Source organism: Kribbella orskensis (genome assembly GCF_004342085.1).
GTDB lineage: Bacteria > Actinomycetota > Actinomycetes > Propionibacteriales > Kribbellaceae > Kribbella > Kribbella orskensis.
The window spans coordinates 172,455-402,432 of the sequence record NZ_SLWM01000002.1 but is presented as its reverse complement, the minus strand read 5'-3'; the positions used below and the strand labels follow the sequence as shown (position 1 = coordinate 402,432).

Genomic DNA, 229,978 nt, shown 5'->3' with positions numbered 1-229,978 from the left:
TTGCTGATGCCCGGGTCCTCGCTCTGGCCCGGGGACACCGGTCCGGTGCTCGGCGAGATGCTCGGCGTGTTGGTGCCCGGCGGTACCGCGTTCGTCCAGGTCGGGGGGGTCGCCACCCGGGCCGACGGCGTCGGCTCGAAGCGGATCCAGCCGTAGCCCTGGAAGTACAGCTCGGGCCACGCGTGCATGTCGTGCATCTTCACGACGTTCTGGTTGTCCTTGGCGGGTTGGCCGGGCAGGAAGCCGATCCCGACCCGGGCAGGGATGCCGAGGATGCGGGCCATCAGCGCCATGCCGGTCGCGAACTGCTCGCAATACCCGGTCTTGTTGTCCGTCAGGAAGGCTTCCAGCGCGCGCATCCCGCTCTCGCTGCTGGCCGCCGTGCTGTAGGTGAAACCGCCGCTGGTCCGGAACCACTCCTGCAGCATGGCCGCTTCCTGGAAGTGGTTGCCGTTCGAGCCCCGCGTGACCTGGCTCGCCAGATCCCTGATGCTCTTGGGCGTCCGGCTCGGGATCGAGCTGGTGAACTGGTCCGGCGCGGTGCCGTTGACGGCGTCGTTCAGCTGCTGGGGGGTCGGCGCCAGCTCGTAGTAGCTCAGCTCGTACTTCTGCCCGCCAACGACCTGCCCGTTCGCGGAGACGACGTCCAGCGAGCTGGTGTCGAAGCGCCACCGGTTCTTCAGCGAGATCGTCCGCAGCGGATACGGCACCGGCGCGAACTGGGACCGGAAGTTCCGGGTCACCTCGATCTTCATCTTCGTCTGCCCCAGCTTGCCGAGGTCGCCGGAGAAACCGGGCGGGGGGCTCAACGGCGAGTTGGTGATCTTCTGGCCCTCCTGGCGCGGGGAGAGCCGCCAGGTCCGGCCGTCGAAGAGGTCGAGCGAGGTTAGTCGCAGGTAGGTCGGCTTGCCCGTGTAGGTCAGCGCGGTCACGTTGTCGCCGCGCTTCAGGTTCTTGCCCATGTCGAGCATCGGGTCGGCCGTCGTGATGGAGGCGCCGATACCGCCTCCGGCTCCACCACCTGCCAGTCCGTTCCCGACCACACCTTCCGGCAGTGCGGGGAGCAGGGCCGGCAGCAGGGTGGCAAGGGCGACCACGGTCAGACCGATGCGGCGGCCGGCCTGCCCGAGCGCCGAGGCCTCGATGGGCTCGGACGCGTCGAGGTGTGAGACCCCGGAGATCCGGCGACCCCAGCGGCTGAGCCTGGTCCGGCCCTCGGCCGACAGGAGCACGATGTAGCCGACGGCCGGCGGGATGAACAGCAGCGCCGGCAGTCCGCCGTGCACGGTCGCGGCAGGCACCGTGTACATGGTCAGCAACAGCAAGCCCGCCCAAGCCGCCTGCTTGAGCTGTACTGCGACCAGGTGGATCAGCAGCCCGGCGGCCGCGATCACGGAGGCGGCGAACAACGTCAGGTGCGAGTCCGGCGGCAGCGGCGCGCTGAAGCGGTTGATCGAGTCCATCGCGTTGACCATCTGGTCGTTGAACTCGAGCACCGTCTCCTTCCACGGGAACAGCCCGAACTTCAGCGTGTCCCGCAGGAAGAAGAAGGAGATCAGCTCGACCAGGACGGCCAGCTGCACGACCGGTACGACGAACCGGGGTGCGCGCCAGTTCTGCAGCAGGATCCCGGTGCCGGTGACGGCGCCGCAGAGGAACGCGCTGATGAACAGGAACGGTCCGGAGAAGACCGGCGTGAGCACCAGGGCGCCCAGCACGGTCGCTACCCAGGCGGCGAGGGAGATCCTGACGTGGCCGGTCATGCGATCCTTCCGCTCCGCAGTCCCAGGGTGGACCACACGGTCGGGAGATGGTCACCGCGCTGCACTCTGGCGACCCGCCAGCCGTTGCGGCGCAGCTCGTTCTCGGTGGCGTCGGTCTGAGCGGTCAGCCGGGCCGACTTCTCGGTTCCCTCCGCACCTACTGCCCAGCTTGCCGCATCGAGCAAGAGCGCCACCCCGGTCGCCTGGGTGGTCCGCCAGCGGTTGAGCGAGGTGATGTCCTCGGAGCCGAGGGCGCCGACGATCGCGACCACCAGACTCGGCTCCTGGTAGTGCCGGTCGACGGTCAACAGCGGACCGATCTCGGCGTACTTGTGCTCCTCCACCGTCGCGCACTCGGTCAGCAACTGCTGGGTGGTGAGCGGCTGGTGCACCGCGGTCGAGCTGCGGTGGCTGATCGCGGACAGCGTGGTCGGCCCGCCGAGCAGGGTGGTCGCATAGCCGCGGCGGATCCGGTCCGCGCCGACCGAGGCGGCCGCGCTGACGGCCCACTCGAGGCTGGACGACGGACCGTGCCCGTGGTGCGAGATGGTCCGCGCGTCCAGGAAGATCGAGCACCGGCTCTGCCAGGGCTGCTCCTCCCGGCGGACCATCAACGAGCCACGCCGTGCCGTCGACCGCCAGTGCACCCGGCGCAGGTCGTCGCCGTCGCGGTACTCGCGAACGGTGGCGTCCTCCTCACCCGCGGACGCGATCGCCCGCGGCCGGTTCTCGCCGGACCCCGCGCGGTCGGCGCCGAGCCGTACTTCGGGCAGCTTGAACACCCGCGGCGTGACCAGCAGGTGCTGGCTTCGGGTGAACGTCCGGCTGGTCTCCACCAGCCCGAAGGGGTCCGCGACCGTCAGCATCAACGGCCCGACCTGGAACAGGCCCCGGACGTCGGACTTCACCGAGTAGGTGACCGTACGCCGCCAGTTGGGGCTGACGCGGTCGACCACGAACCGCGGCCGGTGTCCCAGTACATAAGGAATGCGGTCCTCCAGCAGCAACAGCCCGGCGGGCATCCGGCCCTGGTTGCTGAGGGCAAGCTCGACGGTCGCCTGGCTGCCCACCGAGACCTGGTCCGGCGTGAGGCTGCGCCGGACCTGCAGCCGCAGCCGGGTCCGGCCGACGACCAGTGCCGCGATGATCGGCAGGGCCACCAGCAGGATGCCGACCCGCAGCAGGTCCTTCTGGCCGAGCAGGAGCGCACACAAGGAAGCAGTGATCCCGGCTGCGACGAATGCCCGTCCCCGGGTGGTCAGTCCGCGCAGTGCCTGCCGCATGTCTCAGTCCCGACGAGTGCGGGGCAGCGGCACCGAGGCCACCAGCCCGGAGATGATGTCGGCGGCGCCCCGCCCACCGAGGTGGGCCTCTGCCGCCGTCAGGACGCGGTGAGCCAGCACCGGTACGGCGAGCTCCTGGATGTCGTCCGGGAGCACGAACTCGCGCGCGTCCAGCGCCGCCGCGGCCCGGGCGGCCCGGACCAGGTGCAGCGTGGCTCGTGGGCTCGCGCCCAGCCGCAACTCCTGCGAACGCCTGGTGGCCCCGACCAGCGCGACGGCGTACTCCTTGACCGACTCGGACACGTGCACCGAGTGCACGGTCTTCACCAGCCGCAGGATCTCCTGTCCGTCGGTCACCGGCTGGAGAGTGTCGAGGGGCTCGGCGGCGGCGTGCCCGTCGAGCATCCGGATCTCGGCGGCCGGCTCGGGGTACCCCATCGAGAGCCGGGCCATGAAGCGGTCGCGCTGGGCCTCGGGGAGGGGATAGGTGCCCTCCATCTCGATCGGGTTCTGCGTCGCGATCACCATGAACGGCGCCTCGAGCTGGTACGTCGTGGTGTCGACGGTGACCTGGCGCTCCTCCATCGACTCCAGCAGCGCGGCCTGCGTCTTCGGCGAGGCGCGGTTGATCTCGTCACCGACGACGATGTTCGCGAACACCGCACCCGGCTTGAACTCGAAGTCGCGGACCTCCTGGTTGAAGACCGACACGCCGGTGATGTCCGACGGGAGCAGGTCCGGCGTGAACTGGATCCGCCGCACCGTGCAGTCGATCGACCGGGCCAGCGCCTTCGCGAGCATCGTCTTGCCGACGCCCGGCACGTCCTCGATCAGTAGATGTCCTTCGGCCAGCAGCACGGTCACGGCTACTTCGACCACGTCGGGTTTGCCCTCGATCACTGTCTCGATGGCTCGGCGGACCCGTCCCGCCACCTCCGTCAGCTCGTCGAAATCCATCGCCGAGCTGGTCGCGGTGGTGCTCACCCTTGGTCCTCCCCATTGGTTGATGGCCGATTCATTCTCACCTGGCTCAGGGGTCCGGCCTAGATCTCCGCGCGTTTCGTTACCAGTCGTTTCGGCGTTCATCGAAATGGCCCTCACCCGTTGTTGCTGATCTGTGACCTCCAGCGTACGGGGGAGCGAAACGGGGTGGATTTGGTTGACGGTGGGGCAAAGTGGAGTAAGGTGGAGCGCAGTGGTACTGAAATGGTGGACAACAAGCTCGACCTGAGTCGGAGGGTCCGCAACGGGGAGGTGGAGCGTGTTCCTCGGAACTCACTTCCCCAAGCTCGACGACAAGGGCCGGCTGTTCCTGCCGGCGAAGTTCCGGGACGAACTCGCGGAGGGTCTGGTGATCACGCGCGGACAGGAGCGGTCGCTGTTCGTGTGGCCCGAGGTGGAGTTCGTCCAACTGACAGAGCAGCTGAAGCAGGCCCCGATCACCAACAAGGGTGCACGGGACTACCTGCGGATGTTGTTCGCCGGCGCCTCGAACGAGGTGCCGGACAAGCAGGGCCGGGTCACCATCCCGCCGATGCTGCGCGATTACGCCGGACTGGATCGCGATTGCGTCGTCATCGGGGCGATGAACAGAGTGGAGATCTGGAACACGGAGAACTGGAACAGGTACTCCGCGGAGCAGGAGCAGGCATTCGCCGACCTGTCCGAGGAGGTACTGCCCGGCATCTTCTAGAAGCTGCCCGCGAGCAGAGCCGGAGAGCGTCCGGTGAGATCACGGGTCCGACTTCCGACCTCCGGCCTTGGCGTCACTTCCCCGGCGCCAAGACGAGAGGTACTTCCCCGGAAGGCGTACCCGCGATCTGACCGGACGACGCACCGCTCCACCGCGACGGACGCTCACCCGCCCGGCACCACCCAGCCGGATCCAGACCCGCCGCAAACCGGGCCCGGAACCGGTCACCAGCAGGACGCAGTGCAAGAGAACCCGCGGGGGCTGGGTCGCTCCCGCGGCTATGGAAGGGTCGAGATGGACGGTGCTGAGCGCGGTGCGAAGGGTTCGGTGGGCTGACGCCATGCCGACTCCCGAGCCCTCCTCGCGCCACGTCCCGGTGATGCTCGACCGCGTCGTCGCCCTCCTCGCTCCCGCCCTCGCGCACTCCGGTGCCGTCCTCGTCGACGCCACCCTCGGGCTCGGCGGTCACTCCGAGGCATTCCTGCGCACCTGCCCGGAGGCCCACCTGATCGGGCTCGACCGCGACCCCGAAGCACTCCGCCTGGCCGGCGAGCGCCTCGCGCCGTACGCCGAGCGCACCACGCTGGTGCACGCCGTGTACGACGAACTGCCGCAGGTGCTCGAGCGCCTGGACATCCCCGCGATCGACGGGATCCTCTTCGACCTCGGTGTCTCCTCCATGCAGCTGGACGAGGCGGACCGCGGCTTCGCCTACGCGCAGGACGCGCCGCTCGACATGCGGATGGACAGCACCGCGCCGACCACGGCCGCGGACATCCTGAACACCTACAGCGCGGCCGACCTGGCCCGGATCCTGTTCCAGTACGGCGAGGAGAAGTTCTCCCGGCGGATCGCGGACCGGATCGTCAAGGCGCGCGAGACCGAGCCGTTCACCAACAGTGCCCGGCTGTCCGAGCTGGTCCGCGACGCGATCCCGCAGGCGGCCCGCCGGACCGGGGGACACCCGGCCAAGCGGACCTTCCAGGCGCTGCGGATCGAGGTCAACGGCGAGCTCGAGGTACTGCGGCGCGCGCTGCCCTCGGCCGTCGCGGCGCTCGCGCTGCACGGCCGGATCGTGGTGATGAGCTACCACTCGCTGGAGGACCGGATCGCCAAGCAGACACTGGCGGCCGGCACCAAGACCGACGTGCCCGATGACCTGCCGGTGATTCCGGCCGGTCACGAGCCCTACCTCAAGCTGCTGACCCGCGGAGCCGAGCGGCCCACCGAGGAAGAGCTCGCGGAGAACCCGCGCTCCGCCTCGGTCCGGGTGCGGGCGGCCGAACGCGTTCGCGAGAAGGGCTTGGTGGCCTGATGAGCACTGTGTTCAGCCCGTCCAAGGCGCGGGTCACGCCGACGCCGGCTGCGAAGGCGGAGCCGAAGCTCAGGGTGGTCTACGGCGCGCCGTTCCGGCCGCCGCGGATGCCGTTCGTCATCTTCGTGCTGTCGCTGCTCGCGGCCGGCCTGGTCGGTCTGCTGCTGCTCAACACCGAGCTGCAGCGCGGCACGTTCCAGGTGACCAGCCTGAACCAGCAGGCGGACCAGTTGCGCGACCAGCAGGAGCAGCTGGAGCGGCAGGTCCGCACGCTCGAGTCGCCGCAGAACCTGGCCGACCGCGCCCTGAAGATGGGCATGGTGCCGAACCCGAACCCGGTCTTCCTGCGGCTGTCCGACGGACAGGTGCTCGGCGTGCCCGCCGAAGGCAAGGCCGGCACCGGTACGGCGATGTTCGGCCCGGGGACGCCGACCGGCGCGACTACCTCCACACCGGTGGTCCCGAAGCCGCCGGCCGTCACGCCCAAGCCGCCCGCCACCGGCACCACGAACCCGCCCGCGGGCAACCCCACGCCGAACACCGGAACCGCCAACCCGGCCAACAAGCCGCCGGCCAGTACCACCACCAAGCCGCCGGCCGGTACCACGACGAAGCCGCCAGCCGGCACCACCACGAAGCCGCCGGCCAACAAGCCGCCCGCGACACCAGGCGCAACATCGGGAACGACGACATCAGGCACCACGACAGGGGCAGGCGCCAACACAGCGACCGGGGGCTGATCGGATGACGGAGCGACGGGGCAACGAGCCGCCACGCAGGCGTGGCGGCGATCCGGAGCGGGGCGACCCGCTCCGGCGGGCCTCGCCTCGCCGTCCGGCCGCTACGGAGAGCGGGCGCTCCAATGCGCAGCGTCCCGGTCGCACTGGCGAACCCGGCAAGGGGGAGCCGCGGAGGCGCACCGGGGAGCCTCGCGGGGAAGCACCCCGCGTCCCCCGGGAGGCGGCCGATGGCAAGGCAGCCCCCAGGAAGACAGCACCGCGTGCTGACGGACCGCGCAAGGCCACGGGAGAGCCTCGCAAGTCCGCAAGCCGCGCCGGTGAGCCCCGCAGAAACCCGAACGGCCCTCGCAAGACGGCCGCCGCACGCGACGCAGCCGACCCGCGCAAGACACCGGCACGCCGACCGTCTGCTGCCAACCCACGGAAGACTGCGGCCCCGAGGAAGGCCGCGGATCCGAGGAAGAGCGCGGATCCGAGGAAGAGCGCGGCTCCGAGGAAGAGCGCCGCGGCGAAGAAGGCCGCTCCGAGGCGCTCACGGAAGGTCGCGGCTGTTGCGGCAGGCAACGGCCGCGCCGCGCCGCGTCGTACCGGGGGGCAGCCGCCCAGGAAGCGACCGCCGCAGAACAGGCGGCCACCGCGCCGGCCGAGGCCGAAGCGTCCGCCGCGGACGCTGAAGCTCGGTCGTCCCGCGCTGCGGCTGCGGGTGACCTTCGGCGTGATGGCGTTCGTGCTGTCACTGTTCGCGGGCCGGCTGATCCTGCTGCAGGGCGTCGACCCCGACTCGTACGCGCTGGCGGCGACGAAGGAGAACACCAAGCCCTTCGTGCTGCACGCGTCTCGTGGCGCGATCCTGGATCGCAACGGCGTGCCGCTGTCGGTGTCGGAGGACGCGGTGGCGATCACCGCCGACCCGACCCAGACGACCGCCGTCGCTCCTCAGTTGGCGACGCTGCTGGCGGGCAGGATCGCCGGTACGTCGTACCCCGAGCTGCTGGCGGACCTGACCCGCAAGGGTCGCTATGTGCTGCTCGCGCACCAGGTCAGCCCGCAGACGTGGAACCAGATCGAGGCCGAGCTCAAGGCCCGCAACGTCAAGATCAACGAGGCGAACAAGGGTCTGCCGAAGGAGCAGGAGGCGCCACTGCTGGCCGGCCTCTACACCGAGTCCGACCCGGTCCGCAGCCACCCGAACGGCACCATCGCCGCGAACGTGGTCGGCATCGTCGGTGCCGAGGGCAAGGGTCTGGCCGGGCTCGAGTACGGCCTGAACGACAAGCTGTCCGGACAGGACGGCAAGGCGATGTACGAGGTGGATGCCAAGGGCAACAAGATCCCGAACGCCGACCACACCGTCGAGGAGCCGAAGCCGGGCGTCACCGCACAGCTCACCCTGGACGCCGACCTGCAGTGGTTCGCGGAGAAGCGGATCGAGCAGGCGGTCAAGCAGTACAAGGCGGCGTCTGGCACCGTGGTCACCATGGACGTCAAGTCCGGTGAGGTGCTCGCGATGGCCAACTACCCGACCTACGACCCGAACAAGCCGGTCAAGACGGGTGCGCTGAAGAACCCCGCGCTCGAGCAGGTCTACGAACCGGGCAGCGTGCAGAAGGTGGTCACGATGGCCGCGCTGGCCGACGCCGGCAAGATCTCGCTGGACACCAAGCTCAAGGTGCCCGGCAGCATCTCCGTGCAGCGGCGGACGATCCGGGACCACTTCGACCACGGCACCCTGAACCTCACCATCGCCGGTGTGATCGCCAAGTCGTCGAACGTCGGCACCATCATCGCGTCGCAGCAGATGCGGATCCCGGAGTTCGTGCACTACCTGAAGGACTTCGGCTTCGGCGAGCCGACCGGGCTGAACTTCCCCGGCGAGAGCCGCGGCCTGATGCCCCCGGGTGACGAGTGGACCGAGCTGACCCGGTCGAACGTGGCGTTCGGCCAGGGCCTGTCCGCGAACGCCGTGCAGATGACCGCCGCGGTGAACGCGGTCGCCAACGGCGGCGTCTACATGCCGCCCAAGCTGGTGAGGAACTACGTCGACGGCAACGGCACCACGATCCCGAACCCGGCCGCGCCGCCGCGCCGGGTGGTCAGCGACTCCGCGGCCAAGCAGGTGTCGATGATGATGGAGGCCGTCACCGCCAAGGGTGGTACGGCGACCCAGGCCGCGATCGACGGCTACCGCGTAGCCGGCAAGACCGGTACGGCGCAGGAAGTGGACTCGGCCTGCGGCTGCTACCGCAAGTGGGCGACTTCTTTCGCCGGATTCGCTCCCGCCGACAACCCGCGCTTCGTTACGTACGTCGTACTGCAGAACCCGACGAACGGGCGCAGCGGTGGTGGTCAAGGAGGCCCGGTGTTCCGCGATGTGATGAGTTACGCCTTGCAGAAGTACGTCGTCCCGCCGACCGGTGCGAAGCAGCCCGTCGTGCCGCTGACCTGGTGACGCTGGGTCAGGTAGGTATGACAAGGCCCGGAGCGGTAGCCTCTGGGCCCGTGTCCACCCCAACCGCCGCAGGCGGAGCCGTCGCGGCGATCAGGCCTCGGCGGACCGTACCTGTCGGCCTTGCCGAGCTAGCCCGAACCGCCGGAGCGCACGCCCCGACGGGCATCTCTGACGTCTCAGTGACCGGCGTGTCGCTCGACTCCCGCTCGATCCTGCCGGGAGACCTGTACGCGGCGCTGCCGGGCGCGATCACGCACGGAGCGGGCTTCTCCGCCAACGCGCACGCCGCGGGAGCGGTCGCCATCCTCACCGACCCGAGCGGCGAGGAACGGGCACGAGCCACCGGCCTGCCCGTGCTGGTCGTGGCCAAGCCGCGCGAGGTACTCGGCGCGGTCGCCTCGAAGATCTACGGCGAGCCGACGAAGGAACTGCGCCTGCTGGGCGTCACCGGGACCAACGGCAAGACCACCACCAGCTACCTGCTCGACTCGGTACTGCGGAACGTCGGCTGGACCGCGCTGATCGGCACGATCGAGACGCGGATCGGCGACGAGGTGGTGAAGAGCGTCCGGACCACGCCGGAAGCCACCGATCTGCAGGCGCTGTTCGCGGTGATGCGAGAGAAGGCCGTGGCCTCCTGTGCGATGGAGGTGTCCAGCCACGCGCTGGCGATGGGCCGGGTGGACGGCGCGCGCTTCGCGGTGGCCGGGTTCACCAACCTGACTCAGGACCACCTGGACTTCCACAAGACCTTCGAGGAGTACTTCGCCGCCAAGGCGTCGCTGTTCACGCCGGAGCGGTGCGACCTGGCCGTCGTGAACATCGACGACGAGTACGGCCGCCGCCTCGCCACCCAGACGGTGGTTCCGCTCGTCACGGTGTCGACCACCGGTGACGCCGACTGGACCGTCAGCGGGACGCGCCAGTCGGAGCACGGCACCACCGTCCTCGACATCCAGGGGCCGCCGGAGTCACTGACCGTCGAGATCGGGCTGCCCGGCGACTTCAACGTGGCGAACGCGCTGCTGGCGGTGGCGATGCTGCGGCAGCTCGACGTACCGGCCGAGGCGATCGCCGCGGGGCTGCTGCACGCGGCGGTGCCGGGGCGGATGGAGACCTTCTCCCGCGCAGACGGTCTGTCCGTGATCGTCGACTACGCCCACACGCCAGACGCCGTCGAGCTGGCGCTCGTCGCCGCACGGACGGCCACCAAGGGCAGGTTGTTCGCGGTGGTGGGCTGCGGGGGAGACCGCGACCCGGGCAAGCGGCCCGCGATGGGTGCTGCGGCAGCCCGTGCGGCGGACGTGGTGATCGTCACCGACGACAACCCGCGCAGCGAGGACCCGGCGGCGATCCGCGCCGCGGCGATCGAAGGCGCGCGGGCGGCGGTGCCGGACGTGGATCTGCGCGAAGTGGGCGACCGCCGGCAGGCGATCGCCACCGCGATCGAGCTGGCCGGCCCGGGGGACACCGTGGTGGTGCTCGGCAAGGGCCACGAGACAGGACAGGACGTCGGCGGCGTGATCCACCCGTTCGACGACCGTGAGACCGTGCGCCAGTTGATGGCGGCGACCCAGGAGACAGCACTGTGATCCCACTCAGTTGCGGCCAGATCGCCGAAGAGGTGGGCGGTGAGCTCGCCGGCGTCGATCCGGCGGCGGTCGTCGACGCCGCGGTGGTGATCGACTCCCGCAAGATCGAGCCGGGCGGCCTGTTCGTCGCGTTGCCGGGCGAGCACGTCGACGGGCACGACTACGTCGCCGCCGTGGCCGAGGCCGGCGCGACCGCCTCGATCACCGCGCGGCCGATCGACGGCAGCCCGTGCATCGTGGTGGGCGACGTGCAGACCTCGCTCGGCGACCTGGCCAAGTACGTGATCGGCCGGCTGCCGGACCTGACCGTGATCGGGCTGACCGGATCGCAGGGCAAGACCAGCACCAAGGACCTGATCGCCCAGCTGCTCCAGCCGTACGGCCCGACGGTCGCGCCGGTCGGCTCGTTCAACAACGAGCTCGGCCACCCGCTGACGGCGCTCCAGGCGGACGAGAACACCCGGTACCTGGTCGCGGAGATGGGCGCCCGGCACGTCGGCGACATCACCTACCTGTGCCGGATCACCCCGCCGAAGGTCGGCCTGGTGCTGAATGTCGGCCACTCGCACATCGGCGAGTTCGGCAGCCAGGACGCGATCGCCGTTGCCAAGGGCGAGCTGATCGAGGCGGTCGTGCCGGGCGGGACCGCGGTACTGAACGCCGACGACCCCCGCGTCGCCGCGATGGCGAGCCGGACCGACCAGCCGGTGATGACCTTCGGCGAGGCACCAGCGGCCGACGTACGAGCCGGTGAGCCGAAGCTGGACGGCGACGGGCGGGCGGCCTTCACGCTGCAGCTCGACGGGGAGCAGCACCTCGTTCAGCTGCAGCTGGTCGGCGAGCACCACGTGGCGAACGCGCTCGCCGCCGCGACGGTGGCGCGGGCGCTGGGCCTCACCCCGCAGCAGATCGCCGACGGCCTCAACGCCGCCACCCTGGTGTCCAGCGCGCGGATGGAGGTCACCCGACGGTCGGACGACGTGACTGTGATCAACGACGCCTACAACGCGAATCCGGACTCGGTCCGGGCCGCGCTCAAGTCGCTGGTCGCCATCGGCCGGAGCCGGGGCGCCCGGACCTGGGCGGTGCTCGGCGAGATGCTCGAGCTCGGCGACACCAGCAGGGAGGAGCACGACGCGGTGGGCCGACTGGCTGTCCGGCTGGATGTGAACCGCCTGGTCGCGGTCGGCGAGGGAGCCCGGCCGATCCACCTGGGCGCGTCGCTGGAAGGATCCTGGGGCAACGAGTCGGCCTTCGTGGAGACGATCGACGACGCGCTGCAGCTGCTCCGGGCGGAATTGCGGCCCGGAGACCTGGTCCTGGTGAAGTCGTCGAAGGCGGCCGGCCTGAGACGGCTGGCCGACGCCCTGCTCGAGGAGGCTTCGCAGTGATCTCCATCCTGCTCGCGGGCGCTGTGTCGATGGCGCTCACGCTGCTCGGCACGCGCTTGGCGATCAATCTGCTGGCCGGGCGCGGCTACGGCCAGCTGATCCGCGACGACGGCCCGACCTCGCACCACACCAAGCGCGGCACGCCCACGATGGGCGGCGCGGTGTTCATCATCGCGGCCATCGTCGGGTACTTCGCGGCGAAGCTGTTCACGATGACCCCGCCGAGCGCCTCGGCGCTGCTGGTGCTGTTCCTGTTCGCGGGGATGGGCGCGGTCGGCTTCCTGGACGACTTCATCAAGATCGTCCGGCAGCGCAGCCTCGGCCTGCGCAGCAAGGCGAAGCTGGCCGGCCAGACGGTGGTCGCGGTCGCGTTCGCCGTACTGGCGCTGCAGTTCCCCGACGACCGCGGTCAGAGCCCGGCCTCGCCGTTCATCTCGTTCATCCGCGACATCCCGTGGCTGCACCTGGCGCCGGTGCTCGTGGTGATCTGGATCCTGCTGCTGATCGCCGGTATGTCGAACGGCGTCAACCTGGCCGACGGGCTGGACGGCCTGGCCACGGGTGCCTCGATGATGGTGTTCGGCGCCTACACGCTGATCTGCATCTGGCAGTTCAACCAGAGCTGCGCGACCGCGCCGGGCTCCAAGTGTTACGAAGTACGGGATCCGCACGACCTTGCCGTCGTCGCGGCCGCGCTGACCGGCGCGTTGTTCGGCTTCCTGTGGTGGAACGCGTCGCCGGCCAAGATCTTCATGGGCGACACGGGTTCGCTGTCGCTCGGCGGCGCGGTGGCCGGCTTCGGCGTGATGACCCGGACCGAGCTGCTGGTCCTGCTGCTCGGCGGCCTGTTCGTCATCATCACCGCCTCGGTGATCCTGCAGGTCGGGTGGTTCAAGATCACCAAGCACACCTCCGGCGTGGGCAAACGGCTGTTCCGGATGGCGCCGCTGCAGCACCACTTCGAGATGCTCGGCTGGGAACAGGTCAACGTGGTGATCCGGTTCTGGATCATCTCCGGCCTGTGCGTCGCCACCGGGCTCGGCTTGTTCTACGCGGAATGGGTGGCCGGATGACAGACCTGCAGGACCGGAACGACAAGGGCTGGGCGACCACCCGGTTCGTCGTGCTCGGCTTCGGTACGGCGGGCTACGCGTGCGCGGACTCGCTGCTGCAGGTGGGCGCGGAGTACGTCACGGTCCTCGACGACCGGGACAACGAGGCGCTGCGCGAGAAGGCGCAGATCCTCGAGACCCTCGGCGCCACCATCAGGCTGGGCCCGGGCAGCACCGCCGAGCTGCCGGCCGAGGTGGACGTGGTGGTCACCTCACCGGGGATCCCGCCGCACGCCCCGCTGCTGGCCGCCGCTGCCGAGCGCGACCTCCCGATCTGGGGCGAGATCGAGCTGGCCTGGCGGCTCCGCGACCCCGCCAACGCCGCACCCTGGCTGTGCGTCACCGGGACCAACGGCAAGACCACCACGGTCCAGATGCTGACGTCGATCCTGACCGCGGCCGGGAAGCGGGCGGTTGCCGCCGGCAACGTCGGGCTGCCGCTGCTCGAGGTGGTGATGGACCCCGAACCGTACGACGTGATCGCGGTCGAGCTGTCCAGCTACCAGCTGCACTTCACCCACTCGATGTCCGCGCACTCCGCGGCCGTGCTGAACCTCGCCCCGGACCACGTCGACTGGCACGGTTCGATGGATGCCTACGCCAAGGACAAGGGCCGGATCTACCAGAACTGCCAGGTGGCCTGCGTCTACAACGTGGCCGACCCGGCGACCGAGCAACTGGTGATGGACGCCGACGTGATAGAGGGCTGCCGGGCGATCGGCTTCACCCTCGGCACCCCCGCCATCTCGATGGTCGGCCTGGTGGACGAACTCCTGGTCGACCGCGCGTTCGTCGAGCAGCGGGCCTCCTCCGCCCTCGAGCTGGCCACCATCGAGGACATCACCCCGCCTGCCCCGCACAACGTGGCGAACGCGCTCGCGGCGGCCGCCCTGGCCCGGGCGTACGGCGTACCGGCGTCGGCGGTGCGGGAAGGGCTGCGGGCGTTCCGGCTGGACGCGCACCGGATCGCGCAGGTAGCCGAAGTTGCCGGGGTCAACTATGTCGACGACTCGAAGGCGACCAATCCGCACGCGGCGCAGGCTTCGCTGCTCGCCTACGAGCACGTCGTCTGGATCGCCGGCGGGCAGGCGAAGGGTGCCACCTTCGACGAGCTGGTGACCGCGGCGAAGGACCGGTTGCGGGGTGTCGTGCTGCTCGGCCAGGACAAGCAGGTGATCGCCGAAGCACTTGCCCGACACGCGCCGGATGTCCCGGTGATCACCGTGGACGCAACCGACACTGGAGCAATGGAGATCGTAGTGGGGGAGGCGACGAAGCTGGCTCGGGTGGGTGACACCGTGCTGCTCGCGCCCGGCTGCGCATCCTGGGACATGTTCGCCAACTATGGAGCCCGCGGAGACGCCTTCGCGCAAGCCGTACACCGGCTGGGCGACCACTGATCCGGAGGTGATCGCATGACGACGATCACGGATCAGCCGAACACCGGTCAGTCGAAGGACGGGCCGGGCTCGAGCACCGAGCGCCCCTGGCCGGCAGCGATCCGGGAGGTGCTGGACCGCCCGCTGACGTCGTACCACATCCTGCTCGGCGCGACCGTGCTGCTGCTGGTGCTCGGGCTGCTGATGGTGCTGTCCGCGTCGAGCGTGCTGTCGCTGCGCGCCAACGGGAACAGCTACACGATCTTCTACCGCCAGCTGATCTGGGTCGGCGTCGGCCTGCCGATGGCGTACGTCGCCTCCCGGATGACGCCGCGGCACTTCCGGATGCTGTCGTACGTCGCGCTGCTGGGGTCGGTGTTCCTGCTCGTCCTCACCTACGTGCCGGGACTCGGCGTCGGCGTGAAGGGCAACACGAACTGGCTGAACCTCGGTGGTCCGCTGCAGATCCAGCCGAGCGAGTTCGCCAAGCTGGCGCTGGTGATGTGGTGCGCGGACCTCTACGCCCGCAAGCAGAAGCTGCTGACCCAGTGGAAGCACCTGCTGGTGCCGATGGTGCCGGTCTGCGGCCTGGTGATCGCGCTGATCGTCGGCCAGCACGACCTCGGCACCGCGCTGGTGCTGATGGCCGTGATGCTCGGGATGATCTGGGTGGTCGGCGCGCCGACCCGGCTGTTCGTCGCCACCATCGTGGTGGTCGGCACTATCGCCATGTACTTCGTCACCACGGCGCAGCACCGGATGGACCGGCTGATGAACTTCACCAACCCGCTGTCCGACCCAGGCGGTGTGGGCTGGCAGGCCTACCACTCGTTCTACGCCCTGTCCACCGGTGGCTGGTGGGGCGTCGGGATCGGCAACAGCCGGCAGAAGTGGGGCAACCTGCCCGAGGCGCACACCGACTTCATCTTCTCGGTGATCGGCGAGGAGCTCGGCCTGATCGGCTCGCTCACCGTGCTCGCGCTGTTCCTCACCCTGGCCTACGTCGGGGTCCGGATCGCGACTCGGAACACGGACCCGTTCGTCCGCTACGCGAGTGCCGGGATCACCGTCTGGCTGATGGCCCAGACGCTGGTCAACCTCGGCGCCGTCATCGGACTGCTACCCATCGTGGGTATCCCGCTCCCGCTTTTGTCGTACGGTGGGTCCGCACTGCTGCCGACGCTGATCGCGATCGGCATGCTGCTGTCCTTCGCGAAGGCGGAGCCCGGCGCGCAGGCCGCCCTGAAGGAGACCAGGCGGCCTCGGTTCGGGTGGATGTCTTCGTGGCGCACACCTGGCCGAACCGGCCGTGAGAACACGCGGGAGCGTTGAAAGCTGTGCCCAGCATCGTCCTGGCCGGCGGCGGTAGCGCCGGCCATACTTCCCCCCTGATCGCCACCGCCGACGCCCTGCGCCGGATCGACCCGACGGTCGAGATTCTCGCTCTCGGTACCGAGCGTGGTCTCGAGACCCGGGTGGTCCCCGAGGCCGGGTACCGACTGGAGCTGATCCCGCCCGTCCCGTTGCCGCGCAAGCCGACGCCCGCGCTGTTCGCGGTACCGGGCAGGATGCTCGGCTCGGTGAACGCCGCCCGCAAGGTGCTGGACGAGGCCAAGGCCGACGTCCTGGTCGGCTTCGGCGGCTACGTCTCGACCCCGGCGTACGTCGCCGCGTGGCGCCGCAAGACGCCGATCGTCGTGCACGAGGGCAACGCCGTACCGGGTATCGCGAACAAGTTCGCCGCCCGCTACTGCACCCAGAACGTCATCACCTCCTTCCCCGGCACGGACCTGCCGCACGCCCAGTACGTCGGGCTGCCGATCCGCCGGGCCATCTCCACGCTGGACCGGGCGGCTCTGCGGGCCGAGGCCAGGCAGTTCTTCGGGCTGGACCCGGACGCGCCGACCCTGTTCATCACGGGTGGTTCGCAGGGCGCGCAGCGGCTGAACGAGGCGTTCGCCGGCGCGGCCGCCGATCTGCAGGCCGCCGGGATCCAGGTGCTGCACGCGATCGGGCCGAAGAACTCGCTCGAGGTCGCGCAGGGCGGCCCGTACCCGTACAGGGTGCTTTCGTACGTCGACCGGATGGACTACGCCTACGCCGCCGCCGACCTGGTGGTCTGCCGGGCGGGGTCGAACACGGTCACCGAGGTGTCCGGCGTCGGACTGCCGGCCATCTACGTTCCGTTGCCGCACGGTAACGGTGAGCAGGTGCTGAACGCCAAGCCCGTGGTCGATGCGGGCGGCGGGCTGGTCGTCGACAACGCCGCCGTGACGCCGGACTGGGTTCGCGCGACGGTTCCGCAACTTCTGCACGACCGCGGGCGTCTGACAGCCATGTCCACCGCAGCCCAGGGCGTGATCCGCACCGACGCCGACGACCGGTTGGCGCGCATCATCCTCGATGTGGTGAGGTCTGCTTCGTGATCGTCACCGCTCCTGACACGAATCTGCCCGCGGAGAAGCTGGGCAAGGTCCACTTCATCGGTATCGGCGGCGCCGGGATGTCGGGCATCGCCCGGATCATGGCCGCCCGCGGGATCGAGGTCTCCGGCTCGGACGCCAAGGACGGCAGGGTGCTCGCCGCGCTCCGCGCCCTCGGCGCGACCTGCTGGGTCGGCCATGCCGCCGAGCACGTCGCCGAGGCGGACACCGTCGTCGTCTCGACCGCGATCCGGGAGACCAACCCCGAGGTGGTCGCCGCCCGCGAGGCCGGGGTCCCGATCCTGCCCCGGGCCGCCGCGCTCGCCTCGGTGATGGTCGGCCGGCGGACGATCGCCGTGGCCGGCACGCACGGCAAGACCACCACCACCTCGATGCTGACCGTCGCGCTGCAGCACTGCGCCGCCGACCCGTCGTACGCGATCGGTGGCAACCTGAACGAGTCCGGCTCGAACGCGCACGACGGCAGCGGCGACCTGTTCGTGGCCGAGGCCGACGAGTCCGACCGGTCCTTCCTGACCTACAGCCCCGAGGTGTCGATCGTCACCTCGGTGGAGCCGGACCACCTGGACAACTACGGCGACGAGGCCAGCTACCGGCTCGCCTTCGAGGAGTTCTGCGACCGGGTCATCCCCGGCGGCTTCATGGTGATCTGCTTCGACGACCCGGGCGCGCGCCGGCTCGCCGAGTTCGCCCGCGCCCGCGGCATCGACGTCCGCACGTACGGCGAGTCCGAGGACGCGGACACCCGGGTCACCGAGATCACCGCGACCGGGGCGACCCAGTCGTTCGTGCCGGTGTTCCACGGCCGCAAGCTCCCGGTGGTCAACCTGCAGCAGGCCGGCAAGCACAACGCGTTGAACGCGGCGGCCGCCCTCACCGTCGGACTCGGCCTGGGCTTCTCCGCGGCCGACCTGGCCGAGGGCCTCGCGTCCTTCACCGGGACCGGCCGGCGGTTCGAGTTCAAGGGTCTGGAGGACGGTGTCCGGGTCTTCGACTCCTACGCGCACCACCCGACCGAGCTTGCCGTCGACCTGACGGCGGCCCGCACGGTGGCGGGCGAGGGGCGCGTGATCGCGTGCTTCCAGCCGCACCTGTTCAGCCGGACCAGGATCTTCGCGACCCAGTTCTCCGAGGCGCTCGCGCTCGCCGACGAGGTCGTGGTGATGGACGTGTTCGCGGCCCGGGAGGACCCCGAGCCGGGCGTCACCGGCGCGCTGATCGCGAACCACGTGCCGCTCAAGCCCGACCAGGTCCGGTTCGAGCCGTCCTGGTCCGCGGTACCGCGGCTGGTCGCGGACATCGCCGAGCCGGGCGACCTGGTGGTCACCCTCGGTGCGGGCGACGTGACGCTGATCGGGCCCGAGGTGGTCGGCCTGCTGGCCGAGCGCGCGGCTGCCCAGGCGGCGGCCGCCGAGTGAGCCGGTGGTGAGCGGGGGATGAGCCAGAGCACTGACCTGGCCCGGGCACAGCAGCGGTTCGCGCGCCGGCAGCGGTTGGTGCGATGGCGCGGCTGGCTGCCCTGGACGGTCGGCGGCCTGCTCGTGGTGCTCGGCGGGATCACCGTCTGGTTGTTCTACTTCTCGTCCGTGTTCGCCGTCTCCGGGGTGAAGGTGTCCGGCGCCGATACGGTGCCGGTGGCAACGATCACCCAGGTGGCCGAGGCGCCCACCGGAACGCCGCTGGTGAAGGTCGACCTGGGCGCGATCGCCGAGCGGGTGCGGACCATCCAGGCGGTGGCGGACGCGCAGGTGACCCGGGCCTGGCCGAACCAGCTGAAGATCGTGGTGACCGAGCGGGTGCCGGTCGTGGTGGTGACGGACGGCCGCAACTTCGAGCTGGTCGACGCCGCCGGGGTCGCGTTCAAGACCGTGCCGGCCAGGCCGGGGCTGCCCGAGGCCCTGGTGGTCGGCAGCCGGCGCGACGTCACGATCCGTTCGGTGGTGACGGTCTCGGCCGCGCTGCCGGTCAAGCTGCGGTCGGAGGTGGAGTCGATCTCGGCCGCCTCGCCGGACTCGATCACCCTCAACCTCGGCTCCAAGGTGAAGGTCGTCTGGGGCAGCTCCGATGACAGCGCGCGCAAGGCCGAGGTACTGAGCGTGCTGATGCGCCGGGAGGCGACGGTCTACGACGTGTCGGCGCCCGATCTTCCTGTCACCAAAGGCGAAAAGAAGTGACTGCGGACACAACCGCACTCATCGTGGGACCGGCGGCGAGGCGCGTGGACATTGCCGGATCGGGTCCCGTAGCGTTCGAATCAATCTACAGTTGAGATAACTCTAACCATCCACTTGAGGTTCAGGCTTTTCCGTGCCGGACAACGGGGATCGGTGCACGGAGGGGTCCGAGGCAGGCGCAGCTCGGATGGGCCAACCGGCCATAACGGGAACAGAACGAGGCGAGAGGCGCGGACGTGGCGGCACCGCAGAACTATTTGGCACTCATCAAGGTCGTCGGTATCGGCGGAGGCGGCGTCAACGCCGTCAACCGGATGATCGAGCACGGTCTGAAGGGCGTTGAGTTCATCGCCATCAACACCGACGCCCAGGCGCTGCTGATGAGCGACGCGGACGTCAAGCTCGACATCGGCCGCGAGGAGACCCGCGGACTCGGCGCGGGCGCGAACCCGGCCATCGGCCAGAAGGCCGCCGAGGACCACGCGGAGGAGATCGAGGAGGCGCTCAAGGGCGCCGACATGGTTTTCGTCACCGCGGGTGAGGGCGGCGGCACCGGCACCGGTGGCGCGCCGGTGGTGTCCCGCATCGCGCGCTCGCTCGGTGCGCTGACGATCGGTGTGGTGACCCGGCCGTTCTCGTTCGAGGGCAAGCGTCGTGCGACCCAGGCGGAGGACGGTATCGCCGCCCTCCGTGAAGAAGTCGACACCCTGATCGTGATCCCGAACGACCGCCTGCTGACGATCTCCGACCGCGCCGTCTCCGTGCTGGACGCCTTCAAGCAGGCCGACCAGGTGCTGCTGCAGGGTGTTTCCGGCATCACCGACCTGATCACCACCCCCGGCCTGATCAACGTGGACTTCGCCGACGTGAAGGCGGTGATGTCGAACGCCGGTTCCGCGCTGATGGGCATCGGCTCGTCCCGCGGCGAGGACCGCGCGGTCGCGGCCGCCGAGGCGGCCATCTCCTCACCGTTGCTCGAGGCAAGCATCGAGGGCGCGCACGGGGTGCTGCTGTCGATCGCCGGTGGCTCCGACCTCGGCCTGTTCGAGATCAACGAGGCGGCCCAGCTCGTCTCGGAGTCCGCGCACACCGATGCGAACATCATCTTCGGCGCGGTCATCGACGACGCCCTCGGCGACGAGGTGCGGGTCACTGTGATCGCGGCCGGCTTCGACGGCGGGATGCCCAAGCGCCGCGAGCAGGCGATGAACAGCGCCCGTCCGCAGAATCGCCTGCCCAGCGCCGGCGGTGACGTGGCCACCCAGGGTGTGCCGCGCGCCACCCCGGCCGAGTCTCAGGCGGCCACCCAGCCGCCTGCACAGCAGCAGGCGCCCAGCCAGCAGCCGCCGTACGGCACGCCGCCGGCTACGAGCCAGTCCAGCGCACAGCCGCAGGGTGGGCTGCCCGACGCAGGATCGGCCGGTCAGAGTGCAACCGGTCAGTCCGGTGGCTCGGCCACGCAGCAGTCCCACCAGCCGCCGGCCGGTACGCCGGGGACGGACGACACGGTTCCGGTGCCGAACACGGACCAGAACCGCGGGACCACCCACTCGGCTCGTCCGCAGGCGGGGGAGCCGGTCCGGACCGCGCAGCCGCAGTCCAACCAGCCGCCGGTCCCGCATCCTCCGACGCCGTCGGCACCGACGCAGCACACCTGGCCGACCACGGGCCCGTCGAACTCGCCGTCGTCGCAGCCGGCCCCGCAGCGTCAGCCGCGCAAGCCCGACAACGATGAGGACGATCTGGACATCCCCGACTTCCTGAAGTAGTTCCGGCCTCCCGGGTGACCGGGAGGTAATTCGGGAGACGCCTGGTCCTGGCGGTGCTTCACTGACCGCCATGCGCACAGACGAGATCAAGGCAGTCATCGATCAGGTCGCGGCCTTGATCCGCGAGCACTATGTGTTTCCCGACGTCGGCCAGGCGGTGGCCGACAGGTTGATCGCCGACCAGGTGGCCGGCCGGTACGACGAGGTCACCGAGCCGGCGCGGCTCGCCGAGCAGGTGACGGCCGATCTCCAGGTGGGTAACGGGGACAAGCATCTGCGCCTGATCCACCACATCGACGAACTCTTCGAAGAGGACGAGGACCCGGTCGCGGAAGAGGCGGCCTGGGCACGCCATGTCGAGTTGACCGCCGCCGGGATGGCCCGGGCCGAACGTCTGGCCGGAAATGTCGGCGTGCTGGCGATCAAGCCGACGCTCTACGACCCGAAGTACGCCGGTGCCGCGCTGGCCGGAGCCATGACGCTGCTGTGGGGCACCGACGCGCTGCTGCTGGATCTGCGCGGATGCCGCGGTGGCTCGCCGGAGATGGTCGCGCTGGTGTGCAGCTATCTCCTGGACGGCGAACCGGTGCACTTGAACGACCTGGTCACGCCGTCCACCGGAGCGGTCCGGCAGCACTGGACGGTTCCGGTGAGCGGGCCCCGCTTCGGCGGCACCAAGCCGATCTGGGTGCTGACCAGCTCGACCACGTTCTCCGGCGCGGAGGAGCTGACCTACAACCTTCAGCAGTTGGGCCGTGCGGTGGTGGTCGGCGAGCGCACCCGGGGCGGCGCCCACCCGCGCGAGGGTTTCACCGTCCACCCGCACCTGGAGGCGTCTGTGCCGATCCAGCGCGCGCTCAATCCGATCTCCGGAACGAACTGGGAAGGAGTCGGCATCTCTCCGGAGGTCGAGGTGGACGCTGAGTCCGCCTTCGCAGAGGCGTATCGACGGGCGCTCGAGCACGTGATCGCACTACCGGCAGCCCCCGGCCGCCGCGAGGTCACCGACGAAGCGCGGGCGGCCGCCGGACTGGTTGCCGTCGCTGGATAACCTTCGGGTGTGTTCGGCTACGACGAGGTTCTCGATGGTGTCCGCTTCGCCTTCACCGATCGCTACGGGGGAGCCAGCAAACCGCCGTACGGCGAGCTGAATCTGGGCAGTGCCGCGGGGGACGAGGCCGACGCGATCGCGGAGAACTTCCGCCGGCTGGCCGGCGCCTTCGAGGTCGACCCGACGGCGGTGATCCGGGTCAGTCAGGTGCATGGACGCGACGTCCGCGTCGTCCGGCCCGGCGACGAGCTCCCGGTCCGGCCGAACCCGATCGCCGACGCGCTGGTGACCACCCGGACCGACGTGGCTCTCTGCGTGCGCGCGGCCGACTGCCTGCCGGTACTGCTCGCGGACCGCGTCAACGGAGTCATCGGCGCCGCCCACTCCGGCCGACGCGGCCTGTACTTCGGTGTCGTGCCGGCCACGGTCGAAGCGATGCGGGCACTCGGCGCCGAGCAGGTCACCGCCGTGCTCGGGCCGTACGCCTGCGGCCGCTGTTACGAGGTTCCCGAGGAGATGCGCGCCGAGGTCGCCGAGCGCGCGCCCGCGTCGTACGCCGAGACGAGCTGGGGGACACCGTCCATCGACGTGGCCGCAGGGGTTGTGGCGCAGCTGAACGAGCTGGGGTGTGCCGTCATCGACGCGACGAAATGCACCATCGAGTCGGAGGACCTGTACTCCTACCGGCGCGAGGGTCCCGTCAGCGGCCGGATGGCCGGCCTCGTCAGGCTGGCCCCGTGACCGACGCCGTGACCCCCGAGGACGCCGTGGACCGGGAGAACCAGCTGCGGGACAACCTGCGGGCTGTGCGGGAGCGGCTCCAGACGGCCTGTGTGGCCGCTGGGAGGGCCGAGGACGCGGTGACCCTGGTCGCGATCACCAAAACCTTCCCGATCAGCGACGTACGGGCTCTGGCGGCGCTGGGAGTGCACGACCTGGGGGAGAACCGCGAGCAGGAGCTGAAGGTCAAGGCTCCGGACTGCCAGGATGTCACCTGGCATTTCGTCGGGCAGTTGCAGTCGAACAAGGCCCGCTCGGTGGTCCGGTGCGCGGCCGTCGTGCACTCGGTCGACCGGTCGTCGCTGGTGAAGGCGTTGTCCCGGGCGGCTGTGGAGGAGGGGAAGACGCTGCGGTGCCTGCTGCAGGTGAGCCTCGCGGCGTACGGGCCCGCGGAGGCTGCGACCGGGATGACCCGGGGTGGTGTGGCGCCGGACGACGTACCGGCGTTGGCGGCGGAGGTCGCGGGGGCGGACGGGCTGGAACTGGGTGGCGTGATGGCGGTGGCGCCGCTGGGGTCGGACCCGGACGAGGCGTTCGCCGGACTGGAATCCGTAGCGTCGCGGCTACGCTCCGAACACACCGGCGCGGACTGGATCTCGGCGGGCATGAGCGGCGATCTGGAAGCCGCGATCAGGCACGGAGCGACACACGTTCGGCTCGGGCGCGCATTACTCGGTACGCGTCCTCCTCTGGGCTAGTGTCGACATCGAGCAGGATTTCGACCGGCTCGCGTTGTCGTTGGACAGGACTGGACCGAGGGGCTGGAGGGCCATGAGCGGCGCGTTGCGCAAGATGGGTGTGTACCTCGGCTTGGTCGAGGACGGCGAGCGCTACAACGCGCGCTACGACGACGAGCTCGACGACGGCTACGACGACTACGAGGACGAAGCCGTCGACGGGGAGTCCCACGAGACCGAGCCGGTGCCCGCCCGGAGCAGCAGCTCCGAGGAGCAGGTCGGCACGGTCAGCAAGTTCCCAGATCGACGTGGCGTCACAGCTTCCCCGGAGGTTACCGAGTTGGCCCGGATCACCACCGTGCACCCGCGCAGCTACAACGAGGCGCGCGTGATCGGTGAGCACTTCCGTGACGGCACGCCCGTCATCATGAACCTGACCGAGATGGACCACGCGGACGCCAAGCGCCTGGTGGACTTCGCGGCCGGCCTGATCTTCTGCTGCCGTGGGTCGATCGAGCGGATCACCACCAAGGTGTTCCTGGTCTGCCCGCCGAACGTGACACTGGCCGCGGAGGAGAAGGAGAAGATCGCAGCGGACGGGTTCTACAACCAGAGCTGACGCCCGGTTACCCCCGGTCTTCTACACTCTTGTCTGACTATGACTGCTCTCCTGCTAATCCTCAGTGTTGTCGCTTGGGTGCTGCTCGCCTTCTTCCTGATCCTGGTGGCGAGGTTCGTGCTCAGCCTGATCGTCATGTTCGCGCCGCAGTGGCACCCGAAGGGGCCGATGCTGCTGCTGTTCGAGCTGATCTACTCGGTCACCGACCCGTTCCTGCGGCCGCTGCGGCGAATCCTGCCGCCGATCGGCGCGGGTGGCATCCGGATCGACCTGTCGATGCTGATGCTGTTCGTGCTCGTCTCGCTGGCGATGTCGATCAACTCGACCGCGATCAGATCACTGTGATCACAAGCGTGAGGACGCGCACAGCTGGGTAGGAGCAGACCCGGGAAACGGGGACACGGGGACCGTTATCGCCCGCCCGGATTCCGCCAGAACACAACGAAGCGATAACGTGATCTACTGAGTCGCCGAGGTCTAGGCCACGGGGACTCCGCCAAGACACAGACAAACGAGGTGAAAGATGCCGCTGACGCCGGATGACGTCCGCTCGAAGCAGTTCACGCCCGTCCGATTGCGGGAGGGCTACGACGTCACTGAGGTCGACTCCTTCCTCGACGAGGTCGAAGCTGAGCTCGAGCGACTTCTCGCCGAGAACGAGGAGCTGCGCGCGAAGCTTGCGGCGGCTCAGCGTGCCGGCGGTGGGCAGGACCGCCCGGTGGTCGACCAGACCGCCGCCCTGCCTCCCGTCGTGCAACAGCCCAAGCCGGCCCCAGTCGTCATGGAGAAGCCGGAGGAGAAGCCACCGCCAGTCGTCGCGCCCACTGTTGCGGCCGCGGGTGCTGCTGGGGCAGCAGGAACCGTCGGCGACGCCTCCAGCTCCGCTGTGCGGCTGCTGGAGATGGCCACGAAGCACTCCGACGACCTGGTCCAGGAGGCGAAGGACACCGCCGACAAGATCATCGGTGAGGCCCGCGCCAAGGCCGAGCGCCTGGAGAACGAGGCTCGTGGCAAGGCCGACCGGATGACCGGCGAGGCCCGTGCCCGCGCCGAGAAGCTGGACGGCGAGATCGCCGAGCGTCGCGCGCAGATGCTGGGCACGCTGGAGAAGCAGAAGGGTCAGCTCGAGCGCACCATCGACGACCTGCACGCTTACGAGCGCGAGTACCGCAGCCGGCTGAAGACGTACTTCACCGAGCAGCTGAAGGCACTCGGCAACGGCGATGACACGCTGAGCCCGCGCAACGGCTTCCGCCCGGAGGCCCGCGCCCAGGCTCACGGCCACGGCGTTTAAAGAACCACCTGCGCTCTAGTTTGTCTGGCCTCTGACAGAGGCGGTGCTAATCCGGCAGCACCGCCTCTTCGTCATGTCTGGGCAAATCTGACTGACTGTCGCCCCTTCGTGACGTTGGGTCCCCATCGGCCGCCGGATACAACGGCCAGGTGAGCGGGGCTTTCCGTCCGCCGAGGGTTTGTTGCTCGACACCCTCAACCACTTGGGCGCGACTCACAGCCTTCGAGCGCGGCGGGTTTCCCCGCCGCGCTGAATGCCTCCAGCTTGTGGAACTTCTGGCTCAGGCCTTGGTCAGCCAGTAGCTGAGGCCGAGCTCCTCGTCGGAGCCCGTGCTGAGCTCGTCCGTTGCCGAGGGCGCCGACTGGGTCAGTTCGGTGGCCAGCACCTCGCGGGCGATCTCGTCGGCGTGCTTGCCGAGGGCATCGGCCAGTTCGCCGGACGCGGACAGCCAGACGATGATCCGGTCCGAGACCTCCAGGCCGGCGTTCTTGCGGGCCTCCTGCAGGGTCCGGACGACCTCACGGGCGAGACCGGCCCGCCTGAGATCCGGCGTCACCTCCAGGTCGAGCGCGACCGTCTCACCCTGCTCGTTGACCACGGACCAGCCCTCACGCGGGCGCTCCGACAGCAGCACCTCGTCCGCGCCGACCTCGACGTTCTCGCCGTCGACCACCACGGTCGCAGTACCGGAGGCCTTGAGTGAGGCGGCCAGCCCGGCTGCGTCCGCGGCGGCGATCGCGGCCGCGACCACCGGCGTCTGCTTGGCGAACCGCTTGCCGAGCTCGCGGAAGTTTCCCTTCGCGGAGTACTCGACCAGGTCGGCGCCGGCCGAGGACAGCGGTTCGACCGAGCCGACGTTGAGCTCCTCCGCGATCTCCTTCAGCAGTTCGTCGTCGAGATCCGCGATCGCGGCCGACCCGACCAGCGCGCGACCGAGCGGCTGCCGGGTGCGGACCTTCGCCTCGGCCCGGGCCGACCGGCCCAGCTCGACGACCCGCCGGGCCATCGAGACGTGCGTCGCCAGGGTGTCGTCGATCAGGCCCTCGTCGTACGTCGGGAACGCGGTCAGGTGGACCGACTCGGGCAGACCCGGGGTGACCGGGCGGAAGACGTCCTGCCAGACCCGCTCGGTGACGAACGGTGTGAGCGGCGACATCAGCCGGGTGAGCACGTCCAGCGTCTCGTGCAGCGTCGCCAGCGCGCCGGCGTCACCCGCCCAGAAGCGGCGGCGTGACCGGCGGACGTACCAGTTGGACAGCACGTCGACGAACTGGCCGATCAGGGCGCCGAGCTTCTGGGTGTCGAAGGACGCGTAGGCCTCGTCGGTGTCGCGGACCAGCCGGTTCGTCTCGCTGACCAGCCAGCGGTCGAGCACGGACCGCTCCGCGACCGGCGGCGCCCCATCCATCAGCGACGGGTCCGTCGGCGACCAGTCGGCGAGCCGGGCGTAGAGCGCGTGGAAGGCGACCGTGTTCCAGTAGGTCAGCAGCACCTTGCGGACGATCTCGTTGAGCACGTTCGGCCCGATGCCGCGCGCCTTCCACGGCGAGCCGGAGCAGGCCATGAACCAGCGCACCGCGTCCGCGCTGTGGTTGTCCATCAGCGGGATCGGCTCGAGGATGTTGCCCAGGTGCTTGGACATCTTCCGGCCGTCCTCGGCCATGATGTGCCCGAGGCAGACGACGTTGCGGTACGGCGACTCGTCGAACACCAGCGTGCCGATCGCCATCAGCGTGTAGAACCAGCCGCGCGTCTGGTCGATCGCCTCGGAGATGAAGTCCGCCGGGTAGGCCTGGTCGAACCGCTCCTTCGACCCCTCGACCCACGGATAGCCCCACTGCGCGAACGGCATCGAGCCCGAGTCGTACCAGGCGTCGATCACCTCGGCGACCCGGCGCGACTCCTCGCCGCAGGTCGGGCAGGCGAAGGTGATGTCGTCGACGTACGGCCGGTGCGGATCGGTCGAGCTGACGTCGCGTCCGGCCAGCTCGCTCAGCTCGGCGAGCGACCCGACGCAGACCTGGTGGTCCTCGGCGCAGCGCCAGATCGGCAGCGGAGTACCCCAGTACCTGGAGCGGGAGACGGCCCAGTCGATGTTGTTGCGCAGCCAGTCGCCGTACCGGCCCCACTTGACCGACTCGGGGAACCAGTTGGTCTTCTCGTTCTCCCGCAGCAGCGCGTCCTTCACCTGGGTGGTGCGGATGTACCAGGACGGCAGCGCGTAGTACATGACCGGGGTGTGGCACCGCCAGCAGTGCGGGTACGGGTGCTCGTAGGGCACGTGCTTGAAGAGGACGCCGCGCTCCTGCAGGTCCTTCACCAGGTCCTCGTCGGCCTTCTTGAAGAACTGCCCGCCCACCAGCGGTACGTCGGCGGCGAAGTGGCCGTCCGACTCCACCGGGTTCACCACCGGCAGGTTGTAGGCCCGGGCCACCTGGAGGTCGTCGGCGCCGAACGCGGGGGACTGGTGCACCAGACCAGTGCCGTCCTCGGTGGTCACATACTCGGCCAGTACGACGTAGTGCGCCGGCTCGGGGAACTCCACCAGGTCGAACGGGCGCTGGTAGGTCCAGTGCTCCATCTCCCGGCCGGTGAAGCGCTCGGTGACGGCCCAGCCCTCACCCAGCGCGCTGAGCAGCGGCTCCGCCACGACCAGTGACTCGTTCCCGTCGGTCGCCACCACGTAGGTGACGTCCGGGTGCACGGCGACGGCCGTGTTGGAGACCAGGGTCCACGGCGTGGTGGTCCAGACCAGCAGGGACGCCTTGCCTCCCAGCGGGCCCGAGGTCAGCGGGAAGCGGACGTAGACCGACGGGTCGACGACCGTCTCGTACCCCTGGGCGAGCTCGTGGTCGGACAGGCCGGTGCCGCAGCGCGGGCAGTACGGCGTGATCCGGTAGTCCTCGACCAGCTGGCCCTTGTCGTGGATCTGCTTGAGCGACCACCAGACGGACTCGACGTACTGCGGGTCCATCGTCTTGTAGGGGTTCTCCAGGTCCACCCAGTAGCCCATCCGGGTGGTCAGCTCGGCGAACTCGTCGACGTGCCGGAGCACCGACTCACGGCACTTCGCGTTGAACTCCGCGATGCCGTACGCCTCGATGTCCTTCTTGCCGTTGAAGCCGAGCTCCTTCTCGACCGCCACCTCGACCGGGAGCCCGTGGCAGTCCCAGCCGGCCTTGCGCTCGACCCAGTGCCCCTTCATGGTCCGGTAGCGCGGGAACACGTCCTTGAAGACCCGGGCCTCGATGTGGTGGGTGCCGGGATGGCCGTTCGCGGTCGGCGGGCCCTCGTAGAAGGTCCAGGGGGTGCCGCCGGCGGACTGCTCGAGGCTCTTGGCGAACGTGTCGTTGTCGTCCCAGTAGCCGAGCACCTCCCGCTCGATCGCGGGCAGATCGACCTGAGCCGCTACCTGCCGCCACGGGGTGCTGGGGTTCTCCGCCATTTCCTGCGTCCTTCGTCGAGCCAGTTGCCTGCTGGACGAAGGGACGAGGCGCCGGCGCTGTCGCCGGGCTCCGCGGTACCACCCTTCTTGGTGACCTGGTGGCGATCACCCACTTCATTGCGCGTCGCTGCCGGTTCTACTGGGTCCTGGCGGACTGTTCTTCCGGCGACTCCGGGGTGATAGCCCCATCAATGCCTTGCGGTCGCGTTGGGAAAGTGTACGACTCCGCACCACGCGACTACGAATCGTTAATCGGTGGTCAGGAGACAATTCGTCCATGAGAATTCTCGTGCGGGTGAAACCGGGCGCGTCCCGGACCGCCGTCGGGGGCCGGTATGACGGACCCTCGGGTGCGGCCCTGGTGGTCGCGGTGGCGGCCCGCGCGGTGGAGGGACAGGCGACGAAGGCTGTTCTGCAAGCGGTGGCGGAGGCACTGGGGGTGAGACGCTCCGCGGTGACGCTGGTACGCGGCGCGACCAGCCGGGACAAGCTGCTCGAGGTGGCGGGAAGCGAGGCTGAGATCGGGCCGAAACTGAAGCAATTGCTTGCCTGAACATTGTCCGACATGTGGCTGTGACGCGCGGAACATCGAGCGGGCTTGAAGAACCGACTACCGTATGTCCACGGTCTGCGCGTCGGGCTGGCACGTGGTCTTCGCGTGTCCTACTGTCTTGCGACCAGTCCGCTTCAGTCTCCGACGAAGGCAGGGGGTAGTCGACCATGGCTACATCGGCTCCGAAGAAGTCCGCCCCCCGACGAAAGGCCGCGGCCGAGAAGAGCGCCGCGAATTCCACTGAAGCTGCGGTCAAGAAGACCGCGGCGAAGAAGACCCCTGCCAAGCAGACATCGACGAAGAGGGTGGCTATGAAGACGAACGAGAACCGCACCCCGGCCACGGCGCCGCCCAAGTCGCCCGTGAAGAAGGCCGAGACGCTCACCGTCAAGGAGGGCGAGACTCCCTGGACCGCGGCCGAGATGGAAGAGCTGCGCGGTGAGCTCGAGGCGGACGCGGTGCACCTGAAGGAAGAGATCCGCGACGCCGAGCAGGAGATCGTCGGTCTGCTCCGCGACGGTGGCGACGGGGCCGGCAACGACCAGGCCGACGTCGGCTCGACCACCCTCGAGCGGGACCACGAGATGTCCCTGGCGAACAACGCCCGCGACATGCTGGACCAGATCGAGCGGGCGCTGTCCCGGATCGACGACGGCACCTACGGCGTGTGCGAGAGCTGTGGCAAGGCGATCGGCAAGGGGCGGTTGCAGGCGTTCCCGCGTGCGACACTGTGCGTGTCATGCAAAGAACGCGAAGAACGCCGCTGAGCGAATCAGAACCGTCCCACCTGCCAGGGGACGCGTCAGCTGACCCCCAGACCGAACCGGCCGACCTCGAGTCGGCCGGTTCTCCGTCGTCCCCGCCTCCAGACGACACCACCTCCGCTGACGAGCACGGCGGCGGTCGCAAGCCGCCGTCGTGGCGGTTGATGGTGGTGTTCGCTGTTGTCGGGTTGCTGGTGCTCGGGCTTGATCAGCTGACCAAGGCGCTGGCGCTGCAACAGCTGACGCCGGGGGAGCCGGTGAATGTGATCGGGTCGCTGCTCAAGTTCAACCTGATCCGCAATCCCGGGGCCGCCTTCAGCCTGGGGTCCGACTTCACCCCGGTGATCAGCGCGGTCCAGATCATCGTCGCGGTCGGCGTCGTCTGGTTGTCCCGGCGGCTCGGCTCGGTTGGCTGGGCGGTCGCGTTCGGCCTCCTGTTCGGCGGCGCGGTCGGCAACATCACCGACCGGATCTTCCGCGAGCCGTCGGCGTTCCACGGTCACGTGGTCGACTTCCTGCAGACCCCGCACTGGGCGATCTTCAACGTCGCCGACATGGCCGTCACCTCGGCCGCGGTGCTCCTGGTGATCCAGACCCTGCGGGGAATCAAGCTCGACGGCACCAAGGACGTGGGGAAGAAGTGAGCGGCGACTCTCGCACGGTGATGGTCCCCGACGGCCTCGCCGGTGAGCGGCTCGACGCCGCGCTGTCGCGGTTGTTCGGCGTCTCCCGGACCAAGGCCGCCGAGCTGATCGAGTCCGGGCTGGTGCAGATGGACGGATCCCCGGCGCTGAAGTCCGCCCGGGTGACGGCCGGCGTGCTGCTCGACGTCGAACTGCCCCCGCCGCCCGGCGAGATCACCGTCGTACCGGAGACCGTCGACAACCTGCGGATCGTGCACGACGACGACGAGATCGTGGTGGTCGACAAGCCGGTCGGCGTGGCCGCGCACCCGTCGCCGGGCTGGACCGGGCCGACCGTGATCGGGCACCTGGCGGGCGCGGGCTTCTCCATCTCGACCAGCGGCGCCGCGGAGCGCAAGGGCATCGTGCACCGGCTCGACGTCGGTACTTCGGGCCTCATGGTGGTCGCCAAGACGGAGTACAGCTACACCGTGCTCAAGCGTGCCTTCAAGGAGCGCACGGTCAACAAGATCTACCACGCGCTGGTACAGGGTCATCCCGACCCGTTCACCGGCACCGTGGACGCGCCGATCGACCGGCACCCGAACCACGACTACAAGTTCGGCGTGGTCGCGGGTGGCAAGCCGAGTGTGACGCACTACGAGACGCTCGAGGCCTTCCGGTTCGCGACGCTGCTCGAGATCACCCTGGAGACCGGCCGGACGCACCAGATCCGCGTCCACATGTCCGCGATCGGGCACCCGTGCTGCGGCGACCTCACGTACGGCGCCGACCCGGTGCTCGCCGAGCGCCTACGGCTCTCCCGCCAGTGGCTCCACGCCATGCGCCTCGGCTTCAACCACCCGGGCTCCGGCGAATACGTCGAGTACACCTCGGAGTACCCGGCAGACCTCGACCAGGCCCTCGACCAACTGGCCGCCACGCAGTAAGCCCATGAAGCTCTACCTCTCGTCCTTCCGCTTGGGCGACCACCCGGAGCGCCTCGTCGCGCTGCTGCCCGCCGCCGGACGGGTAGCGGTGATCTGCAACGCGATCGACGCCGAAGACCCCGCGCTCCGCCGCGAGAAGGTGGCCGCGGAGATCGAATGGCTGACCGAGCTCGGGCTGCGCCCCGAGGAGGTCGACCTCCGCTCGTACTCCAACGGTGGCGCTCGCGCCGACTCCGACCTGCGCGCCCGGCTCACGCAGTACGACGGACTGTGGGTGCGCGGCGGGAACGTCTTCCTGCTCCGGGTAGCCCTGGCCCGCAGCGGCGCCGACATGTTCCTGCCGGAGCTGATCCGCTCGGAGGAACTCGTCTACGCCGGCTACAGCGCCGGACCGTGTGTGCTGGCCCCGAGCCTGCGCGGGCTGGAGCTCTGCGACGACGTGACCCAGGTCGAGGGCGAGGTGATCTGGGAGGGCCTCGGCGTGCTCGACGAGGCGATCGTCCCGCACCTGAACTCCCCGGGACACCCGGAGACGGAGCTGCTGGAGAAGGTCGCCGAGCTGTACGAGCGTACCGGCGTACGGCATCTGAAGATGCGCGACGGACAGGCCCTCGTGATCGACGGGGAGACCCGCGAACTCGTCTAGACCCAGCCCTGCTGGGTGAAGATGTCGCGCGCGGCCGCCGCGCTGGGAGTCGACCCGGTCAAGCCGATCACTCTGATCGGTGTCTCCGCGCTCGGAGAGCCTGACCTCCTGGTCGAGGTCGAGGCGACCGCCGTGCTCGACTAGCTCACGAGGTTCTGGCGACCTGGTCGGCGAGTTCGACGACGGCCGCGACCAGTGCGGGGCCATGCCCGAGGACAGGGTCGTTGTGGTCCGCGCCTGGTATCTCGATCAGATTCTTGAGCATGGGCGCTGCGGCTGCCACAGTTCGGCTCTGCTCGGGCGGGACGATGGAGTCGTCGGCTCCAAATACCACTGTCACCGGCGCTCTTACTGTTCCCAGTTGATCGGCGAGCGGGTATTCATCCCGGAGTAGCAGACTGACCGGGAGGAACGGGTAATGGGCCCGCCCGACCGCGGCGAGATCGACAAAGGGTGAGCGCAGTAGCAGTCCGCCCGGCGGGATCTCGGCGGCGAGCTCGGTGACGACCGCTGCCCCGAGGCTCTCGCCGTAGTACAGGATGCGGCCGGGTGGCAGACCGGCCTGGTGGACGAGGTACCGCTGCGCCGCGCGGACATCCCGGGCGAACCCGCGCTCACTGGGACCTCCTGCATTGCCGCCGTAGCCGCGGTAGTCGAACAACAGGACCGTCAGCCCTTCAGCAGCCAGAACTCGCGCCAGCGGCGCTCTGGACGCTCGGTTGCCCGCGTTGCCATTGGCGACCAGTACCGCGATGCCGCGGTCGGGTTCGCCGGCCGGCATCAGCCAGGCTCCGAGACGCACACCGTCGTCGGCCTCGAGCACGACGTCGCGGGCGCCGGGCAGTACCGTCGCCGCCGATGCGACGGCGGCCGTGTCAGGCAGGTAGATGAGGCGGCGCTGAAATCCCCAGATCACGGCGAGCACCAGCAGCACCACCGCTGCCACGACCACCGCGAACCGGACCACGCTCTCAGTGTGCCGGGTGCTTCGGCCGACCGGATATCGGGCGGCCCGGTCCCGCGCCGGAGCGCCGGTTCGAGGACTGTCGGTAGGCCAACATAAGGTGGGCTGGTCCCGCTCACACACGCCTCTGGGAGGTCTGCGAAGACATGGCGTCCAGCGACAGTTTCGTGCATCTACACGTGCACACCGAGTACTCCATGCTGGACGGCGCCGCGCGGATCGACGAGTTGTTCAAAACGGCCCAGGAGATGGGCATGCCGGCGATCGCGACCACCGACCACGGCTACGTGTTCGGGGCGTACGAGTTCTGGAAGACCGCGAAGAAGTACGACGTCAAGCCGATCATCGGCGTCGAGGCCTACCTGACCCCGCACACCCACCGCAGCGAGCGGAAGCGGGTCAAGTGGGGCGACGCGAACGCCGGACGCGTAGACGTCTCCGGCTCCGGTGCGTACACGCACATGACGCTGCTCGCGAAGAACACCTCCGGCATGCACAACCTGTTCAAGATGAGCTCGCTGGCCAGCCTCGAGGGCTACTACTTCAAGCCCCGGATGGACCGCGAGCTGCTGAACACCTACGGCCAGGGCCTGATCGCGACCACCGGCTGCCTGTCCGGCGAGGTGCAGACCCGGCTGCGGCTCGGGCAGTACAAGGAGGCCGTCGAGGCCGCCGCGGAGTTCCGCGACATCTTCGGCAAGGAGAACTACTACTGCGAGCTGATGGACCACGGCCTCGGCGCCGAGCGGGACGTCCAGAAGGACCTGCTCAAGCTGGCCCGCGAGCTCGACCTGCCGCTGGTCGCCACCAACGACCTGCACTACACCAAGCCCGAGGACGCGACCGCGCACGCCGCGCTGCTGTGCGTCCAGTCCGGCTCGACGCTGTCCGACCCGAACCGGTTCAAGTTCGATTCGAACGAGTTCTACGTCAAGACCGCGGCCGAGATGCGCGAGGTGTGGAAGGAGCTGCCGGAGGCGTGTGACAACACGCTGCTGATCGCCGAGCAGTGCGAGGTGACCTTCACCGAGGGCGAGGGCCGGTTCATGCCGCGCTTCCCCTGCCCGGACGGTCACAACGAGGAGTCCTGGTTCGTCGCCGAGGTCGAGACCGGCTTGCACAAGCGGTACCCCGATGGCGTGCCGGACCACGTCCGCAAGCAGGCGGAGTACGAGATCGAGGTCATCACCTCGAAGGGCTACGCGGGGTACTTCCTGGTCGTCGCGGACTTCATCAACTGGGCCAAGGAACACGGCATCCGGGTCGGCCCGGGCCGTGGTTCCGGCGCCGGTTCGATGTGCGCGTACGCGATGCGGATCACCGACCTCGACCCGCTGCGGCACGGCCTGATCTTCGAGCGGTTCCTGAACCCGGAACGCATGTCGATGCCCGACTTCGACATCGACTTCGACGACCGCCGCCGCCCCGAGGTGATCCGCTACGTCACCGAGAAGTACGGCGACGACCGGGTCGCGATGATCGTCACCTACGGCACGATCAAGGCCAAGCAGGCGATCAAGGACGCCGGCCGGGTGCTCGACTACCCGTTCGCGATGGGGGACCGGATCACCAAGGCGATGCCGCCCGCGGTGATGGGCAAGGACGTGCCGCTGTCCGGCATCTTCGACCCGAACCACAAGCGGTACTCCGAGGCCGGAGAGTTCCGCCAGCTGTACGAGTCCGACCAGGATGTCCGCAAGATCGTCGACACCGCGCGCGGGCTGGAGAACCTGAAGCGCCAGTGGGGCGTGCACGCGGCCGGCGTGATCATGTCCAGCGAGCCGCTGATCGACCTGATCCCGATCATGCGCCGCGACCAGGACGGCCAGGTGATCACCCAGTTCGACTACCCGAGCTGCGAGACGCTCGGCTTGGTCAAGATGGACTTCCTGGGTCTGCGCAACCTGACGATCATGGACGACGCGATCAAGAACATCGAGGCCGCGCACGGCTTCACCGTCGACCTGGACGGGCTGGGCAACACCCTGGACGACAAGGCGACGTTCGAGCTGCTGGGCCGGGGCGACACCCTCGGCGTCTTCCAGTTCGACGGCGGCCCGATGCGGGCGCTGCTGCGGTTGATGAAACCGGACAGCTTCGAGGACATCTCCGCGGTCGGCGCGCTCTACCGGCCTGGCCCGATGGGTGCGAACTCCCACACCAACTACGCGCTCCGCAAGAACGGGCAGCAGGAGATCACCTACCTGCACCCGGAGCTGGAGAACGCGCTGGAGCCGATCCTGGGCCCGACGTACGGGCTGATCGTCTACCAGGAGCAGGTGCTGAAGATCGCCCAGGAGCTGGCCGGCTACAGCCTGGGCAAGGCGGATCTGCTCCGTAAGGCGATGGGCAAGAAGAAGAAGGAAGTGCTCGACGCCGAGTACGTCGGCTTCGAGGCCGGGATGAAGGACCACGGCTTCAGCGCCGCCTCGATCAAGGCGCTCTGGGACGTCCTGGTCCCGTTCTCCGACTATGCGTTCAACAAGGCCCACTCGGCGGCGTACGGGCTGGTCTCGTACTGGACCGCCTACCTGAAGGCGAACTACCCCGCGGAGTACATGGCGGCTGTTCTGACGTCCGTGAAGGACGACAAGGACAAGATGGCCATCTACCTGAACGAGTGCCGCCGGATGGGCATCAAGGTGCTGCCGCCGGACGTGAACGAGTCGGACTCGAACTTCACCCCGGTCGGCACCGACATCCGCTTCGGCCTGTCCGCGATCCGCAACGTCGGCGTCAACGTGGTGGCCGAGATCGTCGGCGCGCGCGAGTCCGAAGGCAGGTTCACCGACTTCGTCGACTTCATCGACAAAGTGCCGCTGCCGGTCTGCAACAAGCGCGTGATCGAGTCGCTGGCCAAGGCCGGCTCGTTCGACTCGATGGGGCACGCCCGCCGGGCCGTCGTCGCCGTGCACGAGCAGGCCGTGGACGAGGCGATCGACCTCAAGCGGAACGAGGCGCACGGTCAGTTCGACCTGTTCTCGATGGGCGACGACTCCGACCAGGGCGACGGCAACAGCCGGCTCACCGTGACGGTGCCCGAGATCGAGGAGTGGGACAAGGCGACCAAGCTCGCGCACGAGCGCGACATGCTCGGGCTGTACGTCTCGGACCACCCGCTGTTCGGCGTCGAGCACGTGCTGACCAACGGCACCGACTGCACCATCGGCCAGCTGCTCGCCGACGAGGACCGCCCCGACGGCACCCAGGTGACGATCGGCGGCCTGGTCACCGCGGTGCAGCGCAAGGTGAACAAGCGCGGTGACATCTACGCGATCGTCACCATCGAGGACCTCGAAGGTTCGATCGAGGTGATGATGTTCTCCTCGGCGTACCAGCTGGCCGCGCACCTGCTCACCAACGACGCGATCATCCTGATGAAGGGCCGGCTGCGCCGCCGCGACGACCGGGTGGAGCTGAGCGGCTCCGACGTCACCGTGCCCGACCTGACCGAGGGCCCGAGCGGGCCGGTGGTGATCACCATGCCGGTCAACCGCTGTACGCCGCCGCTGGTCGAGCAACTCCGCGACGTGCTGCAGTCGCACCCGGGCATGACCGAGGTGCAACTGCGGCTCCAGGCCCGGCAGAAGACGACGGTGATGCGGATCGGCGACCGGTTCCGGGTCACCCCGACCTCCTCGCTGATGGCGGACCTGAAGGCACTGCTCGGACCGTCGTGTCTGGCCAGCTGAGGCACCGGTGAGCCAGGGCCCTTCGCCGGTGCGTCACACTGACGGGGTGACACAGCCAGGTCAGCAGCAGCAACCGCAGCCATACCAGCAGCCGTTCGGCGACGCCCAGAACCCGCAGTTCGGGCAGCCCATGCCGGTGTTGCCGGATCCGAAGATGCCGTGGAGCAAGGCGATCGCTGTGACGATCGCGGTATTCCTGGTTGTCGGAGTGGTGGCAGGGTGGGCGTGGCAGCAGTTCTCGCCGCTCGCGCAGTACACGGTGGACGAGCGCGGTGGTTCGCTCGGCGAAGAGCAGATGACCAAGATCTTCGGCCCGGACGGCACCTTCACGGCGATCGGCTTCCTGGCTGGGCTCCTTGTCGGGGCTGCTCTCTTCTGGTGGTTGCGCAACTACGGGCCGTGGGCAGTCGGCACTGTGGTGCTCGGCTCGGCGCTCGGTGGTGGTATCGCCTGGGGCGTCGGCATGCTGCTGGGGCACGATCCGCTGCAGCCGCGGTTGGAGGCGTCCAAGCCGGGTGACCTGCTGGCCGCGCCGCTGGAGCTGCACACGTGGACTCCGCTGGCCTCCTGGTTGGTCGGAGCGGCCCTTGCAACGGCGATAATCGCCGCGTCCACCTGGCGGGCAGAACCGGTTGCAACCAGTTCGTCATCTGCCGCGTCACAATCCTCGCCGCAGGTGCAATAGCCTGTTCCGTCCGGTGGTGAGGCCACCGGCGACGCGAGGGGAATCATGTCCGACTACACCAATCCGCCGTCGGGCGAGCGCCACCAGGGCGCGGCCGGCGGACCACAGGGCCCGTACGGCGGCCCACCGCAGGGCCCGGGGTACCCGGGCCAGGGCCAACCGGGTCAGGGTCAGCCAGGCCAGTACCCACCGGGGCAGTACCCAGGAGGCCAGGGTCAGCCGGGCCAGGGTCAGCCGGGGCAGTACCAGCCGCAGCATGGGCCGCAGTACGGGCCGGGACCGCAGCAGGGGTCGGGGTCGTTGTGGCCGCAGCCTGGTTCGCCCGACTACCCGCAGAACACCCAGCAGCAGGGCGGTTACCAGCAGGGTGCCCCCGGCAACTACCAGGGTGGCTACCAGCAGGGTGGCTACGAGCAGGGTGGCTACGAGCAGGGCAGCTACCCGCCGGGCGGCCAGCCGCCGTACGGGGGTTTCCCGCAGGCGCAGCAGTGGCAGCCGGAGCCGAAGAAGAAGCGCGGCAAGCTGATCCCGCTGGTCGCCATCGTGGCGGTGCTCGCGGTCATCGGCGGCGGCGCGGTCTTCGCCTACGGGCGGTTGGCCGGCGGTGACCAGCCGGCCGCGGTGCTGCCGGGCAACGCCGTCGCGTACGCCCGGATCGACCTGAACCCTTCGGCCGGTCAGAAGGTGGCCGCGCTGCGGTACCTGATGAAGTTCCCGTCCGCGAAGGAGAAGATCGGCCTCAACAGCGACCAGGACGACCTGCGTCAGAAGCTGTTCGAGTTGATCAAGAAGGACGCCGGCGACGACCTGGCCGACGTCGACTTCGACCAGGACATCAAGCCGTGGCTCGGTGACCGGGCCGGTCTCGCCGCGGTCCCGGGCAAGGACGGCGAGGAGCCGGACGCCGTGGTCGCGGTCCAGGTGAAGGACGAGGGCAAGGCCACCCAGGGTCTGGACAAGCTGTTCGCGGACGAGAAGGACAAGCCGGGCCGGGCGTTCAGCAACGGCTACGTGATCCTGTCCGACGACCAGCCGACGGTCGACGCGGCCGTTGCCGCCAGCAAGGACAGCCCGCTGTCGGAGAACGCGAAGTTCAGCAAGGACATGTCCGACCTCGGTGAGCAGGGGTTCGCCTCCTTCTGGGCCGACACCAGGGGCATCGCGCTGGCCGCGGGCAAGCGGCTGACCGACGACCAGCGGGCGGCGCTGCCCGAGGGGAGCGCGGCCGCGGCGCTGCGGTTCGACTCGCAGTACGTCGAACTGAAGGGCGTCGTGCACGGCGACCAGAGCATCAAGGTCAACGCGTCCGACGCCGGTGACCTGATCGGCAAGCTGCCCGACACGACCGCCGGCGCGCTCGCGCTGTCCGACGGCGCGAACCTGGTCGGCACGATCTGGACCCAGCTGGAGAAGTCCTCGTCCGGGCTGAACCTCGGTGAGCTGACGAAGCAGTTCACCGCGGAGACCGGGCTGGCGCTGCCGGACGACCTGAAGCCGCTGCTGGGCAAGAACCTCGCCATCGCGGTGGACAAGGAAACCTCGAACGGCCCGAAGATCGCCGCTCGGATGGAGACCGACCCGGGCAAGGCCGAGGCGGTCGTGGACAAGGTGAACAACCTGATCCGTACCCGCTCGTCGGTCAACATCCCGATCGAGAAGGCCAAGGACGGCGACACCCTGGTGATCGCCACCGACAAGGCGTATGCCGACCAGGTCCTGCAGGGCGGCAACCTCGGCCAGACCGAGAGCTTCAAGCAGGCCGTGCCGGACAGCTCGGGCGCCGTGATGGTCGGCTACGTCGACTTCGAGGCGGTCAAGTCGCTCAGCGACCGGGTCAGCTCCAACAAGGACTACGACGCGCTGCGCTCGGCCGGCTACTCCGTCCGCGTCACCGGCGACGGCGAGGCCGACTTCACGCTCCGCGTGGTCGCCAAGTAGCAAGCCGCACGACCAAGTAGCCAACAGGGACCCGGACGGCTGCCGCACAGCCGTCCGGGTCTTTCGTCGTCCACCTCAGCGTCGTACCGCGTACCGGAGGTTCGTATGGCCGGGGCCGTCGATGTCGAAGTGGGCCGGGCGGCTTCTACCTAGGAGTGAAAGCACTTCGGACAAGGAGAAGCAGAGATGAACCACATCACCGACATCCGCACGATCGCGATCCCGGTCACCGACCAGGACCGGGCCGTCGAGTTCTACGTCGGCACGCTGGGATTTGAGAAGCACATGGACGCCCCGCTCCCGCAACTCGGCGGCCGCTGGATCGTCGTCGCCCCACCCGGAGCTACCACCAACCTGGCTCTGGTCCCGGCATCCGACACCACCCCCACCGGCACCGACACCGGGATCCGCCTGGTCACCCCCGACGCCGCCACCACCCACGCCACACTCACCGCCTCCGGCGTGTCCACCGACGACCTGCTCGTCTGGCCGGGCGTCCCACCCATGTTCACCTTCCGTGACCCCGACCAGAACCAGCTCTATCTGGTCGAGGAGTGAGCTCAGGCGGTGAGTTCGACACCGGTGAGCTCCTGGCAGGCGTTGAGGAAGCCGGTTTGGACCTTGGGGTCTGCGGCGGCGCGGTCATGGCGGTAGGGGCGGAGGTGGTAGAAGTAGCCGCCCGTGGGTGGGTCCGGGGTGGTTGCCAACCAGACCTGGGTTTCGGGGCCCTGGGTCAGGTCGCCCGGGGCGCCCGCGCCACCCATCTTGGTGGCGACCCAGCCGGGGTCGACGGCGTTCGAGGAGACGCTGGGCCAGAGGCGGGCGACCGCGAAGGCCAGGATCACGTCGTACAGCTTGGAGTCGGAGTAGGCCTGAGATCCGTTCCAGCGACGGCGTACCCACTGCAGGTCGTCGAGGGCGAGGTCGCCGCCGAGATGCATCCCCGAGCTGAGGTAGACCAGGCGGCTGGGGCGATCGATCAGCGCGGTGAGCAGGTACGGCGCGAGCACGTTGATCGCGAAGACGTGCTCGAGGCCGTCCGCCGTCTCGATCCGCGGCTCGCGATACCCGACCGCGACGTTGTGGATGACGACGTCGAACCGCCCCGACTCGTTTGCCTGGCGGGCCAGGTCCTTCGTCTCAGCGATGCTCGAGACGTCGCCGGTCAGCACCCCGCTCGCACCGGGCAGGGTCGCCCGGGCATCGCGGGCCCGGGACTCGTTGCGGGCATGCAGGACGACCTCGTGGCCCTCGTCCAGTAGCCGTTCGGCCGCCATCAGACCCAGGCCGTCGGCGGAACCGGTGATCAGAATGCGCGACACGTCGTCGCTCCTTTCGCTGTACCCCGTCCACTCTGCGCGGTCCGGGGGCCCGCGTCCAAGACCCGTTCCAAGCGCTGTCATACCCTGGCGGTATCAGGAGGTGGCGTGGACGTCGATCTGCGGAAGGTGCGGTACTTCGTCGCCGTGGCCGAGGAGTTGCACTTCGGGCGGGCGGCCGAGCGGTTGCACATCGCCCAGCCGGTGTTGTCACGGCAGATCCGCGCCCTGGAGGACGAGCTCAAGGTCCAGTTGTTCGTGCGGACCAAGCGGGCCACCGAGCTGACCGCGGCCGGGCGCCAACTGCTCGAGGACGCGCGGCCGTTGCTCGCCTCGGCGGAAGCAGCGAGGCGCCGGGTGGTGCTAGCAGCCCGCGGCCCGAAGACGTTCACCATCGGTTTCATGCCCGGGATCACCGTCACCGCGGCAGTGCGGGCGTTCACCGGCCAGCATCCTGGGCTGACGATCGAGCTGCTCCGGACCACCTGGGAGGACCAGGTCGAGGTGCTGCACGACGGAAGGGCCGACGTGAGCATCGTGCGGCTGCCGATCGACCAGCAGGGGCTGACCGTCCGCCCGCTGTTCGACGAGCCCCGGGTGGCGATGCTGCCGGCGGACCACCGGCTGGCGGGCAAACCGTCGATCGAGATCAGCGACCTGGCCGACGAGCACCTGCTGCAGCATCCGGACGCCGTACCGGAGTGGCGGGACATCGCCAGCGAGCTGCGCGACGGCCTGCCCCGCCCCGTGCCGACCCTTCACAACGTCGAGGAGAAGCTTGAACACGTTGCTGCAGGCAACGGTATTTCGATTCTCCCGCTGTCCACGGCGAGCTTCTACACCCGCCCTGACGTGGTCAGCGTCCCGGTCGACGATCTCGGCCCGAACCACGTCTGCCTGGCCTGGACCGCGACTCGCCGTTCCAAGGCTGTGCAAGACTTCGCCGACATCGCGATCAGGGTGCTGAAGAGTTAGCCGTCCAGGCCGACGATCTCCCGAGCAGGGCGAGTACGCGGTCGAAGGTCTCCGGAGTGCTGACCGCGAGGCCGGGCTGGAACGCCGCGCCTGGTGCTGTTCGATTGGCGCCGTCGGGCACGGCTTCGGCGATCGGCAGTGCGGCGGCCAAGACCTCTTCGTCGAAGGACACCGATACGTCGATCGCGCGAGCCACGTCCCAGCTGTGCACCACGTAGTCGATGAAGTGGAAGCTGACCCCGGTCTCGGCGGGTAGTGTCACGCCGCCGCGGACCTCGGGCAGCCAGAACTCCCGGTCGTACAGGTCGTCCGCAGCGAAGGCCGCCACCACCCGCTCTGCCGACGCCGCGTACTCCTTGGCGGGGTCGTGCACGACCGGCCGGTCCGCCCAGACCGAGCGATCCCTCGTCTCGCCGTGCGCTACCGCGGCGAACCCGTGGTTCTGGCCGATCATATGAGCCAGCAGTTGTCCGAGGTCCCACTCCGAGCAGGGCGTTCGCAGGCCGAGCTGATCCGGCCGGACCTGGGCGACCACTGAGGTCGAGACGTCCATCACCCGGCGGTGCAGCTCTCGCAGATCGTTCATGCCTGCCACGCTAACCACCGGGCCCGACAGGTTTCGCGGTCGACATGACCCCGGCACGCGTCACCATCAGGGGATGGTGCGACCTGGGTGGGGCTGACGATCGCGGTGCTGGTACTGAGTCTGGCCGGATGCTCGGCGGGCTCGGACACAGCGATACCGACGATTGCCACCACGCCCGTCGATTTCAAGCTGCCCGATCCCGGCACCACGCCACTCGATCCGGCCAAGGCGTCCGCGTACGTGAAGCACAAGCTGACCGCGAACAACGCGACCGTGCGGCAACACCTCGGCATGCGGTCCGGAGTACCGAACTATCTGCCCGACGACGACGCCAGGATGGACAAAGGCGATCGCGGCGGCGCCGGGGAAGCACTGGACGGCGGAGCAGGTGCTGTCCTACGACACGGCCGAGCCGACTCAGGCGGACAGCCCGTACAACTACAGCAATCCCAGTTACGTGCTGCTCGGGATGCTGATCGAGAAGATGACCGGCGAGCCGCTCGCGACCGTACTGCGCCGCGACCTCGCCAAGCCTGCCGGGCTGGAGCGGGCCGCCTTCCAGGACGGGGAGAAGCCGCAGCCGCCGCTTGTTCTCGCAGGCGTTCGGCCCGGGGACGGCGTACGGTCATCGCGGCGAGATGCCCGACTACTCCAGCATCATGGTCGCCGTGCCGGAGAAGAAGGTCGCTGTCGCCGTTCTGCTTGCCAACGGCAACAAGAACTCGGACACGGTGGTCTCCGAACTCCTCACCGCGGTCCAGCCGCTGCTAGGCGGCCAGCGCCTCGAGCACACCTTCGCCGTACTTGGCGAGCTTGTTCTCCCCGACGCCGCTGATCTTGCCGAGTTCGGCCAGGGTGCCGGGGAGGTCGGTGGCGATCTGCCGCAGCGTCGCGTCGTGGAAGATCACGTACGCCGGAACGCCCTGCTCCTTGGCGACGGCGGCCCGCCAGGTGCGCAGGCGCTCGAACACCTGGGTGGCCTCGGGGGAGAGGTCGACCGCGGCGGCCTTCTTCTTACCGCCACTGCTGGACCGGGAAGACCTCAGCGCTCGCTCGGGCTCACGGCGCATCATCACCTCGCGGCGTCGCCCGAGCACCTCGGCGCTGTCCTCGGTGAGCAGCAGCGTGCCGTAGTCGCCTTCCACCGCGAGCAATCCCTGCGCGAGCAACTGGCGGACCACGCCACGCCACTCGGTGTCCTTCAATTCGGTGCCGATGCCGAAGACGGACAGTTCGTCGTGCCGGAACTGGGTCACCTTCGGCGTCGTCTTGCCGAGCAGGATGTCGATCACCTGGCCGGCGCCGAACTTCTGGTTGCGCTCGTGCTGCAGCCGGTAGACGGCCGAGAGCAGCTTCTGCGCCGGGATCGTGCCGTCCCAGGACTCCGGCGGAATCAGGCACGTGTCGCAGTTGCCGCAGGGCTCACCCTTCTGGCCGAAGTACGCCAGGAGTTGCTCGCGGCGGCACTGCACGGTCTCGCAGAGCGCGAGCATCGCGTCGAGGTGAGTGCCGAGCCGGCGGCGGTGCGCGGCATCGCCCTCGGACGTGTCGATCATCTTGCGCTGTTGCACCACGTCCTGCAGGCCGTACGCCAGCCAGGCGGTCGACGGCAGCCCATCACGTCCCGCGCGGCCGGTCTCCTGGTAGTAGCCCTCGACCGACTTCGGCAGGTCCAGGTGCGCGACGAACCGCACGTCGGGCTTGTCGATGCCCATGCCGAAGGCGATCGTCGCCACGACGACCAGCCCGTCCTCGCGGAGAAAGCGGGACTGGTTCTTCGCGCGGGTCCGGCTGTCCAGGCCCGCGTGGTACGGCACGGCCTCGATCCCGTTCTGGGTCAGGAAGACCGCGGTCTTCTCGACGCTGTTGCGGGACAGGCAGTAGACGATGCCGGCGTCGCCCGCGTGCTCTGTGCGCAGCAGGTCGAGCAACTGCCGCTGCGGGTTGTCCTTCGAGACGATCCGGTACTGGATGTTCGGCCGGTCGAAGCTGGCCACGAAGTGCTTGGCGTCGGTCAGGTTCAGCCGGGTGGCGATCTCGCGGTGCGTCGCCTCGGTCGCGGTCGCCGTCAGCGCGATCCGCGGTACGTCGGGCCAGCGCTCGTGCAACTCCGAGAGCATCAGGTAGTCGGGCCGGAAGTCGTGACCCCACTGGGAGACGCAGTGCGCCTCGTCGATCGCGAACAACGAGATCTTGCCCTGGTCGAGCAACCGCGTGGTCGATTCCACCCGGAGCCGCTCGGGGGCCAGGTAGAGCAGGTCGAGCTCGCCGGACAGGAAGGCCTGCTCGACCTCGCGGCGCTGCTCGTAGTCCTGGGTGGAGTTGAGGAATCCGGCGCGGACGCCGAGCGCTCGCAGCGCGTCCACCTGGTCCTGCATCAGCGCGATCAGCGGCGAGATCACCACGCCGACGCCGGGCCGGACGAGCGCCGGGATCTGGTAGCACAAGGACTTGCCGCCACCGGTCGGCATCAGCACCAGGGCGTCACCGCCGCCGACGATGGTCTCGATGATGTCCCGCTGCTCACCACGGAACGAGGCATACCCGAACACGCGGTGCAAGACCTCCAGGGCCTCGCTCGCGGTGTCGTCCAGTGGCTGGCTCGTCTCGGTCACCCGGCGATTCTACGGAGATTGCCCAGTCACTGCTGGGCCCCTGTGGACGACGCGCCGATCTCGCCGCGATACGTGCCGATGCTCCACACGTTGCCTTCTGGATCCGCGATGCTGAACCCGCGCGAGCCGTAGTCCTCCTCGCGCATCTCCCGGACCACGGTCGCGCCCGCGGCCATCGCCTTCGGGAACAGCGCGTCGGGGTCGTCGTGCACCAGATACACCGCGGACTTCTGGTCGACGAACGCGTCGAACTCGTTCGGCTCGGCGTTGCGGTCGACCGAGCTGACCATCACCCCACCACCGACCGGCCAGGCCAGCTCGGCATGGGCGATCGACCCTTCGGCGGCCCCGGCGTACGAGGCGACGAGGGTGAAGCCCAGGCCCTCGGTGAGGAACTTCAGCGCGGCCTGTCCGTCGCGATAGATCAACGTCGGCCAGACGCCGATCGCAGTACCTTGGTGGGCTTGTTTCTGGGTCTCGTTCACGGTTGCGTTCATGCCTCCGACTCTGGCAGCGGGTCCTCGTTCCTGTCTTGGACGAATGGGAGTTCCTCGGTCATCCACTGCCGCGGCGAGCACCCGGCGATCGAGTGCCACTCGCGGGTCAGGTGCGCCTGGTCGGCATACCCGAGGTCTGCCGCGAGATCCGCCAACCTGGTCGTAGGTTGCGCCTTCAGCCTGTTGACGGCCTGCTCGAACCGCAATACCCGAGCGGTGACCTTGGGGGCCAACCCGTACTCCGCGCGGAACCGCTCGGTCAGATGCCGCCGGCTCCACCCGACCTCCGTCGCCAAGTCCTGTACTCCGACGCCGCCGGCCGTCTCGCACAACCGTCGCCAGGCCCAGCCGAGCTCGGCCCTCGGCTCGGGCACGGGCTCGTCGCGCCAGTTCTCCAGCAGCAACCGCTCGACCAGGTCGAACCGTTGCTCCCAAGTCGTCCTCTCGCGCAGTTGCTCGTTGAGCTCCCGCGCTGGTCGGCCGAGCACTTCCTCGAGGTTGATTACGATCGAGGCGAGCTCACCTGGTGGGATACCGAGCAGCGCCCGCGAACCCGCCGGAGTCAGGGCGAGCTGGATGCCGGCGACGTTGGGGGACTCGCCGATCCGCACGGCCGTCGAGTGCAGCCCGCCGACGAGAGTGTCGAACTTGTCGACCGGAGCACCGGGCCAGGCCACCCCGACCGGCTCGTCCAGGCTGATCACGATCGTCAGGTACTGCGAGGGGAGTCCCAGGTGCACCTCCGGCGGTTCGTCGACGTACGCGTAACCGATCAGGGCGCCCAGGTACGGCCGCAGCGCCGGCACGGCCGCGCGGGCGTGGAACTCGAACCCGGACTCCATCTGCTCAGGCTAGATCCCTCCGCAGACAGAAGCAGGCCAAGCGGCCGCGGCCGCTCAGGTGACGCCCGCGATGCGGGACCGGAGTACCGGTATCTGGACGCGAGGTGGCACCATGCGAGGTGGACGGAAGCCGCCGCACCGGAACAACCTGGAGAGATCGTCGTGCCTGAACTGAGGTCCCGCACTGTCACCCACGGCCGCAACATGGCGGGCGCCCGCGCCCTCATGCAGGCCTCCGGCGTCGCGAGAGAGGACTTCGGCAAGCCGATCATCGCCGTGGCGAACAGCTTCACCGAGTTCGTCCCCGGGCACACTCACCTGCAGCCGGTCGGCCGGATCGTCTCCGAGGCGATCCACGCGGCGGGCGGGATCGCGCGCGAGTTCAACACCATCGCGGTCGACGACGGCATCGCGATGGGCCACGGCGGGATGCTCTACAGCCTGCCGTCGCGGGACCTGATCGCTGACTCGGTCGAGTACATGGTCGAGGCGCACTGCGCCGACGCGCTGATCTGCATCTCCAACTGCGACAAGATCACCCCGGGCATGCTGATGGCCGCGCTGCGGCTGAACATCCCGACCGTGTTCGTCTCCGGCGGCCCGATGGAGGCCGGCCGGGCCACCCTGGTCGACGGCACCGTCCGCAAGCTCGATCTGATCGACGCGATGTCGGAGGCCGTGAACGAGAACGTCTCCGACGCCGACATCCTGCGGATCGAGGAGAACGCCTGCCCGACCTGCGGTTCCTGTTCGGGCATGTTCACCGCCAACTCGATGAACTGCCTGACCGAGGCGATCGGCCTGTCGCTGCCGGGCAACGGCTCCGTGCTCGCCACCCACACCGCCCGCAAGGCGCTGTACGAGAACGCCGGCCGGACCGTCGTCGAGATCACCAAGCGGTACTACGAGCAGGACGACGCCACCGTGCTGCCCCGGACGGTGGCCTCGCGCGCCGCGTTCGAGAACGCGATGGCGCTGGACATCGCGATGGGCGGTTCGACCAACACGATCCTGCACCTGCTCGCCGCGGCCCAGGAGGCCGAGGTCGACTTCGACCTGGACGACATCAACGACGTCTCGCGTCGCGTGCCCTGCCTGGCGAAGGTCGCGCCGAACGTGGCACCGGGCGGCACCTACTACATGGAGGACGTGCACCGGGCAGGCGGCATCCCCGCGATCCTGGGTGAGCTGTACCGGGCCGGGCTGCTGAACGAGGACATCCACACGGTGCACAGCGCCTCGATCGACGAGTGGCTGAAGAACTGGGACCTGCGCGGCGGTTCGCCTTCCGCCGAGGCGGTCGAGCTCTGGCACGCTGCACCTGGCTGCAAGCGGTCGGCGACGGCCTTCTCGCAGTCCGAGCGCTGGGACACCCTCGACACGGACGCCGCCGGCGGTTGCATCCGCGACCGCGAGCACGCGTACTCCGTCGACGGCGGTCTGGCGGTCCTCAAGGGCAACCTGGCGGTCGACGGCTGCGTGGTGAAGACGGCGGGCGTCGACGAGTCGATCTGGACCTTCGAGGGACCGGCGGTCGTCTGCGAGTCGCAGGAAGAGGCGGTCGAGAAGATCCTCGCCAAGGCGATCAAGCCCGGTGACGTGGTGGTGATCCGCTACGAGGGTCCCAAGGGCGGCCCGGGGATGCAGGAGATGCTCTACCCGACGTCGTTCCTGAAGGGCCGCGGCCTGGGCAAGGTGTGCGCGCTCGTCACCGACGGCCGCTTCTCCGGCGGTACTTCGGGGCTGTCGATCGGCCACGCCTCCCCGGAGGCGGCCTCGGGCGGCACGATCGCCCTTGTCCAGGACGGCGACCAGATCCGCATCGACATCCCGAACCGCTCGATCGACCTGCTCGTCCCGGACGAGGAGCTGGCTTCTCGGCGCGAGGCTCTGGGCGGCGTCTACGCGCCGAAGGCCCGCGACCGAAAGGTCTCGGCCGCCCTCCGCGCCTACGCCGCGATGGCGACCAGCGCCGACAAGGGCGCAGTACGGGACGTCACGAAGCTCGGCTGAGGTACTCGAGCAGCAGAGGTGCGCGAGCCCCATCGTCTTCGCGGCGACCGGGTGGTGCGGTCGGGTTGCCGCTGGGTGACCTTGTGCACGAGGTGAGCAGTCGCATGCCCGGGCGATGCTCAGGTGGTGCACAAGGTGGCCGCTGCTGCTGGCGCTCGGTGGCTGTGGTTGGCGCGCGGTGGGTCAGCGCGGCTGCCGCGAGTGTGGCGTGCCGAGGGCAGTGCCGGTGCGAGGGTGCCGGGGCGGAGCGGGGTGCCTGGCGGGGGTGGGGAGATCAGGGGAGGTTTAGATCGAAGGCGAGGGTTATGCCGTCGGTCAGGAGGTGTTCCTGGTCGGGGAGGAGATAGCCGGACAGGCGGCTTGCCTCCTCCGGGAGGGTTCGCCCACTGGCAGAGCAAGGGGCGAACCCCTCCAAGAGGAGCTAACCCGGCTGAAGCCCCAACCCCCCACGCCGGCCGGCGCCCACCCCGGCACACCACCCGACCTGCGCACCCCAACCCAGCACGACCCCCCAACAGGCGGCTTACCTCCTCGGGGAGGGGTTCGCCCACTGGCAGAGCAAGGGGCGAACCCCTCCAAGAGGAGCTAACCCGGCTGAAGCCCCAACCCGCCCCACGCCGGCCGGCGCCCACCCCGGCACACCACCCGACCTGCCCACCCCAACCCAGCACGACCCCCCAACAGGCGGCTTACCTCCTCGGGAGGGGTTCCCCCACTGGCAGAGCAAGGGGCGAACCCCTCCAAGAGGAGCTAACCCCGCTGAAGCCCCCAACCCGCCCCACGCCGGCCAGCGCCCACCCCGGCACACCACCCGACCTGCGCACCCCAACCCAGCACGACCCCCCAACAGGCGGCTTACCTCCTCGGGGAGGGGCTCGCCCACTGGCAGAGCAAGGGGCGAACCCCCGCAAGCGGGGCGAACCCCCGCAAGCGGGGCGAACCCCCGCAAGATCGGCGAACCCCCGCAAGAGGAGCGAACCCCCGAACAGGCGGCTTACCTCCTCGGGGAGGGGTTCGCCCACTGGCAGAGCAAGGGGCGAACCCCTCCAAGCGGAGCGAACCCCCGCAAGCGGGGCGAACCCCCGCAAGAGGAGCTAACCCCCGCTGGAGCCCCAGCCCGGTCTGACCCGCGCGCTCCCAGGACCCCGATGTACAGCTTGCACTCCGCGGCCCGGCGAACCCGACGCTCCGAGGCCGCGTGAAACTCCTCCGGCCTTCGACGGCGCTCGGTCAGCGGAGGGGGTCCAGGTCGAAGGCGAGGGTGATGGATTCGGTGAGGAGGAGTTCCTGGTCGGGGAGGAGGTAGCCGATCAGGCGGCCGAGCTGGAGCTTCGGGATGGTCTGGATGTTGTCGCAGCTGATCGCGCTCGGGTGGTCGAGGCCGTTCTGGGTGCCGACCAGTACTTCGGTCGACAGGCCGCGGATCGTGCTGGTGATCGGGGCGACGGTGACGTTCTTCAGCCGTGGCCGGATCAGCTCACGGGTCAGCACCACCACGGGCCGGGGCTTGTCCAGCCGGGCGATGTGCAGCGGCCGCATCAGTCGAGGTCGGACAGCGCGGTATCGCCGGCGTAGCTCGCGAGTCCGTCGAGGTCGGACGGCTCGCCGTACTCGGCCAGAATCGCGGCGTCCCGGGCAGCCAGTTCCCGGCGGCGCTCGCGCTCCATCGCCCGAGCCACCACGGAGGCCCGGCTGGATGCCTTGTTGTCGTCGACGAGCCGGTCCATGAACTCGACCAGCTCGTCCGGCAACCGCACAGTGATCTGCTTACTCATACCAGAACCATACCGCTCTGGGATTCACTTCACTACCAGTCGGCGGAGCGGACCGGTCGAGCGAGTCAGTTCGGGGACATGTCGGACCAGGGGAGGTCCGTGGCGGGGAGGGACGGGAGGGCCGTGATCGCGGCGAGCTCGGAATCCAGGAGGCCGACGAGCTGGGCCAGGCGGGTGGTGGTGTCGGTGGCCTCGAGGAGCTTCTGGCGGTCGGGGGTGACGAGCGTCATCGCGGCCGACATCAGGTACGAGAGGGTGGTCGGATCGTCCGGCAGTGACTCGATGTGCAGGCCGGGCTGGGAGATCTCGGTCACCGCCGCGGCGTAGCGACGAAAGCGCTGGATCGCCACGGTCGCAGTACCCAGGGGGTCGTCGCCGGGTTCCTCGTCGAGAAACTCGACGTCGGCGACCAGATAGTCGCCGCCGCTGTCGAGCTCGGCGACCTTGAAGCGGCGGTTGCCGGTCAGGGTGACCTCGACCGGGCCGTCGTCGCCCGGGTCGAGGGAGATCTCGGAGATGGTCGCGGCGCAGCCGGTGCCGTAGAGCGAGCGGAAGACCCGGTCGCCGAGCTCGTAGCCGTCCCGGACCGCCACCGCTCCGCAGACGAGTTCGCCGCCGTTCTCGACCAGGTCACGGATCACAGACCGCCCCTGGACGTCGGTGACGGGGATCGGGAGCACCAGCCCTGGGAAGATCACTGTCTCGACAGTGAGGAGCGGCAGGCGGGAGTCCATGCCGTCGAGCCTAATGGCAACCGGCCCCGGTCACCGTCCGTGCAGCAGACGGCGCGCGGGGACCGGGGGAGGCGACCACTAGACTGAGCCCCATGATTCGCCGCGTCGACCTGCGGGGCCGAGTGGCAGCCGGAGAGGTGCTCAACCTCCAAGCCCTGGTCCCCCGAGCCGTATTCGACGTCGAGGCAGCTCTCGACGTCGTCCGACCCATTTGTCTGGACGTCCGTCATCGGGGCCTCGAGGCGATCAGGGAGTACGGCGAGAAGTTCGACCATGTGCGGGTGGAGGACCTCCGGGTCCCGGCCGAGGCGCTGAAGAGCGCGCTGGAGGAGCTCGTCCCCGAGGTGCGCAGCGCGTTCGAGGAGGCGATCAGGCGGGTGCGCGAGGTCAGCGAGGACGAGCGTGGCGCGGACGTCGAGTCCCAGCCTGCCCCCGGTGGCCGGGTCACCCAGCGGCTGGTCCCGGTGCAGCGCGTCGGGCTGTACGTCCCGGGCGGCCGTGCGCCGCTCGCGTCCAGCGTCGTGATGAACGTCGTACCGGCTCAGGTGGCCGGGGTTCCGTCGCTGGCGGTGGCGTCACCGCCCCAGAAGGAGTTCGGGGGTCTGCCGCACCCGACCGTGCTCGCGGTCTGCGCGATGCTCGGCATCGACGAGGTCTATGCGATGGGCGGCGCCCAGGCGATCGCCGGGTTCGCGTACGGCTTCGAGGGTTGCCGCAAGGTCAACCTGATCACCGGTCCGGGCAACATCTACGTCGTCGCGGCCAAGCGGTTCCTGCTGGGCGAGGTCGGCATCGACTCCGAGGCCGGCCCGACCGAGATCGCCGTGCTCGCCGACGACAGCGCGAACGCCGCGCACGTCGCCGCGGACCTGATCAGCCAGGCCGAGCACGACCCTATGGCAGCCAGTGTGCTCGTCACCCCCAGCGAGACCCTTGCCGTCGCGGTGGAGGCCGAGCTCGGCGTGCAGGTCGCGCGGACGAAGCACCGGGAGCGGGTGGCGGAAGCCCTCGCCGGGCAGCAGTCGGCCGTCGTACTGGTCGACGACCTGGAGCAGGGCACAGCGGTGGTGGACGCGTATGCGGCCGAGCACCTCGAGATCCAGACGGTGGACGCCGAGGAGCGGGCCGGGCTGATCAACAACGCGGGCGCGATCTTCGTCGGCGGCTGGTCGCCGGTGTCGCTGGGCGACTACTGCGCGGGGTCGAACCACGTCCTCCCCACGGCAGGCTGCGCGTGCCACTCGTCCGGACTGTCCGTGCGCAGCTTCCTGAAGGCGATGCACGTCGTGAACTACTCCCGCGAGGCACTGCAGCAGGTCGCCCGGCACGTGGTCGCGCTGGCGCACGCCGAGGACCTGCCGGCCCACGGCTCGGCCGTGTCCGTTCGCTTCCGGGATGAGGACTGATGGGCCGCTTCGACGGGCTGCCGCTGCGCGACGAGCTGAAGAGCTTCGAACCGTACGGCGCGCCGCAGCTGGACGTCCCCGTCCTGCTCAACGTCAACGAGAACCCGTACCCACCGAGCGAGGCGACCGTCGCAGACATCACCGCGTCCGTGGCGGAGGCCGCGCGCGGCCTGAACCGGTACCCGGACCGCGAGTTCCTCGACCTGCGGGCCGACCTCGCGGCGTACCTGGGGCGTGAGTCGGGGGCGCAGCTCACCGCCGAGGAGGTGTGGGTCGCCAACGGGTCCAACGAGGTGATGCTGCACCTGCTGCAGGCCTTCGGCGGTCCGGGCCGTACTGCGCTGTCGTTCGCGCCGACGTACTCGATGTACCCGGAGTACGCACGGGATACGAACACGGCATGGGTCACCGGTCGCCGGTCCGAGGACTTCACCCTGGACCAGAGCAAGGCGCTCGCCGCGATCTCCCGGCACCGGCCGTCCGTAGTACTGCTGGCGTCACCGAACAACCCGACCGGTACTGCGCTGCCGATCCAGCTGGTCGAGGCGGTCGCCGCCCGGACCTCCGCGATGGGGGCGGTCCTGGTGGTGGACGAGGCGTACGCGGAGTTCCGCCGGGCCGGTACGCCGAGCGCGGTCACGTTGTTGCCGTCGTACCCCAACCTGGCGGTGGCTCGGACCACCTCGAAGGCGTTCGCGCTGGCCGGGGCGCGGGTCGGTTATCTTGCCGCCAGCAAGCAACTCGTGGACGCGCTGCGGATCGTCCGGCTGCCGTACCACCTGTCGGCCGTGACGCAGGCGGTCGCGCGGGCGGCGCTGCGGCACTCCGACGAGCTGCTCGGCCGGGTCGAGCAACTCCGCACCGAGCGCGACGAGACGGTCGACTGGCTGCGGGCGCAGGGCCTGCGGGCGGTGGACTCCGACGCGAACTTCGTGCTGTTCGGCACCTTCGCCGACCGGCACGCGGTCTGGCAGTCGCTGCTGGACGACGGCGTGCTGATCCGGGAGACCGGGCCGGCCGGCTGGCTGCGGGTGTCGATCGGCACTGGCGCCGAGATGGCGGCGTTCCGCGCCTCGCTGGAAAGAGTTCTGAAGACAGACCTGGGAAGGCAGACATGAGCAGGACAGGCCGGATCGATCGCGAGACCAGCGAGTCCAAGGTGCTGGTCGAGCTCGACCTGGACGGCACCGGGCGGGCGGACATCTCCACGGGGGTCGGCTTCTACGACCACATGCTCAACGCGCTGGCCAAACACGCGCTGCTCGACCTGCACGTGAACACGGTCGGCGATCTGGAGATCGACGCGCACCACACCGTCGAGGACACCGCGATCGGCATCGGCCAGGCTTTGAAGGAAGCCCTGGGGGACAAGCGCGGGATCAGGCGGTTCGGCGACGCGACCGTGCCGCTCGACGAGGCACTCGTGCACTGCACGGTCGACCTGTCCGGCCGGCCGTACTGCGTGCACACCGGTGAGCCCGACGGTCAGGTCTACGCGATCATCGGCGGCGACTACGCCGGTTCGCTGACCCAGCACGTCTTCGAGACGCTCGCGTTCAACGCCGCGATCTGCATCCACATCCGGGTGCTGTCCGGCCGCGACCCGCACCACATCGTCGAGGCCCAGTTCAAGGCCTTCGCGCGGGCGCTCCGGGCCGCGGCCGAGCTCGACCCGCGGCAGCCGGGTATCCCCTCCACCAAGGGCGCCCTGTGAGCAAGAAGGTCGTCCTGCTCGACTACGGCTCGGGCAACATCCGCTCCGGCGAGCGTGCGTTGCAGCGGGTCGGCGCGGATGTCACCGTCACCGCGGACTTCCAGCAGGCGCTGGACGCGGACGGCCTGCTGGTGCCCGGCGTCGGCGCCTTCGAAGCCTGTATGACGGGCCTGCGCGGGGTGCGCGGCGACGTGCTGGTGGATCGCCGGCTGACTGGCGGGCGGCCCGTGCTCGGGATCTGCGTCGGTATGCAGATCCTGTTCGGCAAGGGCATCGAGCACGGCGTCGAGACCGAGGGCTGCGACCAGTGGCCCGGGGTGGTGGAGCGACTCCAGCCGAACGGTGACGAGCCGGTTCCGCACATGGGCTGGAACACGGTCGACGTGCCGTCCGGCAGCAAGCTGTTCGAGGGCGTCGACAAGGAGCGGTTCTACTTCGTCCACTCCTACGGCGTCCGCGAGTGGGAGCTGAAGGACACCCGAGCCTCGGTGGCCCCGGCGGTCACCTGGACGTCATACGGCGGCGACCGGTTCGTGGCGGCGGTGGAGAACGGACCGCTCAGCGCCACCCAGTTCCACCCCGAGAAGTCCGGCGACGCGGGCGCCGACCTGCTGGCCAACTGGGTCCGCTCGCTCTGACAACAGCGTGGGCGAGCGGCCTGCGGCTCATGCGGAGGGGGTGAGGACGGCTCCGGGCGCCCGGGTGTGGGATGGGTTGCGGCGGCAAGTCCTGTCGCCGCGATCGAGGGGTGATCGGCGATGGGCGGGATCAGCAGCACCAGAGCACGGGCGGCCAGCGACCGATGAGGTCCTGGGCAGACGGCTTCCGCGCCCGCCAGTTCGTCCGGCAGAGCCTGTGGGTGGTGCCGCTGATCGGTGGCGTTGTCGGTGCGGTGCTGGCCGACGTCGACCTGTGGCTCGAGGGCCGGATCACCTTGCCACCGGAGTGGTCGTACTCCGAGAACACTGCGAACGCTGTGTTGTCGGCCGCCGCGGCCGCGATGATCGGGCTGATCGGCTTCGTGGTCACGATCGGCGTGCTGGTCGTGCAGATGGCGACCGGCACGCTGTCGCCGCGCTTCATGCGGCTGTGGTACCGGGATCGGCTGCAGAAGCTCGTCCTCGCGGCGTTCACGGCCACGTTCACCTTCGCCTTCGCCCTGCTGCGCCATGTGGAGTCCGACTCCGTGCCCGATCTGGGCATCACCCTGGTCGGGCTGGCGGTCGCGGCCGACCTGATCCTCCTGCTGCTGTACTTCGACCGATTCGTGCACGCCCTTCGGCCGGTCGCCGTCGCGGCTGCGATGGCACAGGCCGGTCTGGCGATCGAAGCCGGGGAGGACCGCCTCACCACGGCCGCCGAGTCCGGCGATCAGGGGGCCGGGCGCGGTGCGCCGGACGCACGGGTGATGGCGCCCCGGTCAGGCGCCATCCAGGCCATCGACATCGCCGCCCTCGTCCGGTTCGCGGCGACCCGCGGCCAGGTCTGCGTCGTACCGCACACGATCGGTGACTTCGTCACCGTGGGGAGCGTGCTGATCGAGGTTCACGGACCGGCGAGCGAGACCGACCTGCGCCGGCTGGGTGGGATGGTCTCGCTGGGCCGCGAGCGCACGATCGACCAGGACCCGGCCTTCGCCCTGCGCATTCTGGTCGACATCGCCATCCGCGCGCTGTCCCCGGCGGTCAACGACCCGACCACGGCGACCCAGGTGCTCAACCACATCGACGCCCTCCTGCTCGGGATCGGGTCCTCCGACCGCGCCTTCCGGGGGACCGCCCTCGACGCCGACGGCCGGGTCCGCCTGGTCGTCCGGACCCGCGGCTGGGCGGAGTATCTCGACATCGGGGTGACCGAGATCCGCCAGTACGGCGCTCCCTCCCCACAGATCTGCCGGCGGTTGCGCGCCATGCTCGAGGATCTGCGGGCCGGCGTCCTGCCCGAACGCCGGGCGGCCGTGCAAACTCAGCTCGAGGCCCTGGACCGGGCAACCGACGCGGCGTTCGCCGACCCGTTCGAGCGGGCGCTGGCGAGGATGAGCGACCGGCAGGGCCTTGGCACCACCCGGCCCGGCGAGACCTCCGATGCCCGCCGTTGATCGGAGACTGATCGCGCGGACGTGGGCGGTCCGCGCGTTGTTGCTGCGGTCCGCCGCCCTCGGGGTCGCGACCGCGGCCCTGGTCGTGGCGCAAGCCTGGCTGCTTGCGGGGCTGCTCTCCGCGTCCTTCCAGGACGGCGCGGGCCTCGACGAGTTGCGCGGCCCGCTGCTGGTCCTGCTCGGCGTCGTCATCGCCCGTGCCGTGCTCGCCTGGCTGGCCGAGCTGATGGCGCACCGGGCCGGCACCCAGGCCAAGGCGGAGCTGCGGATGGCCCTGCTGCGGCACGTTGTCGCCCTGGGCCCGGCCTGGCTCGCCCGGCACCGCACCGCTGAGCTCGAGGCGCTGGGTACCCGCGGCCTCGATGCGCTCGACGGCTACTTCACCCGCTACCTGCCGCAACTGGTACTGGCGGTCGTCATCCCAACCGCAGTCATCACCGCGGCAGTGACGCAGGACATCGTGGCAGCGGCGATCATCGCCGTCACGGTTCCCCTGATCCCACTGCTGATGGCGGTCGTCGGTGCCGGTGCCAGGGCCCAGGCGGCCAAGCGTCTTGTCGCCCTGCAGCGGCTGGGCGGCCACTTTCTCGACAGCATCGCCGGACTGACGACGCTCAAGGTCTTCGGGCGGGCGCGCGCCCAGGCAGACCTGGTCCGTCGTACGACGGACGACTTCCGCGAGGAAACGATGGGCACACTGCGAGTGGCCTTCCTGTCCTCCCTCGTGTTGGAGTTGCTCGCGTCGTTGTCGGTGGCGGTGGTTGCGGTGGCTGTCGGAATCAGGCTCGTCAGCGGCGATCTCGACCTCTCGACCGGCTTGTTCGTGCTCATCCTCGCTCCTGAGGCCTACCTCCCGCTGCGCACCCTGGGCGCGAGCTTTCACGCCAGCGCGGATGGTGCCGCCTCGGCGGACCAAGTGTTCACGGTGCTGGACAGCCCGCTTCCGGCCGGCCGTACCGGCGCCGGTCTCCCGTACCACCCGGCCGTGGATCTGCGCGTGGACGAGGTGTGCGTGAGCTATCCGGACCGGGCCGAACCCGCGCTCGACCGGGTCAGCCTGTCGGTCCGGCCGGGTGAGGTGGTGGCCTTGACCGGTCCGAGCGGCTGTGGCAAGTCGACCCTGCTGGCCGTGCTGCTGGGCTTCGTCGGCGTCGACTCCGGACAGGTGACCGTCTGCGGGGTGGACCTCGCCGAGCTCGATCTCGACCTCTGGCGCCGGAATGTGGCCTGGGTCCCGCAGCGGCCTTACCTGCTGGCCGCGAGCCTGGCCGACAACGTCAGGCTCGGCAGGCCGGACGCTGCTGAGGAGGACGTACTGCGAGCGGTTCACGACGCCGGGCTGGCGCAGCTGACCGAGCGGCTGCCGCACGGGCTCGCGACGCCACTGGGCGAGCGCGGCGCCGGCCTGTCCGCGGGGGAGAGGCAGCGCCTCGCTCTGGCCCGGGCGTTCCTGCTGGATGCGCCGCTGCTCCTGCTGGACGAGCCGACGGCCAACCTGGACGGCGAGACCGAGGCATCGGTGCTCGCCGCGGTCGCCCGCCTGACCGTCGGACGTACCGCATTGATCGCCGCGCACCGACCGGGTCTGGTCACGTTGGCGGACAAGGAGATCCGGCTGGAACGCGCGACCTCGGTGGGCTACCGATGACTTCCAGACTCACGGCCCGGCTGGCTGCGGCCAGCCTGCTCGGGGCGGGTGGCGCCGCCGCCGGCCTCGGTCTCGCGGCGACCGCCGGCTGGCTGATCGCCCGCGCCTCCGAACACCCGAACATGGCGGCGCTCGGACTCGCTGTGGTCGGGGTGAGGTTCTTCGGGATCAGTCGCGGGCTGCTCCGGTACGCCGAGCGCCTGGTCGGCCATGATGCGGCGTTCCGCGTCCTGGCTGAGGTACGGATGAAGGTCTACGCCAGACTCGAGCGTCTCGCCCCGGCTGGCCTGCCGGCTTTCCGCAGCGGTGACCTGCTGGCCCGTTTCGTCGACGACGTGGATTCACTGCAGGATCTGCTGCTGCGCGTGGTCTCGCCGTACGTCGTCTTCGTCGCCTCCGCCGGGTTGACGATCGGCCTGGTCGGGACCTTGGTACCGACCGCCGGCGTAGTCGTCCTGGTCGCCGCGCTGCTCTGCGCGACCGCCGTTCCCGTCCTGGCCCGGCAGCTGGTGCGGCGGTCCGAAGCGCGCCAGGCCGAGACGCGAGGCGAGCTGTCGACCGCCGTGGTCGACCTGGTCCAGGGCGCGCCCGACCTGATCGCCTTCGGTGCCGCGAAGGCGCAGTTGCTACGGGCCGGTCGAGCCGATGCCGAGCTGGCCAGGGTGGCCCGGGCGGCCGCTCGCACCGCTGGAACCGGCTCGGGGCTCACCACACTGCTCGCCGGGCTGTGTGTCTGGGGTGTGCTCGCGGCCGGGATCGTTGCCGTCGACAACGGTCAGCTTCCCGGTGTCCTGCTCACGGTCGTCGTCCTGGTCTCCTTGGCGTCCTTCGAGCTGGTGACCGGCCTCCCGCAGGCCTTCGCGACGCTCGAGCGGGTGCGCCGTTGCCGGGAACGGGTCGATGCCCTCCTGGCTGTCGATGACCCGGTCCGCGAGCCCACGGATCCGGTGCCGCTGCCGGCCGCGCCATACTCGATCCGCCTACGCGGCGTGCGCGCCCGCTACCCGTCCGGACGGCTCGCGCTGGACGGGATCGACCTGGATCTGGCTCCCGGCGACAGCGTCGCGGTGGTCGGACCCAGCGGAGCGGGCAAGTCCACGCTGGCCGCCATCCTGATGCGGTTCCTCGAACTCGAGTCTGGTATGGCGTCGCTGAACGGGGTCTGTCTCGGCGACCTGGAATCCGACGCTCTTCGCCGGGTGGTCGGCCTGGCCGGGCAGGACGCACATGTCTTCGACCGCACGATCGGCGACAATCTCCGGCTGGGGCGGCCGGACGCGACCGAGGCCGAGACCCGGGCCGCGCTGGCGGAGGTCGGTCTGCTGGCCTGGGTCGACGGTCTACCGAACGGCCTGGCCACCGAAGTCGGCGAGCACGGCGCCCGGCTCTCCGGCGGCCAGCGGCAGCGGCTCGTCGTCGCTCGCGCCCTGCTGGGGGACTTTCCGGTGCTCATCCTCGACGAGCCGACCGAGCACCTCGACCCTGGGGCCGCCGGCGCGCTGACCGCGAATCTGCTGGCTGCGGCCTCCGGGCGCACCACATTGCTCATCACCCACCGGCTGAGTGGCCTGCAGACCGTCGACCGGATCCTGCTGCTGGAGGCCGGGCGGGTGGTGGAGTCGGGCACACACGCGGACCTGATCGCGGCCGGCGGGGCGTACTCCCGGATCTGGAACAGGGAGCAAGGGCACCTCATCCGTTCTGAATGATGCGCTGACCGCTGACCCGGGTCGAGGCTGCAAGAAACGACGAGCTCTTCCGACGAGGGGTGATCAGCCCGAGAAGAGGTCTGCGATGGACCCGACCGACCTGGCGCGTATCCAGTTCGCCACTACCAGCATTTACCACTTCGTCTTCGTGCCGGTGACGATCGGGCTGACGTTCCTGGTGGCCGTGCTGCACACCCAGTGGTACCGATCGGGCCAGGAGGACCACAAGCGGCTGACCCGGTTCTTCGGCCACCTGCTGCTGATCAACGTCGCCGTCGGGGTCGTCACCGGGCTGGTGCAGGAGTTCCAGTTCGGCACGAACTGGTCGGCGTACTCACGGTTCGTCGGCGACGTGTTCGGTGCGCCACTGGCGATGGAAGGGCTGGCGGCGTTCTTCCTGGAGTCGACGTTCCTGGGGTTGTGGGTCTTCGGCTGGAACGTGCTGCCACGGCGCGTCCACCTCGCCACGATCTGGCTGGTTGCCGTCGGGGCCGCGCTCTCGGCCGCGTTCATCATGGCGGCGAACTCGTGGATGCAGCACCCGGTGGGCTACACCACCGACGCCCAGACCGGCCGGCCACAGCTCAGCTCGATCGGGGACCTGTTCACCAACCCCGTGTTCGTCTGGGGCTATGTCCACGTGATCCTGGCCTCGCTACTGACCGGAGCCGTGCTGATGCTGGCAGTGTCCGCCTGGCAACTCAGGCGCAGCGAGCACGGTGAGCTCTTCCGCCGCTCGGCCAAACTCGCGATCGTCGTCCTGCTCCCGGTCTCGATCCTGGCGCTGGGAGTCGGCAGCCACCTCGGTGTGGTGGAGGCGGAGTACCAGCCGATGAAGATCTCGGCCGCCGAGGCACAGTGGGAGACCTGTCAGCCCTGCTCGTTCTCGCTGTTCCAGATCGGCGGCGGCAGGAACGACGAGACCCCGAACCAGGTGCTCGAAGTACCCCATCTGCTGTCCCTGCTCGCCACGGGCACGTGGAACGGCCAGGTGGAAGGGCTCAACGCGCTGCAGGCGGCCGACGTCCAGCAGTACGGCAACGGCAACTATGTGCCGAACGTGTTCGTCCAGTACTGGTCGATGCGGGTGATGGCCTACCTCGGCAGCCTGATGACGCTGATCGGCCTCTGGGGAGCCTGGCTGCTGTACCGCCGGAAGCTCACGGAGTCGCGAGTGTTCCTCGCGGTGGCGACCTGGGCGGTGGTGGCGCCGTTCCTGATGAACACGGCCGGCTGGATGCTGACGGAGAACGGGCGCCAGCCGTGGCTCGTCCAGGGACTGATGAAGACCGCGGACGGTGTGTCCACTTCGGTCAGCACGACCGAGCTCACGATCAGCATCGGGGTACTGGTCGCCGTCTACGTGCTGCTCGGGATCGTCTACCTGTTCCTGATGCTGCGCTACGCACGGCGCGGTCTCGAGCTCGAGCACGCCCCCGACGAGCCCACAGGTGATCGCCGGACGCCTGCGATCACCTACTAGCGAGCGACCCTGGAGGCGGCGATGGGACTACCCGAGCTGTGGTTCGTGATCATCGCGATCCTGTGGACCGGCTTCTTCGTCCTGGAGGGCTTCGACTTCGGCGTCGGAATGCTGCACCGGGTCCTCGGCCGGACCGACCGGGAGCGCCGGGTGGCGATCAATACGATCGGCCCGTTCTGGGACGGCAACGAGGTCTGGCTGGTCGTCGGCGGCGCGGCGATCTTCGCCGCGTTCCCCGACTGGTACGCCAGCTGGTTCTCGGCGAGCTACCTCGCGGTTCTGCTGCTGCTGGTGGCGCTGATCGCCCGCGGCGTGTCGTTCGAGTTCCGCGGCAAGGTCGACAGGCCCGGTTGGCGCCGGCTGTGGAGCGGCACGCTGACGATCGGCAGCCTGCTGGCACCGCTCGTTCTCGGGATCGCGCTGGGTGACCTGGTCGCAGGCCTTCCGCTCGACGCCGACGGCGAGTTCACGGGCACGTTCTGGGATCTCTTCACGCCGTTCGGCCTCTGGACCGGAGTGACGCTCGTGGTGCTCTGTCTCATGAACGGGACGACGTTCCTCGGTATCAGGACCACTGGTGAGCTGCGAGAGCGAGCGCGCGGTGCCGCTCGCTGGTTCGGCTGGCTGGGCTTCGTGGTCGCCACGGTCTACGCGGTCTGGATTCTGGTCATCGCGGATCACGGCTGGGCGCCGATCCTGCCGCTGGTCGTCGCCCCCGCGGCGCTGCCCGTCTCCGTCTGGGCGGTGCACCAGGCCCGCGACGGCGCCGCGTTCATCCTGTCGGCGACCGCGACGGCCTGTGCTGTGGCGGGACTGTTCGCCGCCCTCTACCCCCAGGTCATGGTGTCCAGCACGGACTCCGCGAACAGCCTCACCGTCGCCAACGCGGCGTCGGCCGACTACGCGCTCACGGTGATGAGCGTCGTCGCGTTGATCTTCTTTCCCTTGGTGCTGCTCTACCAGGCGTGGTCGTACGTCGTCTTCCGTCACCGCCTGAGTACGTAGGCCACGTCATCCAGCGCGGATGAGGCATCCGGCGCGGATTCGACGAAGGGTGGAGAGATGGCTGGCGATCAGCACTACGACGTGATCATCATCGGCACCGGCGCAGGGGGCGGCACACTGGCCCATCGGCTGGCGCCGTCCGGTAAGCGGGTCCTCCTGCTCGAACGCGGCGACTATCTGCCGCGAGAACGCGAGAACTGGGACTCCACGGCGGTGTTCGTGCAGGGCCGGTACCGCGCGCCGGAGTTCTGGTACGACGAGCACGGCCACGAGTTCCCGCCGGAGACCAACTACTACGTCGGGGGCAACACCAAGTTCTACGGCGCGGCCCTGTTCCGGTTGCGGCCGCAGGACTTCGGCGAGCTGCGGCACCACGGCGGCGTCTCGCCCGCCTGGCCGCTGCGGTACGACGACTTCGAGCCGTACTACACCGAGGCCGAGCACCTCTACCGGGTCCACGGCCGTCACGGCGAGGACCCCACCGAGGGTCCGGCCAGTGCGCCGTACCGCTTCGTGCCGGTCGAGCACGAGCCCCGGATCCAGCAGTTGAGCGACGACCTGGACAAGCAGGGGCTGCATCCGTTCCATCTGCCGATCGGCGTCGATCTCATCCAGGACGAGCAGGGCCGGGCGACCCGGGACAGCGTCTGCATCCGGTGCGACAAGGTGGACGGGTTCCCCTGCCTGGTCCAGGCGAAGTCGGACGCGCAGGTGATCTGCGTGGACCCGGCGCTGAAGCACGAGAACGTCTCGATGCTGACGAACGCGCACGTGCAGCGGCTCGAGACCGACCCGACGGGGCGAACGGTCTCGCAGGTCGTGACCGAGATCGACGGGTCGACCGTCCAGTTCAGCGCGGACCTCGTGGTCGTCGCCTGCGGCGCGGTCAACTCCGCCGTACTGCTACTGAAGTCGGCGAACGACCGCCATCCGCAGGGTCTCGCGAACAGCTCGGACGTCGTCGGCCGGCACTACCTGCGGCACAACAACCTCGCGCTGATGGCGGTGTCGAAGGAGCCGAACCCGACCCGGTTCCAGAAGACCCTGGCGATGAACGACTGGTACCTCGGGGCCGACGACTGGGACTACCCGCTCGGCGGGATCCAGATGCTGGGCAAGTCCGACGCCGAGCAGGTCCGCAGCGGCGCGCCGCGCTGGGCCGGCAAGGTCTCACCGAACATGCCGTTTGAGACGATCGCCCACCATGCCGTCGACTTCTGGCTGTGCGGCGAGGACCTTCCGCTGCCGGACAACCGGGTCACCGTGCGCAAGGACGGCTCGATCCAGCTGGCCCTCGACGAGAAGAACAACGTCGAGGGGGTCAACCGGCTCAGGCACAAGTTGCAGAACATGCTCGGCGACCTCGGGATGCACGAGCACAAGTTGCTCGACAACAGCATCTACCTGCACAAGGGGATGCCCATCGGCGCCACCGCGCACCAGGCCGGCACCGTGCGGTTCGGCGACGACCCGGCGAGCTCGGCGCTAGACGTGAACTGCAAGGCCCACGACCTCGACAACCTCTACGTCGTCGACACCAGCTTCTTCCCGAGCATCGGCGCCGTGAACCCTTCGCTGACCGCGATCGCGAACGCGCTCCGGGTAGGCGACCACATCCTCGACCGGCTCCGCTGAGCCCAGCCGACCCGGACTGATTAGGAGAACCGCTATGCCAACCGCCGACATGGACGCGCTGGTCATCTTCGGTGCGACCGGTGATCTCGCGAAGCTGGAGACTTTCCCTGCCCTGGTCGGGCTGGTCGACCGGGGCGTGCTCGACGTACCGATCGTCGGGGTGGCCAAGAGCGGTTGGGGGCTCGACCAGTTCCGCGCGTACGCGACAGCGTCGTTGCGGGCCAACGGGATCGACCCGGACAGCGCCGCGGCGGCCGGCATGCTGGGCCTCCTGCGCTACGTCGACGGCGACCTCGACGACGACGCGACGTACGCCGCGATGGCCGACGAGGTCGGCACCGGCGGACGGGCTCTGTTCTACCTCGAGGTGCCGCCGCCGCTGTTCGGCCGGATCGCCGAGGGCATCGCGACCGCGGGCAAGGCCGACGGGGCCCGGGTGATGGTCGAGAAGCCGTTCGGCACCGACCTGGCCAGCGCCCAGAAGCTCAACGCGACCATGAACAAGGTCTTCCCCGAGGAGGCGATCTACCGGGTCGACCACTGGCTCGGCCTGGACCCGCTGGAGAACGTGCTCTTCGCCCGCTTCGCCAACTCGGTGGTCGAACCGCTGCTCAACCGCGATCACGTGGAGAGCATCCAGATCACCATGGCGGAGAGTTTCGACGTGTCCGACCGGGGCAGCTTCTACGACCGCACCGGGGCGATCCGCGACGTCCTCCAGAACCACATGCTGCAGGTGCTCGCGTGTGTGGTGGCCGATCCGCCGGGCCATCTCGACGATGCCGCCTGGCGGTCTCAGAAGACCGCGGTGATCAAGTCACTGCGCCCTCTCACCGCCGAAGACACGGTGCTCGGGCAGTACGACGGCTATCTGGACGTCGCCGGCGTCGATCCTCAGTCGCGGACCGAGAGCTACGTCGCGGTCCGGCTCGCCCTCGACACCTGGCGCTGGGCCGGCGTACCGATCGCGATCCGGGCCGGGAAGTGCATGCCGGTCACCGCGACCGAGGTGGCGGTCCGGTTCCGCCGCCCACCGCAGGACATCTTCGAGCTCGGGAGTTCCGCCGGCGCGAACCAGCTGCGGTTCCGGATCTGGCCGGAGAGCCAGGTCGGGCTCACCCTGACCGGCAAGAAGCCCGGCGCCGGCTGGACCGCGCAGGCCGAAAACCTCGCCTTCGCCGAGGCGCCGGGATCCGACCAGCGACCGTACGACCGGCTGATCGGGGCGGCGCTCCAGGGCCGGCAGGCGCTCTTCGCCGCGCAGGACACGGTCGAGGCCGCCTGGCGAGTGGTCGAGCCGGTGCTCGGCGACGCCGTCCCCGTCGTCCCGTACGCCAAGGGCAGTTGGGGGCCGAAGGAGGCCGACGCCCTGCTGCCGCACGGCGCGATCTGGCACGACCCGGCCGGATGATCCAGGGGGCCAGTGATGAGACAGCGGACCAGGAGCGGCGCGGAGGATCGATCGGAGCCTCGCCGGGTGGTGATCGTGGGCGGGGGCTTCGCCGGTCTGTTCGCGGCACGCGCGTTCCGGCGCCGACGGGTGCAGGTCACCCTCGTGGACCGCGCCACCCATCACCTGTTCCAGCCCCTGCTGTACCAGTGCGCCACCGGGGTGCTGTCCGAGGGCCAGGTCGCGATGCCGCTGCGGGCGATCCTGCGCAAGCACGCCAACGTCGACTGCGTGCTCGCCGAGGTGACCGGTTTCGACGTCCAGGCCCGCATCGTCCACGCGCTGCGGCCGACCGGCGGCGAGCTCGAGTTCCCGTACGACGACCTGATCCTGGCCGCCGGCGTGCGGCAGTCGTACTTCGGGCATGACGAGTTCGCCGCGTTCGCACCCGGGATGAAGACCCTGGCCGATGCGCTGCTGATCCGGCGCCGGGTCTTCGGTGCGTTCGAGATGGCCCAGTCGGCCACCGATCCCGAGGAGCGCCGGCGGTGGCTCTCGTTCGCTCTGGTGGGCGCCGGTCCGACGGGGGTCGAGCTGGCCGGGCAGATCCGTGAGCTGGCCACGTCGACGCTGAGCAAGCAGTTCCACGACATCGATCCCACCGAGGCCAAGGTGATGCTCTTCGACGGCGGCGACGCGCCGCTCGCGCCGTTCGGCCCGGAGCTGTCCGCCAAGGCCGCCGCCGCGCTGACCGACCTCGGCGTCGAGCTCCACCTCGGGTCGATCGTCACCAACGTGGACCAGAACGGGTTGGTGGTCCGGGGACCCGACGGCGCGAGTACGCCGTACGAGGTGGGAACCGTGCTGTGGGCCGCCGGGGTGGCGGCGCAGCCAGTGGCCGACCAGCTCGCGAAGGCCGCGGGCGCGGAGCAGGACAGGGCCGGGCGGATCAAGGTCCAGCCTGACCTCACCCTGCCCGGCCACCCGGAGATCTCGGTGGTCGGTGACGTGATGAGCCTCGACGACCTTCCGGGTGTCGGCGAGGTGGCGATGCAGACCGGGTACTACGCGGCGAAGCGGATCAGGGACGAGGTGGACGGGAGGACCGATCCGCCGAAGCCCTTCCGGTACCGCGATCTGGGCTCCGCGGCCTACATCGCGCGCGGTCAGGCGGTCGTATCGGTCGGCCGGGTGCACCTGAGCGGCCGGATCGGCTGGCTGGCCTGGCTCGGCATCCACCTCGCCTTCCTGACCGGTTACCGCAACCGGTTCGGGGCCGTGCTCAGCTGGGCGATCGCCTTCAGCCGGGAGACCCGGCGCGAACGAGCCTTCACGATGCAGCAGGTCGCACCAGGTGGCGCCGACCTCTATCGCAACCGAAGAGGAGAAGACCCATCATGAGCGACTACCCACCCATCGCCGACCACGGGTTGATCGGCGACCTGCAGACCGCCGCGCTGGTGACCACGGACGGATCCATCGACTGGTTCTGCTGTCCACGGTTCGACTCGCCGAGCGTCTTCGCCGCGCTGCTCGACCAGGAGCGCGGCGGCTACTTCCGGATCCGGGCGACCGGCACCGGCGTCACGAGCCGGCAGCTGTACTTCCCGGACACCGCGATCCTGATCACCCGGTTCATGACCGAGGACGGCGTCGGCGAGGTCGTCGACTTCATGCCGCCGGCCGGCAAGCAGCCCACCGCGAACCACCGGATCCTGCGGATGATGCGGTGCGTGCGGGGGCAGATCAGCTTCGAGGTGGACATCGCGCCCCGGTTCGACTACGGCCGCAAGGAGCACGAGACGCAGCTGGTCGAGCAAGGGGCGGTCTTCGTGACCGAGGACCTGAGCCTGACACTGCACGCGGTCCGTGAGCCGGGTGACGAGCGGCTGGCGCAGGTGCGGGTGGACGGCGGCGACATCCACATCGACTACGCGATGACAACCGGGGACGTCCGGGGGCTGGTACTGGAGTCGGCGGCCGAGGGTCCACCGCGAGAGATCAGGGTCGCGGAGTTCACGGCGATGTTCGAGGATGCCACGACCTTCTGGCGTGAGTGGCTGTCCAAGTCGACGTACACCGGCCGGTGGCGGGAGATGCTGCAGCGCTCGGCGATCACACTGAAACTGATGACGTACGCGCCGACCGGCGCGCTGGTGGCCGCACCCACCGCCGGGTTGCCCGAACAGGTCGGCGGCGAGCGCAACTGGGACTACCGCTACACCTGGGTGCGGGACGCCTCGTTCTCCGTGTACGCACTGCTGGGCATGGGCTTCACCGAGGAGGCGGCCGAGTTCTGCGCGTGGTTGCGGGATCGCGTCCAGGAGAAGACCACGGGGAAAGGCGGTCCACTCAACATCATGTACCGCGTGGACGGTTCGTCCGACCTGGTCGAGGAATCGCTGGAGCATCTCGAGGGCTACCGAGGTTCCCGGCCGGTGCGGATCGGCAACGGCGCCTCGGACCAGCGGCAGATGGACATCTTCGGCGAGGCGCTGGACAGCATCTACTTCGCGGACCAGCACGGTATCGAGCTCGGCCACAACGGCTGGATCGCGCTGCGTGGCATCGTCGACTGGCTGACCGACCACTGGGACCTGCCCGGTGAGGGGATCTGGGAGACGCGCGGTGGGCAGAAGGACTTCACCTACGGACGGGTGATGAGCTGGGTCGCCTTCGACCGGGCGATCCGGATGGCCTCGGAGCATGGCCGGCCGGGGGCGGTGGACCGCTGGACCAACAGCCGGGACACCATCTACAACCAGGTGATGCAACGCGGCTGGAACGAGAAGGTCGGAGCCTTCGTGCAGCACTACGACGACACCGTCCTCGACTCGTCGATGTTGCGGATGGCAACGGTCGGTATGATCACCCCCGACGACCCGATGTGGCTGTCCACGCTGGACGCGATGGAAACCGAACTCGTGGTCGACAGTCTGGTCTACCGCTACAACCCGGCCGCTTCGCCGGACGGGCTGGCCGGCGACGAGGGCACGTTCTCGCTCTGCACCTTCAACTACGTCGACGCGCTGGCCCGGGCCGGCCGCCTCGAGGAGGCCCGGCTCATCTTCGAGAAGATGCTCACCTACGCCAACCACGTGGGCCTGTACTCCGAGGAGATCGGCTCGACCGGCGAGCAGCTCGGCAACTTCCCGCAGGCGTTCACGCATCTGGCCCTGATCGACGCGGCCATCACCCTGAACGCCGCGCTGGATCAGGCGAAGGCCGGCGGGCGGCACACCGCGCCAGACGTCGCGGCCGCGCGTCGCCAGGCGGATGCGGCGGCAACCTGACCGGCGATCCGGTCGGCGTCCTGACCCGGCGTCCTGACCTCGCGTGCTGACTGGCGCGCGGGGCTAGGGCCCGGTCTCGTCGAGTGTGTCGGGGGTGCGGGCGATTCTGCGGTCGATGGCGACCGCGATCGCCGGGTACACCAGCACGGACAGGACGCCCGCGCCCACCAGCGCGGCGGCGTTCTCCGGGAGCATGTGGCCGGTCTCGAGTCCGATCTCGCTGAGAGCGACGAGCAGCGGCAACGCCGTCGACACGATGAAGACGAGTTCGAACCGTCTCGCCCGGGGGAGTGCGGTGCGGTACACAGCAGCGTCGGGAGGCCGCGGACGACCAGCAGCAGCAGGAAGAACAGCAACAGCCGCGCGGGGGCTTCGACGATGGACCGCACGTCGAGCCCCATCCCCGACGAGACGAAGAAGATGGGGATGAAGAAGCCGTAGCCGACGGCATCGAGCTTGTGGTCCAGCGCCTCGACGTTCCCGGGCGCCCACCGATGCAGGACGACGCCCGCCACGAAGGCGCCCAGGACCACGTCGAGCCCGAAGTCGTTGGCGACGACGAGCAGGAGCAGCAGCAATGCGACCGTCCACCGCAGCGTGGTCTGCGAGGTCGCGTGCTGTCCCTCCGACAGGATCCGGGCGATCCGGCCACCGCGACCCAGCCTGGGCACCAGACTCAGCAGCAGTGCGAGGACGCCCATCGTGAGCAGGGAGATCAGCCCGATGAACCGGCCGTTCGACCCGAGGAAGATCGCGATCGCCACGACGGGCAGGAACTCCCCGACCGCCCCCGCGGCGAGGACGAAGGGGCCGAACGCCCCGCGCAGCATGTTGTTGTCCCGCAGGATCGGCAGCAGAGTTCCGAGCGCTGTCGTGGTCAGACCGAGCGCGACCGGCACGAACGCCTTCACCAGGCCCAGCGCCGCGAGCCCTCCGACGACCGCACCGGCCAGCGCCACCGTGACCACCCAGCCGACGATGGCGAGCTTGCCGGCCCGCTGCCGGAAGACCGCCAACTCCAGCTCGTAGCCCGCCAGCAGGAACAAGAACCCCAGACCGACGTTCGCGAGCAGCTCGATGCTGTCCGGGTCGGCCAGATCGAGCACCTGCGGCCCGACGACCACACCGCCGAGAATGAGCACCACGACCTGAGGAACCCGGAACCGGCTCAGCAACCCGACCAGCACCGGCGTCACGGCCGCCACCAGCACGACCACGAAAAGGCTGGTCAGTCCCAGACCGAGTTCAGCACCCATTCCGCCAGCCTGACTGATCGTCCGTGCCGGAACCTCCCCCCGCCCGGACGATCGGCGCCGCAGCGGGACCTGGGTCCGCTCACTCTGACCTCCTGTACCACGGCGTTGCCGCAGTTTGCTCCTGACTGAGCGGAATGCGTTGTCAGGCAGCGTTTCCGGGCACGGTCACGTTTTGGCGACCGGCGTCCGATTTCCGGGCCGGAGGTCTTCCGCAGATGACATCAGTACTGTCACACTCACTCGCCAGGACGGTTGGAACCTTCGGGGATCCAGGAGGCCGGACGTGCTGGCAGCGACGAATCTCGAGGTCGTCTACGACGATGTGATGCTGGTGCTGCGCGGAGTCAGCCTCGAGGTCCCGCAGGGGCGGATCGTCGCCCTGCTGGGGGCCAACGGGGCAGGCAAGTCCACGCTGCTGCGCGCCATCTCGGGGCTGCTCGACATGCACGGCGGCGAGGTGAGCCGCGGCGCGATCACGCTCGACGGCGAACCGATCCATCACCTGGACCCCAGCCGGATCGCTGCCCTGGGCATCAAACAGGTGATGGAAGGGCGGCGGATCTTCACCGAGCTCACGGTCGAGGAGAACCTGCGGGTCGGCGGGCACGTCAAGCCGCGCTCGCTGAAGGTCAACCTGGACCGGACCTACCAGTTGTTCCCGGTGCTGGCCGACCGGCGGCGCAAGATCGCCGGCTACCTGTCCGGTGGTGAGCAGCAGATGCTGGCGATCGGGCGCGCGCTGATGTCCGACCCGCGGTACCTGCTGATGGACGAGCCGAGTCTCGGGCTGGCGCCGATGGTGGTCCAGCAGATCCGGGACGTGATCGTCGACATCAACGCGGCCGGCACGACTGTGCTGCTGGTCGAGCAGAACGCCGCGATGGCGCTGGCGATCGCCGAACACGGTTACGTGCTGGAGAACGGCGCGATGGTGATGGACAAGCCGGCCGCCGACCTGCTCGCCGACGGAGACGTCCGGGAGTTCTATCTCGGGCTCGGAGCCGAGGGCGCCTCCAGGTCGTTCCGCGACGTGAAGCACTACCGGCGCCGGAAGCGGTGGTTGTCATGACCGCGACCGAGACCCGGCCGGAGTCCACCCGCCCGGCGGCGCAACCGGTGCTCACCTTCGACGACGTGCTGCTGGAGTTCTCCGGCGTGACCGCGCTCAACGGCGTGAGCTTCACCGTCGACCCCGGCGAACTGTTCGCGGTGATCGGCCCGAACGGCGCGGGCAAGACCTCGATCTTCAACGTGCTGTCCGGGGTGTACCGGCCGCAGCGTGGCTCCGTGCGCTTCGGCGACGAGGAGCTGATCGGCCGCAAGCCGCACGCGATCGCGCGGCTCGGCATCGCCCGGACCTTCCAGAACATCGAGCTGTTCTCCAACCTGACCGTGCTCGACAACCTGATGCTCGGCCGCCATCACCACCACCCGTACGGCGTGCTGGCCGCGTTCGCCTGGCTCGGCAAGGCCCGCCGCAACGAACTCGCGAACCGGGTGGCGGTCGAGGAGATCGTCGACTTCCTCGAGCTAGCCCAGTGGCGGCGGATGCCGGTCGGCCTGCTCCCGTACGGCGTCCAGAAGCGGGTGGAACTGGGCCGGGCGCTCGCCTCGGAGCCCAAGTTGCTGCTGCTGGACGAGCCGGTCGCCGGGATGAACCTGGAGGAGACCGAGGACATGGCGCGGTTCATCCTCGACATCCGCGACGAGCTCGGCCTGCCGATGGTGATGGTGGAGCACGACATGGGTCTGGTGATGGACCTGGCCGACCGGATCATGGTGGTCGACTTCGGCCGGCCGATCCGGACCGGCCGGCCCCGGGAGGTGGCGACCGATCCCGACGTGGTGCGTGCCTACCTGGGCGAGGAGCACAAGATCGTGGACCACGCCGGCGTGCAGCAGGCGGGTGGCGAGCGGGCATGAGCACGGTCACCGCGGGAGTCCGGTTGTCGACGATCGCCGCCCGGGTGCGAGACCGCGCCACCGCGACCCCGGACGTGATCGCCCTGCGGGAGAAGGACCTCGGCCTGTGGCAGCAGGTCAGCTGGTCGCAGTACTGGCAGACCGCTGAGCTGGTCGGGCACGCGTTGCTTGCCCTGGGCATGGAAGCGGGCGACCGGGTGGCGATCCACTCGGAGAACCGCCGGGAGTGGCTCTACACCGACGTCGGAGCGGTCGCGGTCCGGGCCGTCACGGTCGGTCTCTACCCGACGAATCCGGTCGCGGAGGTCGCCTACCTGCTGCGTCACTCGGGGACCCGGGTGCTGATCGCCGAGGACCAGGAGCAGGTGGACAAGGCGCTGGCGGTCGCCGACGAACTGCCGGACCTGGAACACATCGTCTACCTGGAGCCACGCGGGATCCGGCACCGGTACGACGACCCGCGGCTGCTGGCCTGGCGCGATTTCCTTGCCCTCGGCAAAGAGCACCGCGAGGTGCACCCGGATGCGGTGGACGAGCGGATGCGCCAGGTCCGCCCGGACGACGTCGCGACGCTGGTCTACACCTCGGGGACCACCGGCCCGCCGAAAGGCGTGATGCTCACCGTCGCCAATGTGGACTTCGCCATTCAGGAACTGGTCGAACGCGGCGGGTTCACCGCGCCGCCGCCGTCGTCCAAGGACAGCGTGCTGTCCTACCTGCCGTTGTGCCACGTCGCCGAGCGGGTCTTCAGTTGCTGGTTCGGCGCGGGTGCGGGCGTCTGCGTGCACTTCGCCGAGTCGATCGAGACCGTCGCTCCCAACCTGCACGAGGTGCAGCCGACGATCCTCTTCGGCGTGCCGAGGATCTGGGAGAAGATCGCGGCCGGCGTCCAGATCCGGATCGCCTCGGCCGGCCCGCTGAAACGCCGCGTCGGCGGCTACTGGCTGCGCCGCGCCGACTGGATCGGCGACACCCTCGCCGCCAACGGCGGCCGGCACACCGCTTCCTCCCGGCTGGTCCACGCGATCGGGTACGTCGTCTGCTACCGCGCGCTGCTCGACCGGATCGGCCTGCGCAAGGTCCGGTACGCCGCGTCCGGGGCCGCGCCGATCGCGCCCGAGGTGCTGCGGTTCTTCATGGGGCTGGGGCTGCCGATGCACGAGGTGTACGGGATGACCGAGAACACCGCGGTGGCGACGGCGAACCGCCCGGGCCGGGTGAAGGTCGGCACCGTCGGCGAACGGCACGAGGGGGTGGAACTGCGGATCGACGAGACCACCGGCGAGATCCTGACCCGGCACCCGGGCACCTTCGCGGGGTACTGGCAGGACCCGGAGGCGACCGAGCGGATGATCGACCCGGACGGCTGGTTGCACACCGGCGACGTGGGGGAGTGGGTCGACGGCACCCATCTGCGGATCACCGACCGGATGAAGGACCTGATCATCACCGCGGGCGGCAAGAACATCGCCCCGTCGGAGATCGAGAACGCGTTGAAGGCCTCGCCGTACGTCAAGGAGGCGGTGGTGATCGGCGACCGGCGCAAGTACCTGAGTGCGCTGATCGGGATCGAGCCGGACACCGTCGGCCACTGGGCGCAACTGCACCGGCTGCCGTACTCGACGTACGGGGATCTGTCCTCGAAGGCGGAGGTGGTCGCGCTCGTGCAGGGGGTGGTCGACGAGGTCAACGAGCGGTTCGCGACGGTCGAGCAGGTGAAGACGTTCCGGCTGCTGCCGAAGCTGCTGGAGCACGAGGACGGTGAGCTGACCGCGACCCAGAAGGTGAAGCGCAGCGCCGTCACGAACGCGTTCGCCGACCTCGTCGAGTCGATGTACCGCGGAGGTGTGCGGTGAACGAGTTCGTCGCCACGGTGGTCCGCGGTCTCGGTAACGGCTCGATCTACGCCCTGCTCGCGTTGGGTTTCGTGATCATCTACAAGTCCATGCGGGTGATCAGCTTCGCCCAGCCGGCCTTCATGATGACCGGCGGCGTGCTCGTCAGCTACCTGGTGCTCGAGATGAACTTCTTCTTGGCCGTCGTGGTAGCGCTGCTGCTCACCGCGCTGCTCGGCGCGGGGGTCGAACGGGTCGCGTTGCGGCCGATGATCGGCAAGCCGGTGTTCGTGATCGCGATCATCACGCTCGGCGTCGACATCGTGATCCGCACGGTGGTGAACTCCTTCATCGGCCTGGACATCCGGCAGATGGGCGACCCCTGGGGCCTGAAGCAGGTGAAGGTGCTCGGAGTGAACGTTGACCAACGGCACCTCGCCACTCTGGTCACCACGCTGGTGGTGGTCGCCGCGCTGTTCGCCTTCTACCGCTGGTCCCGCACCGGACTCGCGATGCGGGCGGCGTCGTCCGACCAGGAGGTGGCGCAGGCCCAGGGCGTGTCCGTCGGCCGGGTGTTCTCGCTGTCGTGGGCGCTCGCGGCGATGCTCGCCGGACTGGCCGGGGTGTTCCTGTCGACCGGCATCGGGCTGGAGCAGAACCTGTGGCTGACCGCGCTCAAGGCGTTGCCGGTGATCATCCTGGGCGGCCTGGACTCGCTCGGCGGGGCGGTGATCGCCGGACTCGCGATCGGCGTGGTCGAGGCGCTGGTCGGCAGCTACGGCGGCAACCTCAGCCCGGTCTTCGGCGGCGACTTCTTCCTGGTCGTGCCGTACCTGCTGATGCTGCTCGTCCTGCTGCTCAGACCGTACGGCCTCTTCGGCACCCGGGAGGTGGAGCGGATATGAGCAGCACCCGGTTCGGCAGACCCCAGCTCTACCTGTCGTACGGGCAGGACGTGGCGTTGCTGAACACCCCCGCGAAGCGCTGGTGGACCCTCGTCCTGGCGCTGGTCGCAGTACTGCTGCCGTTCACGCTCCAGGACGACCTGCTCGCCGTCCTGGCCACCGCGTTCGTCGCCGGGATCGGCGCCATCGGCCTCAACCTCGTCACCGGGTACGCCGGCCAGGTGTCCCTGGGGCACGCGTTCTTCCTCGGGCTCGGGGCCTACACGGCGGCGACGTTGTCGGGTGATCCGGACAGCACCCGGCTGATCGGGTTCGGGATCACCTCGTTCCCGATCTGGTTGCTCGCGTCCGGCCTGGTCGCGGGACTCGCCGGACTGATCGTCGCGCCGCTGGCGGCTCGGCTGCGCGGGTTGTACCTGGCCGTCGTGACGCTCGGGCTCGTCTTCATCGGCGAGCACCTGTTCAAGCACTGGAGCGATCTCACCGGGGGAGTGGGAGTCGGCCGGCCGGCCGCGATACCGGAGTTGTTCGGGATCCAGTTCGCGGTCGACGGCGAGTTCTTCACGAAGTCGCAGAAGCTGTACCTGCTGATGTTCGCGCTGCTGGTGATCTTCGGGGTGCTGGCCCGGAACCTGGTCCGGTCGCGGATCGGCCGGGCGCTGGCCGCGGTACGGGACCGCGATCTGGCCGCCGAGGTGATCGGCGTCGACGTGACGCGGTACAAGATGATCGCCTTCGCGGTGTCGTCGTTCTACGCCGGCGTCGCGGGGGCGTTGTTGTACGTGATGATCGGCTTCGTCGAGCCGGGGTCGTTCAACCTGGCGCTGTCGGTGCAGTACATCGCGATGATCCTGGTCGGCGGCGTCGCCACCATCTCGGGATCGGTGCTGGGCGCGTTGTTCATCACGCTGTTGCCGCGGGTCACCCGCGAGCTGCCGGCCGTGCTGCCGTTCATCAGCAGCAGTTCGACGTCCGGGGGCATCACGGTCTTCCAGGTCGAGACGATCCTCTACGGCCTGTTGATCATCGGCTTCCTGATCTTCGAACCGCGAGGGCTGTTCGGGATCTGGATCCGCATCCGTACCTACTGGAAGTCGTGGCCGTTCTCGCACTGACCCCTGGGGTCCGTCGGGGAGAAGCCTGAGGAGGAAGAGCGATGAGCAGAAGTCGCAGGACGGTCGCGGTGGGCCTGGTGGCCGCCGTACTGGCCGTCGCCGGGTGCCGGAACGACGCGCCCGAGACACAGCAGGGCAGCGAGGGCGTCAAGTTCGACGTCGGCGTCACCGCGGACCCCTGTCCGAGCGCGGTCGACCAGGCGAAGGGCTGTATCTACCTCGGCGTCATCTCGGACCTGACCGAGGGCCCGTTCAAGGCGCTGGGGGTGCCGGTCACGGAAGGCCAGAAGGCGTTCTGGAAGCGGGTCAACACGGCCGGCGGCATCGGTGGGTACGAGGTCGACATCACGAAGTACACCAAGGACAACAAGTACAACCCGCAGATCCACAACGAGGTGTACTCCGAGATCAAGCCGAACGTGCTCGGCCTCGCGCAGACCCTCGGCTCGCCACCCACCGCGGCGATCCTGGCGGACCTGAAGGCGAGCAACGTGATCGCCGTACCGGCCTCGTGGACGTCGGCCTGGGCGTTCGAGGACGTGATCCTCGAGTCGGGCACCAACTACTGCTTCGAGTCGATGAACTCGGTCGACTACGGCGCGGAGACGCTGAAGGCGAAGACCGTCGCGGCGGTGCACTTCCCGGGCGACTACGGCGACGACGCGGCCGCCGGTACGAAGATCGCGGCCGAGGCCAACGGGATGACGTTCACCGACATCCCGACCGCGCCGGGGCAGGAGAACCAGGGCGCGGCGATCACCAAACTGGTGGCGGCCAAGCCGGACCTGGTCATCCTCACCACCGGTCCGACCGAGGCGGCGACCATCGTCGGCGGCGCGGCCCAGGCGGGGTACAAGGGCAAGTTCATCGGCACCAGCCCGACCTGGAACCCGGCTCTGCTGAAGAGCCCGGCCGGGCCCGCGCTGACGGCGCTCTACCTGCAGTCGGCACCCTGGGGTCCGTACGGGACGGACACCCCGGGCCACAAGGCGTTGCGCGAGACGCTGGGGGAGGCCGCGTTCAAGGCCGCGCCGAGTGACGGGTACACGGCCGGCTGGGTCTGGTCGTACCCGATGAAGGCCGCGCTGGAGAAGGCGGTCGAGAGCAAGGACCTGACCCGGGCCGGGCTGCTGGCCGCGGTGAAGTCCTTGACCACGGTCGACTACGAGGGCATGCTGCCCGCCGACGCCGGCAAGTACGGCGGAGAACCGAACGACCGGGTCTTCCGGCAGAGCCTGATCTCCAAGGTGGATGCTCCGTCGCCGACCGGAGTGGCGGTCGAGAAGGACTTCTTCACCGGCAAGACAGCGGAGAAGTACGAGTTCAGCAAGCCCTGCTACCAGTAGGTAGCGCCGTTCGTGTCGCGCGTGGACCAGGTGGTCTGCGCGCGACACGTCGCGTGCGGGCTGCGCGACGGTCCAGGATCCGGGTGCGGCGCGACGCGCGGTTCACCTTGTCGTTGACGGCTGTTCACCATACGTTCACAGGGGTCGACAGTTTCTTCCCGCCCAAGGAGGCCCCCTCGTGTCCGTGGAACCGCAGTCGAATCCCCTGTCCCGGCGGCAGTTCGTCGCCCGTGCGGCCGCGGCGGGTGTTGCCGTCAGCGTGGCAGGCTCGGTCGAGGCGCTGTACACCGCCCAACCGGCGCTCGGCACCTCGGGCCCGAAGATCGGGTACGGCCCGCTGATCGAGGACCCGAGAGGCATGCTCGACCTGCCACGCGGGTTCAAGTACAACGTGCTGTCCCGTGAGGGCACGGTCCGGCCGGACGGGTTGCAGACGCCCAGCCGGTTCGACGGGATGGGCACCTTCCCGGACAGCCACGGCGGCAACCGGCTCGTCCGGAACCACGAGTGCAGCCCGACCGCGACGATCAAGGTGGTCGCCCCGCCGGAACGCACATACGACCCGGCCGGCGCCGGTGGTACCAGCACTCTGGTGGTCGACAAGCACAACCACCCGACCAGCGAGCACGTCAGCCTCGGCGGCTCCGCGATCAACTGCTCGGGCGGCATCACCCCGTGGCGCACGTGGCTGACCTGCGAGGAGACCGAGCTCAAGGCCGGGCAGAGCGGCTACACCAAGGACCACGGCTTCATCTTCGAGGTCGACCCCTACGACGACCGCCGCAACAACAACCCCTTCCCGTTGAAGGAGATGGGGCGGTTCCAGCACGAGGCGGTCGCGATCGACCCGGCGACCGGCATCGTCTACGAGACCGAGGACGCGTTCGTCGCCCCGCTCGGCGGCTTCTACCGGTTCCTGCCGAACCGGCCACGAGGTGGCTGGGGCAGTCTGCGCGCCGGTGGCGAGCTCCAGGCGATGAGCATCGCCGGTACGCCGGACCTGTCCGTGTTCCAGGAAGCCGGCACTGTACTGCGCAACGTCGAGTGGGTGAAGGTCCCGGATCCGCTGGCGACGAGCGAGTCGGTCCGGGCCCAGGATTACGCGAAGCCGATCACCGGCGGGTACAAGCTCGAAGGCTGCTGGTGGGGCACGAGCGACCGCTGCGTGTACTTCGTGTCGTCGTTCGCGCGGACCGAGCTCGGCCCCCAGCAGAACCACGACGGCCAGGTCTGGAGGTACGATCCGCGCGAGCGCACGCTTCGGCTCGAGGTCATCTTCACCCGCCCGACCCCCGGCTCGGACAACCCCGAGTTCGATGCCCCCGACAACATCACGATGTCGCCGTACGGCGGTCTGATGATGTGCGAGGACGGCCTCGGCGACCAGCACATCCTCGGCACCACCGAGGACGGCGAAGTCTTCAAGTTCGCCAGGAACCGGGTCAACAACGGCACCCCCGAGGCCCCGGAGTACGGCGAACTGGCCGGCGCCGGCTTCTCCGCCGACGGCCGCACCATGTTCTTCAACGTCTACACCCCCGGCATCACCTACGCCATCACAGGCCCCTGGCGCCGCCGCCGGTAACACCTGCCCCCGCACCACCTCCCTCGCCGCTCCCACCCACCCGCGGCCCGCCACTCCAACGGCGCGGCTCGCGGCCGGTGCGGGGTGGCGCGGTTGTCCTCTATCTCGATGGCAAAGCAAGGCGTAGCGTCCCGATTGAGGACTGCGGACCGCGACGTAAGGGAGCTGCTGTCCCAATCGGTTGGCGCAACCCCCACCGGTCGGGCAGGATGCGTCGCCCCAAGGACATCGCAGCAGCAGCGGCGAGGTCCACTGCCTGGCTCGCGCCACTCGCCGACCACAGCAAGTCGCGGGGCATGCGACCCTTGCCGCGATGCAGCGCTGAAGGGGCTGTCCGGATGCCAACCAACACCATTTTGTCCGCTGCCCGCCTCGCCGCCACGGTCCTCGTCGTCCTGCTTCTGAACGGGTGCGCCGACAAGATCGACTCGACGAGCACCCCGTCGGCCCCCGCGTCGCCGGCCGTGTCCAAGCCCGCGACCACGAGCGCGGCGGTGCCGACCGCCACCACGGTCCCGTCGATGACCGCCGAGGAGATTGCCTGGCTCAAGGCGGTCGCGACGCTGCACAACACGGTGGACAAGGCCTTCATGGGAACGGGGAATGTCTACCTCACGCGCGCGAAGATGAGGTCGTATGCGAACACCCTTCGCAGCTGCAGTCGCGAGCTCGCCCGGATCGGATCCCCTGGCGACCGCCTGCAGCCGGTGTACGTGATGGTCAAGCAGGCGTGCCAAACGTTCGAAAAGGGCGCGAAGTGCTGGGATACAGCTATCAGGGTCAGTGACGCGGGCGGCGCAGTGACCGGCACAGCCGACGAGAGAACGTTCACCCGGGCGAGCCAGTGCGGCTTTGAAGCTCAGGGAAACGGCAGCAACCGCCTCGGGAGCGCCGAGGCGAAGGGCGAGGAGATCAAAGCCAAAGTCGGCTGATAACAGGATGTGCGACGCGGCCTGAGCGGCGGTTATCCGGTCACGGGAGGACGTGGACCTCGTCGAGGTCGACCAGGCCGGCGTCCTCGACCACGATGGGGCGGCGGCCCTTCCGGGGTGGGCGGCCGCCGACGACCGGCAGGGGCCGGATCGTCACGTCGCGGACGTGGAGGTCGACGTACGCGCGGGTGGTGACGGCTCCGTCGACCTCGCTCCGGCCCCAGCCTGCGACCCGGATCGCGTAGAGGTCGCCGCACCAGCCGATGTCACAGTGCTGGATCAAGAGCCGTTGGTTGATCCCCGAGTCGGCACCCCTCTCGTGGTAGCGATCGGTGTTGTCCCCCGGCAGCAACCGGAAGCCGATCTCGACTTGCTCGCACTGGACGTCCCGCACCTCGACGTCGTGTACCGAGCTGAGACAGAAGGCCTCGAACGCGTCGTACACCCGCAGGCCGACGACCTGGAAGTGGTGAGGGTGCAGCGAGTGCCCGGTGATGTCGCTGACCCCGGCGCCGACGGCGCCCCAGTGCGCGATGAAGGCTGTGCCTCCTCCTCGGACCTCGAGATCCGCGAAGAGTGCGTCCCGGACGGCCCCGATCAGGGTGATGTTGTTGGCCGCACACCGGCCGGTACGCCGGACCACCACCCGCTCGACGGTGATCCGTTCGATCCACTCCGGCTTCTCGGTGTAGAAGTACCGGCCGATCGTGACGGCGGTCCAGTCGGCCCCGTCGTGTGGACCGGGTGAGGCGTCCGGAAGCTCGAGGGTGAGGTCGGCGACCGATACGCCTGATCCGAGGACATGGATCAGTGGCGACTCCTCGGCCTCCGCCCGCCACAACGTCGTACCGGAACCGGAAAGTGCCCACCGATCGGTGAGTATCAGCCCTCCGGTGATCGGGTAGGAGCCCGCAGGCAGGACCACGCGCCCAGGTTCGGACCCGCTCAGCAGACCGCGGAGCAGCGCACCGTTCTTGTCCCCATCGCCATCGAGCTGCGGCCGGTACTCGGCGACCATCAGGACTCGGACTGGACGACGAGCTCCCAGCGCACTGTCTTGTCGTCGACGCCCGGCAGTTCGCGCAGGACCGAGGGGTCGATCGACAGCCGGATCAGCGCCGGGGTCCGCAGCGGACCGTCGGTGACGATCTCGATCTCCGCACCCGCACGTGCCCGCACCTGCACACCGGGCGTCGGACCAGGTTCGATCCCGGCAAGCTCCACCCGGACGAGCTTCCGGCTGACCAGGTCGAACATCACATCGGCGAGCGGGTTGGGCGGCGGCCCCGTCGGCGGTGCCGGAGCCGGCGGGGCGTCGCTCATCCAGGGCGCGGAACGGCCGCGCATCCGCCTCCGGGCAGCTCGCAGAACCCTGCGCTCGAGAGCTGCCGCCCGCCTGCTCACTCTCCTCGCCGCCGGAGCGGCGGCCACCGGGACGACCCAACGGGCGGCACGCTTGATCCTCCGATTGACCTTCCGCTTGATGCCGCCCGACGTACTCGGCCGGCTTTCGACCGGCTCGACGACCGGCGCGACCTTGGTCCGGGGGCCCGGCACCAGCGGTTCGACCAGAGTTGCCCCGGCGATCCAGCGCCGCGGCTCGTCCTGGCCGGTCGGATTGGCTACGAAGTACCCGGCGCGAAGCGTCAGCGTGCCGCTGTCCGGGTCGAGGGGCAGGGTGCCGGTGGAGACCAGCCCGATCTCCCGATCGCCCTGCACCTCGGCGAACTCGATCGCTTCCATCATGATGCCGACCGAACCGGACGGCACGGCCGGCGCCCACTCCGGCCGGTCCTTGTCGATGCTGTCCATTTCGAAGACGAACAGCCCTTCCGCGGTCAACTCCTCCGGCTGCAGGTCGAAGCAGACGACCCCGGTCGCTGCCCTGCGGAAGTCCGCCGCCGGCCGGACCAGCAGTGCTGCGCCGCGGGTCTTGCCCTGCGAGCGCACCAGGAGCAGTCGAGGTGCGCCGGCACCCCGGACGGGACCCGGCGTCGTGATGCGTTCTTCCCACCAGTCGAGCGACATGCTGTCGTAGCGGAAGTGCGCGGTGACCCGGACGGGACGGCCGGTCGGTCGCACCTTGACACCGAGCAGTCCCGGCGAGGCGATGAAGCGGCCGATCACGGCCGTGCCACGGACCAGTTGGTCGACCGTGGTGAGCTCAGGGACCGCCCCCGAGCTCACTCTTCCGGGCAGCGTCAGCGGCTCGACCACCCGGTCGAAAGCGGTCTGGAAACGCGGCGTGGTGAAGATCCTCATCACAGCTCACCCACTCCACCCAGCGCCAGGGCGAGTTCCGCGGCCGGCAACCTCATGTCGATGCGGGTGAGGAAGGGATCCTTGCGGGTCCACATCCTGCGCACGGCGGTGAAGGCCGGGTCGGCGTCTGCCTCGACGTGCTGCATCGCCACCCGGACGGAGAGCAGGAGATGCTCCGTCCGGCCCATCTCCCAGTGCTGAACCAGTTGGGTCGAGACGTCCGTTCCGCCGCGGTAGAACCACCCCCAGAGCCGGGCCCGCTCGATCTGCTCCTCGGTGATCAGCGGGCGCCCGTCCAGCAGGCTCTCGATCGACTCGGCCAACCGGGTCCAGTAGTCGTCGGCGTCCTCGGCCACGATGGTGAACCCGCACTGGCTCCACTCCGACCAGCCGGCCTGGAGGGCCGGGATGCCGAACGCGGGAAGCTCGTTGCTGATGCTGCCGCGGACCGTGATGCCCAGATCGACCAGACTCCACATCACGTTCTTGCTCAGCTCGAGACTGGGGAGGAAGACCAGCGGCGAGCCGGCGTGCCGCTCCTTCAGACTGTCGAAGAACCCGGTCGCGTCGTACAGGAACTGATTCGGGTGGTCGATGAACAGCCAGTTCACGTCCTCGCGCTTGACCGCGAAGTCCGCCGTCGCCTCGTACCAGGCGGCCAGGTCGTCGAAGAGCTCGACGTTCGTGCGGGGCGCGTCGGAGATGGCGTGGTTGTACACCGCGACCACCGGCTTGTCGGGGTCGAAGCCGAACCTGGCCAGCGCGTGCTCGCGCACCGACAGCCGGTCCTCGGGGGTCTGCAGCTCGATCGCCGACATCGCGCCACCACGCCACCACGACGGCTTGCCCCAGTTGCCCTTCATCCGCCAGGCGGACAGTTCGGCGCCGGACCGCAACCGGTCCCGGTTCGACCAGACGTACTGCTCGTAGAACTCGGCGATCTGCGGGGTGAGCTCGGCCCGGAAGGTCGCGGTACCGCGCCGGGTCTCGGGGAAGAGCGCATACGCCTTGAAGGTGCCGGTGCTCTGGACGTGCACCGTGGGCACGTTGAACCGGGTGGCCGTCTCGACCGCCAGCCCCCAGTGGTTGTAGTCGACGTGGCTGGTCACCAGGGCGACCGGGTTCAGCCCGGCGAAGAGGGCGTCGTAGATGTCCGAGAACTGCGCGCTGCGCTCGCGGATCTCGGCGTACTTCGCACCGGCGCGGATCTCGTCGGTCACCCGCGGAACCTTGAGCACCCGGCTGACCGTCGCGCGGACGAACTCCTCCAGGACGGCCGGATCGATTCCCGAACCGGACACCGGCAGGTCTTTTCCGGCGACATGGAGATCGCCGCGCCCGGGATCGTCGATCCAGCTGTCCACCAGGTCGTGGATGTCGATCACGTCGACCGCACCGTACGCGTGCGAGATGGCCGCCAGCGCCTCGGCGTCGAAGAACGTCCAGAGGATCTCGTTCCAGTCGTCGTCCGCGCCGGTGAAGACGACCAGCCGGGCCGGGAGGAACCGGCGCAACGCGTTCGCGAACGTCAGGTTACGCAGCGTCACGCGAATGTCCTGGCTCATCGCCTCGACCAGGATCACCCGCTCGCCCCCGGGAAGCAGGTTCCGCTGCCAGAACTCGAATGCGGTACTGCAGAACAGAAGGAACTCAGGAGATTCGGTCAGCTGTTCCTGATCTCCATCTGTGATTGTCATCACCGATTTATAGCAGGCTATGGGGTTAACACTCGCCGGAGTATTGTCTTTCAAACGGTCGATTCAACCGGCGAGGACCCGGCCGGATCTTCACGGCCGGGCGAGTTCGTAGATTCTCACCCGGGATTCCTGGTGGCGGAGCACGGCAAAGTCGTCCAGTTTCGCCGAAACCGGCCCGTCGCGAAGGTCCGCGTAGATCCAGCGCACGCCGTACTGCGATCGCAGTTGGTTCGCCAGTTGCGAGGTCGGGGCGGTGAGGACCCGGTTGGTCAGATCCAGCCGGTCCGGCCACGGCGAGGGTTGGACGGTGTACTTCCGGCCGTGCACACCGTGCGTCGCCATCGCCTGCTGCGTATAGGCCCAGCCCTCCAGGAGCGTGCGGCGACCGGCGATGCCGCTCACGATGTAGCCCCGGGCGTCGCATCCGGGCCGCTGCGGACCAGCCGGCCTGCAGAAGGTGTTGGACACCACGACATCGTCCGGCCCGGAGTTCTTCGCCAGCCATTGGGCCGCGGCGAGCTCGTCGGGGTAGACCCGCCAGAACGCCGACACGTAACGCCCCGAGCCGGGGTTGTCACGCGCCGACCAGGCGTCCGACACTGTCGTGCCGATCGGCAGTCCGATCACGACGAGAACCGCGAAAGCCGTACCCAGGCCGGTCAGGCCCGGCCGCAGGCGCGCCGTGAGCAGCCATGCCACCAACACGAGTACGGCGAGTCCGACGGCAATCAGCAGAGGTCGGGCCAGTACCTCGATCTGAGCGGCCCGTGACCCGGTGGCGGGTTCGCTGACCAGGTCTGCGCACACCGCGATCGCAGTACCGGTCGCAAGCCCGGCCAGGCCTACGCGCAGGATCGTGCGCCGGCTCCGACCTCGTACCCCGGCGGCGACCAGCCAGGCGACGGCTGCGGCCGCGAACGGTGAGCAGGAGCGGAGGAAGTAGTACTCGCTCGCGGAAGGGTGATCCACCAAGGACAGCCCCAGCCAGGATGCGGTCAGCGCGCCGATCAGCCACCACGCGACCGGGTCGCGCCGTACCGCCTTGAGCGTGGCCAGCGCGAAGCCGGCCAGCAGACCGGCATGCGCGAGAGCCAGCCCAGCGAGCGTTACCACGGCTCCGGCCACCGCAAGGTGGTCCCCGGTCAGGGACGGGAGCAGCAGGCCGCCCGTCCCGGCCATCGATCCATCACCGGTGGAGCCGCGATAGCCGGGCTGGAACTTCGCGATGGCGAAGAGCTGGAATCCCGATCCACTGGTGCTGCCGGCCACCGTGAGCAACGTCCCGACCGCGATCGCCGCCAGCAGTCCACCGATCAGGAAGGACCGCCAGGGGATCCGGCGGTTCCTCAGCGGCAGGAACAACGCCGACAGACCGACTCCGCCGAGCAGGATGGGCAGCACCGTCGGCTTCGATCCGCCGCCGACGATCGCCATCGCGACCGCGAGCACCCAGAGACCCCGGCCGCCGTCGCGGTAGAGCGCGGCGATGATGAAGTACGCAGCCGCGGTGAGAGCCACCGTCGCCAAGGTCTGCGACGGACTCAGCAAGCTCACCGGGCCGACCGGGTCCACCTGGGGCCAGGCAGGCACCAGGAAACCCAGGTGCGGCACGACGAAGATGACGGCGGCCAAGAGGCCGGTCCACCACACGCGGCTGACCTGGCGGGCCAACGCGGCTCCGGCCAGTACGGCGACGAACGTCACCGGCAGCATCCACAACCGGTACAGCACCAGGATCGGTGAGAGCCTGGTGATGTCGACGGCGCCCGCGACGTCGGCATTGGGGAACCAGTGGTACTCCAACGCCTCTCCGGCCACCTGGGGCAGTTGCGGCGGGACGCTGCGGAGCAGCTCGTTCACCATCGACAGGTGGTAGAGCAGGTCGGGATAGTACGAGACGCCGCGAGGTGGTGGCACATGATCCGCCATCAGGCCCAGCGTGATCGCCAACGCGAGCAGGCTCAGGCAGACCGACAGCCCCCAGGACCAGGCCATCGGCATCGGTTCGGGCTCGGCGATCCGCCAGTGCTGCCGCAGTCCCGGTACCAGCGCGAAACACAGCAGGACCAGCGCCGGCCAGACGACCAGAGCCTGCTGCCAGCCCAGCCAGGTGAACAGAGCCCACCCGGCGAGCTGGTAGGCGATACCGACCGCGGCCCCCAACCCGACGTCCTCGGCCCAGTTGCCGGTACTGCGCCACAACGCCCGCATCAGGAGGATGCCGGGCAGGGCAACGCAGAAGCAGAAGTAGGCGGCATAGCGGGCGACAGCGCCGAGCGGCACGTCGATCATCACCAGTCCGACCACCGAGGCCAGCGGCGGGAGCAGCCAGGGCAGGACCCGCAGCGACAACCCCAGAGAGGGCTCTCGATCGATCACAGCCATCGCCAACCGTCCCTCCCACGCCCGCGCCCCGAGGGACTGTATCTCAACCGATCTCACCAGCTCGTTCGGCGAACCTCGTGCCGTAACCCGCGCCGAAGATCACGATCTGCCGGATAGACCTGGTAGCCGTGCTCAAATAGGCCGGTGAACACCGCAGCGGAGCGATCAGGCGCGACAGCCACCGAGCCTAGGGAACCTTCCGTCGCCCCGCGTCCTCGCGCGTCCGGCCTGGCGAATATCGCCCGGCTGGTTCCGTGGCTGGTTCCGGTCGGTGCCGGCGTCGGCGGACTGCTCGCGATCGACGTGCCGTTGGCGCCCATCGTCAAGTACTGCGTCTATTTCGCCGGCTGTGTCGTCCTGCCCGGCATCCTGCTGCTCCGGTTCGCGTGGCGCAGTACCGGAAACTGGGCCGAGGACGTCGGCCTCGGTGCAGCGGTCGGGATGGTCTGGCAGCTGCTGGGCTGGGCGATCTTCACGGCTCTGGGACTGCAGTCGTGGTTGCCGGCCTGGCCGATTCTCGTCCTGGCCGCCTTCGTGGTGGTGCCTCGGCTGCGGCCATGCTGGCGGATCGCGGCACCGGCTCCGCTGCCGGTGGCCTGGTCCTGGGGGCTGGCGATCTGCGCGACGGCGCTGGTCGTCATCACCACTTTCACCATGCTTGCGGATCACAAGGCACCACCGGACGGTACGTCCTACTACCAGGATCTGCTGTTCCACCTGTCGATGGTGAACGAGCTGATGCGATCGATGCCGCCGCAATGGCCGCAGGCTGTCGGGGTACCGCTGGAGTATCACTGGTTCGCCAACGCTGACATGGCCGGTGCGGTGGACATCACAGGTGTCTCGCCGGACCTGGTCCTGTTCCGGCTCTGGCTGTTGCCGCAGGCGGTTGTCGTGCTGCTCGTGTCCGCCTGCCTGGCCCGGCAGGTCAGCAAGGTGTGGTGGACCGGAGTGCTGGCCGCACTGGCTGTCCTGCCGACAACTCCTGCGAGTCTGCTCAGCCCTTCCACGACCTTCAGCCTCGTCACCGGGGCCGCGGCGGCGATCTTCCTCATCGACGTCCTGTTCCGTCGCAGCGGCGCCCGTGGCGCCTGGGTGCTCGCCGCGGCGCTGGCGGTCGTCGGCGGTGGATCGAAGCCGACGGTGCTGCCCATCCTGCTCGGCGGAGTCGGACTGGCCGCGCTGTTCGTGATGATCCGGGACCGGAAGCTGCCGTGGCGTTCGATCGGCGCGGGCCTGATCCTGCTGCTCGCGCTGATCGGTACCTTGCGCTTCGTCTCCGGGAGCACCGGTGGATCGGGGCTTCAGTTCTTCGGCGTCGCCAGGTTCCGGCCGGACTACCAAGCGATCACCGGAGACACCTCGCCGCCAGGCACCGGCGGCCTGCTGCCGCCGTCGCTGACCTCGGGTGACTCGACTGCGATCGCCGGGGTCGGGGTCATGCTGGGGCTGCACCTGTTGTTATCCGCCGGGCTGCTGGTTGGTTTCGGCTTGCTTCTGGTCCGGTCGACCAGACGCGATCCGGTCGCCTGGCTGCTGGTCGGAGCCCTCACCGGCGCTTGGGCGGGCATGCTGTTGGTCAACCACCCTTCGGCGGGCGAGCTCTACTTCCTGCGCAGCGTCGTGCCGTTCGCGGCCGCGGCGGCGGCCTGGCTGGTGGCCGTCGCATTCAAAGGCCGCAGCCGCCGAACCATCGCGGTGGTCAGCGTGTCCGCGCTGGTGCTCGGATACGTGTTCTACCAGGCCACGAAACCAGCCAGGCGCCAGGCCGCAGACCCCAGAGCGGCTCAGGTCGAGGCGCTGGCACGACCGCTGCTGGTGGCCGCCGTACTTACCGCGCTGCTGGTCATCGGATGGTTACTGATCAACCGTCGCTGGGTGAGACAGCCGGGACTCGGCGTCGCGATACCCGTCCTCGTGGTGACTGCGCTGTCTCTTGTGGCCCTGACCAACCGCTCGTACGTCGGTATCCGGGCGGACGGGACCTACCGTGCTCTGAACGCGGTGGTCCACCCGGACGAGCAGGCGGCCGCGCAGTGGCTCGGGGCGCACTCCGAGCCGACGGACGTCGTGGTCACCGGCAGTTGGTGCCAATCGGCCGCTCCCCGGAAGGCCGGTTGCGATGCGCGGGGGTATCTCGTCAGCGGGCTCGCGGGTCGGCGGACTCTGATGGAGGGCTGGGCCTACACCCAGCAGGCGCTTGCCACCGATGGGGCCGGCGGCAAGCGGTACATGTTCCAGCCGTCGCCGTGGCCGGACCGGGTCCAGCTCACCCTTCAGATCTTGACGGCGCCGACCTCGGAGTTGCTGGAGGAAGCCCGCACGCAGTACGGCGCACGGTGGATCTTCGCCGACGAGCACGACGGACCGGTGTCCACGAAGCTGGACGAACTGGCGGTGTTGCGTTATCAGCAGGGCGAGATCAAGATCTACGAGCTCGGCCCTTGATCGTGGGCGGTGGCGCCGGAGGCCAGGAGGTATTGGCCGGTGGCGTAGGTGGACATGACCAGAGGGCCGCGGAGCGGGAAGTCGCGGCCGGACATGCGTAGGGCGATCAGGGCGTCGGAGATGAGGAAGAGGGTGCCGCCGAGGCCGCTGCGGGGGCTGTGCCAGCGGGAGACGACGGCTGTTGCTGTGAGCAACAGGGCGTATGCCGCGACTGGTACTCGTTGATCGCCCAGACCTCTGGAGAGCAGCGCGATCAGGGCCGCCCACAGCGCGCCGTACGCCGCTACGACGCGCCACGATCGTTGTCCGGGTTGGGACAGGAACACGGCCAGGTAGCACGCATGTGCCGCGGCGAAGGCGGCTATCCCGGCCAGTTGTAGGTCGGTCTCGAGCAGCAGGTCACCGGCCGCCGACGCCAGCAGCGCGGCCTGAAGAAGCGGTGAAGCCTGCTGGGACCGCGTCCAGGACAACAGCAGAGGCATCAGGGTCACTTTGCTGGCCTGCTTCAACACCTTGACGTCAAAGGCAACCGCAACCACCTGCACCACGGTCGCACCCCAGTACGCCGTCAACCGCCGCCGCTCACTCGCCAGCCGCCCCAGTCTCATGCCGCCGAGTGTGCCCCACCCCGGTGAACAACCCGGGAACTGCGCTCCTTCGTGCCGGGCGTGACGCGCGAGTGGTGTACGGAGCGACAGGTAGATGTCGGTTGCCGGGTGGGCCGCGGGCTGGTTGGGCGGCGGGGACGGCACGAGCAGCAGGACTACTTCCTGTCCTTCGGTACGACGAACCCTCGGACCGACCTGATCGCAGGGGAGCTCGCCCTCGAGGTCGCTCGAGGGCGGGATCACTCCGCAGTCGCACAGCCGCGCGGAGGAGCGGCGAACCGGGGTGGGTGGGAGCGGGCGACGGAGGAGCGGCGTGGGGATGACCGTAGTACAGGAAACTGCCCGGGCACGGGCGTCTGGGGGGACGTCCGTGCCCGGGGCCGGGAGGTCAGCGGTTGAGCTGGGGGGTCAAAGGCTGAACCCGGCGGTTCCTACGGCTCGTCGATGACTATCGCGGCCTCCATCTCCAGGACTCGGCGGTAGTCGTCGTCCAGGGTCTGGGCGTCGCTGTGGATCAGGATCACCCAGGCCAGGCAGGTGAACAGGTCGACCGTCTCGGGGACGATCGCGTCCTCTTCGTGCAGGATCTTCATCCAGTGGAAGGATTTCAGGCTGTCGACGCCGTCGAAGACGTCGCGGTTGCGGAAGTAGCCGTCGCGGTACGCGGAGATGAAGATGCCGCGCAGGTGCTGGACCAGGTCGAAGCTGTCCCGGACCTCGCCGCGGACGCGGTGGGCGACCGTGCGCTTGATGTGGTTGTCGCCGGTGGCCAGTTCGCTGACCATCTGGTGACCGCCACCCGCGGGCCTGGCCGCCACCTCGATCAGCCGGGGACCGTCGGCCGTCATCATCACCTCGGAGTGCCCGCAGCCGACCCGGATGCCGACGGCGTCGAGGACCTGCTGGGTGTACGGCCAGAGCGCCAGTACTTCGGGATCGTCGGCCGCGAGGAAGTCGATCCGGTGGTAGATGCCGATCTTGTCGCCGCGGCTGATCTTGGTGTACCGGCAGACGTCGACGAGCGAGTGCTTGCCGTCCACGGTGTAGCTGTCGACCAGGTACTCCGTGCCTTCGGCGTACTCCTGGATCAGCACGGCGTCGTTGACCAGGCCCATCTTGTTGGTCCGGCCGAGCACCCGGTCGAAGCGTTCGCGCCAGTCGCCGTCCTCGAAGACGACGTACACCTCGTCACCGGCGGCGCTCTTCGGCGGCTTGATCACCAGCCGCTTGCCAAGCAGGTCGTTCTCCTTCAGCCAGCGCTCGGCCTCGGCCGGGTCCGCCGTACGGAGCTGCCGCAGCCGCGGTACACCGGCTGCCGACAACGCCTGCGCCATCTCCCACTTGTCGCGGCGCGCGCTCGCAAGTGATGGCTCGTTGCCGGTGCCAGGCACCAGGATCTCGGTCAGCTGGTCGCACAGCTCGACGCCGCTCTCCGCACCCGGCACCAGGTACTGCGGGTCGTAGGCCCGGAGCTCCTCGGCCAAGGCGGTGACGTCGCCGGTGAAGTAGTGCACGTGCTCGAAGTCGTCCGGGTGCCAGCTGGTCGTGTACGCCGGTGGTGGCTCGGACCCGCTCAGTACGGCGACCGGGATCTGGCCGGCCTCCTTGAAAGCGGCTGGATATTCCTGCCCCGTGGACAGAGGATCCACGATGATCGTGTATCGACCGGGGTGGTGGGGTGGGGAAGGTATCAAGTTGGTCATGAGGTCCTCCTACGAGCTTTCGCTCGGCAACGGCTCTGCGGCCGGGGTGATGTCCACTGCTGGTTCCTCCGTGGCGGCTGTTCCGCTCGACATCCCGAAGTACGCGAGCACGACGCCGACCGCACCGGCCAGGCCGCACCACACCCACACCTGGGTGCCGGACGTGTTCCACAGCCAGACGCCGAGGAACGGCCCGAGTGCGGAACCGAGTCCGAACATCGCGTGCGCGGACCCGACGTACCGGCCGAGCAGTGGCTGCGGTGCGGCCATGCCCGGGTAGGCGAACATCGTCGGGCCGCCGATGATCTCGGCCAGCGTCCACAGCAGGGTGCCGATCACGAAGATCGCGATCCCGCCCGGCAGCGCGTAGAACGCGAGCCCGCCGCCGAGCAGCACGAAGCCGGTGATCGCGACGATCCGGGCCGGCCAGTGCTGCACCACCTTGGTCACCAGCAACTCGCAGGTGATCACGATGAAGCCGTTCAGCGCGACCACCGCGCTGAACCACCAGGTGGACAACCCGTCGGCCTTCATGTGCAGCGGAAGCACCGCGAGGTACTGCATGTAGATCGCGGCGTTGATGAACATGCACAGCAGGAACAACACGTACTTGTAGTCGCGGAGTACGGCGAGGTAGCCGCCGCTCGGCTGGGCGGCGTCCACGTCCTGTCCGCCGGCCGCGGTGTCGGCAGCAGACGGACGCCGCTTCGGCAGTGCGACGATCGCGACCACGGCATAGGCCAGGGCGGCGAGCGCCTCGCCGATGAACAGCAGGTTCCAGGAGATGGCGACCAGGGCCGCACCGATCAACGGCGCGGCCGTGGTACCGAGGTTCATCGCCAGCCGGTAGACCGCGAAGATCATCACCTGGCGGTTCTTCGGGGTCAGCTCGGTGAGCAACGCCGCGGACGCGGGCCGGTAGAACTGCCCGACCGCACCCGCGAGCGCGACCACCACGATGAGCGCGGCGTAGCTCGGCACGTAGGCGATGGCGAGCACGAAGCCGGCCATGCCGAACATGCTGATCATCACCGCGGCCCGCGGTCCGACCTTGTCCGACAGCGAACCGCCGATGATCAGGCCGATCACCGAACCGCCGCCGTAGATGCCCAGCGCGGTACCGGCCTGGACGTCGGTGAAGCCCTTCGAGGCGGTCAGGAAGAGCACCAGGAAGACCTGCAGGAACCAGCCGAGCTTGTTCACGAAGACGCCGACCAGCAGCGCCTTCACCGCTACGGGCGCATCGCGGATCGTCTCCCAGATGCCCGTGCCTTCTTCGGTGGCGGAGCTCATGGCGTGGTCTCCTCCGGCTCTTTCACCTTTCCGGACCAACGCAAAGCCTTCTCGGCCGCGTCGAGGCCGGCCCGGCAGTCGTCCACCGAGGTGGCGACAGCGGTCGCATAGGCGATCCGGCCCCACAGGGTGCCTTCAGGGGGCGGGCTCGTCGTCTGCCCGGCCTCCATCAGCACGGTCAGCTGGTCGATGGTGGCGGGCAGGTCGGTCTGGCCGAACTCGACCGACTCCAGCACGGTGTCGTTCTCGTCCACGTAGAAGAAGCGGACGCCGCCGACCATCGCGCGGTCCGGGACCAGCTCGGGGGAGCGGCCGCAGGCGACCGCCGCGGCGGCCAGGCCCGGGTCGGCGCCCGTCGCCTGGAGGCCCAGGTACGGGATCATGTCGCCGCCGATCCGGGCGTTGATCTCGATCACCTTCGGGCCGTCGGCCGTCAGCATGATCTCGGTGTGCGTGACGCCGTCGGTGAACGCGATCGCGGCGTGCGCGTTGACGAGCACCTGCATCAGCTGCTCGTCGGCCAGCAGCGGGTCGGCCGCGTCGACGTAGTGCCCGATCTCCTCGGCGTACGGCGGGTAGCCGATCTCCTTGCGGGCCAGGCAGAACGGCGTCACCTGTCCCTGGAACACGGCCGAGTCGATACTGATCTCGTAGCCGTCGGCGAACTCCTCGACCAGCACCTTGACGTCGTAGTGCGGCGCCTCCGGCACGGTCGTGTCGTGCGCGAAGGCCCAGTTGTGCTTGAGCTCCTCGGGCGAGTTCACCTTGACCACGCCCAGGCTGGCGGCCAGCGCGCGGGGCTTGAGGATCACCGGGTAGCCGAGCTTGTCGGCGGTGACGAGCGCCTCGTCCACGGTGTCCACGAGCACCGACTCCGGCTGCGGTACGCCGAGCGCGGCGAGCGCGGTACGGGTGAGGTGCTTGTCCCGGCAGCGGTTGATCATCGCGACGTCGCCGCCCGGCAGGCCGAGCGCCTCGGCCACGTGGGCGGTCTGCAGGATGCGTGCCTCGTCCCAGCAGAGCACGCCGTCGATCGGCTGCTCGTCGTTCAGCTTCTTCGCGGACGCGACCAGCAGGTCGGCGTCGAGGGTCGTCTCCAGCACGGTCCAGCCCTCGATGTACTCCTTCTCCCACGTCGGTTCCGCGTGCAGGAACATGTGGATCCGGTACTTCGGGGCGATCGAGCGCAGGATGTACTCGCGGAACAGACGCATCCCGGTGGCCACCACGAGCAGGTGCGGGCGTTCAGTGTCTGAGTTGGATGCGGGGTTCATCTCAGGCCTCCCGGACCGGTGCTGGAATCTGCTCGATGTAGGTGACACCGGTGCTGCCGTCGCTGCGGCGGAAGTGGTCCGCGATCCGGATCCGGCCGCGAGCGTCCACTGCGGGGACGCTGTGGCACTCGCCGGTGACCAGGTCACCGGTGGCGGTCAGCAGGCAGTACGCCGCGTCGAACGAGCCGTCCGGGCGCAGGTGCCCGACCAGCCGTCCGCTGCGCAGCGAGCCGCCGGCGTAGAACTCCGCCCAGACCAGGTCGTCCTCGCGGTGGTACTGCCCGTACGGCGCGCCTGCGGCGGGGTCGTCGACGACGAGCTGGAACCACACGCTGTCCACATCCGGAGCGAGCGGCTCCGGGGCGGCGGCCGTCACCACTTCACCGCGCAGAGCTCGTCGGAGATCGGGTAGATCTCCCGGTCGAACATCGAGTTCAGCACGATCGCGGCCCGGACCGGCAGCTGCGTCAGGCCCGCGTTGGTCAGGCCGTGGCTGTACCGGCTGGCGTTGAACGAGTAGATCTTGTGGCCGTTCATGCCCTTCCAGCGGACCGAGTAGTCCGGCTCGACCAGCATCTCGCCGTCGTCGTCGTAGTCGATCCGGTCCCGCAGGTCGTCGTCGAACGGCGCCTGGACGTGCTCGCGTCCGGCCGCCACCACCACGTGCCGTACGTCGTGCTCCTCCGGCGTCTCGGGGGTCGTGCAGCGGAGCCGGAGCAGGCCGTCGTCGAGCAGCTCCGACGAGGTGACGTCGCGGCCGGGGAGCAGCGTGACCGGGAACCGCCCGAGCGTCAGCAGGCCGTCGTAGTTGGCCTGGTAGAGCGCCTTCAGACCACCTGGGGTGAGGGCGTCACCGCTGTAGCGGGAGTCGACGATCATCTCCCGGCGCTTGCCGCGGTTCAGGCCCTGCAGGAACTCGATGTGCGACGGCCGGTACAGCTCGTTGGCCATCGGGGAGTCGTCGATGCTGCGGAACCACTGGTTCCGGCCGATCCAGCGGATGTCGGTGAAGCCCGAGCCGAGCAGCCGCAGGACGCACTCGAGGCCGGTCTGACCGCCGCCGACCACGGCTACCGGGTCGGCCTTGTACGCATCCATCCGGGGCAGCCGGACGCCGAGCTCGTCGGCGATGAAGGCCTGCTCCTGCGGCAGACCCCGGACGTACTCCGGCCAGACCGGCCGGGTGCCCAGGCCGAGCACCAGGTGCTCGGAGACCGCGGCGGGCTGACCGCCGACGGTGACCTCGAAGCCCTCGTCGGTGATCGAGATCGAGTCGACCCGGGAGCTGAAGTTGACCACGCCGAGCCGCTCGGTGGCCCAGGCCAGGTAGCGCTCGTACTCGATCCGCGGCAGCGCGTCGAACTGGGAGTTGATCAGCGCGTACAACCGCCCGGAGGTGACCAGGTAGTTCAGGAACGTCAGCTCGTGCCGCGGGTCGACCAGCGACACCAGGTCCTTCATCCAGCCCGTCTGCATCCGGACCCCGGGGTAGAGCAGCGGCGTGTGCCAGCCGGCCACCGGGCGGGAGTCGAACAGGGCCAGTTTCTCGGTCGTGACGTTCTTGTACAGGGCCGCCAGCGACAGGTTCGAGGGACCGGCACCGATGCCGATCGTGTGGAACCTGGGCGGGCTGCCGATGGCTCGTTCCGTGATGGTCATGCGCTTGTTCTCCGTCCGCGAAGTGGTGTTACGGGTGTTTCCTCCGGTGACGAGCGGCCCGAGCAGGTCGCTCGCTGCCGTCCGGCTCGCGGCCAGCGCGGTTTTCACGCTGCCGCCGGACCCACCGGTGAAAGTGAAGAGCCGATGTGTGCTGCCGAGCACCGACCACAGGGTCAGTACCGGCGGATCGGCATAACAGTCGGCGCTGTTGACCGTTCTCGCGGTCTCCAGCAGCCGGAGGTGCGGCAGCCGCTCACCGGCGATCCGGATCGCCCGGTCGGCGAGGTCCTGGATCGGCCGACTGCTGCCGGGTGGCACCGACCAGCGGTGCGTGTCGACGCCGAGCAACAACCCGCCGTCGGCGGTCGGCCGCCCGTACAGGTCGCTGGTCTCGTCGACGAACATGGTCGGCAGCGCGCCGTCCACCTTGTAGACGGCGACCTGGATCGCCTTGGTCCGGTACGGCTCGGCCGGTAGCTGGTTGCCCGAGAGCAACCCGGGCGTCCAGGGACCGGCGGCCACCACGACCAGGTCGTACCGGCTGCTGCCGCCCGGAATACGGCAGCTGACCGAGCCGTCGGGGTGAGGGACCAGCCCGAGGACCGGGCCCGGCACGACCTTGCTGTTGCGGCCGCCGCTGAGCTGCTCGATCACCGCGCCGCGCAGTTCGTCCGGTCTGATGAACCCGGCCCGCTTCTCCAGTACGCCGACCGTGTCGACGGGCAGACCGTGCCAGCCGCGGCTGCGCAGGGTCTCCGCGTCGACGATCTCGGCCGAGCCCGGGTGGATCGCCTCCACCTCGGCCACTGCCGCCTCGAGGCCGACCTGCTTGGCGAGCAGGTAGGTGCAGCCGGTCTCTGTGTACCCGGCCTGCTCCAACAGGGCAGGGGATTCCAGCAACTCGGCCAGGCTCTCGATCGCCAGCCGCCGCTGCTCGGGATGGGTCTCGAACGCACGTACTCCGCCGCCGGACACAGCGGTGGCGTCCGAGCCGGGCGCGCCCGTCACCAGGTCGACGGAGACGCCCGGGTAGGCGCTGAGACGCCAGGCCAGGAGCGTGCCGGCGATGCCGGCCCCGATCACGCAGACTCGCATCGGCCTACTCGCCGCCCGTCCCGGTCAGTGCCGCCCGCAGCGAGCCGGTCTCCCGTACGCCGCCGGCCAGCAGGCTGAGCAGACTCCGCACGGCCAGCGACGGGTCGAATCCGCTCGGCCGCAGGGCGTCCTCGCCGCGGGCCAGCTCGACCTCGGCCAGGGCCGGGTGGAGCGCGTCCGTGATGGTGTGGGTGCCGTCCAGCATCGGCCCGACCCGTTCGGCGAAGGCCCGGAAGGTTTTCCAGGTGAAGTCGCTCTGGTAGCGGTCCGGCCGGTCCCAGGCGAGAAAGAGCCTTACCAATGCCGGGTCCTCATCGCGGAGCAATTCGTTCGCCCAGACCGCGTGATTCCGGCTGGTCGAGAACTTCAATCCGTCCAGGGTGTAGAACTCGTTGACCACCAGTCCGGAAAGAGGTAATGGATCAATTCCCGCAGCCGCCCAGATCGCCTGCCAGTACAGGGCGTACCAGAACGCATTGTCGAGGCCGAGGAAATGCCACAACTGGTCCACCCGGCCGAGCGCGGCGCGGTAGCCGGCCAGGTCGGTAGCGGTCGGGTCGACCGCCCGGGCGACGTTGTAGAGGTCGGTCAGCGCGACCTCCGTGTACGGGCCGATCCGCAGCCCGGCCAGCGGTCCGTCGCCCTCGATACCCCAGTTGGTCGGGTAGGCGAGGGCGATCTCGGGCAGGCCGGCCGCCAGTTGCCGGTCGATCAGCCCCCGGACCGCTGGTGGTAGATCCGCCTTCAGCCAGAGGTCGGTCAGCGTCGCGCGGTGGTCCTCCATCCTGAGGACCGGCACGACCGCCTGGAACGGGCGAGGTTCGCCGCCACACCGGCCGCAGACCGGATCGACCATGCTGTCGACGTAGGTGAACCCGCCGCACTGCTCGCAGGCACCACCCGACGCCGGCGCCTGACATCCGCCGCACAGACCGGCCAGGTAGGACTCGTGCAGGGTCCGCGAGCAGTCCGCGCAGGCGTGCAGGGTCACCCCGCGCAGCGGCGCCGCGCCGCTGGCGACGAGCTCGTTCATCAGCTGCCGGATGATCGGCGCGTGGTCGTCCTCGAGCGGATCGCTGAACCGGTCGTAGCCGATCCGGGAGCGCTCGTAGGTCTCCTTGATGTCCGCCCGGAAGTCCGCCAGCATCACGCCGACCTCGACACCTTCGCGCTCCGCCCGGGTCAGGACGTAGTTCTGGTGCACGTCCAGACCCGTGGTCACTACGACCCGCTCGCCCCGCGACCGTGCTGCCCGCGCGGCGATGTCCGCCGCGAGGTACGGGCCGGACAGGTGGCCGACGTGCAGCGGACCGTTCGCGGTCGGTTGCGGGAAGGTGAAGACGGTGACCGGATCGGGATGCGCCGGACCGTTCATTGCACGGCCGCCGTGGCCTCGACCGGTCTGTCGGCCTCCTCTGACGGTGCCGGCTCGGAGCCCTCGGCCTCCAGGGGCATCCAGTAGGCGCTGAAGACGGTCAGCAACTCGTCCGCTGAGCGGTTCTGCACGACGTGGGCCTCGGTGCTGCCCAGCAGGAAGGCGTCGCCGGTCGTCACCTCGTGCACGACGCCGCCGACCAGGACGTGCGCGGTGCCCGCGACGACGATCGACAGTTCCAGCTCGGGGTGCTGGTCTACGGGGCTCTCCGAACCGGGCGGAACGGAGTACCACATCGCCTGGAAGGGCATATCGCGGTCCAGTCCGTACTGCTCCCAACGGACTACCCGAAGATCTTTCACAAACAGGCTCTCGGCGGTGATCAGGTCGAATGTACGCATGCTTCACTACCCTCCGTAGCCGGCCCAGGGCGCGGCTCAAGAAGTTGTTTGCAACAAATGAAGGTACGGAACAGACGCTTTGATTCAGCCTTGGATCATCACCGGCACCGCAACGGCCGAAAGCCCTTGTGGCGCTGGTGAAAGCCCGGCGACCCCCCAGTCTCCGTGACCGGAAATATAGGGAAGGTAGCGCTCCGAGTAAAGGGGAGTACGCAACGAATTCCAGATGACCCGTAACGGCGCCGGAAATCTTTCGTTATTGCCCAGTTACATCAGCATTCCGTGTCCGGATGGACACGTACGGATACCGGTCTGCACCGGTGCTGCGCCAAGGCAGCCTCAGACCTGGCCGGGGAATGCCACCGGAGCGCCGCCCCAGCTGAGCTCGCTCGAAGCCGTCGCTATGAGTGTCTGGACGGCGAAGGTCCGGACCTTCGCCTGCTCGGCCGACTCGACCAGGTCGCCGTAGACCGCAGCCAGCCGCTGCTCGATCAGCAGCACGAGAGTGGCCGCGGTTGCGGCGTTCGTCACAGCCCGCGGCAGCTCGTACGCCGGTTCGGCGGCGGCCGGGGTCTCCCCGAACTCGAGCAGGAGCTCGGTCAGGGTGTCGCGTCGGCGGCGGTGCTGCTCGTACAGGGTCGTCGCCGCCCGGAAGCGTGCCCCGCTCAGCTTGCCGCCGGCCACGCCCACGCCGTACAGGGCAGCGTGCTCTCCGGCCAGGGCCGCCTGGAGGGCTTCGTTCTCGGTCATTGGGCGGCCTGCTTCTTCTTGGTCAAGGTTGCGGCCAGTTGGCTCTCGGAGGCGGCCACCATCGCGAGCAGGCGAGCGGGTGTGCCAGACAGCCTGGCGGCGGCGACGGCATGGGCGATGACCAGCTTCTGCTCGCGGGTTGCCAGGTCGGCCACGGCGGCCGAGGCGGTCTTGGGCAGCGCCGGCAGCTTGGCGGGCTGGGGTGGCTCGGCCCCGCTGACCTCTTTCAGCTTGGCGAGGTGGGCGGCGTGGAGCCTCACACCGGGGGAGAGTTGGCTGCGCACGGCGGGAAACGCGTGACTGACCTTGCTGTAGCGCGAAGCCAGCTGAGCGATCTGGACGGCCGCCGTGGTCAGGGCTGCCACCACGACGGGGTCGGTGCTCGGAGCCGGCTGGGAGGTGCCGTCCGGACCCTCTGAGCCCCCTCGCGTTCCAGGCTGATCGGGCTTGTCGTCACAGCCGGCGAGCACCGCGGAGAGCGCGGTCGCAGTACCGGCGGCGAGGGCAGCGGTCCGGAGCGCGGTCCGGCGCGAGAGGCGGGGGGGATCGTCTGGCACGGCCGAAACGATATCCCGGCCCGAGGCAGTGGCTCGGACACGGCGTCCGGCCAGATAAGGTGGGCTACTGCCCTCGGTCGGATCGCCGAGCGGAATTTACGGGTGCACAATTGGAGAGAGAGGCAGGTCTACCTGTGAGCCGAAGGACTGACCACACGGACCCCGAGAGCCTCGAAAACTTCCTGCGGCCGATCGTCCAGCAGTTCGGCTGCGACCTGGAAGCCGCGGACGTCGCGCCGGCGCCCGGCAGGGGCCGGATGCTGCGCGTGCTGGTGGACCGCGACGGCGGTATCAGCCTGGACGACGTCGCCGAGGTGACCCGGGCGATCTCCAAGGCGCTCGACGCCGACGACCTGATGGGTGACGGCGCGTACACCCTCGAAGTGTCCAGCCCCGGGGTAGACCGGCCGCTGACCCTGCCCAGGCACTGGCGGCGCAACGTCTCCCGTCTGGTGCAGGTCACCCTCGTGGCCGGCGGCACGGTGACCGGCCGGATCAAGGCCGCCACCGACGAGGCCGCCGAGCTGGACGTGAAGGGCCGCCCGCGCACGATCGCCTACGCGGACATCACGAAGGCCAAGATCCAGATCGAGTTCAACCGGCCAGCCGGCAACGACGAACCTGCCGCTGACGGCACGGTGGAGGAGAACTGATGGACATCGACATGGCCGTCCTGCGGTCCCTGGAACGTGAGAAGGACATCGCCTTCGAGATCGTCGTGGAGGCGATCGAGCAGGCTCTGCTGGTGGCCTACCACCGGACCGAGGGTGCCCAGCAGCAGGCGCGGGTCGAGCTGGACCGCAAGACCGGGCATGTCACCGTGTACGCCCGCGAGCTCGCCGAGGACGGCACGGTCGCCCGCGAGTTCGACGACACGCCGGCCGACTTCGGCCGGATCGCCGCCACCACGGCCAAGCAGGTCATCCTGCAGCGGCTGCGCGACGCCGAGGACGAGGTCCGGTACGGCGAGTTCTCCGGCAAGGAGGGCGACATCCTGTCCGGCGTCATCCAGCAGGGCCGCGACCCGCGCTCGGTGATGGTCGACCTCGGCAAGATCGAGGCGGTGCTGCCGGCCCCGGAGCAGGTGCCGGGGGAGAAGTACGAGCACGGCTCCCGGCTGCGGGTCTACGTGGTCGGCGTTCGGAAGGGCTTCAAGGGCCCCCAGATCACCGTCTCCCGGACCCACCCGAACCTGGTGAAGAAGCTGTTCGCGCTCGAAGTACCGGAGATCGCCGACGGGACCGTCGAGATCATGGCGATCGCGCGTGAGGCCGGTCACCGGACCAAGATCGCCGTCCGGACGCTGAACCCGTCCGTCAACGGCAAGGGCGCCTGCATCGGCCCGATGGGCCAGCGTGTGCGCAACATCATGCACGAGCTGCACGGTGAGAAGATCGACATCATCGACTACAGCGACGATCCGGCCACCTTCGTCGGGAATGCGTTGTCCCCGGCGCAGGTTTCATCGGTAGAGGTGGTCGACGCCGCGGCACGCGCCGCCAGGGTGGTCGTCCCCGACTACCAGCTCTCGCTGGCGATCGGCAAGGAGGGGCAGAATGCCCGCCTCGCGGCCCGGCTGACGGGCTGGCGGATCGACATCCGGCCGGATACGGATGTGACTCGTGGGGACGAGAAGGTAGACTGATCTCTCGGTCGGTCGACTGAGTCGTCACCACACCCTGAGGATCACCTGACAGTGACTGCAGACGCGCGCCCTGGACTGAGTAATTCAGACCAGGCCCGGGAGCGCACCTGTATCGGGTGTCGGAAACGGGACAGTCCGACCGGCTTGCTGCGGATGACGGTTTCCGGAGGACGTGTCCTCCCGGATCCCGCTCATCGGGCACCCGGCCGTGGGGCGCATCTGCACCCGGTGACCGGATGCCTCGACCTCGCCGAGCGTCGCAAGGCGTTCCCGCGGGCCTTCAGGGTTCCGGGACCGCTTGATCTGACGCTTGTGCGGGAACACGTGGAGCAGCAGGAGCACGACAGCAGGACAAGTGCGGCCGCCCGGCCGCCCGCAGCGGTCTGAAGGACCGTCGCGACGACATGAAGGCGGGTCATCGACTCATGACCACTCGATGAGTGTCGAACGATGAGTGCAATGCGATGAGCATGTACGTCAACTAACGGTCCGCGCCCCAGGCTCGGACCAGAGGGAGAGTAGTGGCAAAGGTCCGGGTCTACGAGCTCGCGAAAGAGCTCGGAGTTACCAGCAAGGTCGTACTGACCAGGCTGAACGACATGGGAGAGTTCGTCCGATCGGCGTCCTCGACGATCGAGGCACCCGTCGTCCGACGGTTGGCGGAAGAGTTCGAGAAGAACCCGCCGAAGAAGCGCGCGGCCAAGAAGGCCGCGGCAAGCACATCAGCAGCGCCGCAGGCGACCGCACCGGTCGCCCCGGCGGAGCCGGTCGTGGAGAAGAAGGCGCCAGCGCCTGCTCCGGCCGCACCGGCACCCAAGGTGGAGGCCGAGCGCACCGCGCCGGCCGCCGAAGCGACCCCGGCTCCGGTCGCGGCCGAGCCGACGGTGACCGAGAAGGCCGCTCCGGCCGCCTCGGCCCCCGCTCCGGCGCCGTCCCCGGCCCGTCCGGGTCCGCGCCCCGGCCCCAAGCCGGGTCCGCGTCCCGAGGCCACCCCTGCTCCGGCAGCGGAGGCCCCGGTCAAGGCGGAGCCCGCGTTCGAGGCGCCTGCGGCCAAGGCCGCCGAGGCCCCGGCCGCTCCGGCCCCGTCCGCACCGAGCCCGAGCCCGGCAGCGCCGCGGCCCGCGGCAGAGTCCCCGGCCCGTCCGGCGCCGCGTCCCGGAGTACCGGGCAACGCTCCGCGTCCGGGTGGTGCGCCCCGTCCGGGTGCGCCTCGTCCGGGTGGTTCCCCGCGTCCGGGTGCTCCCGGCGGTCAGGGTTCCGGTGGCGGTCGTCCGGGTGCTCCGCGTCCGGGCAACAACCCCTTCAGCTCGACCCAGGGCATGCAGCGCGGTGGCGCCCGTCCGGGTCCGGGTGGCGCTCCGGCGGCCCCGGCCCAGGGTGGTAGCCCGGCAGGCATGCCGCCGCGGCCGCCGCAGGCTCGCAGCGGTGGGTCCGACCGGCCGCGTCCGTCCGGCGGTGTTCCGGGCGCCCCGCGTCCGAACCCGGCGATGATGCCGAAGTCCTCAGCCGGTACCTTCACCGGCCGTCCGTCGGGTCCCGGCGGCGGCGGTGGTGGCGGTGGCGCCGGTGGTGGCGGCCGTGGCCGTCCGGGCGGCGGCGGTCCGGGTGGACCGGGTGCCGGTCCGCGCAGTGGCGGCGGCGGCGGCGGTTTCCGTCCCGGTGGTGGACCCAGCGGTCCTCCCGGTGGTGGCGGCGGTCGTCCGGGCCCGGGCAACCGGGGCCGTGGCGGGACGCAGGGTGCCTTCGGGCGTCCGGGCGGTCCGGCCCGTCGTGGTCGCAAGTCCAAGCGCGCGAAGCGCCAGGAATTCGACAACATGCAGGCTCCGGCCGTCGGCGGCGTGCGCGTCAAGCACGGTGACGGCGAGGTCGTGAAGCTCGCTCGTGGCGCCTCGCTGACGGACTTCGCCGAGAAGGTCGGCGTCGACCCGGCATCGCTCGTGCAGGTGCTGTTCCACCTGGGCGAGATGGTGACCGCGACCCAGTCGGTCAACGAGGAGACCCTGCAGCTGCTGGGTACCGAGCTGAACTACGACGTCCAGGTCGTGTCCCCGGAGGACGAGGACCGCGAGCTGCTCGAGTCGTTCGACATCGACTTCGGGTCGAACGAGGGCGACGAGGCCGACCTGGCCTCCCGTCCGCCGGTGGTGACCGTGATGGGTCACGTCGACCACGGTAAGACGAAGCTGCTGGACGCCGTCCGGCACGCGAACGTCGCGGCCAAGGAAGCCGGTGGCATCACCCAGCACATCGGTGCGTACCAGGTGACGACCGAGGTGGACGGCAAGGAACGCGCCATCACCTTCGTCGACACCCCCGGTCACGAGGCGTTCACCGCCATGCGTGCCCGTGGTGCGCAGGCCACCGACATCGTCATCCTGGTGGTCGCGGCCGACGACGGCGTGATGCCGCAGACGATCGAGGCGCTGAACCACGCCCGGGCGGCGAACGTCCCGATCGTGGTCGCGGTGAACAAGATCGACGTGCCGAACGCGGACCCGACCAAGGTGCGCGGTCAGCTGACCGAGTACGGCCTGGTGCCCGAGGAGTACGGCGGCGACACCATGTTCGTGGACATCTCGGCGAAGGCCCGGCTGAACATCGACGGTCTGCTCGAGAGCGTCATCCTGACCGCGGACGCGGCGCTGGACCTCCGGGCCAACCCGGACATGCCGGCGCAGGGTCTGGCGATCGAGGCGCACCTCGACAAGGGCCGTGGTCCGGTCGCGACCGTGCTGGTCCAGCGCGGCACGCTCCGGGTCGGCGACTCGATGGTGGCGGGTCCGGCGTACGGCCGGGTCCGGGCGATGCTCGACGAGCACGGCAACAACGTCGAGGAAGCCCTCCCGTCCCGTCCGGTCACCGTGCTCGGTCTGACCGCGGTGCCGGGTGCCGGCGACAAGTTCCTGGTGGTCGAGGACGACCGGATGGCCCGTCAGATCGCTGAGAAGCGTGAGGCGCGGGCTCGTGCGGCGGCCAACGCCAAGCGGCGCGCCCGTCGTACCCTCGAGGACTTCATGGCCTCGATGGAGAAGGGCCAGAGCCAGGAGCTGCTGCTCATCCTCAAGGGTGACGTGTCCGGTTCGGTGGAAGCGCTCGAGGACGCACTGGTGCGGATCGAGGTCGGCGACGAGGTCAACCTCCGCGTCATCGACCGCGGCGTCGGTGCGATCAACGAGAACGACGTCAACCTGGCCATCGCGTCGGATGCCGTCATCATCGGCTTCAACGTGCGGCCGGCGGGCAAGGCCGGGGATCTGGCCGAGCGCGAAGGTGTGGATGTCCGGTACTACTCGGTCATCTACGCGGCGATCGACGACATCGAGGCGGCCCTGAAGGGCATGCTCAAGCCGATCTACGAAGAGGTCCAGCTGGGCCAGGCGGAGATCCGCGAGATCTTCCGCTCCTCGAAGGTCGGAAACATCGCGGGTTGCTGGGTGACGACGGGCACGATCCGCCGCAACGCCAAGGTCCGGTTGATCCGGGACGGCGCCGTGGTGCTCGACAACGCCGACCTGTCGTCGCTGAAGAGGTTCAAGGACGACGCGTCCGAGGTCCGCGAGGGCTTCGAGTGTGGTCTGACGATCCAGGGCTACAACGACATCAAGATCGGTGACGTCGTCGAGGCGTTCGAACTGCGCGAGAAGCCGCGCAGCTGATCGGTCCCGGCGCCGAGGTCCCCGGACCCCGGCGCCGGACAGCCGAGTAACGTCCGGTGTGGCGGTTTCTCAACCACCGTCGCTCCGGACGTTACGCATGAATGGACGTCAAGCAGGAACACGAGGGAGTGAGCCCTGATGGGTGAAGCAAGGGCGAAGCAGCTGGCCGACCGGATCCAGGTACTCGTCGCGCAGTTGCTGGAACGCCGGGTCAAGGACCCGCGGCTCGGCTTCGTCACCGTGACGGACGCCAAGCTGACCGGGGATCTGAGCGAGGCGAGCGTCTTCTACACGGTGTACGGCGGAGAGCAGGAGCGGGCGTCCACCGCCGCCGCGCTCGAGTCGGCCCGTGGCCTGATCCGCAGCGAGGTCGGCAAGGCCCTCGGCCTGCGGCGCGCGCCGAGCCTGGCGTTCTACCTGGACGCCATCCCGGAGACGGCCGGCCAGATCGAGGAACTGCTGGCCAAGGCGCGGGCGGCCGACGCCGAGGTGGCCAAGGCCGCCTCGGGCGCCAAGCCGGCCGGCGACGCCGATCCGTACAAGCGCCGCGAGGACGATGACTCCGACGACGAGTGACCTGGACTTCTCCGTCGCCGACGGCATCGTCGTCGTCGACAAACCGGCGGGGCTGACCTCGCACACGGTGGTGGCCAGGATCCGCAGGCTGGCCGGCACCCGCAAGGTCGGCCACGCCGGCACGCTCGACCCGATGGCGACCGGCGTACTGGTGGTCGGCCTGAACCGCGCGACGCGGCTCCTCGGCCACCTGCAGTTGGCGGACAAGTCGTACGACGCGACGATCCTCCTCGGCGCCTCGTCCAGCACGGACGACGCCGAGGGGGAGATCAGCCCGGTGGCGTCTGCCGAGGACCTGGCCGCCGTGACGGTCGAGTCGATCGAGGTTGCTGTCGCGGGTTTCCGCGGGGAGATCTCGCAGGTGCCGTCGAAGGTGTCCGCGATCAAGGTCGACGGGCGGCGCGCGTACGAACGGGTCCGCGCGGGCGAAGAGGTCGCGCTGAAGGCCCGCAGCGTCACCATCAGCCGGTACGACGTGGTCGACGTCCGGCCCGGTGCTTTGGGTATCGAGGTCGACATCTCGGTCGACTGCTCGAGCGGGACCTATATCCGGGCACTGGCTCGCGATCTTGGTGCCGAACTTGGCGTCGGCGGGCACCTGACGATGCTCCGGCGTACACGTGTGGGCGCCTTTGGAATGTCTTCGGCACACACGCTGGAGGAGCTGGGGGAGACCTTCACGATGCTCCCGATCGCGGACGTCGCCTCCGACACGTTCCCACGCTTCGACGCCGACGCGGAACAGGCCGCGGCCATCCGTACCGGCCGTCCTCTGCCGGGCCTGAAACTCACAGCCGGCCAACAAACCGCCATGTTCGACCCCACCGGCACCTTCCTGGCCCTGTACGAACCCCACGGCCCCCTGGCAAAACCCACAGCCGTCTTCGTCAGCTAACACCCGGCCCCTCCGGCCGCCCGATCTGCCGGCATCACCGCCACCTGGCGCCCTGTCCGTCGGCTGGCGGCTTGCAGACCGCCAGCGGCCGAACAACCCGCTACCGGCCACCCCGCTGGCCGCCGTGGAGCCCGGTAGCGGCGGGTTGTACGGCAGCCGGAGGGCCTGGGACATCGACCGGTACACCGACGGCTACAACTCGACCCTCTGGCGCTATCTCGGCGACGCGTACGCATCGCAGCCGTATCTCGGGGCCGAATACATCTGCGCCCTCCCTGGCAACACCCTGATCACGGGGACGAGCTGGGTATTCAACGGAATCGCCCCGGGCACCAGCCTGCCTGGCTTTGTCGCGGGCGAGATCGACCGCGTCGACTCGAATCTGTATCGGCGGCCAGGCCTGACCATCGTCGCCAGCGGCACCGGCATCTGCCGCACAAGCGGTCAGGCCCGTCCCATGCACACAACGACGTTCACCGCCCCGTCAGGTGCCCGCGTCCTCAATGGATCGACCTTCGCCTACGGCTGCTTCCTCGTCGCCCGCTGCCCCTCCACCTGGACGGTGCCATCACCGTCGGCACAGTCACAGCAGGCAGTCGGCAGGATGGTCGCCAACATCACCGAATGGGTCAGCCGCGGCGCAATCCAGGTGCCGAGCGACAACGCTATCGCCGCAGTACGGGTAGCCGTTCCCAAGCACCACCTCGAAACCAGCAACCAGCCCTAGCCCAACGGCCTTGTCGACCCTGCGACGAGGAGCTGCGACCCAGGGGTGGGCGTGGGGCTTCGCAGTACGCTGGAGGTGTGCGTTCCCGTCCCACACTGACCTGGTCTCCTGGGCCTGATGTGCTCTCGTTGGCGCCCGGTACTGCGGACGTCGCTCCTGTCGCAGACGTGGTTGCCGAGGGAGGTGTGGTGGTTCTCAGCGGTGCAGGGATCTCCACCGAGTCCGGGATTCCGGACTACCGCGGCGAGAGCGGCAGCTTGCGGACGCATACGCCGATGACGTACGGCGACTTCGTCGGAAGCGAGTCTGGCCGACAGAGGTATTGGGCGCGGAGTCACCTCGGCTGGAGGACGATCGCCCGAGCCGATCCGAACGACGGCCACCGGGCAGTCGCGGCACTGCAAGCCCGCGGATTCCTCAACGGTGTCATCACCCAGAACGTCGACGGGCTGCACGGCGCGGCCGGCGCGCGTGACGTCATCGAACTCCACGGGAACCTCGACCGGGTGGTTTGTCTGGACTGCCGCGCAACAAGTCCGCGCGAAGAGCTGGATCGCCGGCTGCGGGCGGCCAACCCGGTGTTCGAGGCAGAGGCGACCCGGATCAATCCCGACGGTGACGTCGAACTGCCTGACGAGGTGGTGAAGGACTTCCGGCTGGTCAACTGCACCAACTGTGGTTCGCCGTTGCTCAAACCGGACGTCGTCTTCTTCGGCGAGAACGTCCCGAAGACCAGAGTCGAACGCTGCTACCAGCTGATCGACGAGGCGAACGCCGTACTGGTGCTCGGATCCTCCCTGACCGTCATGTCCGGCTTCCGCTTCGTCCGGTACGCCGCCAAGGCCGGCAAACCCGTCCTCATCATCAACCAGGGCCACACCCGCGGCGACCCCTACGCCGCCCACCGAGTGAACCTCCCCCTGGGCCAGGCCCTAACCACCCTCACCGACACCCTCGGCTAACGCCCCGCCTCGCTCGCCAAGCACCTGCAGGGAAGACCTCCGAGGGTGCGGGGGGACAGCGGGGCCAGCTTAAGTTGGGTGAGCAGATGATTACAAGGGGTGATCAGGGGACCTCTTGCTCCGACCGGACGGGTGACATGGAATCCTGCTGTCATGCGTGTCTGGCACGGTTTGGACGAGGTGGACCCGGGGTTCGGTCCGTCGGTCGTCACCATCGGCAACTTCGACGGCGTGCACCGCGGCCACCAGGAGGTGCTCGCCCACGCCAGGGCCCGGGCGGCCGAGCTGGGTGGGCTGCCGGTGGTCGCGATGACGTTCGACCCGCACCCGATGGTGGTGCTGCGCCCGGACCGGGCGCCCGCGATGCTCAGCGAGCCCGACCAGCGGGCCGAACTGCTCGGCGCTGCCGGTGCCGACGCGGTGCTGATCCTGCCGTTCAACAAGGACGTCTCTTCCTGGTCGCCGCAGGAGTTCATCGACCGCGTCCTGGTGGGAACCCTGCACGCCAAGGCGATCGTGGTGGGGGAGAACTTCCGCTTCGGACACAAGGCCGCCGGCCACGTCGACACCCTCGTCGCTGCGGGTGCCGCGGCTGGGTTCCAGGTGGAGGGCCTGACCCTCGCGGGAGACAGCCAGCCGTGGTCCTCGACGTACATCCGCGAGCTGATCGCCGCGGGCGACGTCGAAGGTGCCGCGACCGCGCTCGGACGCCCGCTGCGGGTCACCGGGACCGTCGTCGAAGGCGACAAGCGCGGCCGCGAGCTGGGCTACCCGACCGCCAACATCCCTGCCCTGGCAGGCGCCGCGGTGCCGCTGGACGGGGTGTACGCCGGCTGGCTGGCCGTGCTGGAGCCCGCACCCGGCGCCCCGCAGTACTCCGAACCGTTGCCGGCGGCCATCAGCGTGGGCAGCAACCCCACCTTCGACGGGGTGGACCGGAGGGTGGAGTCGTACGTGCTGGATCGCGACGACCTCGAGCTGTACGGCGCGAAGATCGCGGTGGACTTCGTCGCCCGGTTGCGCGGCAGCCAGATCCGCTTCGACAGCATCGACGACCTGCTGGTCCAGATGAAGGCCGACGTCGACAACGCCCGCCGGATTCTCGCCGAGGAGTAGCCTTCACGTCGACGACACGAGCCCAGGTCCTTACCCAGTGACAGCCCGCAAGGGGTCACAAATTAGGGTGACGCGTCCACGGACTGATACTCTTGGCGCTGCCGTCTGAACGGCCGCGGATCGAGAGTGCCCGGGTGACCCAAGCCCCGGTGCGCCGCGCAACGGAAATCGAGAGGACCTCCGTGTCATCAGCTAATCCTGAAGCGAAGAAGAAGATCATCGGTGAGTACGCCCTGACCGAGGGTGACACTGGTTCCCCCGAGGTCCAGGTGGCGCTGCTCACGCACCGGATCGCCGACCTGACGGAGCACCTCAAGGAGCACAAGCACGACCACCACAGCCGTCGTGGCCTGCTGCTGCTCGTCGGTCAGCGCCGCCGGCTGCTGAACTACCTGGCGAAGAAGGACATCAACCGCTACCGGTCCCTGATCGAGCGGCTCGGCCTTCGCCGATGACGTCGTGAGGAGCGGCCCCCGGATCCGGGTGGCCGCTTCTCGCGTATCTGCGGTCCCCGGTGGCAACCACCACCGGGCGCCGCGGGACAACTGAAGAATCAACGACAACGAGACGACGCGAAACGCGTGTCGGGACTACGACCGGTCCTCGGTAGTGGCCTTCGGGGGTGCCATCCAACCATGGGCACCCGCGGGCCTCGATCGAAGACCGGCACCCCGGAGCTCGCGCCTCGCAGTCGTCTCAAGCGAGAGAGGGGTATCCCGTGTCGGGATCCACAAACGCGCCCATGGAGGGCGCAGAATTCGCTGAAGCCGTCATCGACAACGGCAGCTTCGGCACCCGCACCATCCGCTTCGAGACGGGCCGTCTGGCCCAGCAGGCCGCCGGCTCCGCCGCCGCCTACCTCGACGGCGACACGATGGTGCTCTCGGCCACCACGGCCAGCAAGAAGCCCAAGGAGCAGTTCGACTTCTTCCCGTTGACGGTGGACGTCGAGGAGCGGATGTACGCCGCCGGCCGCATCCCGGGCTCGTTCTTCCGCCGGGAGGGCCGTCCTTCCGAGGAGGCCATCCTGACCTGCCGGCTGATCGACCGCCCGCTGCGGCCGTCGTTCGTCTCCGGCCTGCGCAACGAGATCCAGGTCGTCATCACGGTCCTGGCGCTGAACCCGGACAAGCTGTACGACGTGCTGGCGATCAACGCCGCGTCGATGTCCACCCAGATCGCCGGGCTGCCGTTCTCGGGCCCGATCGGCGCCACCCGCGTCGCCCTGATCGACAAGCAGTGGGTCGCCTTCCCGACGCACACCGAGCTCGAGGACGCCGTCTTCGACATGGTGGTCGCGGGTCGTGTCACCGACTCCGGTGACGTCGCGATCATGATGGTCGAGGCCGAGTCCACCCCGGGCACCTTCGACGCCGTCGCCGCCGGCAAGCAGGCGCCGACCGAGGAGATCGTGGCCCAGGGCCTGGAGGCCTCGAAGGCCTTCATCAAGACCCTGGTCGAGGCGCAGTCCGAGCTGGCCGCCAAGGCGTCCAAGCCGACCGGCGAGTTCCCGCTCTTCCCGGACTACCAGGACGACGTGTTCGCCGCCGTCGAGGCGGCTGCCACCGAGGAGCTGTCGCAGGCCCTCACCATCGCGGGCAAGCACGACCGCGAGGAGGCCACCGACGCCGTCAAGGCCGCCGTGGTCGAGAAGCTGGCCGCCGACTTCGAGGGTCGTGAGAAGGAGCTGTCCGCAGCCTTCCGCTCGCTCACCAAGAAGCTGGTCCGCAAGCGCGTGCTGACCGACAAGGTCCGCATCGACGGCCGCGGCCTGGCCGACATCCGCCCGCTCAAGGCGCAGGTCAAGGTGCTGCCGCGGGTGCACGGCTCGGCGCTGTTCGAGCGCGGCGAGACCCAGATCCTGGGTGTCACCACGCTGAACATGCTCCGGATGGAGCAGCAGCTCGACACGCTCTCCCCGGAGACGCGCAAGCGCTACATGCACAACTACAACTTCCCGCCCTACTCGACCGGTGAGACCGGCCGGGTGGGTTCGCCGAAGCGCCGCGAGATCGGTCACGGCGCGCTGGCCGAGCGGGCCCTGGTGCCGGTGCTGCCGTCGCGCGAGGACTTCCCGTACGCGCTGCGTCAGGTGTCCGAGGCGCTCGGCTCCAACGGCTCCACCTCGATGGGCTCGGTCTGCGCCTCGACGCTGTCGCTGCTGTCCGCCGGTGTGCCGCTGAAGGCACCGGTCGCCGGTATCGCGATGGGCCTCATCTCCGGCGAGGTCGACGGCGAGACGGAGTACGTCGCGCTGACCGACATCCTGGGCGCGGAGGACGCGTTCGGCGACATGGACTTCAAGGTCGCCGGCACGAAGGACTTCGTCACCGCCCTGCAGCTGGACACCAAGCTGGACGGCATCCCGGCCAGCGTGCTCGGTGCGGCGCTGACCCAGGCCAAGGACGCGCGGCTGACCATCCTGGACGTGATGGCCAAGGCCATCGACGCCCCGGGTGAGATGAGCGAGTTCGCGCCGCGGGTCATCTCGGTGAAGGTCCCGGTCGACAAGATCGGCGAGGTCATCGGCCCGAAGGGCAAGATGATCAACCAGATCACCGACGAGACCGGTGCCGACATCTCCATCGAGGACGACGGCACGGTGTACATCGGTGCGACGGACGGCCCCTCGGCCGACGCGGCGCGCGCGATGATCAACGCGATCGCCAACCCGACCATGCCGGAGAAGGGCGAGCGCTACCTGGGCACGGTCGTGAAGACGACCAACTTCGGTGCGTTCATCTCGCTGCTCCCGGGCAAGGACGGTCTGCTGCACATCTCGAAGCTGCGCGGCCTGGCCGGCGGCAAGCGGGTGGAGGCCGTCGAGGACATCCTGTCCGTCGGCCAGAAGCTCCAGGTCGAGATCGCCGAGATCGACGACCGCGGCAAGCTGTCGCTGATTCCCGTTCTCGAAGGGGACGAGAAGAAGGCCGACGAGAAGGCCGACGACGCAGAGGTCGCTCCCGCCGAGTGACACGTGCGATCACCAGCACGCTGCTGAGCTCGGAGGCGGGCGGTCCGGTCAAACGGACCGTCCTGCCCTCCGGGCTCCGCGTGCTCTCCCAGTCCGTGCCGGGCTTCCGCTCGGTCACCTTCGGCGTGTGGGTCGGCGTCGGCTCGCGGGACGAGCCGGTCCAGCTGTCCGGTGCCACGCACTTCCTCGAACACCTGCTGTTCAAGGGCACCGAGCGCCGCGACGCGCTGGAGATCTCCGCCTCGCTGGACGCCGTCGGTGGCGAGATGAACGCGTTCACCGGCAAGGAGTACACCTGCTACTACGCCCGGGTGCTCGACTCCGACCTGCCGCTCGCGGTCGACGTCATCTGCGACATGATCACCTCGGCCACCCTCACCGAGGAGGACGTGGAGAGCGAGCGGGACGTGATCGACGAAGAGATCGCGATGCACGCCGACGAGACGTCGGACCACATCCACGACCTCTTCGCCGAGCAGCTCTGGGGCCAGTCCCCGCTGGGCCGCTCCATCACCGGTACGCCGGAGTCGGTGGCGGGCCTGACCCGTCGCCAGGTGGTCGGCTGGTACCGCCGTCGCTACCAGCCGGCCGACATCGTCGTCTCCGTCGCGGGCAACGTGGAGCACACCGACGTGGTGAAGCTGGTCCGCAACGCGTTCGAGCGCCACTGGGTCACCGCTGAGGCCGAGCCCGCTCTGGTACGCCGAGGTGCCGGGCGCCGCGTCCCGACGTACGGGGGAGTGCGGGTGCACCACCGGGACGTCGAGCAGGCGCACCTCGTGCTCGGTATGCCCGGGCTGGTCCGCAACGACGAGCGCCGGTACGCCGCCGGTGTGCTGCACGGCATCGTCGGTGGCGGGATGTCTTCAAGGTTGTTCCAGGAGGTCCGGGAGAAGCGCGGTCTCGCGTACTCGGTCTTCACCTTCGGCTCGGCGTACGCGGACACCGGCATGGTGGGCGTCTACGCGGGTTGTCTGCCGAAGAAGGCGCCCGAGGTGCTCGAGGTGGTCCGGGCCGAGCTGGCCACGATCGCCAAGGGCACCATCACACCCGACGAGCTCCTTCGCGGCAAGGGCCAGATGCGCGGCTCGGTGGTGATGGGGCTGGAGGACACCGGCGCCAAGATGACCCGGATCGCCAAGGCCGAGCTGGTCTACGGCGAGCTGCCCACCGTCGACGACATCCTGGCCCGGATCGACGCGGTCACCCTGGACGACGTCGCAGACCTCGCCGCCGAGCTCTATGCCGGCGAGCAGGCTCTCACGGTGATGGGCCCCTTCGACGAGGACACCTCCGCCTTCGGTCTGTGACCCCCTTGTAGCCGTCCGGTGCGCCCTCGACAGCCCTGTACGGCGGGAGCAGACTGGCGGCAGGGAGGGGGTCCCGCCATGAGCACAATCACTCCGGACGTGCACCTCGACGCACAGGCACTCAACGATCTCAGAGCAGACTTCCGCGGCGAGCTCGTCGGCCCCGGTGATGCGGCGTACGACGAGCGCCGGAAGGTCTGGAACGGTTCGATCGACCGGCATCCGGCACTGATCGCCCGCTGCACCGGCGTCGCCGACATCCGCGCCGCGATCGGCTTGGGCCGGCGGACTGGTCTGCCGGTCGCGGTCCGCGGCGGCGGGCACAGCTTTCCCGGTCACTCGACCTGCGACGGCGGCATCGTGATCGACCTGTCGCCGCTCAAGGGCATCCGCGTCGATCCGGTCCGGCGGACGGCCCGGGCCCAGGCCGGCGTCCTGCTCGGTGAGCTCGACCGCGAGACCCAGGCCTTCGGCCTGGCGACGCCTTCCGGCATCGTCACCCACACCGGCGTCGCCGGTCTCACCCTGGGCGGCGGGATCGGCTGGCTGATGCGCAAGTACGGGCTCAGCATCGACAATCTGGAGTCGGTCGACCTGGTCACCGCCGAGGGTGAGCTGGTCACCGCGAGCGAGGACGTCAACGCGGACCTGTTCTGGGGTGTTCGCGGTGGCGGTGGCAACTTCGGCATCGTGACCGAGTTCGAGTTCCGGCTGCACCCGGTCGGTCCGATCGTGCTGGCCGGCCCCGTCCTGTGGCCGATGGAATCGTCGCACGAGCTGCTGCACTTCTACCGGGACTGGATCACCGAGGTGCCGGACGAGCTCACCACCGCAGTCATCCACCGATGGGTGCCACCGCTGCCCACGATTCCAGCCGAGTACCACGGACGCCCGGTGGTGATGGTCGTCGCGTGTTACGCCGGTCCCGTCGAGGACGGCGAGCGAGTGCTCGCACCGCTCAAGGCCTTCGGACCGCCGTTGCTGGACCTGTGCACACCCAAGCCGTACCTCGCGCTCCAGTCGATGCTCGACCCGGGCTTCCCGCACGGGCGCTGGTACTACATGCGGGCCTGTGACGTCGCCGAGCTCTCCGACGACGTGATCGACATCGCGGTCGAGCGCGGCCTGGCGATCGACTCGCCGTTGACGTCGTACCCGATCTTCCAGCTCGGCGGCGCGATCCGCGGCGTCGATGCGGCCGGGACCGCGTTCGGCGACAGATCGAGTGGGCACACCTTCAACTTCGTCGGCGCGACGACCGGTCCGGACGGTTTCGCCGAGCAGCGCGAGTGGGTGCGGCAGTCCTCGCGGGCGCTCGAACCGCACCAGTCCGGTGTGTACGTGAACTTCCTGGGCGATGAGGGCGAGCCACGGATCAGGGACGCGTACGGCGCCTCGGCGTACGACCGGCTCAAAGCCCTGAAGCAGCAGTACGACCCGGGCAACCTGTTCCACCTGAACCAGAACATCCCACCCGGCTGACCCATCGACGAGTGCGCGAAACGCCACTTCTGTGTGCAAACGGTCCCAGGCGTGGATCGTCTGATGACTTGGGCCGGAAACGTGGTTATCGTGTCCGAAGCCTGCCTTGTCGGCCTAGGGTGCTCAGAGGTCTCGCCAAGGTAACGCGTTTGTTACTTGCGTCCAGTTTGTCCCTGACAACGTTGACATGCGCAGTTTCGACCAGCCAACATGGCGGCTACTCCGCCTACCGGCCCTCCCGCCGAGGAAGTTGGTTCAGACTGTGCGACGTATGACTGGTGTTCTGGGGGTGACACTCGGCCTCGCCCTGGTGCTCAGCAGCTGTGGTGACGGCAAGAGCAGTGGGGACAGCGCCGCGGGTGGCGCCAAGAGTGTGGTGATCGCCATCGCGGCGGACCCGCTGGAGTACATCAACCCGCTGAACGAGAACGGCAGCGCCGGCATCCAGGTCGCGCAGGCCATGTTCGCTCCGCTGGTCACCACCGATCCGAGCAGTGGCAAGACCGTCAACGTGATGGCCGAGTCCGTCACGCCGGACCAGACCAGCCAGACCTGGACGATCAAGCTGAAGCCCGGCAACTCGTTCCAGAACGGCCAGCCGCTGACCGCGAAGGACTACGTGGACAGCTGGAACCTGACCGCCCAGGGCTCCACCGCCTGGAAGAACAACGGCTTCTTCTCCAAGGTCGAGGGCTACGACGCGCTCAACCCGGAGACCCCCGACGGCGCGACCCCGAAGCCGACCGCGGTGAAGACGCTGAGCGGCCTCAAGCAGATCGACGACATGACCTTCTCGGTCAAGCTCAAGGTGCCCTTCTCGCAGTTCGGCCTGACCCTGCAGTACCTCGGGCTCGCGCCGCTGCCGGAGGAGGTCCGCAAGAACCCCGACGCCTACAAGCGCAAGCCGATCGGCAACGGCGCCTACAAGCTCGACGGCACCTGGAACGCCGGTGAGGACATCAAGCTGGCCAAGTGGGACGGCTACAAGGGCCCGAACGCGCCGGACGCCGACTCCATCACCTACCGGTACATCCCGAACGCGGATACGGCGTACAACGAGTTCCTGGCCGGCACCGTGGACTTCGTCGACGTGCCGCCGACCAAGGTGAAGACGTTCAAGACCGACGCCCCCGACGGCTGGGTGACGGCCGAGAGCTCCGGCGCCAACTACCTGACGCTGCCGGCCTGGGACGCGCGCTTCAAGAACCCCAAGCTGCGGCACGCCTTCTCGATGGCGATCGACCGCAAGGCGTTCGCCGACCTGGTCGGCCTGTCCACTCCGAGCAAGGGCCTGATCGCCCCGGACATCAACGGCTACCGCGACAACGCCTGCAAGTACTGCGACTTCGACGCCGCCAAGGCCAAGCAGCTGCTCCAGGAGGCCGGCGGTTTCTCCGGTCCGGTGAACATCAACTACAACACCACCTCCGCGACCGGCCAGATCTTCGCCGAGGCGATCGGCAACATGATCCGGCAGAACCTCGGCCTCGAGGTGAAGTACACCGGCAAGCAGGGCTCGGAGATCACCGAGCTGGCCGACACCCGCAAGCTCGACGGCCTGCGCTTCAGCGGCTGGGGTCACGACTACCCCTCGATCGAGGACTACCTGACCCCGATGTTCAAGTCCACCGGTGACGCGAACTTCGCCGGCTACAACAACCCGGCGCTGGACAAGGTGCTGGCCCAGGGCGACGCCGAGCCCGACCAGGAGAAGGCGATCAAGCTGTACCAGCAGGCCGAGGACATCGCGCTCGAGGACATGCCGCTGCTCCCGCTGTACGCCAAGCAGAACGCCTACCTGCACTCGGCGAAGATCGAGCCGCGGGTGTCCAAGTACACCGGTGTCCAGGCGCTCTACTCCACGTTCAAGTGACCCGGTTCGTCCTGCGCCGCATCCTGGCGGCCATCCCGATCGGCCTGATCGTCACGCTGGGGGTCTTCGCGCTCGTCTTCGCGATGCCCGGAGACCCCCTGCGGGAACTGGCCGGTGACAAGCCCATCCCGGCCGCCGTACTGGCGGCGAAGCGGGCCCAGTTCCACCTCGACGACCCCTTCATCGTGCAGTACCTGCTCTCGATGAAGGACATCCTCACCGGCCAGTTCGGTACTACGTTCGCCGGCGCCGACATCGCCGACCAGCTGAGGCTGCGGATCCCCGTGACGCTGAAGCTGGCCACGTTGAGCCTGGCGTTGCAGTGGATCGCCGGTCTCCTGTTCGGGCTCTACGCCGGCTTCCGGCGCAACGGCGTGATCGACCGGATGCTGCTGCTGTCGACGCTCGTCGTACTGGCCGTCCCGGGCCTGGTGCTGTACTTCGCCGGGCAGTACGTGTTCGGCGTACAGCTCAAGTGGCTGCCCGTGTCCGGTGTCGCCGACGGCTACCCGATCTCGTATCTGCTGCCGGCGGTCTGTATCGCGATCACCGGGTTCGCCGGGATGGCGCGGCTGACCAGAACGTCGATCGTGGACACCGCGAACGCCGACTTCGTCAAGACGGGCCGGGCCAAGGGCCTGGGGGAGCAGCGGATCCTCTGGGGGCACGTGCTGCCGAACGCATTTCTCCCCGTCGTCACCCTGATGGGCATCGACTTCGCCGGCATCTTCGCCGGCGCGGTCCTTGCCGAGAGCATCTTCAACCTGCCCGGGCTCGGCCAGTTCATGTTCCAGGCGATCAAGCTGAAGGAAGGTGGCGTGGTGGTGCTGCTGTCCACGTTGGCGTTCCTGATGTTCATCCTGATCAACCTGCTGGTCGACATCGTCTACGGCGCGATCGATCCGAGGGTACGCAATGTCTGAGACGCAACAGGTCTTCGAGACCGAGACCCAGGACCTCGAGGGCCGGACCCTGTCCAACCGCGAACTGCTGCGGGCGCTGCTGCGCAAACCGCAGTTCGTGGTCTGCGTGCTGCTGGTCCTGACCTTCTTCGTGATGGCCGCCTTCCCACGGATCTTCACCTCCGTCGATCCGCGGTTCTGCGAGCTCGGCAAGAGTCAGCACGGCCGGGAGCCCGGGCACCCGTTCGGCTTCGACATCCAGGGCTGCGACTACTTCGCCAACGTGATCTACGGCGCCCGGCCGTCCGTGCTGGTGAGTGTCGTCGCCAGTGTCGGCGGCTTCGTGGTCGCCGGCATCCTCGGCCTGCTGGCCGGGTACTTCCCGGGCGCGGTCGACACCGTGATCTCGCGGACCGCCGACGTGCTGTTCGCCCTGCCGGGGCTGATCGCGCTGATCGTGATCCTGAACTCGGTGCCGAACCGGAGCATCTGGATCATCGTCGCCGTCATCCTGCTGACCTGGTGGCCACAAGGCATGCGGGTGATGCGGTCGACGGTCTTCTCGGTGCGCAACCGGGAGTACGTGCTGGCGGCCCGGTCCATCGGGGTCCCGCCCTGGCGGATCCTGCGCAAGCACGTGTTCCCCAACGCGATGGCCCCGCTGCTGGCGATGACCACGCTCGGGGTCGGCGGACTGGTCGGTCTGGAGGCCGTGCTGACGTTCCTCGGGGTCGGGTTGCAACCGCCGTCGATCTCGTGGGGCAGCCAGTTCGGTGTCGCCGCGTCCTACCGTGACACCCCCCACCTGTTCCTCTGGCCGGCGCTGTTCATCTCGACGATGACGATCTCGTTCATGATCATCGGCGACTCGATCCGCGACGCCCTCGACCCGAAGTTGCTGCGATGACTACCGGTGAAGTACTGCTGAAGGTGGACAACCTCAGCGTCGAGTTCGACACCCCGCACGGCTCCGTCCGCGCGGTCGACGGGGTGTCCTGGCAGGTCCGGGCCGGTGAGACGCTGGCGATCCTGGGCGAGTCCGGCTCCGGCAAGAGCGTCTCCACCCAGGCGCTGACCGGGATCCTGGAGATGCCACCCGGGCGGATCGTGTCCGGCACCGCGGAGTACCGCGGGGTGGACCTGATCGCGATGCCGGTGAAGGAACGCCGCAAGATCGTCGGCGACCGGATCACGATGGTCTTCCAGGACTCGCTGTCCGCGCTGAACCCGGTCCAGTCGGTCGGCAAGCAGATCGCCGAGTGCTACCGGGTGCACCGCGGCCTGTCCAAGCAGGACGCGATGAAGCGCGCGGCCGAGATGCTCGACCAGGTCCGCATCCCGGCCGCCGCCAGGCGGGTGCGCGACTACCCGCACGAGTTCTCCGGCGGGATGCGGCAGCGGGTGATGCTGGCGATGGCCCTCGCGCTCGACCCCGACGTACTGATCGCGGACGAGCCGACCACCGCGCTCGACGTCACCGTGCAGGCGCAGATCCTGGAACTGATCGAGGAGTTGCAGGCCGAGCGGGACATGGGCGTCGTGCTGATCACGCACGACCTCGGTGTGGTGGCGGACGTCGCCGACAACGTGGTGGTGATGTACGCCGGCCACGTGGTCGAGCGGGCCGCCACGGCGGACGCGCTGGACTATCCCGTTCACCCTTACACAGAAGGGCTGCTGGGCTCGATGCCGTCGGCCGAGCTGAAGGGCCAGGAGCTGCCGACCATCCCCGGCACGCCGCCGTCGCTGCGGGCGATCCCGTCAGGCTGCGCGTTCCGGACCAGGTGCCCACACGCGATCGAGGACTGCGCGGTCGAGGTGCCGAAGCTGCTGACTGTCGCCCCCGGCCGGGACGCGGCCTGCATCCGGCATACCACGATCTCCGCGAAGGAGGCGGTGTGATGAGCGAAGAGTTGCTGGTGGCAACGGAACTGGTGAAGCACTACGACATCAGTCCGGCGTTCTCCTTCGGTACCAGGACGCTGGTCCGGGCGGTGGACGGCGTCGACCTGGTACTGCGCAAGGGCGAGTCGCTCGGCATCGTCGGCGAGTCCGGCTGTGGCAAGTCGACCCTGGTCCGGCTGCTCGCGGCGCTGGAGAAGCCGACGTCCGGCGAGGTCCGGTACGGCGGGGTCGACGTGAGCAAGCTGAACGGCAAGGACCTGCGCAAGTGGCGCCGCAACGTCCAGGTCGTCTTCCAGGACCCGTACTCGAGCCTCAACCCGCGGATGCGCGTCGGCGAGATCGTCGCGGAGCCGCTGGAGGTGCACCCGGACGTCTCGAAGGGCATGGACATCCGGGCCCGGGTCCGCGAACTGCTGGAACTGGTCGGGCTCCGGGCCGAGGACGAGACGCGGTTCCCGCACCAGTTCTCCGGCGGACAGCGCCAGCGCATCGGCATTGCCCGGGCGATCGCGCTGAACCCGGACGTGCTGCTCTGCGACGAACCCGTCTCGGCGCTCGACCTGTCCGTCCAGGCGCAGGTGGTGAACCTGCTGATGCGGCTGCAGCGCGAGCTCGGCCTGAGCATCATCTTCGTCGCCCACGACCTGTCGGTGGTCCGGCACGTGTCCGACCGGGTCGCCGTGATGTACCTCGGCCGCGTGGCAGAACTCGGCGAGCACCACGAGGTGTACGACGTACCGGCGCATCCCTACACGCAGGCGTTGCTCTCGGCCGAGCCGGGCCTTGCCCGCCAGGGCCGCAAGCGCATCGTCCTGGCCGGTGACCCGCCCTCCCCGGTGAGTCCGCCGTCAGGCTGCCGCTTCCACACCCGCTGCCTCCGCGCCGAGGCCCGCTGCTCCACCGACATCCCCGAACTCCGCCAGATCCCCACCGGCCAGACCGTCTCCTGCCACTTCGCTGAAGAAGCCCAATCCACCTACACCACCCCCGTCACCGCCTGAACCCGCCGGCCGCGCCCCCGCCGCTCGACAGACTGCTCCCGTGAACCCCCACGAGGCACCGGTCCACCGGGCGGCGGTCGGCGTACTGATCACCGACTTCCAGGGACGGATCCTGCTGGTCAGCAATCCGTACCGCGACGCGCTGATCCAGGTCGGCGGCATGGTGGAGCCGGGCGAGACCCTGGCAGAGGCCGCGGAACGGGAGACCCTCGAAGAGATCGGTCTCAGGATCCGGGTGGGCCGGCTGCTGGCGGTGCACCACCGGATCGGGCGAAGGGCGGACACGATGCTCTATGTGTTCGATACCGACCCGATCGACTCGGCGACGCCGCTCGTGCTGCAGGAGGACGAGATCAGCGGGGCGTACTGGCTCGAGCCGGAGGAAGCCGTCGCCCAGCACACGGAGGTCGGGCGTCCTCGCTTGGCGGGGGCGTTGAGGGCTCGGGAGTCGGGGGCGACCGTCTACCTGGATCGGGATCGGGTGATCGGTGGCTGAACGTAGTTGGCCGACCGGACTCCCTGATCGCTGTCGCCGGGAGCGGGGTGAGATCCTTGGCGGGACCGGTGACGAGGAAGGGTGCGGATGATCAAGGTTGCGGTGCTGGGCGCCAAGGGAAAGATGGGTGCTCAGACGTGCCAGGCCGTGGCGGCCGCGGGCGATCTCGAGCTGGTCGCGGCGCTCGACCAGGGCGATGAGCTGACCGGACTCACCGACGCCGGCGCCGAGGTGGTGGTCGACTTCACCCGGCCCGAGGTCGTGATGGACAACCTTGCCTGGTGCATCGAGCACGGCATCCACGCCGTGGTCGGCACCACCGGCTTCGACGAGGAGCGCCTCGCCACCCTGCGCGCGCAGCTCGACGCCAAGCCCGGCGTCGGGGTACTGATCGCCCCGAACTTCTCCATCGGCGCCGTGCTGATGATGCAGTTCTCCGCCCAGGCCGCCCGGTACTACGAATCCGTCGAGATCATCGAGCTCCACCACCCCGACAAGGTGGATGCCCCCTCCGGTACGGCGCGTCGTACCGCCGAGCTGATCGCCGAGGCCAGGCGGGAAGCGGATTCCGGGCCGATCCCGGACGCCACCACGACCGGACTCGAGGGCGCGCGGGGCGCGGACGTCGAGGGGATCCGCGTGCACGGGATCCGGTTGCGCGGTCTGGTCGCGCACCAGGAGGTGCTGTTCGGCGACATCGGCGAGACCCTGACGATCCGGCACGACTCGATGCACCGCGAGTCGTTCATGGCCGGCGTCCTGCTCGGCGTTCGCCGGATCGTCGGCACCCCCGGCCTCACCGTGGGCCTCGAGCACTTCCTCGACCTCTCCTGAGACGACGGGGTCGGGAATGACGGCCAAACGCTCCGCGGTGGTGCTCGCGGTGGTCTTCCTCGCGTACGCCGTGCTGCTCGGCTGGCGGGGAGTCCTGCTGATCGGCACGGGCGATCCGGTCGCCGTCGGGCTGGGCATCGCCGTCCTGGTGATCCCGGTGGTCGGGGCGTACCTGGTCTGGCGGGAGATCCAGTTCGGGCGGCAGACGGAGGCGCTCGCGCGGGAGCTCGGCGAGTCGGGCGGGCTGCCCGTCGACGATCTCCCGAGGCGGCCGTCCGGGCGGATCGACCGCGCCGCCGCGGACGTCGCCTTCACGAAGTACAAGGAGGAGGCGGAGGCCGCACCGGACGACTGGCGGGTCTGGTTCCGCCTCTCCACGGCGTACGACGCGGCGGGTGATCGCAAGCGGGCTAGGGCCTCGATGCGGACCGCGATCGCCCAGCACGCCGGGCGTTAGCGCTCCGAGTCAGCCGGGAGTTTCCTGGGAGTTGGCTGGGAACGCTACGGGATCGCCTGACAATGCGGTGCGGTAGGGGATACCTTCAGGGGGTGCGCGGCGACCGCCACGCACGAGGTCGGAGACTGGGTGGGCCGTCCTTTGCCATCAGACGGGTCTCGCCGCGGCTCGGACGATGCCCAGCCAACGGGTTTCGGTGACCTGCTCCGCCGGCACCGGCGCGACGCCGGACTGTCACAAGAGGGGCTGGCCGAACTCGCTGGCCTGAGTGTCGACGCGATCGCGGCCCTGGAACGGGGTCGTCGTCGAGCGCCCAGGCCACACACGCTGAGGCTGCTCGGAGACGCTCTGAAGCTCGGCGCGCCCGACCGCGCCCAGTTGACCGCCGCTGCTCGTCGCGACGCCGACCCGGGCCAGCGCGCGACCATGCGTCCGGCGCCGGTCCCCGCGAACGAACTGGTCGGCCGCGCTACCGAGCTCGCCGAAGCCGGCCGGCTCCTCGGCGAGCGGTGCACCCGGCTGCTGACCCTGAGCGGACCCGGCGGCGTCGGCAAGACCCGCCTGGCGCTCGCGGTCGCCGGGGGAGTGGCCCACAGGTTCGACGACGGGATCTGCTGGGTGCCGCTCGCACCGGTCTCGGATCCGGCCGCGGTCGCGGTGACCATCGCCGCGTCGACCGGGTTGCACCCGCTCGACGGTGGCCGGCTGGTCGAGGAGATCGCGGCCCAGGTCGGCACCCGGAGCCTGCTGCTGGTGCTGGACAACTGCGAGCACGTCGTCGCCGACGTCGCGCTGATCTGTTCCACCCTGCTGGAGCGCTGCCCGAACCTGTCGGTGCTCGCGTCGAGCCGTGAACTGATGAGGGTCCAGGGCGAGAGCGTTTTCGTCGTACCGCCGTTGGCGCTGCCGGTGACCGAGGACCAGCTGGAGAACTCGCCGGCGGTCAAGCTGTTCGTGGATCGAGCGACCGCACGAGGCCACGCTCCGGCCGAGCAGATGGAGCAGGTCGCCCAGGTGGTCCGCAGGCTCGAAGGCATGCCGCTCGCGATCGAGCTGGCCGCCGCCCGGACGAACGTCCTCACCGTCGAGGAGCTCGCTGCCGAGCTGGAGAGCTCGTTCGGCATCCTGGCCGGTGGGAACACGACAGAAGGACCTCGGCAGCAGTCGCTGTACGGCGCGATCGAGTGGAGCCATGAGCTGCTGACCCGGGCGGAGCGGGAGTTGTTCGCGCTGCTGTCGGTGTTCGTCGGCGGGTGGACGCTGAACGCGGCCGCCGCCGTCCTCACCGGTACCGTCAGCCCGGGCCCCCTCGAGCGGGCCCGCGCGCTCGACCTGACCAGCCGGCTGGTCGACAAGTCCCTGATCAGGGTCAACCGCGACCGCGGCATCGCGCGGTACGACATGCTCGCGGTGATTCGTGAGTTCGCCGCGGACCAGCTGGTGGCCTCCGGCCGCTACGAGGAGATAGCCCGGCACCACACCGCTTTCTACACGGCGTTGGCCGAGGAAGCTGAGACCCACCTGCGCGGGGCGAACCAGGCCGACTGGCTCGACCGGCTGGACGGCGAGCTGGACAACCTCCGCGGCGCGATGACGTGGTCGCTGCGGTCCGGCACGAACGGCGAAGCGCTCAGCCTTGCCGGAAGTCTCTGGTTGTTCTGCTACCTCCGCGGCCACTATGCCGAAGGCGGCGAATGGCTGGAACGCGCCCTTGCGCTGCCGGACGCCTCCGACCCGGGGCTGGCGTCGCCCCGGGCGAAGGTCTGGCTCGGCGCGGGCATGCTCGCCTTCCTGCAGTGCGAGTACGAGGTGGCGACCACCCGGCTCGAGTCCGCCCTCGCGCAGTACAAGGAGCTCGACGACACGGCCGGTACGGCGCTGGTCATGCAGCGTCTGGGTGGAGTCTCCCGGGAGCGTGGTGACTACGTGACCGCGGAGAACTTGCACTGCCAGAGCTACGACCTGTTCGAGAGCCTGGGGGACCGGTCGGGGATGGCCTGGGCGCACAACAACCTCGGGTTCGTCGCCTGGCTGCGCGGTGACCTGGAGATCGGAGCCCGGCGCTGCCGGAAGGCGATGAACAGCTTCCGCCGGCTCGGCGACGGCGAAGGCCTCGCCTGGGCGTTGATCAGCCTCGGCACGATCTCGCAGTACAGCGGTGAGTTGAGCGAGGCGGAGGACCTGCTGCAGGAGAGCCTGGCGCTGTCCCAACGGCTCGGGTACCGCGAAGGCATCGCCTGGTCACTGAACCAGCTGGGCATCGTGGAGCGCCGCCGTGGTTTCACCGAGCGTGCGGTGCACCTGCTCGACGAGAGTCTGGCCGAGCATCGGGATCTGGGCGACCGCTGGCGCTCCGCGAGCGTGCTGGAGGAGCTGGCGACGGTCGCCCGGCAGCGGAACCGGACGGAGTACGCCGCCTTCCTGCTGGGTGCTGCGGAGGGGATCCGCGAGGTCATCGGGGCACCCGTGCCCGAGGTGGAGAAGGCCGACCATCTGGAGACCCGCCAGGCGATCGAGCAGTCCCTCGACCGCCGGGCCTTCCGCGCCGCCTGGTCCGCCGGCCGTTCCGCCCCGCTGGCCGCTGTCGCCGACGGCTACCCCGGCCCGGCTCACGCATCCGACCGCTCCACCTGGCTCTGAGACACCGCAGCTAATCAGGACGTTCGACCGGCTCTTGCTGACTGTCTGTAGGCGAACCTGAACAGGGGAATGCCCGTACTCCGGGGCCGCCCCGCCGCGGAGTACGGGCAAATCTGGCCTCGCGAGGCACCACGACCTGGGGGATCGAAGGTACCCCGCGAGGGATCTGAGAGCGGGCTTGGACAAGCGAGAACGGGTCCCGGCCGGCTGTGTCTCTGTCTGACCCCCCAGGCAGTCCCCCCACACCACAGCCGGCCGAAGCCTCGTTGGCGATGTTCCCCTCACGCCGAGCCCTCCCGGTCGACGCTTGGTTCTCCCGCGCTGACTCAAGGTTGGCGTGGTCACCCTCTGTCGCACAGGGACGAAACCCTGACAATGCCCTGACAAAGACATACTGACAACGAAAGCCTGGTCACGACCTTGCCGATCGTGACCAGGCGTTTTCCCTGTGTACCGGAATTCGGCCCGAGAATGCGGTTATTTCACGACGTGAACTGCCAAATTAGCGCAGATAACCGGAGATCGCCCTGGTGAATCCGGCGACCCGGCTCAGTGGTGCGCCTTCGGCATAGTCGGTGGAATACGGCGCGGTCGGCGCCGGAATGCCTTCGCCCGCGCAGGTGGTGTCCTTGGCCGGCGCCTTCCCGGTGGTGAGGAAGGTGTTGACGATCTTGTCGGCGCACTTGTTCACACCGCCACAGATGCCGTGGTCGCCCTCGCCGGCGATCGTGAGCAGCCGCGACCCGGTGTACCGGCTGTGGGCGGACCGGGCGAGCGAGATGTTGGTGGCGGGGTCATGCACCGACTGCACCATCAGTGTCGTCGGCAGTCCCTTGCCGGTTGGGACGGGCATCTCGAGCTGCGGCCGATCCCAGTAGAAGCAGGGGTTCTCGTTCATGCCCCAGCCGAGCAGGGGATAGTGCGGTCCAAGCCGGGCGGCCAGCTGGTCACCGACCTCGCGCCCCTGCGGCCAGGCGGTGTCGTTGCAGGTGACCGCGGTGAAGGTCGCGTTCTCGGCGCTCTCCGCGAACGGCCGGCCGGACTGCCGCAGACCGAACAGCGCCAGGCCGACCGTGTGCCGGGTCGCGCGCTCGACGAGTTGCCGCTGACGGGCCAGTGGGAGCTCGTCCACTTTCCGTTGCGCGGCCCGTGGTCCGCCCTTTACTCTGAGCCGCTGAAAGATCACGCAGAAATGCCAGATCGAGAGCCAGTGAGGGGAAATCCATCTTTGTATACATATCCCCGGCAACGATGTTGTCCAGGGCGTTCTGGTCGTAGCTGATCTTCACCGACCCGTCCAGGAACTCCTCTACCGCCGGCTGCTTTTTCAGCTCCGCCCGGAGTCTTTCGTAGGTCCTGATCACCAGCCGTGGAGAACTTCCGAGTTTCAGCTTCGCGTCGTACTTCGCTGCCCAACTCGCGAAATCCTCGCGGAATCGGCGCTCGAATCCCTGCGGCTGCGCACTGAACGTGTCCAGCCACGGCCGGGTGAAGTCCGTGTTCGAGTCGAGCACGAAGCGGCCGACGTGCTCGGGGAAGTAGGTCTGGTAGTACGCGCCCAACCAGGTGCCGCCGGAGTAGCCGACCCAGTCGATCTTGTCGTAGCCCAGCAACTGGCGGATCAGGTCGATGTCCTGCACGGTCTGCGCGGTGTTCACGTACGGCAGCAGATCGCGCGACTGGCGCGCGCAGTACGGGGCGGCGGGAGGCCTCGGAGATCAGGTCGAGGTTCCACCGGTCGCGGTCGCGCGCGTCCATCGTGTAGCCCGGGGCGCCTTCGCAGGTGACGTTGTCGCTGTCGCCGGTGCCGCGCGGGTCGAACCCGACCGTGAGATGGTCCTTGGCGAGTTCCTTCTGGCTTTGCCAGGTACGGCGCCATGCCGAGTCCCGCCGCGCCGGGGCCGCCCGGGTTGCCGAACACGACCCGGCTCGGCTTGCCCTTGGCCGGGGCGATCTTGCTGATCGCGAGCTGGGTGTCCTTGCCTGAGTACTGGTTCGACCAGTCGCGCGGGGCGGCGATCTTCGCGCAGTACGTGCGCAGTTCCGGGTCGCCGCACTGCTGCCAGGCGGGTCTCTGGTCCAGGTACCGCTTTGCCACCTTGTTCGGGCCTAGCTGCACTCGCGGCTGTGCTTGTGGGGCCTCGACCGAGGCGGTCGCCCCGGAGCCGGGGATCGCCAGTAGTGCCGTAGCACTGATACCGAGGCCGACGGCCAGGGTACGGAACTTCATACATCCTCCAATCGGATGGCCAAGCGTGATCGGACCGTCGCAATCTGTCATGTCAGGGTGTGACGGTCGAGCACCACCCCCGGCCCGTCGCGGGAGCTGCGAGTGATCGTGGAGCGACCCGCGATCAGGACTCGCAGAGTTGGGGGAGGACGGTCTGGAGGGTCCACTTCTCCCAGTCGGCGGGCGTCCAGTGGCGCTCGTCCACAAGGAGCAGATAGAGCTCGGGGCTGAGGAGTCCGAACAGGATGTCCGCGGCGTGCTCGACGGTGACTCCCGCGTGGGCGCCAGGCTTGCTCAGCAGGCCGGTCGCGGCCGCGGTCTGCACGGTGAGGCGCGGGTCCTCCTGCTGGTCCGGCCAGAGGTCCCCGATCGCGGGATCCGTTGACGCGGCGGCCGCCAGCATCTTCATGATCGGCGCCACTCTTTCGAGCACCGCCCTGGTGCCGCTGATGTGCCGGCGGAGCTGCTCCTGGGCGGTCTCCGCGGCCAGCGCCTCGCGGAACCATGGCCGGTCCAGGGTCGCGACCGGCTCGTCGTCACCCGCGATCGTCCGGTCCACCAGCTCCTTCAGCACGGTCTGCTTGTTCCCGAAGCTGTAGTAGATCGTCTGCACCGCGCATCCCGCCTTCGTGGCGATGTCCTGCAGCGCGGTCGCGCCGTACCCGTCGCGCACGAACAGCTCGCCGGCGGCGTCGAGGATCCGGCCGCGGGTCAGCCGTGCCTTCTCGGAGCGTCCGTCACTCTTCTTGACGTGGATCATGTTTGTAGTCTATCTCTAGAGTTACTCACTAGAGTCCAACTACAAGGAGTTTGCGATGACCATCCTGCGCCTGACCCGATTCAGCCTGAAGCCGTCGGTGGACGCCGACGCGATGCTGAAGACCCGGGCGGACCTGATCGACGCGGTCCGCGCGCAGTTCGACGGCCTGACCGAGACCCGTCTCGCCAAGGTCGACGACACCACCTGGCTCGACCTCTGGCGCTGGGAGTCCGCGGAGGCGCTCCAGACCGCCTTGGCCGGCGCGCCCGCCCTGCCCCAGGCCGGGGCCGCGTTCGCCCAGATCGAGGACGCCACCGACGAACGGATGGAACTGGTCGAGGAACGCTGACCGGTGGTGGGTGCGCTCGCCTGGAGCGTGCCCACCAATCTGTCGGCCGCGGGTTCTAGGGTGACCATGCGCGATCCTGAGGGGAACGAGTTCCGCGCGGCTCGAGCGCGGGCCCCGCGCGGGTGGATGCTGGGTGCCTGTTGCTGACGGAAGGGGATGGTCGGATGAAGGTTTCGCTCGAAGCGGGGGAGTTCCACTACGTCGGGTACGGCGATGAGGGGGCTCCGCCGATGGTGCTGGTGCACGGGATGGGGTGGAGTTCCTCGACCTGGGAGCAGGTGGCACCGACCTTGGCGAAGACCCGGCGGGTCATCGCCCTGGACCTGCGGGGTCACGGCGAGAGCGTGTGGACCCCGACGTATTCCTTCGAGGAGATGCGGGACGACCTGCTGGAGTTCGCCGATCGGCTCGAGCTCGGCAAGTTCCTGCTCTGCGGCCACTCGATGGGAGCGAGCGTCTCGTGGCTCTTCGCCGAGCGGTACGTCGATCGCCTGACCGGGCTGGTCATCGTCGACGCGGCACCACCGGACGGCGACGGGGACTGGACGGTCCCGCCGAAGCCGGAAGGTGAGCTCATCGCCGACTGGGAGATGCTGATCGCGCTCTACGGTCAGCAGGCGAAACCGGATCCCGCCTGGTGGGCGGACCTGCCGAAGATCACCGTCCCCACCTTGATTGTCGGAGGTGGCTCCACGAGCAAGGTCCCGCAGGAGTCGCTGGCCGCCGCGGCGAAGCTGCTCCCGGATGCCACCCTCGTGACGGTCGAGGGTGCGGGCCACCACGTGCAGACCGCCAAGCCCGACGAACTCCTCGCTGCCATCGAGCAGTGGGCGAAGGACTGAGGTCAGTCCCCCAGGGGCAGGCCGGTGTGGGTCTTGATGTGGTCGGGGATCGGGTCGTGGGTGTCGCCGGTGGTGGGAGTGCCGGCCGGGTCGATCACCACGATCGAGGCGCCGCCGTCGGAGAACGGCCGGTGGTAGACGCCGCGGGGCACGACGAAGACACAGCCTGGCGTCAGTGAGACGACGCGCTCGTCCGGGTCCCGCAGTGCGATGCTGAGCTGACCGTCCAGCACCAGGAAGAACTCGTCCGTGGTGTCGTGCACGTGCCAGACGTAGGAGCCCGCGACGTGGGTCACGCGGACGTCGTAGTCATTGATCCGCGCCGCGATCCGCGGGCTCCACAGCTCGTCGAAGGTCTTCAGCGCGGCGTTCAGGTCGACAGGTTCGGTAGTCACCTGATCATCGTCACCCCGTGCGCCCGGTCGGCGTGAGTGCTAGGAATAGCGTATGTCGAAAGAATCCTCGCATGGCGGTGAGCGCGCTCGGGCGCACAACCGGGCGCACCGGGTCGCGCTGATCGTCGACCACGGCTCGAACCCGTTCGAGCTGGGCGTGGCGACCGAGTTGTTCGGCCTGCGCCGCCCGGAGCTCGACCGCACCTGGTACGACCTGACCCTCTGTACGCCGGAGCCGGCGGTCCGCCTGGCCACGGGGTTCTTCACGCTGACCGGTGTGGCTGGGCTCGATCAGGTCGACACCGCGGACACGGTGATCGTGCCGAACCGCCCGGATCCCGAGGTGCCACCGTCGCCCGCGGTGCTTGACGCAGTACGACGGGCCGCCGCGCGCGGGGCCCGGCTGGTCAGCTTCTGTACGGGTGCCTTCACGCTCGCGGCGGCCGGTGTGCTCGACGGGCGGCGGGCAACCACGCACTGGCGATGGGCTGAGCTCTTCAGCAGCATGTTCCCCGCGGTGAAGCTGGAGCCGGATGTGCTGTTCGTTGACGACGGCAACATTCTGACAGCGGCCGGGAGCGCGGCGGCGCTGGACCTCGGGCTGCACCTCATTCGCCGCGACCACGGCGCAGAGGTGGCGAACGCGGTCAGCCGCCGACTCGTCTTCACCGCGCATCGCGATGGCGGCCAGCGCCAGTTCATCGACCAGCCGGTCCCGCCGGTCGCCGACACTTCGCTGGCTCCGCTACTGGCCTGGGTGCGGGCGGAACTCGCGAGCCCGCTGACGATCGCGGACATCGCTTCACACGCGTCCATGAGCCAGGCCACCTTGCACCGGCGCTTCCAGGCCGAGCTCGGGACAACGCCGCTCGCCTGGCTCACCGCCGAACGTGTCGCCCTGGCGTGCCGGTTGCTCGAAGCCGGTGAGGTCCGGCTGGATGCGGTGGCCCGGCAATGCGGACTGGGCACGGCGACCAACCTGCGGATTCAGTTGAGGCGCCGTACCGGGTTGACGCCGACCGACTATCGCCGCCGCTTCAGCCTGGCGAGCCCGGGGTGAACGTTCGCCCCTTCACCCGGCTGACGCACGACGCCCGGGTGAAGGGGCGAATGAACGGGGTGGGCTAGTGCCCGGCGCTTTGGCCGCCGTCGACGTGGAGGATCTCGCCGGTGACGAACTGGGCGGATTCCAGGTAGAGGACGGCTTCGACGATCTCGGAGAGTTCACCCATTCGGCCGACCGGGTGGAGGCCGGCGAGCGACTCGTGCGTCTCCACCGGGTGCATCGGAGTCTTGATGATGCCGGGGGAGACGGCGTTGGAGCGGATGCCGCGGGCGGCGTACTCGATCGCCAGCGACTTCGTGGCGGCCTGCAGACCGCCCTTGGTCAACGACGCCAGTACCGAGGGGACGTTGGAGTTGGGGTGGTCGACCAGGCTGGTGGTGATGTTGACGATGTGGCCGGTGCCCTGGCTGAGCATGTGCGGCACCACCTGCTGGGTGGCGCGGAAGAAGCCCGCCAGGTTCACCGCGACCAGCGAGGCGAACTCTTCCTCGGTGTAGTCGGTGAACGGCTTGGCGACGAACAGGCCGGCGTTGTTGATCAGGGTGTCGACGCGGCCGAACCGCTCGATCGCCGCGCTGATCACGCGCTCCGGAGTCCCCGGATCGGCGATGTCGCCCTGGACGGTGACGAGGTCGGCGTCGTCGGACGGCGCGATGGTGCGGGCGTTGGCGACGACAGCCCAGCCGAGCTTGCGGTAGGCGGTGACGAGACCGTCGCCGATGCCTCGGGACGCGCCGGTGACGACGGCGACCTGCTGACCTTGCGTGGAGCTCATGAGGGACCTTCTTCAGTGGAGTTATGAGTACTAGCCGACCGGTCTACTAAGAAGCTAGACGACCGGTCGACAAAGATCAAATGCGGTTCGTCCTGGACGGTGTGAAAGGGTTCACCGGTAGGAGGCTGCGCCTTTCAGCACGGAGCAGATCGGTCGTGGCGAGCGCTTGACGGGGAGACCGACGATGAGGTCATGCGAACCACTGCCAAGCCATGGGTGCATGTTGGGCAGGCCGCGGCGGCGTTGGCAGCCGCGATGGGGATCGGCCGTTTCGTCTACACCCCGATCCTTCCGTTGATGCATGCCCGGGCCGGTCTGTCCGCCGCGGCCGGCGCGAACCTGGCCACCGCCAACTACGTCGGCTATCTCGTCGGTGCGGTCGTGGGCACGCTGGCGCCCGGTCTCGTTCGTTCGTCGGCTGTCCTGCGCGGCTCACTCGTCCTGATCGCTGCGACGCTCGCGGGCATGGCAGCCACCCATTCGACTGCGCTCTGGATCGTGCTGCGACTGCTGGCGGGAGCCGCGAGTGCCCTTGCCTTTGTCATCGTCGTCAGCTCACTGCTCAGCCACCTGCGTGACCATCCGGCGCACCTGCCCGGTTGGGCGTTCGGGGGAGTAGGAGCGGGCATCGCTCTGTCCGGACTGCTTGTGCTCGCCATTCGCTCGGTGGCCAGCTGGCAGGTCGCGTGGTTGGCCTCTGCTGCGCTGGCGGTGGTCTTCGCCGTCCTGGCGTGGAATCTGCGTCCCGCGTTGCCTGCAGTCGAGGGCGGGACGCCGGTGACGCGGCTGCGTTCGCGGACGCACAGGTGGTTCTCAGCGTTGTTCGCCAGCTACAGCCTCGAAGGCGTCGGCTACGTGGTGGCGGGCACGTTCTTGGTCGCGGCGATCGAGCAGAGTTCGCCGGGCTGGATCGGTAGCGGTGCCTGGGTTCTGGTCGGACTCGCCGTTGGTGCCGTCCTCGGCCGCTTGGGCCTGGCTGGGGCGTCGGTGGTCGCGGCCGGACCTGCTGTTCACCGCGCTGATCGTGCAGGCCGTCGGGATTGCTCTGCCCGCACTGGTCGGTGGCGTGGCACCAGCGCTGATCTCCGCGTTCTTGTTCGGGGCGACGTTCCTGGGAATCGGCACGATCGCCCTCGCGGCTGGTTCACACCTGCAGTACCCGCGGGCGGTGGCCCTGCTGACCGCGGGGTACTCCGTCGGCCAGATCCTCGGGCCGCTGGTGGTCACCCCGTTGCTCCGGAACGGCTACCACCAGGCGCTGATCCTCGCGGCGGTCGTCGTCGCCACCGCGGCGGTCGCGGCCGCAGTACTGCGGGTCGGGTTCCCGCATCAACTGCCGGCCGCAGACGACCGCGGAGTCGGTGAGGAGCGCGTCAGTGCTCGGTGCTGATTCGGGACACGTGGTACTGGCGGATCTTCCAGGCGCCGTCCTCGAACCGAAGGACCAGGGACAGGTGGACCGGAGCGGTCCAACCGGTAGGGTCGCGGAAGGTGACGTCCGCGAAGCCGCCGGCGGCCTGGTCGCCGATCGTGTAGGTGTGCAGGAGGTCGACATCCGCGCTGCGGTTGTCGGCGACGGCCGCGTAGTAGTCACGGACCGCGTCCCGGCCGGCGATCACCTCGGGGCCGAAGCCCTGGAACAGCGCGTCGGTGGTGAATAGTTCGGCCATGGCCTCGGGCTGGTGGCCGTCGAACGCGGCCTTCCACTGGTCCAGTACGTCGTGCATCGGGTTGCCCATCGCGACTCTCCTTCAACGGAAACAGAAACTAGCCGACCGGTCGACTAAGAGAGTAGACGACCGGTCGTACACTGAACAACATGGGACGGACAAGTGATGCGCGGGAGAAGATCCTCTCGGTGGCGCAGGCGCTGATCGAGGTGCGTGGGTACTCGTCGCTGGGCGTGGCCGAGATCTGCAAGGCGGCCGGCGTGCCCAAGGGCAGCTTCTACTACTTCTTCGAGTCCAAGGAAGCCCTGGGGCTGGCCGTGATCGACCGGCACTGGGAAGACCAGCGGCGCGACTGGACCGCGATCCTGCAGAGTGATGCGGAGCCGCTCCAGCGGTTGCGGAAGCTGTTCGAGGCGACCGAGGCAGCTCAGCTGGCCGGTCAGCAGACCTGTGGCACCGTCTCGGGCTGTCTGTTCGGCAACCTGACACTGGAGCTGAGCAACCAGGCCGAGCCGATCCGCAAACGCCTGCAGGAGATCTTCGACGAGCAGGTGGATCTGGTCGAGCTGGTTGTCGCCGATGCCCGTGCGCGCGGCGAGGTGACGGTGGCCGACGACCGCGGGGCGGCCCGCTCGGTGGTTGCCCAGCTCGAGGGTCAGGTGTTGTTCGCCAAGCTCTTCAACGACCCGCAGCGACTCGAAGCTCTGTGGACCAACTGCCTGGCGCTGCTGGGTGCGAAGGTGCCTGAGCAGACTGGCGGCTGATCAGTCGTCGGCCGGAGTGGGGTCGGTGTGGAGCCGGATCTGCTTGACGCGGACGGAGCCGTCGCCGTACAGGTCGAGCTCGCGGTGGGCGCCGTCGGCGCCCCAGCCGGACTCGGTGTAGAAGCCGCGGAGGACGTCGTCGGTGGAGTTCACCCAGACGGTGACGCGGCTGAAGCCGTCGGCGCGGATGGTGTCGACCACTGCATTCAGCAGGCGCGAGCCGTGCCCGGCGCGGGTGGCCTCGGGGTCGACCGCCAGCTCGGCGACGAGGGCGTCGTGGCGCGGGTCGGCGTCCGGGTCGTCCGACGCGGTGATCGCGGCGAAGCCGACCAGCGAGCGGCCTGCCAGTGCGACCAGGACGCGGTTGCGGGCCTCTCCGGGAGCGAGTAGCGCGGCCCGCCACTGGGCGGCGAACTGGGCCGGGTTGAGGTCGGCGAGCACGTCGGCCGGGAGCAGGTTCTCGTAGGCGCGGCGCCAGGCGGCGACCTGGATCTCGCCGATCGCGTCGGCCTCGGCGGGCAATGCCAGCCGCACGCTCGACTCGGCGATCGGATCCTCCGACGCGCCCAGGGAAGACAGGTTGGCCGGTTCCGGTACGCCGAAGTCGCTGCTCATACGGCCCATCCTTTCAAAGCGCCCGGCAACGGCGATCGGCAGGACACCCGTCGGGGAGGTGTCCTGCCGATCGCGGTCTCAGTAGGTCAGCCGGTTCTCAGTAGGTCAGGCGGCGGAGCAGGGTCTCGGCCGGACCGCGGTACGAGTGCTTCTTCAGCTGGTAGGCGCCGATCACCGAGATCGTCCAGACCGCGATCGCGGCACCCGCGGCGGTGAAGGCAGTGTTGCCGAGCCGGTCACCCAGGTTCAGCGTGAACGGGGCCAGCAGCAGCATCCAGGCGATCGACTGGAACAGGTAGCCGCTCATCGAACGCTGACCGAGTGCCGAGATCGCCGTGATCAGCAGACCCAGCTGGTCCGGCCGGCGGTTCGCGGTGAGCTTGCCGACGAGCAGGGCGAACAGTGCGATGTACCCCGGGCCGCCGAACTGGCCGCTGATGTTGTGCAGGAAGCTCATCGCATCCACCGCGGCAGCGTCGACGTGCAGCCAGCCGGCCGACACCAGAGCGAGCGGGAGGCCGCCCAGGATGGTGATGCCCATGCAGACCGTGGCGACCCGGATCAGGAGGGTGCGGTGGGCCAGCGGGTTCTCCAGCAGTTGCTTGCGTGCTGCCCAGATGCCGATCCAGACGATGACGATGAAACCGAGCACGGTGGCGGTGTGCAGCGGGTACTCGTGCAGCCGGTTGACCAGGCCGGCGCCGTAGTTCTTGGCGGCCAGTGACGGGTTCGGGCTGTCGGTCATCGTGTGGGCCGGGCCGGAACTGTTGGCGATGGCGAGCACGACCAGGCCGGCGGCGATGATCGTGTAGACGACCTGGGCTCCCCAGATCCACAGGATGATCTTGTGGAACTTGTCGCCCCGATTCAGCAGGAGCAGCGTGCAGAGGATCCCGACGATGCCGTAGGCGCCGAGGAAGTCACCGAAGTACAAGAGCGTCGCGTGGGCCAGGCCGAAGGCGACGAGCCAGCCGTTCCGCTTGAGCAGGATCTTCCGTATTCCGCTCGCGGTGGTGCCCGCGTTCCGCTGCCGCCGGGCGAGCTGGACCAGCCCGTAGCCGAACATCACCGCGAACACCGGATAGGCCCGCGCATCCACCAGCGTGATCTTGAGGAGGTTGAGGATCCGCTCGAGCCCGTGCGGATCTCCGTTCAGTCCGGGCTGTCCGGCGAACGCGAAGTTGGCCGCGTTCGCGAGCCCGATCAGCAACAACATCGCACCCCGGATCAGGTCCGGAGCCAACGCCCGCTCCCGCCCCGTGACCGGCCCCGGCCACCCAGCAACCCGCTCAGCCACCTGCACCACGACAACCACTCCTTCAAACTGTTGAACCCCTGAACTGTTACCTCCATCCTTATGTCCCGGCGCCTGGCTCCCCATCGCCCTGAGCCCTCTTTTCGGGTGGTGCTACCACCACCCTTCGGCCGCGACGGCGTTCGCAGTACGGGCGAGTTGTGACACTTTTTGTTGAGATGGGGAGGAAGTGTCACATCTGCGCTATGCTCGCGGGCATGGACAGCTTTCAGGCCACGATCGAGGCGGACGGGCGGATCGAGCCGCGGGATGCGATGCCTGAGGGGTATCGCAAGACGCTGATCCGGCAGATCGCCCAGCACGCGCACTCCGAGATCATCGGGATGCAGCCGGAGGGGAACTGGATCAGCCGCGCCCCGTCGCTGCGGCGGAAGGCGATCCTGATGGCGAAGGTGCAGGACGAGGCCGGCCACGGCCTGTACCTGTACGCCGCCGCCGAGACGCTCGGGGTGGATCGTGCCGACCTGCTGGACCTGCTGCACAGCGGCAAGCAGAAGTACTCCAGCATCTTCAACTACCCGACCCTCACCTGGGCCGACATCGGCGCGATCGGCTGGCTGGTGGACGGCGCCGCGATCGTCAACCAGGTGCCGCTGTGCCGCTGCTCCTACGGCCCGTACGCGCGGGCCATGGTCCGGGTCTGCAAGGAGGAGTCGTTCCACCAGCGGCAGGGTTTCGAGATCCTGTACACGCTGTGCAACGGCACCGAGGCGCAGAAGGCGATGGCGCAGGACGCGCTGAACCGCTGGTGGTGGCCGAGCCTGATGATGTTCGGCCCGCCGGACGCCAGCTCGACGCACTCCGAGCAGTCGATGGCGTGGGGGATCAAGCGGCACAGCAACGACGAGCTCCGGCAGCGGTTCGTGGACATGACCGTCCCGCAGGCCGATGTGCTCGGCATCCGTGTCCCCGACGACGGGCTGACCTACGACGAGGAGACCGGGCACTACAGCTTCACCGAGCCGGACTTCACCGAGCTCTACGAAGTTGTCAAGGGCAACGGTCCGTGCAACCAGCAGCGCCTCGCGCACCGCGTCAAGGCACACGAGGACGGCGCCTGGGTCCGCGAGGCAGCGGCGGCGTACGCCGAGAAGCAGGCCGCCAAGGCGCAGGGGAGTGCCGCATGATCGAGCCGCTCTGGGAGGTCTTCATCCGGTCGAGGCGCGGCCTGTCGCACGTGCACGTCGGCAGCCTGCACGCGCCGGACGCGACGATGGCGCTGCGCAACGCACGCGACGTCTACACCCGCCGGCAGGAGGGCGTGTCGATCTGGGTGGTTCCGGCCACCGACATCACCGCGTCGAGCCCGGACGAGAAGGACGAGTTCTTCGACCCGGCCGGCGACAAGGTCTACCGGCACCCGACGTTCTACCACGTCCCGGAAGGCGTCGACCACCTGTGAACGACCTCTTCGTCTACACGCTCCGGCTCGGGGACGACGCGCTGATCGCGGCGCAGCGGACCGCCGAGTGGATCGCGGCCGCTCCGCAGCTCGAGGAAGACGTGGCCCTGGGCAACATCGGGCTCGACCAGCTCGGCCAGGCCCGCACCCTGCTGCAGTACGCCGGGCAGGTCGAGGGCGTGGGGCGCTCCGAGGACGACCTTGCCTACTTCCGCGACGAGCGTGACTTCCTCAACGTGCAGCTGTGCGAGCTCCCCAATGGCGACTTCGCGCACAGCATCGCCAGGCTCCTGTACTTCGCGACGTACCAGCACCTGCTCTACGAGGAGCTGCGCGGATGTGCTGACGAGACTCTCGCGGGTGTCGCCGGCAAGGCGGTCAAGGAGGTCGCGTACCACGTCGACCACGCGACGCAGTGGGTTCTCCGCCTCGGCGACGGCACTGAGGAGAGCCACCGGCGCATGCAGGCCGGCCTCGACACGATGTGGCCGTACACGGCGGAACTGTTCACCTCGGATGCCCTGGTGGAGCGCCTGGAGGTCGCGGTGGATCCGTCCACCCTGCACGACGAGTGGGAGCGCCGGGTCACCCAGGTGATCGACGAATCCACCTGCGCGCGTCCGACTTCGTCGTACCAACACTCCGGTGGTCGCGAGGGTCGGCATACCGAGCACTTCGGCTTTCTGCTCGCAGAGCTGCAGCACGTGGCGCGCTCGCATCCTGGAGCATCGTGGTGAGCGACACCGCGCTCAGCGACGCCCAGATCTGGGAGGCCGTCGGCGAGGTCGCGGATCCGGAGGTGCCCGTGCTCACGATCGCGGATCTCGGCGTACTGCGCGGCGTTCGGCACGATGGTGACGAGGTGGTCGTGACGATCACCCCCACATACTCCGGCTGTCCCGCGATGGACTTGATCAAGCACGAGGTCGAGCTGACCTTGAACCACCTCGGCGTCGAAGGCCGGGTGGAGACGGTGTTGTCGCCGGCCTGGACCACTGACTGGATGAGCGAAGAGGGCAAGGCCAAGCTGACGGAGTACGGGATCGCTCCGCCGACCGGCAAGCGCGCCGTCGGTGGACCGGTTTCGCTGAGTCTGACCATTCGCTGCCCGCTGTGCGGTTCACCCGACACGACCGAGTTGAGTCGCTTCGGCTCCACGTCGTGCAAGTCGCTCTGGCGCTGCAACTCCTGCCGAGAGCCCTTCGATCACTTCAAGGCGATCTGACATGACGACGATGACCCGTAGGCGGGCCACCTTCCATTCCCTGACGGTGAAGGCGATCGACCTGATCACCGACGACTCGGTCGCGATCACGTTCGACGTCCCGGCCGATCTTGCGGCGGAGTATGAGTTCGCCGCGGGACAGCACCTGACCGTGCGGCGGCCGGGAGACGACGTGCGGCGGAGCTACTCGATCTGCTCGCGGGCCGGGTCCGGCGTACTGCGGATCGCGGTCAAGCGGATCCCCGGCGGCGAGTTCTCGTCGTACGCCGCCAGCGGGCTGAAGGTGGGCGACACGATCGACGTGATGACCCCGCTCGGCCGGTTCGGCACCCCGCTGGACCCGGCGAACGCCAAGCACTACGCGTTCGTCGCCGCGGGCAGCGGGATCACCCCGGTGCTGTCGCTGGTCGCGACCATCCTCGCGGTCGAGCCGCAGAGCCGGGTCACCTTGCTCTACGGCAACCGCACCGCCGGTTCGGTGATGTTCGCGGACGACCTCGCCGACCTCAAGGACGTGTACGCCGAGCGGCTGCACCTGGTGCACGTGCTCTCCCGGGAGTCGACCGAGGTCGAACTGTTCAGCGGCCGGATCGACAGCGACCGGTTGCGCCGGATGATCGACACGATCCTGCCGGTGAAGTCCGTCGACGAGTGGTTCCTCTGCGGGCCGTACGCGATGGTCGTCGGCGCGCAGGAGGTGCTGATCGACGAGGGCGTACCGCGGGAGACCGTGCATGCCGAGCTGTTCCACGTCGGCGACGAGGCGCCGGTCGCCCGCGTCGAGGAGAACGTGGCCGACGAGGACGCAGCCGAGGTGACGGTCATCCTGGACGGCCGCCGGTCGACGTTCCCGCTGGGCGAGCACGCGAAGGTGGTGCTCGACGCGACCCTCGCAGTACGGACCGATGCGCCGTTCGCCTGCAAGGGCGGCGTGTGCGGCACCTGCCGGGCCAAGGTGGTCGAGGGGACCGTGCGGATGGACACCAACTGGGCCCTGGAGCCCGACGAGATCCGGGCCGGCTACGTGCTGACCTGCCAGTCCCACCCGACCAGCGAGAAGGTCACCCTCGACTTCGACGCCTGACGGTTGCGCCTCCCCGGAACTGTCGGAGTTCGCTGGAATACTCGGCCGCTCACGACGTGAGGGACTGAGGGGGTGGGGCGCCGTGATGGGGCGTTCGCATGCGTTGTCCGGTTGGTGTGCCGGTCTGGCCGTGGCGCCGTTCGTCGGCCTGAACTCGGTGGCCGAGGTGGTGCCGTTCGCCGCCGCGACCGCGGGGTACGCGTTGCTCCCCGACCTCGATCACCCGGGCGCGAGCGCGTCACGGGTGCTCGGTCCGATCACCGGGTTCGTGTCGGGCGCGGTGCGAGCCTTCTCGGGTGTTGTCTACGCGATCACCAAGGGACCGCGCGACGAGGACAGTACCGGGCGGCACCGGCACGCCAGTCACACCCTCGCGGCGGCCATCGCGCTGGGTTTCCTGACCTCCAGCGTCGGTGCCGCCGGTGGTTGGCGCGCAGTACTCGGTGTCGCGTTGTTCGGCCTGATCCTCGCCGCGGACGTGCTCGGCGACTGGGTGCTGACGGTGGTCGTCGGCGCGGGTGCCTGGACTCTCGCAGGCACCTGGCTGCCTGGCACCTCCGCGGCCCAGGCGTTGCAAGGCGGCCTCGCTGAGATCGGTAGCTGGATCGGTGTGGCAGTCGCCGTCGGGATGTTCGTGCACTGCCTCGGCGACAGCCTCACCCGGTCAGGTTGTCCGTGGCTCTGGCCGCTGCCGATCCGCGGCGAGACGTGGTACGAGATCCGCCTGCCCCGCGGCCTCCGCTTCCGCACCGGCGGCTGGGTCGAGAACCTCCTCATCGCCCCGGCCCTCGTCGTCGGAAGCGTTCTCCTGCTCCCCGGCGCCGTCCAGATCCTCCACGACTTCCTGGCCGCGCTGCTCTCCACCACCTCGGTCTGGATCGCCGGCGCCAACTAGCCGGGCGTGGTGCGCCGGAGGAGGAAGCTCACGGCACACCACGCCAGGGGTGGAACCTCATGGGTGGCTGGGAGGCGGGCACGAATCCCGGCCACCCACGAGGGATCGGGGGTCAGCTCCCGGCGTCGGGAGCGACCAGGGCCGGCAGCTTGGCGTCGAAGAGCCCGGCGAAGGCCAGGCTGGGCAGGATGTGGCCCTGGTCCGGCGCGCCGGTCACGACGCTGTAGGCCCACTCGACCGTGCGCAGCCGCTGGTTCGGGGTGCCGTGGTGGCCGGCGTCGGAGAAGTTGCAGTCGCCGATGCCGTAGAAGACCTGGTCGAAGAGCCGCACCCGCTTCCACTGCATGCTGGCGCCGCGCGAGTGGGACAGGAAGTAGGCGCCGAAGCCGTCGGCCATCAGTTCGGTCCGGCGAGTCGCCTCGGGGCCGGTCAGGTCCGACGCGAACAGACCGTCCTCGTACTGGACGTGGTGACCGAACTCGTGCGAGAGGATCGCCTGCGGCGCCACGTCACCCAGTCCGATCGCCTGGTAGGCCTGCATGATGCCGTCGCCCATCACGATCTGGTCCGGCAGAGCTGCCAACGCGGGGTTCGGATCGCCAACGCCGGTGAACGCGTAGGCGTTCATGCTGAGCAGCGGGTGGTTGCGGAACTTCGGCTGCTCGGCCCACGAGGCGTAGAGGTTCGCGAAGTACGTCGAGTCGAAGTCGGACCTGTTGTAGATCGTCCGGAACACCTGGTAGAGCGCCGTACGGTCGGCCAGGACCGCGCTGTGCATCGGCTTGATCCTGATGTCAGCGGACTGGATGTCCCAGAACGTCTTCACGTCGCGGAAGGTGTGCGTCACCGCGGTGGTGAACTCACCGTTCAGCCCGTACGGCGAGTTGGCAGGCGTCGCGATCATGCTGCCGTAGCCGGTCAGGTTCGACAGCGTGGCGCCGAGCGCGAAGATCCTGTCCAGCAGGGTCCAGTCGGTGATGGTGCCGGCCACCCAATCCGTGAGCGGAGTGTTGGGCGAGCAGGCGTAGTCCTCCGGATCGATCGCCTTGAGGATCGCGGCCGTGGAGGCGGGTGCCTCCTCCAGGCCGAGGCGTTGCGCGGTGGCCGTCGCGGTGGCCACGATCTCCGGGCCAAGCATCGCGCGAGCCTGCTCCAGCAGGGATCCGGGCTCCTCCGCGGTGGATGCGGCGGCCTGGGTCTGCACGGAGGTGACCGGGACCGGCGCGGCCTCGGCTGGTACGACGGACATCGCCGTGAGGCCGAGGGTTGCCAGTGCGACAGGCCACGCGAGGTACTTCTTCATGACGCTCCTAGGGATTCGCCGAGGGGACGGTTCGACGAGTGGCGGGGGACTGATCATCAGTATTGGCAGCTGTTCTCCGTCCCGTCTCGCCTTCGGTCTGTCGGAATCCGGCATGGCAGATTCCTGACGCTGACACTTTTGTGCCGTTGGTGTGACGACCGGGTCCCAAGCGGCTGAGCAATCGATGCCAGTCTCGAAATCCGGTGAAGGATCGACAGCTGGTGAGCGTTCCATCACTACGCGTACTTCCAGAAACTTTTCCGGACTTTTTTGGACAAACCTGTAACGCCTGCGGGGGGCGGCCCGATAGGACGAGTGAGCCTGGTGGCTGCCCGGACCCCCGAGCGGACAGCCACCAGGCCTACTCATTTCTCGAGGCAGTCGGAGCGGTAATCTGAGCCCCATGTCCTCAGCAGCAACTTCCGCCTCAGCAGCCCTGCCTTTCGGCCGGCTGACCACGGCGATGATCACCCCGTTCCGGCCCGACGGCTCGCTCGATCTCGAGGCCGCGCAGCGGGTGGCGACCGGGCTGGTGGACCAGGGCAACGACGCCCTGATCATCAACGGAACCACCGGCGAGGCGCCGACCACCACCGACGAGGAGAAGGTCGAGCTGGTCCGCGCGGTCCTGGCCGCGGTCGGCGATCGCGCGCAGGTGCTCGCGGGAGTGGGGTCGAACAACACGGCCCACACCGTGGAGTCCGCGAAGGCTGCCGAGGCCGCGGGAGCGCACGGCCTGCTGGTCGTCACGCCGTACTACAACAAGCCCCCGCAGGACGGCATCAAGGCGCACTTCACCGCGGTCGCCGACGCCACCGGCCTGCCCGTGCTGGTCTACGACATCCCCGGCCGGGCAGGTGTCCCGATCACCACCGAGACGCTGCTCGCGCTGTCCGAGCACCCGCGGATCGTCGCGGTGAAGGACGCCAAGGGCGACGTCGCCGGCACCACCAAGGTGCTCGCCAACTCCGACCTGGCCTACTACTGCGGCGCCGACGAGCTGAACCTCGCCTGGCTGTCGATCGGTGCCGTCGGCATCGCGAGCGTGGTCGCCCACGTCGCCAGTCCGCAGTACCGCGGGTTGATCGACGCCGTCGTCGCCGGTGATCTCGCCACCGCACAGCAGATCGATCGCCGGCTGGTGCCCGCCGTCGAGGCGATCATGACGAGGACCCAGGGCGCCATCATGGTGAAGGCCGCACTGAAGCTGGCCGGCGTCATCGAGCACGCGACGATGCGGTCGCCGCTGATCGAGGCGACCCCCGAACAGCTCGACTGGCTCACCACCGATCTCAAGACGGCAGGACTGATTGCATGAGTCACCCCCACCCGGAACTGGACGCGCCGGCACCACTGGCGCCCGGCGCGCTGCGGGTCATCCCGCTCGGCGGCCTCGGCGAGGTCGGCCGGAACATGACGGTCTTCGAGTACGACGGCAAGCTGCTGATCGTCGACTGCGGCGTGCTCTTCCCGGACGAGAACCAGCCCGGTGTCGACCTGATCCTCCCGGATTTCCAGCCCATCCGGGAGCGTTTGGACGACATCGTGGCGGTGGTCCTGACGCACGGGCACGAGGACCACATTGGCGGTCTGCCCTATCTGCTGCGCGAGCGCGGCGACATCCCGGTGGTCGGTTCGCAGCTCACGCTGGCGCTGCTCGAGGGCAAGCTGAAGGAGCACCGGCACCGCAACGTGCCGCAGCAGACCGTGGCCGAAGGCGAGACGGTCCGCTTCGGTCCGTTCGAGTGCGAGTTCCTCGCGGTCAACCACTCCATCCCGGACGCGCTCGCGGTCGCCATCCGTACGCCGGCCGGCATGGTGCTGCACACCGGCGACTTCAAGATGGACCAGTTGCCGCTGGACAACCGGATCACCGACCTGCGCGCGTTCGCGCGGCTCGGCGAGGAGGGCGTCGACCTGTTCTGCGTCGACTCCACCAACTCCGAGGTGCCCGGCTTCACCACTCACGAGCGCGACATCGCCCCGGTCCTGGACGGCGTCTTCAGCAAGGCGAGGAACCAGCGCATCATCGTCGCCTGCTTCGCCTCCCACGTGCACCGCGTCCAGCAGGTGATGGACGCCGCCGTGAAGCACCACCGCAAGGTCGCGTACGTCGGCCGCTCGATGGTGCGCAACATGGGAGTCGCCCGGGATCTGGGCTTCCTCAACGTCCCCGGCGACACCCTGATCGACATGCGCGAGCTCGACAACTACCCGCCGGAGCAGGTGGTGCTGGTCTCCACCGGTTCGCAGGGCGAGCCGATGTCGGCGCTGTCGCGGATCGCGGCGAACGACCACCACGTAGTACAGATCCAGCGGGGCGACACCGTCGTACTGGCGTCGTCGCTGATCCCGGGCAACGAGAACTCGGTCTTCCGGGTGATCAACGGGCTGACCCGGCACGGCGCGAACGTGATTCACAAGGGCAACGCGCTGGTGCACGTGTCGGGCCACGCGAGCGCCGGTGAACTGCTGTACTGCTACAACATCGTCAAGCCGCGCAACGTGATGCCGGTGCACGGGGAGATCCGGCACCTGCACGCGAACGCCGAGCTCGCCCGGCAGACCGGCGTACCGGCCGCGAACGTCGTGGTGGTCGAGGACGGCGTGGTGGTCGACCTGGTCGACGGCAAGGCCGTCGTCGCGGGCAAGGTGGAGTGCGGTTACGTGTTCGTGGACGGGTCCACCGTCGGCGACATCACCGAGACGTCGCTGAAGGATCGCAGGATTCTCGGCGACGAGGGTTTCATCTCGGTGATCGCCGTGATGGACTCTGTCACCGGCAAACTGACAGCCGGACCCGAGATCCAGGCTCGCGGGTTCGCCGAGGACGACACCGTCTTCGACGACCTGAGGCCGAAGATCGAGGCGGAGATCGAGAAGGCGATCGGAAGCGGGGTGGACGACATGTACCAGTTGCAGCAGGTCATCCGCCGCGTGGTCGGCAAGTGGGTCAGTGACACCCACCGGCGCCGGCCGATGATCATCCCGGTCGTCGTGGAGTCTTGAACGAGAGGGTGGGCCAGGCGTGAGTATCACTGGTGTCAATGGAGCCGGGCAGCGCCGGCCCACCATGAAAGAGGTCGCGGCCCGGGCGGGCGTGGCGCTCAAGACCGTCTCCCGGGTGGTCAACGAGGAGCCGAACGTCAGCCCGGAGCTGACCGCGAAGGTCCAGGCCGCGATCAAAGAGCTGAACTACACGCCGAACGAGAGCGCCCGGATGCTGCGCCGGGGCAAGACCGGCACCATCGCCGTGGTGATCCGCGACATCGGCGACCCGTTCTTCGCCTCCCTCGGCCGAGCGGTCGAGCTGTGGGCCCGGTCCAGCGGCTCGGTCGTGATGATCGGCCTGACCGACGAGGACCCGGAGCGCGAGCGGGACGTCTGCCTCGAGTTCGTCGCCCGCCGCCCGGACGCCCTCATCATGGCGCCGATCGGCGAGACCCAGGACTACCTGGCTCCGCACGTGGACGCCGGCATGGCCGTGGTGACGATCGACCGGCCGGCGCACGGGATCGAGGCCGACGCCGTCCTGGCGGACAACGCCGGCGGCATCGACCAGGCGATCGACCACCTGGTCCGCCAGGGGCATCGCCGGATCGCGTACCTCGGTGACGACGAGCGGATCTTCACCGCCCGCGAACGTGTCGTCGCCTATCGCGCGGCGATGGCCCGCCACCGGATCGACGTCGACGAGGACCTGGTCCACCTGTCCGAGCCGACCACCGAGGGCATCGGGATCACCCTGTCCGCAGTACTGGACCGGCCGGAGCCGGCCACCGCGATCCTCTCGGCGAACAACATGACCACCGCCGAAGTACTGCGGGGCATGGCCGGGCGGCGGGATCGCGTGGCGCTGGTGTCGTTCGACGATCTTGCGCTCGGGGATCTGCTCAGCCCGGGTCTGACCGCAGTGGCCCAGTCGGCCGACGTGATGGCCCGTACTGCGATTCAGCTGATGACCGAGCGTCTTCCTGAGCCGCATCGGCCGGGCCGGACCGTCCGGGTGCCGGTGAAGCTGACGATCCGCGGGTCCGGCGAGATTCCGCCTTCCAGCTGAGAGCTACCAGCGCGCCTGCCGCGCAGAGGATAGCGGTCCAGCCGAGGGCCGCGGCCGCGCCGAAGTGATCGGCGAGCCAGCCCGCGGGCCCGGGGCCGACGGTCTGCCCGGCCGCGAACAGCACGGTGAGCGTCCCGATGACGGCGGTCCACTCGTGCTGCGGGACGGTACGACGTACCAGCGCCGCGACTGACGCCGGGACGTTGAGGAAGGTCAGCCCGACGATCGCTGCCGAGATCAGCACAGTGGTGCGGCTGTGGCGAAGCAGGGGGAGTACGGCGGCGATCGCCTGCAGGGCCAGGAGGGTCGCCATGGCTCGGGCGTAGCGCCAGGTCGTCAGCGGCCGGGTCCACAGGATGGGGCCGGCGATCGCGGCCGCTCCGATCAAGGTCCAGGTGGCAGCCACCTCGTAGGCGTTGCTGTGCTCCGTCTTCAGGTAGGCCGTCAGGAACGTGATGTAGACGATGTAGCCGGCGCCGAACAGGACATAGGCGACGCCGACCGGCCAGAGTCGTCCCAGTTTGGCCTTGGCGTCCGGTGTTGGTGGGACCGAGCTGACCGCCGACCAGGAGATGATTGTCGCCAGCAACGATCCGGCGGCCAACAGTAGCCAGGCGGTCGGCCAGCGGTCGGGGTTGCCGTCGAGCAGCAGCGGGAGCACGAAGCCGCTCAGCGCGACGCCCAGTCCGGCACCACCGAAGTACACGGTGAGCGCTGAGCGATCCGCCAGTCGTGCGGCCACCACCGTGCCCGCGACGAAGACCAGGGCACCGGACAAGCCTGCTGTTGCTCTGAGAAACATCTGGAGAAGCTGGGAGGAAGTGGTTGCGGTGGCGGCGAGGGCGAGTGTGGTGACGACCATGCCGAGTTGGAAGGACCGGGCGGCGCCGAGTCGCCGGATGACCATCGCGACGACGATCGCGCCCAGCAGGTAGCCGACGCCGTTCGCCGTCGTCTGCAGTCCTGCGTCCGCCAACGACCAGCCGAGCTGATCGCGCATCGCCGGCACCACCAGCCCGTAGGCGAACCGCGCGAAACCGAGCGCGACCGCTGAACCGAGAGCGAGCCGGTACTTCACAGGTGCCGCTGAAGGAAGGTGAGCACCGTCTCCGCCAGGTCCTCGCGATGATCCGACAGCGCATGGTCGGTGGGGAACAGGTGATGCTCGGCGGCTGGGTAGGCGTCGACCAGCGGCAGATGATGCTGCTCGTACGGCGAAACCGGGTCGCGGCCGGCTCCGATCAGCAGCACCGGGCGATCCGCCAGCCGCAGGGCGAGGTCGGCAAGTCGCCACTCGGGGCCATGAGCAACCATCTCGTCGACCAGGGCCTTGCCGCTGGTTCCTTGCAGGGGAAGGAGTTCCGCCTCGAAGGGCTCGATGTACGCCTCGGCGCCGGGCCCAGTACCGGCGGCGCCGAGGTCGAAGCAGGTGATCGACGCGACCACCGGGATCGTCGGGTCGGCCGCCGCTGTGTGGAGAGCAGCGAACCCGCCGAGGCTGTGCCCGACCACGGCGAGTCTGGCCGGATCGAGGCCAGGTGTCGCCCGCAGGATCGCGACGGCGGCCCGGGCGTCCTCGAGCACGTTGCTCCAGGACCAGGAGCCGGCCGCGCCCCAGGAGCCACGGTAGTGGAACACGAGCGTTGCGAAACCGGCCCGGCGGAAGACCTGGGCGAGATCGAAATTGCGCTCGTACCCCGGGAAGCCATGCAGCAGCAGGACCGCCGGATGAGGCCCGGGACCGGTCGGCAGGTGCAGTACCCCGGGCAGGTCCAACCCGGCGCTGCGAATGGGGAAGGCGGGCGTGCTGGCAAGCATCAGGCGGCACCTCGTTTGATCGAACCGATCGGTACCATCGTCACGCTAGCAGGAGATCGATCCAATCGGTACCATCTATCCCATGCCGGTCGCCAAAGGAAGTTCGCTCGACCCCGGGCGGACCCGCGCGGGGATGCTCGAGGCCGCGAGCCTGGTCTTCTACCAGCGCGGCCTGGACGGGGTCGGGATCGCCGAACTGTGCGCGTCGGTCGGCGCGTCGAAGGAGACGCTCTACCGGCACTTCGGCTCGAAGGACGGCCTGATCGAGGCGGTCCTGCAGGCGCGCAGCGACCGGATCAACCGCTGGATGCGTGGCGCGGCCGAGGCAGCCGGGGACGATCCCGCGGCCCAGTTGACCGCTGTCTTCGAGGTGCTGGGGGACTGGTACTCCGAGCCCGGCTTCCGCGGTTGCGCGATCGTGAACGCGGCCACCCAACGCCACGTGGAGCCGGCCCAGACGATCGTGGCTCGCCACCTGGACCGCTACCTCGGGTTGTTCACCGAGATCGCGACGGCAGCGGACGTCGCCGAGCCGGAGCGGGTCGGGCGTCAGCTACTGATGTTGCTCGAAGGCGCGACCGTGCTGGCAGACCACCAGGGACTGGGACGGGCCGCAGCCGATGACGCACTGGCCGCGGCCCTCCCGCTGCTGGCGAGCTAGTTCCGCCCGTTGGTTCCGCCCATCAGTTCCGCATGGTGGCGGCGAGCGGGCACTGGAAGGGGTCGCGCGCCCGGAGCCCGACGTTGTTCAGGTAGTCGATGACGATCCGGTAGGACTCGAACAGACCGACCTCGGTGTACTTCACGCCGTGCACCTGGCAGTACTCGCGAACGATCGGCCGCACCTTCCGCAGCGTCGGCCTGGGCATGCTCGGGAAGAGGTGGTGCTCGATCTGGTAGTTGAGTCCGCCCATCGCGAAGTCCACCATCACACCGCCGCGGATGTTGCGGGACATCAGCACCTGGCGGCGCAGGAAGTCCAGCTTCATCGAGGCCGGCACCAGCGGCATGCCCTTGTGGTTCGGCGCGAACGAGGCGCCCAGGAAAACGCCGAAGAGGGCGAGTTGCAGCCCGAGGAAGGCGCTGGCCTTGCCCATCGGCAGCACGATGTAGAGGGCGGCGATGTAGCCGCCGACCCGGGACACGACGACCGCGGCCTCGACGCGCTCCAGCCGGGTCGCCCCGCGCCGGAAGAGGTGCTGGATGCTCGCCACGTGCAGGCTCAGCCCCTCCAGCGTCAGCAGCGGGAAGAACAGCCAGCCCTGGCGATCGCCGAGCCACTTGACCAGGCCGGTACGCCTGGCGACGTGGTCAGGGGTGAAGGCGACCACTCCGATCGCGATGTCGGGGTCCTTGCCCAGCTGGTTGGGCGCGTTGTGGTGCTTGCTGTGCTTGTTGCGCCACCAACTGACGCTCATCCCGGCCAACGCGCCGGACAGCAGGCGGGCGGTCCAGTCGTTCCAGCCGGCCGAGTTGAAGATCTGCCGGTGCGCGCTGTCGTGGCTGAGGAACGCGACCTGGGTGAGGACGACCGCGAGCGCGCCGGCCATCAGCAGCTGGAACCAGGAGTCGCCGAGGAGGATGAAGCCGGTGATGATTCCGCCCAGCGCGGCGAGTACCAGCCCGATGCGGGTCCAGTAGTAGCCGTAGCGGCGCCGGAGCAGACCGAGGTCACGCACAGCGTGCGAGAGGTCGGTGTAGAGACTTGCGTGCCGCGCCTGCGGGCCTTGCGGATGTCTGTCATCCGCGACGAGCTGTGACAATGAGAACGCCCCATCCGGGAGTGCATCGGTCGAGATGCGCTACCGGGTCCAGGGCAGCGCCACGAGAAAGTGGCTGATGCCGTCAACGGAACCACGGCCGGCAGTCGGACGCAACTACTGGGTCAGCAGTGCAGAGGTTTCGAGCGTGCCGTCGAGCACACTGTTGGCCACGGAAGTCAGCCCGCAGCCCCGGCCCCGGGCGTACGAACGCATCGCGGTGAAGGCATCCGGCAGGCTCACGCCGGCTCGTTCGGCCAGCATCCCCTTGGCCTGTTCGATCACGACGCGGCTGTCCAGCGCGTGCTGGAGCTGCCCGGCGAGCTCCTGCTGGCCGCGCAGCTCCCGTTCGTGCAGCAGGCCGATCGTCGCCATGTCGGAGAGGGCTTGCCCGAGCGCGGCGTCCTCCTCGGTGAGCGGGGTCGGGTCGGACCGGAACAGGTTCATCGCGCCGATCACCTGGCCGCGGAGTCGCAGCGGCAGCGCATGGGCCGAGACGTATCCGCCGGCCGCCGCTGCCGAAGCGAAGTCGGGCCAGTCGGCCAGGTCGACGTTGACGACCGGTACGCCGGACCGGAAGCACTCCGGGCACGGTCCCTCGTTCTGCTGCAGCTCGAACAGCTCCAGCAGCTCGGCCTGGTCGTCCGACGAGGCCATCACGTGCAGTACGCCGTGGTCGTCGGCCAGCATCAGGCCGGCCGCGTCCACGTCGAGCAGCTCGACGCTCGCCTCGGCGAGCATGCCGAGGAAGTCGACCAGGTCGAACTCGGCGACCAGGGTGTCGGCCAACCGGATGAAGACCTGCGTGAGGCGGTGTTCTCTGCTCATTCCCCGGCATTCCCTTTCGGCCCTGGCTTCCCTCCATCATCGGTCCACACACAAGGGTGAGAACACCCTGGCCGAGTTGTCAGGTAGTTCGCGCGAAGGTCACCCTGCCGTCACCCTGGAATAGCACCTTCGGCTTCATGAACCTGAGCCGCCGCCAGCTGCTGGCCGTCACCGCCGCCGCGAGCGCCACCGTCGCCGTACCGGCCGCGACCGCCGCCGCTGCCCCCAACGTCGTCCGCCGTACCCGGCCCGCCCTGCCGTCCGGGATCGCGAGCGGCGACGTCACCTCGAACTCGGCCGTCGTCTGGTCCCGGACGGATCGCCGCGCCCGCCTCGTCGTCGACCTGACCAGCCATGGCCGGTTCGACAAGGCAGTGCGACTGCGGGGCCCGATCACCTCGGCCGATGGCGACTTCACCGCCCAGTTGCCGCTGAAGGGACTCCGGCCCGGCCAGCGCTACGACTACCGGATCGGCTTCGAGGACTCGTCCGGCCGGGTCGGCGAGACCGCCGAAGGCTCCTTCAGTACGCCGGGCCGCAACCGCCCGGTGAGCTTCGTCTGGACCGGGGACACCGCCGGCCAGGGGTACGGCATCAACCCCGAGATCGGCGGCATGGTCGCGTACAAGGCGATGCACCAGACCCGGCCCGACTTCTTCCTGCACTCCGGCGACAACATCTACGCCGACGGCCCGATCGAGGCCGAGCTGAAGGTTGCCGACGGCACCATCTGGAAGAACGTGGTGACCGAGGAGGTCTCCAAGGTCGCCGAGACGCTGGCCGAGTACCGCGGCCGGTACAAGTACAACCTGCTCGACCAGAACGTGCTGGACCTGTACGCCGACGTGCCGATCGTCAGCCAGTGGGACGACCACGAGACGCTGAACAACTGGTATCCCGGCGAGATCCTGACCGACGCCCGGTACACCGAGAAGCGGGTCGACGTGCTCGCGGCGCGGGCGCGCAAGGCGTTCCTCGAGTACCTGCCGATGACGCACCCGGCCGGGCGGAACCGGATCTACCGCAAGGTGAGCTACGGCCCGCTGCTGGACGTGTTCTGCCTGGACATGCGGACCTACCGCGGCGCCAACCCGGCCCCGGGTGTCGCCGGCCCGGTCGCGATGCTGGGAGCGGAGCAGGCCGCCTGGTTGGTGCGGGAGGTCGCTGCCTCGAAGGCTGCCTGGAAGGTGATCGCCAGCGACATGCCGCTCGGCCTGCTCGTCCCGGACGGCAACGAGATCGAGGCGGTCGCCAACGGTCTGGCCGGAGCGCCTGGCGGCCGTGAGCACGAGATCGCCTGGGTGCTGAGCCAGTTCAAGCGCCGCAAGGTGCGGAACTCGGTCTGGCTGACCGCGGACGTGCACTACTGCGCCGCGCAACACTACGACCCGTCCCGCGCGGCCTTCACCGACTTCGACCCGTTCTGGGAACTCGTCGCCGGTCCGGTCAACGCCGGCACCTTCGGTCCGAACGGGCTGGATTCGACCTTCGGCCCGAAGGTGGAGTTCGTGAAGGCGGCGGACTTCCCGAACCAGCCACCGAGCGGCGGCAACCAGTTCTTCGGCCACGTCGGGATCGACCCGCGCACCGAGGTCTTCACCGCGTCGCTGCGCAACCTCTACGGCAAGGTCCTCTGGAGCAAGGACCTGAACCCCGCCGGGAGGCACTGAGCACCTCAGGGGAGCGGCCCACTCACCGGTCCGGACGCCTAGCGCGGGATGCCGCCCGCCGAAGGTCCGGTGAGTGGGACGCGCAGTCGCCGCCTGCAAGGGAAAACCGGCGGAAGGGAGTCGGTACGGCGTACTAGGTTGGCTGGCATGACCTCCGAGTACCCCGAGAGCCGCCGCGACGAGAGCGTCGTCGAGACCCTGCACGGCCGCGAGATCGCTGACCCGTACCGCTGGCTGGAGGACCCTGACTCCACCGAGACCAAGGACTGGGTCCGCCGTCAGAACGAGGCCACCGAGACCGAACTGTCGAGCTACCCCGAGCGGGAGTGGTTCCAGCAGACGATGACCGCGATCCTGGCGCGCCCGCGGGCCGGCGTACCGGCTCAGGAGTCCGGCTGGTTCTTCGTCGGCCGCAACGACGGCACCCAGGCCCAGGACGTCGTATTCGTGGCCGACTCCCTGCAGGGGCTCCTCGACGGCGGCCGGGTGCTCATCGACCCGAACAAGCTCTCCGAGGACGGCACCGACTCCCTGGGCAGCTACACGGTCAGCCCGGACGGCCGGTACTTCGCGTACGGCGTGAACGAGAGCGGTAGCGACTGGATCACCTTCCGGCTGCTGGAGGTCGCCACTGGCGCCGAGGTGGACGACGTGGTCACCCAGGCCAAGTTCTGCGAGGCCACCTGGCTGCCGGACTCCTCGGCGTACCTGTACCTGCACTACCCGGCCAGTGGTCGCAGTGAGGGCACCGAGACGAAGGCGCTCGGCGGGGGCCAGCTGAAGCTGCACAAGGTCGGGACGCCGCAGGAGGACGACCAGCTGATCCTGAGCTTCCCGGAGAACGATCGGATCTTCATCGGGCCGGAGGTCTCCGACGACGACCGCTACCTCGTGGTGACGATCAGCGAGGGCACCGACCCGGCGGCGAGGCTCTGGCTCTACCCGATCACTGACGGCGGGCTCGGTGAGCCGATCAAGGTGATCGACGAGTTCCGCGACGAGTCCGCCTTTGTCCGCATGTCCGGTGACCGGCTCGTCCTCCGGACCGACCGGGACGCGTCGCGGGGCCGGGTGGTGACCTCGGATCTGGAGGGCACCTTCACCGACCTGATCCCCGAGGGCGAAGGTGCGCTGCAGTCTGTCAGCGGGACCGCGGCCGGTCTGGCCGTGCTGTCCCTGATCGACGCACAGCCGGTTCTCTCGCTGTACGACCTGGATGGCGGCAACCCGCGGGTGGTGCCGGTGCCTGGTGGGGGAGTAGTCGGCCTGAACGCGTCGCCCAAGCACAACGAGGTGTTCGTCGGCCTGTCGTCGACCACCGACCCGACAGTCTCGTACGTCGTCTCCGCGGCGTCGGGCGAGTTCCGCGCACTGCCTGAGCTCGTGACGGCCGGCGCGGGGTTCACCTCGCCGGAGATCACCGTCACCCGCCGGGTCGAACCGGGCCGCGAGGTGCCGTACTTCCTGATCAGCCGGGCCGACCTGACCTTCGACCAGCCGCGGCCCACGCTCATGTGGGGGTACGGCGGCTTCCGCATCCCGGTGCTGGCCGACTACCGGCCGGGGTGGCCCGCCTGGCTCGCGGCCGGCGGCGTACTGGTGATCACCAACCTGCGCGGCGGCGGCGAGTACGGCAGTTCCTGGCACGACGAAGGGCGGCTGGCGAACAAGCAGAACGTCTTCGACGACTTCATCGCGGTCGGCGAGCACCTGCAGAAGACCAAGGTGACCACGCCGCAGCAACTCGCCATCCACGGCCGCAGCAACGGCGGCCTGCTGGTGGGCGCGGTCATGACGCAGCGGCCGGACCTGTTCGCGGTGGCGCTGCCCGGGGTCGGCGTGATGGACATGCTGCGGTTCCACCTGTTCACCGTGGGTGCCGCGTGGGCGTCGGACTTCGGCCTGCCGGACGACGCCGCGCAGTTCGAGGACCTGGTCGCCTACTCGCCGCTGCACAACCTGCACGCCGGTACGTCGTACCCGGCGACGCTGGCCGTGACCGGCGATCACGACGACCGGGTGGTGCCGCTGCACAGTCACAAGTTCATGGCGACGCTGCAGCATGTGCAGGCCGGAGATCGTCCAGTGCTGAGCCGGATCGAGGTCAATACCGGCCACGGCTTCGGTAAGCCCGCGGCCATGGTCGCCTCGGAATGGGCCGACCTGCTGGCGTTCGCTGCGCATCACACAGGTCTGCGACCGCAGTAGCGGGGCAGACGCTCGCTAGTCCGGAGTGGCTGGTTCTGCTTCGGCGTATGCCGCTCACCGTGCAGGGCTGCAGCCGGACATCAAGCCTGGGTCTCTCCGAGCGGTGGAGCGGCTCAGGCGGTTGGCGGGTGGGTCACCAGATCTGGGGCGCCTCGAGGTCGCGGGGGTCGCCGACCGGCTGACAGCCGTGGGCGGACTCGACGTACTCCGACGCCGGGCCGGTCGTGGCGAGAGTGCGGACCGCGGTGACGAGGCGATCGACGTGCTCGCGGCTGGTACCGAGGCCCAGGCTGGCGCGGACGGCCGTGCCGTGCTCTGGGGACTCGGCGAGCAGGTGACCGACCAGCGGGTGGGCGCAGAACTTGCCGTCCCGCACGCCGATCCCGTACTCCGCCGAGAGCGCCGCGGAGACCACGGTCGAGCTGACGCCCTCGACGGTGAAGCAGACGGTGCCGACACGGTCCGCCTCGGCCCCGAAGATCGAGTACGTCGTCACGCCGGAGATCTGCGCCAGGCCGGTGCGGAGCCGGGCGAGCAGGCTGCGCTCGTGCTGCTCGATCGCCTCGCGGTGCTTGCTGATCGCGGCACAGGCCGCGGCCAGGGCGATCGCGCCGATGACGTTGGGGGAGCCGCCTTCGTGGCGCGGCGGGCCCTCGTTCCAGATGGTGGTCTCGGGGGTCACCGCGGCGGTGGCGCCACCGCCGTACAGGTACGGGTCGGCTCCGTTCAGCCAGTCGGCGCGGCCGATCAGGGCGCCCGCGCCGTACGGGGCGTAGAGCTTGTGGCCCGACAGGGCGACCCAGTCGACGTCGAGCTCCTCGATGTTGACCGGGCGGTGCGGCGCCAGTTGTGCCGCGTCGAGGCAGACCCGCGCGCCGTGGGCCTTGGCGACAGCGGCGATCTCGGCGATCGGGAAGATCTCGCCGGTGACGTTGGAGGCGCCGGTGACGACGACCAGCCGCGGGCCCTCGGGCGCAGTACGGAGTGCGTCGGCGACGGCGGTGACGGCTGCCGTCTGGGAAGTCGGGGCCGCGAGGCGGACGGTGCGCTCGGCCGGCCAGGGGAGCAGGGCCGCGTGGTGCTCGGACTCGAACACGATCACCGTCGCGTCGGCCGGCACCGCTCGGGCCAGCAGGTTCAAGGCGTCGGTGGTCTGCCGGGTGAAGATCACCTGGTCTGTGCTGCGGGCGCCGACGAAGGTGTGGACCTCGCTGCGCGCCCGCTCGTACCACTGGGTGGTGATCCGGGAGGCGTAGCCGTTGCCGCGATGCACCGACGCGTACGACGGGAGTGCTGCCTCGACGGCCGCGCGGACGGACTCGAGACAAGGCGCGCTGGCTCCGTGGTCGAAGTTCGCGTAGTCCGTCACCCGGCCGTCGGCCAGCGGTACGAGCAAGTCGGCCGCGACGGTTGCGGGGATGCTGCCGGAGGTGAGGCGCGCGGCTGCCGGACGGCTGCTCGCGGCGGAGTTGGCAGGCTCGAGGATGGAGAGGATCGACATGGTTCTGCTCCCGGGTGGTCCGCACTTGCCGATTCGGGGTATCCGAACGGCCGGGTCCTCACCCGGGGCACCCCACCGCGGAGGAGGGTTGCCGGCCAGCAAGCCGGGGCTTCGCGCTGGCACTCATGACCTGCCGAAGACGGTAACCAACGACCTCGTCCGTGCGCCAGCAGCTATCTCATTAGATGGGATAGCCAGACATACGGTGAGACGGCTCGGTGATTGCGGGGTCTGTCGGACCTGGGCGGCGGGGACGATGATGGCGGCATGATCGGACGACTTCACCACGTGATGATCGACTGCCCGGACCCTTCGGCGCTGGCGCGGTTCTACTCGGAGCTGACCGGGCTGCCGATCACCTACGAGAGCGTCGACTTCGTGGTGATCGCGACGAACGACACGACTTCGGGGCTGGCGTTCCAGCTCGCGCCGGATCACCGGCGGCCGGCCTGGCCCGATCCGGAGCGTCCGCAGCAGTTCCATCTCGACGTGATGGTCGACGATGTGGAGGCGGCCGAACCGCAGGTCCTGGCGCTGGGCGCCCGGAAGCTGTCCGGCACTGTCTTCGAGGACCCGGCCGGCCACCCGTTCTGCCTCATCCCGCGTCCCGGCTGGGCGCCCCCGGTCCATCCCGGCTAATCAGTTGGTGCGGGTGGCGGTCGGCGGGGGAGGATGCGCGGATGACCTGGACCGCGCCTGAGATCGAGCGACCCGAGGGTTCGCTGGTGGCACCCGAGCGGGAGTTGCTCGCGGGCTACCTGGACTTCTACCGAACGACGTTGCTCTACAAGTGCGCGGGCCTGACCGCTGAGCAACTGGCCGCCCGGCCGGCGCCGCCGTCGAACCTCTCGCTGCTCGGCCTGATCCGCCACGCCACGAAGGTGGAGCGCATCTGGTTCCGCATCCACTTCGCCGGCGACGACCCCGCCGAGCCCCTGTTCGCGCCGGAACTCGGGAAGGACGCGGACTTCGAACTGATCGACGCCAGCCGGGCGCAGGCGGAGTACGAGGCTCTGATCGCCGAATGGGCGCTCTCCGACAAGGCTGCCGAGGGGCACTCCCTGGACGACCGCTTCACCTTCAGCGGCGAACCCTCGAGTCTGCGGATGATCTACATCCACCTGATCGGCGAATACTCCCGGCACTGCGGCCACGCAGACCTCCTCCGCGAACAGATCGATGGCGTCACCGGCGCCTGAGGATTTAGACCTCCTGGGCAACTAATGTGCGGCGGGTGCCTTTTCCGTTAGCGCATCCGGCCGCCGTGTTGCCGTTGATGCGAGGCCCGCTGGTGGCGTCGGCGCTGGTGGCGGGTGCGGTCGCGCCAGATCTGCTGTACGTCGGTGCCGCCTACCGGTTCGCGACCATGTACATCGACGGGAACCTCACCATCACGCGGACGCACGAGTTCTCGTCTGCGTTCTGGCTGGACCCGTTCCTGGCTCTGCTCATCCTGCTGGTCTTCCAGCTGCTGGTGAAGCGGCCGCTGCTCGCCCTGGCTCCTGCCGCCCTCGCCGGCCGATTGCCGTCGCCTGCTGTGCGCCTCCGGATCCCCAGCCTCGTGCACGCGTTCTGGATCGTGGTGTCGACCGTGATCGGCGCGTTCACCCACGTTCTGTGGGACTCGTTCACGCACTACGACGGGTACTTCGTCCGGCACAACTGGAAGTTCTTCACCGCCGACATCACCCCGTTCTGGGAGGTCAACCGGGTGCTGCAGTACGCGAGCAGCGTAGGCGGGGTCCTGATCATCGCGGTCTGGTTGTACTTCTGGTGGCGCAAGACCCCGCCCAACCCGGTCGACGCCACCCGCTACGTCCCCGCACCCGCCCGGTACGCCGTACTGGTGGCGGTGGTCCTTCTGGCCGCGGCTGCTGCCGTGGTGGAGGTCGGCCGGGCCGAGGGTCCGCTGCTCGGTGAAGCGGCGGCCCGGCTGCTGCTGACCGGGGCCGCCTCGGGTGTGCTCCTGGCACTCGCCGGGTATGTGCTGATCTGGCACGCACTCCTCCTGAGGCGGCTTCAGCGGGAGTGGGTGGCTGGGTTGTGACGCCACGGATGGGACGGCGTGACCGGCGTGTGACACGTGTGACTCGAGTGGTAGTCGGGGTAGCCTGCTAGATATGGCGACCCGCACGTCTTCCCCGGCGCGGGCGCGGAAGTCGGCAGCCAACAGCCCCGGTTCGGGACGGTCGGCCGCAGGTGGACGCTCCCGACCGTCAGGAGCCCAGAAGCGTGGGCAGAGCGCGAGGCGCAGTGGTACCACCACTGCGCGCACAGCCGCGCCCAAATCGAGCGGCGCCGGTCCTTTCGCGGCCGCCATGCTGGCCCTCGGCCGAGGGCTGATCAAGTGCTGGATCGGGATCGCACACCTGCTCGGTGGCATGGTCCGCGGCATCGGTCACGGCGCCCGCGACCTGGACCCGGCCCACCGCCGCGACGGCGCGGGCCTCACCCTGATCGGCCTCGCACTGGTCGTCGCCGCCGCGATCTGGTGGAACCTGCCCGGTGCCGTCGGCGACGGAGTCCGTACTGTGGTCGCCGGCAGCGTCGGCATGCTCGGCTGGGCCGTGCCGCTGATGCTCCTGTTCGTCGCGCTTCGCACGCTGCGCCACCCGGACCGCAACGGCCCCGCCGGGCGCCAGGTGATCGGTTGGACCTCGCTGTCCCTCGGCGTGCTCGGACTGGTCCACATCGCCAACGGCCTGCCGCGTCCCGGCAACCCGGCCGACGGCAGCCTGAAGGAGGCCGGCGGCGCCATCGGCTACGTGGTCTCCTCGCTCCTGTCGGACCTCCTCACGGAGTACGTCGCCGCGCCGCTGCTCGTGCTGCTGGCGATCTTCGGCGCGCTGGTCGTCACCGGTACTCCGATCTACGCGATCCCGCTGCGGGTACGCGCCGCGTTCGACGTACTGCTCGGGCGGACGGAGATCCCGGCCGACGCTCCGTCGGTCACGGCCCAGGCCGACGACACCGTGCGGCTCACCCGCAAGGAGCGGCGCGCCAAGGCCGCTCTGGACGACGACGGCGAGCCCACCGTCAAGCCGTACGACTCTCCGGTGCTCGAGGGCCGCGAGATCTCCAAGCGTGGCCGGAAGAAGGCCGCTGTGGAGCCGGAGGAGGATGGCTACGACGCCGACGCCGACGCGGCCGCCGACACCGAGGCCGAGCCGGCCTGGAAGGCCGCAGCCGCCTCGAAGGCGGGATCGGCTCCCGAGCCGCCGCCGCACACGCCGATCCCGCAGCGGGTGGAGCAGCTCCGCCTCTCCGGCGACATCACCTACACGCTCCCGGACGGCCAGATCCTGAAGCCCGGTTCGGTGCACAAGGCGCGGACGAAGGCGTCGGATGCCGTCGTGGACCGCCTGACCGAGGTGTTCGACCAGTTCGGCATCGACGCGCAGGTCACCGGCTACACCCGCGGCCCGACCGTCACTCGGTACGAGGTCGAGCTCGGCTCCGCCGTCAAGGTGGAGAAGGTCACCGCGCTGAGCAAGAACATCGCCTACGCGGTGGCCAGCGCGGACGTCCGGATCCTGTCGCCGATCCCGGGCAAGTCCGCGATCGGCATCGAGATCCCGAACACCGACAAGGAGATCGTCAGCCTCGGCGACGTGATCCGGTCGGCGACCGCACGCAACGACCACCACCCGATGGTGGCCGGGCTCGGCAAGGACGTCGAGGGCGGGTTCGTCGTCGCCAACATGGCGAAGATGCCGCACCTGCTGGTCGCGGGTGCGACCGGCTCCGGCAAGTCGTCCTTCGTCAACTCGCTGATCACCTCGGTGCTGATGCGCTCGACGCCGGACGAGGTGCGGATGATCCTGGTCGACCCCAAGCGGGTCGAGCTGAACAACTACGAGGGCATCCCGCACCTGATCACGCCGATCATCACGAACGCCAAGAAGGCGGCCGAGGCGCTGCAGTGGGTCGTGCGCGAGATGGACATGCGCTACGACGACCTGGCCGCCTTCGGCTTCCGGCACGTGGACGACTTCAACAAGGCGGTCCGCGGCGGCAAGGTGAAGCCGCCGCCAGGCAGCGAGCGCGTCCTCACGCCGTACCCGTACCTGCTGGTGATCGTCGACGAGCTCGCCGACCTGATGATGGTCGCCCCGCGCGACGTCGAGGACTCGATCGTCCGGATCACCCAGCTCGCCCGGGCCGCCGGTATCCACCTGGTGCTGGCCACCCAGCGGCCCTCCGTCGACGTCGTGACCGGTCTGATCAAGGCGAACGTACCGTCGCGGCTCGCCTTCGCCACCTCGTCCCTGGCCGACAGCCGGGTGATCCTGGACCAGCCGGGCGCCGAGAAGCTGGTCGGACAGGGTGACGGGCTGTTCCTGCCGATGGGCGCGAGCAAGCCGATGCGTATCCAGGGCTCCTGGGTCACCGAGAACGAGATCCGTGCCGTTGTCCAGCACTGCAAGGAGCAGTTGCAGCCGACTTACCGCGAGGACGTCACCGCGGTGGCCGGCCCGAGCAAGGACCTGGACGACGAGATCGGCGACGACCTCGACCTGGTGGTGCAGGCGGCCGAGCTGATCGTGTCGACCCAGTTCGGTTCTACCTCGATGCTGCAACGTAAGCTCCGGGTCGGCTTCGCCAAGGCCGGCCGCTTGATGGACATCCTGGAGAGCCGGGGCGTGGTCGGGCCGAGCGAAGGCTCCAAGGCCCGGGACGTGCTGGTGAAACCTGACGACCTAGAGGACTTCGTCGCCACACTGCGAGGAGAGTGACCCGTGACCGCCCATACCGCGACGCCTCGGTCTGAGCAGCACGCTGTCGACCCGGATTCCGTCGCCACGGAGTTCACCGTCCGTGCCTCCCAGAAGGTGCACGGGGCCCTGGCCCTCGGCGCGGGCCTGGTCGCGCTCGGATTCGCCACCTCCGCCTCGAGCAGCCCCACCGGCGTACTGCGCTGGATCGCGGCCGCGGCGTTCGGCGTACTCCCGGTGATCTGCGTCCGGGCGATGACGGTCGGGGCGCTACTCGTCGCCGACGAAGTCGGGATCCGGTTGCGGATCCGCAACGAATGGATCGGTACTCGCTGGGAAGAGATCGAGGAGGTCACCGTCCTGCCACGGCGGCACCTGCTCGACGACGGGCGGATCGCGGTACACCTGCTGGACCCCGGGCCGGTGCTCGGGGCGATGTCGCAAGCCAGTCGCAGGGTGACTGATGCCAACCGTCGCCTGACGGGAACCTCACTCGCGGTACCGTTCGGGTTGACGGCTCGGCCGTCGAACGGGGAAGTGGTTCAGGCGCTGCACTTGCTGGCAGACACCAGGTGTCCGGTCAGGGAACAACTCTGACTCCTGCGTGACCCCGTCGAACCAAGGCCGTTGACTGTGATGTCAGCGGATCTGAACAAATTTGTCGACGACGGTGGAGAGGCGGTGGAGACGTGAGCATCGGCAGCGAGCTCACGGCGGCCCGCGAACGGGCTGACATGACGATCGAGCAGCTGAGTGCCTCGACCCGGATCAGATCCGGTCTGCTCGCCGCCATGGAAGCCGACGACTTCACCCGCTGCGGTGGCAATTTCTATGCCCGCGGCCACATCCGTGCGATCGCCCGCGTGGTCAAGACCGACCCCGAGGTGTTGCTGGCGAAGTTCGACGAGACGCATCCGGAGCCCGACGCCGACCGCAGCCGCCGCGACGAGCGCGCGCAGGACCGGCGACCGACCCTGCACCCGGCACGTCCGCGCTGGGCCGTGGTGCTGGGCGCGATCCTGGTCGGCCTGATGGGCTGGGGGATGGTCCGCCTCTTCACGCTCCCGAGCGACGTCGAGGCCAACGCCTCCAAGACCACCCCGACCCCGGTCGTCACCACGCCCGCGCCGAAGGTGACCGCCAAGCCGTCGGCGAAGCCCAAGCTCCCGGCCAAGCCGCCGGTCGTGAAGCCAGGCATCGTCAAGCTCACCCTCACCGCCCGCGGCGACGGCTCCTACGTCACCGTCCGGAACTCCAAGGGCGTCCGCCTCTTCCAAGGCCGGCTGGGCCCGGGCTCCACTCAAACCATCGTGCACAAAGGCGAAATGCGAGTCTCCCTGGTCAACGGCGGCAACATCACCGTCCGGATCAACAACAAGTTGTCCATCCCACCCGCCAAACGCTTCACCATCACCCCCACCGGCGAACTAACCGAACCGAACTGACCATTCGGCGAGGGCCGGTCGCCATCCCGCACCCGTCCGCGCAGGTGGGTGGGACCCGCGCGTTCATGGGTGGTTCAGGGTCCGATGCCCTTCGCTTGAGTCAGTCGGGGTCCGCGCCCTTCACGTGGGTGGATTGGGATCCTGCGCTCTTCGTGGGCGGCTGATTTCGGGGCGTCGGGTGCAGCAGTCATACTCGGAGCGATGACTACGACTCCCACGACCGTCGCCCTGGTCACGCTGGGCTGTGCCCGCAACGACGTCGACTCCGAGGAACTGGCCGGACGGCTCGAGGCCGGCGGCTTCCGCCTCGTCGACGACGCCGCCGAGGCGGACACCGTGGTGGTGAACACCTGCGGGTTCGTCGAGGCCGCCAAGAAGGACTCGGTCGACACCCTGCTCGCCGCCTCCGACTACAAGGAATCCGGCCGGACCCAGGCCGTCGTGGCCGTCGGCTGCCTGGCCGAGCGGTACGGCGAGCAGTTGGCCGAGGCGCTGCCCGAGACGGACGCGGTGCTCGGCTTCGACGACTACGCGGACATCTCCGAGCGCCTCCGCTCGATCCTGTCCGGCACCAAGCACCAGTCGCACGTACCGCGCGACCGCCGCAAGCTCCTCCCACTCGCGCCTGCCGACCGCGCGAACGCCACCGGCGTAGCCCTCCCCGGTCACGGCGACACGCACGACACCGCCGCAGTCAACGCCCCAGCGGGTGACGACCTCACTCGTGAGGTGTTGGTGGGTGGCGAGGCCGCAGGCGACGGCGGCGTGGACGGCAAGGAGCTCAAGGGGCGGATCGTGAAAGCGGCCGACCGCGAGTTGACGATCGACGCGCCTGACCTGGCCTCCGCGCCGGCCAGTGGTCCGCGGATCATGCGTCGTCGGCTCGACGGTGGCCCAATGGCCCCGCTCAAGCTCGCGTCCGGTTGTGACCGTCGTTGTGCGTTCTGCGCGATCCCCGCCTTCCGTGGCGCGTTCGTCTCCCGCCGCCCCACCGAGGTGCTCGGCGAGGCGCACTGGCTCGCCGAGAACGGCGTCCGCGAGGTCTTCCTGGTCTCGGAGAACTCCACCTCGTACGGCAAGGACCTGGGCGACCTCCGCCTGCTGGAGACCCTCGTCGCCGAGATCGCCGAGATCCCCGGCCTCACCCGGGTACGCGTGTCGTACCTGCAGCCGGCCGAGATGCGCCCGACGCTGATCTCGGCGATGGCGTCCACGCCGGGCGTCGCGCCGTACTTCGATCTCTCCTTCCAGCACGCCTCGGGCCCACTGCTGCGGCGGATGCGCCGGTTCGGTGACGCGGAGCGGTTCCTTGAACTGATCGAGCAGGTTCGCGCGCAGGCGCCGACGGCCGGCATCCGGAGCAACGTGATCGTCGGGTTCCCGGGGGAGACCGAGGAGGACGTGGACATTCTCTGCGACTTCCTTTCCCGCGCCGGACTCGACGCGATCGGCGTGTTCGGGTACTCGGACGAGGACGGCACCGAGGCGGAGACGTACGACGGCAAGCTGGACGAGGACACCATCGCGGCCCGGCTGGACCGCGTCACCCGGCTCGCCGAGGACCTGACCTCCGCGCGTGCCGAGTCCAGGATCGGCGAGACGGTCGAGGTCCTGGTCGAGTCGATCGACGGCGATACCGTCGAGGGCCGTGCCGCCCACCAGGGGCCGGAGGTCGATGGTTCGACCACGCTGACCGGGCTTCCCGTCGGCCTGGCCGTCGGCGACCTGGTCTCCGCGGAGGTGGTCGGTACCGAAGGTGTCGACCTGATCGCCGAATTCGCCGCGCACGTGGGCACCCGAGAGGGCGTCGCGGCAGCTAACCTGACCGCGTGACCATCCCGCCGACGAATCCGGTGCCGCACGCTGCCTCCGGACCGCTCAGCGCGCCGAGCGCCTGGAATGTGGCGAACGCGCTGACGGTTCTGCGGCTCCTGCTGGTACCGCTGTTCCTGTGGTTGCTGCTCAGCGACGGTGGACAGGACACCGAGACCCGGCTGCTCGCGACCGCCGCGTTCGTGGTGGCGATCGTCACCGACCGGTTCGACGGCGACATCGCGCGCCGGTGGAACATGGTCACCAACTTCGGCAAGATCGCCGACCCGATCGCCGACAAGGCGCTCACCGGAGCCGCGTTCATCGGACTGTCCATCCTCGGTGAGCTGCCGTGGTGGGTGACCATCGTTGTGATGGTCCGTGAGTGGGGCGTCACCGCGCTGCGCTTCTGGGTGATCCGGCACGGTGTGATGCCCGCCAGCCGCGGCGGCAAGCTGAAGACCGTCCTCCAGGCGATCGCGCTCGGCCTCTACCTCCTTCCGTGGCAGTCGGTGGCCGTTCTGCACTGGACGGCAGTCGTGTTCATGGGCGCGGCCGTGATCGTCACCATCGTCACTGGCGTCGACTATGTCGGCCGAGCCCTGCGCCTCCGCGCCGCCGCGAAGCGCCCCCTTCCATGACTCAGGAAGCGCACACGCCCGTGGGTCAGGACGCCGCCGGGACCGCGTTACAGCGGCTGGTGGAACTGGTGAAGAACCGCGGGGAGACCCTCGCCACGGCCGAGTCGCTCACCGGCGGCCTGGTGGGCGCAGCGCTGACGGACATCCCGGGCATCTCCGCGATCTACCGCGGCGGCGTGGTCGTCTACGCGACGGACTTGAAGGCGACCCTCGCAGGCGTTCCGACGGATCTGCTGGCCGAGGTAGGCCCGGTGCACTCAGACACCGCAGCAGCCCTCGCAGCCGGTGTACGGGAGCGGCTGGGGGCCACCTACGGCCTGGCCACGACCGGTGTCGCCGGCCCGGACCCGCAGGACGGGATCGAGGCGGGCACGGTCTATGTCGCGGCGGCCGGTCCGGACGTTGTAAAGGTACGGAAATTGTCCCTGAGCGGGGATCGGGCAACCATCCGCCGCGGCAGCGTGGAAGCTGTCCTGGACCTGGCAGTAGAACTCGTGGCGGAAGATCTGGCCTAACCGGGGTGTTGAGACCAGCATGGGGACAGGTAAGGCAGACTGGTACGGCGCACCGAAGCTGGACATTGCGACGAGTAGTGACCCGGCAACGGGTACCGTTGGTCCTCACGGACGGGCTACGGTGCGAGTAGGGCCGGTCCGACAGGCGGAAGGGAGAAACCTCATGGTGCTGGTTCGTGGCCTGCTGGGCGACGTCCTGCGGCGCAAGCGGCTGCGCCAGGGGCGCACTCTGCGCGAGGTGTCCGCCGATGCAAGGGTCAGCCTGGGCTACCTCTCCGAGGTTGAGCGCGGCCAGAAGGAAGCGTCGAGCGAGCTGCTCGCCGCCATCTGCATGGCGCTGGAAGTTCCCTTGTCGACGGTCTTCGCCGAGGTGAGCGAGGACCTTGCCCGCGAAGAGGCCCTGGTGCTGGCTCATCCGACCATCGAGACCGAGGTCGTCGCCTCCGCCGCCTAACCCGCGGTGCTGCCCGCCGCCTGGCTCGCGGTACTGCGCGTCGGCTGAGCGGTGGTCCGGCCGGACGCTGGGCCTGCTTTGCGGCTCGGCTTCTCCTGCGCGGTTCATCGGTCGCCGCCCATCCACGCAACCTTGCTCGGCCACACAAACTGCAACGCCTGGATCGGCGGGTCTCCGGCGCGTCTGAACATCCCGTTCGCCGTGTAGAGATGGGTCGTCGAGTCGGGGAAGCGGAGCAACTGCGGTTTCTGCTCGTCCGGGTAGAACCGGCTCAGGTCGTCACCCTCGTCGAAGCGCTCTCCGTCGAGCACGGCCCGGACGAGCGGTCCGAGGTCGCGTTGGACGGACTCCGGCCGGCAGTTGAACGTGATGAACTCCGGATGACCCCGCAGGCTGAGCCCGAGCGTGTAGGCGAAGGCCGGATTCCGTTGGTCGTCACCCTCGATGAACTGCACGGTCCAGCCGTGCGTCCGGATGCTGTCCACGAGTCGCTGCAGGTACTCGTCGTTCGTGATGCCGCCGCACACGTCGCACATGGTCTTCTCCTCCTCGGGTCGAACAGATGTTCGATTCGACAGAGAAGATAACCGTCTTTTCGCCGGTGCCGCGGGTCATCCACAGGCGCCTGGATCCAGCCCGATGCACCTGGTGCCGAGGTCAGAGGTCAGGCTGGCAGGTGGGGCACCAGTAGCTGACGCGGTCCTGGGGCGGCTCGCCGATGTGGGCGGTCAGGATCGTCGTCCCGCACCGTCGGCACTGCTTTCCGGCCCGCTCGAAGACCCAGGTCCGTTGACCCGGACGATCCACCCCGGTAGCCACCTGAGCGGCGCGCCGCAGGTTCGACTTCAGCAGGCGGCGACTGAGGTCCACCGCCGCACCGAGATCCACGGATGACACCGATCGCCACGGGTGCAGACCCAGCAGGAAGCAGACCTCGGTGCGGTAGAAGTTCCCGATCCCGGCCAGGTTCCGCTGGTCCAGCAACGCCTCACTGATAGTTCGTTCGGGCTCGGCGGCGAGGTTGGCGATCGCGAGGGACCGGTCGAAGTCGGGGGAGAGCAGGTCGGGGCCGAGGTGCCCCACCACCGTGTCCTCCTTCTCCGTCTCGACGAGTTCGAGCACCGGCAGCCGATACCCGACGGCCACCCAGTCAGCTGTCTCCAGCACGACCCTGATCTGGAATTCCGGACCGCCTTTCCAGGACTCGCCAGGGCGGTACAGATGCCAGCTGCCATCCATCCGGAGGTGACTGTGGATCGTCAGCCCATCCGACACCCGCATCAGCAGATGCTTGCCGCGCGCAACGACTTCCGTCATCGAGCGCCCGCTGAGGTCGGCTGTCGCCAGTGACGGCACCCGGAAGTCGGTCCGCGTCAACTCCCGACCGCCCAGGGCCTCGTTGAGACGCTTGCAAGCGCGCCAGACGGTATCTCCTTCAGGCACGGCTCAATCCCTCTCAGCCATGGCTCAGGCCCGGAGTCGCAGTCCGCGCGGCGTCGCATGGAACCCGGCCTTCGCCAAGGCATCCCCGAACGCCGTGTGCCGCACCTGCTCGCCGTCCGCGGTCTCGACGCTGAGCTTGCCCAAGTGGCCGTCCCTGATCGCCAGCGCGAGCGCATCCACAGCAGGCTGCAGCAGGTCCGGGTCTTCGGTGAAGCTGAGCACGGTCCGCCCGCCGCGCTCGACGTAGACGATCAGCCGCCCGTCCACGAGCATCACCAGAGCGCCCGCCTTGCGCCCCGGTCGATGACCGCTCGCGTTCTCCCGCTCGGGCCACGGCAGCGCCGCGCCATAGGGATTCGCCGGATCAGAAGCAGCCAGTACTACGGCCCGCGCCGCCGGCTCCTCCTTGCGCCTCCCGGCCGCGGAGTTCGGCGCGCTGGTCGGAAGCTCGGCCATCGCTCGCAAGCGATCCACCGCGCCAGGTAAGGCGAACTGCGCCGCACCGAGCCCCGCCACGAAGTACCCGCGACGGCAACGTCCAGACTCCTCGAACGCACTCAGCACCTTGTAGACCGCGGCGAATCCACCCGGCGTCCGCTCGGTGATCACCGAGCCGCGAGTGACGATCCCGTAGCGGTCGAGCAGTGTCTCCGCCGCGGCATGAGCCCGCCTGGTGGCATCCGGGTTCCGCTCAGGCAGCAGAGACCAGCGACCGCCTGCCGTGGGCGGACCACTCCGCGATGGCATGGCTGGTCGCCCCGGCCTGGTCGGACGACCTGGGCGCGCGCGGGGCGGAGTACGGCGGGTTCGGTGGCTGCCTCGGCCGCCGCCGACCAGAGAGCGCACCGGGGCCAGCGTGTCGTTGGTCAGGTGCCCCGCCCAGACCAGATCCCAGAGGACACCGACCAGCGTCTGGTCATCGACCACGCCGGCACTCGCGCCGACCACATCGCTCAGTTGCCGGAAGAAGAACGCCCCTCCGCCCGACAGTGCGTCGAGCACAGCCTGGTGGGTCTCACCAAGCTCGAAGGCGGGATCCGGATCGGGCAGCGTCAGATCGCAGTTGTCCGCGAGATGCAACGAGACCCAGCCGTCCGTGCCCGGCAGCGAACCCGAGCCGGCCCAGACCACCTCACCCGTCGCAGTCAGCTCGTCCAGCATGGACGGCTGGTACCCGGGGACGCGTGACGGCAACACGATCGACTCCAAGGCCGACGCGGGCACAGCACAACCTGCCAACTGCTCAACAGCGCCCAGCAGTACGTCGTAGCCACGGCCGCGGCTGCTGGTGATTCCCTGCCAGGCAGGCAGGAAGCGCGCCAGCGCGGCGGGATCGACCGGCTCGACCTCCTTGCGGAGCGCGGCGAGGGAACGCCGGCGGAGCAGCCGGAGGATCTCCGAGTCGCACCACTCCATCGCGATGCCACCAGGCAGGAACTCGCCTTCGACCACCCGTCCGGCAGCCGCCAGCCGCCGCAGCGCATCCGTCACCACGGCCACGCCGATCCCGAGGTGGGTGGCAAGGTCGATCGCACGGAACGGGCCATGCGTGCGGGCATAGCGCGACACCAGATCGCCCAGCGGATCCGCGACAGACTCGGCGTGAGCCTCGGCGACACCCGGCGGCAGAGGCACTCCGAGGGCGTCGCGCAGCCGGGCGACATCCTCCACCACGGCCCAGCGGTGCTCGCCCGCGATCCGCACACGGACCACTCGCCGGGCAGCGGCAAGGTCGGTCAACCAGGCCTCGGCATCCGAGCCGTCCACACAACGCTGCGAAGCCTCGGAGATCGACAGCGGCCCGACCAGCCGTAGTACGTCGAACAGGCCTTCGGCATCGCGGGCTCGACGGTCTTCCGCCAGGCGCTGCAGTTCGGCCTCGGTGCGCAGTACGACCTCTGCGTCGAGGAGCTCGCGCAGCTCGGTCCGGCCCAGCAGCTCCGCCAGCAGCCCCTGGTCCAGCGAAAGGGCGGCCGCGCGCTTCTCGGCGAGCGGGGTATCGCCCTCATACATGAAGGCGCCCACATAGCCGAACAGCAGCGACTTCGCGAACGGCGAGGCCTCGGGCGTCTCGACCTCGACCACGGAGATCCGGCGCTCGCCGATCCCGGTCAGGAGATCCTTCAGCGCGGTCAGGTCGTACACGTCCTGCAGCACTTCCCGCAGCGTCTCGAGCACGATCGGGAACGAGCCGTACTTGCTGGCGACGCTGAGGAGCTGCGCCGAGCGCTGACGTTGCTGCCACAGCGGAGATCGCTTGCCCGGATTGCGCCGGGGGAGTAGCAGCGCCCGCGCCGCACACTCACGGAACCGCGCGGCGAACAAGGCCGATCCGCCGACCTCAGCGGTGACCAGATCCTCGATCTCGGCGGGGTCGAACAGCACCAGATCCGCACCGGGTGGTGCCTCGTCGGTCTCGGGCAGGCGCAGCACGATCCCGTCGTCACCGGAGACGGACTGCGCGTCCATCCCGTACCGCTCGCGCAGGCGGGCAGCGATCGCCAGAGCCCAGGGGCCGTGCACCTGACCGCCGTACGGAGAGTGGATGCAGACGCGCCAGTCGCCCAGCTCGTCGCGGAACCGCTCGACCAGGATGGTGATGTCGTCCGGGATCCGGCTGGTGGCCTCGCGCTGCTCGGCGAGATAGGCGACCAGGTTGTTCGCCGCGTACTCGTCCAAGCCGGCGTCGCGTGCGCGTTTGACCGCCTTCGCCGGTGGCAGCGAGGCCATCGTGCGGACGAAGGCGCCGGTCGCAGCGCCGAGCTCGGCCGGACGCCCGACGGCATCGCCCTTCCAGAAGGGGAGCCTCCCCGGCTGTCCCGGAGCCGGTGAGACCAGTACTCGGTCGTGGGTGATGTCCTCGATCCGCCAGCTGGACGCGCCCAGCGTGAAGACGTCGCCGACTCGCGATTCGTAGACCATTTCCTCGTCGAGCTCACCGACCCTGTGGTTGGTGGACTCGCCGACCAGGAAGACGCCGAACAGGCCGCGGTCGGGGATCGTGCCGCCGCTGGTCACCGCCAGGCGCTGGGCCCCCGGCCGGCCGGAGATCTCGCCGCTGACCCGGTCGAACACGATCCGCGGCCGGAGCTCCGCGAACTCGTCCGACGGGTAGCGCCCGGACAACATGTCGAGCACCCCGTCGTACGCCGAACGCGGCAACGTGGCGAACGGGGCGCAGCGGCGTACGAGGGCATAGAGCTCGTCCACATCGATGGTGTCGAGGGCAACGATCGAGACGATCTGCTGGGCGAGTACGTCGAGTGGGTTGGCCGGGATGTGCAGGCTCTCGATCAGGCCGTCGCGCATCCGCTGGACCACCACGGCCGTGTCGACCAGGTCACCGCGGAACTTCGGGAACAGCACACCTCGCGAGATCGCGCCGACCTGGTGCCCGGCGCGGCCGACCCGCTGCAGACCGCTGGCCACGGACGGCGGCGCCTCGACCTGGATCACCAGGTCGACCGCGCCCATGTCGATGCCGAGCTCGAGGCTGCTGGTCGCGACCACGCAGGGCAGTCGCCCGGACTTCAGGTCTGCCTCGATCAGCGCGCGCTGCTCCTTGCTGACCGAGCCGTGGTGTGCCCGGGCGATCAAAGGCGGTGCTGCCAGGGACGCACCCGACTGAGCCATGAGTTGCGCGGGTGAGCCCGCGTCGGGCAGCTCCAGCTCCGCACGCTCGGCGGCGATCTCGTTCAGCCTTGCGGTGAGCCGCTCGGCGAGGCGACGCGAGTTGGAGAAGACGATGGTGGAGCGGTGGGCCGAGATCAGGTCGAAGACGTGCTCCTCGACATGCGGCCAGATCGAGGCATGTCTTGGCGGCCCGGCGGCTGGGCCGGAAACCTCGATCTCGGTGTTGGCGAGCTCGGCCATGTCTTCGACCGGTACGACGACGCTGAGGTCCCACTGCTTGGTGAACTTGGGCTGGACCACCGTGACGGGCCGCTCGCCACCGAGGAAGCGGGCGACCTCCTCGACCGGGCGGACGGTCGCGGACAGGCCGATCCGCTGCGCCGGCTTGGGCAGCAGCGCATCGAGCCGCTCGAGCGTGAGGGCGAGATGGGCGCCGCGCTTGGTGCCGGCGACCGCGTGCACCTCGTCGACGATCACCGTCTCGACGCCCTTCAGCGACTCGCGGGCTTGCGAGGTGAGCAGCAGGAACAGCGACTCGGGTGTGGTGATCAGTACGTCGGACGGCTTCGTGGCGAAGCGCCTGCGTTCGTTCGCCGGGGTATCGCCGGAGCGCACCGCGACCTCCACGTCGAGCGGAGCCTCGCCGAGCCGCCGGGCGGTCTCGCGGATTCCGATCAGCGGGGCTCGCAGGTTGCGCTCGACATCGACCGCAAGAGCCTTCAGCGGTGACACGTAGAGCACCCGGCAGCGCAGCTTCGGATCCGTCGGGGGAGGAGTGGTGGCCAGCCGGTCGAGCGCCCAGAGGAAGGCGGCCAGGGTCTTGCCGGAACCGGTCGGGGCGACCACCAGCGCGTCCTGGCCCGCGGTGATGGCGTCCCACGCCTCGAGCTGGGCCGGGGTGGCCGCCTCGAAGACGTCGCCGAACCACGCCCGGGTGGCGGGCGAGAAGCGGCTGAACGCGCTGGATCTCTGCACGATCCCTATCTTGCCGGGTGCCACCGACAGTTCTCGGAGGGCTGACACCGGACAGCGCGTTGTCCCCTGCTTCTGGAATGATCGGGGACATGGTGAACCGCGTGCGCACCGCACTCGTCGTCGTGGCCTGTCTGTTCGCTCTGACGGGCTGCGTCAAGCTGGATGCCGACCTGAAGGTGAACGCGGACGAGACCGTCTCGGGCACCATGAAGCTCGGGATCGACAAGGAGCTGGTCCAGACCAGTGGGCAGTCGCTGGACAAGATCCGCCAGCAGGTCGAGGACGGGATCAAGGGGTCGAGCACCGAGGGCGTCACCTGCAAGGCGTTCGAGGACGACAAGTACGTCGGGTCCGACTGCAGCTTCGACAGTGTCCCGTTCAGCAAGATGGGCAGCTCGACCGGCGACAGCGTGACCTTCCGCAAGGACGGCGACAAGTTCATGGTCAGCGTCAAGGACATGAACCTGGGCAGCATGCCGTCCGGCACCCAGCCGGTGATCAACGTCAAGATCACCATGCCGGGCAAGATCCTCGAGCACGACCCGGGCGCCCAGGTGAGCGGCCGCACGGCGACGTACGACAGCGTGGAGACGCTCGGCAACGTCTCCCTGACGTCGAACGCGAGCGCCGGCTTCCCGCTCTGGGCCGTCATCCTGATCATCGTGCTGGTGCTGTTGGCCGCAGCCGCTGTGGCGTACTTCGTAGTCCGCGGCCGCCGGAACGCTGCCCAGGCGCAGTACGCGGGTCAGTACGGGCAGTACCCGGGTCAACCGCAGCAGGGCCAGTGGGGACCCCAGTACGGCGGCCAGCCGGGCCAGCCTGGTCCGTACGGGCAGCAGGGGCCGTATGGCCAGCAGCCAGGTGGATATGGGCAGCCTGGTCCGTACGGGCCACCCCAGCAGTACGGGCAGCCGGGGCCTGGGCAGTACCCTGGGCAACCGCAGCAGGGACCGCCGCAGCAGGGTCAGCCGGGCCAGTGGGGTCCGCAACCGCAGCAGGGCCCACCGCAAGGGCCGCCGCAGGGTGGACAGCCTGGGCAGGGGCAGGGCGGTTGGGGTCAGCCCCAGCAAGGCCCGCCACCCCAGCAGCCTCCGCACCAGGGAGGGCCTCCGCAGGGCGGGCAGCAAAGTGGACAGCAGGGTGGCTGGAACCAGCCGCCGGACAATGACGGGCAGGCATGAGACTGACGGAATTCTGGGACCGGATGGATCGCCATCTCGGTCCCGCCTACTCGCGGACCTGGGCCGAGACCCAGGTGGTGAGTGAGCTCGGCGGCCGCACGGTCGCCGAGGCATTGGCCCAGGGCGAGCACGCCAAAACAGTCTGGCGCGCCGTCTGGGCCCACCTCCACCTCCCCGCCAGCGAGCGCTGAGCCAGTAGGTCAGCCGCCGGCGAGCGAGGGCTCGGGCTCCTCTTCGGGTAGTTCCTCGCCCGGCTTCGGGTCGCGCTTCTGGGCCAGCTTGCTCGGCCACCACATGTGCCGGCCGATGTCGAGGGTGAGCGCCGTCACCAGTACCGACCGGACCACGATCGTGTCCAGCAGGACACCGAGCGCGACCGCGATACCGATCTCCGCGAAGGCCACCACGGGCATCGTCGCCAGCACCGCGAACGTGCCCGCCAGCACCAGCCCGGCCGAGGTGATCACGCCGCCGGTCGCGGCGACGCCGATCAGCGCGCCGCGACGGGTTCCGTACACCTTCGACTCCTCGTGCACCCGGGTCATCAGGAAGATGTTGTAGTCGATGCCCAGGGCAACCAGGAAGACGAAGACGAACAACGGCAGCGAGGGATCGGCGCCTCCGAACCCGAGCACGTGGGTGAACACCAACGCGCTGAGGCCCAGGGCGGCTCCGAAGGACAGCACGACCGTTGCCACCAGCAGGACCGGAGCCAGCAGGGATCGCAGCAGCAGCGCGAGGATCAGCAGCACCACGCCCAGCACGGTCGGGATGATCACCTTGTTGTCGTGGTTCGACGCGCGTTGCGTGTCCAGCAGGATCGCGGCTCCGCCACCGGCGAGCGCATCGGCTCCGTCGACCGCGTGTACGGCGGCTCGCACCCGGTCGACGGTGTCCTTGGCCGCCTGGGTGTCGACGGCATCCGTCATCGTGCCCTCGAGGTAAGCCAGGTCGCCGGCGGTTCGCGGCTCGGCCACCGAGGCGATTCCCACCGTCGACTCCATCGCCGTACGGACTTCCGCGGCCTTGTCGGCGTTGCTCACCACGACCAGCGGATTGCCTGCGCCGGCCGGGAAGTGTTCCGCCACGACCTTCTCACCGACCACCGAGTCCGGAGTACCGGTGAAGGACTCCTCGTTCGTGAGCCCGTTGGCGTCGAGGGTGAGCATGCCCAGAGACGCGGCGCCGAGCGCCAGCGAGGTGACGATCCAGGTGAGCCGCGGCCTGATTGCGATCCGCCGCCCGATCCTGCCCCACACGCTCGTCTCGGTGTGGTCGTCGGACCCATAGGTCGGCCGCAGCGGCCAGAACACCCAGCGGCCGAAGATGACGAGCAGAGCGGGCAACAGCGTCAGCATGGCCAGCAAGGCGACCACGATGCCGACAGCAGCGACCGGTCCGAGGCCACGGGTCGAGTTCATGGAAGCCAGCAGCAGACAAAGCATGCCGGCTACGACTGTCGAGCCTGAGGCGATGATGGCCGGCCCAGAGCGGTGCAAGGCGAACGCCATCGCCTCATGCCGATCCTCGTGCCGCCGTAGCTCTTCTCGATAGCGAGCCACCAGCAGCAGGGCATAGTCCGTCCCTGCGCCGAACACGAGCACTGTGAGGATGCCTGCGCTCTGTGCGTTGACGGTGAGGTCTGCCTTGGTCGCCAGCAGGTAGACCACCGCTTGCGCGGCGAACAGGGCGACTCCGGCGGAGATCAGCGGCAGCAGCCAGAGCACCGGGCTGCGGTAGGTCAGCAACAGGATGATGATCACCACGGCGGCAGCGGAGTACAGGAGCTTGCCGTCGATACCGGCGAAGGCTTCCTGCGAGTCGGCGGCGAATCCGCCAGGTCCGGTCAGGTGGAACGACAGTCCGTCGGGTCGCTCGGCCGCGATCCGTCGGATGTCGTCGGCTCGCTCACCGATCGTCTCCCAGCCGCCGGAGCCGGCATTGATCGGCACGAGTACCTGCAGGGCCTTCTTGTCCTCGGACGGAATCGGCCCGATCACCGGGCGGTCGACGTCCTGCAGCTGGCCGAACTGGGCGACCTGTGCCTCCACTGCCCGCTGGTCGGCCGGGGTGATCCCGCTGTCACGTACGTACACCAGGACGGCCGGAATCTCGTCCGGCGAGGAGAACTGGGCCGACGCCTTCAGTACCTCGGTGGACTCGGCATTGCCTGGCAACCAGGAGACAGCATCGTTCTCCTGAGCACCGGTGAGCTTGCTTGCCGGTCCGAAGGACACCGCGATCGCGACGATCCATAGCGCGAGCACGATCCACTTCGACACCTTGCCGCAAGGCAACGCCGCGAGCCGTCCTGATCCAGCCATTCCGTATCACGCCCCCTTGGGGAGCGGCCCGCCCGTCATACGCCGGGTCGTCCTCGACGCACCCCCCTGGTCAAGCCTGGTCTGTACCACGGCACGCGTCAACGAGCCCCGAGTAGTACTGCGATTACCGTCCGCGCGTGGTCGCCCGGGGACGGGAGGTCAGCTTCAGACGGTCCAGCCGGTGCGTTCGGCCCATTCCTCAGCCGGCAGGTAGATCAGGTCGCACACGGGATCCTTCAGATCGGCGTACTCGCCGACCGACTCCAACGGGAGGCTCGCCGCCCGCTTCTTGAACTCTCCGTATGCCGCCGCGGTGTCCGGGTGGGCTCGCAGGTAGTCCCGGAACAGCAGGGCGTACCGCTGGTTGGCGCGGCCCGCTACTCGCACGTGCAGGTTCACCCGGCGGCGGTACATGGGCTCGATCACCAGCCGCTTGACCCACTGGAGCTCGTCCTTCGGCAGACCCGGCACGGGGTGATCGCGGCGCGGCGGGCGGACCTCCCAGTCGGCGGCGACCAGCAGTTCCACCGCGTCGTCCAGGTCGGGCTCGCTGACGACGGTCGCCTGGATGTCGAGGACGTCCTTGGCCGCCAGTCCCGGTACCGCGGTCGAGCCGATGTGGTCGATGCGCAGCGCGGTGTCCCCGAGGATGTTGTGGATCACCTGCGCCGTCTTGTCGTACTGCGCGGCCCAGGTGGCATCTGGTCTGACGATGGCGATCGCGCTCATGGGTAGATCATCGCAGCGACCGTGGACCTCAGACAGGCTTTATCCGGAACGAGCCGCTGTTGAGGAGGTCCGCGGCGGCGTACGCGGCCTTCCGGATGCCCTTGCGCTCGTCGAAGTAGCCGCCGACCACTCCGATCGCCGGGAGCCTGCCGAACATCCTGGCGCCGATGCTGCCGCGTCCGCAGCAGCCCGTCGATGGCCAGGATCAGGCCCTTCTCGGCCAGGTTCGGTTGCTCCTGGGCGGAGTACTCGGTGAGGATGCTGCGGATGCCGAACGGGTCCGGGGTGCGGAGTGAGTCGAGCACCGAGTCGAGGCCGAACTCGACCCTGCTGAGGGTGAGGATGACGGCGGAATCGGGAACTCGGGGCGGTCGGTCACGAGCGCCAGAGTAGGCAGTCGGCGGTCCAGCCTGGTTGTCCGGGCCAGGTTCCGGCGTGTCAGTTGCGGTTCGAACACGTGTTCGGGTTATTTTGTCTCGTACGAGTTCGTCGGATCGGCCGAGTTGTCCACAGATTCAGCGCGGCACCCAAAACTGTCCGACGTAACCCATACCGTCTCTGGCGACAAAGAATTCCTCCGGGCAGCTGGGACAGCGGCCCCGATAGTAGATGGGTTAGGTGGCAGTCACATGGCTGGTGCAGCGGCGAGTGCGGAGCGCAAGGCCGGCGATCGCGAGAAGGCTCTGGCGACCGCGCTGACGCAGATCGAGCGGCAGTGCGGCAAGGGGTCGGTGATGCGGTTGGGCGAGCAGGGCCGGGCGCCGATCGAGGTCATCCCGACCGGTTCGATCGCGCTCGACATCGCGCTCGGGATCGGTGGGCTGCCGCGTGGCCGGGTGGTGGAGATCTACGGCCCGGAGTCCTCCGGTAAGACGACGGTGGCGCTGCACGCGGTCGCGAACGCGCAGCGGGCCGGCGGCATCGCGGCGTTCATCGACGCGGAGCACGCGCTCGACCCGGACTACGCTCAGAAGCTCGGTGTCGACACCGACGCCCTGCTGGTCTCGCAGCCGGACTCCGGTGAGCAGGCGCTGGAGATCGCCGACATGCTGATCCGCTCCGGCGCGATCGACATCGTCGTGATCGACTCGGTGGCCGCGCTGGTGCCCCGGGCCGAGATCGAGGGCGAGATGGGTGACAGCCACGTCGGTCTGCAGGCCCGGCTGATGAGCCAGGCGCTGCGCAAGATGACCGGTGCGGTCAGCGGTACCAACACCACCGCGATCTTCATCAACCAGCTGCGCGAGAAGATCGGCGTCATGTTCGGCTCCCCGGAGACGACGACCGGTGGCAAGGCGCTGAAGTTCTACGCCTCGGTGCGGCTGGACGTGCGCCGGATCGAGTCGCTCAAGGACGGCACCGACTTCGTCGGCAACCGGACCCGGGTCAAGGTCGTGAAGAACAAGGTCGCTCCGCCGTTCAAGCAGGCCGAGTTCGACATCATCTACGGCCAGGGCATCAGCCGTGAGGGCAGCCTGCTGGACCTCGGGGTGGAGCAGGGCTTCGTCCGCAAGGCCGGCGCCTGGTTCACCTACGAGAGCGACCAGCTCGGTCAGGGCCGGGAGAACGCGCGGAACTTCCTGCGCGACAACCCGGATCTGGCCAACGAGCTGGAGAAGAAGATCAAGGAGAAGATGGGCATCGGCGCGGCGGTGGACAAGCCGGCCGAAGCTGCAGTGGCCGAGGTCGATGTCGACTTCTGAGAGCACCCGTCCGGGCCCGCGCCGGCGTCGCCGGTTCGGGTCCGGGCAACCCTCCACACCGGCCGACCCGGAGCTCGACAAGCCGTCGGATCCCGAGTCGGCCGCGCGGACGATCCTGCTCGACAAGCTGACCGCCCAGCCGCGGACCAGGGCTGAGCTGGCCGACATCCTTGCCGAGCGGGAGATTCCGGACGAGGTTGCCGCGGCGGTTCTGGACCGCTTCACCGAGGTCGGCCTGATCAACGACGCCGCCTTCGCCAACGCCTGGGTGGAGTCCCGTCACCGAGGCCGCGGCCTCGGCAAGCGCGCGCTCGCCCAGGAGCTCCGACGCCGCGGCGTCGACGACGAGCTCGCCCGCGACGCCCTGGACGAGCTCGACCCGGACCAGGAAGAAGCCACCGCCCGGGCCTTGGTCCGCCGCAAACTCCGGTCGATGCGCTCGCTCGACCGCCAGGTGGCCATGCGCCGCCTCCTCGGCATGCTCGCCCGCAAGGGCTACCCCGGCGGCCTGGCCATGACCATCGTCAAACAAGAACTAGCCGCCACCGACGAAGAACTCCCCCTCCTCAACGACTCCGGCCTAGAAGTCGAATAGCCGTCCTTCGCTAAGACCTCCAGCCGTCCGCCAGCCCCACGACTCGCCCACCTCGCCAAGCCCCCGCCGCCCCACGAGGTGGTCCGCGAGCTCGCCCGGTACCGCGCGTACGGCTGGGCGCCCGCCGGGCTACCCCGTCCTCGCCACCTCCAACAGGTGAGTCGGCCAACTGGCCCCAGCACCGCGCGTACGGCAGGCGACCGCCGGCTAGCTCGCCAGGCGCCTCGCCCCCGGCCAGCAACCTGCACTCCTGCTCGGCGGCAACGCCGCAGGTCGAGCTCAGCAAGCGTTCGCGAGCACCCGCGAGCAGCGGTGAGTGGGGTGGGCAGCTAGGCCCGGGCGGGCGCCGGCGAGCAGATCCGCGGTGGCGTCGACCGCAGTTGGGGTGGGGATTTGGAGGGGGTTGGGGTGGTGGATTGGGGGTGCGGGGGAGTGGGGGTGGGGAGGGAGCCGGGGGTGTGGGCGGCGAGGGACGTTGACGGGTGCGGGTTGACGGTGTCTGATCCGAGGTAGGGATCGGGGTTTGTGACTGGTCCGTAGGCTGAGATTTTCGTCCGATCCGCCCCTGACACCTCTCGGAGGGTGCAATGAACGATTTCCAGGAACAGGCGAAGAACTGGCTCCGGAACGTCGTCAAGCAAAACCCGGACAAGATCAAAGCGGGCGTGGAGAAGGCCGGTGACTTGGTCGACAAGCAGACCGGCGGCAAGTACACGGAGAAGGTCGACACCGTCCAGCAGAAGGTCGGCCAGTACGTCGAGTCGCAGTCGGGCGACGCTTCGCAGACTTCCGGTACGAGCCAGGACGCCCCTGAGCAACCGTCCGCATCCGAGCAGTCGGCCGGGACCACCACGGAGACCGTGGACCCCGCGACCGGCCCCGACGACGGCGCCCCGGGCGCCACCACCCAGTCGACGGACTCCGCCGACTCCGACACCACTGAGTCCAGTTCGGACCCGGCTGACGGTGGGGTGGTCGGCGGTACTCCACCAGATGTGTCGGAGCAGCCGAGCAGTTCGGCGGGCTCAGGCACCGAGGGCGCGACAACTGGCGGCACCGCCACCGGTACCTCCGACGGCGGAGGCAGCGACTCGTCTGCCGGCACGTCGGCGGGCGGCGGAAACATGTCGACCGGCGAAGGCCTGCCCGAGGGCGCCGACCCATCTGGCGGCGATGTCGAGAGCCCCACCGCGCAAGCCGAACGCTCCGGCGGAGACGTCGAGCGTTCCGGTGGAGACGTAGAGGGAACCGGCGGAGCGGGCGAGCGCTCGGGCGGCGACGTCGAGCGGACTGGCGAGGACGTCGACCGGTCCGGCGGAGATGTCGAAGGTGACGGCGGCCTCCCAGGCCCTCGCAACTGATCTGATCACAGCGGTGCCTTGCCGACGGTTGAGCCGTAGGCCAGGCACCGCTGTTGCATTGGCTGACGTGTTGGTCCGACCGCACGCCATTCGTCTTGCGCAGTGGGGAGGGCAAGGGGTTAACAGCCCGACGGCGATGGGCGGAAGTCAAGGCAACACGCCGTAGTCGTCGCAGACTGTAGCGAGTGAACTCTAGAGTGTCATCTGCGGGGGGTGGCATGGGGAGATCTCGGCGAGGCCGGCGTGCACGGAGCTCGACCCGGTTTCGAGCGTGGGGCTTCGTGCTGACAGTCCTTACTGCGCTGCTCATAGCCCAAGGGTTGTGGGCCGAGGCAGCGGTGACGGCCGGCGTCCTGCTCTTGTACTTCGCGCTCTTCCGGCAGACGCGGTGCAGAGTCGAGACTCGTGCACACCGACCCTGCATGTGGCGGGTGCGCGGCCTCTTCGGAACATGCGAGTACCACCTGGGCTACAAGCGTAGTCTTCCGAAGTTGGTGCGAGGTCAGGGCTTCATTGGGCTGCCGACCTTCATGTGGCCCCGCGATGACTTCAGCACGACGCCGGATCGACCGGAGCGGGCGGCGAACGTGAACGCGCCCGCAGCCTCGGCCGGGTTGGCGCCTCGCAGAACAGAGCAGCCGGCCAATGACCGCATGATGCTGTTGCTGACTGTTTTCAGTGCCGGAGTTGCCGTCATCGCACTGATCCGGGACTTCCTGGCGGGGTGAGTGATCGGCTGACCACGCTGTCGGAAGCTGCGGGGGGGGTGAGTGGGGGTTTACGGGGTGGAGTGAGGTTGGGGGGTGGTGGGTGGGTGTCCGTGTTGACGGGGTGGTGGGGCGCGCCTAGCCTCGGAATCAGTAAGGGATCACTCCACCTGACGGTGGCGGATATAGCACCGGCGGGCCGGTTGATCACCGGCTGATACGGGCCGGACGATGACGCGAGACCAACGCTCGACCGAGCTTAGAGAAACGGACGACGGCGACCTTCATCGCCGTCGGATGGGACGGAACCGCCGCGGCGGACGGGCCAGTCGCAGTCGACAGGTCACGCCGGCGCGAACGGGACCGTGATAGCGAAGGATCCGCTGTGCGGGCGGGACTGTCCTGACGGACGGAACCATCCAGGACGGATCCATCCAGGACGAACCGTCCAGGGTGGAACTGGACAGGGTGGGACGGGACAGGACCGGCCACCACGGATCAGGCACCTCCGAACCTGGTGGTGCGATTCGCCGTACCGTCATCCGGCTGCCTGTCCACCGCTCAGTGGCGCATCCCTTCCACGTTGACAAAGTCACGCCCCTCAGGGCGCGACTCGAAGAGGGGAGACGCCGATGTCACTCGCGGCCCTGCCGACGGCGGCATCAGTCGGGCTCGTCCTGATCGGGTTGCTGATCGTCGGCCTGCTTGCCTGGATCGGCTTCACGCTGTCCCGCCGCAAGGTCGCCGACGCGACCGCGGCCGCGACCGCCGCCGAGGCGAACGCGAGGCTCGAGGCAGCCACCATCACTTCCGGCGCCAAGTCCGCCGCCGAGCTCGTCCGCCGCCAGGCCGAGGAAGAGGCCGCCGTACTGCGGGTCCGGGCCGAGGCGGCCGAGCAGCGCGCCGAGGAGATCCGGCGTGGCGCCGAGGAACGCGCGTCCGAGGCACGGCGGGAGGCCGAGCTGCGGGCGTCCGACGTACGGCGGGAGGCCGAGTCCGAGGCCCAGTCGATCCGCGACGACCTGCGCGAGCAGCGGCTCGAGATGGAGCGGCGCGAACACCGGCTGACCGAGCGCGAGGAGCGCCTCGACGAGCAGCACCGGAGCATCGAGGAACGCCAGACCGGGCTGACCGCCCAGCTGGCCGAGCTGGATCGCCGCAAGGCCGAGATCCGCGACCTCGAGGAGGAGCGCCGCCGGATCCTGGAGGGCGTCGCGAACCTCACCACCGAGCAGGCGAGGGCCGAGCTGGTCGCCGCCATCGAGGCGGAGGCGAAGCGGCACGCGCACACGATCGTCCGCGACATCGAGCGGCAGGCGCAGGACGAGGGCGAGATCAAGGCCCGCAAGATCATCACCGGCGCGGTGCAGCGGCTGGCGTCCGAGCAGACCAGCGAGTCCGTCGTCTCCGTGGTGCACCTGCCGAGCGACGACATGAAGGGCCGGATCATCGGTCGCGAAGGGCGCAACATCCGGTCCTTCGAGCAGACCACCGGCGTCAACCTGATCATCGACGACACCCCGGAAGCGGTGCTGCTGTCCTGCTTCGACCCGGTACGCCGGGAGACCGCGCGGCTGACGCTGGACTCGCTGGTACTCGACGGGCGGATCCACCCGAGCCGGATCGAGGAGATCTACGAACGCAGCAAGGGCGAGGTGGCCGAGCTGTGCGAGCGGGCCGCCGAGGACGCGATGGCGGAGGTGGGGATCACGGATCTCCACCCGGAGCTGATCCGGACGATGGGCCTGCTGCGGTACCGGACGTCGTACGGGCAGAACGTGTTGAAGCACCTGATCGAGTCGGCGCACATCGCGGGGATGATGGCGGCCGAGCTCGGGCTGGACGTCAAGCGGTGCAAGCGCGGGGCGTTCCTGCATGACATCGGGAAGGCGCTGACGCACGAGTCCGAGGGCAGCCACGCGATCGTCGGGGCGGATCTGGCGCGCAAGTACGGCGAGGACGACGACGTCGTGCACTGCATCGAGGCGCACCACAACGAGGTCGAGGTTCGCACGGTCGAGGCGGTCCTGACGCAGGCGGCGGATGCCGTCAGCGGCGGCCGGCCGGGGGCGCGACGCGAGTCGCTGGAGGCATACGTGCAGCGGCTCGAGCGGCTCGAGGAGATCGCGATGCACCACGACGGGGTGGAGAAGGTGTTCGCGATGCAGGCCGGGCGGGAGATCCGGGTGATGGTGATGCCTGATGCGGTGGATGACATCGCCGCTCAGGTGATGGCGCGGGATATCGCCAAGCAGGTCGAGGAGGAGCTGACCTATCCGGGGCAGATCCGCGTCACTGTCGTACGGGAGTCCCGCGCCACGGAGGTTGCCAAGTAGTTCTAGTGCTCTGGGTCACTAGGTGGGGTCGGTGTATTTGGCTCGCCAGGGTGGCGGGTCAAAAGGGGTGGCGTAAAAGCGGGTTTCCTTGGCTATGCGGCCGTCGCTGAACTCGACGATGTTGGCGACGTAGTAGATGTCGCCGCTGTAGTCGGAGCGGCCCATCACCACGAAGTGGTCGCCGGAGCCGATGATGCGCTGGATCTGGATCGAGGGCGGCGCGGGGTACTCCTGCTGCATCGCCCGCATCGTGTCCCGGCCGACGATGCGTTCGCCGGACTGCGGCATCTCCATGACGTAGTCCTCCGCGCGCATCTCGTGTTCGGCCTCGGCGGACAGCGCCAACTGCCCGTCCATCGGCCAGAGCCGCTCCAGCAACTCCCTGTTCCTATCCGTCATCACGCCCGCCCTTCGTGTTCCGTACCGCCACTGTCGCCCGAACTCTTCAGCCAGCCTTAAACCGGCTCACCCGCGCCGTAAATGGTTCGGCCCGAGGCGCCTTCAGTGGTTACGGTCGGTGGATGGACGTCAGACCGGCCACCAGTGCGGAAGTGGACCAGCTGATCGAGGCAGAGCAGCATCCCGCCGCTCGCGAACACCTCCGCGAACGCTGGGCACAACAAGTCCGCGGCGAAGCCCTCTTCCTCCTCGCACGCCGAGACGGTGCCGTCGTCGGACACACCATGCTGCTGCGCGAGTCGAAGTACCCGATGGTCCAGGCGAAGTACGAGCCGGCCGAGATCAACGCTCTGCACGCCTACGTGCAAAGCCAAGGCATCGGTACTGCGATCGTCGCCGCGGCCGAGGGGATCGCCGCGGAGTGGGGCCGCGCGTACGTCGGCCTGGCCGTCGGGCTGGACAATCCCGGCGCCCGCAGGTTGTACGAACGCCTGGGCTATGAGCAGTGGACGAACGGCCAGGTGCTGGACGAGTGGACCGAGAAGGACGCCGACGGCAACATCATCCGCAGCCACCGAGACCTCTGCGAATACCTGCTCAAACCACTGACATCGAACAGCATCAGCGGCCAGGCGTGACCAAGCCCGTCTCATAGGCGAGGACGACCGCCTGGACGCGGTTGCGGAGATCGAGCTTGGCCAGGATGTGGTTGACATGCGTCTTGACGGTGGCCTCGCTGACTACCAGGACCGAGGCGATCTCGTCGTTCGACCGGCCGCGCGCGATCTCCGTGAGCACAGCGACTTCCCGCGCGGTCAGGGATGCCAACCCTGGAGGCAGGCCCGTCACCGGGGGTGGTCTGCCGATGTGCTCCTCGATCAGCCGGGTGGTGATGCTGGGCGCCAACAACGCCTCGCCCGCGGCCACGGTCCGGATGCCGGCGGCGAGTACGTCGGGCGGCGTCGCCTTCAGCAGGAATCCGGCTGCCCCGGCCCGGAGCGCGTAGTACACGTACTCGTCGAGGTCGTACGTGGTCAGCATCAGGATCTTGGTTCGGCAACCGAGCCGGACGAGCTCGCGGGTCGCGCCGATTCCGTCGAGAACGGGCATCCGGATGTCCATCAGAACCACGTCCGCATCCGTACGCCGCACAGCCTCGATCGCCTTCCTGCCGTCCGCCGCCTCGGCGACCACGCTGAAACCACGGACTTCCAGCACCAGCGCCAGGCCGGATCGCACCAGGTCCTGGTCGTCCGCGATCACGACGCTGTTCATCGGACGACCGGCAGGTCGGCGGTCAGCACGAAGGATCCGTCGTCGCTGCGACCGTGGGTGAGGCGACCACCGAGAACCGCAACCCGCTCGCCCATTCCGAGCAGTCCCAGTCCGCCGCCACTGTCCGGAGTACCTGAGGCCGGGTTCTCGACGCGGATCCGCAGCTCCGTCGCCGTGCGGGTGATCCGCATCGACGCGATCCGGTCGGTGGCGTAGCGGAGTGCGTTGGTCAGCGCTTCCTGGACGATCCGATAGCCCGACACGTCGACGTCGGCCGGAAGCGCCGCGAGCTGACCTTCGACGGTGAGGTCCACCTGCAGCCCGCTCCGGCGGAACCGGTCGACGAGCTCCTGCAAGCGGTCGAGTCCAAGTGGTGCAGCCGCCTCGTCATCGTCGTCGGTGTCCCGAATCAGCCGCAGCAACCTCCCGGTCTCACCGAGCGCCTCGCGCCCCACGGCAGTGACTTCGTCGATCGCAGCCTCGGCGCCGGTGACATCGTTGCGTAGGAGGTCGCGAGCAGCAGCAGCCTGCACCACCATCGCGCTGACCGAGTGGGCCATGACGTCGTGTAGGTCGCGCGCGATCCGGGCCCGCTCGGCCGCGACCGCCTCCCGCCGTACCAGTTCCTGATGCCTGACGAGGAGCTCGGCCTGTTCGGCCAGCCGCACGTTCCGGGCGTCGAGTGAACGCATCAGCCGGCCGAACGCGTAAGGCGGCAGCACGACAGCCGACACGAACACCAGATCGGACACGTCCACCGGTTGATCGAGGCGCAGATATCCCCAGGCCAGCGCGGCGAGGAACAACGCGAGTGGCGTCAGCGCGCGCACGCCACCAACCCGCCGGGCGATCGTGATGGTCGCCAGCGCGAGGATGAGGATCGGCGCGGCGGCCTCATCGACCTCACCCACGGGGATGAGCAGAACGAGACCCGCAAGGGTGCAAGCGGCCAGCGGGAACCGCCCACGCAGTACCAGCAATGCGCAGGCGGTCCAGTCGATCACCAGCGCCGTGGCCGTGCCCGGCAGATCGAGCGCCAGGAGCTCGACGGTCGCAACAATGCCCAGTGCCGCCGGTACTACGGCCTGCCGTAGCGCCGGCGGGTATCCCCACCTCACGCCTCGATGGTAGATCCGCGCGCGGCGTGACGGGTCAACCCAAAGATGGAGAAGGCACCGACCCGGGAGCCGACGCCCCAGCCGCACTACTCGAATTACGGTCGCGGCGAACGATGCGTCCCGAGGAGGCAGAGATGAGTCCTGAACAGCGGCAAACCAGTGGGTGGGTCTGGGTGCCCACCGGAGTCGGTGCCGTTCTCGCGCCGTTGCACGCACTGGCACGGTTCGCGACACCCGACGGAAAGGAGGACCTGGAGAGTGGAGCCGTCCAGTGGTGGGCCGAGCCCGCTGCTCGAGCATTGCGGCCGCTGCTCGACTGGTCGGACGTAGACACGGTCTATCGGGCGTACGGCAAGGTGTGGCCGGTGCTGATCGCCGCGACCGCTCTCAGCGCGCTGCAGGTCAGTCGCAGCCGTCACCCACGGCGCCTGGAGCGGTGGGGCTGGCGGCTGACATTGCCCGGCCTCGCCCTCATGGTCCTCGGACTCTTCGGGTTCTTCTGGCTCGGATTGGACGTCGCCTACATCGCTGCAGGCATGCCCGGCTTCCTGCTGGCCGTGGTCGGATCGGTGCTGCTCGGCGTTGCCTTCCTGCGCGACGGGTACAGGCCATGGCTGGTTCCGGCTCTGCTGCTCGGCTGGTTGCCACTCGACATCGCGCTGAGCTCCGTCCTGTCCGCCGGGGCCGGCACCGTGCCGATGATGGCTGCTTGGGCACTGGCCAACTCCACAGCACGCCGGGGCGAGGCTCGGCGGCCGCTCCCGCCGGATGTACTGCCGTCCAGCCGCCAGAGTGCGTAGGCGTTGGTCAGCGATCCAGCAAGGCACCGCGCGCGATCGAGAGGGTGGCGTCCAGCCGCTCCCACTGGGCGGATCCCCAGGTGCGCATGCCTTCGCGGGCTTCCTCGGCGTCGGCCGCGTCAGGCGAACCGTGCAGCAGGCGGACCACTCGCGCCGTGTAGTCCGAGACGTACCGGCGCAGCAGGAAGAACGCGAACAGGTCCAGTTCGAGTGGCTTGTCCACGGGGTAGACGGCGAGCACCCGGCGCAGTACGTTCCCGTCGACAGGCTGCTCGCCGTGGAGCAGCAAAGCGAGGTCGCACTCCGCCGGCGCGAGCATCGCGCTGTCCCAATCGAGTGCGCTGAGGCGCCCGTGCTCGTCGACCAGCAGATTGTCCCCGGCCAAGTCCGCGTGGCACACCACGAACCGTTGCGGCAATCCGCGTACTGCGGACTGCAACCGCTCCAGCAGTTCCAGCTGATCCATCAGGGCGGCCCGCTCGGGTCGAACGATTCGCTCGCCCAGGTGGAGCCGGAGCTCGTCCGCGACAGCCAGGGAGAAGTGTTCGCGGGGGAGCACGACGGAAGGGGTGGCCGAGTGGAGCGCCGCCAGAACCCTGCCGAGCTCGTCGAGGACGGCATCGGGCCACTTCGGCCAATCCGCAGGCGTGGCACCCGGCAGGAACGGGAACAGTGCGACGACTCCGGCCGGCACCGAGCCGGAGAGTTCCCCTGCTCGGGTGGGCACGGGATAGGGGAGGCGAGCTCGGAAGCCTGCTTCGTGAAGCTCCCGCACGAACGGCAGCCGAGCCACCGCGCCGGCCGCATCCCGACCGCCAGGCCACAACTTGAGGAAGTACTGCTCGTCTCCAGCGTTCACCGAGTAGCCGGCCGAAACCCAGCCCAGGGGAATGAACTGCAACTCCTCGAAGTGCAGCCCATACAACTCACGAACGGACCGGAGCAGCGCACCGCGATCAACTCGCGGCTCAGTCAGCACGGCGAAGCGGGATCAGCGGAAGGCGGCCTGGCCGGTGAGGGCTTGGCCGATCACCAGCTGGTGGACCTCGGAGGTGCCCTCGTAGGTGAGAACTGACTCGAGGTTGTTCGCGTGCCGCATCACCGGGTACTCGCCGCTGATGCCGTTCGCGGCCAGGATCGTGCGGCACTCGCGGGCGATCGCGATCGCCTCGCGGACGTTGTTCAGCTTGCCGACACTGACCTGCTCGGGGCGCAGCGACCCCTTCTCCTTCAGCCGGCCGAGGTGGACCGCGAGCAGGATTCCCTTGTTCAGCTCGACCGCCATGTCCGCGAACTTCGCCTGGGTCAACTGGTACGCCGAGAGTGGCTTGTCGAACACCTGCCGCTCGGCCGCATAGTCCAGCGCGGTCTCCAGGCAGTCGCGGGCCGCGCCCATCGCGCCGAAGATGATGCCGAAACGCGCCTCGTTCAGGCAGCCCAGCGGCCCGGACAGACCACGGGCCTCCGGCAACATCGCCGACGCCGGCAGCCGGACGTCGTCCAGGATCAGCTCCGAGGTCACCGACGCCCGCAGCGACATCTTCCGGGTGATCTCCGGCGCGGAGAACCCAGGCGTGTCAGTCGGTACGGCGAACCCGCGCACACCGTCGTCCGTCCGGGCCCAGACGACGGCCACGTCGGCCACGGAGCCGTTGGTGATCCACATCTTCGAGCCGTTCAGCACCCAGTCGTCGCCGTCGCGCCGGGCGTTCGTCCGCATGCCGCCGGGGTTGGACCCGAAGTCCGGCTCGGTCAGCCCGAAGCACCCGATCGCCTCACCCGCGGCCATCCGGGGGAGCCACTCGGTCTTCTGCTCCTCACTGCCGTACTTCCAGATCGCGTACATCGCGAGCGATCCCTGCACGCTGACGAGCGACCGCATCCCCGAGTCGGCCGCCTCGATCTCCAGACAGGCCAGGCCATAGGCGACAGGCCCGAGCCCGGCGCAGCCGTACCCGGTCAGGTGCATCCCGAGCAGCCCGAGCGCGCCAAGCTCCTTCGCCAGATCCCGTGCGGGGATGGTCGCCGACTCGAACCACTCCGGCAGGTGCGGCCGCAGCCGCTCGTCCGCGAACCGGCGGGCCGTCGCCCTGATGGCGACTTCCTCTTCGGTGAGCAGCGAGTCCACGTCCACGAGATCCAGCGAAACCGTCATGCCGCCACGCTAGCGTCAACCGCACCCGAGCGACCTGAGGCAAACCCCACAAACAACCTGTGGATCACCTCACTTGCGGTACCAGGGCCACCACCAGTGGCGTTTGCGCGGGTGGCGGACGACGATGCTGCTGTAGCGGGCCTCGCCGGTGACGCGGAGGCGGACGCCCCCGGCCTTCGGAGTACCGGCTTTGTTCGTGGAGCTGCTGCCGACCATGTCGATCTGGTCGATGTCGACGCTCCAGCCCTCCGGAACGATCATCAGCACGGAGCTGTGCTTCGGGCGGACCTCGACCTGGATCTCGGGCCAGCGCACGACGGCGTCGGTGAAGTCGAGCTTCACCGACGAGTGCTCGGGGAGGGCGGTGATCCGCTCCGGCACGGTCCACGCACCCTCGCGCTTCTGGGAGCTGTGCTTGGCGCGGATGGTGAGCTCGGCGGCGCTCCCGTGCGCGACCGGGACCAGGTCGGCGGTCGCGGTGCGGAGCTCGAGCTGGGTCTTGGCCGAGTAGATCTGGGTCAGCCGCTGGTCCATCTCCTCGAAGTCCAGCCGGCCGTCGCTGTGGGCCTCCTGGATCATCGAGGCGGCGTGCTCGCGGTCGCGGTCGGATGCCCGATGGCCGGGCGGCGGCTGTTCCAGACTCATAGGAGCAAAGGTAGCGCCGCACCCTGGTCATCCGCTTGCGCCAGCCGTCTCCGAGAACTGTCCGGAACCTGGAACAATGGCCGCGTGAATCCGCGAACCGTCGTCATCCTCGGCTCGACCGGCTCGGTCGGGACCCAGGCCCTGGAGCTGATCGGGCGCAACCGCGACCGGTTCCGCGTACTTGCCATCTCCGCAGGCGGCGACAACGTCAGCCTCCTGGCCCGGCAGGCGCTGGAGTTCGAGGTCGAGGTCGTCGGCGTCGCCAGGGCCACGGTCGCGCAGGATCTCCAACTCGCCTTCTACGCCGAGGCGCAGCGCCGCGGTTACGCCCAGGGAGAGTTCCGGATCCCCAAGATCCTCACCGGCCCTGATGCCTCCACCGAGTTGGCCGGGCTGGCCTGTGACGTCGTTCTCAACGGCATCACCGGATCCGTCGGGCTGAAACCGACTCTGGCCGCGCTGGACGCCGGTACGACGCTTGCGCTGGCGAACAAGGAGTCCCTCGTCATCGGGGGGCCGCTGGTCGTCAAGCGGGTCAAGCCCGGCCAGATCGTGCCGGTCGACTCCGAGCACTCCGCGATCGCCCAGTGCCTGCGCAGCGGCACAGCCGATGAGGTACGCCGTCTGCTGGTGACCGCGAGTGGCGGCCCCTTCCGCGGCCGGAGCCGGGCCGAGATGGCCGACGTGACACCGGAGCAGGCGATGAACCACCCGACCTGGGACATGGGCCCGGTGATCACGATCAACTCCGCCAACCTGGTGAACAAGGGGCTGGAGGTGATCGAGGCCCACCTGCTCTACGGACTCCCGATGGACCGGATCGACGTCGTCGTGCACCCGCAGTCGATCGTGCACTCGATGGTCGAGTTCGTGGACGGCTCGACCGTGGTCCAGGCGTCCCCGCCGGACATGCGGCTGCCGATCGCCCTGGCACTGGGCTGGCCCGACCGGATTCCGGACGCAGCGCCGGCGTGTGACTGGACCACGGCCACCAGCTGGGAGTTCGAGCCGCTCGACAACGAGGCGTTCCCCGCGGTCCAGCTGGCCCGGGAGACCGGGGAACGCGGCGGCACGGCGCCCGCGGTACTGAATGCTGCCAACGAGGTCTGTGTGGAGGCGTTCCGGGAGGGGCGGTTGCCGTTCCTGGGGATCGTCGACACCGTGGCCCGGGTTGTGACCGAACACGACGTACCCTCGTACGAGGAACTGTCCATCGACGATGTACTCGCTGCGGACGCCTGGGCGCGGGCCCGGGCCCGCGAACTGACCGCCACCGCGAACGACCAGGGCCAGGAGACGACAAAGGCATGAGCGCACTCCTCACACTCATCGGTGTCGTGCTGTTCGTGGTCGGCATCCTGGCGTCGGTGGCGCTGCATGAGATGGGTCACATGCTGCCCGCGAAGGCGTTCGGCATGAAGGTGACCCAGTTCTTCGTCGGCTTCGGCCGCACGGTGTGGTCCACCAAGCGCGGCGAGACGGAGTACGGGTTCAAGCTGATCCCCGCGGGTGGGTTCGTCCGGATCATCGGGATGATGCCGCCGGCCAAGGGGCAGGACCCGTCGAAGGTCCGCAAGGCCAACACCGGCCCGATCCAGTCGCTGGTGGAGAACGCCCGCAGCGCGGAGTACGAGACGATCGATCCGGCGGACGACGGCCGGCTGTTCTACCAGAAGGTGTGGTGGAAGAAGCTGATCGTGATGGCGTCGGGTCCGCTGGTGAACGTCGCGATCGCGTTCGGGCTGTTCACCGGCCTGTTCATGCTGTACGGCACCGACGTCCCGCAGACCACGGTCGCCACGGTCACGGACTGCGTGATTCCGGCCGATCAGGCGTCCGCGGATCGCAAGTGTCAGCCGGCGGACAAGGAGTCGCCCGCCAAGGCGGCCGGGTTCCAGGTGGGCGACAAGATCCTGTCGTTCAACGGGACCACGATCAGCAGCTGGGACGACCTGACCCCGCTGATCCGGGCGAACACCGACAAGCCCGCCGTCATCGTCGTCGAGCGCAACGGCCAGCAGACCAGGCTGCAGACCAACACCATCCTGAACCAGGTGGTGGAGAAGGCCGGCTCCGACAAGATCGTCTCGGTCGGCTTCCTCGGCGTCTCCCCGGAGCAGAAGGTCGAGCGGCAGGACTTCGGTTTCGTCGTCGACAAGATGGGCGAGCTGACCGTGGCCACGGTCAAGGCGCTCGGCAACTTCCCGGAGAAGCTGGTCGGCGTCGCCAAGTCGATCGTCGGCGGCGACCGCGACCAGGACAGCCCGATGAGCGTCGTCGGCGCCAGCCGGGTCGCCGGTGAGGTCGCGTCCAACAACTCGCTGACCGGGGGCGAGCGGATCGCCTTCCTGATCTCGCTGCTCGCCTCGCTGAACCTCTTCCTGGCGCTGTTCAACTTCATCCCGTTGCTGCCGCTGGACGGCGGCCACATGATCGGCGCCATCTGGGAAGGCATCCGGCGCGGGTTCGCCAAGCTGTTCGGCCGGCCCGACCCGGGGTACGTCGACGTCGCCAAGCTGCTGCCGATCGCGTACGTGGCGGCCAGTTTCATCGTGGTGATGGGCGTGCTGCTCGTCATCGCCGACATCGTCAACCCGATCAAGCTCTTCAACGGATAACTCTCAACGGTTAAAGGACACATGAGCATCTCCCTGGGCATGCCCGCGCTGCCTCCTCCGACCCTCGCGCCACGCCGCAGGACCCGCCAGATCAAGGTGGGCAAGGTGCTGGTCGGCGGTGACGCGCCGGTGTCCGTGCAGTCGATGACGACCACGCTGACCTCGGACGTGAACACGACGCTGCAGCAGATCGCGGAGCTCACCGCGGCCGGCTGCGACATCGTGCGGGTCGCCTGCCCGTCGCAGGACGACGCGGACGCGCTGCCGGAGATCGCCGAGCACTCGCAGATCCCGGTGATCGCCGACATCCACTTCCAGCCGAAGTACGTGTTCGCCGCGATCGAGGCCGGCTGCGCCGCGGTCCGGGTGAACCCGGGCAACATCCGCAAGTTCGACGACCAGATCAAGGAGATCGCGGCCGCCGCGAAGGACCACGGTACGTCGATCCGGATCGGCGTCAACGCCGGTTCACTGGACCCCCGGCTGCTGCAGAAGTACGGCAAGGCGACTCCCGAGGCGCTGGTCGAGTCGGCCGTCTGGGAGGCGTCGCTGTTCGAGGAGCACGACTTCCACGACTTCAAGATCTCGGTCAAGCACAACGACCCGGTCGTGATGGTGAAGGCGTACGAACTGCTCTCCGAGCGGGGCGACTGGCCGCTGCACCTCGGTGTCACCGAGGCGGGCCCGGCGTTCCAGGGGACCATCAAGTCGTCTGTCGCGTTCGGCGCGCTGCTGTCCAAGGGCATCGGCGACACGATCCGCGTCTCGCTGTCCGCGCCGCCGGTCGAGGAGGTCAAGGTCGGCCTGCAGATCCTGCAGTCGCTGAATCTGCGCGAGCGCAAGCTCGAGATCGTCTCCTGCCCGTCCTGCGGTCGCGCCCAGGTCGACGTCTACACGCTGGCCGAGCAGGTCACCGCCGGGCTCGAGGGCATGGAGGTCCCGCTCCGCGTCGCCGTGATGGGCTGTGTCGTCAACGGTCCGGGCGAGGCGCGCGAGGCCGACCTGGGTGTTGCCTCCGGCAACGGCAAGGGCCAGATCTTCGTCAAGGGCGAGGTGATCAAGACGGTCCCCGAGTCCAAGATCGTGGAGACCCTGATCGAAGAGGCGATGCGCATCGCCGAGGAGATGGGCGAGTCCGTCGACGGCGGCGAACCCACCGTCACCGTCAGCTGATCCCAGGCCCGGTACGCTCGCCGCGTGACGGAGTACTTGGTTGTCAGTGCGATTCGGGCGGAAGCTCGATACGTGCCGGAGGGGATTCCTGTCGTCGTGACGGGGATCGGTAAGACGGCTGCCGCAGTGGCCGTCTCCCGTGCCCTGGCCGCGCGAGACACCACAGACCTAGTCGTGCTCAACGTCGGTACTACGGGCGCGCTGCGCGACGGGATGGCCGGGCTCTACCTCCCGAGCGAGGTGATCAACCACGACATCAACGCGGACGCGGTCCGGGCGATCGGGCTGGACCCGCAGGAGTCGCTGAAGGTCGACGGGGGCGACGGGACCGTGCTCGCGTCGGGGGACGTGTTCGTCACCGACCCGGTGATCAAGGCGCAGCTGGCGGAGCGGGCGCAGCTGGTCGACATGGAGGCGTACGGCGTCGTGTTCGCCTGCCGGGAGTTCGGCGTACCGGTTCGGCTTGTGAAGCATGTGTCGGACTCGGCCGACGAGGCGGCGATGGATTGGCCCGCCTTGGTCGACGCGAGTGCCAAGGTGCTGGGGGAGTGGGTTCGGTCAGAGGTCGGCCAGGTGTGACAGCACCTGGATCTCGCGGTCCAGCCAGCGCATGACGCCGACGCCGCCGGCCCGAACCGCACGGTTCGCCGCCAGCGCCTCGGACACCGTGACCCAGCGGGGTTCGAGCTCGAGTTCGGCCTCGTAGCCCTCCAGTTGTTGTGGGTCACCGGGCTCGCCGTCGGAGGAGCAGTAGAAGTAGTGCGAGGTCAGCTTGAACACCTCGTACTCCGGTTCGATCGCGCGCAGGTACTCCGTGGTGATCCCGATGGCCAGGCCGATCTCGACGCCGGGCAGGCCGCACTCCTCGAGGAACTCGCGCTGCAACGCCGCGGGGATCGACTCCCGCGCCTCGACACCTCCGCCCGGGAACTTGTAGTCGCCGTGCCGCGACGCCAGCAGGAGCAGTTGGTCGTCGCGGAACAGCACGCCGCGGACCGAGGTCCGTTGCAGCGTGGGCGCGGTCAGGTCGAGGTCCAGGTCATGGACGAAGCTTCCGAGCAGCATGCGGCTATTCTGGCTTGACCTTGACCCTGAGGGCAGGGTTTAGCGTCGATGTCGAGGAGGCGGGATGCATATCAGCGACCTGGCGGCCGAGGCCGGCGTGACAGTCAAGGCAGTGCGGTACTACGAATCGCAGGGCCTGCTGAAGCCCAACCGGGAAGCCAACGGCTACCGGACCTACAGCGGCGAGGACGTGCTGGTGGTCCGCGAGATCAAGGCTTTGCTGTCGCTCGGACTCACCGCGGAGCAGACCTACCCGTTCATCGAGTGCCTGCGGGCCGGCAACGACCGGGCGGACGTCTGCCCGGCCTCGCTGACGGCCTACCGGACCCGGATCGCCGAGGTGGACCGGCGGATCGCCGAACTGGCCGATCTGCGGGCCAGGCTGACCGATCTCCTCACCGATGCCGAAAGCTGGAGAACGAGAGTGAGAGAGACACTATGAGCGAGCTGCAATCTGTCGACGAGACCAACTTCGACCAGGTGGTGCTGGGCGCGGACAAGCCGGTGCTGGTGGACTTCTGGGCCGAGTGGTGCCCGCCGTGCCACCAGATCGTCCCGGTGCTCGCCCAGATCGCGGAGGAGCGCAAGGACCGGCTCTCCGTGGTGAAGCTGAACTCCGACGAGAACCCGTCCATCTCGGCGCAGTACCGCGTGATGGCGCTGCCGACCCTGATGCTGTTCCACCACGGCGAGCTGATCTGGTCCGTCGTCGGCGCCCGCCCGAAGGCCAAGCTCCTCAAGGAACTGGACGACGCCTTACTCACCGCCGTCTGACCCGACGCGTTCGAGGAACCTGGGCCGGCAGCCGAGACCGCGCTGCTGGCCCAGCTTCAGCTGTTCTCGCTGAACAGTTCGACCAGTACTCCGTTGGGGCCAGCGACGTAGGCGGAGGTGGTTCCCCAGTCGGTGGTGATGGGCTCGAGGGCGATCTTGCCGCCGCGGGCGCGGATCGCCTCGATGTCCGCCTGGACGTCGTCGCTGCTGAACTGCAGCAGGGTGCCGCCGAGTGGCGCGACGTCGTCGATCATCGCACCGCGGTGCAGCGCGATCGTGATGGCGCCGGCCTTCACCTCCGCGTAGCCCTCCGCGGCGTCGCCCGACACCTCCAGGCCGAGCACGCGAGAGAAGAAGTCGGCCAGGTCCTGGTTCTTCTCCGCCGTGTCGGAGACCAGGCCGAGGTGGTCGAAGCGCAGTGTCATCGGATCGCTCCTTGCTTGGTAGCTCGCTAGATTGCTAGCATCATAGCCATGACCGAGGAAGCTGCCAAGAAGGTGCAGTTCAACGTCTACCTGCCGCCCGACCTGATCCGACGGGTCAAGCACAAGGCGATCGACGAAGGCGCGAGCTTGTCTGCCCTCGTCGAGCAGGCCCTGACGAAGTACCTGGACGAGCACGGAGAGGCCGAAGGATGAACGAGATCGTTGTCCGACCACTGCGGTTCAGCGCCGACGTACCGGCGATGCGGGCGTTCCTGGAGACCTTGGGGCTGCGGTCCCGGATCGAGTCGGAGCGCGGCGGCTGGGTCGACATGGTCGCGGGGCGCGGGATGGTCGCGCTGCACGATGCCGCCAGCAGCAGCACCGGCGCCAAGGCGAGGGACACCCGACTGTCCTTCGAGGCCGATGAGATCGACGAGTTGAAGAGCCGGCTCGAAGCGGCCGGCTACCAGGAGGTCGCTATCTGGGACGAGGCCTATGGACGGGTCCTCTCGGTCCTCGGGCCCGATGACACCACCCTCTGGATCGACGAACGCAGCAAGGACCTCTACGGCTACAAGTTGGACGACGCCCACCCGGACACACGCTGGTCGGTGACGCCCCGTCTGGCCGTCCAGGATCAAGCCGCCTGGCAGCGTTTCCTCCAGACCCTTGGCGGCGACAACGCCGAGCTGGTGCGTTACGACCCACCCGCGGCCGAGATCGAAGTACGGCTCGAGCTTTCCACGTCGGAACCTCTGGACGAGGTCGTACGGCGGCTCGTGGCGACCGGGTATGAGCCGACGGAGGCGACCGACGGGTTGTCCGTCGTGGACCCGGACGGGTTGATCGTGCGAGTCCACGGGTGATGCGAGTACGCCGCGCCTGGCCGGGCGACGCCGACGCCGTACGGGAGGTCGGTCTCAAGACCTGGCCGGTCGCGTACGAGGGCCTGGCGTCGCCCGAGTTCATCGTCGACGGCCTGGCCGCCTGGTGGTCCCCGGAGGCGGTAGACCGGGGCATCCGCCAAGGCATCACCATGATCGCCCTCGACGACGAAAAGGTCGTGGGGATGGTCGGGCTCGGGCAGGAGGAGGGCTTCTGGGTGATGTGGAAGCTGTACGTGCTGCCGCAGTATCAAGGCAAGGGCGTCGGCAAGGCCTTGCTGGACGGGGCGATCGCGGCTCTGCCGGCAGGAACCGAGCAACTCCTGCTGGACGTGCTGATCACCAACGAGCCGGCGATCGGCTTCTACCGCAAGCACGGCTTCGGACTGCCCCGGACGACACCGGCCAGAGACCTGGGTGTCGAGTTGATGTGGATGAGCCTTGACCTCCAGTCCCCTTGAGGCCGCAGGATGACCTCCGTGAGCGACAGATTGCGCGACGACCCGGACTTCCGCCGGTACTGGCTGGCTCGGGCCCTCTCCATCACCGGTTCGATGGTGACGGCTGTCGCCTTGCCCGTGCTGGTCTACCGGCTGAGCGGTTCGCCCTTCCTCACCGCGTTGGTCACCGCGCTGGAGGCAGCGCCGTACCTGCTGACCGGGCTGTTCGCGGGCGCGCTGTCGGATCGCTGGAACCGCCGGCGGGTGATGGTGTCGGCGGACCTGATCAACGCGGTCGTGATCGGCTCCATCCCGCTGGCGCACTGGCTCGGCATCCTGACCGTGCCGCAGGTGCTGGTGGTCGGGTTCGTCGTGCAGATGGTCTACACGTTCTTCGACGGCGCGAACTTCGGCGCGCTGCCCGTCCTGGTCGGGCGGGCTCGCGTCGCCCAGGCGAACGCGGCAGTGTGGACCGCCGCGAGCCTGATCGAGTTGTTCGTACCGCCGCTGGCCGGGCTCGTGCTCGCAGTACTCAACCCGGCCACCCTGCTCGCGCTCGACGCCCTGAGCTTCGTCGCGTCGGCGAGCGCAGTACGGGGAATCGTGCGGGCGATGTCCGAGCAGCGGGATGGGCAGGCGCCGCTGCGGCCGGGAGTGGTGTTCAAGGACATCGCTGAGGGGCTTCGGTTCCTGGTCCGGCATCCGGGCGTCCGGACGATGACGATCGTAGGGAGCCTGCAGTCGTTCGCCGGCGGCGGCTTCGTCGCACTGATGGTGGTCTGGTTGGACCGCGCCCTGCACGTCGGTACTTCGGGGCTGCGGTTCGGATTGGTCTGGGGCGCGTGGGGGATCGGGGGACTGGCGGCCGCGGTCGGGCTGCCCCGGCTGCTGAAGCGATTGCCGCCGGCCGCGATCACCCTGTACGCGATCCCGGTCTCGGCGGTGCTCGGGATCGTCACCCCGTTGATGCCGACCTGGCCATTGGCCGCGATCGCGTTGCTGGCTTGGGGTTCGGCGTACGTGCTGGTGATCGTCAATGCGATCTCCTACCGCCAGCAGGTGACGCCGGAGCAGTTGCTCGGCCGGGTGAACACCGCCGGGCGGATGCTGTCCTGGGGAGTGGGCTGGACGCTGGGGTCGATCCTTGGCGGTGTGCTCGGCAGCCAGCTCGGCGTACGGCCTGCGATGGTCGCGATGGGGTTGCTCGGCTTCCTCGCGGTCCTGGTCGCCTGGACCTCTCCGTTGCGGGCAATTGCGGCGGCGCACGACCCATTACAGGCCGCAGAGGGCGGGATCAGCTAGGTTCTGCCCCGTGGGCGTACGGGTACTGGGTCCTCGCGACCTGTCAGCAGCAAGGGCCGTCATCGCCCGTGATCCGGTCGTCAACGTCTTCGTGGACAGCCTGATCCAGGCTTCCGGGCTCGACCCGCGTCGCGGCGCGGAGGTCTGGGGGTACGTCGAGAAGGGCGAGGTGGAGGCCCTCTGCCATGCCGGCGGGAACATGGTTCCGGTCGGCGCCGGGGAGGCCGCGCTGCGCGCCTTCGCGGCGTATGCGCTTCGCCGGGGCCGGAACTGCTTCCAGATCCTCGGACCGGCGCGCGCCGTCGACCAGCTTTGGGCGGCGCTCGAACCACAGTGGGGTCCGGCCCGCGAGGTCCGTGACGACCAGCCCTTCATGGTGATCGACACCGGGCCCGCGATCGCGCCCGATCCGCTGGTGCGCGCGGTCGAACCCGTCGAGCTGTCCATCCTCTATCCGGCCTGCGTGGCGATGTACACCGAGGAGGTCGGCGTCCCGCCGCAGACCGGTCCCGACGGGACGTTCTACCGGTCGCGAGTGGCCGAGCTGATCCGGGCCGGCCGGGCGTTCGCGCGGATCGAGGACGGCAAGGTCGTCTTCAAGGCCGAGATCGGTTCGGTCGGGTCCGGCGTCTGCCAGATCCAGGGCGTGTGGGTGGATCCGTCGCGCCGCGGCGAGGGTCTGGCCGCGCCGGGAATGGCAGCGGTGGTCGAGCTCGCCCGGCGGATCTCCCCGGTGGTGACGCTCTACGTGAACGCCTTCAACATCCCGGCCCGGTCGGCGTACGAGCGGGTCGGGTTCCGGACGATCGAGACGTTCGCGACGATCCTGTTCTGAGGCTGAGCGCTCGCCGTGATGGTGCGGTGACCGCTGGTGAGGTTGGCTGATCCGCTGCGTCGACGTGGTCGCGTCGAACCCGGACGAGCCGGTGAGGCTTCTCATGAGACGACCGGGGTGTTTCTGACCTTGCACAGCTTCGGCAACGACATCCTTGCGCCGTACGGCTACACGAACACGGACGCGCCGAACAAGGCAGCACTGGTTGCCTTGGGCAAGCGGCCGCCACCCCCTACGGCCCCCTCCCGTAGCCGTCCGCCGGGCTTAGGCGCCTCCCACCTCAGCCGGCCATCGGGCAGGCGACGCAGTACTGACCAGTAACACCATCAGCTAAAGTCCACGACATGACTCGACGAAGCAGGAGCACCACCGGCCTGGCAGCGCTCTTCGCCGTCATGGGCGTACTGCACTTCGTGAAGCCGAAGCTCTTCGAACGCATCGTCCCGCACCGACTCCCGCGCAAGAAGGACCTCGTCTACGCCTCCGGCGTCGCCGAACTCGCCTGCGCCGCCGGCCTCCTCCACCCCCGCACCCGCCGCGCCGCCGGCCTCGCCAGCGCAGCGCTGCTCACGGCGGTCTTCCCCGCGAACTGCCAGCTGGCCCTCGACCTGAACCGCGAAGGATCGACCCGCGCGAAGACGATCGCGTTCGCCCGCCTGCCGCTCCAGATCCCGCTCATCCGGGCCGCCCTGAAGGCCTCCCGCGAGACCACCCGCGCCTGATCCGCGCCTGATACCGGCGCCGACCCTGTGGAAATGTGGTGAGAGCACTGGTCGCGGCCGGATATCCTCTTTGCCGTCAGTAGTTCCATTCACACCTGTCCTGCTTGGAGACTCCCGTGATTCTGCGCATGTCGTCGCTGTTCCTTCGCACCCTTCGCGAGGACCCGGCGGACGCGGAGGTCCCGAGCCACCGACTGCTCGTCCGCGCCGGCTATATCCGCCGCAACGCGCCCGGCATCTACACCTGGCTGCCGCTGGGCCTGAGGGTGCTGCGCAACGTGGAGCGGATCGTCCGTGACGAGATGAACGCGATCGGCGCGCAGGAGCTGCTCTTCCCAGCGCTACTGCCCCGCGAGCCCTACGAGGCGACCGGCCGCTGGACGGAGTACGGGCCGAACATCTTCCGGCTCAAGGACCGTAAGGGCGCGGACATGCTGCTCGGCCCGACGCACGAGGAGATGTTCACCCTCGTCGTGAAGGACCTGTACTCGTCGTACAAGGATCTGCCGCTGTCGATCTACCAGATCCAGAACAAGTACCGCGACGAGGCGCGGCCGCGGGCCGGTGTACTGCGCGGGCGCGAGTTCGTGATGAAGGACTCGTACTCGTTCGACGTCGACCAGGAGGGCCTGCAGGCGTCGTACGAGCTGCACCGCAAGGCCTACATCAACATCTTCGACCGGCTCGGCTTCGACTACGTGATCGTGCAGGCGATGTCGGGCGCGATGGGCGGCTCGGCGTCGGAGGAGTTCCTCGCGATCGCGGAGAACGGCGAGGACACCTTCGTGCGCTCGCCGGGCGGTTACGCGGCGAACGTCGAGGCCGTCGTGGTCCCGCAGTCGGCGAAGGTTGACGCGTCGGACGTGCCCGCCGCCGAGGTGGTCGACACCCCGGACACGCCGACCATCGACACCCTGGTGGACGCGCTGAACGCGAAGCACACCCGCGCGGACGGCCGGGAGTGGGCCGCCGCGGACACGTTGAAGAACGTACTCGTGATGCTGGTGCACCCGGACGGGACGCGCGAGCCGCTGGCCATCGGCGTACCGGGTGATCGCGCGATCGACGAGAAGCGTCTCGGCGCGCAGGTCGAGCCCGCCGAGGTCGCCGCGTTCGAGGAGTCCGACTTCGAGAAGTTCCCCTCGCTCGCGAAGGGCTACATCGGGCCGGGCGTGCTCGGCTCGGAGAACACCTCCGGCATCCGGTACCTGCTCGACCCGCGGGTCGCCGAGGGTACCGCCTGGGTGACCGGCGCGGACAAGGCCGGCTTCCACGTGATCAACCTGGTGTACGGCCGCGACTTCACCGCCGACGGCACGATCCAGGGCGCGGAGGTGCGCGACGGTGACGAGGCGCCCGACGGTTCGGGTCCGCTCGAGGCCGCCCGCGGTATCGAGATGGGGCACATCTTCCAGCTCGGCAAGAAGTACGCCGACGCCCTCGACCTGAAGGTGCTCGACCAGAACGGCAAGCTGGTCACCGTCACGATGGGCTCGTACGGCGTCGGGGTGACCCGCGCGGTCGCCGCCATCGCCGAGGGCAACCACGACGAGCTCGGCCTGATCTGGCCGCGCGAGATCGCGCCGGCCGACGTCCACCTGGTTGCCACCGGCAAGGATGGGGAGGTCTTCGAGAAGGCCGCCTCGATCGCCGCCGAGCTGGAGTCGCGCGGTCTGACGGTGCTCTACGACGACCGCGAGAAGGTCTCCCCGGGCGTCAAGTTCAAGGACGCCGAACTCCTGGGCGTCCCCACCATCGCCGTTGTCGGCAAGGGCCTCGCCGACGGCACCATCGAGGTCAAGGACCGCCGCTCCAACACCCGCACCGACATCCCGGTCGCCGAGGTCGTCGACCACCTGGTCTCGGTCGTCCGCGGCTGACCCAGCACCTAACCGAAAGGGTGTGCCCCGCTGGGGGCACACCCTTTCGCGCGTTCAGGTTTCATGGGGTCGGCGTTGAAGGCGGGCTATTTGTCTGGCTCACGGTCGCACCCTGTTGAGGTAGAGCCGAAACCATCGCGGGCGCTGTGACAGCGACGACAGCATGAACACGATCGCGGCCGTCCCGCCAGCCGGTGGCGGCCGCGGGACAACCATCCCTGAATTGATGGGGGGCTCTCATGTTCAGGAATCTCGTGGTGCCGCCGCGCGGCCGGGTATTGCGGTCGGCGGCGATGATCTTCGCGGTGGTAGCCGGCGGTCTGGTGGTCAACACCCAGTCGGCCGCGGCGGCGGCGTACGACCCGTGGCTGTGTCTCACCTCACTTCGCCCCGTGTAATGGTTGAGTGGAACAATGGCCTTACTGGATGCTGGGGCGGTGATCGACTCTTCTGCCCTCGTGTACCGCCGTGCCTGACATCTCCCTGTTGACTCTCGTACTGCTGGTGGTGGCCGCGTTCTCGGCCGGCTGGATCGACGCGGTGGTGGGCGGCGGCGGGTTGATCCAGTTGCCCGCGATGCTGCTCGGTCTGCCGGGCGCGTCGCCGGCCCAGATCCTGTCCACCAACAAGATCTCCTCCCTGTTCGGTACGGCGACCAGCGCGGTGACCTTCGGCGTCAAGGTCCGCCCGGACCGGCGTACGGTGCTGCCGCTGGCGATCATGGCAGGTCTCGGGTCGGCGGCCGGCGCGTTGGTGGCGACGAGGATCCCGATGTCGTGGTTCAAGCCGATCGTGCTCGTGCTGCTGGTCGCCGTCGCCATCTACACCGCGATGAAGCCGTCGCTGGGAGCCCGTACTGCGCTCCGTTTCGACGGGCGAGCGCACTACGTGGCGGCGGGGGCGGTCGGTGCGCTGATCGGGTTCTACGACGGCGCGGTCGGCCCCGGTACCGGGTCGTTCCTGATCTTCGCGCTGGTCGGGTTGATGGGCTACAACTTCCTCCGCGCGAGCGCCAAGGCGAAGATCGCCAACGTCGCCACCAACCTCGCCGCGATCGCGGTGTTCACCATCGGCGGCGCCCCGCTCTGGGCCCTCGGCGTGACGATGGGCCTCGCCAACATGCTCGGCGGCCTCCTCGGCGCCCGCACCGCAGTAGCCCGCGGCAGCCGCTTCGTCCGGATCATCTTCCTGGTAGTCGTCTCAGCCCTCATCCTCCGCCTGGGCTACGACGTCCTCTGGGCCTGACAGTCAGCATGAGCCCGTCGTCGCCGGGTGACGCTAGGGTCTCGGCATGGTGGATTATGACGGGCGGTTGCATCGGGTTTATGCGGCCGGGCGGGGGTTGGCGGCGGAGAGTCTGCAGGGGTGGATGCGGGCTTTCGCGGCGGAGGTGACGGAGCGGCGGCCACTGACAGTGCTGGATCTGGGGTGTGGGATCGGGCGGTTCACGCCGGCGTTGGCGGAGACGTTCGGCGGGCCGGTCTATGGCGTCGAGCCGTCGGGAGAGATGCGCAGGCAGGCTGTGGCCGGGGCGGCTCATCCGGATGTCACCTATCTCGACGGTGCGGCCGAGGCGATCCCGCTCGAGGACGCCTCTTGCGATGTGGCGCTGGTGTATCTGGCGTTCCATCACTTCAGGGATCAGGCGCAGGCGCTGCGCGAGCTCGCCCGGGTGATCAGGCCGGGCGGCGTGGTCTTGCTGAGGACCCAGTTCGCCGATCAGATGCCGGATCTCTTCTGGTACGACTACTTCCCGTCGGCGCGAGCGGTGGATGCCGGGATGTACCTCTCGCTGGCCGAGACTCGCGAACTGGCCGAGCGGGCTGGCCTCGAGCCGGACAAACAACCCGTCTGGCTGGATGTGGAAGGCCCGCGCACCTTCAGTACGGCGTACGAGCGGATGCGGGTGCGGGCGCTCTCGACGTTCGAGCATCTGCCGGACGAGGAGATCGAAGCCGGGTTCGAGGCGTTCAGGAAGGATGCCGAGGCGGAACCCGAGCGGCTGACTCCGGCGTACGAGGCGGCGATGCTCGTGCTCAGGCGGCCGTCCAGCTGACGTCCACGGCGGTCGGCTTGCGGAAGACCAGGCCGCGAGGCGGGGGAGACCCCGGATCGAGCCTCAGATCCGGCAGACGGGTCAGGAGGGCAGTCAGGGCGGTGACGGCCTCCAACCGCGCGAGGTGCATACCGAGGCAGATGTGCGGACCGCTCGCGAACGCCAGGTGACGCCGGGCGTTGGACCGGCGTACGTCGAACACATCGGGGTCCGGGAAGACCGCGGGGTCGCGACCGGCGCCGGCGAGTGACACCGTGACGAGGTCGCCGCGCTTGATCGAGGCTCCGGCCAACTCGACGTCCCGGGTGGCATAGCGATCGACCACAGCGGCGGCCGGTTCGAGCCGCAGCGATTCCTCCACGGCGTTAGGCAGCAGCGACATGTCGGCCAGCACCAGGGCAAGCTGTGACGGGTTGGTCAGCAGATGCCAGAGGGCGTTGGTGATCATGCCCTCGGTGGTCTCGATGCCGCCGAACATCAGTACCGCGGCGTTCGCCACCACCTCGTCCGTGCCCAGCCCGGCCCGTGCTGCCTCGGCGATCAGCGAGTCGGCCTGATCGATGCTCCCGGCAACATGTGCGTGCAGCCTGGCGAAGGCCGCCGCACCTTCAGCCGTCACCGGATGACCCGCGGACACTCCGCTCACCGACGACGAGATGTCTTGATACCACCCCAGCACCGTCGCCGCCTCGGTCTGCGCCAGGCCCAGCGAGTGCGCGACCACCGCTACGGACAACGGCCCCGCGACCGTACGGCGGAGATCGGCGGCACCGAGGGGTTCGATCAGGGAGACCAGCCGGTCGGTCTCCTCCTCGACGAAGGTGGTGAACCGGGCCCGGGTCTGCGCCAGGCTGAAGGGATGCTCGAAGGGCGCCCGGTGCGCGGCGTGAGCGGAGCCGTCCAGTGACAACATCGACGGCCCCACCACCTGCGCGGTCGAGAAACGCGGGTCGTCCACCGTGAAGGTGGCCGGATCCCGCATCACCTGCATCGCCAGTTCGCGGCTCGTGACCACCCAGCCGTCGAGCGCGTCGACCCACCCGACCGGCCGGATGCTGGCCAGCAAAGCGTGCGGGTCCCGCTCGAGATCAGCCACAGTGGTCATGCCGAAGAGCTTACGGATACCGTCTGGCTGGTTAAGACCACACGATCGAGTGGTATTGCTGCGACAGATCCGATCTCAACGACTCAGCGGGGCAGCGGGTTACGAATCCCGAAGTGTGGGCATCTAGGGTGTGGGCCATGTCAGAGAACCTGGTGCTGCTTCCTGCCGTGGACGTGGCTGATGGGCAGGCTGTCCGGCTGGTGCAGGGAGAGGCCGGCAGCGAGACCTCGTACGGCGACCCGCTGACCGCCGCGATGGCCTGGCAGGAGGCCGGCGCGGACTGGATCCACCTGGTCGACCTGGATGCCGCCTTCGGTCGCGGCAGCAACCGCGAACTGCTTGCCGAGGTGACCGGCAAGCTGGACGTGCAGGTCGAGCTGTCCGGTGGCATCCGCGACGACGACTCCCTGGCCGCCGCCCTGGCCACCGGCGCTCGCCGGGTCAACATCGGCACCGCCGCGCTGGAGGACCCGGAGTGGTGTGACCGGATCATCAGCCAGTACGGCGACCGGATCGCGATCGGCCTGGACGTCCGCGGCCGGACCCTCGCGGCCCGCGGCTGGACCAAGGAAGGTGGCGACCTCTACGAGGTGCTCGAGCGGCTGGAACAGGCCGGCTGCGAGCGCTACGTGGTCACCGACGTCACCAAGGACGGCATGCTCCAAGGGCCCAACCTGGACCTGTACCGCGACCTGTGCGCGCGGACCGACAAGCCGATCATCGCCTCAGGTGGCGTCTCCAGCCTGGACGACCTGCGCTCGCTCGGCACCCTGGTGGACGATGGCGTCGAGGGCGTCATCGTCGGCAAGGCGCTGTACGCCGGCGCGTTCACCCTGACCGAGGCACTCGAACTCACCCGTGGAGGCGACAAGTGAGTCTTGCCGACCAGCTCGCTGGCAAGAAGGTCCTGGTCACCGGCATCACCGGATTCGTCGGTGAGGCCCTGCTGCACCGCATCCTCGGCGATCTGCCGGGCACCACGGTGGTCGCGATCATCCGCCCGAAGGGCTCGTTGAGCGGCACCGCCCGGATGGCGCAGATGCTGAAGAAGGACATCTTCCAGCCGTTCTACGGCGAGGGCACCCCGTACGCCGACGCGGACGAGCTGACCGCCGCGCGGGTCGAGGTGGTCGAGGGCGACCTGTCCGACGTCCCGGCGCTGCCGAAGGATCTCGACATCGTGGTGCACTGCGCCGGCGACGTCTCCTTCGACCCGCCGATCCACGAGGCATTCACCACCAACGTGCTCGGCACCAAGAGCCTGCTCGAGCGGATCGACGAGAGTCGCGACGGGACCGACCGCCGGATCCACTACGTCCACATCTCCACCGCCTACACCGCGGGCCGTCGCCGCGGCGCGATCCCCGAGGCCCCGGTCGAGCACACGGTCGACTGGCGGGTCGAGGCCGAGGCTGGGATGGCGATGAAGTCCCGGATCGAGGAAGCCTCCCGCAGCGCCGCGATGCTGATCAAGTTCCGCAAGGAATCGGAGAAGCTGCACCGCCGGGCCGGTCACCTGACCGCGGCGGCCGACACCGAGCGCCGCCGTACCGAGTGGGTCGCGAAGAAGCTGGTCGAGACCGGCACCGAGCGGGCCCGCAGCCTCGGCTGGACCGACTGCTATACCTTCACCAAGGCGCTCGGCGAGCGCGTGGTCGAGGAGTTCGCGGGCAAGCTGCCGACCTCGATCGTCCGGCCGGCCATCATCGAGTCCGCGGTGCAGAGCCCGCACCCGGGCTGGATCGAGGGCTTCAAGATGGCCGAGCCGCTGATCCTGGCCTACGGCCGCGGCGAGCTGCCGGAGTTCCCGGCCAGCCCCGACTCGGTGGTCGAGATCATCCCGGTGGACCACGTCGTCGGCGCGATCTGCGCGGTGATGGCGACCGAGCCCGAGCTGTCGAAGCCGGAGTACTACCACGTCAGCTCCGGTGCCCGGAACCCGCTCACCTTCGAGCAGCTGTACGCCGGTGTGCGCGCGTACTTCTCCAAGCACCCCTTCGACCTGGGCGAGCGGGGCGCGGTCCGGCTGCCGGTCTGGAAGTTCCCCGGCGGCGACTCGGTGGAGAGCATGCTCCGCTACGGCGAGCGCGCCCACAAGATCGCCGACCAGATCATCACGCACGTGCCGCGGAGCGAGCGGACCCGGAAGTACGCCCGCGAGCTGGACGTGCAGAAGCGCCGGATCGACTTCCTCCGCCGCTACATGGACCTGTACGCCGAGTACGCGCAGGCCGAGCTGCAGTTCATCGACGACAACGTGCTCGCCCTGCACAACGCGCTCGAGGGGGACGACCGGGAGAAGTTCTGGTGCGACACCTCGATCGTGGACTGGCAGCACTACCTGCAGGAAGTGCACTGCCCGAGCGTGACGGACTCGCTGCGCCGGCTGGACGTCGTCCGGAAGAAGCGGAACAAGGCGCTCGCCGAGACGGCGGGCACGCTGAAGAAGGTCGAGCCCTCCGACGACGGCAGCCAGATCATCGCCGCGTTCGACATGGACGGCACGCTGCTGTCCTCGAACGTGATCGAGACCTACCTGTGGATGCGGCTGCCGGAGCTCGACAGCCACCAGCGGGTCGGTGAGATCAGCTCGATGCTGCGCAAGCTGCCGAAGTTGATCGCGGCCGAGCGCAAGGACCGCGGCACGTTCCTGCGGACGATCTACCGCCGCTACGAGGGCGCCGATCTGGAAGAGTTGAACCGGCTCGTCGACGAGGTCCTCGCCGAGCACGTGCTCGAACGGCTGAGCGGCGCCGCCGTCCGCCGGATCCGCGAGCACAAGGCGGCCGGTCACACCACGATCCTGATCACCGGCGCGGTCCGGCCGCTGACCCGGCCGCTGGAGCCGTTGTTCGACGAGATCGTCGCGGCCGAGCTGGCCGTCGACGACCGCGGTCGCTGCACCGGCTTCCTGTCCGGACCGCCGCTGGTCGGTGAGTCCCGGGCGGCGTGGATCAAGCACCGCGCCCGCGGTACGAATATCGACCTGTCCAAGTCCTACGCCTACGCCGACAGCCACTCGGACCTGCCGATGCTGACGACCGTCGGCAATCCCGTCGCCGTCTCGCCGGATGTGTCGCTGTTCCGGGCCGCCCGGGCCGCGCGCTGGCAGATCGTCGACTGGAAGACCCCGTCCACTTCGTCCCGTCTGGAGATCCCCGGGGTGAACGCCCGATGATGCTCGCGCTCGAGATGTACCGGTCGCCGGCCAAGTACCTGGCCGCGAAGGCGATGGGAAGCCGGATGCCCGGCATCCTGACCGGCCCGGCGGCACCGCTGCGGCTCGTCACGATCGAGGAGCCGAGGTCCGACAAGGCAGGCTGGGCGAAGATCCGCCCGATCCTGTCCGGGATCTGCGGTTCCGACCTCGGCATGGTCACCGGCCACACCAAGCTGTACTTCTCCGCGATGGTTTCGATGCCGTTCGTCCCCGGTCACGAGATCGTCGGCGTGCTGCTCGAGGACTGCGAGGACCTGCCGAAGGGCACCCGCGTGGTGATGGACTCGGTCCTCACCTGCGCGGCCCGCGGCGTCGAGCCCTGCCAGGGCTGCGCGTCCGGCCACACCAACCGCTGCGACCGGATCACCGTCGGCCACGTGGCCCCCGGACTCCAGACCGGCTTCTGCCATGACACCGGTGGCGGCTGGGGCAACGTGATGGTCGCGCACCGCAGCCAGCTGTACGCCGTACCGGAGGGGTTGTCCGACGAGCGGGCGGTTCTCACCGAGCCGCTGGCGTGCGCCGTCCACACCGCGCTCAAGGCGAAGGTCGAGCCGGGTCAGTCCGTACTGGTCAGCGGCGCGGGCGCGGTCGGGTTGTTCGCCACCCTGGCGCTGCGCGAGCTCACCCAGGCCGGCCGGATCACCGTGGTCGCCAAGCACGCGAAGCAGCGTGAGCTGGCCCGGGCGTTCGGCGCGAGCGACGTGGTCGCGCCCGACGAGGTCTTCCGCGGCGTACGGCGAGCGACCGGTGCGTTCCGGCTGAAGCCGGAACTGGGCCGGGAGTTCCTGCTCGGCGGGGTCGACGTCGCCGTCGACGCGGTCGGCAGCAAGGACTCGATCGACACCGTGCTGCGGGTCACCAAGGCCGGGGGCCGGGTGGTGCTGTCCGGCATGCCGTCGACCGGTGCGGACCTGTCGCCGGTGTGGTTCCGTGAGTTGGAGCTGACCGGCACGTACGCGTCGTCCCGCGAGGAGCCGAACGACCGGCCCGCGTTCGAGACGGCGCTGGAGATGGCGGCCAAGGCCCCGCTGGACGGGATCGTCGGGGCGCGGTACCCGCTGTACCGGTGGCGTGAGGCGCTGGACCACGCGCAGTCCGCCGGCCGGCTGGGCACCGTGAAGGTGGCTTTCGATGTGAGGGCGTCATGACCGGACCGGCTGCAGGGTCGCGTGACGAGCTGTTTTTGAGCGTACGACGAGAGAGGTTCTGACATGTCTCGGCCAGGGTTTGTGCTTGAGGTGGACGACCGGACGCCGCCGCTGCTCGTGCACAACGGTGAGGGCTTCCTGCTGGAGCGGTTCCCGCTCGGCACCCGGGTGGTGTACCCGCCGGAGGCGCTGCCGGCCGTGCGGGACGTCGAGGAGGCGATCCAGAACGCGCTGCTGCACCCGCTGGAGTCCGAGCCGCTGCCGGAGCTGCTGCGGCCGGGGATGCGGCTGACCATCGCGTTCGACGACATCTCGCTGCCGCTGCCGCCGATGAAGAAGCCGGACATCCGGCAGCGCATCATCGAGGCCGTGCTGACGATGGCCGCCGACGCGGGCGTCGACGACGTCGAGCTGATCTCGGCGAACGCGCTGCACCGCCGGCTGACCCCGAACGAGCTGCGCGACATCGTCGGCGAGCGGGTCTTCCGGTCGTTCTTCCCCGACGGCAAGCTGTACAACTTCGACGCCGAGGACACCGCGAACCTGACCCACCTGGGCCAGACCAAGCACGGCGAGGACGTCGAGATCTCCAAGCGGGCGGCCGAGTCCGACCTGCTGGTCTACGTGAACGTGAACCTGGTGGCGATGGACGGCGGCCACAAGTCGACGTCGATCGGGCTGGCGTCGTACAAGTCGCTGAAGCACCACCACAACAGCCACACGATGATCCACTCGCGGTCCTTCATGGACCACAAGGCCTCGAAGATGCACCACTCGGCCTGGCGGATGGGCGCGGTGCTGACCGAGCACGTCAAGGTCTTCCAGATCGAGACCACGCTGAACAACGACATCTTCGGCGGCCCGCTGGAGTTCCTGCAGAAGCGCGAGTGGGAGTGGTCGATCAAGGACCAGGCCTCGATGCTCGCCACCAAGCGCGGGCTCGACCTGGCCCCGGCCAAGATGCGGCACAAGATCTTCACCGACGTCCGGGCGAACTACGGCCTGACCGGGATCCACGCCGGCTCGATCGAGCCGGTGCACGAGAAGACGATCGAGAACGTGCACCGCCAGCACCTGGTCGAGGTACAGGGCCAGTCCGACGTCGCGATCATGGGCGTGCCGTTCGTCGGCCCGTACAATGTGAACTCGGTGATGAACCCGATCCTGGCCGCCTGCATGGGGCTCGGCTACTACTTCAACTCCTACCGGGGCAACCCGATCGTCCGCAAGGACGGCGCGGTCATCCTGTACCACCCGGTGGACTACGAGTTCAGCCAGTTGCACCACCCGTCGTACGTGGACTTCTTCGAGGAGGTGCTGTCGGAGTCGACCGACCCGGCCACCATCGAGGCGAAGTTCGAGAAGCAGTACGCCGAGGACCCGTGGTACATCCACCTGTACCGGACCTCGTACGCGTACCACGGCGTGCACCCGTTCTACATGTGGTACTGGATCTCCCACGCGCTGGACCACTGCGGCGACATCGTCTGGGTCGGCGCGAACCGCAAGACGGTCGAGCGGATGGGCTTCCGGTCCGCCTCGACGCTGCAGGACGCGCTGGAGATGGTGAGCCACTCGGTCGGCCGGTCGCCGTCGATCACCTACCTGCACAACCCGCCCCACCTGCTCGCGGACGTTCGCTGATGGGTACGAACCTGGTCAAGTTCAGCCGGGACACCGCGCGGGACGTGAAGGTCGTCGCCCGCGGCTGGCGCTGGGGCCGTCGTCCGCAGGTGCCGCGCTCGGCCGAGCCGTACGTGCTGCCGAAGGAGTCCACGGTCTTCCCGACCAAGTGGGCCCGGACCCCCGCCGCGATCGCGCTGCGGGAGGTGCTGCAGAAGGGCGCGCTCAACTCGGTACTGCGGTTCGAGGTGAACCCCCAGATCAGCGGGCTCGACTCGTTGCGCAAGCTGAACGGGCCCGCCCTGATCGTGGCGAACCACTCGTCGCACCTGGACACCCCGCTGGTGCTCTGCACACTGCCCGACGCGATGCGCCGCAAGACCGCCGTCGCCGCGGCCGCCGACTACTTCTTCGACACCTGGTGGCGGGCGACCGCGTCGGCGATCGTGTTCAACACGTTCCCGATCGAGCGCCGCGGCGGCAAGCTCAGCTCGACGCCGGGGGATCTGCTCGCGGACGGCTGGAACGTCGTCGTCTTCCCCGAAGGCACCCGGTCGCCCGACGGGTGGATGGAGCGCTTCCGGATGGGCGCGGCGTACCTCGCCGTCGAGCACGGCGTACCGGTGATCCCGGTCGGCATCAAGGGCTCGTTCGCCGCGATGCCGCGTGGTCGCGGCTGGCCGGTGCCAGGCCGCCCGACGGTGGCCGTCCGGTACGGCGACCCGCTGTACCCGGCCGAGGGGGAGAGCGCCCGCGAGTTCGCGCCGAAGATCTCCGCCGCGGTGTCGGCACTGCTCGACGAGGAGGCGACCACCTGGTGGGAGGCCCGTCGCCGGGTCGCCACCGGCGCCTCGCCGTCGCAGTCGGGCCCCGACGCCGCCCGCTGGCGCCGGGTCTGGGAGTCCACCGCTCCGATCCAGTCCGCCGCCTCGAAGCACCGCGCCTGGAAGTGACAGCGACCGTGGTCCGGCCGAGGTTCGCCTCGGCCGGCAGACCGTTCTGGATCCTGGCCGGCATGTACCTGGCGCTGCTCGCCGTCCTGTGCGCCTCGCTCGCGACCTGGGCGCTGGGCTGGCCGGTCGCCCTCGGAATGTACGTCGTACTCGTGGCCGTGCTGGCTGTGGTGTTCTGGGCCACCTTTCGGGCCGCCTGCTTCTCGATCGATGCCGACACTGTCGCCTACAAGGCGAGTGCCTGGGGACCGCCGAAGGTGCTGCACCGTGCGCACCTGGTGCGAGTGCTCACCATCAGCCGGATCAAGTCGTCGCCGCCGATCGGTGCGCTCCTGATTCTCGCCGCCGACGGTACTCGCATCGGTGCGTCGCGTTGGCTCTGGTCGTCCGATGACTTCCGCACCGTGACCACGGCGATCGGTCTTCCGGTGGAGCACCGGGAGACGGTCGGATCGCTGGAGCTGGTCCGCGAGGTCGGCGTCGACCCGGCGTACAAGCGCAACCCTGTGCAGGTACTCGTGTTGCTGGCCGCGGCGGCCGTCGGTGTGCTCATCGCTTGGCCGATCGTCCGAGCGCTGTTGCTCTGATCAGCGCTGGTTGCGTTCGGAGATCGCTTCGGACGCAGCCACATCGAGTGCTTCGTATCCGGCGTCGTTGGGATGCAGGTGGTCGCCGGAGTCGTACGGGGGAGCTCACTCCGGTTCGGTGACGGTGTACCAGCCGATCAGCAGGTGCATCGGGATGCCGCTCGGGTCGTCGGACGCGAGGGTGTCGAACTCTGTCTGGAGAGCTAGCAGGCGTCGCCGGAACTCGGCGGCGCGACCCGGGCTCACCCTGGTCACCATCCCGCGCCCGATCAGCAGGCCGAGGGGCGTCTCCGCCTCCGAGCCGACTGGCACCCGGCCGGCGCTCAGGTTCCCGATCAGCTCGGTGTGGAACTCGCTGAAGACAGCGGCGAGGGTGTCGCCGAACTCGGTGGACGACGACCCGTTCGTGACCAGGTCGCGGCTGAGGGTGAAGGCCAGTTGGGCGGTCCGGTAGCGCTGCTCCTGAATGCCGGAGACCAGGCGGGTCTCGGCCACCTGGATCAAACCAGCCGCCTCGAGTTGCTTGAGGTGACGGTAGAGCTTCGTCTGCGGTTCGCTGAGTGCCGTCGCGATCTCCTTGGCCGACATCACCGGCGCGGATCGGCCGCCGCTCATCAGCAGGCGCAGGATCGCGATCCGGGTCGGATCCGACAGTGTCCGCATCGTCTCGAGGTCGGTGATCACCCGGACCGGCAGGGCTCCGGCCGGTTGCTGCATGACGGCTCCTTCGGCAGGCGTCTTGCCGTATGTTCACGCATCTGTCAATGTTCACTCTAGCGTGAATACCGAGGTCAGGGGTGGGAATGAGCGAGGAATTGTTGCAGCGATTCGCCGAGCTGGTGGTCCGGGTCGGCGCGAACGTGCAACCTGGGCAGGGTGTGGTGGTGACGGCCGACGTCGCCCAGGCCGAGATCGCCAGGGCGGTGGTCGAGCGCGCCTATGTGACCGGGGCGAGCTGGGTGGAGGTTCTCTGGTCCGACGCGGTCGTTCGCCGGTCCGACCTCACGCACGCCGACCTGGCGACGCTGACGGCCGACCGGCCCTGGGCGTTGGAGCGCACTCGCGGCTGGGCCGACGACGGGATCGCTTCGATCGCCTTGGTCGGTACGCCGGATCCGAACCTGTACGCCGGAATCGACCCCGTGCGGGTGGCCGCCGTACGGATGCGGGAGACGATGGCCAGGCAGCAGGCGGTGATGAGCGGGCGGTGGCGGTGGACGGTGGTGACCGCTCCGAACGCCGACTGGGCCACCCAGGTGTACGGCGAGCCTGACATCGACCGACTCTGGGACGTGGTCGCCCAGGCCATGCGACTCAACGAGACCGATCCGGTCGAGGCTTGGCGGGAACGGTCGGCAGCCCTCGCTGCTCGGTGTGCCGCTCTCGATGCCTTGCAGATCAGCGAGATCAGGTATGTCGGCGAAGGTACGGACCTTACTGTCGGCCTGCTGCCCGACTGCCGCTGGACCGGCGGCTCCGCGGTCGACCCGGCGGGCATCAGGTATCTGCCGAACCTCCCGACGGAGGAGGTCTTCACCAGCCCCGACCGGCGCCGTGCGGAGGGTGTGGTCCGGCTGACGAAGCCGGTCGTCATCGCCGGCCGACTCGTCGAGGGACTGCGGCTCACGTTCGCGGACGGCCGGATCACCGAGGTCTCGGCCACCACTGGGGCAGACCTGGTCCGTTCACAGCTCGACACCGATCCAGGTGCCCGCAGCCTTGGCGAGGTGGCCCTGGTCGACAAGGAGTCCCGGATCGCGCAGGCGGGTCTGGTCTTCCACAACACCTTGTTCGACGAGAACGCCGGCTGCCACGTCGCCTGGGGGCAAAGCTTCCCCTTCGCCGTCGAGAGCGGCCTGCAGATGACACCCGACGAGCGCTACGCCCTCGGGCTGAACAACTCGACCGTGCACACCGATGTCGTCCTGGGTGGCGAAGGCCTGACGGTCACCGCCACGACGCCTGGTGGTCCCGTGGTCCTGCTTCGCGACGACACCTGGCTGCTGCCGGCATCCTGACCGCGGCGTTCCTGCTGGAACGAAATGGTTTCGCCGGACTGTGCGGCGGGTTCCCGGGCCGGAGTCGGTACGCTTTCCGCGTGAGCCTTGCCGTGCGTGTGATCCCCTGCCTGGACGTCGATGCCGGGCGGGTGGTGAAGGGCGTCAACTTCGTCGACCTGCGCGACGCCGGCGACCCGGTCGAGATGGCCAAGCTGTACGACGCGGAGGGTGCCGACGAGCTCACCTTCCTCGACATCACCGCGTCCTCAGGCTCCCGCGAGACGACGTACGACGTGGTCCGGCGGACCGCAGAGCAGGTGTTCATCCCGCTCACCGTCGGTGGCGGGGTGCGCGAGGCCGCGGACGTGGACCGGCTGCTGCGGGCCGGTGCGGACAAGGTGGGCATCAACACCGGCGCGATCGCCCGGCCGGCCGTGATCGAGGAGATCGCTCACCGGTTCGGCAACCAGGTGCTCGTGCTGTCCCTCGACGTCCGCCGGAGCTCGGAGCAGCCGAGCGGGTTCGAGGTGACCACCCACGGCGGCCGTAAGTCGGCCGGGCTGGACGCGATCGAGTGGGTGCGCAAGGGCACCGAGCTCGGGGCGGGAGAGATCCTGCTCAACTCGATGGATGCCGACGGCACCAAACAGGGTTTCGACCTGGAGTTGATCCGGGCCGTCCGGGCGGTGGTCGACGTACCACTGATCGCCAGCGGGGGAGCAGGGCTGCCCGAGCACTTCCCGCCCGCGGTCGAGGCGGGCGCGGACGCCGTACTGGCCGCCAGCGTCTTCCACTTCGGCGAGCTGCGGATCGCCGACGTCAAGAAGGCGCTGCGCGACGCCGGCGTCGTGGTCCGGTGAGGCAGATGGTGGCCCAGCGTCCCGAGCAGACCACCCGGCTGATCGCGGACGTCGAGCAGGAGTTGTCGATCCTGCTCCGCCGCGCCCGCTCGGCGCAGATGCTGCTGGCCCGGCGGGTCCACCCGGAGATGGACGCAGCCGGGTATGCGCTGATCTCCCAGATCGAGCTCGGTACGGCGAGCGGCCGGCCCGGCGTACGGGCGTCCGACGTGGCGCAGGCCCTCGGCCTGGACAAGTCCACCGTCAGCCGCGGCCTCACCCACCTGGAGACCCTCGGCTTGATCGAGCGAGTAGGCGACCCCGACGACGGCCGCGCCCGCCTGCTCCGCCTCACCGCCACCGGCGCCGAGGGCTACGGCGCCATGCGAGCCCAGCGCCAGACCGAGTTCCGCGCCATCCTCGACCGCTGGGACACCCCCGACCTCGCCGACCTCGCCCGCCTCCTGGCCCGCCTGAACCTCGACCTCAGCTGACGCTCGACACCTGTCCGTGGCGATCTATCGGATCCTCAGCTCGGCTCGGCCGGTGAGGTCGTTGCCGTTGCCGAGGGCTCGCCACTGGGCCCAGTTCAGGTCGGTGTCGTTCCAGGAGAAGTGCGGTTCGGTCAGGGACTCCAGGTAGTAGGTGTTGGCCTCGAAGCGGTTCTGGTTGCTGGAGTAGATCGCCTTGTCGCCCACGTCCTGCACCGCGCCCGTGGTCTGACCGGCCGACAGGGCGATCCGGTTGTCGTGGACCCAGACGTTCCGGACCACGTGCGGGCCGTGCGGCGCCGGCAGGTCGTGGGCCCGGCCGCCGCTGTCGATCAGTGCGATCCCGTTGGCGTTGTCGCTGACCGCGTTGCCCGCGATCTCCACGGGTCCCGTGGTCCCGCCCGACGACTGGATCTGGATCCCGGCCTCCCAGGCCCAGCCCTTGTGCCGGCGGCCGTTGCCGGTGATCTCGTTGGACCGGATGACGGCGTCGTAGCTGAGCTCGTGCTGGATGCCGGCTCCCCAGTTTCCGGTGATCCGGTTGTACGCGTACTCCGTCCGGATGTTGCCGCCGTCGGTCCACAGGCCGGGGCCCTGGTTGTCGTGGACGTAGTTGTGGGTGACGGTGTGGCGGTCGGTCAGCCAACTCTTGCTGCCACCCGCCTCCCACTCCGGCGAGTACCCCGCGACCCCGTTGAAGGCGATCTCGTTGCTGGACACGGTCGAGCCGGTGCCCCAGGCACCGAAACCCAGCTGGCCCTGGTGGTGGACGAAGTTGTCGGTGACGACGGCGTCGTCGGCGATACCCAGACCGGCGCCGTGGTTGAGGCGTACCTCGTTGTGGTGGATCCGCCAACCGGTGCCCACCCGGTGCGGCGTGACCTGGCGACTCTCCACGGCGGCGACCTGTGCCTCGTTGGCCGCCTGCTCGAGCACGAGGTTCGCGACGGTGACGTCGTCGACCGGCGCCCGGATCAGGCTGGGCGCGACCGCCTGCTCGACCAGGTGGAGCCGGGGATCGTCGCGGATGGTGATCGTATTGGTCGCGTAGTCGGCGTATACGGTTCCACTGACGACCGCGGACCTTGACTCGACCCGACGCAGCCGTCGCTTGTCGAGAAAGACGTCCTCGGTCAGGACGCAGGTCGGTACGGACTCCAGGCACTGCCCGTGCTGACCGGGGGTCGCGGGCAGGAACCCTGTCGCCGACCACGCCGGGCCGTTCTTCCGCCAGCCGGTGAGCACCTTGGACCCGCTGATCACCGCCCCCCGCAGACCGATGAACGAGGTGCCCGCCTTGGGCCGCAGCGGTTCGGCGAGCCGGTATGTGCCGGCGGACAGGCAGTACGTCGTACCCGGCGCCCGGACGTCGATCAGCTGCTGCAGGTTGTCGGACGGTCGCACCAGCACGCCGTCGCAGGACCGCGAAACCGGACCGACCTGACCGGTCAGCCCGGCGCGTGGTGACGAACCGGACTCACTCGAACGGTCCGCGCCACACGAGGACCACGCCACGGCCGTGAGCGCGATCAGGGTGCAGACGGCGGCGGTCCAGCGGCGCCCGCGCGACAGGGAGCTCACGGCCGGTCCGAGGTCGACGGACTGCCATCGGCGTACCAGGGCCTGCGCGTCGTCACCGCCACCCCGATCCCGAAGGCGGTCCACAGCAGCGCCGCCACCTGCGGCCCTTCGAGCTGCGGATCGAAGAAGCAGGAGACCAGCACGGCGGTGGCTACCATCAGCGAAAGCACAGCCACCTGGCGTCTGAACACCATCCCTTGCCGAGCGAGGCGTCGGCAGCCCGCGACAAGCCGCCAGTACCAGCCGATCCACAGGGCGATCCACAGCGAGATCCCGACCAGGCCCATCCGGGCCACGATGTGCAGGTGGGAGTTGTGCGGGCTCCGCAGGCTTTCCTTGCCCTCGTCGTACACGCCGACCTCGGTGGCCAGGTTCTGGCCGAAGCCCGATCCGTGGACGAGACGGCCGTCCGCGATCTGCTTGTCGAGGATGCGCGACCACAGCTCCTGCCGGCCCTGGACCGTGCCACCCAGGTTGCCCGGCGACTCCTTGCCGCCGAGGCTCACGACGTTGGCGACGAGCTGGGACGCCGAGAACTCCCGGCCCTGGACGCCGGCCATCGGGATCTTCAAGGACAACAGCGAAGCCATCCCCAGCCCGACGACGACGATCAGGATCGCGCGGGCGGCCAGGGCGGCGCGGTTGTGCAAGAACGCCAGTCCGACTGTTGCGCCCGCCACCACGCCGAGCAGGCCGCCACGGTTCTGGGTGGCCGCGAGCGCGATGACGAGGAGGGCCATGAGACTCCAGCCCGCACGGCTGCGAGCGGTGCGGGTGTCAGGCAGGAGCCACAGGCAGCCCAGGACCAGCATTGCTGCGATCGCCGCGCTGCCGGATTTGTGTGAGAGAACCGAAACGGTCGAGAACGGCACGGTCGGAGCGCTTTTGGACAGCGGAGCCAGGATGAGTCCGAGCGGCAGCCACAGCAGCAGCCACGGCGTCAGCCGGGTCAGCTGGGCGACCAGGTGGTCGAGGAGTTCCGGCGACCGCGCCAGCGCGGCCACGACGAGGAACGCGAAGACGCAGTAGTACCAGAGCGCGGCGTCGCGCACGGCGTCCAGGTGGTACGTGCCCAGCCCTGACAGCATCCGGACCAGTCCCCAGAGCACGAATGCGCCGAGGAGCGCCAGGATCGGCTCGTCCCTGATCGGCGCCTGGAGGTACCGCGTGGCCACGACCGCGGCGACCGCGCCGACGCCCAGAACCATCTCACCGACGAACAGCGGACTGCCGGGCAGGTGCAGATACGCGAAGGCCCGGTCGAACAGGAGATAGCCGCCCAGCAGCGGACCGAGCAACCGGCCGTAAAGGACGAAGAGGCGGCCCGACGACGGCGCGCCGAGGAGCTCACCTGCGCGGGTACCGGGAGTTCCGGCCGGCAGTGACATCGCGCCTCACCCCTGCGCTCGGCGTGCCGGCGATCGGAGGCTCTTGCGGCGCCGGTAGGTGTAGAGCGGCGCCGACGGTACGTACGGCAGGCCAGTCCGAGCGACGCGCGCGGCGATCCGGCCTCGCAGCCGCCGGACGAACAGCGGCCCCCGGCTCGCCCGGCGGTAGACGTAACCGACGACGTCGGACTCCACCTGGTCCAGCCGCTCGACCATGGTGAGATGGTCCTGCACGGGCTCTTCGGCGCCGAGCACGACGATCGTGGCATCAGAATTGTTGACGAGATTGGTGGCATCGGCTACCTGCAGCAGCGGCGGGCTGTCGATCAGGACCAGGTCGAAGGTTGCCTTCGCCTCGGCGATGACCTCCTCGACAGCTTTCGCGTACGCCGTACCGGTGGTCCGCTCGCCGGACATCCGGCCGGCCCGGAGCACGGTGACATCCACGTTGAGCGGGCTGGTCTCGATGCAGTCCCGGAAGGTGCGCCGCCCAGCGATCACCTGGTCGAAGCCGTCGCCCTGCGGGCTGCCGGGCAGCAGCAGGGCGGTCAGGACCCCCTCGCTGGAGTCGGCGTCGACCGCCAGGACCGATGTGCCGCTCTCGGCGACGGCCAGCGCGACGTTCGCCACGACCGTACTGCGGTCGGCGCCGCTCTCGCAGGAGACGAAGGCGACGGCCAGCCGGTCGCCGCGGGCGGCCCGGATCCGCTCGACGGATCCCGCGGTGAACCGGAACGCCTCGGCGGCGGGGGACGGCGGATCAGCAGCCACCGGCAGCGGACCGGCCCGCGCCATCGCGAACAGAATGCCGTCCGGCCCCGGTGACGGGATCTCGCCGATGAGCGGGGCGTCGTAGATCGCGGCCGGGTCTTCCCGGTCGTCCAGGCACCGACGGCGAATGGCTCTGGCGTAGGCAAGCCCGGCACCCAGCAGCGTGCCGACCACGAGTCCGATCGCGCCGGACCGCTTGGCATTGCCGTTGACCGGCACCAGCGGTTCGACGGCCCACCCGAAGGTTGGATGGTTGGCCCGGTCGACCTCGAGATTGGTCAGCGTCTGCGTCCGCTGGTTCACCAGGTCCATCAACTGGCCGCGGGTGCGAGGATCGCGGATGGCGCGCTCGATCCCGGCGACGGTGGCGTCGGCCTGGGCCGTGATGACGGCGACCCGGGCGTCGTCGAACGCCTGCAGAACGGCGTTGGTTCCGACCTGGGCCACGTGAGCGTCGGGCCAGGTGAACGAGATGGCCACGATGCTGGATCCGAAGCTGCCGGGTTGGGCGCCCTCCGGCGGCGTGATCTCCAGCGCCTTGCTCTCGCCGGCGAAGTCCTGTGGCGTCAGCACGGTGGCGTTCAGCGCCGCGTTGGCAATCCTGCTTGCGCGGTCGGCGACCTCCGGGGAGTGCAACAGCAGCACCTGGCTGTCGAGGTACTGGCTGCGGGCCTCGCCCGGGGCCTGCGTGGTCTGCGGCACGGTGACGGTGGCATTCGCCCGGTAGAGCTCGGGCTTCACGACCGTGTAGGCCACCGCACCGGCGGCCGTCAGCAGCGCGATGACCAGGACCATGAGATGGTACCGGCGCACGGCGCCGAAGACGGTCGGCTGGAACCGGCCCTGTTCGATCATGGTGGCCTTCATGGCCCCACCTCAGTCCTCCCCTGACTTCGGTGCTCCGCCGCAGCGGCGCGCCCCCTTTGGGGCAGGATAGCCGCCGCTTTGCGCTGAGTGACCACCGAGCGCGAGGTCACCTGGAGTGAACACTCTGCGTGAGTGTTAGCGTGCACTGGTGACATATGGTTGCAGAAACCAACTAAGCGATATATAGTTGGGTTATGCAACTAGTCCAGCAAACCTCTGTCCCGGAGGTGGAACGGGACACGCCGGCCCAGGAAGTGCTCGAAGGGGTCAGTTCGCTGATCCGGGCCGTGCGTTGTATCGAGCACCGGCACCTTTGGCCCGACTCAGGCCTCCGGCGTGCCGACGCCGGCGTCCTCAAGGTGCTGGCCAAGGACGGTGAGCAGCGCGGCGGCGAGATCGCCGTGAAGCTCGGCGTCGACGCCTCCGTGGTGAGCCGCCAGGTGTCCACCCTGGAGGCCGACGGCCTGGTGAGCCGTCGGCCCGATCCGGCGGATGCGCGCGTCTCGCTGGTCGCGCTCAGCGACGCCGGCCGAGCCCGGCTGGAAGCGCTGTACGACGGCTTCGCCCAACGGCTCCGAGCCGCGCTCGGGGACTGGGACGACGACGACATGGCAACGGCCGCGCAAGCGCTGCGCCACGTCGCCGCCGCCGTGACCGAGGCCGCCGAATCCGTGAGGCAGACCAACTTTTCGACTGGAGACTGATGACTGTCACTGAGACCCGGCTGCAAGCGCCCGCTGCGCCGGAACTCACCCACCGCGAGATCCTCGAGATCCTGGTCGGGCTGCTCGCCGCGTTGTTCACGGCGATGCTCAGCTCGACGATCGTCAGCAACGCCCTGCCGACGATCATCGCCGATCTCGAGGGCTCGCAGACCCAGTACACCTGGGTGCTGACCGCGAGCCTGCTGGCCACCACGGTCTCCACCCCGATCTGGGGCAAGCTCTCGGACCTGATGAGCAAGAAGCTCCTGGTCCAGCTCGCCATCACCTTGTTCGTGATCGGTTCGGCCCTGGCCGGTATGGCGCACAACGTCCCCTTCCTGATCGGCGCCCGCGTCCTGCAAGGCCTCGCGATGGGCGGCCTGATGGCGCTCGCCCAGGCGATCATCGGTGCGGCGATCCCGCCCCGCGACCGCGGCCGGTACTCCGGCTACATGGGCGCCGTCATCGCCGTCGCCACTGTGAGTGGCCCGTTGATCGGCGGCGTCATCGTCGACACCTCGTGGCTCGGCTGGCGCTGGTGTTTCTACGTCTGTGTCCCGCTGGCGATCGTCAGCCTGGTGATCCTGCAGCGCTACCTGCACCTGCCGCTGAACAAGCGCAAGGTCCGGGTCGACTACCTCGGCGCGATCATGATCAGCATCGCGGCCAGCCTGCCGCTGATCTGGGTCACCTTCGCCGGTCACGACTTCGGCTGGTTCTCCTGGCAGTCAGCGCTCTTCGTCGGCGGCACGCTGCTCTTCGGCATCCTGGCCGTCGTGGTCGAGAACCGCGCCGCTGAGCCGCTGGTACCGCTCAAGGTGGTCCGCGAGCGCACTACCGCTCTGGCCATCGTGGCCAGCCTCGCGGTCGGCGTCGCGATGTTCGGCAGCGCGATCTTCCTCGGCCAGTACTTCCAGATCGCCCGCGGCTACAGCCCGACCGAAGCCGGTCTGCTCACCATCCCGATGATGCTCGGCTCGTTCCTCGGATCGGTCGGTTCGGGTCAGATGATCACCCGCTTCGGCAAGTGGAAGCGGTACCTGATCGCCGGCGGCATCCTGCTGGTGCTCGGCCTGCTCGTGCTCGGCACGATCGACCACACCACGCCGTACTGGTACGTCGGCACCGGCATGCTCTCGATGGGTCTGGGCATGGGCATGATGATGCAGAACCTGGTCCTCGCGGTGCAGAACACCGTCGACGTGAGCGAGATCGGCGCCTCCAGCGCCTCCGTCTCGTTCTTCCGGAGCCTGGGTGGAGCCGTCGGCGTCTCGGTCCTGGGCGCGGTGCTCGCCACCAAGGTCAAGGACCTGCTGATCCAGGGCGTGCTCGCCGGACCGGGTGGAGCCGCGGCCGCGGCCAAGCTGCAGGACGGCGGCTCGGACGGCACCAGCCTGCTGGACGTCAGCCACCTCCCGCCGCAGCTGGCCGAACTGGTGCGCCAGTCGTACGGCGACGCGACCGGGCAGATCTTCCTGATTGCGGCCGCGTGTGCCCTGGTCAGCCTGATCGCCGTGTTCTTCATCAAGGAGGTCCCGCTCCGCCGCACCGTCGCCAAGCTCGACGAGCCGATCGAGCTGGACTGACCAACGCCTTCAGTCCGGTACTCCGGTCCGGGCCCGGCGACGACCAAACCGCAGGCGGTGTTCCCCACGAGGGGAGCACCGCCTGCGGGCGTTTTGCGTCGGAGGTGGTTCCGACGGGTGTGGGTGTGGGTGGTTCGGCCGGGCGTGGGTGTGGGTGGTTCGGCCGGGCATGGGTGTGGGTGGTTCGGCCGGGCATGAGTGCGGGTGGTTCGCCGGGCGTGAGTGGCGGGTAATTCGCCGGGCATGGGTGCGGGTGGTTCCGCGGTCTCCGCTGCGTGATGGTGCTAGTCGGGCTGGTGTGCGTCAAGAGCGCCTTCGGCGTCCCTTCGGGATCGAAACAAGTTTCGACTCTTGACCCACCCCATCCCGACCAGGGAAGGAACGCAGCTACGCGGATCCCGCGGGGAGGTGTGAGCCGGGTCCGGGGTGGTGTTTTCGGGGGCGGGGTGTGCCGGGCGACGGAGGTGTGAGCCGGTCCGGGGTGGTGTTTCGGGGCGGGGTGTACCGACCGACAAGGTAGTACTGGGGTGGTCGCGGAGGTTCCAGGCGTGGGCGGCCCGTCGGGGTGGTGTGTGCGGCGACTACTTCCTGTCCTTCGGTACGCCAGGGCTCCCAGGGGGTGGGTTTCGCCCTGGTGGGTGGTGGTTGTGCCGACTAGGGGGCTGGGGCCGCCGGGTTGTTCGACCACTGGCAGGTTGTCAGCCGACAGGCGGGTTGTTCGGCCGCTGGTGGCACGTTTCGGGGTCGGCTGGCAGGTTGTTCGATGGCTGGCGGCTTTTAAGGCGCTAGCGGTCGCACAAGCCGCTATCGGGTGGATCGGTTTGGGGGTAGCCGTACTGCGGTTAGGCGAGGGGTGGGGGTTCCAGGTCCTCGAGGCTGCGGGTGGTGAGGATGGGGGAGCCGATCAGCCAGAGGACGGCGAAGAGGCCGCCGGTCGCGGAGATCAGCAGGGTCTCGCGGACTCCGATCCAGGTGCCTAGGAGGCCGCCGATTACGGCGCCGAGGGGACGTACGCCGTAGTTGATGCTGCTGAAGGCGCCTGCGACACGGCTCCGCATGTGCTCGTGGATTACTGCGGCCTGCAGGGAGTTCAGTGGGACGTCGAAACACATCACCGCGAACGCTCCGATGAACTCGGCCGCGGCCAGCACGCCGGCGCGAACCCAGACCGGGCCTGAGGCGAAGGCGGCGATGGCGATGGATGCCGGGAAGACCACCGCGCCGAGGGCGATCAGCCGTCCCGCGCCGAGCAGTCGCGTCAACGGCGTCGCTGCCAGTGCTCCGAGCAGACCACCCGACGCGCCGATGCCGAAGGCGATACCGATCGTGCCGGCTGACAGCTCCAGGTTCCGGCTGGCGAACAGAACGAGCAGTGCCGTGCTGATCAAGTTGAAGAAGTTCACGGTCGTCGCGCACCCGAGGCTGCTGCGCAGATACGGATGCCGCAGCAGGTACCTCATGCCCTCGCGGGCTCTGCGGAGCAAGGAGTCCTCGCTCTCATCGGCCTCGGCAGGCGCCGTCTTGAGCCGGCTCACCTGCACCGCCGAGAACACGAAGGTCAGCGCGTCCACGACGATCGCGACGGGCGCGCTCAGCCACTGCACCAGGAGGCCGCCCAGCGCCGGACCGCCCATGAACGAGATCGACCTGGTCGCCGAGAGCTTGCTGTTCGCCTCCAGGAAGTGGTCCCGCGAGACCAGCCGCACGAAGAACGACGCGTAGGCCGTGTTGAAGAGCACGTGCGCGGTCCCGGCCAGGATCGCGACGGCGTACAGCTGGCCGAGTGTCAGCAGGTCCAGCCAGTACGCCGCGGGCAGCGACAGCAGCACGATCGTCCGGCTCAGGTCGGCCGCGATCATCAGTGGGCGCTTGTCCCGGCGCTTGTCCACCCAGGTGCCGATGAACAACGACGCGAGGTTCGGCAGCCACACCGCGGCAGTGAGGAAGCCGACCTGACTGGGGGAGGCGTCCAGCAGGGTGACCGCGATCAGCGGCAGGGCGAGCTCGCTGATCCGGTCGCCGAACTCGGAGACGCCCTGGGCTGACCAGAAGGTCCGGAACTGGCGATCACGCCACAGGCTGGTCGGAGTCAGTGTCTTCACGGTGCTGTCCTCACGGGGGGCGGCGGGAGCTCAGGTGGTTGCTTCAGGCAAGGAAAGGCGGATCATCCGGACCGGGTGGGCGTCGGCCGGGCGGTCTTCCTCGACGCGCTGGACGTACGGCGCCAGCAGTTCCTCGATCGCGTTCTCCACTGCCTCGGCCTCCTCGAGGGTGAGGCTCACCAGCGTGTTGGAGGACCCGGCCGTGCGGCTCCACAGGGGATCGAGGTGGGGTTCGCTCTCGACCAGCCACTGCTGCGCGTAGTCCAGCGCCTGGCTGATCAGCTCCGCCCGTAGCAGCCGCCCGGCCTCGGCGCCTTCCGGTGTGTCGGGCATCTCGAACCGGAACCCGCGGGCGACGGCCTGCCACCAGCGTTGACGCTTGTCGGCGACGCCCTCGGGAGGCGGTCCGTCGCTGACCAGACCGAAGTTGGCGAGGTGGCGGAGGTGCCAGCTGGTCACCGACGGCGAGGCGCCGACGTGCTCCGACAACTGGGTCGCCGTGGCCGGCCCGTTCTTCTGCAGATAGCTGAGGGCGGCCAGCCGGACGGGATGCGCCAGCGCCCGCATCGCCTGCGGGTCGGTGATCTCGAAATCACCGTAAGGATTTCTGAGAGACATGTTTCGAGAGTAACCTCTCACATCTCTGAGCCGCATCTGTCGTAAGCGGGTGCGTAGGAAAATTCGGAGGCATAGGCTTGATGGTCGTGCTTATGGTTAACCCATGCGTACCACTGACAGCGAGCTCGACATCCCGCGCCGGATCCTGACCGGCACCGGGCTGTTCGCGGCGAGGGCCCGGGCCGAGCGCGCCGGGGCGATCAGCCTCGGCCAGACGGCGGTGCTCCGGCAGCTCCAGAAGGCCGGTGCGATCACCCCAGGCGCAGTGGCGGACCGGCTGCTGACCCAGCCGCAGTCCCTGTCCCGGACGCTCGCCGCGCTGGAGGAGCAGGGCTGGATCCGCCGCCGCCCGGATCCCGACGACGGCCGTCAGTCACTGCTCGAGATCACCTCGGCCGGGACCGAAGTACTGGCGGCTGAGATGCGGCCGCGGGAGATCTGGCTGGCCGGTGCGCTCGAGCAGTTGACCGATGCTGAGCGGGACCTGCTGGTCATCGCCGCCGGTCTGCTGGAACGGCTCTCCGAGGACAGGCGATGACGACCGCGACCCTCACCACTGACACCACCACCGACCAGGCACCGGTACGCCGGGTCGCGAGGTTGTTCCGGCCGTACCGCTGGTCGATCGTGGTGCTGCTGGCAGTGTCGGTGGCGCAGGGCGCGGCCGGAGTGGCGTCGCCGTTCCTGGTCCGCGACATCGTGGACCAGGCGTTGCCACAGCGCAGTGCCTCCCTGGTGGTGCTGCTGGCCGGGGGCATGATCGTCGCCGCGGCGATCGCGGCGGTGCTCGGAGTGGTCACCACCCGCCTGTCGAACGTGATCGGTCAGGGCGTGATGCACGACCTGCGCGTCGGGGTGTACGACCACCTGCAGCGGATGTCGCTCGGCTTCTTCACCCGGACCCGGGCCGGCGAGCTCCAGTCCCGTATCGCCAACGACATCGGCGGCGTCGACAACGTGGTGACCAACACGGCCAGCTCGGTCGTGCAGAACGGCGTCGCGGCACTCGCGGTCGGGATCGCCGCGCTGGTGATGGACTGGAAACTCGCGGCCGTCTGCCTGATCGTCGTACCGCTCTTCCTCGCCTTCTCCTTCCGGCTCGGACGGCAGCAGCGCCAGATCGCCCGCGGCCGGCAGAAGCAGCTCGCCGGGATCACCGCGCTGGTGGAGGAATCCCTCTCGGTCGCCGGGGTCCTGCTTGCCAAGACCCTCGGACGGCAGCGGGAGCTGTCGGACCGGTTCGCCACCGAGTCGCGCGCCCTCAGTGCGACCGAGTTGACCGCGGCGATGAGCGGCAAGTGGGTGATCTCGAGCCGCCGGGCCAGCCTGACGATGATCCCGGCGATCGTGTACCTCGTCGCCGGACTGACGCTGGCGCACGGCTCGGCGGTGTTCTCGATCGGCACGGTGGTCGCGTTCACCACGATGCTGAGCCGGCTGGTCGCACCCGCCACCGCACTGCAGGGACTCGGCACGGCCGCCTCCACGTCGATGGCCCTGTTCGGCCGGATCTTCGACGTACTCGATCTGCCGGTGGACATCCAGGAGAAGCCGGATGCCCGCAGCCTGCCGCGGATGCGCGGCGAAGTACGGGTCGAGGACGCGAGCTTCCGGTACGGCGAGGACGGCGGGTGGACGTTGTCCGACATCGACTTCGTGGTGCCACCCGGTACGACGACAGCGCTCGTCGGGGAGACGGGATCGGGCAAGACCACGCTCGCGTACCTCGTCGCGAGGCTGTACGACCCGCAGCTCGGGAGGATCACCATCGACGGCGTGGATCTGCGTGAGCTCAAGCTGTCCGCGATCGCGGACGCGGTCGGGCTGGTGTCGCAGGAGACCTACCTCTTCCACGAGTCGGTCCTGGAGAACCTGCGTTTTGCTGCGCCGGAGGCCACCGACGCCCAGGTGATCGCGGCGGCCCGCGCGGCGCGGATCCACGAGCTGATCGTCGGGCTGCCCGAGGGGTACGACACGGTGGTCGGGGCCCGCGGATACCGCTTCTCCGGCGGCGAACGGCAGCGGCTGGCGATCGCCCGGATGCTGCTGCGCAACCCGCCGATCCTGATTCTCGACGAGGCCGCCAGCGCGCTCGACAACGAGACCGAGCGCGCCGTCCAGGCCGCGATCGACGAGCTGGCCCGGGACCGGACCACGATCGCGATCGCGCACCGGCTGTCGACCGTGCGGAACGCGGACCAGATCCTGGTGCTCGACCACGGCCGGATCGTCGAGCGCGGCAGCCACGACGAACTGGTCGCCCGCCATGGCCGGTACGCCCAGTTGCACGGCACACTCAGCTGAGCTCAGCTCGTCGAACCCAGCTGAAAATTGGTCCGGAAAAGGATGGAACCGGGCCGGGGAGCAGCGCGTGTTAGGGGTGTGAGGGACATCGACGGTGATCCGGCAGCGGAGGTCGCGGCGCTCTACCGCCGTACCTGGCCGCGGCTGATCGGGCTGCTGATGTCCATCGGGGGCTCACGCGCCGATGCCGAGGAGATCGCACAGGACGCCTACGTGAAGCTGCTCGGCCGGTGGGACAAGATCCGCCGGTACGACGACCCGGAAGCGTGGGTCCGGGCGGTCGCGGTCCGGGCGCTGGTGAGCCGGCTGCGACGGCAGCAGGTGGCCGCGCGCGCCGCGGCGAAATTGATGGGCCGGTCGGCGGAGGTTCGTGAGCCGGACGGGGACGCGCTGGACGTGGCGGCGGCACTCGCCCGCATCACCCCGGCGCAACGTGCGGTGGTGGTGCTGCATCACGTGCTGGATCTGCCGATCGAGCAGATCGCGGACGAGCTGGAGCTGCCGCCCGGCACGGTGAAGTCGAGGTTGGCCCGGGCGCGCCAGGCGCTCGCGCCGTTGCTCGCGATCCAGGAGGAGGTGCCTGATCATGTGTGAACTGCGGACCGATCTGTTGATCGAGTACGTCGACGAGCAGACCCCTGGGGAGGCGCCGCCGTTCGAGTTCGTCGAGCAGGCCGTCCGCCGGCAGTGGCGTACGCGTGGTCTGGTGGCCACCGCGGCGGCGGTGCTGTTCGTGGGTGGCGCGGTGGTCGCGACGGCGTCCGTGCCGCGGGCCGAGGAGCCGGCGACACCGCCGACGAGCCCGACGGTGCCCGCGGTGGGGCTGCTGGACGACGGGCCGCCGCCGAAGCAGTTCAAGTTCGGCAACACGGTGATGCTGCTGGGGGAGGAGATCCGGGTGTCCCGGGTCGAGGTCGACTCGGAGAACCCCGGCACGCTGATCGTCGAGGCACCGCGCAACGCCGACGACTCCTGCGTTCCGCACACGATGGCGCGGATCCTGTCGCAGGACGCATCGACGGTCCGTATCGCGGCGTATCGGTACTCCGTGGCGCCAGATCAGCCCGAGGCGCAGCTCTGCGTGAAGCCGGGCACGGGCCCCCTCCGGATCGGCCTGGATCTGCGCCGGCAGGTGGGCAACCGAACGGTACTGGCCGGGAGTACGGGGAACCGGGCCGTCCTGAACTGACTTCCTCGCCGGGGTGGACCGCGACCGCCCCGGCGAGGACGTCGATCACTCTAGGAGCGGGCCCGGATGACCTTTCGCCAGATGTCGTTGACGATGTCCGCCCGCATGCCGACCGCCTCGTAGACCGCGACGGCGGGGGTCGGGTTCCCCGTGTCGACGTGCAGGATCGTGCCACTGAGACCCGCGGCCGAGTCGAGGGCGAACGCGTCGCGCAGCAGGTACTTCGCCAGCCCGCGACCGCGCGCCGCGGTGACGACCCCGAGCCGTCCGATGTAGCCGCAGTGCTCGGTCGTGAGGTAGTTGTCGTCGCACTCCCGGACGCCGACGGGCCGGTCGTCCAGCTCGAGCACGGTCAGCTTGGACCAGTGGAACGTGGAACGACTCTCGCGCTGCTTCACCCAGTCGTCGTACGGGCGGGGGACCGAGCCCGGCTGGTCGGCGAACGACTCGGTGATCACCTGGTGGGCAGCTCGCCGGATCTGCTCGTCCTGGGCTCCGCGCCGAAGCACCACACCGTCGGGAATCGCCGGCGACTCCAGCGGACCGGAGTACCGGATCGTCATCCGTTGGACGGTGGTGTGGATGAAGAGGCCGCGGTCGGCCGCGAGCGCTGACATCTGCCCGTCCTCGCGGAGCAGGCCGAGCTTGATCGCGACCTCGGCGCCGGTCTTCCGCGCATGGTCGGTGGCGCGCTCGATCGCCTGGTCCAGCATCCAGCCGGCCACCAGGGGATCGGCCGAGGAGAGATCGACCTGCGCCCGTCCGCCGTCAAGTACGACGGTGCCCGTTCCGACCAGGTCAGGGCCCGCAGTCACCAGCCAGCTGTCCACGGCCAGGTCGATCAACGGATCGCGCAGGTGATTGACGATGCCCTCGCGGCTGTACTGCGAGAAGCCGATCAGCCGGACGTCGTTCGCGGCGACATGATCCGCGACCACGTCGCCGTCCTCCGGCCGCATCGGCCGGACGGAGTACCGATCGGGCAGTACGGCGGTCATGCCCTCATCCTCGGGAACGACCGCCGTACTGTCGAACGCGTTAGCCGGTCAGCAGGCCTTGACCCACTCGTTGGCGCCGCAGGCGTCCTCGGCGACCTGGGCGCTACGGCTGGTGTCGGGCTTGACCGCGGCGACCGGGGCCTGGTCGGTCCACGAGGCCAGGGTGACGCCGACGGCGTCCTCGACCGAACGTGGGCTGACCAGGTAGTTGTTGCTGATCATCGAGAAGACCAGCTTGCGGCCGTCCTTGGTCGAGACGTACCCCGACAACGCGGTGACGCCGGTGAGCGAACCGGTCTTGCCGTGCAGGTTGTTCGCGGCCGGCGTGTTGCGCATCCGGCTGCGCAGGGTGCCGCCGGTGAACCGGTCGGGGTTGCCCGCGATCGGCAACGCGTCGTACCACTGCTGGAACCAGGGCTCCTGCCGCACGCCGATCAGGATGTCCGTGACGCTCTTGGCGGTCACGTTCACCTTGCGGGACAGGCCGGAGCCGTCCGACAGCCGGATCGTGCTGGTGTCGACACCGACGCTCTTGGCGTAGTCGGTGACGACCCCGAGGCCGGCGGACCAGCTGCCGTCCGCCTCCGCGACCGCACCCATCGCCTTGACCAGGGTCTCGGCGTGCATGTTGTTCGACAGCTTGAGGAACGGGTTCATCAGCTCGCCGACGGTCATCGACTCGTCCCGCGCAATCTGCTGGGCGGTGGTCGGGGTCGCTGCGGTGCGGACGTGTCCGTCCACCTGGATCCCCTGCGCGGCCAGGGCGCGGCGGAACACGTCGGCGGCGTACAGGGTCGGCTCCCAGACGGTGACCCACTCCTGGCCGCCGGTGTCGTCGGCCGGGACCGAGCCGGTGACCCGGACGACGTTGGTGCCGTGGTCGCGCTCGATGGTGAGCGTGTTGTCCGAGCCGGCCGCGCCGGTGGTCGCGGTGTTCACCAGCTTGATCACGCTGTTGGCCGGTACCAGGGTGAGTTTCACCGGCGCCCCGACCGTCGCGCCGGGCAGGCTGTCGACGATCGCGGTACCGGAGTCGTAGTCGGTGTTGGGTGCGAGCGTCAGCGCGGAGATCTGGGCCGAGTAGTAGAACGGCTCGTCGTCCCAGGACCAGGTGTCGCCGAGCCGGACCTTATCGAAGTAGGTGTCGTCGGCGATCAGGTCGCCGTCGATCTGCCGGACGCCGGACTTGGCGACCTGCTGGGCCAGTGCGACGTAGTCCGACTCGAGCGAGGTCGGGTCGCCGTAGCCCTTCAGGTAAAGGTCTCCGCGCAGCTTCCCGCCGCGGACCGGAGCCGTTGCCAGCACGTCGGTGTGGAAGCGGAACCCGGCGCCGAGGGTATGCATGGCGGCGGTCGAGCTGAACAGCTTGGTGTTGGACGCGGGCAGCAGGCGAGTGCCGCCGTTGCGGTCGTAGAGCGTCTCGCCGGTGGTCGCGTCGCGTACCACCAACCCCACCTGGGACCCCTCGAAGCGCGGGTCGGCGAGCAACGCGTCGAGTTGCTGCTGCAGCCCGGTGGCCTGCACGGCGGCAGGCGCCCCGACGGACTGGGTCGGCAGGCCGGTCTGGGTCAGCAGACCGGCCGTCGCGGCGACGGCCGCGGCGACAGCGACCACTCCACGGGGCGACGCGGCCACTCTCGGTAAAAACTTCACGGTGACTCCTTGGAATCGGGCGGAAACCAACAACGCACACCCGGAGTCTCCATCTCCGAGCCCCCGGGGTCCAGCAATTGCGAACCACAACTTTCCGCGGACCCCGGGCGCCACCTCTCGTCAGTCAGGTGAATCGATGGAAAGTCGGTCCAGCAGGTTCCATCCCACCTGAGGAGTTCTGATGCGCAGACGACTTCTGGC

The 229,978-nt window shown here is 69.0% G+C and carries 207 protein-coding genes, 4 pseudogenes and 1 riboswitch (1 of these 212 running past the window's edge); of the genes and pseudogenes, 145 read left to right on the top strand and 66 right to left on the bottom strand.

Translation table 11 applies throughout. The annotated features are described in order from the left end of the window. The 3 genes in view from EV644_RS06940 to EV644_RS06930 are tightly spaced (at most 3 nt apart) and all read right to left on the bottom strand, a layout consistent with a single transcriptional unit that may run on beyond the window. Window positions 1-1,763, bottom strand: the 5' portion of a protein-coding gene (locus tag EV644_RS06940; RefSeq protein WP_132188002.1) for a transglutaminase TgpA family protein. Its footprint begins 586 nt before the window's first position; 1,763 of the gene's 2,349 nt are visible here — the first part of the coding sequence; it begins with the start codon at window positions 1,761-1,763; its stop codon lies beyond the left edge, outside the window. Then, on the bottom strand, window positions 1,760-3,046 hold the full coding sequence (locus EV644_RS06935) for a DUF58 domain-containing protein (protein WP_132188003.1): 1,287 nt from the start codon (window positions 3,044-3,046) through the stop codon (window positions 1,760-1,762). Before EV644_RS06935 ends, EV644_RS06940 begins: the two co-directional genes overlap by 4 nt. A gap of 3 nt (window positions 3,047-3,049) precedes the next feature. Beyond that, complete coding sequence (locus EV644_RS06930; RefSeq protein WP_132188341.1) at window positions 3,050-4,003, bottom strand: AAA family ATPase; 954 nt, start codon at window positions 4,001-4,003, stop codon at window positions 3,050-3,052. Between the two features lie 304 nt (window positions 4,004-4,307). Between EV644_RS06930 and mraZ the strand changes: the two genes are divergently transcribed. The 19 genes and pseudogenes from mraZ to EV644_RS06835 all read left to right on the top strand — a co-directional run bounded on the left by mraZ (window position 4,308) and on the right by EV644_RS06835 (window position 25,525). Then, entirely contained in the window at window positions 4,308-4,739 is a 432-nt protein-coding gene (gene mraZ, locus EV644_RS06925; RefSeq protein WP_132188004.1) for a division/cell wall cluster transcriptional repressor MraZ, read from the top strand. Between the two features lie 340 nt (window positions 4,740-5,079). Then, window positions 5,080-6,054, top strand: a complete 975-nt coding sequence (gene rsmH / locus EV644_RS06920) for a 16S rRNA (cytosine(1402)-N(4))-methyltransferase RsmH (RefSeq protein ID WP_132188005.1) — start codon at window positions 5,080-5,082, stop codon at window positions 6,052-6,054. Further along, window positions 6,054-6,794, top strand: coding sequence for a cell division protein FtsL (gene ftsL / locus EV644_RS06915; RefSeq protein ID WP_241997997.1), 741 nt, complete (start codon window positions 6,054-6,056; stop codon window positions 6,792-6,794). The genes rsmH and ftsL overlap by 1 nt, the downstream gene beginning before the upstream one ends. A 718-nt stretch (window positions 6,795-7,512) precedes the next feature. Next, a complete protein-coding gene (locus EV644_RS06910; protein ID WP_241997999.1) occupies window positions 7,513-9,243 on the top strand; it encodes a peptidoglycan D,D-transpeptidase FtsI family protein in 1,731 nt (576 codons plus the stop codon). Window positions 9,244-9,293: 50 nt separating this feature from the next. Further along, a complete protein-coding gene (locus EV644_RS06905) occupies window positions 9,294-10,835 on the top strand; it encodes a UDP-N-acetylmuramoyl-L-alanyl-D-glutamate--2,6-diaminopimelate ligase (protein ID WP_241998000.1) in 1,542 nt (513 codons plus the stop codon). After that, a complete protein-coding gene (locus EV644_RS06900; RefSeq protein ID WP_132188007.1) occupies window positions 10,832-12,226 on the top strand; it encodes a UDP-N-acetylmuramoyl-tripeptide--D-alanyl-D-alanine ligase in 1,395 nt (464 codons plus the stop codon). Before EV644_RS06905 ends, EV644_RS06900 begins: the two co-directional genes overlap by 4 nt. Beyond that, window positions 12,223-13,299, top strand: a complete 1,077-nt coding sequence (gene mraY, locus EV644_RS06895; RefSeq protein WP_132188008.1) for a phospho-N-acetylmuramoyl-pentapeptide-transferase — start codon at window positions 12,223-12,225, stop codon at window positions 13,297-13,299. Before EV644_RS06900 ends, mraY begins: the two co-directional genes overlap by 4 nt. Next, entirely contained in the window at window positions 13,296-14,738 is a 1,443-nt protein-coding gene (murD, locus tag EV644_RS06890) for a UDP-N-acetylmuramoyl-L-alanine--D-glutamate ligase (RefSeq protein WP_199239675.1), read from the top strand. Before mraY ends, murD begins: the two co-directional genes overlap by 4 nt. A 15-nt stretch (window positions 14,739-14,753) precedes the next feature. Continuing rightward, window positions 14,754-16,049 (top strand): putative lipid II flippase FtsW, encoded by a 1,296-nt coding sequence (ftsW, locus tag EV644_RS06885; protein WP_132188010.1) that lies wholly within the window; start codon window positions 14,754-14,756, stop codon window positions 16,047-16,049. A 5-nt stretch (window positions 16,050-16,054) separates the two neighbouring features. Further along, on the top strand, window positions 16,055-17,143 hold the full coding sequence (murG, locus tag EV644_RS06880; protein WP_132188011.1) for an undecaprenyldiphospho-muramoylpentapeptide beta-N-acetylglucosaminyltransferase: 1,089 nt from the start codon (window positions 16,055-16,057) through the stop codon (window positions 17,141-17,143). Continuing rightward, the gene (gene murC, locus EV644_RS06875; RefSeq protein WP_132188012.1) at window positions 17,140-18,579 is read left to right on the top strand and encodes a UDP-N-acetylmuramate--L-alanine ligase; all 1,440 of its coding nucleotides are present in this window, start codon (window positions 17,140-17,142) and stop codon (window positions 18,577-18,579) included. Before murG ends, murC begins: the two co-directional genes overlap by 4 nt. A gap of 18 nt (window positions 18,580-18,597) precedes the next feature. Then, complete coding sequence (locus EV644_RS06870; protein WP_132188013.1) at window positions 18,598-19,335, top strand: cell division protein FtsQ/DivIB; 738 nt, start codon at window positions 18,598-18,600, stop codon at window positions 19,333-19,335. Between the two features lie 236 nt (window positions 19,336-19,571). Continuing rightward, window positions 19,572-20,567: pseudogene (gene ftsZ / locus EV644_RS46090) on the top strand (cell division protein FtsZ); the annotation flags it as partial. 607 nt (window positions 20,568-21,174) lie between these two features. Continuing rightward, the gene (locus EV644_RS06860) at window positions 21,175-22,155 is read left to right on the top strand and encodes a S41 family peptidase (protein WP_132188015.1); all 981 of its coding nucleotides are present in this window, start codon (window positions 21,175-21,177) and stop codon (window positions 22,153-22,155) included. Window positions 22,156-22,164: 9 nt separating this feature from the next. Continuing rightward, complete coding sequence (gene pgeF, locus EV644_RS06855; RefSeq protein WP_132188016.1) at window positions 22,165-22,896, top strand: peptidoglycan editing factor PgeF; 732 nt, start codon at window positions 22,165-22,167, stop codon at window positions 22,894-22,896. Continuing rightward, window positions 22,893-23,633, top strand: a complete 741-nt coding sequence (locus EV644_RS06850) for a YggS family pyridoxal phosphate-dependent enzyme (protein WP_241998002.1) — start codon at window positions 22,893-22,895, stop codon at window positions 23,631-23,633. The genes pgeF and EV644_RS06850 overlap by 4 nt, the downstream gene beginning before the upstream one ends. A 73-nt stretch (window positions 23,634-23,706) precedes the next feature. After that, the gene (locus EV644_RS06845; protein ID WP_132188018.1) at window positions 23,707-24,231 is read left to right on the top strand and encodes a cell division protein SepF; all 525 of its coding nucleotides are present in this window, start codon (window positions 23,707-23,709) and stop codon (window positions 24,229-24,231) included. A 39-nt stretch (window positions 24,232-24,270) separates the two neighbouring features. Further along, complete coding sequence (locus tag EV644_RS06840; protein ID WP_132188019.1) at window positions 24,271-24,576, top strand: YggT family protein; 306 nt, start codon at window positions 24,271-24,273, stop codon at window positions 24,574-24,576. A gap of 178 nt (window positions 24,577-24,754) precedes the next feature. Next, a complete protein-coding gene (locus tag EV644_RS06835; RefSeq protein WP_132188020.1) occupies window positions 24,755-25,525 on the top strand; it encodes a DivIVA domain-containing protein in 771 nt (256 codons plus the stop codon). A gap of 280 nt (window positions 25,526-25,805) precedes the next feature. Here EV644_RS06835 and ileS read toward each other — a convergent pair whose 3' ends face one another. Further along, window positions 25,806-28,970: an isoleucine--tRNA ligase gene (gene ileS / locus EV644_RS06830; RefSeq protein WP_132188021.1), complete on the bottom strand. Its 3,165-nt coding sequence runs from the start codon at window positions 28,968-28,970 to the stop codon at window positions 25,806-25,808. A gap of 277 nt (window positions 28,971-29,247) precedes the next feature. Here ileS and EV644_RS06825 point away from each other — a divergent pair, with 277 nt between their 5' ends. The 6 genes from EV644_RS06825 (at window position 29,248) to EV644_RS47095 (ending at window position 32,650) form a co-directional block, all read left to right on the top strand. Beyond that, on the top strand, window positions 29,248-29,523 hold the full coding sequence (locus tag EV644_RS06825; protein ID WP_132188022.1) for a DUF167 domain-containing protein: 276 nt from the start codon (window positions 29,248-29,250) through the stop codon (window positions 29,521-29,523). Between the two features lie 167 nt (window positions 29,524-29,690). Then, a complete protein-coding gene (locus EV644_RS47685) occupies window positions 29,691-30,290 on the top strand; it encodes a TraR/DksA family transcriptional regulator (protein ID WP_132188023.1) in 600 nt (199 codons plus the stop codon). After that, window positions 30,263-30,931: a signal peptidase II gene (lspA, locus tag EV644_RS06815; RefSeq protein ID WP_132188024.1), complete on the top strand. Its 669-nt coding sequence runs from the start codon at window positions 30,263-30,265 to the stop codon at window positions 30,929-30,931. Before EV644_RS47685 ends, lspA begins: the two co-directional genes overlap by 28 nt. Before the next feature lie 20 nt (window positions 30,932-30,951). Continuing rightward, the gene (locus tag EV644_RS06810; protein ID WP_132188342.1) at window positions 30,952-31,860 is read left to right on the top strand and encodes an RluA family pseudouridine synthase; all 909 of its coding nucleotides are present in this window, start codon (window positions 30,952-30,954) and stop codon (window positions 31,858-31,860) included. Between the two features lie 4 nt (window positions 31,861-31,864). Continuing rightward, window positions 31,865-32,506 carry a Type 1 glutamine amidotransferase-like domain-containing protein gene (locus EV644_RS06805; RefSeq protein ID WP_132188025.1) on the top strand — a complete coding sequence of 214 codons (642 nt, stop codon included), beginning with the start codon at window positions 31,865-31,867 and terminating at the stop codon, window positions 32,504-32,506. Between the two features lie 15 nt (window positions 32,507-32,521). Beyond that, on the top strand, window positions 32,522-32,650 hold the full coding sequence (locus tag EV644_RS47095; protein ID WP_255511281.1) for a RidA family protein: 129 nt from the start codon (window positions 32,522-32,524) through the stop codon (window positions 32,648-32,650). 1 nt (window position 32,651) lies between these two features. Here EV644_RS47095 and EV644_RS06795 read toward each other — a convergent pair whose 3' ends face one another. After that, window positions 32,652-33,473 carry an alpha/beta hydrolase gene (locus EV644_RS06795; RefSeq protein WP_132188026.1) on the bottom strand — a complete coding sequence of 274 codons (822 nt, stop codon included), beginning with the start codon at window positions 33,471-33,473 and terminating at the stop codon, window positions 32,652-32,654. Between the two features lie 143 nt (window positions 33,474-33,616). On the opposite strand from EV644_RS06795, the gene dnaE reads away from it, so the two are divergent. From dnaE to EV644_RS06775, 4 genes are all read left to right on the top strand, one after another. Then, window positions 33,617-37,162: a DNA polymerase III subunit alpha gene (dnaE, locus tag EV644_RS06790; RefSeq protein WP_132188027.1), complete on the top strand. Its 3,546-nt coding sequence runs from the start codon at window positions 33,617-33,619 to the stop codon at window positions 37,160-37,162. A 46-nt stretch (window positions 37,163-37,208) separates the two neighbouring features. Beyond that, window positions 37,209-37,847 (top strand): hypothetical protein, encoded by a 639-nt coding sequence (locus tag EV644_RS06785; protein WP_241998004.1) that lies wholly within the window; start codon window positions 37,209-37,211, stop codon window positions 37,845-37,847. Window positions 37,848-37,892: 45 nt separating this feature from the next. Next, window positions 37,893-39,785, top strand: a complete 1,893-nt coding sequence (locus tag EV644_RS06780; protein WP_132188029.1) for a DUF3352 domain-containing protein — start codon at window positions 37,893-37,895, stop codon at window positions 39,783-39,785. Window positions 39,786-39,971: 186 nt separating this feature from the next. After that, window positions 39,972-40,343 (top strand): VOC family protein, encoded by a 372-nt coding sequence (locus tag EV644_RS06775; protein ID WP_132188030.1) that lies wholly within the window; start codon window positions 39,972-39,974, stop codon window positions 40,341-40,343. A gap of 2 nt (window positions 40,344-40,345) precedes the next feature. On the opposite strand, the gene EV644_RS06770 is transcribed toward EV644_RS06775, so the two are convergent. Then, window positions 40,346-41,107 (bottom strand): SDR family NAD(P)-dependent oxidoreductase, encoded by a 762-nt coding sequence (locus tag EV644_RS06770; RefSeq protein ID WP_132188031.1) that lies wholly within the window; start codon window positions 41,105-41,107, stop codon window positions 40,346-40,348. 105 nt (window positions 41,108-41,212) lie between these two features. On the opposite strand from EV644_RS06770, the gene EV644_RS06765 reads away from it, so the two are divergent. Then, entirely contained in the window at window positions 41,213-42,079 is an 867-nt protein-coding gene (locus tag EV644_RS06765) for a LysR family transcriptional regulator (RefSeq protein ID WP_132188032.1), read from the top strand. Here EV644_RS06765 and EV644_RS06760 read toward each other — a convergent pair. Beyond that, complete coding sequence (locus tag EV644_RS06760; protein ID WP_132188033.1) at window positions 42,060-42,665, bottom strand: TIGR03086 family metal-binding protein; 606 nt, start codon at window positions 42,663-42,665, stop codon at window positions 42,060-42,062. The two genes, EV644_RS06765 and EV644_RS06760, sit on opposite strands and share 20 nt — an antisense overlap. 388 nt (window positions 42,666-43,053) lie before the next feature. Between EV644_RS06760 and EV644_RS47680 the strand changes: the two genes are divergently transcribed. Further along, window positions 43,054-43,500 (top strand): serine hydrolase, encoded by a 447-nt coding sequence (locus EV644_RS47680; RefSeq protein WP_158292759.1) that lies wholly within the window; start codon window positions 43,054-43,056, stop codon window positions 43,498-43,500. Here EV644_RS47680 and recQ read toward each other — a convergent pair. From recQ to EV644_RS06740, 3 genes are read right to left on the bottom strand one after another with little or no spacing between them, the layout of a single operon-like run. Further along, entirely contained in the window at window positions 43,433-45,280 is a 1,848-nt protein-coding gene (recQ, locus tag EV644_RS06750) for a DNA helicase RecQ (RefSeq protein ID WP_199239674.1), read from the bottom strand. The two genes, EV644_RS47680 and recQ, sit on opposite strands and share 68 nt — an antisense overlap. 26 nt (window positions 45,281-45,306) lie before the next feature. Next, window positions 45,307-45,777 carry a VOC family protein gene (locus EV644_RS06745; RefSeq protein ID WP_132188034.1) on the bottom strand — a complete coding sequence of 157 codons (471 nt, stop codon included), beginning with the start codon at window positions 45,775-45,777 and terminating at the stop codon, window positions 45,307-45,309. Continuing rightward, window positions 45,774-46,619 (bottom strand): AraC family transcriptional regulator, encoded by an 846-nt coding sequence (locus EV644_RS06740; RefSeq protein ID WP_132188035.1) that lies wholly within the window; start codon window positions 46,617-46,619, stop codon window positions 45,774-45,776. Before EV644_RS06740 ends, EV644_RS06745 begins: the two co-directional genes overlap by 4 nt. Before the next feature lie 162 nt (window positions 46,620-46,781). On the opposite strand from EV644_RS06740, the gene ilvD reads away from it, so the two are divergent. Further along, complete coding sequence (ilvD, locus tag EV644_RS06735) at window positions 46,782-48,632, top strand: dihydroxy-acid dehydratase (protein ID WP_132188036.1); 1,851 nt, start codon at window positions 46,782-46,784, stop codon at window positions 48,630-48,632. Between the two features lie 1,230 nt (window positions 48,633-49,862). On the opposite strand, the gene EV644_RS06730 is transcribed toward ilvD, so the two are convergent. From EV644_RS06730 to EV644_RS06720, 3 genes are all read right to left on the bottom strand, one after another. Next, window positions 49,863-50,171: a type II toxin-antitoxin system PemK/MazF family toxin gene (locus EV644_RS06730; protein ID WP_132188037.1), complete on the bottom strand. Its 309-nt coding sequence runs from the start codon at window positions 50,169-50,171 to the stop codon at window positions 49,863-49,865. After that, window positions 50,171-50,407, bottom strand: coding sequence for a ribbon-helix-helix domain-containing protein (locus EV644_RS06725; protein WP_132188038.1), 237 nt, complete (start codon window positions 50,405-50,407; stop codon window positions 50,171-50,173). The genes EV644_RS06730 and EV644_RS06725 overlap by 1 nt, the downstream gene beginning before the upstream one ends. A 65-nt stretch (window positions 50,408-50,472) precedes the next feature. Beyond that, on the bottom strand, window positions 50,473-51,141 hold the full coding sequence (locus EV644_RS06720) for an LON peptidase substrate-binding domain-containing protein (protein WP_132188039.1): 669 nt from the start codon (window positions 51,139-51,141) through the stop codon (window positions 50,473-50,475). 92 nt (window positions 51,142-51,233) lie between these two features. Between EV644_RS06720 and hisD the strand changes: the two genes are divergently transcribed. From hisD to EV644_RS06655, 13 genes are all read left to right on the top strand, one after another. Then, window positions 51,234-52,547 carry a histidinol dehydrogenase gene (hisD, locus tag EV644_RS06715; protein ID WP_132188040.1) on the top strand — a complete coding sequence of 438 codons (1,314 nt, stop codon included), beginning with the start codon at window positions 51,234-51,236 and terminating at the stop codon, window positions 52,545-52,547. Further along, the gene (locus EV644_RS06710) at window positions 52,547-53,665 is read left to right on the top strand and encodes a histidinol-phosphate transaminase (protein ID WP_132188041.1); all 1,119 of its coding nucleotides are present in this window, start codon (window positions 52,547-52,549) and stop codon (window positions 53,663-53,665) included. The genes hisD and EV644_RS06710 overlap by 1 nt, the downstream gene beginning before the upstream one ends. Next, window positions 53,662-54,261, top strand: coding sequence for an imidazoleglycerol-phosphate dehydratase HisB (gene hisB / locus EV644_RS06705; RefSeq protein ID WP_132188042.1), 600 nt, complete (start codon window positions 53,662-53,664; stop codon window positions 54,259-54,261). Before EV644_RS06710 ends, hisB begins: the two co-directional genes overlap by 4 nt. Next, complete coding sequence (gene hisH, locus EV644_RS06700) at window positions 54,258-54,899, top strand: imidazole glycerol phosphate synthase subunit HisH (protein ID WP_132188043.1); 642 nt, start codon at window positions 54,258-54,260, stop codon at window positions 54,897-54,899. The genes hisB and hisH overlap by 4 nt, the downstream gene beginning before the upstream one ends. Window positions 54,900-55,063: 164 nt before the next feature. Further along, window positions 55,064-56,359, top strand: coding sequence for a DUF2254 family protein (locus EV644_RS06695; protein WP_132188044.1), 1,296 nt, complete (start codon window positions 55,064-55,066; stop codon window positions 56,357-56,359). After that, on the top strand, window positions 56,346-58,007 hold the full coding sequence (gene cydD / locus EV644_RS06690; RefSeq protein ID WP_132188045.1) for a thiol reductant ABC exporter subunit CydD: 1,662 nt from the start codon (window positions 56,346-56,348) through the stop codon (window positions 58,005-58,007). The genes EV644_RS06695 and cydD overlap by 14 nt, the downstream gene beginning before the upstream one ends. Further along, window positions 58,004-59,716, top strand: coding sequence for a thiol reductant ABC exporter subunit CydC (cydC, locus tag EV644_RS06685; protein ID WP_132188046.1), 1,713 nt, complete (start codon window positions 58,004-58,006; stop codon window positions 59,714-59,716). The genes cydD and cydC overlap by 4 nt, the downstream gene beginning before the upstream one ends. 85 nt (window positions 59,717-59,801) lie before the next feature. Then, window positions 59,802-61,199, top strand: a complete 1,398-nt coding sequence (locus tag EV644_RS06680) for a cytochrome ubiquinol oxidase subunit I (RefSeq protein WP_132188047.1) — start codon at window positions 59,802-59,804, stop codon at window positions 61,197-61,199. A 21-nt stretch (window positions 61,200-61,220) separates the two neighbouring features. Then, a complete protein-coding gene (cydB, locus tag EV644_RS06675; RefSeq protein WP_132188048.1) occupies window positions 61,221-62,204 on the top strand; it encodes a cytochrome d ubiquinol oxidase subunit II in 984 nt (327 codons plus the stop codon). 57 nt (window positions 62,205-62,261) lie between these two features. Then, entirely contained in the window at window positions 62,262-63,839 is a 1,578-nt protein-coding gene (locus EV644_RS06670; protein ID WP_132188049.1) for a GMC oxidoreductase, read from the top strand. 34 nt (window positions 63,840-63,873) lie between these two features. Continuing rightward, entirely contained in the window at window positions 63,874-65,250 is a 1,377-nt protein-coding gene (gene zwf, locus EV644_RS06665; RefSeq protein ID WP_132188050.1) for a glucose-6-phosphate dehydrogenase, read from the top strand. A gap of 66 nt (window positions 65,251-65,316) precedes the next feature. Continuing rightward, window positions 65,317-66,630, top strand: coding sequence for an NAD(P)/FAD-dependent oxidoreductase (locus tag EV644_RS06660; RefSeq protein WP_199239673.1), 1,314 nt, complete (start codon window positions 65,317-65,319; stop codon window positions 66,628-66,630). Further along, window positions 66,627-68,522: a glycoside hydrolase family 15 protein gene (locus EV644_RS06655; protein ID WP_132188052.1), complete on the top strand. Its 1,896-nt coding sequence runs from the start codon at window positions 66,627-66,629 to the stop codon at window positions 68,520-68,522. Before EV644_RS06660 ends, EV644_RS06655 begins: the two co-directional genes overlap by 4 nt. Here EV644_RS06655 and EV644_RS06650 read toward each other — a convergent pair. Beyond that, window positions 68,444-69,778: a cation:proton antiporter gene (locus EV644_RS06650; RefSeq protein WP_199239672.1), complete on the bottom strand. Its 1,335-nt coding sequence runs from the start codon at window positions 69,776-69,778 to the stop codon at window positions 68,444-68,446. The two genes, EV644_RS06655 and EV644_RS06650, sit on opposite strands and share 79 nt — an antisense overlap. Before the next feature lie 283 nt (window positions 69,779-70,061). Between EV644_RS06650 and EV644_RS06645 the strand changes: the two genes are divergently transcribed. The 8 genes from EV644_RS06645 (at window position 70,062) to EV644_RS44405 (ending at window position 79,419) form a co-directional block, all read left to right on the top strand. After that, window positions 70,062-70,847 carry an ABC transporter ATP-binding protein gene (locus EV644_RS06645; protein WP_132188053.1) on the top strand — a complete coding sequence of 262 codons (786 nt, stop codon included), beginning with the start codon at window positions 70,062-70,064 and terminating at the stop codon, window positions 70,845-70,847. Continuing rightward, entirely contained in the window at window positions 70,844-71,701 is an 858-nt protein-coding gene (locus EV644_RS06640; protein ID WP_132188054.1) for an ABC transporter ATP-binding protein, read from the top strand. The genes EV644_RS06645 and EV644_RS06640 overlap by 4 nt, the downstream gene beginning before the upstream one ends. Then, on the top strand, window positions 71,698-73,557 hold the full coding sequence (locus EV644_RS06635) for an AMP-dependent synthetase/ligase (protein ID WP_132188055.1): 1,860 nt from the start codon (window positions 71,698-71,700) through the stop codon (window positions 73,555-73,557). Before EV644_RS06640 ends, EV644_RS06635 begins: the two co-directional genes overlap by 4 nt. Next, the gene (locus EV644_RS06630; protein ID WP_132188056.1) at window positions 73,554-74,441 is read left to right on the top strand and encodes a branched-chain amino acid ABC transporter permease; all 888 of its coding nucleotides are present in this window, start codon (window positions 73,554-73,556) and stop codon (window positions 74,439-74,441) included. Before EV644_RS06635 ends, EV644_RS06630 begins: the two co-directional genes overlap by 4 nt. Continuing rightward, a complete protein-coding gene (locus EV644_RS06625; RefSeq protein ID WP_132188057.1) occupies window positions 74,438-75,556 on the top strand; it encodes a branched-chain amino acid ABC transporter permease in 1,119 nt (372 codons plus the stop codon). Before EV644_RS06630 ends, EV644_RS06625 begins: the two co-directional genes overlap by 4 nt. 41 nt (window positions 75,557-75,597) lie before the next feature. Next, window positions 75,598-76,902, top strand: a complete 1,305-nt coding sequence (locus EV644_RS06620) for an ABC transporter substrate-binding protein (RefSeq protein ID WP_132188058.1) — start codon at window positions 75,598-75,600, stop codon at window positions 76,900-76,902. Between the two features lie 178 nt (window positions 76,903-77,080). Then, on the top strand, window positions 77,081-78,487 hold the full coding sequence (locus tag EV644_RS06615) for an alkaline phosphatase PhoX (protein WP_132188059.1): 1,407 nt from the start codon (window positions 77,081-77,083) through the stop codon (window positions 78,485-78,487). Between the two features lie 338 nt (window positions 78,488-78,825). Then, a complete protein-coding gene (locus EV644_RS44405; protein WP_158292758.1) occupies window positions 78,826-79,419 on the top strand; it encodes an RAD23 family protein in 594 nt (197 codons plus the stop codon). Window positions 79,420-79,459: 40 nt separating this feature from the next. On the opposite strand, the gene EV644_RS06605 is transcribed toward EV644_RS44405, so the two are convergent. From EV644_RS06605 to EV644_RS06590, 4 genes are all read right to left on the bottom strand, one after another. Continuing rightward, on the bottom strand, window positions 79,460-80,437 hold the full coding sequence (locus EV644_RS06605; protein ID WP_132188060.1) for a hypothetical protein: 978 nt from the start codon (window positions 80,435-80,437) through the stop codon (window positions 79,460-79,462). After that, entirely contained in the window at window positions 80,437-81,681 is a 1,245-nt protein-coding gene (locus EV644_RS06600; RefSeq protein WP_132188061.1) for a hypothetical protein, read from the bottom strand. Before EV644_RS06600 ends, EV644_RS06605 begins: the two co-directional genes overlap by 1 nt. After that, the gene (locus EV644_RS06595) at window positions 81,681-83,378 is read right to left on the bottom strand and encodes a hypothetical protein (protein WP_132188062.1); all 1,698 of its coding nucleotides are present in this window, start codon (window positions 83,376-83,378) and stop codon (window positions 81,681-81,683) included. The genes EV644_RS06600 and EV644_RS06595 overlap by 1 nt, the downstream gene beginning before the upstream one ends. Before the next feature lie 90 nt (window positions 83,379-83,468). Next, the gene (locus EV644_RS06590; RefSeq protein ID WP_132188063.1) at window positions 83,469-85,763 is read right to left on the bottom strand and encodes a hypothetical protein; all 2,295 of its coding nucleotides are present in this window, start codon (window positions 85,761-85,763) and stop codon (window positions 83,469-83,471) included. Window positions 85,764-85,907: 144 nt separating this feature from the next. Here EV644_RS06590 and EV644_RS06585 point away from each other — a divergent pair, with 144 nt between their 5' ends. Next, complete coding sequence (locus tag EV644_RS06585) at window positions 85,908-88,211, top strand: hypothetical protein (protein ID WP_241998006.1); 2,304 nt, start codon at window positions 85,908-85,910, stop codon at window positions 88,209-88,211. Here the strand turns inward: EV644_RS06585 and EV644_RS06580 are convergent. The 10 genes from EV644_RS06580 to EV644_RS06530 all read right to left on the bottom strand — a co-directional run bounded on the left by EV644_RS06580 (window position 88,193) and on the right by EV644_RS06530 (window position 98,926). Next, window positions 88,193-88,819: a lysoplasmalogenase gene (locus tag EV644_RS06580; protein ID WP_132188064.1), complete on the bottom strand. Its 627-nt coding sequence runs from the start codon at window positions 88,817-88,819 to the stop codon at window positions 88,193-88,195. The two genes, EV644_RS06585 and EV644_RS06580, sit on opposite strands and share 19 nt — an antisense overlap. 431 nt (window positions 88,820-89,250) lie before the next feature. Next, entirely contained in the window at window positions 89,251-90,522 is a 1,272-nt protein-coding gene (locus EV644_RS06575; protein ID WP_132188065.1) for an ATP-grasp domain-containing protein, read from the bottom strand. 9 nt (window positions 90,523-90,531) lie between these two features. Next, entirely contained in the window at window positions 90,532-91,815 is a 1,284-nt protein-coding gene (locus tag EV644_RS06570) for an MFS transporter (RefSeq protein ID WP_132188066.1), read from the bottom strand. Further along, the gene (locus tag EV644_RS06565; RefSeq protein ID WP_132188067.1) at window positions 91,812-93,089 is read right to left on the bottom strand and encodes an ATP-grasp domain-containing protein; all 1,278 of its coding nucleotides are present in this window, start codon (window positions 93,087-93,089) and stop codon (window positions 91,812-91,814) included. The genes EV644_RS06570 and EV644_RS06565 overlap by 4 nt, the downstream gene beginning before the upstream one ends. A gap of 1 nt (window position 93,090) precedes the next feature. Next, window positions 93,091-93,465 carry an avidin-fold protein gene (locus EV644_RS06560; RefSeq protein WP_132188068.1) on the bottom strand — a complete coding sequence of 125 codons (375 nt, stop codon included), beginning with the start codon at window positions 93,463-93,465 and terminating at the stop codon, window positions 93,091-93,093. Further along, a complete protein-coding gene (locus EV644_RS45175; RefSeq protein ID WP_199239671.1) occupies window positions 93,462-95,843 on the bottom strand; it encodes an FAD-dependent oxidoreductase in 2,382 nt (793 codons plus the stop codon). Before EV644_RS45175 ends, EV644_RS06560 begins: the two co-directional genes overlap by 4 nt. 4 nt (window positions 95,844-95,847) lie before the next feature. Beyond that, window positions 95,848-97,218, bottom strand: coding sequence for a class I tRNA ligase family protein (locus EV644_RS06545; RefSeq protein ID WP_132188069.1), 1,371 nt, complete (start codon window positions 97,216-97,218; stop codon window positions 95,848-95,850). Next, window positions 97,215-97,619 (bottom strand): cupin domain-containing protein, encoded by a 405-nt coding sequence (locus EV644_RS06540; protein ID WP_132188070.1) that lies wholly within the window; start codon window positions 97,617-97,619, stop codon window positions 97,215-97,217. Before EV644_RS06540 ends, EV644_RS06545 begins: the two co-directional genes overlap by 4 nt. A 339-nt stretch (window positions 97,620-97,958) precedes the next feature. Continuing rightward, on the bottom strand, window positions 97,959-98,369 hold the full coding sequence (locus EV644_RS06535) for a ferritin-like domain-containing protein (protein ID WP_132188071.1): 411 nt from the start codon (window positions 98,367-98,369) through the stop codon (window positions 97,959-97,961). Beyond that, window positions 98,366-98,926: a cell division protein FtsK gene (locus tag EV644_RS06530; protein WP_132188072.1), complete on the bottom strand. Its 561-nt coding sequence runs from the start codon at window positions 98,924-98,926 to the stop codon at window positions 98,366-98,368. The genes EV644_RS06535 and EV644_RS06530 overlap by 4 nt, the downstream gene beginning before the upstream one ends. Window positions 98,927-99,060: 134 nt before the next feature. Here EV644_RS06530 and rimP point away from each other — a divergent pair, with 134 nt between their 5' ends. From rimP to EV644_RS06420, 22 genes are all read left to right on the top strand, one after another. Beyond that, a complete protein-coding gene (rimP, locus tag EV644_RS06525; RefSeq protein WP_132188073.1) occupies window positions 99,061-99,579 on the top strand; it encodes a ribosome maturation factor RimP in 519 nt (172 codons plus the stop codon). Then, on the top strand, window positions 99,579-100,571 hold the full coding sequence (gene nusA, locus EV644_RS06520) for a transcription termination factor NusA (protein WP_132188074.1): 993 nt from the start codon (window positions 99,579-99,581) through the stop codon (window positions 100,569-100,571). Before rimP ends, nusA begins: the two co-directional genes overlap by 1 nt. A gap of 51 nt (window positions 100,572-100,622) precedes the next feature. Then, window positions 100,623-100,958, top strand: a complete 336-nt coding sequence (locus EV644_RS06515) for a YlxR family protein (RefSeq protein WP_255511282.1) — start codon at window positions 100,623-100,625, stop codon at window positions 100,956-100,958. A gap of 134 nt (window positions 100,959-101,092) precedes the next feature. Then, window positions 101,093-104,227 carry a translation initiation factor IF-2 gene (gene infB, locus EV644_RS06510; protein WP_132188075.1) on the top strand — a complete coding sequence of 1,045 codons (3,135 nt, stop codon included), beginning with the start codon at window positions 101,093-101,095 and terminating at the stop codon, window positions 104,225-104,227. Window positions 104,228-104,365: 138 nt separating this feature from the next. Further along, window positions 104,366-104,803, top strand: coding sequence for a 30S ribosome-binding factor RbfA (rbfA, locus tag EV644_RS06505; protein WP_199239670.1), 438 nt, complete (start codon window positions 104,366-104,368; stop codon window positions 104,801-104,803). After that, window positions 104,784-105,698: a tRNA pseudouridine(55) synthase TruB gene (gene truB / locus EV644_RS06500; RefSeq protein ID WP_132188077.1), complete on the top strand. Its 915-nt coding sequence runs from the start codon at window positions 104,784-104,786 to the stop codon at window positions 105,696-105,698. Before rbfA ends, truB begins: the two co-directional genes overlap by 20 nt. A 124-nt stretch (window positions 105,699-105,822) precedes the next feature. Further along, window positions 105,823-106,425, top strand: coding sequence for a N,N-dimethylformamidase beta subunit family domain-containing protein (locus EV644_RS06495; protein ID WP_132188078.1), 603 nt, complete (start codon window positions 105,823-105,825; stop codon window positions 106,423-106,425). Between the two features lie 77 nt (window positions 106,426-106,502). Beyond that, a complete protein-coding gene (locus EV644_RS06490; protein ID WP_132188079.1) occupies window positions 106,503-107,387 on the top strand; it encodes an NAD-dependent protein deacetylase in 885 nt (294 codons plus the stop codon). A gap of 153 nt (window positions 107,388-107,540) precedes the next feature. Further along, a complete protein-coding gene (locus EV644_RS06485; protein WP_132188080.1) occupies window positions 107,541-108,503 on the top strand; it encodes a bifunctional riboflavin kinase/FAD synthetase in 963 nt (320 codons plus the stop codon). 182 nt (window positions 108,504-108,685) lie between these two features. Then, window positions 108,686-108,958: a 30S ribosomal protein S15 gene (gene rpsO / locus EV644_RS06480; RefSeq protein ID WP_012920573.1), complete on the top strand. Its 273-nt coding sequence runs from the start codon at window positions 108,686-108,688 to the stop codon at window positions 108,956-108,958. A 287-nt stretch (window positions 108,959-109,245) separates the two neighbouring features. Further along, window positions 109,246-111,477 (top strand): polyribonucleotide nucleotidyltransferase, encoded by a 2,232-nt coding sequence (locus tag EV644_RS06475; protein WP_132188081.1) that lies wholly within the window; start codon window positions 109,246-109,248, stop codon window positions 111,475-111,477. Continuing rightward, the gene (locus EV644_RS06470) at window positions 111,474-112,787 is read left to right on the top strand and encodes a M16 family metallopeptidase (RefSeq protein WP_132188082.1); all 1,314 of its coding nucleotides are present in this window, start codon (window positions 111,474-111,476) and stop codon (window positions 112,785-112,787) included. The genes EV644_RS06475 and EV644_RS06470 overlap by 4 nt, the downstream gene beginning before the upstream one ends. 78 nt (window positions 112,788-112,865) lie before the next feature. Beyond that, window positions 112,866-114,269: an FAD-binding oxidoreductase gene (locus tag EV644_RS06465; protein ID WP_132188083.1), complete on the top strand. Its 1,404-nt coding sequence runs from the start codon at window positions 112,866-112,868 to the stop codon at window positions 114,267-114,269. A gap of 271 nt (window positions 114,270-114,540) precedes the next feature. After that, a complete protein-coding gene (locus EV644_RS06460; protein WP_241998008.1) occupies window positions 114,541-116,142 on the top strand; it encodes a peptide ABC transporter substrate-binding protein in 1,602 nt (533 codons plus the stop codon). Continuing rightward, a complete protein-coding gene (locus EV644_RS06455; RefSeq protein ID WP_132188085.1) occupies window positions 116,139-117,065 on the top strand; it encodes an ABC transporter permease in 927 nt (308 codons plus the stop codon). The genes EV644_RS06460 and EV644_RS06455 overlap by 4 nt, the downstream gene beginning before the upstream one ends. Then, window positions 117,058-117,951 carry an ABC transporter permease gene (locus tag EV644_RS06450; RefSeq protein ID WP_132188086.1) on the top strand — a complete coding sequence of 298 codons (894 nt, stop codon included), beginning with the start codon at window positions 117,058-117,060 and terminating at the stop codon, window positions 117,949-117,951. Before EV644_RS06455 ends, EV644_RS06450 begins: the two co-directional genes overlap by 8 nt. After that, a complete protein-coding gene (locus tag EV644_RS06445) occupies window positions 117,948-118,946 on the top strand; it encodes an ABC transporter ATP-binding protein (RefSeq protein ID WP_132188087.1) in 999 nt (332 codons plus the stop codon). Before EV644_RS06450 ends, EV644_RS06445 begins: the two co-directional genes overlap by 4 nt. Then, complete coding sequence (locus EV644_RS06440) at window positions 118,946-119,950, top strand: ABC transporter ATP-binding protein (protein WP_132188088.1); 1,005 nt, start codon at window positions 118,946-118,948, stop codon at window positions 119,948-119,950. The genes EV644_RS06445 and EV644_RS06440 overlap by 1 nt, the downstream gene beginning before the upstream one ends. A gap of 40 nt (window positions 119,951-119,990) precedes the next feature. Beyond that, window positions 119,991-120,446: an NUDIX domain-containing protein gene (locus tag EV644_RS06435; RefSeq protein ID WP_158292757.1), complete on the top strand. Its 456-nt coding sequence runs from the start codon at window positions 119,991-119,993 to the stop codon at window positions 120,444-120,446. A gap of 87 nt (window positions 120,447-120,533) precedes the next feature. Further along, on the top strand, window positions 120,534-121,280 hold the full coding sequence (gene dapB / locus EV644_RS06430) for a 4-hydroxy-tetrahydrodipicolinate reductase (RefSeq protein ID WP_199239669.1): 747 nt from the start codon (window positions 120,534-120,536) through the stop codon (window positions 121,278-121,280). Between the two features lie 16 nt (window positions 121,281-121,296). Further along, entirely contained in the window at window positions 121,297-121,737 is a 441-nt protein-coding gene (locus tag EV644_RS06425) for a hypothetical protein (protein ID WP_132188091.1), read from the top strand. Window positions 121,738-121,866: 129 nt separating this feature from the next. Then, window positions 121,867-124,377: an ATP-binding protein gene (locus EV644_RS06420; protein ID WP_241998009.1), complete on the top strand. Its 2,511-nt coding sequence runs from the start codon at window positions 121,867-121,869 to the stop codon at window positions 124,375-124,377. Between the two features lie 502 nt (window positions 124,378-124,879). Here the strand turns inward: EV644_RS06420 and EV644_RS46085 are convergent. The 4 genes and pseudogenes from EV644_RS46085 to EV644_RS06410 form a co-directional block, all read right to left on the bottom strand. Further along, window positions 124,880-125,509 (bottom strand): alpha/beta hydrolase, encoded by a 630-nt coding sequence (locus EV644_RS46085; protein WP_241998010.1) that lies wholly within the window; start codon window positions 125,507-125,509, stop codon window positions 124,880-124,882. A gap of 304 nt (window positions 125,510-125,813) precedes the next feature. Continuing rightward, a pseudogene (locus EV644_RS46080) lies at window positions 125,814-126,017 on the bottom strand (alpha/beta fold hydrolase); the annotation flags it as partial. Window positions 126,018-126,031: 14 nt separating this feature from the next. Further along, window positions 126,032-126,607 (bottom strand): hypothetical protein, encoded by a 576-nt coding sequence (locus tag EV644_RS46075; RefSeq protein ID WP_241998011.1) that lies wholly within the window; start codon window positions 126,605-126,607, stop codon window positions 126,032-126,034. A gap of 124 nt (window positions 126,608-126,731) precedes the next feature. Continuing rightward, window positions 126,732-127,367 carry a TetR/AcrR family transcriptional regulator gene (locus EV644_RS06410; protein ID WP_132188092.1) on the bottom strand — a complete coding sequence of 212 codons (636 nt, stop codon included), beginning with the start codon at window positions 127,365-127,367 and terminating at the stop codon, window positions 126,732-126,734. Between the two features lie 55 nt (window positions 127,368-127,422). Between EV644_RS06410 and EV644_RS06405 the strand changes: the two genes are divergently transcribed. Beyond that, window positions 127,423-127,716 carry a hypothetical protein gene (locus EV644_RS06405; RefSeq protein WP_132188093.1) on the top strand — a complete coding sequence of 98 codons (294 nt, stop codon included), beginning with the start codon at window positions 127,423-127,425 and terminating at the stop codon, window positions 127,714-127,716. A 164-nt stretch (window positions 127,717-127,880) separates the two neighbouring features. Further along, on the top strand, window positions 127,881-128,558 hold the full coding sequence (locus EV644_RS06400; RefSeq protein WP_132188094.1) for an alpha/beta fold hydrolase: 678 nt from the start codon (window positions 127,881-127,883) through the stop codon (window positions 128,556-128,558). Window positions 128,559-128,560: 2 nt separating this feature from the next. Here the strand turns inward: EV644_RS06400 and EV644_RS06395 are convergent, their stop codons facing one another. Next, entirely contained in the window at window positions 128,561-128,953 is a 393-nt protein-coding gene (locus EV644_RS06395) for a cupin domain-containing protein (RefSeq protein WP_132188095.1), read from the bottom strand. Window positions 128,954-129,005: 52 nt separating this feature from the next. On the opposite strand from EV644_RS06395, the gene EV644_RS06390 reads away from it, so the two are divergent. Beyond that, window positions 129,006-130,013 carry a GlxA family transcriptional regulator gene (locus EV644_RS06390; protein WP_132188096.1) on the top strand — a complete coding sequence of 336 codons (1,008 nt, stop codon included), beginning with the start codon at window positions 129,006-129,008 and terminating at the stop codon, window positions 130,011-130,013. 64 nt (window positions 130,014-130,077) lie between these two features. On the opposite strand, the gene EV644_RS06385 is transcribed toward EV644_RS06390, so the two are convergent. Next, a complete protein-coding gene (locus EV644_RS06385; RefSeq protein WP_132188097.1) occupies window positions 130,078-130,794 on the bottom strand; it encodes an SDR family NAD(P)-dependent oxidoreductase in 717 nt (238 codons plus the stop codon). A 192-nt stretch (window positions 130,795-130,986) separates the two neighbouring features. Between EV644_RS06385 and EV644_RS47675 the strand changes: the two are divergent. Both EV644_RS47675 and EV644_RS45165 read left to right on the top strand, forming a co-directional pair. After that, window positions 130,987-131,703 (top strand): annotated as a pseudogene (locus EV644_RS47675) (YbfB/YjiJ family MFS transporter); the annotation flags it as partial. A gap of 10 nt (window positions 131,704-131,713) precedes the next feature. After that, complete coding sequence (locus EV644_RS45165) at window positions 131,714-132,184, top strand: YbfB/YjiJ family MFS transporter (protein WP_199239668.1); 471 nt, start codon at window positions 131,714-131,716, stop codon at window positions 132,182-132,184. On the opposite strand, the gene EV644_RS06375 is transcribed toward EV644_RS45165, so the two are convergent. Continuing rightward, window positions 132,168-132,533, bottom strand: a complete 366-nt coding sequence (locus EV644_RS06375; protein WP_132188098.1) for an SgcJ/EcaC family oxidoreductase — start codon at window positions 132,531-132,533, stop codon at window positions 132,168-132,170. The two genes, EV644_RS45165 and EV644_RS06375, sit on opposite strands and share 17 nt — an antisense overlap. A gap of 80 nt (window positions 132,534-132,613) precedes the next feature. Here EV644_RS06375 and EV644_RS06370 point away from each other — a divergent pair, with 80 nt between their 5' ends. Beyond that, window positions 132,614-133,228: a TetR/AcrR family transcriptional regulator gene (locus tag EV644_RS06370; protein ID WP_132188099.1), complete on the top strand. Its 615-nt coding sequence runs from the start codon at window positions 132,614-132,616 to the stop codon at window positions 133,226-133,228. Here the strand turns inward: EV644_RS06370 and EV644_RS06365 are convergent, their stop codons facing one another. Further along, window positions 133,229-133,843 (bottom strand): GNAT family N-acetyltransferase, encoded by a 615-nt coding sequence (locus tag EV644_RS06365; RefSeq protein ID WP_132188100.1) that lies wholly within the window; start codon window positions 133,841-133,843, stop codon window positions 133,229-133,231. Window positions 133,844-133,940: 97 nt separating this feature from the next. Beyond that, window positions 133,941-135,149, bottom strand: a complete 1,209-nt coding sequence (locus EV644_RS06360; protein ID WP_241998012.1) for a DUF418 domain-containing protein — start codon at window positions 135,147-135,149, stop codon at window positions 133,941-133,943. Between the two features lie 206 nt (window positions 135,150-135,355). Here EV644_RS06360 and paaA point away from each other — a divergent pair, with 206 nt between their 5' ends. The 6 genes from paaA to EV644_RS06330 all read left to right on the top strand — a co-directional run bounded on the left by paaA (window position 135,356) and on the right by EV644_RS06330 (window position 139,764). Continuing rightward, complete coding sequence (paaA, locus tag EV644_RS06355) at window positions 135,356-136,285, top strand: 1,2-phenylacetyl-CoA epoxidase subunit PaaA (protein WP_241998014.1); 930 nt, start codon at window positions 135,356-135,358, stop codon at window positions 136,283-136,285. Continuing rightward, window positions 136,282-136,560 carry a 1,2-phenylacetyl-CoA epoxidase subunit PaaB gene (gene paaB / locus EV644_RS06350; protein ID WP_132188103.1) on the top strand — a complete coding sequence of 93 codons (279 nt, stop codon included), beginning with the start codon at window positions 136,282-136,284 and terminating at the stop codon, window positions 136,558-136,560. Before paaA ends, paaB begins: the two co-directional genes overlap by 4 nt. Further along, the gene (paaC, locus tag EV644_RS06345) at window positions 136,557-137,297 is read left to right on the top strand and encodes a 1,2-phenylacetyl-CoA epoxidase subunit PaaC (protein WP_132188104.1); all 741 of its coding nucleotides are present in this window, start codon (window positions 136,557-136,559) and stop codon (window positions 137,295-137,297) included. Before paaB ends, paaC begins: the two co-directional genes overlap by 4 nt. Next, a complete protein-coding gene (paaD, locus tag EV644_RS06340; RefSeq protein ID WP_241998017.1) occupies window positions 137,294-137,785 on the top strand; it encodes a 1,2-phenylacetyl-CoA epoxidase subunit PaaD in 492 nt (163 codons plus the stop codon). The genes paaC and paaD overlap by 4 nt, the downstream gene beginning before the upstream one ends. A 1-nt stretch (window position 137,786) precedes the next feature. Beyond that, window positions 137,787-138,869 (top strand): 1,2-phenylacetyl-CoA epoxidase subunit PaaE, encoded by a 1,083-nt coding sequence (paaE, locus tag EV644_RS06335; RefSeq protein WP_132188105.1) that lies wholly within the window; start codon window positions 137,787-137,789, stop codon window positions 138,867-138,869. Window positions 138,870-138,954: 85 nt separating this feature from the next. Further along, complete coding sequence (locus tag EV644_RS06330; protein WP_132188106.1) at window positions 138,955-139,764, top strand: metal-dependent hydrolase; 810 nt, start codon at window positions 138,955-138,957, stop codon at window positions 139,762-139,764. A gap of 112 nt (window positions 139,765-139,876) precedes the next feature. On the opposite strand, the gene EV644_RS06325 is transcribed toward EV644_RS06330, so the two are convergent. Further along, window positions 139,877-141,067, bottom strand: coding sequence for a hypothetical protein (locus tag EV644_RS06325; RefSeq protein WP_132188107.1), 1,191 nt, complete (start codon window positions 141,065-141,067; stop codon window positions 139,877-139,879). Window positions 141,068-141,470: 403 nt separating this feature from the next. Here EV644_RS06325 and dapA point away from each other — a divergent pair, with 403 nt between their 5' ends. Genes dapA through EV644_RS46070 form a run of 3 tightly spaced genes read left to right on the top strand, consistent with a single transcriptional unit; the run spans window position 141,471 to window position 145,127 of the window. After that, window positions 141,471-142,385, top strand: a complete 915-nt coding sequence (dapA, locus tag EV644_RS06320; RefSeq protein WP_132188108.1) for a 4-hydroxy-tetrahydrodipicolinate synthase — start codon at window positions 141,471-141,473, stop codon at window positions 142,383-142,385. Next, the gene (locus EV644_RS06315; protein ID WP_132188109.1) at window positions 142,382-144,076 is read left to right on the top strand and encodes a ribonuclease J; all 1,695 of its coding nucleotides are present in this window, start codon (window positions 142,382-142,384) and stop codon (window positions 144,074-144,076) included. The genes dapA and EV644_RS06315 overlap by 4 nt, the downstream gene beginning before the upstream one ends. A 19-nt stretch (window positions 144,077-144,095) precedes the next feature. Next, a complete protein-coding gene (locus tag EV644_RS46070; protein WP_158292756.1) occupies window positions 144,096-145,127 on the top strand; it encodes a LacI family DNA-binding transcriptional regulator in 1,032 nt (343 codons plus the stop codon). Window positions 145,128-145,143: 16 nt separating this feature from the next. Here the strand turns inward: EV644_RS46070 and EV644_RS06305 are convergent. Together EV644_RS06305 and EV644_RS06300 are read right to left on the bottom strand one after the other, a co-directional pair. Further along, window positions 145,144-146,205 (bottom strand): annotated as a pseudogene (locus tag EV644_RS06305) (YbfB/YjiJ family MFS transporter); the annotation flags it as partial. After that, window positions 146,202-146,945: an alpha/beta hydrolase family protein gene (locus EV644_RS06300; RefSeq protein ID WP_132188110.1), complete on the bottom strand. Its 744-nt coding sequence runs from the start codon at window positions 146,943-146,945 to the stop codon at window positions 146,202-146,204. The pseudogene EV644_RS06305 and the gene EV644_RS06300, both read right to left, overlap by 4 nt. Before the next feature lie 82 nt (window positions 146,946-147,027). Between EV644_RS06300 and EV644_RS06295 the strand changes: the two genes are divergently transcribed. Then, window positions 147,028-147,606 (top strand): TetR/AcrR family transcriptional regulator, encoded by a 579-nt coding sequence (locus EV644_RS06295; RefSeq protein WP_132188111.1) that lies wholly within the window; start codon window positions 147,028-147,030, stop codon window positions 147,604-147,606. A gap of 22 nt (window positions 147,607-147,628) precedes the next feature. On the opposite strand, the gene EV644_RS06290 is transcribed toward EV644_RS06295, so the two are convergent. Together EV644_RS06290 and EV644_RS06285 are read right to left on the bottom strand one after the other, a co-directional pair. Beyond that, a complete protein-coding gene (locus EV644_RS06290) occupies window positions 147,629-148,708 on the bottom strand; it encodes a fatty acid desaturase family protein (protein ID WP_132188112.1) in 1,080 nt (359 codons plus the stop codon). Window positions 148,709-148,822: 114 nt separating this feature from the next. Next, window positions 148,823-149,533: a GAF and ANTAR domain-containing protein gene (locus EV644_RS06285; protein WP_132188113.1), complete on the bottom strand. Its 711-nt coding sequence runs from the start codon at window positions 149,531-149,533 to the stop codon at window positions 148,823-148,825. 137 nt (window positions 149,534-149,670) lie between these two features. Here EV644_RS06285 and EV644_RS06280 point away from each other — a divergent pair, with 137 nt between their 5' ends. Continuing rightward, on the top strand, window positions 149,671-151,203 hold the full coding sequence (locus EV644_RS06280; protein ID WP_132188114.1) for an alkaline phosphatase D family protein: 1,533 nt from the start codon (window positions 149,671-149,673) through the stop codon (window positions 151,201-151,203). A 147-nt stretch (window positions 151,204-151,350) separates the two neighbouring features. Then, entirely contained in the window at window positions 151,351-153,411 is a 2,061-nt protein-coding gene (locus EV644_RS06275; RefSeq protein WP_132188115.1) for a prolyl oligopeptidase family serine peptidase, read from the top strand. Between the two features lie 133 nt (window positions 153,412-153,544). Here the strand turns inward: EV644_RS06275 and EV644_RS06270 are convergent, their stop codons facing one another. Next, window positions 153,545-154,912 carry an aminotransferase class V-fold PLP-dependent enzyme gene (locus EV644_RS06270; protein ID WP_132188116.1) on the bottom strand — a complete coding sequence of 456 codons (1,368 nt, stop codon included), beginning with the start codon at window positions 154,910-154,912 and terminating at the stop codon, window positions 153,545-153,547. A gap of 16 nt (window positions 154,913-154,928) precedes the next feature. Then, window positions 154,929-155,043, bottom strand: a riboswitch (SAM riboswitch). Between the two features lie 136 nt (window positions 155,044-155,179). Here EV644_RS06270 and EV644_RS06265 point away from each other — a divergent pair. The 10 genes from EV644_RS06265 to EV644_RS06220 all read left to right on the top strand — a co-directional run bounded on the left by EV644_RS06265 (window position 155,180) and on the right by EV644_RS06220 (window position 164,494). Next, window positions 155,180-155,551, top strand: coding sequence for a VOC family protein (locus EV644_RS06265; RefSeq protein WP_132188117.1), 372 nt, complete (start codon window positions 155,180-155,182; stop codon window positions 155,549-155,551). A 41-nt stretch (window positions 155,552-155,592) separates the two neighbouring features. Next, a complete protein-coding gene (locus tag EV644_RS06260) occupies window positions 155,593-156,111 on the top strand; it encodes a DinB family protein (protein ID WP_132188118.1) in 519 nt (172 codons plus the stop codon). Between the two features lie 35 nt (window positions 156,112-156,146). Next, complete coding sequence (locus EV644_RS06255) at window positions 156,147-156,959, top strand: DUF4184 family protein (RefSeq protein ID WP_132188119.1); 813 nt, start codon at window positions 156,147-156,149, stop codon at window positions 156,957-156,959. A gap of 271 nt (window positions 156,960-157,230) precedes the next feature. After that, complete coding sequence (locus EV644_RS06250; protein WP_132188120.1) at window positions 157,231-159,648, top strand: FtsK/SpoIIIE family DNA translocase; 2,418 nt, start codon at window positions 157,231-157,233, stop codon at window positions 159,646-159,648. A gap of 3 nt (window positions 159,649-159,651) precedes the next feature. Further along, window positions 159,652-160,224 (top strand): hypothetical protein, encoded by a 573-nt coding sequence (locus EV644_RS06245; protein WP_132188121.1) that lies wholly within the window; start codon window positions 159,652-159,654, stop codon window positions 160,222-160,224. Between the two features lie 92 nt (window positions 160,225-160,316). After that, window positions 160,317-161,072: a helix-turn-helix domain-containing protein gene (locus EV644_RS06240; protein WP_132188122.1), complete on the top strand. Its 756-nt coding sequence runs from the start codon at window positions 160,317-160,319 to the stop codon at window positions 161,070-161,072. A gap of 201 nt (window positions 161,073-161,273) precedes the next feature. Then, window positions 161,274-162,905 carry a 30S ribosomal protein S12 methylthiotransferase RimO gene (rimO, locus tag EV644_RS06235; protein WP_132188123.1) on the top strand — a complete coding sequence of 544 codons (1,632 nt, stop codon included), beginning with the start codon at window positions 161,274-161,276 and terminating at the stop codon, window positions 162,903-162,905. Then, window positions 162,902-163,525: a CDP-diacylglycerol--glycerol-3-phosphate 3-phosphatidyltransferase gene (gene pgsA, locus EV644_RS06230; protein ID WP_241998020.1), complete on the top strand. Its 624-nt coding sequence runs from the start codon at window positions 162,902-162,904 to the stop codon at window positions 163,523-163,525. Before rimO ends, pgsA begins: the two co-directional genes overlap by 4 nt. Continuing rightward, window positions 163,522-164,040, top strand: coding sequence for a CinA family protein (locus EV644_RS06225; RefSeq protein ID WP_132188124.1), 519 nt, complete (start codon window positions 163,522-163,524; stop codon window positions 164,038-164,040). Before pgsA ends, EV644_RS06225 begins: the two co-directional genes overlap by 4 nt. Before the next feature lie 163 nt (window positions 164,041-164,203). Beyond that, the gene (locus EV644_RS06220) at window positions 164,204-164,494 is read left to right on the top strand and encodes a helix-turn-helix domain-containing protein (protein ID WP_132188125.1); all 291 of its coding nucleotides are present in this window, start codon (window positions 164,204-164,206) and stop codon (window positions 164,492-164,494) included. A gap of 104 nt (window positions 164,495-164,598) precedes the next feature. Here the strand turns inward: EV644_RS06220 and EV644_RS06215 are convergent, their stop codons facing one another. The 3 genes from EV644_RS06215 to EV644_RS06205 form a co-directional block, all read right to left on the bottom strand. Further along, on the bottom strand, window positions 164,599-165,030 hold the full coding sequence (locus EV644_RS06215) for a DUF4262 domain-containing protein (RefSeq protein ID WP_132188126.1): 432 nt from the start codon (window positions 165,028-165,030) through the stop codon (window positions 164,599-164,601). 121 nt (window positions 165,031-165,151) lie between these two features. Then, complete coding sequence (locus EV644_RS06210; protein ID WP_132188127.1) at window positions 165,152-165,937, bottom strand: Fpg/Nei family DNA glycosylase; 786 nt, start codon at window positions 165,935-165,937, stop codon at window positions 165,152-165,154. A 24-nt stretch (window positions 165,938-165,961) separates the two neighbouring features. Then, the gene (locus EV644_RS06205; RefSeq protein WP_132188128.1) at window positions 165,962-170,569 is read right to left on the bottom strand and encodes an ATP-dependent helicase; all 4,608 of its coding nucleotides are present in this window, start codon (window positions 170,567-170,569) and stop codon (window positions 165,962-165,964) included. 65 nt (window positions 170,570-170,634) lie between these two features. On the opposite strand from EV644_RS06205, the gene EV644_RS06200 reads away from it, so the two are divergent. Continuing rightward, entirely contained in the window at window positions 170,635-171,726 is a 1,092-nt protein-coding gene (locus EV644_RS06200; protein ID WP_132188129.1) for an LppM family (lipo)protein, read from the top strand. After that, window positions 171,723-171,917, top strand: a complete 195-nt coding sequence (locus EV644_RS06195) for a DUF3046 domain-containing protein (RefSeq protein ID WP_132188130.1) — start codon at window positions 171,723-171,725, stop codon at window positions 171,915-171,917. The genes EV644_RS06200 and EV644_RS06195 overlap by 4 nt, the downstream gene beginning before the upstream one ends. Window positions 171,918-171,926: 9 nt before the next feature. On the opposite strand, the gene EV644_RS06190 is transcribed toward EV644_RS06195, so the two are convergent. From EV644_RS06190 to EV644_RS47090, 3 genes are all read right to left on the bottom strand, one after another. Further along, complete coding sequence (locus tag EV644_RS06190; protein ID WP_132188131.1) at window positions 171,927-174,050, bottom strand: MMPL family transporter; 2,124 nt, start codon at window positions 174,048-174,050, stop codon at window positions 171,927-171,929. A 165-nt stretch (window positions 174,051-174,215) separates the two neighbouring features. Beyond that, window positions 174,216-174,779: a GrpB family protein gene (locus EV644_RS06185; protein WP_132188132.1), complete on the bottom strand. Its 564-nt coding sequence runs from the start codon at window positions 174,777-174,779 to the stop codon at window positions 174,216-174,218. 28 nt (window positions 174,780-174,807) lie between these two features. Continuing rightward, window positions 174,808-174,936 (bottom strand): hypothetical protein, encoded by a 129-nt coding sequence (locus EV644_RS47090; protein WP_255511290.1) that lies wholly within the window; start codon window positions 174,934-174,936, stop codon window positions 174,808-174,810. A gap of 10 nt (window positions 174,937-174,946) precedes the next feature. On the opposite strand from EV644_RS47090, the gene EV644_RS47085 reads away from it, so the two are divergent. From EV644_RS47085 to rny, 6 genes are all read left to right on the top strand, one after another. Beyond that, entirely contained in the window at window positions 174,947-175,075 is a 129-nt protein-coding gene (locus EV644_RS47085; RefSeq protein ID WP_255511292.1) for a hypothetical protein, read from the top strand. A gap of 333 nt (window positions 175,076-175,408) precedes the next feature. After that, window positions 175,409-176,482, top strand: coding sequence for a recombinase RecA (gene recA, locus EV644_RS06175; RefSeq protein ID WP_132188133.1), 1,074 nt, complete (start codon window positions 175,409-175,411; stop codon window positions 176,480-176,482). Beyond that, on the top strand, window positions 176,469-177,077 hold the full coding sequence (locus tag EV644_RS06170) for a regulatory protein RecX (RefSeq protein ID WP_241998022.1): 609 nt from the start codon (window positions 176,469-176,471) through the stop codon (window positions 177,075-177,077). The genes recA and EV644_RS06170 overlap by 14 nt, the downstream gene beginning before the upstream one ends. A gap of 587 nt (window positions 177,078-177,664) precedes the next feature. Then, window positions 177,665-178,438: an Rv0909 family putative TA system antitoxin gene (locus EV644_RS06165; protein ID WP_132188134.1), complete on the top strand. Its 774-nt coding sequence runs from the start codon at window positions 177,665-177,667 to the stop codon at window positions 178,436-178,438. Between the two features lie 422 nt (window positions 178,439-178,860). After that, entirely contained in the window at window positions 178,861-179,166 is a 306-nt protein-coding gene (locus EV644_RS06160; RefSeq protein ID WP_132188135.1) for a hypothetical protein, read from the top strand. Between the two features lie 611 nt (window positions 179,167-179,777). Then, window positions 179,778-181,481, top strand: a complete 1,704-nt coding sequence (gene rny, locus EV644_RS06155) for a ribonuclease Y (RefSeq protein WP_132188136.1) — start codon at window positions 179,778-179,780, stop codon at window positions 181,479-181,481. 18 nt (window positions 181,482-181,499) lie between these two features. Here the strand turns inward: rny and EV644_RS06150 are convergent, their stop codons facing one another. Further along, complete coding sequence (locus tag EV644_RS06150; RefSeq protein ID WP_132188137.1) at window positions 181,500-181,880, bottom strand: nuclear transport factor 2 family protein; 381 nt, start codon at window positions 181,878-181,880, stop codon at window positions 181,500-181,502. 122 nt (window positions 181,881-182,002) lie between these two features. Here EV644_RS06150 and EV644_RS06145 point away from each other — a divergent pair, with 122 nt between their 5' ends. After that, complete coding sequence (locus EV644_RS06145; protein ID WP_132188138.1) at window positions 182,003-182,518, top strand: GNAT family N-acetyltransferase; 516 nt, start codon at window positions 182,003-182,005, stop codon at window positions 182,516-182,518. Here the strand turns inward: EV644_RS06145 and EV644_RS06140 are convergent. Together EV644_RS06140 and EV644_RS06135 are read right to left on the bottom strand one after the other, a co-directional pair. Next, window positions 182,502-183,155 carry a response regulator gene (locus EV644_RS06140; RefSeq protein ID WP_132188139.1) on the bottom strand — a complete coding sequence of 218 codons (654 nt, stop codon included), beginning with the start codon at window positions 183,153-183,155 and terminating at the stop codon, window positions 182,502-182,504. The two genes, EV644_RS06145 and EV644_RS06140, sit on opposite strands and share 17 nt — an antisense overlap. Next, window positions 183,152-184,273, bottom strand: coding sequence for a sensor histidine kinase (locus tag EV644_RS06135; RefSeq protein ID WP_158292754.1), 1,122 nt, complete (start codon window positions 184,271-184,273; stop codon window positions 183,152-183,154). The genes EV644_RS06140 and EV644_RS06135 overlap by 4 nt, the downstream gene beginning before the upstream one ends. Window positions 184,274-184,407: 134 nt before the next feature. On the opposite strand from EV644_RS06135, the gene EV644_RS06130 reads away from it, so the two are divergent. Next, window positions 184,408-185,073 carry a hypothetical protein gene (locus tag EV644_RS06130; RefSeq protein WP_158292753.1) on the top strand — a complete coding sequence of 222 codons (666 nt, stop codon included), beginning with the start codon at window positions 184,408-184,410 and terminating at the stop codon, window positions 185,071-185,073. Window positions 185,074-185,080: 7 nt separating this feature from the next. On the opposite strand, the gene EV644_RS06125 is transcribed toward EV644_RS06130, so the two are convergent. The 3 genes from EV644_RS06125 to EV644_RS06115 form a co-directional block, all read right to left on the bottom strand. Then, a complete protein-coding gene (locus EV644_RS06125) occupies window positions 185,081-185,998 on the bottom strand; it encodes an aminoglycoside phosphotransferase family protein (RefSeq protein WP_158292752.1) in 918 nt (305 codons plus the stop codon). Between the two features lie 66 nt (window positions 185,999-186,064). After that, window positions 186,065-187,228, bottom strand: coding sequence for an acyl-CoA dehydrogenase family protein (locus EV644_RS06120; protein ID WP_132188143.1), 1,164 nt, complete (start codon window positions 187,226-187,228; stop codon window positions 186,065-186,067). Window positions 187,229-187,297: 69 nt separating this feature from the next. After that, window positions 187,298-187,873, bottom strand: a complete 576-nt coding sequence (locus EV644_RS06115; RefSeq protein WP_132188144.1) for a DUF1707 SHOCT-like domain-containing protein — start codon at window positions 187,871-187,873, stop codon at window positions 187,298-187,300. 84 nt (window positions 187,874-187,957) lie between these two features. On the opposite strand from EV644_RS06115, the gene dxr reads away from it, so the two are divergent. Genes dxr through EV644_RS06095 form a run of 4 tightly spaced genes read left to right on the top strand, consistent with a single transcriptional unit; the run spans window position 187,958 to window position 192,243 of the window. After that, complete coding sequence (dxr, locus tag EV644_RS06110; protein WP_132188145.1) at window positions 187,958-189,184, top strand: 1-deoxy-D-xylulose-5-phosphate reductoisomerase; 1,227 nt, start codon at window positions 187,958-187,960, stop codon at window positions 189,182-189,184. Further along, window positions 189,181-190,491 (top strand): M50 family metallopeptidase, encoded by a 1,311-nt coding sequence (locus EV644_RS06105; RefSeq protein WP_132188146.1) that lies wholly within the window; start codon window positions 189,181-189,183, stop codon window positions 190,489-190,491. Before dxr ends, EV644_RS06105 begins: the two co-directional genes overlap by 4 nt. 21 nt (window positions 190,492-190,512) lie before the next feature. Next, window positions 190,513-191,664 carry a flavodoxin-dependent (E)-4-hydroxy-3-methylbut-2-enyl-diphosphate synthase gene (ispG, locus tag EV644_RS06100; RefSeq protein ID WP_132188147.1) on the top strand — a complete coding sequence of 384 codons (1,152 nt, stop codon included), beginning with the start codon at window positions 190,513-190,515 and terminating at the stop codon, window positions 191,662-191,664. 24 nt (window positions 191,665-191,688) lie between these two features. Beyond that, window positions 191,689-192,243 (top strand): nucleosidase, encoded by a 555-nt coding sequence (locus tag EV644_RS06095; RefSeq protein WP_132188148.1) that lies wholly within the window; start codon window positions 191,689-191,691, stop codon window positions 192,241-192,243. On the opposite strand, the gene EV644_RS06090 is transcribed toward EV644_RS06095, so the two are convergent. Next, the gene (locus EV644_RS06090) at window positions 192,223-192,729 is read right to left on the bottom strand and encodes an NUDIX domain-containing protein (protein ID WP_132188149.1); all 507 of its coding nucleotides are present in this window, start codon (window positions 192,727-192,729) and stop codon (window positions 192,223-192,225) included. The two genes, EV644_RS06095 and EV644_RS06090, sit on opposite strands and share 21 nt — an antisense overlap. Before the next feature lie 64 nt (window positions 192,730-192,793). Between EV644_RS06090 and EV644_RS06085 the strand changes: the two genes are divergently transcribed. Then, complete coding sequence (locus tag EV644_RS06085) at window positions 192,794-193,171, top strand: MerR family transcriptional regulator (protein WP_132188150.1); 378 nt, start codon at window positions 192,794-192,796, stop codon at window positions 193,169-193,171. Further along, window positions 193,168-193,503: a thioredoxin gene (gene trxA, locus EV644_RS06080; protein WP_132188151.1), complete on the top strand. Its 336-nt coding sequence runs from the start codon at window positions 193,168-193,170 to the stop codon at window positions 193,501-193,503. The genes EV644_RS06085 and trxA overlap by 4 nt, the downstream gene beginning before the upstream one ends. A 56-nt stretch (window positions 193,504-193,559) precedes the next feature. Here the strand turns inward: trxA and EV644_RS06075 are convergent, their stop codons facing one another. Further along, window positions 193,560-193,928 (bottom strand): VOC family protein, encoded by a 369-nt coding sequence (locus EV644_RS06075; RefSeq protein WP_132188152.1) that lies wholly within the window; start codon window positions 193,926-193,928, stop codon window positions 193,560-193,562. Between the two features lie 48 nt (window positions 193,929-193,976). On the opposite strand from EV644_RS06075, the gene EV644_RS06070 reads away from it, so the two are divergent. The 10 genes from EV644_RS06070 (at window position 193,977) to EV644_RS06025 (ending at window position 202,047) form a co-directional block, all read left to right on the top strand. Beyond that, window positions 193,977-194,141 carry a ribbon-helix-helix domain-containing protein gene (locus EV644_RS06070; protein ID WP_132188153.1) on the top strand — a complete coding sequence of 55 codons (165 nt, stop codon included), beginning with the start codon at window positions 193,977-193,979 and terminating at the stop codon, window positions 194,139-194,141. Continuing rightward, window positions 194,138-194,794, top strand: coding sequence for a VOC family protein (locus EV644_RS06065; RefSeq protein WP_132188154.1), 657 nt, complete (start codon window positions 194,138-194,140; stop codon window positions 194,792-194,794). The genes EV644_RS06070 and EV644_RS06065 overlap by 4 nt, the downstream gene beginning before the upstream one ends. Then, window positions 194,794-195,273, top strand: coding sequence for a GNAT family N-acetyltransferase (locus EV644_RS06060; RefSeq protein WP_132188155.1), 480 nt, complete (start codon window positions 194,794-194,796; stop codon window positions 195,271-195,273). The genes EV644_RS06065 and EV644_RS06060 overlap by 1 nt, the downstream gene beginning before the upstream one ends. An 18-nt stretch (window positions 195,274-195,291) precedes the next feature. Then, window positions 195,292-196,554, top strand: coding sequence for an MFS transporter (locus EV644_RS06055; RefSeq protein ID WP_158292751.1), 1,263 nt, complete (start codon window positions 195,292-195,294; stop codon window positions 196,552-196,554). A gap of 10 nt (window positions 196,555-196,564) precedes the next feature. After that, complete coding sequence (locus tag EV644_RS06050; RefSeq protein WP_132188157.1) at window positions 196,565-197,389, top strand: GNAT family N-acetyltransferase; 825 nt, start codon at window positions 196,565-196,567, stop codon at window positions 197,387-197,389. A gap of 344 nt (window positions 197,390-197,733) precedes the next feature. After that, entirely contained in the window at window positions 197,734-198,111 is a 378-nt protein-coding gene (locus EV644_RS06040) for a DoxX family protein (protein WP_132188159.1), read from the top strand. A 116-nt stretch (window positions 198,112-198,227) separates the two neighbouring features. Then, window positions 198,228-199,991, top strand: coding sequence for a proline--tRNA ligase (locus EV644_RS06035; protein WP_132188160.1), 1,764 nt, complete (start codon window positions 198,228-198,230; stop codon window positions 199,989-199,991). Between the two features lie 239 nt (window positions 199,992-200,230). Next, on the top strand, window positions 200,231-200,389 hold the full coding sequence (locus EV644_RS44400; RefSeq protein ID WP_158292750.1) for a hypothetical protein: 159 nt from the start codon (window positions 200,231-200,233) through the stop codon (window positions 200,387-200,389). A 70-nt stretch (window positions 200,390-200,459) separates the two neighbouring features. After that, complete coding sequence (locus EV644_RS06030) at window positions 200,460-201,236, top strand: TSUP family transporter (protein ID WP_132188161.1); 777 nt, start codon at window positions 200,460-200,462, stop codon at window positions 201,234-201,236. Window positions 201,237-201,282: 46 nt separating this feature from the next. Beyond that, a complete protein-coding gene (locus tag EV644_RS06025) occupies window positions 201,283-202,047 on the top strand; it encodes a class I SAM-dependent methyltransferase (RefSeq protein ID WP_132188162.1) in 765 nt (254 codons plus the stop codon). Here the strand turns inward: EV644_RS06025 and EV644_RS06020 are convergent. Beyond that, window positions 202,028-203,152: a cytochrome P450 gene (locus EV644_RS06020; RefSeq protein WP_132188163.1), complete on the bottom strand. Its 1,125-nt coding sequence runs from the start codon at window positions 203,150-203,152 to the stop codon at window positions 202,028-202,030. The genes EV644_RS06025 and EV644_RS06020 overlap by 20 nt on opposite strands. Before the next feature lie 137 nt (window positions 203,153-203,289). On the opposite strand from EV644_RS06020, the gene priA reads away from it, so the two are divergent. From priA to EV644_RS05990, 6 genes are all read left to right on the top strand, one after another. Then, window positions 203,290-204,027, top strand: coding sequence for a bifunctional 1-(5-phosphoribosyl)-5-((5-phosphoribosylamino)methylideneamino)imidazole-4-carboxamide isomerase/phosphoribosylanthranilate isomerase PriA (gene priA, locus EV644_RS06015; RefSeq protein WP_132188164.1), 738 nt, complete (start codon window positions 203,290-203,292; stop codon window positions 204,025-204,027). Then, on the top strand, window positions 204,024-206,330 hold the full coding sequence (locus EV644_RS06010) for an HAD-IB family hydrolase (protein WP_132188165.1): 2,307 nt from the start codon (window positions 204,024-204,026) through the stop codon (window positions 206,328-206,330). Before priA ends, EV644_RS06010 begins: the two co-directional genes overlap by 4 nt. Further along, on the top strand, window positions 206,327-207,523 hold the full coding sequence (locus tag EV644_RS06005) for a zinc-dependent alcohol dehydrogenase (protein ID WP_132188166.1): 1,197 nt from the start codon (window positions 206,327-206,329) through the stop codon (window positions 207,521-207,523). Before EV644_RS06010 ends, EV644_RS06005 begins: the two co-directional genes overlap by 4 nt. A 63-nt stretch (window positions 207,524-207,586) precedes the next feature. Beyond that, window positions 207,587-209,167, top strand: a complete 1,581-nt coding sequence (gene larAH, locus EV644_RS06000) for an NPN-dependent hydroxyacid isomerase, LarAH14/15/16 family (RefSeq protein ID WP_132188167.1) — start codon at window positions 207,587-207,589, stop codon at window positions 209,165-209,167. Then, window positions 209,167-210,099: a lysophospholipid acyltransferase family protein gene (locus EV644_RS05995; protein WP_132188168.1), complete on the top strand. Its 933-nt coding sequence runs from the start codon at window positions 209,167-209,169 to the stop codon at window positions 210,097-210,099. Before larAH ends, EV644_RS05995 begins: the two co-directional genes overlap by 1 nt. Beyond that, window positions 210,096-210,686, top strand: coding sequence for a hypothetical protein (locus tag EV644_RS05990; protein ID WP_132188169.1), 591 nt, complete (start codon window positions 210,096-210,098; stop codon window positions 210,684-210,686). The genes EV644_RS05995 and EV644_RS05990 overlap by 4 nt, the downstream gene beginning before the upstream one ends. 105 nt (window positions 210,687-210,791) lie before the next feature. Here EV644_RS05990 and EV644_RS05985 read toward each other — a convergent pair whose 3' ends face one another. Beyond that, window positions 210,792-211,403 carry an ArsR/SmtB family transcription factor gene (locus EV644_RS05985; protein ID WP_132188170.1) on the bottom strand — a complete coding sequence of 204 codons (612 nt, stop codon included), beginning with the start codon at window positions 211,401-211,403 and terminating at the stop codon, window positions 210,792-210,794. Between the two features lie 86 nt (window positions 211,404-211,489). Here EV644_RS05985 and EV644_RS05980 point away from each other — a divergent pair, with 86 nt between their 5' ends. From EV644_RS05980 to EV644_RS05970, 3 genes are all read left to right on the top strand, one after another. Next, window positions 211,490-212,704, top strand: a complete 1,215-nt coding sequence (locus EV644_RS05980; RefSeq protein WP_132188171.1) for an aminopeptidase — start codon at window positions 211,490-211,492, stop codon at window positions 212,702-212,704. An 80-nt stretch (window positions 212,705-212,784) separates the two neighbouring features. Beyond that, entirely contained in the window at window positions 212,785-213,546 is a 762-nt protein-coding gene (gene hisF / locus EV644_RS05975; protein ID WP_132188172.1) for an imidazole glycerol phosphate synthase subunit HisF, read from the top strand. A 5-nt stretch (window positions 213,547-213,551) separates the two neighbouring features. Then, window positions 213,552-214,019 (top strand): MarR family winged helix-turn-helix transcriptional regulator, encoded by a 468-nt coding sequence (locus EV644_RS05970; RefSeq protein ID WP_241998024.1) that lies wholly within the window; start codon window positions 213,552-213,554, stop codon window positions 214,017-214,019. Window positions 214,020-214,043: 24 nt separating this feature from the next. On the opposite strand, the gene EV644_RS05965 is transcribed toward EV644_RS05970, so the two are convergent. The 3 genes from EV644_RS05965 to EV644_RS05955 are packed head-to-tail and all read right to left on the bottom strand — an operon-like array spanning window position 214,044 to window position 218,623. Beyond that, complete coding sequence (locus tag EV644_RS05965) at window positions 214,044-215,597, bottom strand: right-handed parallel beta-helix repeat-containing protein (RefSeq protein ID WP_206751495.1); 1,554 nt, start codon at window positions 215,595-215,597, stop codon at window positions 214,044-214,046. Then, complete coding sequence (locus EV644_RS05960) at window positions 215,594-216,985, bottom strand: O-antigen ligase family protein (protein ID WP_132188175.1); 1,392 nt, start codon at window positions 216,983-216,985, stop codon at window positions 215,594-215,596. Before EV644_RS05960 ends, EV644_RS05965 begins: the two co-directional genes overlap by 4 nt. A gap of 6 nt (window positions 216,986-216,991) precedes the next feature. After that, window positions 216,992-218,623 (bottom strand): AAA family ATPase, encoded by a 1,632-nt coding sequence (locus EV644_RS05955; protein ID WP_132188176.1) that lies wholly within the window; start codon window positions 218,621-218,623, stop codon window positions 216,992-216,994. A 194-nt stretch (window positions 218,624-218,817) separates the two neighbouring features. On the opposite strand from EV644_RS05955, the gene EV644_RS05950 reads away from it, so the two are divergent. Both EV644_RS05950 and EV644_RS05945 read left to right on the top strand, forming a co-directional pair. Continuing rightward, a complete protein-coding gene (locus EV644_RS05950) occupies window positions 218,818-219,327 on the top strand; it encodes a MarR family winged helix-turn-helix transcriptional regulator (RefSeq protein WP_132188177.1) in 510 nt (169 codons plus the stop codon). After that, window positions 219,327-220,913 (top strand): MFS transporter, encoded by a 1,587-nt coding sequence (locus EV644_RS05945; RefSeq protein ID WP_132188178.1) that lies wholly within the window; start codon window positions 219,327-219,329, stop codon window positions 220,911-220,913. Before EV644_RS05950 ends, EV644_RS05945 begins: the two co-directional genes overlap by 1 nt. An 842-nt stretch (window positions 220,914-221,755) precedes the next feature. Here EV644_RS05945 and EV644_RS05940 read toward each other — a convergent pair. Next, on the bottom strand, window positions 221,756-223,015 hold the full coding sequence (locus EV644_RS05940; RefSeq protein ID WP_132188179.1) for an MFS transporter: 1,260 nt from the start codon (window positions 223,013-223,015) through the stop codon (window positions 221,756-221,758). A 30-nt stretch (window positions 223,016-223,045) separates the two neighbouring features. Further along, window positions 223,046-223,633, bottom strand: coding sequence for an ArsR/SmtB family transcription factor (locus tag EV644_RS05935; RefSeq protein WP_132188180.1), 588 nt, complete (start codon window positions 223,631-223,633; stop codon window positions 223,046-223,048). Window positions 223,634-223,736: 103 nt separating this feature from the next. Here EV644_RS05935 and EV644_RS05930 point away from each other — a divergent pair, with 103 nt between their 5' ends. From EV644_RS05930 to EV644_RS05915, 4 genes are all read left to right on the top strand, one after another. After that, window positions 223,737-224,171, top strand: a complete 435-nt coding sequence (locus EV644_RS05930) for a MarR family winged helix-turn-helix transcriptional regulator (protein ID WP_132188181.1) — start codon at window positions 223,737-223,739, stop codon at window positions 224,169-224,171. Next, window positions 224,168-225,937 carry an ABC transporter ATP-binding protein gene (locus EV644_RS05925; RefSeq protein ID WP_132188182.1) on the top strand — a complete coding sequence of 590 codons (1,770 nt, stop codon included), beginning with the start codon at window positions 224,168-224,170 and terminating at the stop codon, window positions 225,935-225,937. Before EV644_RS05930 ends, EV644_RS05925 begins: the two co-directional genes overlap by 4 nt. Window positions 225,938-226,015: 78 nt before the next feature. Further along, complete coding sequence (locus EV644_RS05920) at window positions 226,016-226,531, top strand: sigma-70 family RNA polymerase sigma factor (protein WP_158292748.1); 516 nt, start codon at window positions 226,016-226,018, stop codon at window positions 226,529-226,531. Next, window positions 226,524-227,126, top strand: coding sequence for a hypothetical protein (locus EV644_RS05915; protein ID WP_132188184.1), 603 nt, complete (start codon window positions 226,524-226,526; stop codon window positions 227,124-227,126). The genes EV644_RS05920 and EV644_RS05915 overlap by 8 nt, the downstream gene beginning before the upstream one ends. A 50-nt stretch (window positions 227,127-227,176) precedes the next feature. Here the strand turns inward: EV644_RS05915 and EV644_RS05910 are convergent, their stop codons facing one another. Both EV644_RS05910 and dacB read right to left on the bottom strand, forming a co-directional pair. Further along, window positions 227,177-228,124, bottom strand: coding sequence for a GNAT family N-acetyltransferase (locus tag EV644_RS05910; protein WP_132188185.1), 948 nt, complete (start codon window positions 228,122-228,124; stop codon window positions 227,177-227,179). Window positions 228,125-228,172: 48 nt separating this feature from the next. After that, window positions 228,173-229,777 (bottom strand): D-alanyl-D-alanine carboxypeptidase/D-alanyl-D-alanine endopeptidase, encoded by a 1,605-nt coding sequence (gene dacB / locus EV644_RS05905; protein WP_132188186.1) that lies wholly within the window; start codon window positions 229,775-229,777, stop codon window positions 228,173-228,175. Window positions 229,778-229,978: the final 201 nt, after the last annotated feature.

What these genes read in the sequence shown, in the direction of transcription:
- EV644_RS06935 (WP_132188003.1), bottom strand. Translation starts at nt 3,046, where the DNA reads ATGCGGCAGGCACTGCGCGGACTGACCACCCGGGGACGGGCATTCGTC.
- EV644_RS06930 (WP_132188341.1), bottom strand. Translation starts at nt 4,003, where the DNA reads ATGGATTTCGACGAGCTGACGGAGGTGGCGGGACGGGTCCGCCGAGCC.
- rsmH (WP_132188005.1), top strand. Translation starts at nt 5,080, where the DNA reads ATGCCGACTCCCGAGCCCTCCTCGCGCCACGTCCCGGTGATGCTCGAC.
- ftsL (WP_241997997.1), top strand. Translation starts at nt 6,054, where the DNA reads ATGAGCACTGTGTTCAGCCCGTCCAAGGCGCGGGTCACGCCGACGCCG.
- EV644_RS06910 (WP_241997999.1), top strand. Translation starts at nt 7,513, where the DNA reads ATGGCGTTCGTGCTGTCACTGTTCGCGGGCCGGCTGATCCTGCTGCAG.
- murD (WP_199239675.1), top strand. Translation starts at nt 13,296, where the DNA reads ATGACAGACCTGCAGGACCGGAACGACAAGGGCTGGGCGACCACCCGG.
- ftsW (WP_132188010.1), top strand. Translation starts at nt 14,754, where the DNA reads ATGACGACGATCACGGATCAGCCGAACACCGGTCAGTCGAAGGACGGG.
- EV644_RS06870 (WP_132188013.1), top strand. Translation starts at nt 18,598, where the DNA reads ATGAGCCAGAGCACTGACCTGGCCCGGGCACAGCAGCGGTTCGCGCGC.
- EV644_RS06860 (WP_132188015.1), top strand. Translation starts at nt 21,175, where the DNA reads ATGCGCACAGACGAGATCAAGGCAGTCATCGATCAGGTCGCGGCCTTG.
- EV644_RS06845 (WP_132188018.1), top strand. Translation starts at nt 23,707, where the DNA reads ATGAGCGGCGCGTTGCGCAAGATGGGTGTGTACCTCGGCTTGGTCGAG.
- EV644_RS06840 (WP_132188019.1), top strand. Translation starts at nt 24,271, where the DNA reads ATGACTGCTCTCCTGCTAATCCTCAGTGTTGTCGCTTGGGTGCTGCTC.
- EV644_RS06835 (WP_132188020.1), top strand. Translation starts at nt 24,755, where the DNA reads ATGCCGCTGACGCCGGATGACGTCCGCTCGAAGCAGTTCACGCCCGTC.
- ileS (WP_132188021.1), bottom strand. Translation starts at nt 28,970, where the DNA reads ATGGCGGAGAACCCCAGCACCCCGTGGCGGCAGGTAGCGGCTCAGGTC.
- EV644_RS06825 (WP_132188022.1), top strand. Translation starts at nt 29,248, where the DNA reads ATGAGAATTCTCGTGCGGGTGAAACCGGGCGCGTCCCGGACCGCCGTC.
- EV644_RS47685 (WP_132188023.1), top strand. Translation starts at nt 29,691, where the DNA reads ATGGCTACATCGGCTCCGAAGAAGTCCGCCCCCCGACGAAAGGCCGCG.
- lspA (WP_132188024.1), top strand. Translation starts at nt 30,263, where the DNA reads ATGCAAAGAACGCGAAGAACGCCGCTGAGCGAATCAGAACCGTCCCAC.
- EV644_RS06810 (WP_132188342.1), top strand. Translation starts at nt 30,952, where the DNA reads ATGGTCCCCGACGGCCTCGCCGGTGAGCGGCTCGACGCCGCGCTGTCG.
- EV644_RS06805 (WP_132188025.1), top strand. Translation starts at nt 31,865, where the DNA reads ATGAAGCTCTACCTCTCGTCCTTCCGCTTGGGCGACCACCCGGAGCGC.
- dnaE (WP_132188027.1), top strand. Translation starts at nt 33,617, where the DNA reads ATGGCGTCCAGCGACAGTTTCGTGCATCTACACGTGCACACCGAGTAC.
- EV644_RS06780 (WP_132188029.1), top strand. Translation starts at nt 37,893, where the DNA reads ATGTCCGACTACACCAATCCGCCGTCGGGCGAGCGCCACCAGGGCGCG.
- EV644_RS06775 (WP_132188030.1), top strand. Translation starts at nt 39,972, where the DNA reads ATGAACCACATCACCGACATCCGCACGATCGCGATCCCGGTCACCGAC.
- EV644_RS06760 (WP_132188033.1), bottom strand. Translation starts at nt 42,665, where the DNA reads ATGAACGATCTGCGAGAGCTGCACCGCCGGGTGATGGACGTCTCGACC.
- EV644_RS06745 (WP_132188034.1), bottom strand. Translation starts at nt 45,777, where the DNA reads ATGAACGCAACCGTGAACGAGACCCAGAAACAAGCCCACCAAGGTACT.
- EV644_RS06740 (WP_132188035.1), bottom strand. Translation starts at nt 46,619, where the DNA reads ATGGAGTCCGGGTTCGAGTTCCACGCCCGCGCGGCCGTGCCGGCGCTG.
- EV644_RS06730 (WP_132188037.1), bottom strand. Translation starts at nt 50,171, where the DNA reads ATGCGGCCGCTGCACATCGCCCGGCTGGACAAGCCCCGGCCCGTGGTG.
- EV644_RS06725 (WP_132188038.1), bottom strand. Translation starts at nt 50,407, where the DNA reads ATGAGTAAGCAGATCACTGTGCGGTTGCCGGACGAGCTGGTCGAGTTC.
- EV644_RS06720 (WP_132188039.1), bottom strand. Translation starts at nt 51,141, where the DNA reads ATGGACTCCCGCCTGCCGCTCCTCACTGTCGAGACAGTGATCTTCCCA.
- hisD (WP_132188040.1), top strand. Translation starts at nt 51,234, where the DNA reads ATGATTCGCCGCGTCGACCTGCGGGGCCGAGTGGCAGCCGGAGAGGTG.
- EV644_RS06710 (WP_132188041.1), top strand. Translation starts at nt 52,547, where the DNA reads ATGGGCCGCTTCGACGGGCTGCCGCTGCGCGACGAGCTGAAGAGCTTC.
- hisB (WP_132188042.1), top strand. Translation starts at nt 53,662, where the DNA reads ATGAGCAGGACAGGCCGGATCGATCGCGAGACCAGCGAGTCCAAGGTG.
- EV644_RS06695 (WP_132188044.1), top strand. Translation starts at nt 55,064, where the DNA reads ATGAGGTCCTGGGCAGACGGCTTCCGCGCCCGCCAGTTCGTCCGGCAG.
- cydD (WP_132188045.1), top strand. Translation starts at nt 56,346, where the DNA reads ATGCCCGCCGTTGATCGGAGACTGATCGCGCGGACGTGGGCGGTCCGC.
- cydC (WP_132188046.1), top strand. Translation starts at nt 58,004, where the DNA reads ATGACTTCCAGACTCACGGCCCGGCTGGCTGCGGCCAGCCTGCTCGGG.
- EV644_RS06680 (WP_132188047.1), top strand. Translation starts at nt 59,802, where the DNA reads ATGGACCCGACCGACCTGGCGCGTATCCAGTTCGCCACTACCAGCATT.
- cydB (WP_132188048.1), top strand. Translation starts at nt 61,221, where the DNA reads ATGGGACTACCCGAGCTGTGGTTCGTGATCATCGCGATCCTGTGGACC.
- EV644_RS06670 (WP_132188049.1), top strand. Translation starts at nt 62,262, where the DNA reads ATGGCTGGCGATCAGCACTACGACGTGATCATCATCGGCACCGGCGCA.
- zwf (WP_132188050.1), top strand. Translation starts at nt 63,874, where the DNA reads ATGCCAACCGCCGACATGGACGCGCTGGTCATCTTCGGTGCGACCGGT.
- EV644_RS06655 (WP_132188052.1), top strand. Translation starts at nt 66,627, where the DNA reads ATGAGCGACTACCCACCCATCGCCGACCACGGGTTGATCGGCGACCTG.
- EV644_RS06650 (WP_199239672.1), bottom strand. Translation starts at nt 69,778, where the DNA reads ATGGGTGCTGAACTCGGTCTGGGACTGACCAGCCTTTTCGTGGTCGTG.
- EV644_RS06640 (WP_132188054.1), top strand. Translation starts at nt 70,844, where the DNA reads ATGACCGCGACCGAGACCCGGCCGGAGTCCACCCGCCCGGCGGCGCAA.
- EV644_RS06635 (WP_132188055.1), top strand. Translation starts at nt 71,698, where the DNA reads ATGAGCACGGTCACCGCGGGAGTCCGGTTGTCGACGATCGCCGCCCGG.
- EV644_RS06625 (WP_132188057.1), top strand. Translation starts at nt 74,438, where the DNA reads ATGAGCAGCACCCGGTTCGGCAGACCCCAGCTCTACCTGTCGTACGGG.
- EV644_RS06620 (WP_132188058.1), top strand. Translation starts at nt 75,598, where the DNA reads ATGAGCAGAAGTCGCAGGACGGTCGCGGTGGGCCTGGTGGCCGCCGTA.
- EV644_RS44405 (WP_158292758.1), top strand. Translation starts at nt 78,826, where the DNA reads ATGCCAACCAACACCATTTTGTCCGCTGCCCGCCTCGCCGCCACGGTC.
- EV644_RS06605 (WP_132188060.1), bottom strand. Translation starts at nt 80,437, where the DNA reads ATGGTCGCCGAGTACCGGCCGCAGCTCGATGGCGATGGGGACAAGAAC.
- EV644_RS06600 (WP_132188061.1), bottom strand. Translation starts at nt 81,681, where the DNA reads ATGAGGATCTTCACCACGCCGCGTTTCCAGACCGCTTTCGACCGGGTG.
- EV644_RS06595 (WP_132188062.1), bottom strand. Translation starts at nt 83,378, where the DNA reads ATGACAATCACAGATGGAGATCAGGAACAGCTGACCGAATCTCCTGAG.
- EV644_RS06590 (WP_132188063.1), bottom strand. Translation starts at nt 85,763, where the DNA reads ATGGCTGTGATCGATCGAGAGCCCTCTCTGGGGTTGTCGCTGCGGGTC.
- EV644_RS06580 (WP_132188064.1), bottom strand. Translation starts at nt 88,819, where the DNA reads ATGAGACTGGGGCGGCTGGCGAGTGAGCGGCGGCGGTTGACGGCGTAC.
- EV644_RS06575 (WP_132188065.1), bottom strand. Translation starts at nt 90,522, where the DNA reads ATGACCAACTTGATACCTTCCCCACCCCACCACCCCGGTCGATACACG.
- EV644_RS06570 (WP_132188066.1), bottom strand. Translation starts at nt 91,815, where the DNA reads ATGAGCTCCGCCACCGAAGAAGGCACGGGCATCTGGGAGACGATCCGC.
- EV644_RS06565 (WP_132188067.1), bottom strand. Translation starts at nt 93,089, where the DNA reads ATGAACCCCGCATCCAACTCAGACACTGAACGCCCGCACCTGCTCGTG.
- EV644_RS45175 (WP_199239671.1), bottom strand. Translation starts at nt 95,843, where the DNA reads ATGCGAGTCTGCGTGATCGGGGCCGGCATCGCCGGCACGCTCCTGGCC.
- EV644_RS06545 (WP_132188069.1), bottom strand. Translation starts at nt 97,218, where the DNA reads ATGAACGGTCCGGCGCATCCCGATCCGGTCACCGTCTTCACCTTCCCG.
- EV644_RS06540 (WP_132188070.1), bottom strand. Translation starts at nt 97,619, where the DNA reads ATGCGTACATTCGACCTGATCACCGCCGAGAGCCTGTTTGTGAAAGAT.
- EV644_RS06535 (WP_132188071.1), bottom strand. Translation starts at nt 98,369, where the DNA reads ATGACCGAGAACGAAGCCCTCCAGGCGGCCCTGGCCGGAGAGCACGCT.
- nusA (WP_132188074.1), top strand. Translation starts at nt 99,579, where the DNA reads ATGGACATCGACATGGCCGTCCTGCGGTCCCTGGAACGTGAGAAGGAC.
- rbfA (WP_199239670.1), top strand. Translation starts at nt 104,366, where the DNA reads ATGGGTGAAGCAAGGGCGAAGCAGCTGGCCGACCGGATCCAGGTACTC.
- truB (WP_132188077.1), top strand. Translation starts at nt 104,784, where the DNA reads ATGACTCCGACGACGAGTGACCTGGACTTCTCCGTCGCCGACGGCATC.
- EV644_RS06485 (WP_132188080.1), top strand. Translation starts at nt 107,541, where the DNA reads ATGCGTGTCTGGCACGGTTTGGACGAGGTGGACCCGGGGTTCGGTCCG.
- EV644_RS06475 (WP_132188081.1), top strand. Translation starts at nt 109,246, where the DNA reads ATGGAGGGCGCAGAATTCGCTGAAGCCGTCATCGACAACGGCAGCTTC.
- EV644_RS06465 (WP_132188083.1), top strand. Translation starts at nt 112,866, where the DNA reads ATGAGCACAATCACTCCGGACGTGCACCTCGACGCACAGGCACTCAAC.
- EV644_RS06460 (WP_241998008.1), top strand. Translation starts at nt 114,541, where the DNA reads ATGACTGGTGTTCTGGGGGTGACACTCGGCCTCGCCCTGGTGCTCAGC.
- EV644_RS06450 (WP_132188086.1), top strand. Translation starts at nt 117,058, where the DNA reads ATGTCTGAGACGCAACAGGTCTTCGAGACCGAGACCCAGGACCTCGAG.
- EV644_RS06445 (WP_132188087.1), top strand. Translation starts at nt 117,948, where the DNA reads ATGACTACCGGTGAAGTACTGCTGAAGGTGGACAACCTCAGCGTCGAG.
- EV644_RS06440 (WP_132188088.1), top strand. Translation starts at nt 118,946, where the DNA reads ATGAGCGAAGAGTTGCTGGTGGCAACGGAACTGGTGAAGCACTACGAC.
- dapB (WP_199239669.1), top strand. Translation starts at nt 120,534, where the DNA reads ATGATCAAGGTTGCGGTGCTGGGCGCCAAGGGAAAGATGGGTGCTCAG.
- EV644_RS06425 (WP_132188091.1), top strand. Translation starts at nt 121,297, where the DNA reads ATGACGGCCAAACGCTCCGCGGTGGTGCTCGCGGTGGTCTTCCTCGCG.
- EV644_RS46075 (WP_241998011.1), bottom strand. Translation starts at nt 126,607, where the DNA reads ATGAAGTTCCGTACCCTGGCCGTCGGCCTCGGTATCAGTGCTACGGCA.
- EV644_RS06410 (WP_132188092.1), bottom strand. Translation starts at nt 127,367, where the DNA reads ATGATCCACGTCAAGAAGAGTGACGGACGCTCCGAGAAGGCACGGCTG.
- EV644_RS06405 (WP_132188093.1), top strand. Translation starts at nt 127,423, where the DNA reads ATGACCATCCTGCGCCTGACCCGATTCAGCCTGAAGCCGTCGGTGGAC.
- EV644_RS06400 (WP_132188094.1), top strand. Translation starts at nt 127,881, where the DNA reads ATGAAGGTTTCGCTCGAAGCGGGGGAGTTCCACTACGTCGGGTACGGC.
- EV644_RS06390 (WP_132188096.1), top strand. Translation starts at nt 129,006, where the DNA reads ATGTCGAAAGAATCCTCGCATGGCGGTGAGCGCGCTCGGGCGCACAAC.
- EV644_RS06385 (WP_132188097.1), bottom strand. Translation starts at nt 130,794, where the DNA reads ATGAGCTCCACGCAAGGTCAGCAGGTCGCCGTCGTCACCGGCGCGTCC.
- EV644_RS06375 (WP_132188098.1), bottom strand. Translation starts at nt 132,533, where the DNA reads ATGGGCAACCCGATGCACGACGTACTGGACCAGTGGAAGGCCGCGTTC.
- EV644_RS06370 (WP_132188099.1), top strand. Translation starts at nt 132,614, where the DNA reads ATGGGACGGACAAGTGATGCGCGGGAGAAGATCCTCTCGGTGGCGCAG.
- EV644_RS06365 (WP_132188100.1), bottom strand. Translation starts at nt 133,843, where the DNA reads ATGAGCAGCGACTTCGGCGTACCGGAACCGGCCAACCTGTCTTCCCTG.
- paaA (WP_241998014.1), top strand. Translation starts at nt 135,356, where the DNA reads ATGGACAGCTTTCAGGCCACGATCGAGGCGGACGGGCGGATCGAGCCG.
- paaB (WP_132188103.1), top strand. Translation starts at nt 136,282, where the DNA reads ATGATCGAGCCGCTCTGGGAGGTCTTCATCCGGTCGAGGCGCGGCCTG.
- paaE (WP_132188105.1), top strand. Translation starts at nt 137,787, where the DNA reads ATGACGACGATGACCCGTAGGCGGGCCACCTTCCATTCCCTGACGGTG.
- EV644_RS06330 (WP_132188106.1), top strand. Translation starts at nt 138,955, where the DNA reads ATGGGGCGTTCGCATGCGTTGTCCGGTTGGTGTGCCGGTCTGGCCGTG.
- EV644_RS06325 (WP_132188107.1), bottom strand. Translation starts at nt 141,067, where the DNA reads ATGAAGAAGTACCTCGCGTGGCCTGTCGCACTGGCAACCCTCGGCCTC.
- dapA (WP_132188108.1), top strand. Translation starts at nt 141,471, where the DNA reads ATGTCCTCAGCAGCAACTTCCGCCTCAGCAGCCCTGCCTTTCGGCCGG.
- EV644_RS06315 (WP_132188109.1), top strand. Translation starts at nt 142,382, where the DNA reads ATGAGTCACCCCCACCCGGAACTGGACGCGCCGGCACCACTGGCGCCC.
- EV644_RS06300 (WP_132188110.1), bottom strand. Translation starts at nt 146,945, where the DNA reads ATGCTTGCCAGCACGCCCGCCTTCCCCATTCGCAGCGCCGGGTTGGAC.
- EV644_RS06295 (WP_132188111.1), top strand. Translation starts at nt 147,028, where the DNA reads ATGCCGGTCGCCAAAGGAAGTTCGCTCGACCCCGGGCGGACCCGCGCG.
- EV644_RS06285 (WP_132188113.1), bottom strand. Translation starts at nt 149,533, where the DNA reads ATGAGCAGAGAACACCGCCTCACGCAGGTCTTCATCCGGTTGGCCGAC.
- EV644_RS06280 (WP_132188114.1), top strand. Translation starts at nt 149,671, where the DNA reads ATGAACCTGAGCCGCCGCCAGCTGCTGGCCGTCACCGCCGCCGCGAGC.
- EV644_RS06275 (WP_132188115.1), top strand. Translation starts at nt 151,351, where the DNA reads ATGACCTCCGAGTACCCCGAGAGCCGCCGCGACGAGAGCGTCGTCGAG.
- EV644_RS06270 (WP_132188116.1), bottom strand. Translation starts at nt 154,912, where the DNA reads ATGTCGATCCTCTCCATCCTCGAGCCTGCCAACTCCGCCGCGAGCAGC.
- EV644_RS06265 (WP_132188117.1), top strand. Translation starts at nt 155,180, where the DNA reads ATGATCGGACGACTTCACCACGTGATGATCGACTGCCCGGACCCTTCG.
- EV644_RS06260 (WP_132188118.1), top strand. Translation starts at nt 155,593, where the DNA reads ATGACCTGGACCGCGCCTGAGATCGAGCGACCCGAGGGTTCGCTGGTG.
- EV644_RS06250 (WP_132188120.1), top strand. Translation starts at nt 157,231, where the DNA reads ATGCTGGCCCTCGGCCGAGGGCTGATCAAGTGCTGGATCGGGATCGCA.
- rimO (WP_132188123.1), top strand. Translation starts at nt 161,274, where the DNA reads ATGACTACGACTCCCACGACCGTCGCCCTGGTCACGCTGGGCTGTGCC.
- EV644_RS06225 (WP_132188124.1), top strand. Translation starts at nt 163,522, where the DNA reads ATGACTCAGGAAGCGCACACGCCCGTGGGTCAGGACGCCGCCGGGACC.
- EV644_RS06220 (WP_132188125.1), top strand. Translation starts at nt 164,204, where the DNA reads ATGGTGCTGGTTCGTGGCCTGCTGGGCGACGTCCTGCGGCGCAAGCGG.
- EV644_RS06215 (WP_132188126.1), bottom strand. Translation starts at nt 165,030, where the DNA reads ATGTGCGACGTGTGCGGCGGCATCACGAACGACGAGTACCTGCAGCGA.
- EV644_RS06200 (WP_132188129.1), top strand. Translation starts at nt 170,635, where the DNA reads ATGGTGAACCGCGTGCGCACCGCACTCGTCGTCGTGGCCTGTCTGTTC.
- EV644_RS06195 (WP_132188130.1), top strand. Translation starts at nt 171,723, where the DNA reads ATGAGACTGACGGAATTCTGGGACCGGATGGATCGCCATCTCGGTCCC.
- EV644_RS06190 (WP_132188131.1), bottom strand. Translation starts at nt 174,050, where the DNA reads ATGGCTGGATCAGGACGGCTCGCGGCGTTGCCTTGCGGCAAGGTGTCG.
- EV644_RS06185 (WP_132188132.1), bottom strand. Translation starts at nt 174,779, where the DNA reads ATGAGCGCGATCGCCATCGTCAGACCAGATGCCACCTGGGCCGCGCAG.
- EV644_RS47090 (WP_255511290.1), bottom strand. Translation starts at nt 174,936, where the DNA reads ATGTTCGGCAGGCTCCCGGCGATCGGAGTGGTCGGCGGCTACTTCGAC.
- EV644_RS47085 (WP_255511292.1), top strand. Translation starts at nt 174,947, where the DNA reads ATGCTGCCGCGTCCGCAGCAGCCCGTCGATGGCCAGGATCAGGCCCTT.
- recA (WP_132188133.1), top strand. Translation starts at nt 175,409, where the DNA reads ATGGCTGGTGCAGCGGCGAGTGCGGAGCGCAAGGCCGGCGATCGCGAG.
- EV644_RS06170 (WP_241998022.1), top strand. Translation starts at nt 176,469, where the DNA reads ATGTCGACTTCTGAGAGCACCCGTCCGGGCCCGCGCCGGCGTCGCCGG.
- EV644_RS06165 (WP_132188134.1), top strand. Translation starts at nt 177,665, where the DNA reads ATGAACGATTTCCAGGAACAGGCGAAGAACTGGCTCCGGAACGTCGTC.
- EV644_RS06160 (WP_132188135.1), top strand. Translation starts at nt 178,861, where the DNA reads ATGTGGCGGGTGCGCGGCCTCTTCGGAACATGCGAGTACCACCTGGGC.
- rny (WP_132188136.1), top strand. Translation starts at nt 179,778, where the DNA reads ATGTCACTCGCGGCCCTGCCGACGGCGGCATCAGTCGGGCTCGTCCTG.
- EV644_RS06150 (WP_132188137.1), bottom strand. Translation starts at nt 181,880, where the DNA reads ATGACGGATAGGAACAGGGAGTTGCTGGAGCGGCTCTGGCCGATGGAC.
- EV644_RS06145 (WP_132188138.1), top strand. Translation starts at nt 182,003, where the DNA reads ATGGACGTCAGACCGGCCACCAGTGCGGAAGTGGACCAGCTGATCGAG.
- EV644_RS06140 (WP_132188139.1), bottom strand. Translation starts at nt 183,155, where the DNA reads ATGAACAGCGTCGTGATCGCGGACGACCAGGACCTGGTGCGATCCGGC.
- EV644_RS06130 (WP_158292753.1), top strand. Translation starts at nt 184,408, where the DNA reads ATGAGTCCTGAACAGCGGCAAACCAGTGGGTGGGTCTGGGTGCCCACC.
- EV644_RS06120 (WP_132188143.1), bottom strand. Translation starts at nt 187,228, where the DNA reads ATGACGGTTTCGCTGGATCTCGTGGACGTGGACTCGCTGCTCACCGAA.
- EV644_RS06115 (WP_132188144.1), bottom strand. Translation starts at nt 187,873, where the DNA reads ATGAGTCTGGAACAGCCGCCGCCCGGCCATCGGGCATCCGACCGCGAC.
- EV644_RS06105 (WP_132188146.1), top strand. Translation starts at nt 189,181, where the DNA reads ATGAGCGCACTCCTCACACTCATCGGTGTCGTGCTGTTCGTGGTCGGC.
- ispG (WP_132188147.1), top strand. Translation starts at nt 190,513, where the DNA reads ATGAGCATCTCCCTGGGCATGCCCGCGCTGCCTCCTCCGACCCTCGCG.
- EV644_RS06090 (WP_132188149.1), bottom strand. Translation starts at nt 192,729, where the DNA reads ATGCTGCTCGGAAGCTTCGTCCATGACCTGGACCTCGACCTGACCGCG.
- EV644_RS06085 (WP_132188150.1), top strand. Translation starts at nt 192,794, where the DNA reads ATGCATATCAGCGACCTGGCGGCCGAGGCCGGCGTGACAGTCAAGGCA.
- trxA (WP_132188151.1), top strand. Translation starts at nt 193,168, where the DNA reads ATGAGCGAGCTGCAATCTGTCGACGAGACCAACTTCGACCAGGTGGTG.
- EV644_RS06075 (WP_132188152.1), bottom strand. Translation starts at nt 193,928, where the DNA reads ATGACACTGCGCTTCGACCACCTCGGCCTGGTCTCCGACACGGCGGAG.
- EV644_RS06070 (WP_132188153.1), top strand. Translation starts at nt 193,977, where the DNA reads ATGACCGAGGAAGCTGCCAAGAAGGTGCAGTTCAACGTCTACCTGCCG.
- EV644_RS06065 (WP_132188154.1), top strand. Translation starts at nt 194,138, where the DNA reads ATGAACGAGATCGTTGTCCGACCACTGCGGTTCAGCGCCGACGTACCG.
- EV644_RS06060 (WP_132188155.1), top strand. Translation starts at nt 194,794, where the DNA reads ATGCGAGTACGCCGCGCCTGGCCGGGCGACGCCGACGCCGTACGGGAG.
- EV644_RS06040 (WP_132188159.1), top strand. Translation starts at nt 197,734, where the DNA reads ATGACTCGACGAAGCAGGAGCACCACCGGCCTGGCAGCGCTCTTCGCC.
- EV644_RS44400 (WP_158292750.1), top strand. Translation starts at nt 200,231, where the DNA reads ATGTTCAGGAATCTCGTGGTGCCGCCGCGCGGCCGGGTATTGCGGTCG.
- EV644_RS06025 (WP_132188162.1), top strand. Translation starts at nt 201,283, where the DNA reads ATGGTGGATTATGACGGGCGGTTGCATCGGGTTTATGCGGCCGGGCGG.
- EV644_RS06020 (WP_132188163.1), bottom strand. Translation starts at nt 203,152, where the DNA reads ATGACCACTGTGGCTGATCTCGAGCGGGACCCGCACGCTTTGCTGGCC.
- priA (WP_132188164.1), top strand. Translation starts at nt 203,290, where the DNA reads ATGTCAGAGAACCTGGTGCTGCTTCCTGCCGTGGACGTGGCTGATGGG.
- EV644_RS06005 (WP_132188166.1), top strand. Translation starts at nt 206,327, where the DNA reads ATGATGCTCGCGCTCGAGATGTACCGGTCGCCGGCCAAGTACCTGGCC.
- larAH (WP_132188167.1), top strand. Translation starts at nt 207,587, where the DNA reads ATGTCTCGGCCAGGGTTTGTGCTTGAGGTGGACGACCGGACGCCGCCG.
- EV644_RS05995 (WP_132188168.1), top strand. Translation starts at nt 209,167, where the DNA reads ATGGGTACGAACCTGGTCAAGTTCAGCCGGGACACCGCGCGGGACGTG.
- EV644_RS05985 (WP_132188170.1), bottom strand. Translation starts at nt 211,403, where the DNA reads ATGCAGCAACCGGCCGGAGCCCTGCCGGTCCGGGTGATCACCGACCTC.
- EV644_RS05980 (WP_132188171.1), top strand. Translation starts at nt 211,490, where the DNA reads ATGAGCGAGGAATTGTTGCAGCGATTCGCCGAGCTGGTGGTCCGGGTC.
- EV644_RS05970 (WP_241998024.1), top strand. Translation starts at nt 213,552, where the DNA reads ATGGTGGCCCAGCGTCCCGAGCAGACCACCCGGCTGATCGCGGACGTC.
- EV644_RS05960 (WP_132188175.1), bottom strand. Translation starts at nt 216,985, where the DNA reads ATGTCACTGCCGGCCGGAACTCCCGGTACCCGCGCAGGTGAGCTCCTC.
- EV644_RS05955 (WP_132188176.1), bottom strand. Translation starts at nt 218,623, where the DNA reads ATGAAGGCCACCATGATCGAACAGGGCCGGTTCCAGCCGACCGTCTTC.
- EV644_RS05950 (WP_132188177.1), top strand. Translation starts at nt 218,818, where the DNA reads ATGCAACTAGTCCAGCAAACCTCTGTCCCGGAGGTGGAACGGGACACG.
- EV644_RS05945 (WP_132188178.1), top strand. Translation starts at nt 219,327, where the DNA reads ATGACTGTCACTGAGACCCGGCTGCAAGCGCCCGCTGCGCCGGAACTC.
- EV644_RS05935 (WP_132188180.1), bottom strand. Translation starts at nt 223,633, where the DNA reads ATGTCTCTCAGAAATCCTTACGGTGATTTCGAGATCACCGACCCGCAG.
- EV644_RS05930 (WP_132188181.1), top strand. Translation starts at nt 223,737, where the DNA reads ATGCGTACCACTGACAGCGAGCTCGACATCCCGCGCCGGATCCTGACC.
- EV644_RS05925 (WP_132188182.1), top strand. Translation starts at nt 224,168, where the DNA reads ATGACGACCGCGACCCTCACCACTGACACCACCACCGACCAGGCACCG.
- EV644_RS05915 (WP_132188184.1), top strand. Translation starts at nt 226,524, where the DNA reads ATGTGTGAACTGCGGACCGATCTGTTGATCGAGTACGTCGACGAGCAG.
- EV644_RS05910 (WP_132188185.1), bottom strand. Translation starts at nt 228,124, where the DNA reads ATGACCGCCGTACTGCCCGATCGGTACTCCGTCCGGCCGATGCGGCCG.